This window comes from Paenibacillus sp. FSL M7-1414, assembly GCF_038003195.1.
Lineage (GTDB): Bacteria > Bacillota > Bacilli > Paenibacillales > Paenibacillaceae > Paenibacillus > Paenibacillus amylolyticus.
The window spans coordinates 115344-346029 of sequence record NZ_JBBOOS010000001.1; the positions used below are offsets into that span (position 1 = coordinate 115344).

General features: G+C 47.1%; 183 protein-coding genes, 28 tRNA genes, 6 rRNA genes, 2 other RNA genes, 1 pseudogene and 1 riboswitch (2 of these 221 only partly in view). Of the genes and pseudogenes, 182 read left to right on the top strand and 38 right to left on the bottom strand.

Going from position 1 to position 230686, the window contains the following annotated elements; all coding sequences use genetic code 11:
• A protein-coding gene (locus MHH92_RS00550; protein WP_340901559.1) for a transglycosylase domain-containing protein crosses the window boundary here: on the bottom strand, positions 1-780 show its 5' portion. 1299 nt of this gene lie to the left of the window's left edge; only the first 780 of its 2079 coding nucleotides appear in the window; it begins with the start codon at positions 778-780; its stop codon lies off the left edge, out of view.
• Between the two features lie 413 nt (positions 781-1193).
• Between MHH92_RS00550 and speE the strand changes: the two genes are divergently transcribed.
• Entirely contained in the window at positions 1194-2021 is an 828-nt protein-coding gene (speE, locus tag MHH92_RS00555; RefSeq protein WP_340901560.1) for a polyamine aminopropyltransferase, read from the top strand.
• A 15-nt stretch (positions 2022-2036) separates the two neighbouring features.
• Complete coding sequence (gene speB, locus MHH92_RS00560; protein WP_036607280.1) at positions 2037-2906, top strand: agmatinase; 870 nt, start codon at positions 2037-2039, stop codon at positions 2904-2906.
• Between the two features lie 308 nt (positions 2907-3214).
• Here speB and MHH92_RS00565 read toward each other — a convergent pair whose 3' ends face one another.
• Positions 3215-3346: a hypothetical protein gene (locus MHH92_RS00565; protein ID WP_340901561.1), complete on the bottom strand. Its 132-nt coding sequence runs from the start codon at positions 3344-3346 to the stop codon at positions 3215-3217.
• A 396-nt stretch (positions 3347-3742) separates the two neighbouring features.
• On the opposite strand from MHH92_RS00565, the gene MHH92_RS00570 reads away from it, so the two are divergent.
• From MHH92_RS00570 to argS, 5 genes are all read left to right on the top strand, one after another.
• A complete protein-coding gene (locus MHH92_RS00570) occupies positions 3743-4930 on the top strand; it encodes a WD40/YVTN/BNR-like repeat-containing protein (RefSeq protein ID WP_340901562.1) in 1188 nt (395 codons plus the stop codon).
• Between the two features lie 218 nt (positions 4931-5148).
• The gene (locus MHH92_RS00575; RefSeq protein WP_340901563.1) at positions 5149-6630 is read left to right on the top strand and encodes an alpha-N-arabinofuranosidase; all 1482 of its coding nucleotides are present in this window, start codon (positions 5149-5151) and stop codon (positions 6628-6630) included.
• Positions 6630-6899: a DUF6171 family protein gene (locus MHH92_RS00580; protein WP_340901564.1), complete on the top strand. Its 270-nt coding sequence runs from the start codon at positions 6630-6632 to the stop codon at positions 6897-6899. The genes MHH92_RS00575 and MHH92_RS00580 overlap by 1 nt, the downstream gene beginning before the upstream one ends.
• A 265-nt stretch (positions 6900-7164) precedes the next feature.
• A complete protein-coding gene (locus MHH92_RS00585; protein WP_340901565.1) occupies positions 7165-7590 on the top strand; it encodes a DUF1934 domain-containing protein in 426 nt (141 codons plus the stop codon).
• The gene (gene argS / locus MHH92_RS00590; protein ID WP_340901566.1) at positions 7587-9266 is read left to right on the top strand and encodes an arginine--tRNA ligase; all 1680 of its coding nucleotides are present in this window, start codon (positions 7587-7589) and stop codon (positions 9264-9266) included. Before MHH92_RS00585 ends, argS begins: the two co-directional genes overlap by 4 nt.
• Before the next feature lie 293 nt (positions 9267-9559).
• Here the strand turns inward: argS and MHH92_RS00595 are convergent, their stop codons facing one another.
• Positions 9560-10714, bottom strand: a complete 1155-nt coding sequence (locus MHH92_RS00595; protein ID WP_036607270.1) for a S8 family peptidase — start codon at positions 10712-10714, stop codon at positions 9560-9562.
• A gap of 462 nt (positions 10715-11176) precedes the next feature.
• Here MHH92_RS00595 and rpoE point away from each other — a divergent pair, with 462 nt between their 5' ends.
• From rpoE to MHH92_RS00840, 49 genes are all read left to right on the top strand, one after another.
• Positions 11177-11746, top strand: coding sequence for a DNA-directed RNA polymerase subunit delta (rpoE, locus tag MHH92_RS00600; protein ID WP_047841137.1), 570 nt, complete (start codon positions 11177-11179; stop codon positions 11744-11746).
• A gap of 452 nt (positions 11747-12198) precedes the next feature.
• Complete coding sequence (locus tag MHH92_RS00605; RefSeq protein ID WP_036607266.1) at positions 12199-13803, top strand: CTP synthase; 1605 nt, start codon at positions 12199-12201, stop codon at positions 13801-13803.
• 227 nt (positions 13804-14030) lie between these two features.
• Complete coding sequence (locus MHH92_RS00610) at positions 14031-14417, top strand: response regulator (protein WP_017691292.1); 387 nt, start codon at positions 14031-14033, stop codon at positions 14415-14417.
• A gap of 260 nt (positions 14418-14677) precedes the next feature.
• The gene (fba, locus tag MHH92_RS00615) at positions 14678-15532 is read left to right on the top strand and encodes a class II fructose-1,6-bisphosphate aldolase (RefSeq protein WP_036607263.1); all 855 of its coding nucleotides are present in this window, start codon (positions 14678-14680) and stop codon (positions 15530-15532) included.
• A 147-nt stretch (positions 15533-15679) separates the two neighbouring features.
• Positions 15680-16933, top strand: a complete 1254-nt coding sequence (locus MHH92_RS00620; RefSeq protein WP_036607261.1) for a UDP-N-acetylglucosamine 1-carboxyvinyltransferase — start codon at positions 15680-15682, stop codon at positions 16931-16933.
• A gap of 466 nt (positions 16934-17399) precedes the next feature.
• Positions 17400-18725, top strand: a complete 1326-nt coding sequence (gene rho, locus MHH92_RS00625) for a transcription termination factor Rho (protein ID WP_036607258.1) — start codon at positions 17400-17402, stop codon at positions 18723-18725.
• A gap of 96 nt (positions 18726-18821) precedes the next feature.
• Positions 18822-20096, top strand: a complete 1275-nt coding sequence (locus tag MHH92_RS00630) for a radical SAM protein (RefSeq protein ID WP_036607256.1) — start codon at positions 18822-18824, stop codon at positions 20094-20096.
• Positions 20097-20198: 102 nt separating this feature from the next.
• Positions 20199-20396, top strand: coding sequence for a 50S ribosomal protein L31 (rpmE, locus tag MHH92_RS00635; RefSeq protein WP_036607255.1), 198 nt, complete (start codon positions 20199-20201; stop codon positions 20394-20396).
• Positions 20397-20543: 147 nt separating this feature from the next.
• An RNA gene (gene ffs / locus MHH92_RS00640) (signal recognition particle sRNA large type) lies at positions 20544-20811 on the top strand.
• A 174-nt stretch (positions 20812-20985) separates the two neighbouring features.
• Positions 20986-22731 carry a DNA polymerase III subunit gamma/tau gene (dnaX, locus tag MHH92_RS00645; RefSeq protein ID WP_340901567.1) on the top strand — a complete coding sequence of 582 codons (1746 nt, stop codon included), beginning with the start codon at positions 20986-20988 and terminating at the stop codon, positions 22729-22731.
• Between the two features lie 41 nt (positions 22732-22772).
• Positions 22773-23084: a YbaB/EbfC family nucleoid-associated protein gene (locus MHH92_RS00650; protein ID WP_036607248.1), complete on the top strand. Its 312-nt coding sequence runs from the start codon at positions 22773-22775 to the stop codon at positions 23082-23084.
• 36 nt (positions 23085-23120) lie between these two features.
• Positions 23121-23720, top strand: a complete 600-nt coding sequence (gene recR, locus MHH92_RS00655; RefSeq protein ID WP_036607246.1) for a recombination mediator RecR — start codon at positions 23121-23123, stop codon at positions 23718-23720.
• A gap of 232 nt (positions 23721-23952) precedes the next feature.
• The gene (locus tag MHH92_RS00660; protein WP_051447031.1) at positions 23953-24180 is read left to right on the top strand and encodes a DUF2508 family protein; all 228 of its coding nucleotides are present in this window, start codon (positions 23953-23955) and stop codon (positions 24178-24180) included.
• A 34-nt stretch (positions 24181-24214) separates the two neighbouring features.
• The gene (locus tag MHH92_RS00665; protein WP_036607241.1) at positions 24215-24484 is read left to right on the top strand and encodes a pro-sigmaK processing inhibitor BofA family protein; all 270 of its coding nucleotides are present in this window, start codon (positions 24215-24217) and stop codon (positions 24482-24484) included.
• Between the two features lie 348 nt (positions 24485-24832).
• Positions 24833-26385, top strand: a 16S ribosomal RNA gene (locus tag MHH92_RS00670).
• A 106-nt stretch (positions 26386-26491) separates the two neighbouring features.
• Positions 26492-26608 (top strand): 5S ribosomal RNA (gene rrf / locus MHH92_RS00675).
• A gap of 36 nt (positions 26609-26644) precedes the next feature.
• Positions 26645-26721 (top strand) — tRNA-Ile (locus MHH92_RS00680).
• 22 nt (positions 26722-26743) lie between these two features.
• A tRNA-Ala gene (locus MHH92_RS00685) sits at positions 26744-26819 on the top strand.
• 206 nt (positions 26820-27025) lie between these two features.
• Positions 27026-29953, top strand: a 23S ribosomal RNA gene (locus MHH92_RS00690).
• Together the 16S, 23S and 5S rRNA genes with 10 tRNA genes alongside form the textbook arrangement of a ribosomal RNA operon.
• An 81-nt stretch (positions 29954-30034) precedes the next feature.
• Positions 30035-30126, top strand: a tRNA-Ser gene (locus MHH92_RS00695).
• Positions 30127-30169: 43 nt separating this feature from the next.
• A tRNA-Met gene (locus MHH92_RS00700) sits at positions 30170-30246 on the top strand.
• A 9-nt stretch (positions 30247-30255) separates the two neighbouring features.
• Positions 30256-30331: transfer RNA gene (locus MHH92_RS00705), tRNA-Val, on the top strand.
• Positions 30332-30336: 5 nt separating this feature from the next.
• Positions 30337-30412: transfer RNA gene (locus MHH92_RS00710), tRNA-Thr, on the top strand.
• Between the two features lie 9 nt (positions 30413-30421).
• A tRNA-Asp gene (locus tag MHH92_RS00715) sits at positions 30422-30499 on the top strand.
• Between the two features lie 21 nt (positions 30500-30520).
• Positions 30521-30593, top strand: a tRNA-Phe gene (locus MHH92_RS00720).
• A gap of 12 nt (positions 30594-30605) precedes the next feature.
• Positions 30606-30691: transfer RNA gene (locus tag MHH92_RS00725), tRNA-Tyr, on the top strand.
• 7 nt (positions 30692-30698) lie between these two features.
• Positions 30699-30771 (top strand) — tRNA-Lys (locus MHH92_RS00730).
• 144 nt (positions 30772-30915) lie between these two features.
• The gene (locus MHH92_RS00735) at positions 30916-32109 is read left to right on the top strand and encodes a PucR family transcriptional regulator (protein WP_340901568.1); all 1194 of its coding nucleotides are present in this window, start codon (positions 30916-30918) and stop codon (positions 32107-32109) included.
• Positions 32110-32212: 103 nt separating this feature from the next.
• Positions 32213-33340 carry an ABC transporter ATP-binding protein gene (locus MHH92_RS00740; RefSeq protein ID WP_017691279.1) on the top strand — a complete coding sequence of 376 codons (1128 nt, stop codon included), beginning with the start codon at positions 32213-32215 and terminating at the stop codon, positions 33338-33340.
• A 418-nt stretch (positions 33341-33758) separates the two neighbouring features.
• Complete coding sequence (hprK, locus tag MHH92_RS00745) at positions 33759-34697, top strand: HPr(Ser) kinase/phosphatase (RefSeq protein ID WP_017691278.1); 939 nt, start codon at positions 33759-33761, stop codon at positions 34695-34697.
• A gap of 121 nt (positions 34698-34818) precedes the next feature.
• Positions 34819-35844, top strand: coding sequence for a prolipoprotein diacylglyceryl transferase (gene lgt / locus MHH92_RS00750; protein WP_036616160.1), 1026 nt, complete (start codon positions 34819-34821; stop codon positions 35842-35844).
• Between the two features lie 6 nt (positions 35845-35850).
• Positions 35851-36507, top strand: coding sequence for a pyrophosphatase PpaX (ppaX, locus tag MHH92_RS00755; RefSeq protein WP_340901569.1), 657 nt, complete (start codon positions 35851-35853; stop codon positions 36505-36507).
• A complete protein-coding gene (locus tag MHH92_RS00760) occupies positions 36504-37046 on the top strand; it encodes an acyltransferase (protein ID WP_340901570.1) in 543 nt (180 codons plus the stop codon). The genes ppaX and MHH92_RS00760 overlap by 4 nt, the downstream gene beginning before the upstream one ends.
• Positions 37047-37449: 403 nt before the next feature.
• A complete protein-coding gene (locus tag MHH92_RS00765; protein ID WP_340901571.1) occupies positions 37450-38649 on the top strand; it encodes an ATP phosphoribosyltransferase regulatory subunit in 1200 nt (399 codons plus the stop codon).
• Position 38650: 1 nt separating this feature from the next.
• Entirely contained in the window at positions 38651-39310 is a 660-nt protein-coding gene (gene hisG, locus MHH92_RS00770; RefSeq protein WP_340901572.1) for an ATP phosphoribosyltransferase, read from the top strand.
• A 127-nt stretch (positions 39311-39437) separates the two neighbouring features.
• A complete protein-coding gene (gene hisD, locus MHH92_RS00775; RefSeq protein WP_074092955.1) occupies positions 39438-40742 on the top strand; it encodes a histidinol dehydrogenase in 1305 nt (434 codons plus the stop codon).
• Complete coding sequence (gene hisB / locus MHH92_RS00780) at positions 40735-41364, top strand: imidazoleglycerol-phosphate dehydratase HisB (protein WP_036674766.1); 630 nt, start codon at positions 40735-40737, stop codon at positions 41362-41364. Before hisD ends, hisB begins: the two co-directional genes overlap by 8 nt.
• Before the next feature lie 3 nt (positions 41365-41367).
• Positions 41368-41994 (top strand): imidazole glycerol phosphate synthase subunit HisH, encoded by a 627-nt coding sequence (hisH, locus tag MHH92_RS00785; RefSeq protein ID WP_340901573.1) that lies wholly within the window; start codon positions 41368-41370, stop codon positions 41992-41994.
• A 62-nt stretch (positions 41995-42056) separates the two neighbouring features.
• Positions 42057-42791, top strand: a complete 735-nt coding sequence (gene hisA / locus MHH92_RS00790) for a 1-(5-phosphoribosyl)-5-[(5-phosphoribosylamino)methylideneamino]imidazole-4-carboxamide isomerase (protein WP_047841450.1) — start codon at positions 42057-42059, stop codon at positions 42789-42791.
• A 30-nt stretch (positions 42792-42821) separates the two neighbouring features.
• The gene (gene hisF, locus MHH92_RS00795) at positions 42822-43583 is read left to right on the top strand and encodes an imidazole glycerol phosphate synthase subunit HisF (protein WP_017691268.1); all 762 of its coding nucleotides are present in this window, start codon (positions 42822-42824) and stop codon (positions 43581-43583) included.
• Complete coding sequence (hisIE, locus tag MHH92_RS00800; RefSeq protein WP_282319737.1) at positions 43576-44310, top strand: bifunctional phosphoribosyl-AMP cyclohydrolase/phosphoribosyl-ATP diphosphatase HisIE; 735 nt, start codon at positions 43576-43578, stop codon at positions 44308-44310. Before hisF ends, hisIE begins: the two co-directional genes overlap by 8 nt.
• A 12-nt stretch (positions 44311-44322) precedes the next feature.
• Entirely contained in the window at positions 44323-45147 is an 825-nt protein-coding gene (gene hisJ / locus MHH92_RS00805) for a histidinol-phosphatase HisJ (RefSeq protein WP_047841451.1), read from the top strand.
• 264 nt (positions 45148-45411) lie between these two features.
• A complete protein-coding gene (locus MHH92_RS00810) occupies positions 45412-46359 on the top strand; it encodes a ribose-phosphate diphosphokinase (RefSeq protein WP_036616184.1) in 948 nt (315 codons plus the stop codon).
• 254 nt (positions 46360-46613) lie between these two features.
• Positions 46614-48875 (top strand): helix-turn-helix domain-containing protein, encoded by a 2262-nt coding sequence (locus MHH92_RS00815; RefSeq protein WP_340901574.1) that lies wholly within the window; start codon positions 46614-46616, stop codon positions 48873-48875.
• Between the two features lie 447 nt (positions 48876-49322).
• Positions 49323-50924: an extracellular solute-binding protein gene (locus MHH92_RS00820; protein WP_036674794.1), complete on the top strand. Its 1602-nt coding sequence runs from the start codon at positions 49323-49325 to the stop codon at positions 50922-50924.
• Positions 50925-51040: 116 nt separating this feature from the next.
• The gene (locus tag MHH92_RS00825; protein ID WP_036616191.1) at positions 51041-51940 is read left to right on the top strand and encodes an ABC transporter permease; all 900 of its coding nucleotides are present in this window, start codon (positions 51041-51043) and stop codon (positions 51938-51940) included.
• A 70-nt stretch (positions 51941-52010) separates the two neighbouring features.
• Positions 52011-52883: a carbohydrate ABC transporter permease gene (locus MHH92_RS00830; protein WP_036616194.1), complete on the top strand. Its 873-nt coding sequence runs from the start codon at positions 52011-52013 to the stop codon at positions 52881-52883.
• A 49-nt stretch (positions 52884-52932) separates the two neighbouring features.
• A complete protein-coding gene (locus tag MHH92_RS00835) occupies positions 52933-53883 on the top strand; it encodes a sugar phosphate isomerase/epimerase family protein (protein WP_340901575.1) in 951 nt (316 codons plus the stop codon).
• A 255-nt stretch (positions 53884-54138) separates the two neighbouring features.
• Positions 54139-55890, top strand: a complete 1752-nt coding sequence (locus tag MHH92_RS00840; protein WP_340901576.1) for a hypothetical protein — start codon at positions 54139-54141, stop codon at positions 55888-55890.
• 147 nt (positions 55891-56037) lie between these two features.
• Here MHH92_RS00840 and MHH92_RS00845 read toward each other — a convergent pair whose 3' ends face one another.
• Positions 56038-56490, bottom strand: a complete 453-nt coding sequence (locus MHH92_RS00845; protein ID WP_340901577.1) for a hypothetical protein — start codon at positions 56488-56490, stop codon at positions 56038-56040.
• Between the two features lie 434 nt (positions 56491-56924).
• Here MHH92_RS00845 and MHH92_RS00850 point away from each other — a divergent pair, with 434 nt between their 5' ends.
• From MHH92_RS00850 to MHH92_RS00895, 10 genes are all read left to right on the top strand, one after another.
• A complete protein-coding gene (locus MHH92_RS00850) occupies positions 56925-58658 on the top strand; it encodes a tetratricopeptide repeat protein (RefSeq protein ID WP_340901578.1) in 1734 nt (577 codons plus the stop codon).
• Positions 58659-58829: 171 nt separating this feature from the next.
• Positions 58830-59789, top strand: a complete 960-nt coding sequence (gene trxB / locus MHH92_RS00855) for a thioredoxin-disulfide reductase (protein ID WP_036674745.1) — start codon at positions 58830-58832, stop codon at positions 59787-59789.
• 162 nt (positions 59790-59951) lie between these two features.
• Positions 59952-60983, top strand: a complete 1032-nt coding sequence (locus MHH92_RS00860; protein ID WP_036616412.1) for an AI-2E family transporter — start codon at positions 59952-59954, stop codon at positions 60981-60983.
• A gap of 447 nt (positions 60984-61430) precedes the next feature.
• Positions 61431-62381: an ROK family glucokinase gene (locus MHH92_RS00865; protein ID WP_017691252.1), complete on the top strand. Its 951-nt coding sequence runs from the start codon at positions 61431-61433 to the stop codon at positions 62379-62381.
• 51 nt (positions 62382-62432) lie between these two features.
• Positions 62433-63332: an RNase adapter RapZ gene (gene rapZ, locus MHH92_RS00870; RefSeq protein WP_047841457.1), complete on the top strand. Its 900-nt coding sequence runs from the start codon at positions 62433-62435 to the stop codon at positions 63330-63332.
• 13 nt (positions 63333-63345) lie between these two features.
• On the top strand, positions 63346-64332 hold the full coding sequence (locus tag MHH92_RS00875) for a gluconeogenesis factor YvcK family protein (protein WP_017691250.1): 987 nt from the start codon (positions 63346-63348) through the stop codon (positions 64330-64332).
• 6 nt (positions 64333-64338) lie between these two features.
• Positions 64339-65277 (top strand): DNA-binding protein WhiA, encoded by a 939-nt coding sequence (whiA, locus tag MHH92_RS00880; protein ID WP_091038642.1) that lies wholly within the window; start codon positions 64339-64341, stop codon positions 65275-65277.
• A gap of 254 nt (positions 65278-65531) precedes the next feature.
• The gene (locus MHH92_RS00885) at positions 65532-65801 is read left to right on the top strand and encodes an HPr family phosphocarrier protein (RefSeq protein ID WP_017691248.1); all 270 of its coding nucleotides are present in this window, start codon (positions 65532-65534) and stop codon (positions 65799-65801) included.
• A 156-nt stretch (positions 65802-65957) separates the two neighbouring features.
• On the top strand, positions 65958-66710 hold the full coding sequence (locus tag MHH92_RS00890; protein ID WP_047841458.1) for an SIMPL domain-containing protein: 753 nt from the start codon (positions 65958-65960) through the stop codon (positions 66708-66710).
• Positions 66711-67099: 389 nt separating this feature from the next.
• On the top strand, positions 67100-68197 hold the full coding sequence (locus MHH92_RS00895) for a stalk domain-containing protein (RefSeq protein ID WP_100526436.1): 1098 nt from the start codon (positions 67100-67102) through the stop codon (positions 68195-68197).
• 167 nt (positions 68198-68364) lie between these two features.
• On the opposite strand, the gene clpP is transcribed toward MHH92_RS00895, so the two are convergent.
• Positions 68365-68961, bottom strand: coding sequence for an ATP-dependent Clp endopeptidase proteolytic subunit ClpP (gene clpP, locus MHH92_RS00900; protein ID WP_017691245.1), 597 nt, complete (start codon positions 68959-68961; stop codon positions 68365-68367).
• Positions 68962-69137: 176 nt separating this feature from the next.
• Positions 69138-69212 (bottom strand) — tRNA-Arg (locus MHH92_RS00905).
• 426 nt (positions 69213-69638) lie between these two features.
• Between MHH92_RS00905 and MHH92_RS00910 the strand changes: the two genes are divergently transcribed.
• From MHH92_RS00910 to MHH92_RS01030, 25 genes are all read left to right on the top strand, one after another.
• Positions 69639-70664: a sugar-binding transcriptional regulator gene (locus MHH92_RS00910; RefSeq protein WP_100526437.1), complete on the top strand. Its 1026-nt coding sequence runs from the start codon at positions 69639-69641 to the stop codon at positions 70662-70664.
• Between the two features lie 106 nt (positions 70665-70770).
• Positions 70771-71778 (top strand): type I glyceraldehyde-3-phosphate dehydrogenase, encoded by a 1008-nt coding sequence (gene gap, locus MHH92_RS00915; protein WP_017691243.1) that lies wholly within the window; start codon positions 70771-70773, stop codon positions 71776-71778.
• A 151-nt stretch (positions 71779-71929) separates the two neighbouring features.
• Positions 71930-73111, top strand: coding sequence for a phosphoglycerate kinase (locus tag MHH92_RS00920; RefSeq protein ID WP_047841460.1), 1182 nt, complete (start codon positions 71930-71932; stop codon positions 73109-73111).
• A 36-nt stretch (positions 73112-73147) separates the two neighbouring features.
• Positions 73148-73900 carry a triose-phosphate isomerase gene (tpiA, locus tag MHH92_RS00925; protein ID WP_036616221.1) on the top strand — a complete coding sequence of 251 codons (753 nt, stop codon included), beginning with the start codon at positions 73148-73150 and terminating at the stop codon, positions 73898-73900.
• A 1-nt stretch (position 73901) separates the two neighbouring features.
• Positions 73902-75446 (top strand): 2,3-bisphosphoglycerate-independent phosphoglycerate mutase, encoded by a 1545-nt coding sequence (gene gpmI / locus MHH92_RS00930; RefSeq protein WP_036616224.1) that lies wholly within the window; start codon positions 73902-73904, stop codon positions 75444-75446.
• Between the two features lie 239 nt (positions 75447-75685).
• Positions 75686-76972, top strand: coding sequence for a phosphopyruvate hydratase (gene eno, locus MHH92_RS00935; RefSeq protein WP_062837741.1), 1287 nt, complete (start codon positions 75686-75688; stop codon positions 76970-76972).
• 211 nt (positions 76973-77183) lie between these two features.
• Positions 77184-77417, top strand: a complete 234-nt coding sequence (secG, locus tag MHH92_RS00940; protein WP_036616231.1) for a preprotein translocase subunit SecG — start codon at positions 77184-77186, stop codon at positions 77415-77417.
• Between the two features lie 560 nt (positions 77418-77977).
• Positions 77978-80773 (top strand): ribonuclease R, encoded by a 2796-nt coding sequence (rnr, locus tag MHH92_RS00945; protein ID WP_340901579.1) that lies wholly within the window; start codon positions 77978-77980, stop codon positions 80771-80773.
• A gap of 260 nt (positions 80774-81033) precedes the next feature.
• Positions 81034-81516 carry an SsrA-binding protein SmpB gene (smpB, locus tag MHH92_RS00950; RefSeq protein ID WP_036674736.1) on the top strand — a complete coding sequence of 161 codons (483 nt, stop codon included), beginning with the start codon at positions 81034-81036 and terminating at the stop codon, positions 81514-81516.
• 594 nt (positions 81517-82110) lie between these two features.
• Positions 82111-82475, top strand: a transfer-messenger RNA (tmRNA) gene (gene ssrA / locus MHH92_RS00955).
• A gap of 87 nt (positions 82476-82562) precedes the next feature.
• Positions 82563-82760, top strand: a complete 198-nt coding sequence (locus MHH92_RS00960) for a hypothetical protein (RefSeq protein ID WP_340901580.1) — start codon at positions 82563-82565, stop codon at positions 82758-82760.
• Entirely contained in the window at positions 82753-83325 is a 573-nt protein-coding gene (locus MHH92_RS00965) for a zeta toxin family protein (RefSeq protein ID WP_340901581.1), read from the top strand. Before MHH92_RS00960 ends, MHH92_RS00965 begins: the two co-directional genes overlap by 8 nt.
• A gap of 543 nt (positions 83326-83868) precedes the next feature.
• The gene (locus tag MHH92_RS00970; RefSeq protein ID WP_340901582.1) at positions 83869-84795 is read left to right on the top strand and encodes a metal-dependent hydrolase; all 927 of its coding nucleotides are present in this window, start codon (positions 83869-83871) and stop codon (positions 84793-84795) included.
• 130 nt (positions 84796-84925) lie between these two features.
• Complete coding sequence (locus MHH92_RS00975; RefSeq protein WP_340901583.1) at positions 84926-85168, top strand: hypothetical protein; 243 nt, start codon at positions 84926-84928, stop codon at positions 85166-85168.
• 47 nt (positions 85169-85215) lie between these two features.
• Entirely contained in the window at positions 85216-85632 is a 417-nt protein-coding gene (locus MHH92_RS00980; protein WP_340901584.1) for a uracil-DNA glycosylase, read from the top strand.
• 107 nt (positions 85633-85739) lie between these two features.
• Entirely contained in the window at positions 85740-86102 is a 363-nt protein-coding gene (locus MHH92_RS00985) for a hypothetical protein (RefSeq protein WP_340901585.1), read from the top strand.
• A 615-nt stretch (positions 86103-86717) separates the two neighbouring features.
• A complete protein-coding gene (locus tag MHH92_RS00990) occupies positions 86718-88763 on the top strand; it encodes a cache domain-containing sensor histidine kinase (protein ID WP_340901586.1) in 2046 nt (681 codons plus the stop codon).
• Positions 88739-90505, top strand: a complete 1767-nt coding sequence (locus MHH92_RS00995; protein ID WP_340901587.1) for a response regulator — start codon at positions 88739-88741, stop codon at positions 90503-90505. Before MHH92_RS00990 ends, MHH92_RS00995 begins: the two co-directional genes overlap by 25 nt.
• Positions 90506-90657: 152 nt before the next feature.
• The gene (locus tag MHH92_RS01000; RefSeq protein WP_340901588.1) at positions 90658-91971 is read left to right on the top strand and encodes an extracellular solute-binding protein; all 1314 of its coding nucleotides are present in this window, start codon (positions 90658-90660) and stop codon (positions 91969-91971) included.
• Between the two features lie 218 nt (positions 91972-92189).
• Positions 92190-93059, top strand: coding sequence for a carbohydrate ABC transporter permease (locus MHH92_RS01005; protein ID WP_340901589.1), 870 nt, complete (start codon positions 92190-92192; stop codon positions 93057-93059).
• A gap of 15 nt (positions 93060-93074) precedes the next feature.
• Entirely contained in the window at positions 93075-93950 is an 876-nt protein-coding gene (locus tag MHH92_RS01010) for a carbohydrate ABC transporter permease (protein ID WP_017691224.1), read from the top strand.
• A gap of 187 nt (positions 93951-94137) precedes the next feature.
• The gene (locus tag MHH92_RS01015; protein WP_340901590.1) at positions 94138-94779 is read left to right on the top strand and encodes a polysaccharide deacetylase family protein; all 642 of its coding nucleotides are present in this window, start codon (positions 94138-94140) and stop codon (positions 94777-94779) included.
• A 148-nt stretch (positions 94780-94927) separates the two neighbouring features.
• Positions 94928-96181 carry a mechanosensitive ion channel family protein gene (locus tag MHH92_RS01020; protein WP_340901592.1) on the top strand — a complete coding sequence of 418 codons (1254 nt, stop codon included), beginning with the start codon at positions 94928-94930 and terminating at the stop codon, positions 96179-96181.
• Positions 96182-96372: 191 nt separating this feature from the next.
• Positions 96373-97617 (top strand): macrolide family glycosyltransferase, encoded by a 1245-nt coding sequence (locus tag MHH92_RS01025; protein WP_340901593.1) that lies wholly within the window; start codon positions 96373-96375, stop codon positions 97615-97617.
• A 164-nt stretch (positions 97618-97781) separates the two neighbouring features.
• The gene (locus tag MHH92_RS01030) at positions 97782-98636 is read left to right on the top strand and encodes an aldo/keto reductase (RefSeq protein ID WP_340018886.1); all 855 of its coding nucleotides are present in this window, start codon (positions 97782-97784) and stop codon (positions 98634-98636) included.
• Between the two features lie 117 nt (positions 98637-98753).
• Here the strand turns inward: MHH92_RS01030 and MHH92_RS01035 are convergent, their stop codons facing one another.
• Complete coding sequence (locus MHH92_RS01035; protein WP_340901595.1) at positions 98754-101927, bottom strand: alpha-mannosidase; 3174 nt, start codon at positions 101925-101927, stop codon at positions 98754-98756.
• Positions 101928-102126: 199 nt separating this feature from the next.
• Here MHH92_RS01035 and MHH92_RS01040 point away from each other — a divergent pair, with 199 nt between their 5' ends.
• Positions 102127-103068 (top strand): AraC family transcriptional regulator, encoded by a 942-nt coding sequence (locus tag MHH92_RS01040; protein WP_076320061.1) that lies wholly within the window; start codon positions 102127-102129, stop codon positions 103066-103068.
• 123 nt (positions 103069-103191) lie between these two features.
• On the opposite strand, the gene MHH92_RS01045 is transcribed toward MHH92_RS01040, so the two are convergent.
• From MHH92_RS01045 to MHH92_RS01075, 7 genes are all read right to left on the bottom strand, one after another.
• Positions 103192-103875, bottom strand: coding sequence for an ABC transporter ATP-binding protein (locus MHH92_RS01045; protein WP_340901597.1), 684 nt, complete (start codon positions 103873-103875; stop codon positions 103192-103194).
• Complete coding sequence (locus MHH92_RS01050) at positions 103875-104996, bottom strand: ABC transporter permease (RefSeq protein ID WP_340901598.1); 1122 nt, start codon at positions 104994-104996, stop codon at positions 103875-103877. The genes MHH92_RS01045 and MHH92_RS01050 overlap by 1 nt, the downstream gene beginning before the upstream one ends.
• Before the next feature lie 123 nt (positions 104997-105119).
• Entirely contained in the window at positions 105120-105686 is a 567-nt protein-coding gene (locus MHH92_RS01055) for a TetR/AcrR family transcriptional regulator (RefSeq protein ID WP_100526455.1), read from the bottom strand.
• A 306-nt stretch (positions 105687-105992) separates the two neighbouring features.
• Positions 105993-106994, bottom strand: coding sequence for a 4-hydroxythreonine-4-phosphate dehydrogenase PdxA (gene pdxA / locus MHH92_RS01060; RefSeq protein WP_017691213.1), 1002 nt, complete (start codon positions 106992-106994; stop codon positions 105993-105995).
• Positions 106991-108286 (bottom strand): four-carbon acid sugar kinase family protein, encoded by a 1296-nt coding sequence (locus MHH92_RS01065; protein ID WP_076329623.1) that lies wholly within the window; start codon positions 108284-108286, stop codon positions 106991-106993. The genes pdxA and MHH92_RS01065 overlap by 4 nt, the downstream gene beginning before the upstream one ends.
• A gap of 95 nt (positions 108287-108381) precedes the next feature.
• Positions 108382-109368: a 2-keto-3-deoxygluconate permease gene (locus MHH92_RS01070; RefSeq protein WP_340901601.1), complete on the bottom strand. Its 987-nt coding sequence runs from the start codon at positions 109366-109368 to the stop codon at positions 108382-108384.
• Positions 109369-109534: 166 nt separating this feature from the next.
• Positions 109535-111217, bottom strand: a complete 1683-nt coding sequence (locus tag MHH92_RS01075; protein WP_340901602.1) for a PrpR N-terminal domain-containing protein — start codon at positions 111215-111217, stop codon at positions 109535-109537.
• A gap of 228 nt (positions 111218-111445) precedes the next feature.
• On the opposite strand from MHH92_RS01075, the gene MHH92_RS01080 reads away from it, so the two are divergent.
• The 24 genes from MHH92_RS01080 to MHH92_RS01195 all read left to right on the top strand — a co-directional run bounded on the left by MHH92_RS01080 (position 111446) and on the right by MHH92_RS01195 (position 144698).
• Entirely contained in the window at positions 111446-111664 is a 219-nt protein-coding gene (locus MHH92_RS01080) for a hypothetical protein (protein ID WP_076329625.1), read from the top strand.
• A 227-nt stretch (positions 111665-111891) separates the two neighbouring features.
• Entirely contained in the window at positions 111892-112596 is a 705-nt protein-coding gene (locus tag MHH92_RS01085; protein ID WP_340901604.1) for a PspA/IM30 family protein, read from the top strand.
• 36 nt (positions 112597-112632) lie between these two features.
• Positions 112633-113664, top strand: a complete 1032-nt coding sequence (locus MHH92_RS01090) for a hypothetical protein (protein WP_036616300.1) — start codon at positions 112633-112635, stop codon at positions 113662-113664.
• Complete coding sequence (locus tag MHH92_RS01095; protein ID WP_340901605.1) at positions 113661-114461, top strand: TPM domain-containing protein; 801 nt, start codon at positions 113661-113663, stop codon at positions 114459-114461. The genes MHH92_RS01090 and MHH92_RS01095 overlap by 4 nt, the downstream gene beginning before the upstream one ends.
• A 46-nt stretch (positions 114462-114507) precedes the next feature.
• Complete coding sequence (locus tag MHH92_RS01100) at positions 114508-115551, top strand: SPFH domain-containing protein (protein ID WP_340027901.1); 1044 nt, start codon at positions 114508-114510, stop codon at positions 115549-115551.
• Positions 115552-115797: 246 nt separating this feature from the next.
• A complete protein-coding gene (locus MHH92_RS01105) occupies positions 115798-116028 on the top strand; it encodes a DUF896 domain-containing protein (protein WP_164783174.1) in 231 nt (76 codons plus the stop codon).
• An 86-nt stretch (positions 116029-116114) separates the two neighbouring features.
• Positions 116115-117068, top strand: coding sequence for a ring-cleaving dioxygenase (locus MHH92_RS01110; RefSeq protein WP_340901606.1), 954 nt, complete (start codon positions 116115-116117; stop codon positions 117066-117068).
• A gap of 117 nt (positions 117069-117185) precedes the next feature.
• Positions 117186-118274 (top strand): low temperature requirement protein A, encoded by a 1089-nt coding sequence (locus MHH92_RS01115; RefSeq protein WP_340901607.1) that lies wholly within the window; start codon positions 117186-117188, stop codon positions 118272-118274.
• A 267-nt stretch (positions 118275-118541) separates the two neighbouring features.
• The gene (locus MHH92_RS01120; RefSeq protein ID WP_340901608.1) at positions 118542-121325 is read left to right on the top strand and encodes a glycoside hydrolase family 3 C-terminal domain-containing protein; all 2784 of its coding nucleotides are present in this window, start codon (positions 118542-118544) and stop codon (positions 121323-121325) included.
• 189 nt (positions 121326-121514) lie between these two features.
• A complete protein-coding gene (locus tag MHH92_RS01125; RefSeq protein ID WP_340388359.1) occupies positions 121515-121706 on the top strand; it encodes a hypothetical protein in 192 nt (63 codons plus the stop codon).
• Positions 121707-122237: 531 nt separating this feature from the next.
• Complete coding sequence (locus MHH92_RS01130; protein WP_340901609.1) at positions 122238-122960, top strand: copper homeostasis protein CutC; 723 nt, start codon at positions 122238-122240, stop codon at positions 122958-122960.
• Between the two features lie 73 nt (positions 122961-123033).
• Positions 123034-124494: an alpha-L-fucosidase gene (locus tag MHH92_RS01135; RefSeq protein ID WP_340901610.1), complete on the top strand. Its 1461-nt coding sequence runs from the start codon at positions 123034-123036 to the stop codon at positions 124492-124494.
• Position 124495: 1 nt separating this feature from the next.
• Positions 124496-126277: a glycoside hydrolase family 35 protein gene (locus MHH92_RS01140; RefSeq protein ID WP_340901611.1), complete on the top strand. Its 1782-nt coding sequence runs from the start codon at positions 124496-124498 to the stop codon at positions 126275-126277.
• A 267-nt stretch (positions 126278-126544) separates the two neighbouring features.
• Positions 126545-127411 carry a sugar phosphate isomerase/epimerase family protein gene (locus MHH92_RS01145; RefSeq protein WP_340901612.1) on the top strand — a complete coding sequence of 289 codons (867 nt, stop codon included), beginning with the start codon at positions 126545-126547 and terminating at the stop codon, positions 127409-127411.
• Between the two features lie 292 nt (positions 127412-127703).
• On the top strand, positions 127704-128762 hold the full coding sequence (locus MHH92_RS01150; RefSeq protein ID WP_340901613.1) for a Gfo/Idh/MocA family protein: 1059 nt from the start codon (positions 127704-127706) through the stop codon (positions 128760-128762).
• An 845-nt stretch (positions 128763-129607) separates the two neighbouring features.
• The gene (locus tag MHH92_RS01155; RefSeq protein ID WP_340901614.1) at positions 129608-131020 is read left to right on the top strand and encodes an alpha-L-fucosidase; all 1413 of its coding nucleotides are present in this window, start codon (positions 129608-129610) and stop codon (positions 131018-131020) included.
• A 314-nt stretch (positions 131021-131334) separates the two neighbouring features.
• Complete coding sequence (locus tag MHH92_RS01160) at positions 131335-132312, top strand: ABC transporter permease (protein WP_074093076.1); 978 nt, start codon at positions 131335-131337, stop codon at positions 132310-132312.
• A gap of 15 nt (positions 132313-132327) precedes the next feature.
• Positions 132328-133236, top strand: coding sequence for a carbohydrate ABC transporter permease (locus MHH92_RS01165; protein ID WP_082763028.1), 909 nt, complete (start codon positions 132328-132330; stop codon positions 133234-133236).
• 129 nt (positions 133237-133365) lie between these two features.
• Positions 133366-135003 carry an ABC transporter substrate-binding protein gene (locus tag MHH92_RS01170; RefSeq protein WP_051447422.1) on the top strand — a complete coding sequence of 546 codons (1638 nt, stop codon included), beginning with the start codon at positions 133366-133368 and terminating at the stop codon, positions 135001-135003.
• A gap of 175 nt (positions 135004-135178) precedes the next feature.
• Positions 135179-137398 (top strand): helix-turn-helix domain-containing protein, encoded by a 2220-nt coding sequence (locus MHH92_RS01175; RefSeq protein ID WP_340901615.1) that lies wholly within the window; start codon positions 135179-135181, stop codon positions 137396-137398.
• Positions 137399-137443: 45 nt separating this feature from the next.
• Positions 137444-139756, top strand: a complete 2313-nt coding sequence (locus tag MHH92_RS01180; RefSeq protein ID WP_340901616.1) for a glycoside hydrolase family 3 N-terminal domain-containing protein — start codon at positions 137444-137446, stop codon at positions 139754-139756.
• Positions 139753-142899: an alpha-mannosidase gene (locus tag MHH92_RS01185; RefSeq protein WP_340901617.1), complete on the top strand. Its 3147-nt coding sequence runs from the start codon at positions 139753-139755 to the stop codon at positions 142897-142899. The genes MHH92_RS01180 and MHH92_RS01185 overlap by 4 nt, the downstream gene beginning before the upstream one ends.
• Before the next feature lie 38 nt (positions 142900-142937).
• On the top strand, positions 142938-143813 hold the full coding sequence (locus tag MHH92_RS01190) for a sugar phosphate isomerase/epimerase family protein (protein WP_253504917.1): 876 nt from the start codon (positions 142938-142940) through the stop codon (positions 143811-143813).
• A gap of 12 nt (positions 143814-143825) precedes the next feature.
• Positions 143826-144698, top strand: coding sequence for a sugar phosphate isomerase/epimerase family protein (locus MHH92_RS01195; protein WP_253504919.1), 873 nt, complete (start codon positions 143826-143828; stop codon positions 144696-144698).
• A gap of 58 nt (positions 144699-144756) precedes the next feature.
• On the opposite strand, the gene MHH92_RS01200 is transcribed toward MHH92_RS01195, so the two are convergent.
• Positions 144757-145518, bottom strand: coding sequence for a MerR family transcriptional regulator (locus MHH92_RS01200; protein ID WP_253504922.1), 762 nt, complete (start codon positions 145516-145518; stop codon positions 144757-144759).
• A gap of 15 nt (positions 145519-145533) precedes the next feature.
• A complete protein-coding gene (locus MHH92_RS01205) occupies positions 145534-146409 on the bottom strand; it encodes a CPBP family glutamic-type intramembrane protease (RefSeq protein WP_253504925.1) in 876 nt (291 codons plus the stop codon).
• A 177-nt stretch (positions 146410-146586) separates the two neighbouring features.
• Between MHH92_RS01205 and MHH92_RS01210 the strand changes: the two genes are divergently transcribed.
• From MHH92_RS01210 to MHH92_RS01220, 3 genes are all read left to right on the top strand, one after another.
• Positions 146587-146814, top strand: coding sequence for a hypothetical protein (locus MHH92_RS01210; protein ID WP_017691180.1), 228 nt, complete (start codon positions 146587-146589; stop codon positions 146812-146814).
• A 79-nt stretch (positions 146815-146893) separates the two neighbouring features.
• Positions 146894-147454 (top strand): hypothetical protein, encoded by a 561-nt coding sequence (locus MHH92_RS01215; RefSeq protein WP_253504928.1) that lies wholly within the window; start codon positions 146894-146896, stop codon positions 147452-147454.
• Between the two features lie 166 nt (positions 147455-147620).
• Positions 147621-148049, top strand: coding sequence for a VOC family protein (locus tag MHH92_RS01220; protein WP_036616351.1), 429 nt, complete (start codon positions 147621-147623; stop codon positions 148047-148049).
• Between the two features lie 102 nt (positions 148050-148151).
• On the opposite strand, the gene MHH92_RS01225 is transcribed toward MHH92_RS01220, so the two are convergent.
• Positions 148152-149009, bottom strand: a complete 858-nt coding sequence (locus MHH92_RS01225; protein WP_340901618.1) for a hypothetical protein — start codon at positions 149007-149009, stop codon at positions 148152-148154.
• Positions 149010-149229: 220 nt separating this feature from the next.
• On the opposite strand from MHH92_RS01225, the gene ytxJ reads away from it, so the two are divergent.
• The 8 genes from ytxJ (at position 149230) to MHH92_RS01260 (ending at position 159432) form a co-directional block, all read left to right on the top strand.
• A complete protein-coding gene (gene ytxJ, locus MHH92_RS01230; protein ID WP_340027882.1) occupies positions 149230-149769 on the top strand; it encodes a bacillithiol system redox-active protein YtxJ in 540 nt (179 codons plus the stop codon).
• A gap of 297 nt (positions 149770-150066) precedes the next feature.
• Entirely contained in the window at positions 150067-150129 is a 63-nt protein-coding gene (locus tag MHH92_RS30550; RefSeq protein WP_353884092.1) for a potassium-transporting ATPase subunit F, read from the top strand.
• A 59-nt stretch (positions 150130-150188) separates the two neighbouring features.
• A complete protein-coding gene (gene kdpA, locus MHH92_RS01235) occupies positions 150189-151868 on the top strand; it encodes a potassium-transporting ATPase subunit KdpA (protein ID WP_445744658.1) in 1680 nt (559 codons plus the stop codon).
• Between the two features lie 208 nt (positions 151869-152076).
• Positions 152077-154077 (top strand): potassium-transporting ATPase subunit KdpB, encoded by a 2001-nt coding sequence (gene kdpB / locus MHH92_RS01240; protein WP_340907607.1) that lies wholly within the window; start codon positions 152077-152079, stop codon positions 154075-154077.
• A gap of 61 nt (positions 154078-154138) precedes the next feature.
• Positions 154139-154699 (top strand): potassium-transporting ATPase subunit KdpC, encoded by a 561-nt coding sequence (gene kdpC / locus MHH92_RS01245; RefSeq protein ID WP_340901619.1) that lies wholly within the window; start codon positions 154139-154141, stop codon positions 154697-154699.
• A 90-nt stretch (positions 154700-154789) separates the two neighbouring features.
• On the top strand, positions 154790-157129 hold the full coding sequence (locus MHH92_RS01250) for a histidine kinase (protein WP_340901620.1): 2340 nt from the start codon (positions 154790-154792) through the stop codon (positions 157127-157129).
• A gap of 7 nt (positions 157130-157136) precedes the next feature.
• Positions 157137-158729 carry an ATP-binding protein gene (locus tag MHH92_RS01255; RefSeq protein WP_253504947.1) on the top strand — a complete coding sequence of 531 codons (1593 nt, stop codon included), beginning with the start codon at positions 157137-157139 and terminating at the stop codon, positions 158727-158729.
• 1 nt (position 158730) lies between these two features.
• Positions 158731-159432 (top strand): response regulator, encoded by a 702-nt coding sequence (locus tag MHH92_RS01260; protein ID WP_340901621.1) that lies wholly within the window; start codon positions 158731-158733, stop codon positions 159430-159432.
• A 117-nt stretch (positions 159433-159549) separates the two neighbouring features.
• On the opposite strand, the gene MHH92_RS01265 is transcribed toward MHH92_RS01260, so the two are convergent.
• Entirely contained in the window at positions 159550-160851 is a 1302-nt protein-coding gene (locus tag MHH92_RS01265) for an alpha-glucosidase/alpha-galactosidase (RefSeq protein WP_340018922.1), read from the bottom strand.
• A gap of 201 nt (positions 160852-161052) precedes the next feature.
• Between MHH92_RS01265 and MHH92_RS01270 the strand changes: the two genes are divergently transcribed.
• Positions 161053-161880, top strand: a complete 828-nt coding sequence (locus MHH92_RS01270) for an AraC family transcriptional regulator (RefSeq protein ID WP_340027877.1) — start codon at positions 161053-161055, stop codon at positions 161878-161880.
• Between the two features lie 77 nt (positions 161881-161957).
• Positions 161958-162150, top strand: a riboswitch (cobalamin riboswitch).
• 710 nt (positions 162151-162860) lie between these two features.
• Here MHH92_RS01270 and MHH92_RS01275 read toward each other — a convergent pair.
• The 7 genes from MHH92_RS01275 to MHH92_RS01305 form a co-directional block, all read right to left on the bottom strand.
• Positions 162861-165764, bottom strand: a complete 2904-nt coding sequence (locus MHH92_RS01275; protein WP_340901622.1) for a DUF5704 domain-containing protein — start codon at positions 165762-165764, stop codon at positions 162861-162863.
• Between the two features lie 482 nt (positions 165765-166246).
• Entirely contained in the window at positions 166247-167518 is a 1272-nt protein-coding gene (locus tag MHH92_RS01280) for an S-layer homology domain-containing protein (protein ID WP_340901623.1), read from the bottom strand.
• Positions 167519-167863: 345 nt separating this feature from the next.
• A complete protein-coding gene (gene csaA, locus MHH92_RS01285) occupies positions 167864-168193 on the bottom strand; it encodes a chaperone CsaA (protein WP_076320076.1) in 330 nt (109 codons plus the stop codon).
• Between the two features lie 112 nt (positions 168194-168305).
• Positions 168306-168938 (bottom strand): uridine kinase, encoded by a 633-nt coding sequence (gene udk, locus MHH92_RS01290; RefSeq protein WP_036616377.1) that lies wholly within the window; start codon positions 168936-168938, stop codon positions 168306-168308.
• A 206-nt stretch (positions 168939-169144) separates the two neighbouring features.
• Positions 169145-169720, bottom strand: coding sequence for a VanZ family protein (locus MHH92_RS01295; RefSeq protein ID WP_253504966.1), 576 nt, complete (start codon positions 169718-169720; stop codon positions 169145-169147).
• Between the two features lie 33 nt (positions 169721-169753).
• Entirely contained in the window at positions 169754-170878 is a 1125-nt protein-coding gene (locus tag MHH92_RS01300; protein WP_253504969.1) for a DUF4179 domain-containing protein, read from the bottom strand.
• Positions 170862-171398: a sigma-70 family RNA polymerase sigma factor gene (locus MHH92_RS01305; RefSeq protein WP_124118256.1), complete on the bottom strand. Its 537-nt coding sequence runs from the start codon at positions 171396-171398 to the stop codon at positions 170862-170864. Before MHH92_RS01305 ends, MHH92_RS01300 begins: the two co-directional genes overlap by 17 nt.
• Before the next feature lie 329 nt (positions 171399-171727).
• Here MHH92_RS01305 and MHH92_RS01310 point away from each other — a divergent pair, with 329 nt between their 5' ends.
• The 4 genes from MHH92_RS01310 (at position 171728) to MHH92_RS01325 (ending at position 177148) form a co-directional block, all read left to right on the top strand.
• A complete protein-coding gene (locus MHH92_RS01310) occupies positions 171728-172573 on the top strand; it encodes a PRD domain-containing protein (protein WP_253504972.1) in 846 nt (281 codons plus the stop codon).
• A 139-nt stretch (positions 172574-172712) separates the two neighbouring features.
• Positions 172713-174641: a beta-glucoside-specific PTS transporter subunit IIABC gene (locus MHH92_RS01315; protein ID WP_340901624.1), complete on the top strand. Its 1929-nt coding sequence runs from the start codon at positions 172713-172715 to the stop codon at positions 174639-174641.
• An 83-nt stretch (positions 174642-174724) separates the two neighbouring features.
• On the top strand, positions 174725-176182 hold the full coding sequence (locus tag MHH92_RS01320; RefSeq protein WP_076320079.1) for a glycoside hydrolase family 1 protein: 1458 nt from the start codon (positions 174725-174727) through the stop codon (positions 176180-176182).
• Positions 176183-176188: 6 nt separating this feature from the next.
• Entirely contained in the window at positions 176189-177148 is a 960-nt protein-coding gene (locus MHH92_RS01325) for a 2-keto-3-deoxygluconate permease (RefSeq protein ID WP_340901625.1), read from the top strand.
• A 103-nt stretch (positions 177149-177251) separates the two neighbouring features.
• On the opposite strand, the gene MHH92_RS01330 is transcribed toward MHH92_RS01325, so the two are convergent.
• A complete protein-coding gene (locus tag MHH92_RS01330; protein WP_340901626.1) occupies positions 177252-177935 on the bottom strand; it encodes a type 1 glutamine amidotransferase domain-containing protein in 684 nt (227 codons plus the stop codon).
• A gap of 383 nt (positions 177936-178318) precedes the next feature.
• On the opposite strand from MHH92_RS01330, the gene MHH92_RS01335 reads away from it, so the two are divergent.
• Positions 178319-178783, top strand: coding sequence for a hypothetical protein (locus MHH92_RS01335; RefSeq protein WP_340901627.1), 465 nt, complete (start codon positions 178319-178321; stop codon positions 178781-178783).
• 114 nt (positions 178784-178897) lie between these two features.
• On the opposite strand, the gene MHH92_RS01340 is transcribed toward MHH92_RS01335, so the two are convergent.
• Both MHH92_RS01340 and MHH92_RS01345 read right to left on the bottom strand, forming a co-directional pair.
• Positions 178898-181918: a DEAD/DEAH box helicase gene (locus tag MHH92_RS01340; RefSeq protein WP_340907608.1), complete on the bottom strand. Its 3021-nt coding sequence runs from the start codon at positions 181916-181918 to the stop codon at positions 178898-178900.
• A gap of 5 nt (positions 181919-181923) precedes the next feature.
• A complete protein-coding gene (locus MHH92_RS01345) occupies positions 181924-183702 on the bottom strand; it encodes an SWIM zinc finger family protein (RefSeq protein WP_289390877.1) in 1779 nt (592 codons plus the stop codon).
• 280 nt (positions 183703-183982) lie between these two features.
• Here MHH92_RS01345 and MHH92_RS01350 point away from each other — a divergent pair, with 280 nt between their 5' ends.
• A complete protein-coding gene (locus MHH92_RS01350; RefSeq protein ID WP_133387229.1) occupies positions 183983-184801 on the top strand; it encodes an endonuclease/exonuclease/phosphatase family protein in 819 nt (272 codons plus the stop codon).
• Between the two features lie 162 nt (positions 184802-184963).
• Here MHH92_RS01350 and MHH92_RS01355 read toward each other — a convergent pair whose 3' ends face one another.
• Positions 184964-185791: a methyl-accepting chemotaxis protein gene (locus MHH92_RS01355; RefSeq protein ID WP_133387228.1), complete on the bottom strand. Its 828-nt coding sequence runs from the start codon at positions 185789-185791 to the stop codon at positions 184964-184966.
• A gap of 563 nt (positions 185792-186354) precedes the next feature.
• On the opposite strand from MHH92_RS01355, the gene MHH92_RS01360 reads away from it, so the two are divergent.
• The 36 genes and pseudogenes from MHH92_RS01360 (at position 186355) to MHH92_RS01535 (ending at position 213805) form a co-directional block, all read left to right on the top strand.
• Entirely contained in the window at positions 186355-188598 is a 2244-nt protein-coding gene (locus MHH92_RS01360; RefSeq protein ID WP_253504987.1) for a glycoside hydrolase family 88/105 protein, read from the top strand.
• A 262-nt stretch (positions 188599-188860) separates the two neighbouring features.
• A complete protein-coding gene (locus tag MHH92_RS01365; RefSeq protein ID WP_253504991.1) occupies positions 188861-190201 on the top strand; it encodes an ABC transporter substrate-binding protein in 1341 nt (446 codons plus the stop codon).
• Positions 190202-190248: 47 nt separating this feature from the next.
• The gene (locus tag MHH92_RS01370) at positions 190249-191199 is read left to right on the top strand and encodes a carbohydrate ABC transporter permease (protein WP_036616398.1); all 951 of its coding nucleotides are present in this window, start codon (positions 190249-190251) and stop codon (positions 191197-191199) included.
• Positions 191196-192044 (top strand): carbohydrate ABC transporter permease, encoded by an 849-nt coding sequence (locus MHH92_RS01375; RefSeq protein WP_036616400.1) that lies wholly within the window; start codon positions 191196-191198, stop codon positions 192042-192044. The genes MHH92_RS01370 and MHH92_RS01375 overlap by 4 nt, the downstream gene beginning before the upstream one ends.
• Positions 192045-192072: 28 nt before the next feature.
• Positions 192073-193941, top strand: coding sequence for a cache domain-containing sensor histidine kinase (locus MHH92_RS01380; protein ID WP_253504994.1), 1869 nt, complete (start codon positions 192073-192075; stop codon positions 193939-193941).
• A complete protein-coding gene (locus MHH92_RS01385; RefSeq protein WP_253504997.1) occupies positions 193938-195557 on the top strand; it encodes a response regulator in 1620 nt (539 codons plus the stop codon). Before MHH92_RS01380 ends, MHH92_RS01385 begins: the two co-directional genes overlap by 4 nt.
• Positions 195558-195592: 35 nt before the next feature.
• Positions 195593-196139: pseudogene (locus tag MHH92_RS01390) on the top strand (GNAT family N-acetyltransferase).
• Positions 196140-196768: 629 nt separating this feature from the next.
• Positions 196769-198321, top strand: a 16S ribosomal RNA gene (locus tag MHH92_RS01395).
• A 306-nt stretch (positions 198322-198627) separates the two neighbouring features.
• Positions 198628-201553, top strand: a 23S ribosomal RNA gene (locus tag MHH92_RS01400).
• 78 nt (positions 201554-201631) lie between these two features.
• Positions 201632-201748 (top strand): 5S ribosomal RNA (gene rrf / locus MHH92_RS01405).
• A 38-nt stretch (positions 201749-201786) separates the two neighbouring features.
• Positions 201787-201860 (top strand) — tRNA-Ile (locus MHH92_RS01410).
• 34 nt (positions 201861-201894) lie between these two features.
• Positions 201895-201970, top strand: a tRNA-Ala gene (locus MHH92_RS01415).
• 1 nt (position 201971) lies between these two features.
• Positions 201972-202047 (top strand) — tRNA-Asn (locus MHH92_RS01420).
• Positions 202048-202051: 4 nt separating this feature from the next.
• A tRNA-Glu gene (locus tag MHH92_RS01425) sits at positions 202052-202123 on the top strand.
• A gap of 6 nt (positions 202124-202129) precedes the next feature.
• A tRNA-Val gene (locus MHH92_RS01430) sits at positions 202130-202205 on the top strand.
• A 16-nt stretch (positions 202206-202221) separates the two neighbouring features.
• Positions 202222-202295: transfer RNA gene (locus tag MHH92_RS01435), tRNA-Met, on the top strand.
• 26 nt (positions 202296-202321) lie between these two features.
• A tRNA-Asp gene (locus tag MHH92_RS01440) sits at positions 202322-202399 on the top strand.
• A gap of 17 nt (positions 202400-202416) precedes the next feature.
• Positions 202417-202492, top strand: a tRNA-Phe gene (locus tag MHH92_RS01445).
• Between the two features lie 20 nt (positions 202493-202512).
• A tRNA-Thr gene (locus tag MHH92_RS01450) sits at positions 202513-202588 on the top strand.
• Positions 202589-202597: 9 nt separating this feature from the next.
• Positions 202598-202683, top strand: a tRNA-Tyr gene (locus MHH92_RS01455).
• Between the two features lie 10 nt (positions 202684-202693).
• A tRNA-Lys gene (locus MHH92_RS01460) sits at positions 202694-202769 on the top strand.
• A gap of 6 nt (positions 202770-202775) precedes the next feature.
• Positions 202776-202856 (top strand) — tRNA-Leu (locus tag MHH92_RS01465).
• Positions 202857-202866: 10 nt separating this feature from the next.
• Positions 202867-202941, top strand: a tRNA-Gly gene (locus tag MHH92_RS01470).
• A 7-nt stretch (positions 202942-202948) separates the two neighbouring features.
• Positions 202949-203025, top strand: a tRNA-Arg gene (locus tag MHH92_RS01475).
• Positions 203026-203042: 17 nt separating this feature from the next.
• Positions 203043-203121 (top strand) — tRNA-Leu (locus MHH92_RS01480).
• Positions 203122-203128: 7 nt separating this feature from the next.
• A tRNA-Pro gene (locus MHH92_RS01485) sits at positions 203129-203202 on the top strand.
• A gap of 10 nt (positions 203203-203212) precedes the next feature.
• Positions 203213-203283, top strand: a tRNA-Gly gene (locus MHH92_RS01490).
• 376 nt (positions 203284-203659) lie between these two features.
• Positions 203660-205525: a 3D-(3,5/4)-trihydroxycyclohexane-1,2-dione acylhydrolase (decyclizing) gene (gene iolD, locus MHH92_RS01495; protein ID WP_253505003.1), complete on the top strand. Its 1866-nt coding sequence runs from the start codon at positions 203660-203662 to the stop codon at positions 205523-205525.
• A gap of 53 nt (positions 205526-205578) precedes the next feature.
• On the top strand, positions 205579-206481 hold the full coding sequence (iolE, locus tag MHH92_RS01500) for a myo-inosose-2 dehydratase (RefSeq protein ID WP_340901629.1): 903 nt from the start codon (positions 205579-205581) through the stop codon (positions 206479-206481).
• A 198-nt stretch (positions 206482-206679) separates the two neighbouring features.
• The gene (gene iolC, locus MHH92_RS01505) at positions 206680-207690 is read left to right on the top strand and encodes a 5-dehydro-2-deoxygluconokinase (protein ID WP_340901630.1); all 1011 of its coding nucleotides are present in this window, start codon (positions 206680-206682) and stop codon (positions 207688-207690) included.
• A gap of 99 nt (positions 207691-207789) precedes the next feature.
• Positions 207790-209265 carry a CoA-acylating methylmalonate-semialdehyde dehydrogenase gene (locus MHH92_RS01510; protein ID WP_340901631.1) on the top strand — a complete coding sequence of 492 codons (1476 nt, stop codon included), beginning with the start codon at positions 207790-207792 and terminating at the stop codon, positions 209263-209265.
• A 69-nt stretch (positions 209266-209334) separates the two neighbouring features.
• A complete protein-coding gene (gene iolG, locus MHH92_RS01515) occupies positions 209335-210387 on the top strand; it encodes an inositol 2-dehydrogenase (RefSeq protein ID WP_340018940.1) in 1053 nt (350 codons plus the stop codon).
• A gap of 108 nt (positions 210388-210495) precedes the next feature.
• Positions 210496-211302, top strand: coding sequence for a 5-deoxy-glucuronate isomerase (gene iolB / locus MHH92_RS01520; protein WP_340901632.1), 807 nt, complete (start codon positions 210496-210498; stop codon positions 211300-211302).
• A gap of 131 nt (positions 211303-211433) precedes the next feature.
• On the top strand, positions 211434-212441 hold the full coding sequence (locus tag MHH92_RS01525; protein ID WP_036607987.1) for a LacI family DNA-binding transcriptional regulator: 1008 nt from the start codon (positions 211434-211436) through the stop codon (positions 212439-212441).
• 330 nt (positions 212442-212771) lie between these two features.
• A complete protein-coding gene (locus MHH92_RS01530; protein ID WP_340901633.1) occupies positions 212772-213299 on the top strand; it encodes a hypothetical protein in 528 nt (175 codons plus the stop codon).
• Positions 213296-213805 carry a GNAT family N-acetyltransferase gene (locus MHH92_RS01535; RefSeq protein WP_340901634.1) on the top strand — a complete coding sequence of 170 codons (510 nt, stop codon included), beginning with the start codon at positions 213296-213298 and terminating at the stop codon, positions 213803-213805. Before MHH92_RS01530 ends, MHH92_RS01535 begins: the two co-directional genes overlap by 4 nt.
• 148 nt (positions 213806-213953) lie before the next feature.
• Here the strand turns inward: MHH92_RS01535 and MHH92_RS01540 are convergent, their stop codons facing one another.
• From MHH92_RS01540 to MHH92_RS01550, 3 genes are all read right to left on the bottom strand, one after another.
• Entirely contained in the window at positions 213954-214313 is a 360-nt protein-coding gene (locus tag MHH92_RS01540; RefSeq protein WP_036607981.1) for a hypothetical protein, read from the bottom strand.
• 261 nt (positions 214314-214574) lie between these two features.
• The gene (locus MHH92_RS01545) at positions 214575-215414 is read right to left on the bottom strand and encodes a DUF4261 domain-containing protein (protein WP_253505024.1); all 840 of its coding nucleotides are present in this window, start codon (positions 215412-215414) and stop codon (positions 214575-214577) included.
• Positions 215415-215490: 76 nt separating this feature from the next.
• Positions 215491-215847, bottom strand: a complete 357-nt coding sequence (locus MHH92_RS01550; protein WP_036608019.1) for a DUF1304 domain-containing protein — start codon at positions 215845-215847, stop codon at positions 215491-215493.
• A gap of 266 nt (positions 215848-216113) precedes the next feature.
• Between MHH92_RS01550 and MHH92_RS01555 the strand changes: the two genes are divergently transcribed.
• On the top strand, positions 216114-216647 hold the full coding sequence (locus MHH92_RS01555) for an MOSC domain-containing protein (protein ID WP_253505025.1): 534 nt from the start codon (positions 216114-216116) through the stop codon (positions 216645-216647).
• A 16-nt stretch (positions 216648-216663) separates the two neighbouring features.
• On the opposite strand, the gene MHH92_RS01560 is transcribed toward MHH92_RS01555, so the two are convergent.
• Positions 216664-217503, bottom strand: coding sequence for a helix-turn-helix transcriptional regulator (locus MHH92_RS01560; protein WP_253505028.1), 840 nt, complete (start codon positions 217501-217503; stop codon positions 216664-216666).
• A gap of 28 nt (positions 217504-217531) precedes the next feature.
• A complete protein-coding gene (locus tag MHH92_RS01565) occupies positions 217532-218269 on the bottom strand; it encodes a WecB/TagA/CpsF family glycosyltransferase (RefSeq protein WP_253505032.1) in 738 nt (245 codons plus the stop codon).
• A gap of 258 nt (positions 218270-218527) precedes the next feature.
• Between MHH92_RS01565 and MHH92_RS01570 the strand changes: the two genes are divergently transcribed.
• Both MHH92_RS01570 and MHH92_RS01575 read left to right on the top strand, forming a co-directional pair.
• On the top strand, positions 218528-218977 hold the full coding sequence (locus tag MHH92_RS01570) for an SRPBCC family protein (protein WP_017691129.1): 450 nt from the start codon (positions 218528-218530) through the stop codon (positions 218975-218977).
• A gap of 177 nt (positions 218978-219154) precedes the next feature.
• Positions 219155-220684, top strand: a complete 1530-nt coding sequence (locus tag MHH92_RS01575) for a methyl-accepting chemotaxis protein (RefSeq protein WP_253505036.1) — start codon at positions 219155-219157, stop codon at positions 220682-220684.
• Between the two features lie 140 nt (positions 220685-220824).
• On the opposite strand, the gene pyk is transcribed toward MHH92_RS01575, so the two are convergent.
• Positions 220825-222240, bottom strand: coding sequence for a pyruvate kinase (pyk, locus tag MHH92_RS01580; protein WP_036607968.1), 1416 nt, complete (start codon positions 222238-222240; stop codon positions 220825-220827).
• Between the two features lie 112 nt (positions 222241-222352).
• Between pyk and MHH92_RS01585 the strand changes: the two genes are divergently transcribed.
• Positions 222353-223132: a helix-turn-helix transcriptional regulator gene (locus tag MHH92_RS01585; protein ID WP_036607966.1), complete on the top strand. Its 780-nt coding sequence runs from the start codon at positions 222353-222355 to the stop codon at positions 223130-223132.
• 134 nt (positions 223133-223266) lie between these two features.
• On the opposite strand, the gene MHH92_RS01590 is transcribed toward MHH92_RS01585, so the two are convergent.
• Positions 223267-223938 (bottom strand): phosphatase PAP2 family protein, encoded by a 672-nt coding sequence (locus tag MHH92_RS01590; RefSeq protein ID WP_340901636.1) that lies wholly within the window; start codon positions 223936-223938, stop codon positions 223267-223269.
• A gap of 304 nt (positions 223939-224242) precedes the next feature.
• Between MHH92_RS01590 and MHH92_RS01595 the strand changes: the two genes are divergently transcribed.
• The 4 genes from MHH92_RS01595 to MHH92_RS01610 all read left to right on the top strand — a co-directional run bounded on the left by MHH92_RS01595 (position 224243) and on the right by MHH92_RS01610 (position 226430).
• Positions 224243-225031, top strand: coding sequence for a CPBP family intramembrane glutamic endopeptidase (locus MHH92_RS01595; protein ID WP_340901637.1), 789 nt, complete (start codon positions 224243-224245; stop codon positions 225029-225031).
• A gap of 150 nt (positions 225032-225181) precedes the next feature.
• Positions 225182-225418 carry a DUF6953 family protein gene (locus MHH92_RS01600; RefSeq protein ID WP_036607962.1) on the top strand — a complete coding sequence of 79 codons (237 nt, stop codon included), beginning with the start codon at positions 225182-225184 and terminating at the stop codon, positions 225416-225418.
• Positions 225419-225813: 395 nt separating this feature from the next.
• Positions 225814-226014 carry a cold-shock protein gene (locus tag MHH92_RS01605; protein ID WP_024633772.1) on the top strand — a complete coding sequence of 67 codons (201 nt, stop codon included), beginning with the start codon at positions 225814-225816 and terminating at the stop codon, positions 226012-226014.
• A 188-nt stretch (positions 226015-226202) separates the two neighbouring features.
• Positions 226203-226430, top strand: coding sequence for a cold-shock protein (locus MHH92_RS01610; RefSeq protein ID WP_017691121.1), 228 nt, complete (start codon positions 226203-226205; stop codon positions 226428-226430).
• Positions 226431-226675: 245 nt separating this feature from the next.
• Here the strand turns inward: MHH92_RS01610 and MHH92_RS01615 are convergent, their stop codons facing one another.
• A complete protein-coding gene (locus MHH92_RS01615; protein WP_253505045.1) occupies positions 226676-227023 on the bottom strand; it encodes a hypothetical protein in 348 nt (115 codons plus the stop codon).
• A 164-nt stretch (positions 227024-227187) separates the two neighbouring features.
• On the opposite strand from MHH92_RS01615, the gene MHH92_RS01620 reads away from it, so the two are divergent.
• Positions 227188-227922 (top strand): class I SAM-dependent methyltransferase, encoded by a 735-nt coding sequence (locus MHH92_RS01620; RefSeq protein WP_340901638.1) that lies wholly within the window; start codon positions 227188-227190, stop codon positions 227920-227922.
• Positions 227923-227980: 58 nt separating this feature from the next.
• Here the strand turns inward: MHH92_RS01620 and MHH92_RS01625 are convergent, their stop codons facing one another.
• The gene (locus MHH92_RS01625) at positions 227981-228625 is read right to left on the bottom strand and encodes a GntR family transcriptional regulator (RefSeq protein ID WP_036671927.1); all 645 of its coding nucleotides are present in this window, start codon (positions 228623-228625) and stop codon (positions 227981-227983) included.
• Positions 228626-228947: 322 nt separating this feature from the next.
• On the opposite strand from MHH92_RS01625, the gene MHH92_RS01630 reads away from it, so the two are divergent.
• The 3 genes from MHH92_RS01630 to MHH92_RS01640 form a co-directional block, all read left to right on the top strand.
• Positions 228948-229769 (top strand): transporter substrate-binding domain-containing protein, encoded by an 822-nt coding sequence (locus MHH92_RS01630; protein ID WP_340901639.1) that lies wholly within the window; start codon positions 228948-228950, stop codon positions 229767-229769.
• 23 nt (positions 229770-229792) lie between these two features.
• Positions 229793-230449, top strand: coding sequence for an amino acid ABC transporter permease (locus MHH92_RS01635; RefSeq protein ID WP_253505054.1), 657 nt, complete (start codon positions 229793-229795; stop codon positions 230447-230449).
• 141 nt (positions 230450-230590) lie between these two features.
• On the top strand, positions 230591-230686 hold the 5' portion of the coding sequence (locus tag MHH92_RS01640) for an ornithine--oxo-acid transaminase (protein ID WP_253505057.1). The gene runs 1125 nt beyond the window's last position; 96 of the gene's 1221 nt are visible here — the first part of the coding sequence; it begins with the start codon at positions 230591-230593; its stop codon lies off the right edge, out of view.

Here is a 230686-nt window from a genome sequence, read left to right on the forward strand (position 1 = left end):
CGGTTTGAACGAAAGCATTTTCTCATAGGCCTTATCCGCTTCGGCCTGGGTGATCTTGCCGATATCGGCCATGGCATTCAGCACAATCTTCTGTCGGTCTTTGGCATTCTTCATATGGTTATAGGGTGAATAGTAGGTAGGTCCTTTCGGAATTCCTGCCAGCATGGCACTCTCTGCAAGATCCAGCTGTTTGGCTGACTTGCCAAAATACATTCGTGAAGCCGCTTCGATTCCGTACGCACCATGCCCATAATAGATTTCGTTCAGATACATCTGCAAAATTTCATCCTTGCTGTATTTCATCTCCAATTGCGCCGTGTACATGGCTTCCTTGGCTTTGCGAGTCCATGTTTTCTCATGAGATAGATACAGGTTACGCGCCAGCTGTTGAGTCAATGTACTCGCACCTTGCGACATCTGCATATGTTCGAGGTTAACGAGCACAGCCCGTCCCATCCCTTGCACGTCGAACCCGTAGTGATTATAGAATTTGCGGTCCTCTACAGCCAGAGTGGCATGGACCAAATCTGGAGCGATATCCTCCAGTTGAACGGGTACAGAGTCTTTGCCACCTGCGGAGAAGGTAGCGATGACTTCACCCTGACTGTCCAGTAATCTGGAATTCCGATCAGAGTCTGCTAGGGGAAGGCTGGTTGCGTATAGATAGACTAATCCTGCAGCGGTAGCAAGTATGGCGAGCACGGCGAGCAGAGACAGGTTTTTAAACAATTTACGTACACGGAACCCGCGTTTGCGGGTCTTTTGATTTGGCTTGGTCATGGAACGGGCTCCTCTCTTTTCTTCCAGTATGGGACTTGATTGGCAGGGATATTCAATCGGGTGCATAAGCGAACAAAATGTAGCATTTTCGCCGGAAAAACCGTTTTGCAGTATAAACGTCAATCGCGTATAATGCAAAAGGGTAATGAAAAGGTAAGATTCGGCACAAGATACTAAAGCGCGTAAGGACGAACAGACGAATGGTCATTGATTCATTGATTAGTCAGACGCTCTGCATGCTCTGGTCAAATTTAATCTATATAATGAAGTGAACCGCGGACCTTTCCCGCAGGCCAGCAATGATAACGCGATATGGCGCCGAACGCTGGACGTGCTTGGGCGAACCGATTATAGTGCACAGCGCTTGGTCGGGTATGGCTGATCATTAACTTTACGGAAAGAAGGTAGAGATTATGGAATTGTGGTTTACGGAGAAACAGACCCCGGTATTCGGGATCACCGCGAAGATTAAGCAGACCTATGTTACAGAGAAAACGGATTTTCAAGATTTGGCCATGGTAGAGACCGAGGAATTCGGTAACATGTTGCTTCTTGATGGCATGGTGATGACTACCGTAAAAGACGAATTCGTATATCACGAAATGGCGGCACATCCTGCGCTGAACACACACCCAAATCCGAAAAAAGTTCTGGTTGTCGGTGGCGGCGATGGCGGAGTCATTCGTGAAGTCATCAAGCATGCTGCTGTAGAAAAAGCTGTTCTCGTCGAAATCGACGGTAAAGTCATTGAATACTCTAAAAAATATTTGCCTGAAATTGCCGGCAAGTTGGACGAGCCTAATGTTGAAGTGCTTGTAAACGACGGCTACATGCATATTATTGAACATAAAAATGAATACGATGTGATTATCGTAGACTCCACGGAGCCTGTAGGCCCGGCTGCTCCATTGTTTGAGCGTGGTTTCTACCAAGGCATCTACGAAGCACTCAAAGAAGACGGAATCTTCGTTGCCCAAACGGACAACCCTTGGTTCAAGGCGGATCTGATCCAGAAGGTGAACAAAGACGTCAAAGAAATCTTCCCGATCGTACATGTGTACGGCTGTAATATTCCAACCTATCCAAGTGGTTTGTGGACATTCACCATGGGTAGCAAGAAACATGACCCGCTCGAAGTGGATGAGACTCAAATCTCGGAGATGGATACCAAGTATTACTCTCCGCGTCTGCACAAAGCAGCATTTGTACTTCCTAAATTCGTGGAAGATTTAACGAAATAAAAGGGGAAATCATTAATGAAACTGGATCAAGCTTATTCAGGAAACGTATTTATTTGCAGCTCTGAGGATTATGAGAACTCCAAAGCGGTTATCTATGGCATGCCGATGGATTACACCGTCAGCTTCCGCCCGGGTTCCCGTTTCGGCCCATCTCATATCCGTCAGGCATCGGTTGGACTTGAAGAGTACAGCCCATATCTCGACAAAAGCATTGTAGACATGACATACTTTGACGCTGGAGACCTGCTCTTGCCTTTTGGTAACGCGGGACGCAGCCTTGAGGTAATTCATGAATACATCGGCAGTCTGCTCGCTGACGACAAATTCCCAGTTGGTCTCGGTGGCGAGCATCTGGTTACTTGGCCAGTCATCCAACAGATGTACAAGAAATACCCGGATCTTATTCTGATTCATATTGATGCACACGCAGACCTTCGTGAAAACTATGAAGGCGAGCCATTGTCCCACTCCACGCCAGTACGTAAAGCAGCTGAGTTGATGGGTGGCAAAAACATCTATCAGTTCGGTATCCGTTCCGGTTCCCGTGAGGAGTTCCAGTACGGTCGCGAGAACATCAACTTCTATCCATTTGAAGTGGCAGCTCCGATGAAGGAAGCTCTTCCGAAGATGGGCAACCGTCCGGTGTATGTGACCATCGACATCGATGTGCTTGATCCGTCAGCAGCGCCAGGAACAGGTACAGCAGAAGCGGGCGGCATTACGTCCAAGGAACTGCTGGAAGCCATTCATATGATCGCAGGATCTGATGTAAATGTAGTTGGTTGTGACTTGGTTGAAGTTGCACCAATCTATGATCCAACACAACAGACACAGATTGTAGCTGCGAAGCTGATCCGTGAAATGCTTCTTGGATTCGTGAAATAATCACAGAATAATCGATAAGTATAACGCTCTCTGTCTGCGCGGGTTCAACTTTGCGCAGGGGAGGGCGTTTTGTATTGTTAACTTTTGTACAGAGCTGTGCTATACTGACTACATAAGTATTCAGTAGTATATTAATTGATATATTACATTCGTGAAGTATATGGTGATCGGGTTCGGTCATATACTAAAAAGAGCCTTTACCGCTGCCAACGGTAAAGACTCTTAGGACCCGAAAGGCTGTGGATTGCCACGGCGCGCATGAACTAAATAATGCTATTCAAGCAAAACCCACCGTCAGGCTTCCGACCTTATGAGGTGGGTTTTCGATTGCTACGAAACTTTTTGCGCAACCAACGGTGAAGCTTTCGCCCACTCAGTACAATACTGAGGATCGCAGCAATCCATCGGATTACATCAAGCAACGCCACAAGTTTGACCAACGACGTCACCCCCTTTCGGGAAGCTGCGCCGTGGTCTGGAAAACATCCACCGATATTCAAAAGTCCATAACATTAATTATAGCACGTATGTTCCCTTGCCTCTACCATTTATTTCATGTGTTAGTATGGACTCTCCTCTTACGCAGATATCGTGCCTTGGTATGACTCCATCTTAATTTTTATGCCTTTTATTAAGTATCAGTTTTGTTATCCTTGGTATCAGGACATTCCCATTTAACTTAGAGTACACAACGTTTAGTAATCAACCACCCTTGCCTGCATGATACCAATCATGGGTAAAGGTGGTTTTTTTCTTGCGAAATTGTCATCAGGGTTAATCAGATTGTTACGTTAGAACCATCATATTTGGGTAAAACCATAGAAGGAGGTGTTACGATGACAACCAAGAGTACAATGACATGGAAACGGATTAGTGCACTCGCATTATCGTTAACGCTGGCTTGGGGGATGGGTCCGGTACATACGTTATCAGGTGCTAACGCTGCATCCTCACAGGCATGTGGAAAGGGAGATCATGGACTATCTGCTACATTAAAAAAGGGCAGCGGTGTGGAAGAGCAACACCTGCAATTTACTGACATTGATTTTCTTAATGATACGACTGGACGAGCTGGGGGTGAAGGCTTCCTGATCGGTACCTCGAATGCAGGATGTACGTGGCAGTCCATATATACCGGGCAGTGGCAATTCACTCAGCTTGATTTTCCGAATAATGTGAACGGATATGCGCTGGCGCGAGTGAAGGATTCACCTGCAACCTATCTGATCCGTACCCATGATGGGGGATCGCACTGGACGCGGCTCGATACGCCGGGCATTCAATTCAAACGAATTGATTTTCGCAATAAAGATGTAGGTTATGGTTACACCTATAATGGTGCATATCAGACGAAGGATGGCGGGGTAACCTGGAGTAAAATGAATACACCTGCCAACACGCGTGCAGCTGCCTTTGCAACAGAGAAACAAGGGTATGCTGTCGTGGTTGTACCTGGATCGGGATATCATCTGAAGCAAACGAGTGATGGCGGCAAGAACTGGACAACCTCTCTTCGAGTTGTCTCAGACACATGGAGCGGAGCGGATCTGTATGCACATGGCCAGCAAGTATGGGCCCTTCTGTATGGTGATGCAGGCATGTCCCAACAATCGTACTCCCTCTATGCGAGCGGTAATCAAGGCAAGAACTGGACCCAAGTATTTGCGCAATCCACAGCAGGGGGAGGTCCTGCACCGGCTACAAACAGTACGGGCAAAGGAAACGGACCAGCCAACCCGGGTGGTCATCCCGGCAACATGGCGTTGATTGGTAATCAGACGGCGTATCTGTCTGCAGGTTCACCCGCAGCTGGCAAAGTGGGTATTGGACGTTCTTATGATACAGGTTCCACGTGGAAAAATATTGACCTGAAAGATCCGGGATACAGTTCCCGTATCTCGTTCCCATCGGCCAAGACGGGTTGGCTCGTAGTCACAAGTGATAACTCTCCTGCGATCTATCAGACTACAGATGGTGGAACGACGTGGACACAAAAAATGTTGTTGCCTTCAGAGCAGGATTAAGTAGTCTCTTATTCTGAAATAATAAACGGGCAAATCCAAATTAGAAATGTATAAAAATCAATTTGGTAAGTCTCTGTATGAATTTCTATAACAAACAAGCCTCTTCCTAATCAATTACACAGGAAGAGGCTTGTTTGTGTAGAAATAAAAACGGTTGAAACCTACTCTAAAACGAGTTATTGTAAGCGATAACAATACATTATATGGAGGTTGAAATTATGGTTGATGTTATTTTAAAGGCGGATTCTGATAAAGGATTAATAAATCGCAATATATATGGTCACTTTTCCGAACACTTGGGACGTTGTATTTATGAGGGGCTGTGGGTAGGAGAAGATTCACCTATTCCGAATACGGATGGGATTCGAAATGATGTATTGACGGCCTTGCAGAAGCTTAATATTCCAGTACTTCGCTGGCCAGGCGGTTGTTTTGCCGATGAATATCACTGGAAAGATGGTGTAGGTCCGAAGAGTGAGCGTGCTCGTATGATCAATACACACTGGGGCGGTGTGGAAGAGAACAATCACTTTGGTACACATGAATTCTTGAGATTATGTGAGTTGCTCGGCACGGAGCCATATATTAGTGGCAATCTGGGTAGCGGTACAGTGCAGGAGATGCAGGAATGGGTGGAGTACATCACATTTGACGGCGAATCCCCGATGGCGAACTGGCGTAAGAGTAATGGTAGGGAAGAACCGTGGAAAATGAAGTATTTTGGCGTGGGAAATGAGAACTGGGGATGCGGCGGCAATATGCGCCCTGAATATTATGCGGATGAATATCGCCGGTATGCTACATATGTACGTAACTATTCCGGGAACGAGATTTATAAAATCGCTTGTGGACCGAACGAAGGTAACTATGAATGGATGGAAGTCCTGATGCGGGAAGCTGCTCGCTTTATGGATGGAATCAGTCTTCATTATTACACCATCCCTACAGGAGAGTGGAACGATAAAGGCGCAGCTACAGGATTTGGTGAGGCTGAATGGTTCACCACCTTGAAAAAGACGCTCCATATGGATGAATTACTGGTGAAGCACTCCGAGATTATGGACAAATATGATCCAGAGGGCAGAGTCGGCATTATTGTGGATGAATGGGGTACGTGGTATAACGTTGAGCCGGGAACCAATCCAGGGTTCCTGTATCAACAGAATACGATGCGGGACGCTGTGCTTGCAGGTGTTAACCTGAATATTTTCAACCAACATAATAAACGGGTACACATGGCAAATCTTGCGCAGATCGTCAATGTGCTTCAATCGCTTGTGCTCACGGAAGGGGACAAAATGCTCCTGACCCCTACGTACCATGTATTTGATATGTATCAGGTTCATATGGATGCACAGCGATTGGACTTGAATTATGAAAGCCCAGGATACACATTCGGGGAAGAGACCATTCCACAGCTCAGTTTATCAGCATCCCGCAACAAGGATGGGGTCATTCATGTGACAGCTTGTAATCTGAGTCACACGGATGAGTTGGAAGTTGTGTGTCAGCTGGACGCAGCTCAAGCGGCTAAAGTAAACGGGCAGATTCTGCACCATACTGATTTTGGTGCATTTAATACCTTTGAACAGCCGAATCATGTTCAGCCTGTGGCGTGGGAAGGACTCACACTGGAGAATAACACCTTACGTTTTGTTCTTCCTCCAGCATCGGTTGGGGTCATCGCTGTTGAGGGTTAATGATGAAAAGGCAGGAACCTTGCAAGGGCTGTAATGATCAGTACGATGTGAAGATTAGCGATGCCAAAATGGCCAGACTTGTGGAGATTGCCTCGCGTTCGCGTCCGACGGTACAGGATGAGGAATATGAACGTCGGCTCTCCATCTGCTCTGCTTGTCCGGGATTGCAATATGGCACAACTTGTCGGCATTGTGGTTGTCTCATACAGGTGCGAGCGAAGCTGAGTGAGTCAACATGTCCTTTTCCTTATGAATCGCAATGGGCCTGATCGGATGAACGAATCTTATTATAATGAAGCAAAAGGGAGTTGCACTTTACAGGTGCGGCTCTTCTTTTTTGGCTTGATGAGGAAAAAACTCTGAATTTGGATTTGAATTGAGCGAGGGAACTGGATATAGTTATACAGTAGAGTGTAGGATAGCGAGCTATCCGGGAATATGAGCGCGTATAGCGACACAACAATACGGGAAGGGCTGTTCTCACCAGCCGTGCCTGATTTTGCGTCGCCTCGAATATAATGGAGGTTAACATTCATGTCGAACATGCGACCGGTACACATCCGGCTGCACAGCCGTTATGAAGGTGAAGATGTGCTGCAGGAAATGCAGGGTGAAGCCGTGTTAAAAGGGTCTGTTCTTTATGTTCGTTATGAAGAACCGCAGGTTGGACCTGAGGGAGGTACAACCCGTACAACATTGAAGCTGGGCGGACAATCCATCAAGATTATACGTCATGGTGAGGTAGAATCGGAGCAGACTTTTGAGTTGAATCGGAAGCTTCCTGGTTTCTACCGATCACCATACATGTCGTTTGCCCTGTCCACGCATACACAGAAGCTGGAACTTTCCATTCAGGGATTGAGCGCACGCGCAACGTGGAGCTACGACTTTTACCGCTTTGATGAAGAATCTGGACATTTCGCGATTAGTTTGCATATACAGGAGGAACCAATTTCATGACACGTAATCCACTAGATACGATTAACGAACGGGTAAGTACGGCCATCGGCAACGCCATTGTGACGGCCGGAATTGTTACGCAGGACGAATTGCCAGCCATCACATTGGAAGTGCCGCGTGAGAAGACACACGGGGACTTGGCGACCAATGCTGCCATGCAGCTGACCAAGATTGCCAAGCGCAATCCGCGTCAGATTGCTGAAGAGATCATTGCCAATCTGAATCTGGCTGAAGCCGGAATCGAGAAGGCTGAGATTGCGGGCCCAGGATTCATTAACTTCAAATTGGACAAGAGTTACCTTTATCCAGTACTTGCGCTTGTGCAGGAGCAGGATAAAGATTACGGAAGAATTAACATCGGAGAAGGACGCAAAGTCGAGATGGAGTTTGTCAGTGCCAACCCGACAGGCAGCCTGCATCTGGGTCATGCCCGTGGAGCAGCTGTAGGTGATGCACTATGTAACATCCTTGACTACGCAGGATATGATGTAACCCGTGAATACTACATTAATGATGCAGGTAATCAGGTGTTTAATCTGGCTCGTTCCATTGAAGCTCGTTATCTGCAAGAGCTGGGTCAGGATGCTGAGATGCCTGAAGACGGTTATCACGGTGAAGATATTAAAGGATTCGCCAAGCAGCTTGTTGCTGAAAAGGGTGACGAATTGCTATCCATGCATCCGGGTGACCGTGCGGCTTATTTCCGTGACTTTGGTCTGGAGAAGGAACTGGACAAGATCAAACGTGACTTGAATCGCTTCCGTGTTAACTTTGACATCTGGTTCAGCGAAACTTCCCTGTACGACAACGGAGAAGTGCTGCGAGTGCTTGATGAATTGCGTGACCGCAATGAGATCTATGAGCAAGATGGAGCAACTTGGTTAAAAACGATGCAGTACGGTGACGACAAAGAACGTGTATTGATTAAGAACGATGGCACGTATACTTACCTGACGCCAGATATTGCTTATCACCGCGACAAATATGCTCGTGGATACGACACGATGATCAACATCTGGGGTGCCGATCACCATGGATATATTCCACGGATGAAAGCCGCGATGCAAGCACTGGGTAATGACCCTGAGAAACTGGTGGTCTTGATTGCACAGATGGTGAGCTTGTTCCAGAACGGTGAAAAAGTGAAGATGTCCAAGCGTACAGGTAAAGCTGTAACGATGGAAGACCTGATGGATGAAGTCGGCATTGATGCGATCCGTTACTTCTTCACAATGCGCAGCATGGACTCCCATCTGGACTTTGACATGGACCTTGCGATTTCGACATCCAATGAGAATCCGGTATTCTACGTACAATACGCGCATGCACGTGTATGCAGCGTATACCGTCAGGCTGAAGAACAAGGTATTGAACTGCTGCCACTGGCACAGATTGACCTGTCCAAGCTGACAACAGAGCACGAGTATGACCTTCTCCGCAAAATGGGAGAGTTGCCTGAGGAAATCTCGGCAGCAGCAACAGGATATGCGCCTCATCGTATCATCCGTTATGTATACGAGCTGGCATCCCTGTTCCACAGCTACTACCGTGCAGAACGTGTCATTACGGAAGACGCGCAGCAAACTCAAGCACGTCTGGCACTGATCGGTGCTGTACGTACCGTTATCGCAACAGCGCTTCGTCTGGTAGGCGTAACCGCTCCTGACAAAATGTAAATTCCAGGCTCGCGGCCTATCCGCCGCTCTGCCTAAGGCAAAAAGTCTCCATGTCCATGTTGAGTGCCTTCAACGTGGTACATGGAGACTTTTTTTGTTCTGTGCCCTAGCTGAAGAAACGAAATGCCTGGTCCATCCAAGGCACACTAGCCTGCTCTGACATCACAGTGGGCGTAACCTAGAGTTTCAGCCGCTACGTACGTAATACTCCTTCGTGCGTACTGCCTGGGCCGGGCTACTGCGTTTCGCCACGAAGCCTCAATCAAGTTCTGCTGACGCCTGACAGAGCTGGCTCACTCCCCGCCCTCTTGCATTAGCTTCAGGGCATCAATCTCACCACCGCGCACCTTGCTTTTTGCGGTGGTGGTCTTGCGGGCGCGCAACGGGATCGTAGCACGTTTGACGAGTGTCTTGATTTCACTAGGGGATAACCCCGGATGTTTGGAGAGCAGCAAGGCGATAGCGCCACTCACATGGGACGTCGCCATGGATGTGCCGCTCATCTCGTGATGTTTGCCTTGTACCCAAGAGGAGACGATTTTATCACCGGGTGCATAGACATCCACATATGCGCCACGATTGCTGAAGGACGCAATACGTCTGTTTTTGTCGGTTGCCCCAACAGAGATGGTCTGGGGATACCGTGCAGGGTAATCAATACTGCGGCGTTTGCCGTCATTTCCTGACGAAGCAACAATAACGATTCCGGCATGGTACGCACGGTTGACAACGTCAAGAAGCGCCTTGCTACGTGTTTTCATGCCAAAGCTCATATTGATGATATCGACCTTGTTGCGTACACACCAGTCGATGCCAAGTACAATGTCGGATACATAAGCCGATCCGTTGTGGTCAAATGCTTTCACCGGATAGATCAGGGAGCGTGGAGCTACACCAATCATGCCTGCGGTACTGTTGGCTGCGGCGATGGTCCCTGCAATGTGGGTGCCATGTCCGTTATCATCATGAGGAAGCAGGCTGCGGTTTAACAGATTGATTCCACGTGCCAGTGAATAACGAAGATCAGGATGATGATAATCAGCACCTGTATCAATCACACCGATTTTAATCCGGTGTCCGGTAGACACAGACCATACTTTGGGCGCCCGAATCTGCTTCACTCCCCAGGGTATGCCTTGAGCATTGCTTGGTTTGCTGTGGAGTGCAGTGGCATGAAGGGAGATGGGAACGTCTTCTTCAATCGTAATTTCATCCCCATAGCGGTATAGGTCCTCCGGGCGTTGGACTGGAGCGATAATGGAACGAGCCAGTCGCGAGGAACGGACAGCCCCAAGGTCGGTGAATTCATTCCGCATTCGGGACAATTCCACAAGACAGGCCTCGTACTGCTGCGGTTTGGCAAATCGGATCAAATATCGCCCACCCTGTTCTGGTTCAGGGCGTCGCATTCCGTCAATCAATTGATGCAATAAACCAGTATAGTCCATAATGGGCAGCCCCCCTTCGGGATGAACATGCTGAGGTATTCTATGAATGCGCTCATCCCGCCGCATGGGGAACTTGCCCTTTTTTTACAAAAACACATTCTCTTCGTGTCAAAACGGGCGCAGGGACATATGATGGATGGAGAGCTAGAGGGCTCTTGCGGGGAACCTGGTGAGGAGTAATCCTCCAAGGGTATACAGTCAGAAGGCGGAGGGGACTCCGTCTTTTTTATTATGGAGTTGTCTCTTTGGCAAAGAGGATATTCCTGTGGGTTTGATGTCACTTCACGTTTAATATGTGGACATATTGTTGCTGCTCTCCGCATTTGCGTCACATCCGTACATAAAAACTTGCTTTTTAACGCTAAATAGGTTTTACTTAGGTTTGTTAATGGATATGTTATACGTAACAGTCCAGTTCGTAGGGGTTAAAAAGTGAATTTTGTGTGAGAGGAAGTGTCTGCAGTGAGTACCTCGCTCAATTTGAAAATTGATAAAGAAAAGGTAAAAGAGATCCCTTTGGTGGACCTTGCCTTTATGGTGCTGAAAGCGGCTAATACGCCGTATTACTATCGTGACTTAATGAATGAGGTAGCGAAGCAGCGCGGAATGACTGATGAAGAAATCAACGAGTTTATCGCCCAGCTATATACCGAGATTAATATCGATGGCCGTTTTGCTTGCGTCGGTACAAGTCTGTGGGGCTTAAAGCGCTGGTATCCGGTAGCTGGAACAGAAGATTCCATGACGGGTGCGAAGCGTCCGCGTATCATCAACGATGAAGACGATGATCTGGAAGATGAAGACTTCGGTGAAGAAGAAGACAGCTATAGCAGCGATGAAGGCTTCGACAGCACGGATAAAGACGAAGAAGAAGACGAAGAAGAGGAAGAAGAAGACGACATCTTTGACGAAGAAGACAGCGAAGAAGAAGTGCTGGTTGAAGATGACGATCTGGAAGATGAAGACCTCGAAGAAGACGAAGAAGAGTCCGAAAACGAGGATGAATTTGACGACGATTCTGATAATCGGTAGTCATTTTTGACGTCTATAATTTACCCGTTTCCCCGGAATAGTCAGCCTTGACAGCAGACGGGGTAACGGGTAAACTATTGCATGGGCTTATGAATGAGCGACAATATATTTATGTTTTTTATAGAAGGTGCCCCGTCCTGCGGGAGTACTTTTTTTTGTATTTTTAGAGGCATAATTTTGCAAAATGATTTTTTTCCGTATGCTCCCGGCCAACATTTCGTGGCCCGTTTTTGTATATCAAAAACACCAAATGGAATGAAGGCCATCGGAATATTTGCACCATTTTTTGCTGTAGAACAACGTGTATTTAAACCGTCTTCGCAGAAAGAGCAGTTCGCAGATGCAGGGAATTTCTGCCATTGCTCTTTTTAACGATGATTACCTGGGAAACAGGTTACGATAACACCATATATCGCCTGAATTTCTGTACTTATATTAGGAGGGTAATAACAGTGACAAAGTATATTTTCGTGACGGGCGGAGTTGTGTCCTCCCTGGGCAAAGGGATTACGGCTGCTTCTCTGGGCAGATTGCTGAAAAACAGAGGGCTTAAGGTAACGATCCAGAAATTTGATCCATATATTAACATCGACCCGGGAACAATGAGTCCTTATCAGCACGGCGAGGTTTTTGTAACGGATGATGGCGCGGAAACAGATCTGGACCTTGGCCACTATGAACGTTTTATTGATATTAATCTCTCCAAAAACAGCAACGTCACGACTGGTAAAGTATACTCTTCCGTCATCAGCAAAGAGCGGCGCGGGGAATATCTGGGCGGAACGGTACAAGTTATTCCACACATTACGAACGAGATCAAAGAGCGTGTATTCCGCGCTGGACGTGAAGCGGGTTCGGATGTGGTTATTACGGAAATTGGTGGAACAGTGGGCGACATTGAGAGTCTGCCATTCCTGGAAGCTATCCGTCAGATCAAGAGTGATGTAGGTCGCGACAATGTGATGTACATCCACGTAACACTTATTCCTTATATCAAAGCAGCTGGTGAAGTGAAAACAAAACCAACGCAACATAGTGTTAAGGAATTACGCAGCATCGGTATTCAACCGAATGTGATTGTATGCCGTACGGAGTATGAATTGTCTAAAGACATGAAAGCCAAGATCGCTCTCTTCTGCGACATTGATGAGAATGCCGTGGTTGAATGTCGTGATGCAGACACGTTGTATCAAGTACCTTTGAACCTGCGTGAAGAAGGCTTGGATGAGATCGTGGTAAATCACCTGAAACTAACTACTCCTGCACCGGATATGAGCGAGTGGGAAGGGCTGGTTGACCGGATCAACAAGTTGGAGCATACAGTTGAGATCGCTATTGTTGGTAAATATGTAGCGTTGCATGATGCATACCTGAGTGTTGTTGAGTCGTTGTCTCATGCAGGATTTGCATCCAATGCTGATGTGAAAATTCGCTGGGTTCCTTCTGAAGATATTACGGATGAGAATGTAGGCGACCTGTTACATGGTATTGGCGGTATCCTTGTTCCTGGTGGATTCGGAGATCGTGGTATTGAAGGTAAAGTATCGGCAATTCGTTATGCTCGTGAGAAACAAATTCCGTTCTTCGGTATTTGCCTGGGTATGCAGGTTTCCGTTATTGAGTATGCACGTTCCATCGTTGGCTTGAATGGTGCGAACAGTTCCGAAATTAATCCGGCTACGGAATTCCCTGTGATCGATCTGTTGCCTGAGCAAAAAGATATCGAGAATCTGGGTGGCACGATGCGTCTGGGTCTGTATCCTTGTAAGCTTCAGGAAGGTTCTTTGGCGATGGCTTGTTATGATGACGAGCTGGTGTATGAGAGACACCGTCACCGGTATGAGTTCAACAATGAATACCGTGAAACGATCGAAAAAGCAGGACTGGTTATCTCGGGTACATCCCCGGATGGACGTCTGGTTGAGATCGTGGAACTTCCAGGACACCCATGGTTCCTGGCGGTACAATTCCATCCGGAATTCACTTCCCGTCCGAACCGTCCGCAACCATTGTTCCGTGATTTTGTAAAAGCTTCTCTGGTGAATGCGCAGAAGTAATAAATTTTTTTGTGTTAACGTAATAGATATTGGGGATGTTCCTGGCAACCATAGCGGATGCCGGAACATCCTTTTTTTTGCGTAGAAAGCAGGTGGAAATGCTTTTTGTCATTTTGTGAAGGTAGCAGGATTTTAATGGAAGAGGTAGAATACTTATCATGACGACTATGGGATAGTTATCCAGATTCGAAGATGTGCATGCTTTCCTAATTCTAGGAGGTTACAGAGTGGAAGATAAAAAAGTTTTGATTGTTGATGACCAGAATGGTATTCGAATCCTGTTAATGGAAGTGTTCAGCAGTGAGGGGTATAACACGTTTCAAGCACCCAACGGCAAGGTTGCTCTGGAGATTGTGAATAATGATAAGCCTGACCTGGTATTGCTCGATATGAAGATTCCTGGGATGGACGGTCTGGAAATCCTGAAGCATATTAAAGAAATTGATCCGGGTATCAAGGTGATCATGATGACCGCTTATGGTGAACTGGACATGATTAAGGAAGCCACGGATCTCGGAGCGCTCATGCACTTTACGAAACCGTTTGATATCGACGAGATGCGAGTGGCTGTGAATATGCAACTTCGCAACGGTACCGCCAATAAATGCAGCTGAATCCTGTTGATACAGGATTTTTTTGCGTGTGGAGAACATAGAAGGTACGTGGTGGGAAAATGAGGTATTTCACTCCTTCATCCGGGGAATATTGGAAATGGGGAAGTTATAAAGCGGTGTCTATGAAAACTGTGCTGCAAAGCACAGCATTTTTGCAAATGCTTGTTTAGTATTTGACATGGGATGTGGTATAATAAGCCCGTATGTGATTTCGGCTAAAAACCATAGACACAACCCAAACCCCTAGGAGGATTGAAACCATGCCATTAGTATCTATGACAGACATGTTGAACAAAGCACTTGAAGGAAAATATGCAGTTGGTCAATACAACATCAATAACCTTGAGTGGACTCAAGCGATTCTTGGTGCTGCTGAAGAAGAGAAATCCCCAGTAATCTTGGGTGTATCCGAAGGCGCAGCACGTCACATTGGTGGCTTCTACACTGTAGTTAAAATGGTAGAAGGACTCATTCACGACATGAAAATCACTGTTCCAGTTGCAATTCACCTGGACCACGGTTCAAGCTTCGACAAGTGTAAAGAAGCGATCGACGCTGGATTCACATCCGTAATGATCGACGGTTCCCACCACTCTATCGATGAGAACATCGAAATGACTAAAAAAGTTGTTGAATATGCACACGCTAAAGGCGTTTCTGTGGAAGCTGAAGTAGGTACTGTAGGCGGACAAGAAGACGACGTTATTGGCGGTATCATGTACGCTGACCTGAACGAGTGTATCCGTATCGTTAAAGAAACAGGTATTGATACATTGGCACCAGCTCTTGGTTCCGTACACGGTCCTTACCATGGCGAGCCTAACCTGGGCTTCAAAGAAATGGAAGAAGTTCGTGACGCGGTACAAGTTCCACTCGTATTGCACGGTGGTACAGGTATTCCTAAACACGACATCGACAAAGCCATTTCCCTGGGTACGTCCAAAATCAACGTAAACACAGAGAACCAAATTGCTTTTGCAAGAGTGGTTCGTGAAGTGCTTGCAGCTAAACCAGACGCTTACGATCCACGTACATTCATCGTACCAGGCCGTGAAGCAATTAAAGAAACCGTTAAAGGTAAAATCCGCGAGTTTGGTTCTAACAACAAAGCGTAATTTATCTTTACCAGTTCCATACTGTGAAATGGAAAAACACCGCCTAGCCGGTGTCTTTCCATTTTCACACCTTATTTCTACATCGGAAGCCAACAGCACGTATTGCCGTTCATCGGCTGCAAAACACGTAGGGGGACATTAAGCTTTATGGAAAAATTGATGATTAGTGGCGGACGTCCGTTACAGGGAACTGTAACTATAAGCGGCGCCAAGAACAGCGCCATTGCGCTTATTCCTGCAGCATTGCTTGCCGAGTCAGAAGTCGTGTTGGACAACCTGCCGCTTTTGAGTGACGTGGCGGTTTATGCAGAAATTTTGGAGGAACTCGGAGCACATGTGACTTGGGAAGGCAGTCAGATGAAGATTGACCCTTCTGACATCAAATCCATTCCTATGCCGAATGGTCCCGTGAAGAAGCTTCGTGCTTCGTATTATATGATGGGTGCATTGCTAGGGCGTTTCAAAGAAGCGACCATAGGTTTACCAGGGGGCTGTAATTTTGAGCCTCGTCCAATTGATCAACATATCAAAGGGTTTGAAGCGCTTGGCGCAACCGTAACAAACGAACATGGCTCCATTCATTTGCATGCCAAAGAGCTGCGGGGAGCAAAAATCTATCTTGATGTAAGCAGTGTCGGCGCAACCATTAATATCATGCTGGCGGCTACTCGTGCCAAAGGCTCTACAATTATCGAAAACGCGGCTAAAGAGCCTGAGATTATAGATGTAGCAACACTTCTGAATTCCATGGGTGCCAGCATCAAGGGTGCAGGTACCGAAACGATCCGTATTGAAGGGGTCTCGGAGCTTAAAGGCTGCCGTCATTCCATCATTCCGGACCGTATCCAAGCAGGTACGTATATGATCGCTGCAGCGGCAACGCGCGGAGATGTTCTGATTGACAATGTGATTCCCAAACATCTGGAAGCTTTAACGGCAAAGCTGCTAGAAATGGGTGTTGGCATTGAGGAATTGGATGAAAGTATACGTGTCATTGGTAAACCAAGCTATAACCATGTGGACGTGAAGGCACTTGTATATCCTGGTTTCCCAACGGATCTACAGTCACCCATGACCAGTGTTTTGACACAGGCAACCGGTGTGAGCGTCCTGAGCGACTTTGTATACAGTAATCGATTCAAGCATGTGCCTGAGTTGGTGCGGATGGGCGCAAAGATTCGAGTAGAAGGACGGTCAGCAATTATTGAAGGCAGTGCATTAAACGCGGCCAAAGTAAAAGCATCCGATCTTCGCGCTGGAGCAGCGCTGGTGATTGCAGGTCTCACCGTCAGTGAAGGTGTGACTGAAGTAACGGGGGTCGAATATATCGACCGCGGTTATGATCATCTGGTGACTAATCTGCGCTTGCTCGGTGCAGATGTATGGCGGGAAACTGATTAACTAGGAAGCATTATGCATGATTCAGTCCTACACATGTTTATTTTAACTGAACTGCATATCTTTTTGATGATTAGGTAAACCTGTTTTAATAGAGTTCTCAGTCTCTCCGGCATAAGACGAAATGTTTCTGTTTCCTTTACCGGAGGGTCTTTTTTTGAAATAAACTTCATATGGCTGTAAGAACATCATTTCTCATCCCCAACCCCCGGTTTTGTTTGAACTGCGCTCCATAGCCGGTCTATCCGGATTGATCGCCTCAATGCATCGTTCACTCAATAGCGGATATTGCCGAATGTTGGCCATCCCACCCGGAAACTTACACTCAAAGACAAGTATTTGCATTATAACGGTTACATTCCGTACAATGGACAGAAGGGATTGTGGCAGACGCCGCTCTCTATAGCCGGAACATCTAGCGAAACTATCCATTTCACACGGACTTATTAATTGAATAGGTGGTTATTATATGGATCTACAAATTTCCGATTTGGAAGAAATGAAACTAACGGACCTCTACAAACTGGCCAAAAAATATCAGATACCGTACTATGGTACGTTAAAAAAGAAAGAATTAATCTTTGCTATACTGCGTGCACAAGCTGAACAGAGTGGCCTGATGTTCATGCAAGGCGTACTCGAGATTTTACCTGAAGGTTACGGTTTCTTAAGACCTATCAACTACTTGCCAAGTACGGAAGACATCTACATCTCAGCTTCTCAGATTCGCAAGTTTGACCTAAGAACAGGTGACCTCGTATCAGGTAAGTGTAGAACGCCTAAGGAAAACGAGAGATACTTCGGTTTGTTGCAAGTCAACGCTGTAAATGGTGAGAATCCATCGGCGGCTGCAGAGCGACTTCACTTCCCGGCACTAACCCCACTGTATCCGCAGAAAAAACTGGTTCTCGAAACATCCCCCAACCATTTGTCCACACGAATTATGGATGTGCTCGCCCCGGTAGGATTGGGACAGCGCGGATTGATCGTAGCACCTCCCAAAGCGGGTAAAACGCTTCTCCTCAAAGAAATTGCCAACAGCATCTCAACTAACAATCCTGAAATTGAACTGTTTGTCCTGTTGATTGATGAACGTCCAGAGGAAGTAACGGATATGTCGCGTTCGGTAAAAGGGGAAGTTGTGGCTTCGACATTTGATGAACTGCCTGAGAATCATATTAAGGTGGCGGAATTGGTGCTTGAACGTGCGCTTCGTCTGGTTGAGGCCAAAAAAGATGTTGTTATCCTGCTGGATAGCATTACACGTCTTGCCCGTGCATATAACCTGGTTATTCCACCATCCGGTCGTACACTTAGTGGTGGTATTGATCCAGCTGCGTTCCATCGTCCGAAACGTTTCTTCGGTTCTGCCCGGAATGTGGAAGAAGGCGGAAGCTTGACGATCTTGGCAACGGCATTAATTGATACTGGATCACGTATGGATGACGTCATTTATGAAGAGTTTAAGGGTACAGGTAACATGGAGCTCCATCTGGACCGTCGTCTGGCAGAGCGCCGCATATTCCCGGCGATTGACATTCGTCGTTCGGGTACACGTCGTGAAGAAGTGTTGCTCAGCAAGGAAGAGTTGGATACAATCTGGGCAATTCGTAAAAACATGAATGATTCCCATGACTTTGTTGAAGGATTCCTGAAAAAACTTCGTAACAGCAAGACAAATGCAGAGTTTTTGGCGGCATTTGATTCGGCTGGTAATAGCCCGACAAGCAATTCGGGTACAACAACAACCCGTCGCTCACCTAGACAGACAGCAACGTCAGGTACATCGACTTAAGTGTCGTTCGACCAATAACATACTTTTACAGCGTTGCTGTGAATTTTACAATACACTCGTCGTTAGGTTTAACCCATTAGATGTGAGGAGAACATCATGTATTTAGTATACGCAGATGAAAAAGGTAATGTATTTGATCATCCTTCCCTGTACGGGCTTGCCCGCAGTGGAGATATGATCGTTGAGATTATGGAGGATGAGTTGATTCCTCTGCCAGAAGGTGCAACGTTGGTTGGACTCCCGAGTACTCGGCCCATTGGTATGGACCCGGACACCGGTGAGATGCTGCCAATGCCATCAGACACACAGGCTGTAGGTGCATTGCTTCCACAGGGATTCACTCGTTTGTGTCTCCCTGGTTATGTGAAGACGGATAAAGAGTATAAATTGCCGTTATTCGGCTATTCCGCAGTAGTTTGGAAAGATGGCGGTTTCTATGTCACCGCTTCGAAGTCGGATAGTCCTGAAAAATGGAATCCACTCAACTGTGATCGTGACGATGTGCGTTCCGGGGTTAAACGATTGACGGAGCAATACCCCGAGAACCGTCTTTACACCCATCTATCCAACTGTGCGCTTGGATATGAATGTCTAACTTCATCAAACACGTTCCTGAATCGTTGGGAAGGTGGAGTGCCGGTATCCTATTCTTGCAATGCGGGCTGTTTCGGGTGTATCTCCGAGCAACCGGATGATAGCGGCTTTGTTTCCCCGCAGACACGTATGAACTTCCGACCACGTGTGGATGAGATTGTGGAGGTTATGCTGGAACACCTGAAGACGCCGGAGTCCATCATTAGTTTTGGACAAGGTTGTGAAGGGGAGCCTTCCACGCAGGCCAAGCTGATTATTGAAGCGATTCGCGAAGTGCGTTCCGTAACGGACATGGGGTATATCAACATTAATACCAATGCCGGTCTGAACGATCACATTAGAGGTATTGTAGATGCTGGATTGGATCTGATGCGCGTAAGTACAATTAGTGCACTGGATGACCACTATAACGCCTACTATAAACCGCGTGGTTATACCTTAGCCAATGTTGAGAAATCGATGAAATACGCAGCGCAGCAGGGTGTATACACGTCCATTAACTATCTGATCTTCCCGGGTGTAACAGATCGTGAAGAAGAGATTGAGGCGATGATTGAGTTTGCAAGAAGAACCGATCTACGCTTGATTCAGATGCGTAATCTCAATATTGATCCAGAGAGCTATCTGGAATTAATTCCTCCTGCTCAAGGTGATATCTTGGGCATGAAGCAGATGATTGAGATTTTTGAAGACGAGTTGCCCGGTGTTGTGATCGGATCGTATACCCATGTTCCGCCAGCTGGAATGGCACGTCCAAAACGGTTGATTACCTCTTAACAATAATGGATTGCAACAGGCGCAAGGTCGTGTTATAATCTCAGGGTTGTGCCATTTACTCTGGGTCCGCTTGAGGCTCAGGGCGGAAAGAGGTGAAAGGTAATGAAAGAAGCAATTCATCCTAATTACACGATTGGTCAAGTATCTTGCGCTTGCGGGAATACTTTTGAGACAGGTTCGGTTAAAGACGGACTTCGTGTAGAGATTTGCTCCGCGTGCCACCCGTTCTTCACAGGTAAACAGAAGTTTATCGATGCTGGCGGCCGTGTTGATCGTTTCAAAAAGAAATACGGAATCTAATTGGACAATTCTTGGAGTTGTCTGCTAATTGCATCCAACACACCCCTGCTGATCTGGCAGGGGTTTTTATATGTTATATGTTAAGCATAATCGCATTCACGTTCCTCTGGTTGCAATTTGGATAACCTTACGTTATACTATTTCTTACCGTGCTAGATGGGGAGGTAGCGGTGCCCTGTAACTCGCAATCCGCTATAGCGAGGTTGAATTCCTGCTAGAGGTTTTGCCGATGTGAGGTTTGGTCCCTAAACGTGGTGTTGACGGTTGGGTCCTCCGCAATGAGTACTCATGAACCTGGTCAGGTCCGGAAGGAAGCAGCCATAAGTGAGATCACTCTTGTGCCGGAGGGTTGCCTAGCCCGAGCTATTGTTCAGGGGTGCCACTTGGATCGCAAATATCGATAGCAGGTGCACGGCTTACCTTTTAAATGTAGAGACCTTTGCAGTTGTATGTATGCAGAGGTCTTTTTGATATGTCTTAATAAACCACGCATGAATGAGTCAGATAAAGTTTGGATTCACCCTAGAATATAGTATAATAGGGGAACGACAAAGGACTCGAATGCGAAGTGGAAGGAAGGTAACGCATCATGGAGCATATCGCGTTATACCGGGCTTGGCGTCCCCAGTCGTTTCAAGATATGGTGGGGCAACAGCATATTATTCAGACCTTGCAGAACGCGATTCGTGAACAGCGGACTTCCCATGCCTACTTATTTAGCGGGCCCAGAGGAACGGGAAAGACAAGTGCCGCCAAGATTTTGGCCAAAGCTGTGAACTGCGAACGTGGGCCTGCGCCTGAACCTTGTAACGAGTGTGAAGCTTGCCGCAGAATTACGACTGGCGCTGTGATGGATGTGCAGGAGATTGACGCTGCATCCAATCGGGGCGTTGAAGAAATCCGTGATCTTCGGGAAAAGGTTAAATATGCGCCAACCGAGGTCCGGCAGAAAGTCTATATTATTGATGAAGTGCACATGCTGACAACGGAGGCATTCAATGCTTTGCTCAAAACATTGGAAGAGCCACCACCACATGTGATGTTTATTTTGGCAACAACGGAACCGCATCGCCTTCCGGCTACCATTATATCGCGCTGTCAGCGATTTGATTTTCGCCGGGTATCCCTGGAAGAGCAGACAGCAAGACTTACACTGATCTGTGAACAGGAAGGCATGGAAGCTGACCATGATGCGCTCCAATACATTGCCCGTTTATCGGACGGTGGAATGAGGGATGCACTTAGTGTGCTGGATCAGATCTCTTCATTTACGGATGGACGAGTAACGTACCAGCAGGTCATGGACATGACGGGTGGAATTGCTTCAGAGCAATTTGCCAAATTGGCTGCTTCGCTGCTCAAGGGTGATGTTGGTCATATTTTGCAGATGATTGAAGGTTTCATGCATGAAGGAAAGAGTGCAGACAAGTGCATGGAGAATTTACTGTATTATTTCCGTGATTTGCTTATGATTAAGATGGTACCTGATGCAGATAAACTGACGGACCGGGTACTTAATCCGGAGTCTTTCCGTGATATGGCGGAGTCATTCACCAGGGAACAACTATTCCACATGATTGACACCCTTAATCGGTACCAGAGTGAAATGAAATATGCAGTACAACCACAGACATTATTTGAAGTTGCATTGCTTAAACTGTGTAGTATTCCAGCTCAAGGTGAGGCTTCTGTTCAGGTGGGAGCTTCAGCTCATGCAGCACCTGCTGATGGGGGAGAGATCAACCGCTTGAAGCAGCAGCTTGCTGAGTTGGAGAAGAAGTTGGATCGTGCATTGAAAAGTGGTTTGTCTGGTGGAGAAGGTGCATCGAGTGCTCCATCTCGTCCGGCAACAAGAGCGCCTGTATCGAGAGGCAATTCGCCTGTGAAGCTTCCTGCACAGTTGGATCAGTATGTTGCACGCAAGGGAGCTCCTGAGTTCGCAGATATCAGCAAAAAATGGAGTCAGATCCTGCAACGAGTGAAGGAAGAGAGGGTTACCGTTCATGCCTGGTTTGTGGATGGTGAGCCAGTATCATTGCTTGAAGACAATGTGTTGGTTGCTTTTAAAAACAACATTCACCGTGAAACAACGGAGAAGCAGGCTAACCGTGAAGTCATTGAGCGGGTGTTGTCCGAACAACTTGGGCGTCCTGCACGATTGGTGACGATGATGCTCAAAGATTGGACCGGAGCAATGGAGGGAGCTTCTGAAGCGCCAAAGGAGGACTTTAAGCTTGAACCTGAGCATGAAGACGGCGGTTCAGGCAACAAACAGCCTTGGATTGATGAAGCCATCCAGCTCTTTGGTGAGGATCTTGTAGTGATCAAAGAATAATGCGCATAGCGCGATAACCATAACAAAGGAGATGAACAATTATGAACAACATGAACCAAATGATGAAACAAGTGAAGAAAATGCAGGAGCAAATGCTGAAAGCACAAGAGGAACTGGCGGACAAAACAGTCCAAGGTACTTCTGGTGGCGGTGTAGTGACGGCTGAAGTTAACGGACACAAGAAATTGCTTGCTATCACGATCAAACCTGAAGCGGTAGATCCGGAAGATGTTGAAATGTTGCAGGATCTCGTTATGACAGCTGTTAATGATGCTATGGCCAAAGCCGATGAGATTGCCAACAAGGATATGGGCAAGTTCACAGGCGGCATGAATATTCCGGGATTATTTTAATTAAAAAATTGATCCTGTCAAAGGAGACACAATCGATTGTATTATCCCGAACCAATAGCCAAGCTGATTGATGCCTTCACCCGGTTGCCGGGTGTGGGTCCCAAGACGGCAGCGCGTTTAGCTTTTCATGTGCTTAACATGAAGGAAGATGACGTTATCGATTTTGCCAAAGCGCTCGTTAGTGTGAAGCGTAATCTTCATTACTGTTCTGTATGTTGTAATATCACTGATACGGACCCATGTCGCATCTGTCAGGATAAGTCCAGGGATGTATCTGTAATCTGTGTAGTTCAGGATTCGAAAGATCTGGTGGCCATGGAGCGCACCAAGGAATTCGATGGGTACTATCATGTGTTACAGGGCGCGATTTCACCTATGGAGGGAATTGGCCCAGACGATATTCGTTTGAAGGAACTCCTGGTTCGATTAAGTGATGAACGTATAAAAGAGATCATCTTGGCAACGAACCCCAACATTGAGGGTGAGGCTACAGCGATGTATATCTCCCGGTTGGTGCGTCCGTTTGAGATCAGTGTGACTCGTATTGCGCATGGATTGCCTGTAGGTGGCGATCTTGAGTATGCGGATGAAGTGACCCTTTCCAAAGCGTTGGAAGGGCGCAGGGAGATGCGTTAGTGTGATCAATTTGTATTACGCAGCGGACTTCCTTGGAAACTTCGGATGCTAAATAAGTTTCGATGTGCAAAGAGAGCCTTAGGGCTCTCTTTTTTTGTAAAGAAAATGAATGCCCGAGTTCTAAGTTTGTCCTTTCCCTGATAAGTATGAGAATATGCTGTGCTGATCAGGAGGGGGAGAGTTTATGTTTTTGTGGCGAAATACACGGAACTCGGTAGAGAAACACAACAGAATGTTGAAGGAACTTGAGGCGGATCAGATCTATGCAGATATTCAGATGGCTAAGCAGGAGTGGGAACGGGCTATGAGACAGTTTGAAGATGCACAGGGGCAGGATGAGATTGATTATGCTATTTATGTATTGGAGGCAGCTGAGCGGAAGTACCAGATCCACTTGAGAAGAGCAAAGCGAGCCAGAGCTAATGATGATGTTACATCACAGCGAGGGGTTAGTATGTAGAGTCACGTTTACATTAAATACGGAGGTGTAACATATGAAGAGTATCATACTGGGAAGTGTATTGGTTATATCATTACTGGGGCTTATCGTTATTTTATTCAGAAAGCGGATAGGGTTATCGTTTTTCACGTCATTTGGAATTCATCTGGTGCTGGCTGCAGTAGGGATATATATCGTGAATTATTCCGGCTGGATTACAGGAACCTACATCCCGCTGAACCCTGCAACGATAGGGACTGTAACTGTTTTGGGATTGCCAGGTGTGGGGCTATTATTAGGGTTGAAAATTTCTTTGTTCGGATAGTTGACTCGCAGGATATTTATATGGTACATTATATCTCGTTGCTTTGCTTGCTTGGTTAGATGCTTTAGATGAAATGAAGGAGTTCATTGCGAACTTCGAAAAATAATTTCAAAAAAACACTTGACCAAAACAAACGAAGTATGATATATTATAAAAGTCGCCGCTGAGAGAAAATGGTGACGAAAAAACGAGTTTGATCTTTGAAAACTGAACAACGAGTGAGTAAACATTCTGCTTGCAGAATGAACGCGAAAGTTTGAGACAAGCCTTGGCTTGAATCGACTGGAGCACAATTGAGATTTTTAATCTCGTCAGATTCAAAATGAGCTTATCGCTCTTTTCAATACTTTATTGGAGAGTTTGATCCTGGCTCAGGACGAACGCTGGCGGCATGCCTAATACATGCAAGTCGAGCGGACTTGAAGAGAAGCTTGCTTCTCTGATGGTTAGCGGCGGACGGGTGAGTAACACGTAGGCAACCTGCCCTCAAGTTTGGGACAACTACCGGAAACGGTAGCTAATACCGAATAATTGTTTTCTTCGCCTGAAGGAAACTGGAAAGACGGAGCAATCTGTCACTTGGGGATGGGCCTGCGGCGCATTAGCTAGTTGGTGAGGTAACGGCTCACCAAGGCGACGATGCGTAGCCGACCTGAGAGGGTGATCGGCCACACTGGGACTGAGACACGGCCCAGACTCCTACGGGAGGCAGCAGTAGGGAATCTTCCGCAATGGGCGAAAGCCTGACGGAGCAATGCCGCGTGAGTGATGAAGGTTTTCGGATCGTAAAGCTCTGTTGCCAGGGAAGAACGCTTGGGAGAGTAACTGCTCTCAAGGTGACGGTACCTGAGAAGAAAGCCCCGGCTAACTACGTGCCAGCAGCCGCGGTAATACGTAGGGGGCAAGCGTTGTCCGGAATTATTGGGCGTAAAGCGCGCGCAGGCGGTCATTTAAGTCTGGTGTTTAATCCCGGGGCTCAACCCCGGATCGCACTGGAAACTGGGTGACTTGAGTGCAGAAGAGGAGAGTGGAATTCCACGTGTAGCGGTGAAATGCGTAGATATGTGGAGGAACACCAGTGGCGAAGGCGACTCTCTGGGCTGTAACTGACGCTGAGGCGCGAAAGCGTGGGGAGCAAACAGGATTAGATACCCTGGTAGTCCACGCCGTAAACGATGAGTGCTAGGTGTTAGGGGTTTCGATACCCTTGGTGCCGAAGTTAACACATTAAGCACTCCGCCTGGGGAGTACGGTCGCAAGACTGAAACTCAAAGGAATTGACGGGGACCCGCACAAGCAGTGGAGTATGTGGTTTAATTCGAAGCAACGCGAAGAACCTTACCAGGTCTTGACATCCCTCTGATCGATGCAGAGATGTATCTTTCCTTCGGGACAGAGGAGACAGGTGGTGCATGGTTGTCGTCAGCTCGTGTCGTGAGATGTTGGGTTAAGTCCCGCAACGAGCGCAACCCTTATATTTAGTTGCCAGCACTTCGGGTGGGCACTCTAGATAGACTGCCGGTGACAAACCGGAGGAAGGTGGGGATGACGTCAAATCATCATGCCCCTTATGACCTGGGCTACACACGTACTACAATGGCCGGTACAACGGGCTGCGAAATCGCGAGATGGAGCCAATCCCAACAAAGCCGGTCTCAGTTCGGATTGCAGGCTGCAACTCGCCTGCATGAAGTCGGAATTGCTAGTAATCGCGGATCAGCATGCCGCGGTGAATACGTTCCCGGGTCTTGTACACACCGCCCGTCACACCACGAGAGTTTATAACACCCGAAGTCGGTGGGGTAACCGCAAGGAGCCAGCCGCCGAAGGTGGGATAGATGATTGGGGTGAAGTCGTAACAAGGTAGCCGTATCGGAAGGTGCGGCTGGATCACCTCCTTTCTATGGAGAATCGTTTCCTGCAACGGAAACATTCAAATACAAAATCTAGCCAGGTCGGCTAGTTACTCACTCGTTGCTCAGTTTTGAGAGTTTAAACTCTCAAACGTTTGGTGGCGATAGCGAAGGGGTTCCACACGTTCCCATCCCGAACACGACCGTTAAGCCCTTCAGCGTCGATGGTACTTGGACCGCAGGGTCCTGGGAGAGTAGAACGCCGCCAAGCGTAACCCATTTTGGGTTCAAATAGTATATGTAATGTGGGCCCTTAGCTCAGTTGGTTAGAGCGCACCTCTGATAAGGGTGAGGCCGGTGGTTCGAGTCCACCAGGGCCCACCATCTATACCTTTAAACTTTATATGGGGCCATAGCTCAGCTGGGAGAGCGCCTGCCTTGCAAGCAGGAGGTCAGCGGTTCGATCCCGCTTGGCTCCACCAAAAATGTTTTACAAGTTTGTTCTTTGAAAACTAGATATCGAAACGAAACAAACGCGAATTAGAACATTCCTTTAAGCTGAACTTGTGCAAACAAGTCAAGTGTATAAAGGTAGTTAAATTGCTTTTGTGATGGTATCGGGTGAGAGCGACTTTTGGCTTTGCGCAAGCAAAACAAGGGAAGCGAGCGACCGAAACCGGAACAAAATGGTTAAGCTACTAAGAGCACACGGAGGATGCCTAGGCGCTAGGAGCCGATGAAGGACGTGGCGAACAACGAAACTGCCTCGGGGAGCTGTAAGCAAGCTTTGATCCGGGGGTGTCCGAATGGGGAAACCCAGCTGGGGTAATTTCCAGTTACTCATAACTGAATACATAGGTTGTGTAGAGGCATACCAGGGGAACTGAAACATCTAAGTACCCTGAGGAAGAGAAAACAATAGTGATTCCGTCAGTAGCGGCGAGCGAACGCGGAGAAGCCCAAACCAAAGAGCTTGCTCTTTGGGGTTGTGGGACGTCTCACATGGAGTTACAAAGGAACCGGTTAAGCGAAGAGGTCTGGAAAGGCCCGCCAAAGAAGGTAAAAGCCCTGTAGTTGAAAGTCTGTTCCCTCCGAGACGGATCCCGAGTAGTGCGGGGCACGTGAAACCCCGTATGAATCCGGCAGGACCATCTGCCAAGGCTAAATACTTCCTAGCGACCGATAGTGAAGCAGTACCGTGAGGGAAAGGTGAAAAGCACCCCGGAAGGGGAGTGAAATAGAACCTGAAACCGTGTGCTTACAAAAAGTCAGAGCCCGTTTTAGGGGTGATGGCGTGCCTTTTGTAGAATGAACCGGCGAGTTACGTTCCCGTGCAAGGTTAAGGTGAAGAGCCGGAGCCGCAGCGAAAGCGAGTCTGAATAGGGCGACTTAGTACGTGGACGTAGACCCGAAACCGGGTGATCTACCCCTGTCCAGGGTGAAGGTGCGGTAACACGCACTGGAGGCCCGAACCCACGCATGTTGAAAAATGCGGGGATGAGGTGGGGGTAGCGGAGAAATTCCAATCGAACTCGGAGATAGCTGGTTCTCCCCGAAATAGCTTTAGGGCTAGCCTCGGAAACTAGAGTCGTGGAGGTAGAGCACTGATTGGGTGCGGGGCCCGCAAGGGTTACCAAGCTCAGTCAAACTCCGAATGCCATAGACTTACTTCCGGGAGTCAGACAGTGAGTGCTAAGATCCATTGTCAAAAGGGAAACAGCCCAGACCATCAGCTAAGGTCCCCAAGTGTGTGTTAAGTGGGAAAGGATGTGGAGTTGCACAGACAACCAGGATGTTGGCTTAGAAGCAGCCATCATTGAAAGAGTGCGTAATAGCTCACTGGTCGAGTGACTCTGCGCCGAAAATGTAACGGGGCTAAACACACCACCGAAGCTATGGCTTGATGCTTTGCATCAGGGGTAGGGGAGCGTTGTATAAGGGTTGAAGGTGTACCGTAAGGAGCGCTGGACATTATACAAGTGAGAATGCCGGTATGAGTAACGAAAAGATCAGTGAGAATCTGATCCGCCGAAAGCCTAAGGGTTCCTGAGGAAGGCTCGTCCGCTCAGGGTAAGTCGGGACCTAAGGCGAGGCCGAAAGGCGTAGTCGAAGGACAACAGGTCGAAATTCCTGTACCACCGTAAGCCGTTATGAGCAATGGGGGGACGCAGTAGGGTAGTGACGCGGACTGATGGATGTCCGTCTAAGCAGTAAGGCTGATGTGTAGGCAAATCCGCACATTGTAAGGCTGAGCTGTGATGGGGAGCGAAAATTATAGTAGCGAAGGTCATGATCTCACACTGCCAAGAAAAGCCTCTAGCCAGGTGAAGGTGCCCGTACCGCAAACCGACACAGGTAGGCGAGAAGAGTATTCTAAGGCGCGCGGAAGAACTCTCGTTAAGGAACTCGGCAAAATGACCCCGTAACTTCGGGAGAAGGGGTGCCCCGGTAGTGTGAATAGCACGAGGGGGCCGCAGTGAAAAGGCCCAAGCGACTGTTTAGCAAAAACACAGGTCTGTGCGAAGCCGTAAGGCGAAGTATACGGGCTGACGCCTGCCCGGTGCTGGAAGGTTAAGGGGAGTGGTTAGGGAGCAATCCCGAAGCTGTGAACCGAAGCCCCAGTAAACGGCGGCCGTAACTATAACGGTCCTAAGGTAGCGAAATTCCTTGTCAGGTAAATTCTGACCCGCACGAATGGCGTAACGACTTGGGCGCTGTCTCAACGAGAGATCCGGTGAAATTTTAATACCTGTGAAGATGCAGGTTACCCGCGACAAGACGGAAAGACCCCATGGAGCTTTACTGCAGCTTGATATTGAATTTGGGTACGATCTGTACAGGATAGGTGGGAGCCTTTGAAGTGTGAGCGCCAGCTTGCATGGAGGCAACGTTGGGATACCACCCTGATCGTATCTAGGTTCTAACCTGGTACCGTAATCCGGTGCGGGGACAGTGTCAGGTGGGCAGTTTGACTGGGGCGGTCGCCTCCTAAAGAGTAACGGAGGCGCCCAAAGGTTCCCTCAGAATGGTTGGAAATCATTCGAAGAGTGCAAAGGCATAAGGGAGCTTGACTGCGAGACCTACAAGTCGAGCAGGGACGAAAGTCGGGCTTAGTGATCCGGTGGTACCGCATGGAAGGGCCATCGCTCAACGGATAAAAGCTACCCTGGGGATAACAGGCTTATCTCCCCCAAGAGTCCACATCGACGGGGAGGTTTGGCACCTCGATGTCGGCTCATCGCATCCTGGGGCTGAAGTAGGTCCCAAGGGTTGGGCTGTTCGCCCATTAAAGCGGTACGCGAGCTGGGTTCAGAACGTCGTGAGACAGTTCGGTCCCTATCTGTCGTGGGCGTAGGAAATTTGAGAGGAGCTGTCCTTAGTACGAGAGGACCGGGATGGACGTACCGCTGGTGTACCAGTTGTTCCGCCAGGAGCACCGCTGGGTAGCTATGTACGGACGGGATAAACGCTGAAAGCATCTAAGCGTGAAGCCCCCCTCAAGATGAGATTTCCCAGTATGTAAGACCCCTTGAAGACGACGAGGTAGATAGGCTGGGGGTGGAAGTGCAGCAATGCATGGAGCTGACCAGTACTAATCGGTCGAGGGCTTATCCAATAGCAAGTTCTAAATCGCATGTTTCGTTTCGAATCTAGTTTTCAGGGAGCAATCCTTGAATGATGTTGATGATTGTTATTTGGAGAGATACCCAAGTGGCTATAAGGGGACCCTCTGCTAAGGGGTTAGACTGCGTAAGCGGTGCGAGGGTTCGAATCCCTCTCTCTCCGCCATCTTTACCTAAAGATGGACAAGCAATCAAGACACAATTAATATGGCGGTGTAGCTCAGCTGGCTAGAGCGTACGGTTCATACCCGTAAGGTCGGGGGTTCGATCCCCTCCGCCGCTACCATATTACCCAGGAGGCTTAGCTCAGCTGGGAGAGCATCTGCCTTACAAGCAGAGGGTCGGGGGTTCGATCCCCTCAGCCTCCACCATATACGCCGGTGTAGCTCAACTGGTAGAGCAACTGACTTGTAATCAGTAGGTTGGGGGTTCAAGTCCTCTCGCCGGCACCATTAATGCCTGGAACCGTGGTGTAGTTGGCCTAACATGCCTGCCTGTCACGCAGGAGATCGCGGGTTCGAATCCCGTCGGTTCCGCCATTAATCCTAAAAATTAAATATGGCTCGGTAGCTCAGTCGGTAGAGCAGAGGACTGAAAATCCTCGTGTCGGCGGTTCGATTCCGTCCCGAGCCACCTTTAATCCCTGGAGGATTAGCGAAGTGGCCAAACGCATCAGACTGTAAATCTGCTCCCGTACGGGTTCGGTGGTTCGAATCCATCATCCTCCACCAGTTTTATGAGTCATTAGCTCAGTTGGTAGAGCACCTGACTTTTAATCAGGGTGTCGAAGGTTCGAGCCCTTCATGACTCATCTTTAAGAAAAGAGTGATTAATCATTAATTTGATTAGTTGCTCTTTTTTTGTTGTGTAATTTTAGCTCAATATGGATATTTATTAATGCTGGGCAAGATATGATAAACTAATAGAAAACATGCAGAGTGGTGACGTTCATTATATGAAGCTCATACCTGATTTAAAACAGCAAATTGAAGTCATTATAGGCACAAATTTGGACGAATATGAAATTACAATAGAAGAATGGATGCAATCTGTTGCCAATCTAGTTGGTAATCATGAAAATTCAGAGACCCTTGGTGATGAAGGTGAGCGTCAGGAGTTATCTGATCAATCTGCATCTCCAATTTCATCCGATGTGATCAGTTTAAATACGGGAAAGCGTATTTTTTTTAAGGTTCGGATGAATGAGCAAGAAGAGACCGTCGTGTGTTGGGGATGCCCTGCAAAATCAATTACCATGGAAACACGACAATTGATTGAGCTTTTGATCCGTACTAACACGGCTCTACCCGATGAGGTACAACCTGTTGTATATGAGAATGATAGGGAGCAGTATTTGACTGAATTGGGTCTCTGGCTTAAAGAGCAGATCGAAGAACCAACCAAGCAGGAATCTGAAGCGGTTCCTGATCGCTTTGTGGTGCCCGCAGGATTAAATGCTGAGAAAATTCTCTTCTTGCTGCAAGGGGATACACCGGATGCACATCGTTTACGATCCAAGGAACTCAACAAGTTGCTTGAGAGTTACTTTGGCGAGGAAATTGTCTTGATTCCTTTGGGGGAGCAAGAGTGGATTTTTATGGGTGATAAAGAAATTGTTACAGAAGAAGCCGAGGAAGATACAACGGAGGCCAAAAAGGATTCACTGAACGCTTTTTGTCTGGGGTTGCATGAATTGGTTGCCAGTGAGTGGGCTGGGGTGTTCCATCTGTCTGCATCTCTGCCATGCATTCCTGCGCAACAACTTGTATCGGTCACAACTCTTCTTAGAGAAAGTGTACACTTAGGGAGAGCATTCCATGTTACGCAGCATATTCATCTCCCATGGGACCTTCACCTGGAGCGGTTGGTTGCGAGCATTCCAGATGACCAACGTACACGTTTTATAAAGGAAACAGGCAAAGATACGGTAATCTTCAATGACAGTGAGACACTTGCTACGCTGGAGACCTTTTTTAGCCTGGACTGTAATGTCAGCGAGACAGCGAAACGACTTTTCATTCATCGTAATACGTTGGTTTATCGTCTAGACAAGATAAAACAGGAGATTGGTTACGATGTGAGGCACTTCGAAAGTGCTGTTCTAGTGCAGTTTTTACTACTAATGTACAAAGTGACGAAAAAGCATTGATATTTTTGTGCAGTTTGCGAATAGTCAAACCTCACGTTGATAGGGTATTATAAAAATACAAATTGTATTCGATTACAAAATGATCTCTGAGGAGGCAACAATCATGGCTGGAGTACGTTTAGAGCATATTTTCAAAAAATACCCGGGTTCTGATAAAGCAACTGTAGTTGACATTAACCTGGACATTAAAGATAAAGAATTTCTGGTACTGGTAGGTCCGTCCGGTTGTGGTAAATCAACAACACTTCGTATGATCGCAGGCCTTGAGGAAATTTCTGAAGGTAAACTCTATATCGGTGACCGTGTCGTTAATGATGTTGCACCTAAAGACCGCGATATCGCGATGGTATTCCAATCCTATGCCTTGTATCCGCATATGAGCGTATATCAAAACATGGCGTTTGGTTTGAAATTGCGTAAGGTTAAAAAAGATGAGATCGACAAACGTGTACGTGAAGCAGCTAAAATCCTGGATATCGAACATTTGCTTGAGCGTAAACCTAAGGCATTGTCCGGTGGTCAACGTCAACGTGTCGCTTTGGGACGTGCGATTGTCCGTGATCCACAAGTGTTCTTGATGGATGAGCCTCTCTCCAACTTGGATGCCAAACTGCGTGGTCAAATGCGTGCTGAGATCACTAAACTTGCGAAACGTTTGGAAACAACTGTTATCTACGTAACGCATGACCAGATCGAAGCTATGACGATGGGTGATCGGATCGTTGTTATGAAGGATGGTATCATCCAACAAGCAGCTTCTCCGGAAGAGTTGTACAACCTGCCGGCTAACCTGTTCGTAGCTGGTTTCATCGGTTCCCCGACAATGAACTTTATCTCGGGTAAACTCGCTGAGCAAGGTACTAGCATGCATTTCATAGCTCCTGGTGTGGATGTTGAAATCCCGCAAGGTAAAGCACAAGTGTTGAAATCTAGAGGATACATTGGTAAAGAAGTGATTCTGGGTGTTCGTCCAGAAGACATTCACGAAGAGCCAGTATTCCTGGAAGCATCCCCGAACTCTGTATTCTCTACACACGTAGATGTTACAGAGAACCTGGGTCACGAAATGCTCCTCTACTTGAGCGGTGTTGGTAATGATACAACGATCGCACGTGTAGACGGACGTTCTAACACTCGTGATGGTTCCACAGTTAAAATGGCCATCGACATGAACAAAGTTCATATCTTTGACAAAGAGACTGAAGTGAACGTACTTCTTCAAGACAAATAATACTGGGATTCCTCGGTGACGATGGAACCTGACAGTTAACGCAATTATACATTGTAATGAGAGCCCCTTCCGTTATTGCTGGAAGGGGCTTTTTTAAGATTATTGGAATTATAAGTTTCCGCAGAGTTGAAGGATTAATAATCGTAAGAAAAAGACCCCTTAAACTACGAATGTAGTATCCTAGAAGGTGCTTCGATCAGAAGACTTTTCTTACTAATGGTTGTCGGAGGCTGCGATTGCATTCATCCCGGAATTCATTTAAGATTATTTGAAGGTCTGTCTTCATTTATTTGAGAGAATCGACTGTTGGAAGGGTATGCATTCTGTACCCCATGTTGTGAATGCGCTAATAATGGAAATAACTGATACACGATCTGATGTACATAGAGGGACAGCTAATGCTGAAAGGAAGAGACAAATGGCGAAAAAAGTGAAAGTATCTGAACTGGTGCAGCAATTTCAGTTGGAGGTTGTTTCTGGATCTCACGGATTGAAAAGAGTCATTACGGTAGATGACCTGAACCGTCCTGGTCTGGAAATGGCCGGTTATTTTGAATACCATCCACAAGAACGGGTACAGCTACTTGGAAGAACGGAGTTAGCTTTCTTTGCAATGTTACCTGAGCAAGAGCGGCGCGATCGTATGCAACGTCTTTGTACGGAAGAGACGCCTTGTATCGTTGTCACGCGTGGACTGGAAGTCCCGCAAGAGCTGATTGATATTAGTGAAGAGCAGAATCTGGCTGTACTTCGCAGCAATATGGCTACTACGATTCTATCCAGCCGGATCACGGGATTCCTAGAAAAGAAATTGGCACCAACAGCAACCATTCACGGTGTACTTTGTGATGTATATGGCGTAGGTATGCTGATCACAGGTAGCAGCGGTATTGGTAAGAGTGAAACAGCACTTGAACTGGTGAAACGTGGACACCGACTGATTGCCGATGATGCGGTAGAGATCCGCCAAACGTCAGATTTTCAGCTGCACGGTACTGCACCTGAATTGATCCGCCACTTGCTCGAAATTCGAGGTGTCGGTATTATCAACGTCATGACATTGTTCGGAGCTGGTGCGGTTCGGAATAACAAACGGATTACTTTGGTTGTACGTCTGGAAGCATGGCAGCAGGATAAACAATATGATCGTCTGGGTCTGGATGAAGAGACTACACGTATCATTGATACGGATGTACCTCTCGTTACGATTCCTGTTCGTCCGGGACGGAACTTGGCGGTTATTATTGAAGTGGCAGGTATGAACTATCGCCTGAAACAGATGGGTCTGAATGCTGCGCTGCAATTCACGAACAAGCTGACAGCAACCATCTCGGAAGATATGGAAGACATGGATTAAGAAACATTTTATACAAGGAAATGAACACAAATGGTTGACATGTACTGCTTCTCTTAAGGCGCAGGTCATGCCAACCATTCGTCATGCGTGCGATTGATTGAATAAATAGGAGTGTGAATGAATGGATACATTATTACTGTTGAACCCGATTGCGTTCTCTATTGGAGCGTTAAAGGTTCACTGGTACGGGCTTATTCTTGGTGCTGCGGCACTTATAGGACTCCTGCTCGTGATCCGGGAGGGCAAACGCTACAATATTCCACAGGAAGTGTTCATGGACATGGTCTTGCTGGGCGTGCCTTCTGCCATCATTGGTGCCCGCATCTACTACGTCGCATTTAAATGGGAAGATTATAAGGATAATTTCTGGGACGTCTTTAAAATATGGAATGGCGGTATCGCCATCTATGGTGCCCTTATTGGTGCAATCATCTGTGCAGTTATTTTCTTCCGTCGTAAAGGGTATAACTTCTGGCGTATGGCCGATATCTGTGCGCCTGGACTGCTCGTTGGACAGTTGATCGGACGCTGGGGGAACTTTGTGAATCAGGAAGCCTACGGCGGTCCTGTGGAAGAATCATTTTTGAGAGACAAGCTTCATCTGCCGGACTTTATTGTGAATCAAATGAACGTAGAAGGCGTATTCCACCATCCTGCGTTTTTGTATGAATCGATGTGGAGTCTCGTTGGTCTGGTCTTGCTGTTGGTTCTGCGTCGTCAGAAGTTTCTGCGTTCAGGTGAACTGTTCATGTCTTATTTCATCTGGTACTCAATCGGTCGTTTCTTCATTGAAGCTTTACGTACAGACAGTCTTGGCTTCCAGGCTCCGCAATGGGTTGCTTCATTAGTGAACGGACTGTGGTCTCCAATGACTGCAATGGGCTTTGAACAAGGATATCTTGATCCTGCTTATGGTAATGTAAGAATCTCGCAACTGCTCGCGATTGGCATCATTATTGTTGCTGTTGTATTCATTGTGGTGAGAAGAGTGACAGGTAAAGCAGATGTTCGTTATAGTGATCCGATTGTATCGTCCAAAGTTACCTCAGATGATATGGAGCATACGGGAACAGTTGCTGGCAAAGAGAATAAGTTAACACCTCCAGCCAAAGATGAATCCAAGCAAGTTGATGATAAAAAGGAGTAATGCAACATGATTGACACGGTATTGTTTGATCTGGACGGAACGATTATTGACACCAATGAGTTGATTATCAGCTCATTCCAGCATGTCATGGGGGGATGGAAGCATTCAGCTCCATGGACTCGGGAACAGATCATTCCACATATGGGTGGCACACTGGAGCAGCAAATGCGTACCTTCTCTGGCCAGGAGGAAGTCTCCGAGTACGTGAAAGGTTACCGTGCTTATAATGATATCCATCATGAAGCGATGGTTAGACCATTTCCACATGTTATTGAGGTAGTAGAGGCGCTGCATCAGGCTGGCATTGTTATGGGTGTGGTCACAACCAAGATTCGTCCATCTACATTAAAGGTGCTAGAACGTTTTGACCTACTGAAATATATGAAGACAATTGTAACAGTGACCGATGTGGCGAATCCGAAGCCGCACGCTGAACCTGTATTGAAAGCGATGACGGAACTGGGTGCAGATCCTGCCAAAACGTTAATGGTGGGTGACAGTCCAGTGGATATCCAATCGGCACAGAATGCGGGCGCACTCTCGGCGGGGGTTGCATGGTCTCTTAAAGGAGAAACAATCCTGAACGGATATGGACCCGACTATATGTTGCATGACATGAGAGACTTGTTGAAACTCATCCGTATTGAAACGGGACGTTCATGAGAAAAGTAACCCGCTATCCGGTAGAGGACCAGAATGCACTTTGGCATATCTACAAGACAGTGAGTCCGTGGAAGGGCGTTCGTAATTTTATCTGGATCCAGTTGTCACGTTATTGTCCAATCCTATCGGTGAAGAATTGGATTTACCGCCGAATGCTCGGTATGAAGGTGGGAAAACACACAGCCTTTGGCCTGATGGTAATGGTGGATGTGTTTTTTCCGGAGAAAATAACGGTCGGCGAAAACTCGGTCATCGGTTACAACACAACGATTCTCGCTCATGAGTATCTCATTAAGGAGTACAGGCTCGGTGAGGTGATTATCGGGGAAAATGTACTGATTGGTGCTAACACAACGATTCTTCCCGGGGTAACCATAGGAGATGGAGCCGTTGTGGCTGCTGGAGCAGTCGTACATAAGGATGTTGCACCAGGAGCTTTTGTTGGAGGGAATCCACTGCGTGATTTATCCCGCGCGGCAGCTTCCACGGAAGAAACTGTCTTTAACACGGATGAATCTTCTCAGGGTAGTGTGCATTGAGCCAATAAAGTAATGAATGAAGATGAATCAATGAAGATGATTCGAAGTAAAAAGCTGCTTATGGCAGCTTTTTTCGTATATAAATACCGATTGGCGAGCGTAACGGTGTGTATATAAAACGATATGTCGATCTAAGGGCAATCAAGCTTTGGTATTGTTGACGGTAGTGCGGATTTCATGTTATCATATCCCATATCCTTTAGTTTGTTAGCACTTTACCATGTGAAAGTATTCTTGGAGAAATGAAGCATGATAAGGATTGGAATAAACCAATAGTTGAAGGCTTATGCGATAATACTGTGATTCAGGTTTATAAGATAGAATGGGGATTTACACTACATAAATCCTGTTGAAATAGAACGAGTGCAACTCTTAAATTACTGACTCGGGGTGAATATTACCAATGTCCAAACCAAAAGGTTTTGAAAAACCGACCGGATTCCGCGACTATACACCACATGTAGTATCCAAGCTGCGGACGATTGAACGCAATGTACTGGAATGTATGGAACGCTGGGGTTACCGTCAGATTATCACACCAACGATTGAATATTACGATACGGTAGGTGTGGCAAGCTCTACATCAGATCGTAAATTATTTAAATTGCTAAACAGCAGGGGAACCACACTGGTACTTAGATCGGATCTAACGGCTCCAATTGCACGCGTAGTTTCATCCATGCTCAAAGATGAGCAGTTGCCACTGCGTTTATCCTATCATGCGAACGTATTCCGTTCTATTGAAGAGGAAGCTGGACGTGAAGCTGAATTTTTCCAGACGGGCGTGGAGCTGGTTGGAGACGACTCACCTGAAGCGGATGCAGAAGTTGTTGCGCTTGCGATTGCCTCTTTGCAGGCAGCGGGTGTGTCTTCTTTTAAAATTGCGATGGGCCATATGGGATTCCTGAACGGATTACTGGAGGAAGTGATTCCAGGCCAGACCGCTGAGCAGGAGCAATTGAAGGAAGGGCTGCTCGGACGTGATTATGTCGGCTATCGCCAGTCGATTGAAGCATTGAATCTGGAGCCTAAGTTGAAAGAACAGCTTGAAGCGATCCTTCGTCTGCGTGGTGGCAAGGAAGTATGCACACATGCGGTAGAGCTAAGTTCAAGTGCTGAAGCAGCACAGTCGATTGCACATCTGTGTGCTGTATTCGAAGTGTTGGAAGCGTACGGTGTATCCGAGCATGTGCTGATTGATCTGACGATGATCGGTGATTTCTCCTATTATACGGGCATGACCTTTGAAGGGTATGCAGCCGAACTGGGATCTCCGGTATGTAGCGGCGGACGGTATGATAATCTGTTACAACAGTTTGGTCGTTCATTGCCAGCTACAGGATTTGCACTGAAAACGAACCGTATTATTGATGGTGTTCATGGCATTGCGATTGAAGAGAAAAAACCGGTACTTATCCAATATACCCCGAAACGTCGGGCCGAGGCACTAACAGAAGCGGCAAGATTACGCAGTATGGGACAAAATGTAGTGACACTCCTTCTTCCTGAAGATGGGGCTGGGGCAAGTGCCGTATCGGTTGAAGCAAGAACCGCTCAGGCTGAGCAGGTTATTACTTACGGATCTGAAGAAGGAGGACGCTGAGATGTCGGATATTCTGAAGGTGGCCATGCCGAAGGGCCGAATCTATAAAAAAGCCTCCAAATTGTTCCGTGAAGCGGGGCTGGATATTCCAGAAGACGTGGACGATACACGCAGATTGGTCATCGAAGTACCGGAAGCGGGAATGGAATTCATTATGGCGAAGCCAGTAGATGTTCCAACGTACGTGGAGTACGGTGTTGCCGATATCGGAATTGTTGGTAAAGACGTGCTGCTGGAGGAAGATCGGGATGTGTACGAACTGTTGAATCTGGGAATCGCTCAGTGCCGTATGTCTGTGATCGGACTTCCAGACTGGAAGCCAGGCATCCAGCAACGTGTTGCAACGAAGTATCCAAGGATTGCTTCACAGTATTTTCGGGAGCAGGGGCAGCAGGTCGAGGTGATCAAGCTGAATGGTTCCATTGAGCTGGCACCCCTGATTGGTCTGGCAGATCGGATCGTCGATCTGGTGGAGACAGGTCAGACGCTGCGAGAGAACGGACTTGTGGAGATGACGGGCATTCTGGATATCACGAGCCGTCTTATCGCGAATCGGGTAAGTTATCGGATGAAAAATGCACGAATCCAGGCTATATGTGATGCACTTCAGCAGGTCATACCGGCATCGAATGAGATATCGGCGGGAAGCTTTCGGGGATAAACTACTGCGTCAGAAATATAGATGAGAAACATGTAAAGCAGAAGCAAAAGCAAGAGTAAGAGACACAAAAAGGAAACGAATCGGCCACAAAAAGGCAGGCATTACAGAGGATGAGGAGGTTGTACGTATGAAAATTGTACCTGCACGGGAGTTTGATCTGAAGCGGGAAGTGGAGTATGGCACGCCGGAGCAAAATGAAACGGTACGGCGCATTGTCAGCGACATTCGCCGTGAGGGTGATGCGGCACTGCTGCGTTACACAGAGCAGCTGGACCGCACAAAGCTGACGGCCGCGGAATTGCGCGTGCCGCAGGAAGAGCTGCAGGCGGCTTATGCAGCCGTGGAGCCATCCTTTGTGACGGCGATTCGGCAAGCCGCCGCCAACATTCGTGCGTTTCACGAGAAACAGAAACGCAACTCGTGGATGGATTGGCAGCCGGACGGCAGCCTGCTGGGCCAGGTCATCCGACCGCTGAAGCGCGTCGGCGTCTATGTACCTGGCGGCAAAGCAGCGTATCCATCGTCTGTGCTGATGAATGTGATTCCGGCACAGGTGGCAGGCGTGCCGGAGATTGTTCTCGTGACGCCGCCGTCTACGAATGGTGGCGAAGGTATTAACCCGTACATCCTCGTTGCTGCTGCGGAAGCAGGCGTGAGCGAGATGTACCGGGTTGGCGGCGCTCAAGCTATCGCCGCCCTGGCTTACGGCACGGAGAGTATTGCCCCGGTCGATAAAATCTGTGGACCGGGCAATATTTACGTGGCGCTCGCGAAGCGCGAGGTGTACGGTGCGGTCGATATCGATAGTATCGCCGGGCCGAGTGAGATTGTGGTGCTCGCCGATGATACGGCGAATCCAGTGTACGTCGCCGCCGACCTGTTGTCGCAGGCGGAACATGACGAGATGGCATCGGCCATTCTCGTCACGAATTCGGCCACGCTGGCGGAAGCCGTGCAGGGCGAAGTGCAGCGGCAGCTTGAAGTGCTGCCGCGGCGGGATATCGCTGCTGCTTCCGTGGAGCAGTATGGCGCTATTATTGTAGTCGATTCCATCGATGAGGGAATTGACGTGGTGAACCGGCTCGCACCGGAGCATCTGGAGATCATGGTGCAGGAGCCGATGGCTTACGCTGGCCGGATCGAAAATGCCGGTGCGATCTTCCTCGGCCCATACAGCTCGGAGCCGGTAGGGGATTACTTTGCCGGACCGAATCATATTATTCCAACCAATGGAACCGCGCGATTCAGTTCACCGGTGGATGTGGATGATTTTATCAAGAAATCGAGTCTGATCTATTATAGTAAAGAAGCGCTGCTGCAGAACGGAGCGGCTATTATAGAGTTGGCCCGCCATGAGGGTCTTGAAGGGCATGCCCGTGCAATTGCTGTACGGTTAGAACAGGAAGGAAAGGCGGAATCGGACAATGGATAAGCAAAATAATGGTGTGGAACTTGAAAACAAAGGTGCAGTGCGCCAAGCAGAGGTTGACCGCAAAACAAACGAGACCAATATCCAATTGGCCTTTAATGTAGATGGAACAGGACAATCCACGATTGAAACGGATGTCCCCTTCCTGAACCATATGCTGGATCTGTTCACCAAGCACGGACAATTCGACCTGAACGTGCAGGCTCGCGGAGATATTGATATCGACGATCATCACACGGTTGAAGACATCGGAATCTGTCTGGGACAGACGTTGCGAGAAGCGTTGGGTGACAAACGCGGTATTAAGCGATACGCCAGTGTTTTTGTACCAATGGACGAGGCACTCGCTCAGGTCATTATTGATGTGAGCAACCGACCTCACTTTGAATACCGTGCAGAATACCCTTCCCAACAGGTAGGCAGTTTCTCCACGGAGCTGGTACATGAATTCCTGTGGAAATTGGCGCTGGAAGCTCGAATTACGTTACATGTCATTGTGCACTATGGTCAGAACACCCACCACATGATTGAAGCGATCTTTAAGGCGCTGGGACGTGCACTGGATGAAGCAACGATGATTGATCCACGTGTAACGGGTGTGCCTTCCACGAAGGGAGTGCTGTAGACGATGGCGATTGCAATTGTCGATTACGGTATGGGTAACCTGCACAGCGTCGGCAAAGCGGTCGAACGTCTTGGCTACGAAGCGCTGGTCACGGGTGACCGGGAAGAGATTCTTGGCGCAGATGGTGTCATTCTGCCAGGCGTAGGTGCTTTTGGTGATGCGATGGTTCATCTGCGGGAGAGTGGACTGGATACGGTGGTGAAGGAAGCCGCTGCCGGGTCCAAGCCACTGCTAGGTATCTGTCTGGGCATGCAATTATTGTTCAGCTCAAGTGAAGAGCATGGCGAGCATGAGGGACTGGATATTTTGCCAGGTAAAGTGGTGCGATTCGCACCAGGAAAGCTGAAAGTTCCTCATATGGGATGGAACCGTTTGGAATTCCTGCACGCGGAAAACCCGCTATTTGTGAGGCTTGAGGCAGGTCACGTCTATTTTGTCCATTCCTATCATGCGCTTACTGAAAACAGGGACGATCTGCTGGCGGTAACGGATTACGGGCATCCGGTGACAGCCATTGTAGGCAGAGGATCCAACTTCGGCATGCAATTCCACCCGGAGAAAAGTGGAGAGCTTGGTATAAAGCTCCTCGGTAACTTTTTGGCTCTGACAGGAGCACCTGTACAAAGGTAAAACATCATCTCTTCTTAACTATAGAAAGCGTACAAATCTAATTCATATTCAGGAGGCCTTGTATGTCATCTTTTATCCTATATCCGGCGATTGATATCCGGGACGGCAAATGTGTAAGACTGGTGCAGGGAGATTATAATCAGGAGACCGTGTATAACGATGACCCGGTTCAAGTGGCTCTATCCTGGGAGAAGCAAGGCGGTACATACGTTCATCTGGTGGATCTGGATGGTGCGAAAGCAGGGCACCCTGTTAACGATGAGCTGATCGGGCGGATTGCCTCGGCTGTGAACGTACCTGTTCAGGTGGGCGGCGGACTTCGTACGGTAGCGGATGTAGAACGTTTGCTGGGTCTGGGTGTTAGCCGGCTGATCATTGGAACAGCAGCGATTGAGGATCGTGCTTTTACAGAGGAAGTACTGGGACGTTATGGCGACAAAGTGGCAATTGGCATCGACGCTCGTAATGGTTACGTGGCAACCCGCGGATGGCTTGAAACATCGGAAGTACAGGCAGAGGTACTCGCGAAGGAACTGGCGGCATATGGCGCAGAAACGTTTATCTTTACGGATATTTCCCGTGATGGCATGATGCAGGGTCCTAATGTGGAAGCGATTGTGTCTCTAGCTAAGGCAAGCGGACGGACGGTTATTGCTTCAGGCGGTGTGAGTGTAATGGATGATCTGCTTCGTCTGAGTCGCCACGCGGATGATGGTGTTGGTGGAGCAATTGTGGGTAAAGCACTGTATACGGGAAGCATCGATCTGTCTGAAGCAGTACGTGCGGTCAATAAGTAAGGGATATTCGGATAGAGAGGAAGAGGTAGCATGCTGGCAAAAAGAATCATCCCCTGTCTGGACGTGAAGGACGGCCGGGTCGTCAAAGGCGTCAACTTCGTTAATCTCCGCGATGCGGGTGATCCGGTAGAGCTGGCGGCACTATATGACCGCGAGGGCGCGGACGAATTGGTGTTTCTCGATATCTCCGCTTCGGTAGAAGGTCGCGAAACGATGGAAGAAGTCGTGCGGCAGACGGCGGGCGAGATCGCTATTCCCTTTACGGTAGGTGGTGGCATCTCCAAGGTAGAGGACATGAAGCGGATTCTCCGTGCAGGAGCGGATAAAATTGCAGTGAATACAGCCGCGGTACTTAATCCGCAGTTGATTGCAGATGGTGCACGTCGCTTTGGCTCGCAGTGTATCGTGGTAGCGATCGATGCCAAGTATAACGAAGCTTGGGGCGAGTGGGAAGTCTATACCCATGGTGGACGGAAACCCTCCGGGATCAAGGCGCTGGAATGGGTTAAACAGGCTGAGAGCTTGGGCGCGGGGGAGATTCTGCTCACAAGTATGGACGCGGACGGAACAAAAGACGGCTTTGATCTGAAGCTGACGGCAGCGGTATCCGAATCTGTGCGTATTCCAGTCATCGCATCGGGCGGTGCGGGCAAGGAATCTCATTTCTATGATGTATTTACCACAGGCAAAGCGGACGCAGGGCTGGCCGCAACGATTTTCCATTACAAAGAAATCGCCGTACCGGCGTTAAAACAACATTTGAGAGAACAAGGGGTGGAGATCCGTGACTAAAGTGAGCGATGAAATCAAGGAACAGTTATCCTTGGAACAGGTTGTGGAACACATTCGTTGGAGTGAAGGTTTGGTTCCTGCCATTGTGCAGGATGTAGATACCCGTGAAGTTTTAATGATGGCTTATATGAATCGCGAATCCCTGAAGTTGTCGCTGGAATCCGGTGAGACCTGGTTCTGGTCACGCTCGCGTCAGGAGTTGTGGCATAAAGGAGCAACATCTGGCAACGTGCAGACGATTACTTCCCTAAAATATGATTGTGACGGCGATACCTTGTTGGTTGAGGTGAAACCGAACGGTCCGGCTTGCCATACAGGGGCGGTAACTTGTTTCCATAATGAAATCATTGGTTTGCCAGAGAAATCGGCAGACAAGGCTTCGGATGAAGCGAGTGCGGCATCTGCTTCTACAAATTCCGGTTCCGAAAGTCGCTTTGAGGTATTGGCTGAACTGGAATCCGTTATTGCAGAGCGTGAACGTGAGCGTCCTGAGGGTGCATATACAACGTATCTGTTTGATAAAGGTGTAGACAAAATACTGAAAAAAATCGGTGAAGAAGCATCCGAGACGATCATCGCCGCCAAAAATAAAGATAATGACGAGCTTCGTCTGGAAGTCAGTGACCTGATGTATCACCTGCTCGTCCTGTTACAAGAACGCAAGCTGCCGCTGGACGACATTATGTCAGAGCTGAGCCGCCGTCATGAACGGCCTCGCCGCGATTAGGAGGCGAGTTTCGTGCGTATAGACTATCATACACACCATGAGCGGTGTGGACATGCCGTGGGCAAACTGGAAGAGTACGTGCAGCGTGGTGTGGAGATCGGACTATCCCAAATTGGATTGTCCGATCACATGCCATTGTTGCATGTCGATCCGGCTCAATATTATCCGGAAATGGCGATGCCTATGGATGAACTGCCGCGTTATGTAGAGGAGTGTTTCTCCCTGAAAGAACGTTACCGTGGTCAGATTGACGTACGTGTTGGTCTGGAAGGTGACTATATTGAAGGCTGGGAAACAGAGATTCGTGCAATCATTGAGCGTTATCCATGGGATTATGTGATTGGCTCTGTGCATTTTCTTGGGGAATGGGACATTACGGATTTCCGCCAGACCCATCACTGGGAGGGCAAAGACATCCTTGAAGTATATCGTCAGTACTACGATGCCGTAAGCAAGGCAGCCGCCACGGGCATGTACGATATTATGGGCCATACGGATGTCATTAAACGGTTTGGCTATGTTCCTTCAACGGAGCAGACAGAAGAACGTATCTCACTGGAGAACGCAGCGCTGCAGGCTATTGCCAAAAGTGGTTGCGCCATGGAGCTGAATGCTTCCGGGATATCGAAGCCTTGTGCCGAGATGTTCCCTAGTCGCAGAATGCTGACAGAAGCCATTCGCTTGGGTATTCCATTAACCATGGGCTCTGATGCACATGACCCACTGAAGCTGGGCGATTATTTGCCTGAAGCTGAAGCACTTTTACATGAGTTGGGCTGTACGGAAGTCGCTGTTTTTGAAGGCCGTCATCGCTCGTTCATTCCTTTAAATGTATAAGCCATTGGAGTATAATGAGGGTAGGAAATAACCTTTTAGAGGTAGTTCAAAAATTCCGCCTTTGATTACGAAGGATGCCTAATGGCATCTTCAGCATCGAAGCTGGAATTCAGCCGAAATGTCCGTTGCTCACGTAGTTTTGCCTACGCTCCGCTACTCCATTTCTAGCTTTATCCCATCTTCTCGGTACTGAAAACCGGTCTTTTTGAACACTCGCTTTTAGATAAGGGATTATATAGGGACTTCAACCCTCGGGAGGGCATTATGCAGCATTCGTTACGTATTTTTTCCGGTTCATCGAACCCTAAGCTGGCAGAACAGGTATGTGACAAGCTGGGTGTACAACTGGGCAAGATCAAGCTGTCCAGGTTCAAGAGCGGAGAAATATACGTTCATTATGAAGAAACGATCCGTAATTGTGATGTGTTTCTGGTACAGTCGTTGTCTCATCCGATCAATGAGCTGTTTGTCGAGTTGCTTGTGATGATTGATGCCGCAAAGAGGGCTTCAGCGCGCACTGTGAACATCATTGTTCCGTATTACGGCTATGCTCGTCAAGAGCGCAAATCCGCACCACGGGAACCGATCTCGGCCAAGATGGTAGCAGATGTATTAACTACGGCTGGCGCCAATCGAGTGGTAACGATCGACCTGCACGCAGCGGCCATTCAGGGATTCTTCAACATTCCGGTTGACCATATGACATCACTGGATCTGATTAGTGATTATCTGTTAAGCAAAGGAATCGAGAATCCTGTTGTCGTCTCCCCGGATGCGGGACGAGCATCGATGGCAGAGAAGCTGGCGAACCGTCTGGATTCTCCATTTGCCATTATGATCAAGAAACGTCCAAGCCATAATGAATCGGTGATTACCCATGTCATTGGTGATGTAGAAGGACGGACACCTATTATTATTGAGGATCTGATCGACACTGGAACAACCATTCTGAATGTCGTGGAAGGGTTGAAGGAACGTGGCTCCAAAAATGTATATGTATGTGCAACACACGGATTGTTCTCGGATGGTGCAGTAAGTAAATTGAATCACCCGTCAATTGAAGAGGTGGTCGTTACGGACTCGATCGCACTGCCAGATGACCACCCTGAATGCTTCAAAGTGTTACCTGTTGCGCCAATGCTGGCCCGCGCCGTACGCATTATTGTGGATGGTGGCTCCATGGCCACATTGTTTAAGGATTCTGGTATTTAGAGCATCGAAGATATAACGGTGTGCTGCCAGATGAACTGTTCCGTGTCTGAGTTGTTGTCTGCTCAGCACGGTTTTTTTGTTTTGGCTCTTTGAATTCAATTCTTGCTTTGCTGCTCAGAGGCTTGTGCTATAATAACATAAAATCAGTTATGATAGCGTTATCATATAGTATTCAGCCCCTAAGGTGAGATGGATGCTGAACAGTAGAACCACGGCTGAGAACATTGGCATCGTGGAGTGAGGAGTGGGGTCTATTGTCTCGTAATTGGTACTACCGGTTATTGTTCTCGTACTTCCCAATTTTTTTTCTTACGGTGACCATACTCATTTTTATCGCGTTTGTTTTCATCAATGACATCTCTAAAGAGGAAACAAAAAAAGCAGACCGGATTTCCTCCAGTTATATGATAGACACGGTGGATCGCACAATCAGGGATATTGAACTATCCATCCTGGAAACGGTACAGAGTCAGCAGGCATACAAACTCTATTTTAATAACACAAACCTGACCAGCTCGGACACGGTGTATGAAATTGCGCAGAATTTACGTGAGCTATCCAATTCGTCCTCATGGATTCAGTCCATCTATCTATATGACAAGCGTAATAAACATGTTCTGACCGTAAGTGGTTCCAGAGAAGTGGAAGGTTTCTCGGATAAGGCATGGATTGATCAGATGGGTAACGGGTCTATCGGTTCAGGCTGGCAGCCGGTCCGGGAATTCGATGCGGACTCTGTTCAACGTACCCCTATTCGCGTATTAACCGTGAACAAGGACATGCCTTTGCCTTTTGGCTCTCAGGGCACATTGGTCATTAATATCAAGATGAGCAGCATTGAACAGAGTGTAGATAGTATGGTTAATGGTCAGCTCTCATTCCTGACGATTACGGATCGGGACGGTAAGGTTGTGTATAATGCACATTCGGACCAAGAGGGCTCGATAGATGGTCAGGAACTGAATAGGCTAGCGCTAGAAAGACTAGGCTGGACAATATCCAGTGGAATTAAGGCCGGCAACTTATTTGGCTGGGTATCGGTCATATCTTATGTATGGGTAATCATTGCTATTGTGACAGTCATCTGTGCGATTGTATATATCGTGTACATTACTCGCCGTAACTATAAACCCATTCAGATCATCATGAACCGGATTGAGTCTCATCAGATTCGGGCGTTCGAACACTCAGGTGCTCGCACGGATGAGATGAAGATGATTGACGGTGTGCTTGAGAATCTGATTAATCATATGATGGATTATGACAAGAAAAGCAGGGAAAATGTACTTATGCAGCGCAGCAAGTTGTTCAATGCCCTGTTGCATGGTGAACACATGGAAAATGCAGCAGAGCAATTAAAAGAGCTTTCTCCATTGAATGACGTGCATGACTCGTCGCGTTTTGTCGTTGTTGTTGGAGAGATTAACCGTTATGAGAAGGGATTTCAGGAGAGGTACACGAGAGGTGAACAAAATACGCTGAAATTTGCCTTGATGAACGTTTTGCAAGAGCTGTCACGTAATACGGGAGTCCAATGCTGGACGGAATGGATTAGTGTGGATCGAATTGCAATCCTTTTTGTGTTCAAAGAACAGAATGATATCAACATGGATATGTCTGGGCAGATTCGTGTTGTAGCTGAGGAATGCAAATCTTGGGTAGAACAAAATCTACGCATTTCCTTAAGCTTTGGCATTGGACCTATCGCTCAGGGAATCGGTACAATACGAGATTCCTATGCGGCCGCAGAAGCGGTAATGCAACGTAAACTGTTGATGAATGGAGATGTCGGCCAAGCCGACTGCGGTGAAACACAGCATCCTTTGCTGGATACCTATACCTATCTGCAGATGATTGCGGACTTTGTTAAGCGGTTCCGGATGTCGAGTGGGCAGTGGCGGGAACAGTTGGAGGAGATCTTTACAGCGTTTGAACAGAACAAACTGCCGGATGATGAGATTCGTTCTCTGATTCAGGCCATGTTACAGATGCTCAGCCGAGAGGTGGCCATGATGTCGGAAGGACTCCAGGAAGAGCTGTCCGAAGAAAACATCAACAGATGGTTGAGTGCTGTAGAAGAGGCAGAGACGCTTGCGGATGTGGAAAGTCTTTTGTTTGATGGTCTGACGGACTTGTTCAGAACGTATGTAGCGGTAACGGAAACCAAGAGCTACAAAGCCATGGTTAACGAAATGAAAAATTATATCGAAGAACAGTTTGCGAATCCTGATCTTTCATTGAAACATCTGAGCGATCGATTCCAGATTACGGGCAAACATGCGAGTTATTTGTTCAAGACAGAATTCAACATGAAGTTTGTTGATTTTGTTACAGAGCTTCGCATGAAGGAGACGGAGCAGCTTCTGCTCAATACCGATTACTCTTTGCAGGATATTGCTCTAAAGGTTGGGTATGCAAATGGAATTACGTTGGGACGTGTATTTAAGCGGGTAACGGGCATTACACCAGGAGATTATCGTCGTTTGAAACGTGAACATCGAGAACCCGAAGAGTAATGCAAAAGTGATCCTATTCTGAGATCTGTACATCAGGATAACACAGGGTGAATTTCATGCAGTCACTTTCCACTTAGGAGAGAGGCTTGCAGAGGTTCGCCCTGTTTTCGTTGTACAATACTCTGCTGCCCGAGATCGATGTAACTGTTTTCGCAGGATAACAAGCTAATATTCCTGTTTTTTTTCCGTTTACGAATATAGGCAGTGTGTGAAAATGGTTTATCCGACTTGGGACAGGCAGTTCTGATCCTTGAGGCGAAGAGTGCCGTCAAAGCCTAGAGCAGCGCAGCTTTGGGAAAAGAATCAGTCTGCGAAAATAGGCTTAACATATAAACCATAATCCGTTTGTAAGCGCTTCCGAAAGAGGTTTATTGCAGGATGACGGAAAAATGTGAAATACTCTGGGCAAGCTTTAAACATTCACGCAAAGCCAAAGGGGATGACAAAATGAGAAGCAAAGCAACCAAAGGGAGTCTAAAGAAATGGATGGGTTTGGCGCTTACGATGGTAATGGGCGTTTCTTTACTTGCGGGATGCTCATCAGCATCAGAAGAATCAGCTGAAGGCGGAACATCAGGCAATGGCGAGCGCGTTACCTTAAAGGTGGAGATTTTTGACCGTGGTAACAGTCCTTCACCGTACACAATTACGAACAACTATCTATCTAAAATGATTCAGGAGAAGTTCGGTGATCCCAACAATATTGATGTACAGTTTGTACCCGTTCAGCGTTCTGAGGAAGTTACCAAGCTGAACGTCCTGATGGCTAGCAATACGGATGTCCCTGATATTGTCTTTGTTTATGACTCAAGCGTGTTTTATCGGTATGCCCAGCAGGGTGGTTTGACTGATGTTGGAGAGTTGATTGATCAGCACGGTCCGAACCTGAAGAAGTTCCTGGGTGAAGATACTTTGAAGTTTGGGCAAGTGGAAGGACAACAGTTTGCTGTTCCGGGTAAACGTGCTATCACAGGCCGATACAGTTCTTACATTCGTCAGGATTGGCTCGATAAGCTGGGATTGCCAGCGCCGAAGACCACGGATGAATTATATACAACTTTGAAAGCGTTCAAGGATAAAGATCCTGGTGGACTCGGAAGCAAAAACATCCCAATGGGTATGGCTCTTGCACCAGCTCAATTCGAAACGCTCATCTACTCATTCATCAAGCCAGTTAGTGGCGATCTGACTTATGGTCAAAGGTATGAATTGCCGCTGCATGAAGGATTCAAAGAATCGATGCAGTTCCTGAACAAACTGTACAACGAAGGTCTGATCAGCAAAGACTTCAGTTTGGATGAAGACAAAACGCAATTAGGGAAAGACATTCAAAACGGTAACGTAGGTTACTGGTCTGAAGATGTGGATGCCATGTTCTACGGAGATGGCACACTGGATAACTTGCATAAAAATGTGAGTGGCAGTGAAGTGTTGCCGGTTGATGTATACACCAATCCAAATGCAGACAACAAACACATCAAGTCACGCTACGGAACAAATGGTATGTACATTATGATTCCGAAGAGCAGCAAACGTTCTGTCGAAGCGATCAAATATCTCGACTGGATGGCATCTGACAACAATCTGATTGATATCTACAGTGGTGTGGAAGGCGAGAACTATGATTTGGTAGACGGCATTCCAGTAGTGAAAGAGGATGCATCCCAGGAAGCGCAGGATCGTCTGTTTAACGCAGGGGATACAGCCATTATCTCGAACGGTAAAAACATTGGTGATCAAGCGACGAATGAAAAGGCATGGATTATGGGCTTCCCGCAAAATAATCAGGAGATGCTGAAACAATCCATTGATATTGCTAACACCGATACGGTAGGACCAATCATTTTCGACAAACCGATTGAAGCAGAGATGAAGTACAGCACAGCTCTCAAAGACAAATTAAATGTCATTATCGTAAAAACAGCGATGGCTAAGCCAGCAGAATTCGATGCGGTATATGAAAAAGAAATGGCTGATTTCATGTCTCTGGGTGGTACTGAACTGAAAAAAGAACTTGAAGAAGCAGTTCAGGCACTTCCTGCAAATTAAGTAGCTCCACATTTCAATCTCCAAGACAGATACCCATACTACGGCTTAACTAGAAAGGAACGTGTGCCGCCGGACTGGCGGCACAGCCGTTTCCTTGTTGATAGGAGGAAACCGACTTGACCACCACATACTTGAAGAGGTATTGGCAATTATACGCTCTGATTTCACTGCCCATTATCTACTTTTTAATCTTTCGTTATGGACCGATGTACGGTGTACAGATCGCCTTTAAGGACTTTAACCTGTTTCAGGGAATCAGCGGCAGTGAGTGGATCGGTTTTGATGCTTTTCGCGAAGTATTTGGAATGCGGGACTTCTACACGACATTGCGCAACACCTTTATGCTGAATTTTCTTGATCTGGTCGTTTCATTTCCAGCTCCTATTATTCTGGCGATCATGCTTTATGAAGTTCGATTCAAATGGTTCAAAAAAATCTCACAAACGATATTGTACATTCCTCACTTTATCTCATGGGTAATCATCGGGGGAATTGTGTACCAATTGTTCGGTAATCAATCCGGTATGGTTAACGGTGTACTGGAGAGCATGGGCTTAAATTCGATACCATTTTTGACAGAAAAAAATCCATGGCTTGTGACGTATCTCTTCACAGGTGTCTGGCAAAGTGCAGGATGGGGAACCATTCTATATCTGGCCGCATTAACCGGCGTCAACAAGGAATTGTTTGAAGCAGCTGAGATCGATGGAGCATCGCGGCTGAAGAGAATCTGGCATATTACATTGCCAAGTATTAAACCAACCATCGTGACCTTGCTTATTCTCAATCTTGGACATATGGTCAGCATCGGTTTTGATCGGCCTTATATCATTGGTAATACGGCCGTGCGTGAATATTCCGATGTACTCAGTACCTTTGTATACAGAGTTGGTCTTGAATCAGGACAATACACGCTGGCAACTGTCGTTGGACTGTTCCAGGCAGTGGTGGGACTCATATTCGTGCTAGGATCTAACTATATTTCGAAGAAAGCAACCGGTGAAGGTATTTTGTAGGTTGTGGATGAACGGAAGAGACGCCAATCGGCTTGTTTGTATAGACCATCAGTAAAGGAGCTGTGCGCATATGAGTGAACGCACCTCAAACCGGATTTTTGATATCGTTAATATCTCCTTTATCACCTTGTTTGTTATATTCTGCCTGGCTCCATTTCTGCACACGATCGCGATCTCATTCAGTTCTAACCGTGCGATTACGTCAGGAGAAGTGACCATATTCCCGAAAGAATTCAATTGGGATGCGTATATTCAGGTGTTCTCTGATCAGTCGATGATCTATTCACTGGGTTACACGACAGTTCTGACCATTGCTACTACTGTGCTGTGCATGGTGTTCACACTGGCAGCGGCTTACCCGTTAACCAAGAAAAAATTAAAAGGGCGCAAGCTCTTCATGTATGTCATCATCATTACGATGTTCTTCAGTGGCGGGATCATTCCTGAGTACTTGCTCATTCGTGACTTGAACTTGCTTAATTCCGTGTGGGCACTGATTCTGCCGGGACTGGTCAGTCCGTTTAACCTGATTATCCTGATTTCTTTCTTCAGAGGTATTCCTGAAAGTCTGGAAGAATCCGCTGAGATTGACGGCAGTTCCCATGTACACACGCTATTCAAAATTATATTGCCACTATCCATGCCTGTACTGGCTACATTAGCTCTTTTCTATGCGGTTGGACGCTGGAATGGGTTCCAGGATTCCCTGATGTATATTAATGATCCGAAGCTGTACCCGCTTCAATTGAAGTTATTCCAAATGGTACAGAACAATATGGTCAGCGAGCTTACCCAAATGGAGGGTGCTAACCGTACGCCATTGACTCCCGAGAGTCTCAAGGCCGCAACCGTTATTTTTGCAACCGTTCCGATTCTACTCGTCTATCCGTGGCTGCAAAAGTATTTTGTCAGTGGTGCGATGCTTGGCGCGGTAAAAGGTTGAGTTAAGGCTGATGTAAAAAGATTAGCCAGAGGGAGGAGAAGGAAAACAGATGCAGCACATATACAAGGGCGAATACTCATTCTCGACATGTTGGAACATCAGGAAACATCCCATAGGGGAAGATATGATTCGGGAGATTGCGGATCTCGGCTTTCGTCGGGTGGAGCTCAATTATAATGTGACGAAGGAGATGCTCACGACGATTGAGCCGATGATTGAGCGTGGAGAAATCGGAATTTCTAGTGTCCACAACACCTTTCCACATGACCCTGATCCAGACTACGGTACGGATTCCATCTTGCTCGGCTTCGAAGATGAAGTGAAACGTAAACGGGCGATCGAATTGCTGGTAGAGTCGGCTGAATATGCCCAACGTTATGGTGGAGAAGCAGTTGTTGTACACCCGGGAGAGGTACCTTTTCCTGAGGATATCAGCAAAGACCTTGGAAAGATCTATAACGAGGAAGGTCTGGACTCACCGAAGTATCGCAGTAAATGGGCTGAATTGATGGAGCGGCGGGAAGCCCTCAGTTCAGGGTATGTGGAGAAAATTATCGCCAGTCTGGATGAGGTATGCAATCGGGCGGCAGCTAAAGGTCTGGATGTTCGTTTTGGCATCGAGACAAGATCGCGACCACAACAGATTCCTACCCTTGCCGAAGCCAAGACTATCATCACAGCTCTCAAAGGGGCTCCGGTTGGTATCTGGTACGATACAGGTCATGCCATCATGATGGACCGAATGGGCCTTTATGACAGTGTGGGAGAAATGCAAGGCCTGATGGATGATATCGTAGGGGTCCATATCCATGAGACACTTGGTCTCTCGGATCACTGGTGCCCGTATGTACACAGTAAGGATATGAACTTCTATGATGCCTATCTGCCGATGATTCGTCGCGCACAGGTGAAGGTGTATGAGTTGAAGTCTGCCTGTAAGGCAGAAGAGATTCATGAGAGTCATGACTTGCTAATGAAGAAGCTTGGAGTGACAGAGTAGGCGCGGTGAAGTGGGGAACAGTTTGCATGTTCACAGCCTGTGTTCAACGACTGTTTCCTCAGTGACGGAGACACATGAGTATTTAGTAAAACAAGCACAGATTTTCTGGCGACTTTTGTAGAAATATGATATATACTGACGAGAAAAATGAACTCACCTACGGGCGGTATGAGTAGGCTTCCGGTCTGAATTGAAGGCACTGAAGCAACATACTCCGCACATCGGGAGAATGCATTGGTATGGAGGGGACTGCACATGTACAAACAACTGGTGGACAGTAATGACAGAGCGGTAGAAAGAGGCATATCCCGGCAGATGCTTGACCCGGAAAGCCGTTACTATGGAGGGACAATTGATCCCTTCACAGGTGTTGCCTGGGTCAACCATACGACTGGAACGCCCACGGATATGTGTTACTGGGGAGCTGCGCTCTCCAATCCGGACTCTATCTATTACCGGGATGAATCGTTGTTAAATCGACTGCTGTTAGCTACGGAATTTGTACTCCGTTTCCAGCATGAAGACGGTTCAATATCGCCTGGCTGGACCAATTACCATTCCCCTCCGGATACTGCATTTGTCGTTGTAGGGTATTCACAGTTGTATCAGCTTCTTCAGCAGCAAGAATGGGAGCCGCTTCAACCTGTATTGAACAATATGAGGCTGTTTCTGGAACGTACAATCCCAACCATGCTTACAGGAGGTTGTCATACGCCCAATCATCGCTGGGTGCTATGCGCGGCGCTTGGTTTCCTGCATGAAATATTTGATCTGGAGGAAGCTGTGCAGCGCGCAGAGCAGTGGATGGATGAAGGCATGGATATTACACCCGATGGGGAGTGGACAGAACGGAGCAATGGGATATACAGCGCAGTTAGCGACATCATGTTAATTCATGCTGCGCGCCTGCTCAATCGTCCTGAATTGCTGGAACCAGTGAGGCTCAATCTCCGCATGATGGTGTATCTGGTCCATCCTACGGGTGAAATTGTTACGGATTATTCAGGGCGACAGGATCTGGGCAGTGTTCATGATCTGTCACCTTATTATCTGCCTTATGCCATTTTGGCCCGGCTCGACGGTGATCCACTTTTTGCCGGTATGGCAGCGTGGGCGGGAGATACATTAACAGATCCGGGAGTATGTTCGGTGAATACGCTCATTCGATTAATGCTTGAGCCGGAGCTTCAACAGACCAATGACACACGTGATGCATTACCGGAACAGTATGAGGTCATGCTGAATGAACATTTTGTACGGGGCGAATATTTGGAGCAGATGGACGCAGTAGGGCATCACGGACGGATCTCGCACAGTCGGATGCATATGGATTTTGGTGCTCCAGTAGCCCGAATTCGGGATGGCGCTACAAGTGTGACTGTGATGACAGAAGTTCCTTCTTTCTTCGCTCTTCGTCATGGCAAGGTGCGCCTGCTGGCTGTGCAACTGGCCTCGTACTTTAATCCAGGGTATGTACCTATGCAGCAAATGACGAGACTGTCCGAAGGGTATCGACTAACTGGTGAGCAGAAAAAAGGTTACTACGGCCCAATCCCTGCGAACCTGCTGCCAGAATCGGCTAAATCAGCCATCAGTCCATGGTACTTGTTACCTCATCAGAGTCGTCAGCTTACTCATGAGCAGACCTTCCGTGTAGGAGCAGAATTACAGCCAACGGAAAACGGATGGAACATGCATCTATCTGGACAGGAACCGGAAGACATTATGATGCAGTTGTCCTTTGTATTCGGAAGCGAAGGTGAACTGACCTGTGAGGACGCAATTGAAACGAGTGAGGGTCATTATTTGTGGAAAGGCGGTACATTACGCTATACCTGCGGAGAAGACTGGCTGGAGATCACCGGAGGCGAGCTGGGGCATCTGGCGGCAACGGTACGTGAGGCAAAACTGCCGGACAAGTGTAAGGTTGTGCTGGTCAATTTCATGACGCCGTTTGATAAAACCATTCATATTTCACTTTCACCATCGATGGCGTCGAAGATCTAGATTTATTAGATATTTAAGCCATAACAGTTAGAAGACCGAGCCCAAATGCTTGGTCTTCTTTTTTTACGAATGACGAATGACTGCAATTAACGTTCTAAAATGATATTTCCCACTGTCGAGCTCAGTCCAGTAATATATGAACTAGTATCATTTCAGTTGCTCTAACGCAGTTTCGATTGGTTTAGTGAACAGAGGATTATCTTTGGTTTTGCTCCAGTAAACGATAAGAACATTTCCTTTCTCATATAGAATTGGGAATGTTGTAAATTGGGCGCCTTCCATGTGTTTATTGAATTCTTTTGTCCCGTTGATGCGATCCTTTTCAGAATTGAAAATATAAAAATGTATAAATTCAGGGTTATATGGTTCTTCTTCCACGGGCACTTCAACGGAGTACACCTCAGGTACAACATCATCTAATTTCAAAGGATACCCGGTTATACCAAAGGACACTAAATCCAGTTCTTGAGACTCGAGCGCTCTCAGTACATTCTCTAATGTGAACTTATTTTCTATGTTGTCTATATCTTTTGAACATCCATTCAAAGCAAACAAGCAGATTAAGATGAATATAAGTGGTTTTATCTTTGAGATCCTCAATATAACATCCCCTTAAAATATTTATTTTTTATTACATACGCGAAAAAGAGGCTGACCGTCAGAGCTAATATACGTTGTTTGATTTTTAATGGAGATAAACCACTAAAAAGGACAATAAGGATAATAATACCATATACTACACTCGTATTATTATAACCGGACCGAATCCAGTTAGATGCCGCGTAACCGACAAGAATAGACTAATGCAATACTGCAAAGAGAGCCTATGGTAAGTGAGTGTAGGAGTCTCTAGGTAAACATGGTTTTCCTTTGAATAAACAACGCTCCAAGGTGATAGGTTTCCGCAAAATGGAATACCATCTTCTTTTGCATTTTTTTCATAAACGACATGAAACTACATATTGAGAAGTGGGCCTTAAGATGTGGTATACTGAAGAGTATGAATGAAATGCAAAGAGGAGGTGCCTTGGAAGATGAAGGGCAAGCTAGTGCGGGCTGAGGGACACCTTGCCAATATTATACCGATTCACTTGGATGCTTCTTTCTTCTTTGAAAGAGCTGTCCGCTCGCTGGACCGTAATCATGTCGACAAGGCATTAAAATATTTTCGCAAAGCTGTTGAATACGAACCGGAAAATCCGGTAAATCATTGTAATATGGCGGGTATATTATCGGAGAAGGGGGATTACGAAGCCTCCAATGCCATTCTGGCTAACGTGCTGGAAGTGGTAGATCCGTCGATGACGGAATGTTATTTTTATATGGCGAACAATTATGCAAATATGGATCGGTTTGAGGAAGCCGAGCAAGCACTTGTTACCTATCTGGAGGAGGACACTCAAGGTCAGTTCATGACGGAAGCCGAAGAGATGATGGAGCTTCTGTATTATGAGCTGGATCGTCCGACTAAACTGAATCGAATCAAATCACGCAAAGGTGTAGTGGAGCACGATCAGGCACGGGAACTGCTGGAAGAAGGAAAATTTGCACAGGCTGCTGAATTGCTTGAAGGCATGTCTTCTGATTATCCTGATTACTTGGCTGCCCGTAACAATCTGGCACTCGCCTACTATTATATGGGTCTGTTTCCCAAAGCAAAAGAGACCATTGCCGAAGTGCTTGAACAGGAACCAGGTAATCTGCATGCACTCTGTAATTTGGCCATTTTCCATCAAAATGAGAACCGGGCTGATCAAGTGCTGCTTCTGATCAAAAAATTGCGGGTCATCGTGCCCTTCCAGCACGAACAAGTCTACAAACTGGCGACAACGATGGGAATTCTGGGCCAACACGATACGGCTTATGTTCACTTCCGGCGTTTGCTCAAGGACGAAGAGACAGCTGCTGATCCGGCACTTGCTCACTATGCAGCCGTGGCGGCTTATAATACAGAACGTTATGATGCTGCTGAGCGTTTATGGCATCATGTGTCCAAGCTTGATCCGGGTTCCGAAGTATCCCGGTACTATCTGTCAGGTCTTGAGGCTGTTAAACAAGGCGAGCAAGAGCCAGAGAAGCTGAGTTATCACTATCATCTGCCATTTGACGAGCAGTTCAGACAGTGGGAGAACTATGGTAGTGGCATACCTGAAGAAATGAAGAATGATCCACTGATTCGCTCATCTTTCTTCTGGGCATTGCGTCATGGTGATCGGGCAACCAAGCTACAGGTTATTCATGCGCTTGGGATGATCGGTGACTATGAGGTGCAGCAGGCTCTGCAATCCTTTATTGAAGAGACTGGAGAAGAAAAGGATCTGCTTGAGGCAGCACAAACTGTACTGAACGGATTGAAATCGGCTGAACATGAGGATCGGAATTCTCAGGTGGTTCGACCCTTTTCTCCTGTAGCCTTGAAGTCCATTGGGAAGGTTCCATCCACATCAGAGCAATCGGACACTGGATCAACTTCCCATTGGCAGGCTGTTGTTGATCGTGCGTTACAGATGTCTGAAGCAAAGGCTGAGTTGCAGCACGAGATGGAACGGCTCTGGACGGATTATGTATCCCGGGTACATCCGGAAGTTCCGGGTACGAAGCAGATTGAGGGTTGGGCTGCAGGACTTGAATATTTGGCAGCGAAGAATCACAGTCGGCCCGTTACCTATCAAAGCATTGCTGAGCGGTATGGGATATCGGCATCAACGGTTAGCAAGTATGCTAAACAGATTCATTCGGTTTGTAACAGCAAGCCACCACTAGTATAGAAAGTTCGCTTTAACTCGTTTTCAGAAAGACATCATCAGGTGAAGGATACAACAACCGGGAAAACGGGTAAACTTAACGAATGGGCTTCGTAAACGCCTGAAGGATATCATCTTGGCAAGTTCATCGCTAGTACAACACATTCTCACCTTAATTAAGGAGGCTGTATCTATATGTCTAAATACAGAACGATTGTGATCGGAACGGGACCTGCGGGTCTGACAGCAGCGATATATCTGGCTCGTGCTAATCTGAAACCACTGGTTATCGAAGGTCTTCAGCCGGGTGGTCAATTGACGACGACAACGGAAGTTGAGAATTTCCCCGGTTTCCCGCAAGGTATCATGGGTCCGGAACTGATGGACAACATGCGTAAGCAAGCTGAACGTTTTGGAGCGGAATTCAAAAACGGTTGGGTGGAAGAGGTTGATTTCAGCAAACCGCCCTTCAAGGTCAAAGTTGGAGGAATCGGTGAACTGGAAGCTGAATCGATCATTATCTCCACAGGTGCTTCCGCTCGTTATCTCGGTATTCCGGGTGAGCAGGAAAATGTGGGACGTGGTGTAAGTACATGCGCGACATGTGACGGTTTCTTCTTCCGTGGCAAAAAAATCGTGGTTGTGGGCGGTGGAGACTCCGCGATGGAGGAAGCGAGTTTCCTGACTCGTTTTGCAACAGACGTGACATTGGTTCACCGCCGGGATGAATTGCGTGCATCCAAGATTATGCAGGATCGGGCTCGCAGCAATGAAAAGGTGAAGTGGGCGCTGAACCGTACTCCACTCGAAGTCGTACCAGAAGCTTTGGGTGTCAAAGGGCTGAAAGTGCGCAACAACGAGACGGGGCAGGAAGAGTTGCTTGAAGCAGATGGCGTATTCGTTGCCATTGGTCACACACCGAATACCGGATTCCTGGGTAATGCGATCGCACTGGACGAACATGGCTATGTTGTCGTTAAACCGGGAACAACGGAGACCAATATTCCAGGTGTATTTGCCTGTGGTGATGTTCAGGATACGAAATATCGTCAAGCTATTACGGCTGCAGGATCAGGATGTATGGCCGCGATGGATTGTGAGAAGTTCCTTGAAGGAAGCATTGTCCATGATTGGAGCGAAACGTTGGATAAATAAGCATTACATGCGTGAGGTTAGGCATATGCTGGGAATAAGAGACAACGGGAAGTCTCATGAAATGAGAGAAGCCGGAAGGCTTCTCTTTTTTTGAAACTACAGTGGGCATGAGATCGTATACATATAGGGCATATTAGCTGTGAGGTGAAGATTTTGGGGGAAATGATAAAAGATTGGTTACAGAATGCGACAGTGAGACGATTTTTGATCCTGCTCTTGTTCTGTTTAATTTTGTTCAGTATGGGGAGTATGCTGCACATGATTCTGCTGTTGTTCCTGGTGACGTATGTCATGAACAGGTTACAGCATTTCATTACAGGTGGTTTGAATCGGTTGTTTCCAATCAATTATAAAGTTGTGGTCATCCTACTCTATATGATTGTGATCGCAGTCATTGTGCTTGGCATTTCCAGATATTCACCACGGATCGTGGATCAGGTTGTTCAGTTGACAAACGAGATTATGAAATTTCTGGATAGTGCAGACGGTGATAATTTTGCATCCAAAATTGCGGGTTATCTTCAATCATTCGATATTAAAAATTACACCAATGATGCATTGAAATATATTTTCGCTTTGAGCAAATGGCTGGAGTTTATTCTGCTCGTTATCATTCTGAGTCTGTTCTTCTTGTTGCAAAAGCAGGAGATATCCAAGTTCACGTCCAAGTTTAAAACAAGTAAAATCGGATGGTTCTACAATGAAGTTGCTTATCTGGGAGACAAATTCGTATCTTCTTTTGGTAAAGTCATTGAGGCGCAGCTTCTTATTGCGGTGTTTAATACAGTACTGACGATACTGGGCTTATGGATTCTGGGTTTCCCGTATCTGTTCGCTCTGACCATTCTGGTGTTCATGCTCAGTCTGGTTCCCGTTGCGGGGGTTATCATCTCACTTGTACCGCTCTGTCTGATTGGGTATCAGATGGGTGGACTGAAATTAAGCATTATTGTGATCATCATGATTATTGTTATTCATGCTTTGGAGACGTACTTCCTGAATCCAAAACTGATGGCACACAAGACCAAATTGCCAATGTTCTACACCTTTATCGTACTAATTCTGTCGCAACACTTCCTGGGGATCTGGGGACTGATCATTGGTATTCCGATTTTTGTCTTCCTGCTTGATATTCTGGATGTGAACAAGATGGAGAAGACAGAAGAGCCGGTACGTGTGGAAACGAAGTTATAACGTAGAAAAATCAACTGAGTCAGCCCAATTTCTACAATTTCAGATTTTCATAAAAGTAAGGGAGTCTTCCTGTGGATGGAAGGCTCTTTTTTTGTTGGCAATACCGTCATTAGATAGCTTTCTGCGTAAGAATGACAGGTGGCGGGGTGCATAAGACGAGTCACCACTCTGAGGGGGCGAAGATCATCTTTTATGAATGGAACGAGTGAAGATGCAATATCATGAGTTGAGGCTTCCTCTGTTATGGGGAGGAAGGAATAAAGCGTGCGTTTATAAATGAAGGTAATGAGGATGTATACGTATTCAAAAACGGTGCGTGATGTGGTTCACAACCCCGGCGGAGCAGGAGGTACTAGAGGTCTTCTCGTCTTGACCCAGGCGTATCCTTCAATTATAGTTGGTACGTAGGACTTAAACTATTTTAGATAGATAAAGGTGGCTTGCAGCATGTCTGAGAAAATCTACGTTGGGGTCGATCTCGGCGGAACAGCAATCAAGGTCGGTATATGCGATGAACAAGGTCAGCTAATGCATACGTATGAAGGACCGACTGAAGTGGATAAGGGCGTAGACACGGTCATCGCCAACATCGAGAAGTATGTCCGACATATCGTAGCCGAATCACCGTACAGTTGGGAACAGCTTGAGGGTGTAGGTGCTGGAGTGGCCGGTTTCACGAATGTACGCGAGGGAATTATCGTTCATGCCCCTAACATCGGATTTCGGAATGTGGCCATTCGTTCGATTCTGGAAGAACGTCTGGGCAAGCCAATCAAAATAGATAACGATGCAAACGTGGCTGCACTGGGTGAAGTCTGGGCAGGTGCCGGCAAAGGCGTAGACAACTGCGTATGTTATACACTCGGTACGGGTGTTGGCGGAGGTTTGATCCTGAATGGTAACATTTATCAGGGTTTCTCCGGTATGGCGGGAGAACTGGGTCATATCAGTGTTGTACCTGATCTGGAAGCCATCAAATGCGGTTGTGGTAAAATGGGATGTGTAGAAACAGTATCGTCTGCAACGGGTATTATCCGTATGGCAAAGGATGCCGTAGAGCGCGGGGATCATACGTCACTGGCACTCGTCGACAAGATTGCAGCCAAAGAAGTATTTGATGCTGCCAAGGCAGGCGATGAAGTGGCACAGCGCATTGTGAATCGTGCGGCCTTTTACCTGGGCAAGTCCATGGCTACTGTAGCAGCTGTCATTAACCCGGAGATGTTCATCATCGGTGGCGGCGTATCCAAAGCGGGCAATTTCTTGTTTGATGAAATCCGTACTGTGTTTGCTAAGCTGACGCCAGAACCGTTGCAAGATGGGGTTCAGATTCTGGAAGCTACACTTGGTAATAATGCAGGTATTGTGGGTGCAGCAGGTCTTCTCTTGCGTTCCTAGTATCCTCGTAACAATATATGAAGACAGCAATATGATAAGGAGGGGACATTTATGCTTGAAGGTGAAGGATCACCAGGCACAGGCGCCACGCTCATTATCATTACGGGCATGTCCGGAGCAGGTAAAACCATTGCAGTACAAAGCCTGGAGGATCTGGGTTTCTTCTGTGTGGATAATCTGCCGCCGGTATTGATTCCGAAATTTGCGGAACTAATTGAACAGTCAAACGGCAAGATTGGTAAGGTTGCATTGGTTATCGATCTGCGCGGGCGTGAATTCTTTACGGCTCTGTCCGAGTCTTTGAACTATATTAAAGATCATTTTACCATTCATTGCGAAATTTTATTCCTGGATGCTACAGATTCTGTACTTGTTCAGCGTTACAAAGAAAGCAGGCGCAGACATCCTTTGGCTCCTGAGGGCATGCCGCTGGACGGCATCCGACTGGAACGCAAGATGTTGGAGGAACTCAAAAACTCTGCGACTCAGGTACTGAATACAAGTACAATGAAGCCTGCTCAACTGAAAGAACGCATCATATCCCGTTTTTCTCATCTGGAAAGCCAAATGCTGTCGGTGAATATTACGTCGTTTGGATTCAAATATGGCATTCCGATTGATGCTGATCTGGTGTTTGATGTACGTTTTTTACCGAATCCGCATTATATTGAGCATCTGCGACCGAATACGGGACAGAATAGTGATGTGTACGAATATGTTATGAAATGGCCGGAGACACAGGCGTTTCTGACCAAGCTGCTGGATATGCTGCATTTCCTGATTCCGCAATACCGGAAGGAAGGCAAAAGCCAGGTTATTATTGGAATCGGCTGTACCGGAGGCAAGCATCGTTCGGTAGCAATATCGGAATATTTGGGCAAGATGTTGGGAAGCAGCGAGACAGAAGCTGTTACCGTGAGCCATCGCGACGCTGACCGGGACCGTCATTGAAGAGGGTGAAGGGATGAAAGAGGCCGGACCACGAAGAGAACGTCCGAGAATAGTTGTAATGGGCGGCGGAACCGGATTATCCGTGATGTTGCGCGGTTTGAAAGAGAAGCCGCTGGATATCACGGCCATCGTCACAGTTGCAGATGACGGTGGAAGTTCAGGCATCCTGCGCAATGAGCTACAGATGCCGCCTCCGGGCGACATTCGCAACGTGCTTACGGCACTGGCTGATGTAGAACCATTGCTTTCAGATATGTTGAAGTACCGTTTCAATACAGGCGCGGGGCTTGCAGGCCACAGCTTGGGAAATTTGATTTTGGCTGCAATGACGGATATTTCGGGCGACTTTGTGACCGCAGTGCGGGAGCTTAGCCGCGTGTTTGCCGTTCGAGGTGAGGTATTGCCAGCCGCAGGCCAGGCCGTTGTGTTGCATGCCGAGATGGAAGATGGGACAATTATTACAGGTGAGTCCAAAATCCCTGAGGCGGGTGGACGCATCAAACGTGTTTTCCTTGAACCGGATCACGTGGAGCCGTTGCCAGAGGCAGTAGAGGCCATTCGTCAAGCTGATGCTATTCTGATCGGGCCAGGCAGCCTCTATACAAGCATCCTTCCCAATTTACTCGTACCTAAGCTTGCAGAAGCTGTGGTAGAGGCTGATGCGGTGAAGATGTTTATCTGTAATGTGATGACACAGCCGGGAGAAACAGATAACTATACGGTAAGTGACCACCTTAAGGCGGTACACGAGCATATAGGTCATCAGCTCTTCGACTATGTTATCGTAAATAATGGTGATATTCCGCTGCAAGTGCAAAATAAGTATGCGGAAAAAGGAGCAAAACCGGTTGTACTGGATATGAATGTACTCGAAAGTGCCGGCTATCAGGTGGTTGCAGATACCCTTGTTCTGTTCAAAACCTATCTGCGTCATGATGCCGACAAGTTAAGTCATCACATCTACCAACTGGTACAAAATTGGATGTTACGGAAGAGGTGAAGTCCCATGTCGTTTGCAGCACAGACCAAAAAAGAGTTAACCATGATCGAGAGCGAACCGTGCTGCGAAAAGGCGGAACTTTCAGCCCTCATCCGTATGCTTGGTGCAGTGCAGTTATCGAATAAAAAAGTGATCTTGGATATTTCGACGGAGAATGCCGCCATTGCAAGACGGGCATACTCTCTGCTTAAAAAGCATTTTCAAGTGCATACGGAACTACTGGTCCGCAAAAAAATGCGGCTGAAAAAGAACAATGTATATATTGTTCGAATTCCAACCATGGTACAAGAGATTCTCAACAGTCTTCATATTGTATCGGAAGGTTTTCTGTTTACGCCAGGAATTAATACGGAGTTATTTCAGCAGAACTGTTGTAAACGTGCCTATCTTCGCGGTGCATTTCTGGCCGGTGGATCGGTTAATAATCCGGAAGGTTCCTCGTACCATCTGGAGATTGCGTCCATGTATGAAGAGCACTGTCAGGCACTGGTTGACCTGGCCAATGAATTTCATCTGAATGCCCGGTGCATAGAACGGAAAAAAGGATTCATCCTATACATTAAGGAAGGCGAGAAAATCATTGAGCTGCTCAGCATCATTGGTGCTCATCAGGCCTTGTTCAAGTTTGAAGATGTACGAATTATGCGTGATATGCGTAACTCCGTTAACCGGATTGTCAATTGTGAGACCGCCAACCTGAATAAAACGATTGGAGCGGCGGTAAGACAAATCGATAATATTCGGTTGTTGCAAAAGGAAGTTGGTCTGGAATCGCTGCCTGAGAAACTTCGCGAGGTGGCGGAGGTTCGACTCGCTCATCCAGATATCAATCTGAAGGAAGTGGGCGAACTCCTTAAAGGTACAGTTAGCAAGTCGGGAGTGAACCATCGGCTTCGTAAAATTGATGAGCTGGCTGAAAAAGTGCGCACAGAACGTTATGGTTAAGACGGCGTAGGGTAAAGTAACAAGGTCGGCTGTTTCTGCTGACAGAAACGGTCGGGAAAGTATGCCGTTAAGGATCTAGGAGACTCACTCAGGTCATTGGATGCGCTCTGCAAAAGATGAAATAGGGCAAGATAATGCCCGTCAAAGCACCCTGAGTTTTTTCTTCTAGTGTCCTGCACGGGTTAATGGTATAATGTTGTTTAAATATAATTGTGTATTTAATGTCCAGATTTCATAATAGGGGGTAAGTTTCCATGACAAAGCACCCGGTAGTTGTCCGTTTGAAAACGGGTCTCCATGCCAGACCTGCGGCACTGTTCGTTCAAGAAGCGAATAAGTACTCGTCTGAAGTGTTCGTCGAGAAGGACGACAAAAAAGTTAATGCAAAAAGTATCATGGGGATCATGAGCCTTGCAATTAGCACAGGTACGGAAATCCAGATTAGTGCAGAAGGTGCGGATGCCGAACAGGCTGTAAACGCTTTAGTTAGTCTGGTAAGCAAGGAAGAGCTCGAAAACCAATAAGATATGATCAATCCAATGAAGAAGTCCCGAAAGGGGCTTTTTTGCGTTTTTCACGTTTATGCTATCGTCAAGTGCAACATTATGGAATTTGTCCCGTCTGTTAAGGTATCAAATCGTTTAAAGTTTGAGATGTTAACACATAAGGAGGCTATCGTGATGGGTAAACAATGGATGAAACCGTTTGGTGCGGTGCTGGTGGCAAGTACGTTGCTTGTTGGAGGAACAGCATGGGTTGCACCAGGTAACTATGCTTACGCTGCAGAGGTTCAGGGAGTACAACAGAATGTGATTAATGTTGTGGGTAAAGGTGAGATTCAGGTGAAGCCTGATATCGCGTATCTGTCCATTGGTGTGAACAGTACTGCAGAGACAGCTGCATCTGCTCAAAAAGCGAATGCTGCCAAAGTTCAAAAAGTATCCAATTTGCTGAAGAACACGTGGAAGATCAGTGCAGACGACATTCAAACGAGTCAGTTCTCTGTACAACCCAACTATACGTATAGTGAAAAAGATGGACAACAAATTAAAGGATATACAGCGCATCATACGCTGACAGTCACATATCGTCAGATGGACAAGATTGGCGAGTTGCTCGATGCTGCTTCGGGTGCGGGTGCCAACAATATTGAAAACGTACGCTTTACTGTAGAAAATCCGGAAAGTTATGAATCCCAAGTGATTGAAAAAGCTGTTGCCAATGCAGATGTGAAAGCTGGCGCCATTGCAAAAGCAGTTAAACGTCAACTGGGTGCTGTTCTTTCCGTAAGCCAAGGTGATGCCAATGTGCCTGTATTCTATGCAAGCGAGGCGTTGATGTCCAAAGCACAAGATACAGCAGGTGGTACTGAGATTGAAACAGGCCAGGTTAAAGTAAGTACAATCCTGAATATCACGTATGAAATGAAATAAACAAGAGTGAACTAAGGATTGTAAGCTCAAGTAACCTTTATAAGTGTCATTTGAAGGGTAAAATGAAATAATGACAAAGACTTTGTCCTGTGGACAGAGTCTTTTTTTGTTGGAAAAGCAAACTTTGATGAAGTTAGATAGGAGGGAACTTTATTCGAAGCAACATGAAATGTTGTATATTGGTATCTTTTTTGTATAGTTGTTCGTGACAAAAAGGTCATATCCCCATATATTTTCCTACTGATATTCATCAACATTGTAACTCGAGCTGTAAACCTTTCCGAATTCGGGTTAATTATAATAGAGAGGTGAGCGTATGAGATATGCGATCAGGTCAGGATTACATACGCAATGATCCCTAATTGTGAATTCAGAGAGGAGTTTTATATATGACATCATGGAAAAAATGGACAAGTGCATTGCTCGCAGCAGGAATTATTGTAGGTAGCGGTTCGGTGTGGCAGGACAGTTCGGTTCAGGCGGCATCGGTATCCTCGAAAGTGACAACCACAGCTGAGGTGACCCTGAAGTCGGGTGGAAAAACACTGACTCAAAAAGGACTTCTTCAAGGTGGCTCAACTTGGGTATCTCTTACGGCGGTTAAAGATGTGGCAGGTGGGACTCTGAAATATGATGCGAAAACCAAAGAGTACGCTTTGACAGCAGCCAATAACACGATGACGATCAGCCTATTGGATGGCGAGCCGAGTGTTCGAATTAACAACTATTATCCTCAAGTGGACGCAAAGCTGATCAACGGCAGATTATATATCCCATTCTCGGCAATGAGAGATTATCTGGGTGTACAGGGGAATTGGGATGCCAAAACCAAAACGTTGTCACTCAGCAAGGTGAAACAAAATAACGTTAAAATTAAAGTAGCAACAGTTAATGTCACTGTAAAAAATGCTGAAGTAGATGTTCAATATCCGCAGGTGAGTGGACTTGCCAGCAAAGAAGCTGAAGCGGCGATCAACAAAGTGCTGAAAGACGAAGTGGATGCTTATGTAGCTGACTTCAAGAAACAGACATCTGAATTCGGCGGTGCAACAGCCAACCGTCCATATGCATTTGAGAGCTCCTATGTAGTGACGTACAACGAAAAAGGCGTGCTGGGACTCATTACACAACGATACGAAGATTATGCTGGCGCTCATGGTATGACATACCGTACGGGCCACACCTTTGCACTGGACACAGGTAAGGAGCTTACGTTAGATGATGTGCTGCAAAATAACAAAACCATGCGCGAGACGTTGAGTAAAAAAGTGGGTGAACAACTGAAAGCCCGCGGTGGATACCTCGACGGTTATAAAGGGTTGAATAAAGATCAAGATTTCTATGTGACACCAACGGGTGTAGTTGTGTTCTTCCAGTTGTATGAGTATACGGCGTACGCAGAGGGATTCCCTGAAATGCCATTTACGTATAAAGAGCTTCTCCCTAAAGGCACGGAACCTTTCAGTAATGAAAATGGAACCAAATAAAGAATCATTATTATGCACTCTTAAGTTTTCTTCCTTATAAAATGAAAAAAGAAGCCCCCATCATAATTATGATGAGGGCTTCTTCTCGTATAGACAACACAATTATATGTTGCTGATTACGTTAGGTGTTGATTATGTTAACGCATAGACCGTGGTCTACGTCACACTTAGATGCCTTGTGATCCTACGTTTTCGATGACTTTATCAATGATACCGTAATCGGCGGCTTCAGCAGCACTCATGAAGTAGTCACGATCTGTATCTTTCTCAATCCGCTCCAGCGGTTGACCTGAACGCTCAGAGATGATGCGGTTCAAGGTATCACGCATTTTCAGGATGCGGCGAGCACGAATTTCGATGTCAGAAGCCTGACCTTGTGCACCACCAAGTGGTTGGTGAATCATAATCTCACTGTTAGGCAATGCAAAACGTTTACCTTTTGCACCGGCATTCAGCAAGAATGCACCCATGGAAGCCGCCATACCTACACAGATGGTAGATACATCCGGTTTGATGAATTGCATTGTATCGTAAATCGCCATACCGGCTGTAATCGATCCGCCTGGGCTGTTGATGTATAAGTGAATGTCTTTCTCCGGATCTTCCGCAGCCAGGAACAACATCTGTGCCATAATGGCATTAGCCACTACGTCATTAACATCGCTACCAAGGAAAATAATACGATCCTTCAGCAATCTGGAGTAGATGTCGTAGGCGCGCTCACCCCGGTTGCTCTGTTCAACGACCATTGGAATAAAACTCACGTGAAAAACCTCCTTGGAATGTAAATGTTATTGGTGTTTATACTTAAACTGTTACCGTATTACCCACATAATAAACAATTCCAAACAAAAAGTCAAAGAAAGTCAAACTAACTTGCAAAAAAAAGAAACCTTTCCGGTTTCATTGGTTAAATGGGTTATGAGCTGTTAAATAAAAATGGCGCGCCCGCCAAGAATCGAACTTGGATCTCAGGCTTCGGAGGCCTACGTCATATCCATTGGACCACGGGCGCACATTATGTGACAGCAATAATGATTATAGCTCATGAAATATTTAATTGCAAGCAGTTCGTTGTGGTATTGGTTTGGATTAACCCAAAAATGATCATGATGAAGAAGAGTGGATAAAGAGTGCATTTAAGTAAATGCTATTAGAGGTTTTGGACATGCCGTATGAAATGTGATTCTGAGCGATATGTAGATTGAATTCATTTGTTTCTTCTATATATGGTATGCGTGAGCTAGTCCTAGATCATGGAAGTCTAAGATTGTGAAAATAGGCGCGTACAAACGCTGAATGCGTGTCGAAATAACACGTTGAAACACTTGCATGTCACGTCAGTTTTAGGTAGAATAGACGTGGGACTTAAAAAGTTAACCCGGGACGTTTTAGGGCCACGAAAGAGAGCTTAGAACGAGAACTTGCGGGAGTGGAAAGCATGCGAACGATTTTAGAAGTACAAAAGCAGCTTCTGCCTGATCTCATGGATATCTTGAAAAAGAGGTATACGATTCTGCAACAGATCATGTTATCGGATGTGATCGGACGGAGAACGTTAGCTAATTCCATGCAGATGACCGAGCGGGTTCTGAGGGCTGAGACCGATCTGTTAAAGGCTCAGGGACTTATTGAAATTGACAGTGCAGGAATGAAGATCAGCGAGGCAGGGTATGATTTGCTGCAGCAGTTAGAGCCCGTAGCCAAAGAGCTGTTCGGATTATCCGAGCTGGAAGAGCGCATCAAGCAAGCCTACGGTCTGCAAAAGGTATTTGTGGTTCCTGGCGATTCGGACGTTTCTCCATTTGCCAAAAGGGAACTGGGCAGAGCCGGAGCGAAGGCTCTCGGCAATATCATGAGTGACAACGATGTTGTCGCCGTTACTGGCGGTTCAACAACGGCCGAAGTCGCAGAACAACTAAATCCGCCAACATCGCTCAAAGGTGTCTGGTTCGTACCGGCACGCGGTGGACTTGGAGAAAGCCTTGAAATTCAGGCTAATACGATCGCATCCACAATGGCAAAACGGGTAGGGGCGCAATACAAACTCCTGCATGTACCGGATTTGCTCAGTGATCATGCCTATGAATCATTAATCCAGGACCCTAGTGTTCAGGAGATTCTGCAGCTGATCAGGCAATCACGGATTGTTATTCATGGAATTGGTGATGCCGTAGAGATGGCCAAAAGACGCAAACTTGCGACGGAGATTATAGATGAACTTCAGGAGCAAGGGGCCGTATCTGAATCTTTCGGTTATTACTTTAATGATCAGGGTAAGGTGGTACATACCATGCTTACACTGGGTATGCGACTTCAGGATATTGAACGAACCGATGTTGTGATTGGAATTGCAGGTGGCAAAAGCAAAGCTGCTGCTATACATTCCGTGTTACGATTTGGTCAGGAAGATATTCTGATTATTGATGAGGCTGCTGCCGAAGTCATCGTTGCTGAAATGGAATAAGGTTTTACTTTGCATCACAACTATTGTTGTCTTGACGGACTTCACCGTCTGTCTTGAATATATAAGTTTCATAAAAAATTAATCAAAACTTGGGAGGAACTTACTCATGATTAAAGTAGGTATTAACGGTTTTGGACGTATTGGACGCTTGGCATTCCGCCGTATTCAAAATGTAGCAGGCATCGAGGTAGTAGCAATCAACGACTTGACTGACGCTAAAATGCTCGCTCATTTGCTCAAATATGATACAACTCAAGGTCGCTTCGATGGCGATGTTGAAGTACACGATGGCTTCTTTAAAGTGAACGGCAAAGAAGTTAAAGTATTGGCTAACCGTAACCCGGAAGAACTTCCTTGGGGCGACCTGGGCGTAGATATCGTTCTGGAATGTACTGGTTTCTTCACAACTAAAGAAGCAGCTGAGAAACACTTGAAAGGTGGAGCTAAGAAAGTTGTTATCTCCGCACCAGCTACTGGCGACATGAAAACCATCGTTTACAACGTAAACCATGAAATCCTCGACGGTACTGAAACTGTAATCTCCGGCGCATCTTGCACAACAAACTGCCTGGCACCTATGGCAAAAACACTGCAAGACAAATTCGGAATCGTTCAAGGTTTGATGACTACAATTCACGCTTACACTGGCGACCAAAACACGTTGGATGCTCCACACCCTAAAGGTGACTTCCGTCGTGCTCGCGCAGCAGCTGAAAACATCATCCCTAACACAACTGGTGCTGCTAAAGCAATCGGTCTGGTAATCCCAGAACTGCAAGGCATCCTTGATGGTGCAGCTCAACGTGTACCAGTAGCTACTGGTTCCCTGACTGAGCTCGTAACTGTTCTGAACAAAAAAGTAACGGCTGAAGAAGTTAACGCAGCTATGCAAGAAGCTTCCGATCCAGAAACTTTCGGATACACAGAAGACGAAATCGTATCTTCCGATATCCAAGGAATCACTTTCGGTTCCCTGTTTGATGCAACTCAAACTAAAGTTCTGACTGTTGGCGACCAACAATTGGTTAAAACTGTAGCTTGGTATGACAATGAAATGTCCTACACTGCACAATTGGTTCGCACTTTGGAGCACTTTGCAAAAATGATTAAGTAATATCTGCAATAACATAGAGCGGAAACAGATGCTATATTGTTTCCGCTCTTTATATATCTACATTTTGCAAATTTCTCAAAAACACCAGGATTGACGAGGGATTTTAGCTCTTGATTGGTCCACCAAATACATGGGTGCGGAGGAAATACAGATGAACAAAAAAAGTGTACGCGATATCGAATTGACAGGAAAACGGGCTTTTGTCCGTGTAGATTTCAATGTGCCGCTCGAAGATGGTAAAATTACAGATGACAAACGTATTCGTGCAACGCTTCCTACAATCAACTTCTTGATTGAAAAAGGCGCTAAAGTCATTTTGGCAAGCCACATGGGTCGTCCTAACGGCGAAGTGGTTGAATCCTTGCGTTTGACTCCAGCAGCTGAGCGTTTGTCTGAATTGCTTGGTAAAACAGTAGTTAAAGCTGACGATTCCGTTGGTGACGCTGTTAAAGCTCAAATCGCTGAACTGAACAATGGCGACGTATTGTTGCTTGAAAACGTTCGTTTCCACGCAGGCGAAGAGAAAAACGATCCGGAACTGGCAAAACAATTTGCTGAACTGGCTGACGTTTTCGTTAACGATGCGTTTGGCGCGGCTCACAGAGCACATGCTTCGACTGAAGGAATCGCTCACTTGCTTCCAGCAGTGTCCGGTTTGTTGATGGAGAAAGAACTTGAAGTGTTGGGTAAAGCAATCTCCAACCCTGAGCGTCCTTTCACAGCTATCATTGGTGGATCCAAAGTTAAGGACAAAATCGATGTAATCGACAACCTGCTGAACATTGCAGACAACGTGATCATCGGTGGCGGTCTGACTTACACGTTCTTGAAAGCACAAGGACATGAAATTGGACAATCCTTGTTGGATGATTCCAAACTTGATGTTGCTCTCGGTTTCATCGAAAAAGCGAAAAAACTGGGCAAAAACTTCTACCTGCCGGTAGATATCGTAGTGTCTGACGATTTCAGTGCAAAAGCAAACACACAAATCGTTGACATCGACGGCATCCCAGCAGATTGGGAAGGCATCGACATCGGTCCTAAAACACGTGAGATCTATGCTGATGTAATCAAAAACTCCAAATTGGTTGTGTGGAACGGACCAATGGGCGTATTTGAAATCGAGCCATTCTCCCACGGTACTCGTGCAGTAGCGGAAGCTTGCGCTGAGACAGAAGCTTACACTGTAATTGGTGGCGGTGACTCCGCAGCAGCAGCTGAGAAGTTCAAATTGGCTGACAAGATGAACCACATCTCTACAGGTGGCGGTGCATCGCTCGAGTTCATGGAAGGTAAAGTTCTTCCAGGCGTAGTGGCATTGAACGACAAGTAAGTTTTAGTAGCCTATAGCATGAAGGAGTTGAAACCCATGAGAACACCGATTATCGCAGGTAACTGGAAAATGTTCAAAACGGTTTCCGAATCCAATGACTTCATTCAGGAAGTTAAAGGAAAAGCGGAAGTTGAAGGCGTGGAAACTGTAATCTGCGCACCGTTTACAAATCTGCCATCCCTGGTAGAAGCTGTTAAAGGCACAAACATCAAAATTGGTGCACAAAATCTTCATTTTGAAGATAACGGTGCATTCACAGGTGAAATCAGCGGCGTGATGCTGAAAGACCTGGGTGTGGATTATGTCATTATTGGTCACTCGGAGCGCCGTCAATATTTTGCGGAAACCGATGAGACTGTCAATAAAAAGTTGCATGCAGCATTCCGTCACGGATTGACTCCAATCTTCTGCCTTGGTGAGACGCTTGAAGAGCGTGAAGCGAACCAAACAAAAGACGTATGCAAAGTGCAAACAGTAGCTGCTTTTGCAGGTCTGTCTGCAGAGCAAGCGGCACAAGTTGTTATCGCTTATGAGCCAATCTGGGCGATTGGTACAGGCAAATCCTCCACTTCCCAAGATGCGAATGAAGTTATTGCTTACATCCGTACGCTGGTGAAGGATCTGTACAACGAGACGGTTGCGAATGCAGTTCGTATTCAATACGGCGGCAGTGTTAAACCGGAGAACGTAACAGAATACCTCGGACAAAGCGACATCGACGGCGCACTTGTTGGCGGTGCCAGCTTGCAGCCGGCTTCGTTCATCGCGCTTGTTGAGGGGGCGAAGTAAGATGACAGCTCCAAAACCTGTAGCACTGATCATCATGGATGGCTTTGGTCTGCGTAACACGGTGGAAGGCAATGCGGTAGCGCAAGCCAAAAAACCGAACTACGACCGTTTCATGAGCCAATTCCCACATACAACACTCACTGCTTGCGGTGAAGCTGTAGGTTTGCCAGAAGGGCAAATGGGAAATTCCGAGGTAGGTCACCTGAACATTGGTGCCGGCCGGATCGTATACCAGGATTTGACCCGTATCTCCAAATCCATTCGTGACGGCGAGTTCTACGACAATGAAACACTTGTCAAAGCTGTTCGCGAAGCGAAACAAAGCGGCAAAAAACTTCATCTCTACGGTTTGTTGTCCGATGGCGGCGTACATAGTCACATCGACCACCTGTTTGCTATGCTGGATCTGGCCAAAAAAGAAGGAATGAATGATGTATATATTCATGCTTTCATGGATGGCCGTGATGTTATGCCAGACAGTGGTAAAGACTTCATGCAGAAGCTGATCGCCAAGATTGAAGAAGTTGGTGTAGGTAAAATCGCAACGGTTCAAGGTCGCTATTACGCGATGGACCGTGACAAACGTTGGGAACGGGTTGAGAAATCATACCGTGCCATCGTTTATGGAGATGGACCAAAATACACTGACCCACTCAAAGCGGTTGAAGAATCGTATGAGAAGTCCGTATTTGATGAATTCGTTGAACCAACGGTTATCGTCAAAGCGGATGGTGAGCCGGTAGGTTTGGTTGAGAGCGGCGATTCCGTTATCTTCCTCAACTTCCGTCCTGACCGTGCGATCCAGTTGTCGCAAGTATTCACGAACCAGGATTTCCGCGGTTTTGATCGTGGTCCGAAGTTCCCTGTGGGCTTGCACTTTGTATGTTTGACTTTGTTCAGCGAGACGGTTGAAGGTTATGTGGCTTATTCGCCGAAGAACCTCGACAACACCCTGGGTGAAGTCCTGGTACAGAACAATAAAAAACAACTGCGTATTGCAGAAACTGAGAAATACCCGCACGTTACCTTCTTCTTCAGCGGTGGTCGTGATGTGGAGCTTCCGGGCGAAACTCGCGTACTGATCAACTCACCAAAAGTTGCAACGTATGACCTGCAACCAGAGATGAGTGCGTATGAAGTAGCTGATGCATGTGTTCGCGAGATCGAAGCAGACAAACATGACGCCATCATTCTGAACTTTGCTAACCCTGATATGGTTGGACACTCCGGCATGCTGGAGCCTACCATCAAAGCGGTTGAAGTAACAGATGAGTGCATGGGCCGTGTTGTGGATGCAGTACTTGCCAAAGGCGGCGTTGTACTGATCACGGCGGATCATGGTAACGCGGATATGGTGTTCGATGAGAAAGGACGTCCGTTCACAGCTCATACAACGAACCCGGTTCCATTCATCGTTACGGATGCCAATGTAACCTTGCGTGAAGGCGGAATCCTGGCGGATATCGCGCCAACGATCCTTGACCTGATGCAATTGCCTAAACCGGCTGAAATGACAGGTACATCTGTCATCGCTACCCGCAAATAAGTTACGCAACAACATATATAATTGGGCGGTTTGGCGTTTGCACATTGAACGAAGGCAGCAGAAATAGTCTGAAGAAGCGAAGCGTTCGCCTTTATCACATGATTTCAACTTATGAAAATAAGTTCAAAGAAATCAGGGGATAACAGCGATTGGAAGACGATTCTGCTGATGTAGTAAAATAAGGGCAAACACAAGTTGGTCCAAAAATTAAATCCCAACTATAAAGGAGATTATCACAAATGACTATTATTTCTGACGTGTACGCTCGCGAAGTCCTCGACTCCCGCGGTAACCCTACAGTAGAAGTTGAAGTATACCTGGAGTCCGGCGCAATCGGACGCGCAATCGTTCCATCTGGTGCATCCACTGGTGCCCACGAAGCAGTTGAGCTTCGCGATGGTGACAAATCCCGTTACCTCGGTAAAGGCGTTCTGCAAGCTGTTAAAAACGTAAACGAAACAATCGCTCCAGAAGTTATCGGTATGGATGCATTGGATCAACTGGGTATCGACAAATTGATGATCACTTTGGATGGTACGCCAAACAAAGGTAAACTGGGCGCTAACGCAATCCTGGCTGTATCCATGGCAGTAGCTCGCGCAGCTGCTGACGCTCTGGACCTGCCATTGTATGTTTACCTGGGCGGATTCAACGCTAAAGCATTGCCAGTACCAATGATGAACATCATCAACGGTGGTGAGCATGCTGACAACAACATCGACGTTCAAGAGTTCATGGTTCTTCCAGTTGGAGCACCAAGCTTCAAAGAAGCTCTTCGCGTAGGTGCAGAGATCTTCCACAACTTGAAATCCGTATTGAGCTCCAAAGGCTTGAACACAGCTGTAGGTGACGAAGGTGGTTTCGCACCAAACCTTGGTTCTAATGAAGAAGCAATCACTACAATCATCGAAGCAATTGAAAAAGCTGGTTACAAACCAGGCGTTGACGTATTCTTGGGTATGGACGTTGCTTCCACTGAGTTCTACAAAGATGGTAAGTACACACTTGCTGGCGAAGGTAAATCTTACACTTCCGCTGAGTATGTTGACCTTCTGGCTTCATGGGTTGAGAAATACCCAATCATCACAATCGAAGACGGTATGTCCGAAGATGACTGGGATGGTTGGAAATTGCTCACTGAGAAATTGGGAGACAAAGTACAACTCGTTGGTGATGACCTGTTCGTAACAAACACTGAGCGTCTGGGCAGAGGTATCGACGAAGGTATCGGTAACTCCATCCTGATCAAAGTTAACCAAATCGGTACATTGACTGAAACATTTGATGCAATCGAAATGGCTAAACGCGCAGGATACACAGCTGTAATCTCCCACCGTTCCGGTGAGTCCGAAGACAGCACAATCGCTGATATCGCTGTTGCAACTAACGCTGGTCAAATCAAAACGGGTGCTCCTTCCCGTACAGACCGTATCGCGAAGTACAACCAATTGCTCCGCATTGAGGATCAACTGGGTGAACTGGCTCAATACAATGGTCTTAAAGGATTCTACAACCTTAAAAAATAAGCTGGATATCCAGCTTTTACAGGCAAGCCGGGTAACCGGCTTGTCTTTTTTATTGCAACGAAGTAATGGTATAACGTAAGGATCACGCAGATGGTGAAATTTAGGGCATTGTATAAACTGTACTACTTGTAGTACAACCATAGCTATGTTACAATTAAAGTAACTGTTTTTATGGTGAGATGTATGCCCACATGGGTAGGAGGTGGAAAGAATGGATATTGCTTTGAAATTGCTGCTCGTTGTTTTCTCGATCGGTCTAATCACTGTAGTATTGCTGCAGCACGGGAAAAGCGCTGGTTTGGCGGGTGCCATCTCCGGTGGTGCGGAACATCTTTTCGGTAAAACGAAAGCGCGCGGATTGGATCTCTTCCTGCAACGTGCAACGGTGGTACTGGGTGCAGGATTTATGATTTTGTCTATTGTTGTTACGGTGGTTTCCAAGTAAGATTCGGAACTGCTGTTCAATGAATAGCTTAAGCTAATGGCTTAATTGATGAACCTTCGTTTCGTGAAGAAACGGGGGTTTTTTAATAAATTCTTACGCGTCCAAACTTTTCCAACAATTTAATCTATAGACTCCATGATTTTCGGTCTTCTTCTCACTTCTGTTTGGTTTTCCTTCCTTAACATGCAACACACCCCTATCATGTATGGTATGTCCCTCGCTTATTCGTTACGCGAACTCACTCCCTATAATGAATGTCATGTGTACAGAAAATTTTCGGATGTAGTCCTTTTCCAGATGCGCACAGCACGTGTATCGCATAAAATGCTGTAGAGATACGTGAAAGCGTGATTTTAGAGGAGCGCCCGGCAACTGTGGTTTTTTTGCGAGGTACGGATGGGCCGGATTGAATTCGTGTATACTAGGGTATGAGATAGTATGGTTGTACTACTACACTCTTCACAGCAATGATATTGTATTGCATGAAAAAGGTAAGAATTCCGATACATAAAGAGATGAGACTTGCTTACACTTTTATGTTTCCCGAGGTGAATATATTAATGATAACAGAACAACAATTGCTCGACTTCATGCGGGAAACCGCTTATAAACCTATGACTTATCAGGAGTTGGAACAGCACTTCGCTATTGAAGATGCAGCTGATTTCAAAGCCTTTTTGATTATGCTTAATACGCTGGAGGAATCCGGTAAAGTTTTGCTGACCCGTAACAATCGCTATGGCATGCCAGAGCGTATGGATTTGGTACGTGGACGTTTACAGGCTCACGCCAAAGGTTTCGCTTTCCTTATCCCTGAGGATCGGGAGCACCCGGATGTCTACATTCACGCCAATGATATGAAAAGTGCGATGAATGGTGACACGGTATTGGTTAAAGTCACATCTCAAGGACCTTCAGGTGGTCGCCTGGAGGGTGAGATCGTCCGTATTGTTACTCGTGCTGTGACACAAGTGGTTGGTGTATTCCAAAGCCATGAGGTGTACGGATTTGTCATTCCGGATGACAAACGGATTAATCGCGATATTTTCATCCCACGTACCAATTTTGCTGGGGCGGTTGATGGACAAAAGGTTGTAGCAAAGATCGTCAGCTACCCGGAGGGTCGTGCGGCGGCTGAGGGTGAAGTGATCGAGATTCTCGGTCATAAGGATGAGCCGGGTATTGATATTTTGTCCGTCATTCGCAAGCATCAGTTGCCTGAAGCTTTCCCCGATGAAGTGGTAGAAGAGGCGGAAAAAGCACCAGACTCCATCACGGATGAAGAGATTGTACAACAGGGTCGCCGTGATCTGCGCGGACTTAACATTGTCACGATTGATGGCGAAGATGCCAAGGATCTCGATGATGCTGTTAACGTAGAGAAGCTGCCTAACGGTAACTATCGTCTGGGTGTTCATATTGCCGACGTTGGCTATTATGTGCAGGAGAATTCCAAGCTTGATCAGGAAGCCTACAACCGTGGATGCAGTGTGTATCTGGTGGACCGGGTTATTCCGATGCTGCCACAGCGTCTGTCCAACGGGATCTGTAGTTTGAACCCGCAGGTAGACCGCTTGACACTGTCTTGTGAGATGGAGTTTAACGACCAGATGAAGGTTGTTAAACATGACATTTTCACAAGTGTAATCAAAACCAAAGAGCGGATGACGTATTCCAACGTCCGTAAAATCCTTGAAGGTGAAGAGCCGGAATTGCTCGAGCGTTATAAGGATCTGGTAGATGATTTCCATCTGATGAAAGAGATCGCTTTGAAGCTGCGTGCCATGCGTATGCGCCGTGGTGCGGTTGACTTTGATTTTGAAGAATCCAAAATCATTGTGGACGCAGAATGCAAACCGGTAGATATCGTGAAACGGGAGCGTTCGATCGCAGAGCAAATCATTGAGGAATTCATGTTGGCAGCGAACGAAACAGTGGCAGAGCATTTCCACTGGTTGAAGGTTCCTTTCATTTATCGTGTGCACGAAGACCCGGATCAGGAAAAACTGCAAAATTTCCTCGCCTTTGCGGCGAATTTTGGACACCAGGTCAAAGGACGTGGCAATGCGATTCATCCACGGGCGCTTCAATCGTTGCTTGAGGATATCAAAGAAACGAAAGAACAAACCGTGATTAGTACGATGATGCTCCGTTCCATGAAACAGGCGAAGTATGATTCTGAAATGTCAGGTCACTTTGGCCTCGCGGCAGAATTCTATAGTCACTTTACGTCTCCAATTCGTCGTTATCCCGATCTTGTCATTCACCGTGTGATTCGCGAAGTCATTGAAAATAATGGTGCTTTGCCGGAGAATCGTCAGGAGTATTTGGCAGCACGTATGGCCGATATTGCGCAGCAGTCTTCGGAACGTGAACGTGTGGCGGTAGAAGCTGAGCGGGATACGGAGAAAATGAAAAAAGCCGAGTACATGCTCGACAAAGTAGGCGAAGAGTTCGAAGGCATGATCAGCAGTGTGACCAGCTTTGGTATGTTCATTGAGTTGGAAAACACGGTTGAAGGCTTGATTCGCCTGAGCGCACTCACGGACGACTATTACCATTTTGACGATCAGCATATGGCTCTGATTGGTGAACGTACCTCGAAAGTCTTCCGCATCGGTGATGAAGTGAAGATCCGTGTGGCACGTGTAAGCATGGAAGAGTATACGATTGATTTTGAAATGGTCGATATGAAACCTCGCGGTGAACGTCCTGGCGGCTTCGGTGGCGGACGTGGCGGTAAAGGTGGACGTCCAGCAAGTGGTGGCGGTCGCGGCGGTGCCAAGGGTGGAGCAGGTGGATTCAGCGGTTCACGTGGCGGCAAAGGCGGCTCATCCGCTGCTGGAGCCAACCGTGGTGGCAGATCAACGGAAGAAAGCAGCAAAGGTGGACGTGGCGGTCGCAGTGGAGCAGCGAGTGCAGGCGCGGGCGCAGGCTCATCTGGTGGCTACGCAGGTAAAGGCGGCGGCAAACCAAAAGGTGAGCGTCGTGCGGGTGATGCTGGTGGATCAACTGGCCGGGGCAAAGGTGCGGTGAGCTTTGGTTTTGGCTCAGGTAAAGGCGGATATAGCTCTACATCGGGTGGATCGGATAGTAGTTCAACCGATGGACAAGGAAGTGGCCTGAACAGCGGCAGCGGTCGCGGTGAAGGAAGCTTTAAGTCCGGCAAGGGCGGCAATAAAGGTGGCAAAGGCGGAAGTGGACGCAAAAACACTTCGCCAAGCGGCGTATTTATTGGAGAGAATGCAACTCCTGGTGGCGCTCAGGAAGGCGGAGCACCACGACGCAAGCGGAAGAAGAGCAAAGGTGCAGCTGGTAACGGCACGGCAGCTTTTGTACGGAAAAAGAAAAAATAAAGCTAACGTAACTTGGAGAGATGGATTACAATTCGTTCCTCCAGATTAAGCGTTGGAGAAAATAGTCACTTCAGCTGGTGTATTGTTTCGCACAGTCTGAAAGTGGTGTAATGAGGAGGGGCGGCAGAGGTCGCCTCTTTCTTGATTTTAACAGCCGTACTTGCTACAATTAAGGTCTGGCACGTGGTACCTTGGTGCAACATTGGGTGCGCTGCTATAGAGCATGGTACCGGCTTATTTTACGGAGAAGGAGTGAGGACATGGGCAAGAATGATGGACAGAGTAAAGTGCTCGCACAGAATAAAAAGGCTTCCCATGACTACTTCATTGAAGATACGTATGAAGCGGGCATGGTGCTTACCGGAACGGAGATCAAATCTCTTCGTAACGGCCGTGCGAATATTGGTGATGCATTTGCCACGATTCGAAACGGTGAGATTCATATTCACAATATGCATATTAGTCCTTTTGAACAAGGGAACCGAAATAATCCGCTCGATCCGACACGTACGCGCAAGTTGTTGATGCATAAAGTGCAGATTCACAAGCTGCTCGGGCTGTCGAAACAGGATGGGTACAGCATTGTTCCGCTGAAAATCTATATCCGCAATGGTTATGCAAAGCTTTTGCTTGGACTGGGTAAAGGTAAGAAGCAATACGACAAACGTGAAACTGCCGCGAAGCGCGATGCTCAACGTGATATCCAACGGGTACTGCGCGAGAAGCAGAAGGTTGCGCGTTAAGTGGAGCGCTGGGCGTAAAGACTTTACTTTAAGTGTATAAGTTAGTTTTTGTGATGAAGTTAGGAAAATTGATGTATGAGTTAAGGAGTCTCAAGGTTTGTCCTGCAATGGGCAAGCTTGGGGCTTTTTTTATTTTTATTTGGGGAAGGTGATTTGGTGTGAGTTGCTGTGAAGTGTATTGTGTGGTGATTTCCTTTGATATGTGTTGAAGGGATGTCGGTAGGAGCATGGAGCTTGGCGCGTTGATGAATCTAAATTTTTAGCTTTTGCGTAGTTTGCCTGAAACGTGGGTAAGATACTTAGGTGCCGTTGTTCGTGAGCCGATCTGGGTAAACTTTACTTCCGATTGGCGACGCGGTATAATATGTAGACGATTGAGCCTGTTGTATTGGATAACCTTGTACACATGCTCAGCCTGCTGGAATGTCTTCCAGCAATCTGCACTATTTCGGTGATGTGTCCTGTGTTATGATTACTCATGTAGCAGACAGGAATGCCGAGTTTGAAAGAAGCATCTTTTTACCTTGGAGGAAAAAGATGTGTAGCACCTTTGCTCCGTATTCACGGATTAATCCTGGAGCCCTTCTTCATTGAGGGGGCGTTTATGGATTCGACGGGGATAGTTCGAGCATGGGTAGCGGGTAGTGGGGACGCGTCCGCTTTATCAACGCTAAAGCCTATTAAACGGCAAACAACAAACAAACTACGCTTTCGCAGCCTAAGAAACTGTGTGCGTGCTTCTACCCTGCATCGCCCATGTGACAGGGATAGGGGCTAACTAGTAGTGGGATACGCTGTCACATCTCCGCCTGGGGTGTGCTGAAGAAGACAATCAGGCTGACCCAACGTATAGCCGGTTACGGGGCGATACTCGGGTGACATCAAAACTGTGACTACACCCGTAGAAGCTTATGTGCCGTTATCTTCGGACAGGGGTTCGACTCCCCTCGCCTCCATTAGAGTCAAAAAACCATCAACCAGTGTTCTGGTTGGTGGTTTTTTAGTTTATGATATAATAAACAGAAATTTAGATTGGGGGACTCAAGATGTTTGAAAATCGAGAAAAGCTCCAAGAAATTTTGAAAAAAGCAAATCAATATGCACGGAAACAAGCTAAAGATTCAGGTGCCTCTATTTATTATATAAAGAACAACAAACGCGTTCGTGAGGATGCTGAAGGAAATAAATTTGAAATTATATTTGATGCTACTGGAAAACGCCAGGAGTTTGAGTATCATGAGTGAAATCAGACCAGTTATGACTGTGTTTGCTGGAACCAATGGAGCAGGGAAAAGTACACTCAGTATGCAAATGAGAGAGTGGCTTGGTGAACTGGTTGATCCGGATCAAATTGCAAGAGAGTTGAAGCCAGAGAATCCGCGCAGTGCTGATCTGTCTGCTGGCAGGGAAGCTGTGAAAAGAATCCGATCTCTCATTAAAAGTGGTATAAACTTCGCTATTGAAACGACATTGTCCGGATCATTTGTTTTAAAACATATGGAAATTGCAAAACAAAACAGATACGAAATTGTCGTATACTATATCGGTCTTGAGGATGTTCAAATGCATATAGATCGTGTAGCCTCTCGTGTTGAACAAGGTGGACATTGGATTGCAGAAGAAGACATTCGTTATCGATATGGTGAGTCATTGAAGAACCTTAAACCGGCTCTAGCCATCGCAGATCGGGTTATCATCATTGATAATACATACGAGCCTTTAATTGTTGCGGAAATCATACAGAGTAATTTGATCTATTGTGTTGAGTCCATACCTACTTGGGCTAATCCTGTTCTTGTGGGTTACTGATACTCGGGTGAAATTGAAACTGTGACTATACCCGTAGAAGCTTATGTGCCGTTATCTTCGGGTCAAAGGTTCGATACCCCCTCACCTCCATTAAAGTAAGCAAAATCCACCAACCATTGTTCTGGTTGGTGGATTTTTATTTTATGATATAATAACCTAAATTATATAAATGGAGGAAATAGAGGTATATATAGGTCGAAAGCAGCTTCCAGAAAGTATATCAGGTACATTTAGGTTCTGAAACGTATATAGGTATCTATAGCCTGCTTTAGCTAGACCAGATTATGATAATAGAAAATACATACGGACCATCCATTGTTATGAGGATTTTTAATAGCTTGTTGATTCTATTTTGTGGAGCCTACGTTGATTTGTGCTCGAATTTAATATTAAGAAATTAGATTAGGTAACATCCATACAGAGACTACTCCCCGCAGACCTTTGGAAGAGGTTCGACTCTCAGGTCTTTTATATGAAAAAATAATATATAATGTTTAACATTAAATACAATATTTATAATAATAGAGTAAAGGAGTAGTTATTTTGGATCCGTATTTATATTTGTTTTTTCATGTTCTATCACATGCTCTTCTTGGGGCGGTAATTGCATACTGCTTTTATCCAAGGGATACATGGAAAAATCTTATGATATGTCTATGTTCGGGTGCTCTGTGTGGAATAATTCCTGATATTTTTGGGGATAGAAGTGTAGCTCCGTGGTCCCATTCTATATTGTTTACACCCCTTTTAGCTTTAGGAATAGCATATTTGACAAAACTGTTCTATAAAAAGACAAGTTTCAAATTAATCTGGGGATCTTCTATTTTGTCTGTCTTGTTTGGACACTTATTTTTAGACTATATGGGACATGATTTACCAGCATTCTATCCCTTTAGCGATAAATCATATATTATGGGAGCCATTACATTGGGAGATCCATGGATATGGTTTCCGTTAATTATTGGTCTTGGATTGAGTGTTTTTTTGAGGAACAAGCCTAAATTACCCGTAATTACTTCGATACTATTTATAGTGGTATATTTAGTTTTTCGAGTAATATCCAAAGAAATAATCGAGCACAAAGTTCAAGTTCAACACCCGGTTCCTGAAAAGTCATATATTATAGTGGAGCCCAATAGTCATTACGAATTTCCTTTAGATCCCAGAAAGTGGTTGGAGTTCAGGTTTCGAGTCATCAGTCCTCATTTCTTTAAAGCTGGTGATGCGGGTATACTGGGAGAGAAATCAGACAAACTATTCTGGTACGATTTTTATCCAGTAGCCTTTGAGATTAATTTATCAAGAGGGAAATACGTTTTAATAAATTCACAGAATTCTAAAGTTGTCCTATCTGTTACTAAGGAATGGAAAGAAGCGGGTTCTAACTTTATTCAGGGAAAGTATGATGGAAACATTTTTACCTACAAAGAAACCACCAATGGTCAGTGGGAAGAAGTTATACCGCAATAGTTTTCTACAGTTTCTATCCACCATCAACCAGCGTTCTGGTTGGTGGTTTTTCTGTTTATGCTATAATCTTTGTAAAATAAGCTGATGCAAGCCCAATATACTCTGTAATCTCCCAAAGGAGGCAAAAAGCATGAGCGAAACGCAGCAGCAGATCCGCGAGTTTGTTGCAGGGGTACAAGCATATGTCTCGCCAGTAAATGTGATTAATCCTTGGAGAGATTATGTGACGGGTTATGATATCGGCCCCGAAGCGGTGGAGATTCGTTCTGAACATTTGGTCAGGTATTTGGAACCAAGAATATCCAAGGCTCGGACATTTTTATTGCTGAAGCCGTGGGCTATCAAGGGGCGAGGTTCTCCGGCGTACCTTTGACGTCCGAGCGAATGGTTACCGGGAATCACTCGCTGGTGAATCACCAGATGATTTTTTCCGGTGAGCCGGGTGTTCGAACAAGCCTGCCCAATATCGCCAAACCTAACCGAAGTCAGGCACTGTATGGTTTCGCAGAACCGACAGCATCCATTATATGGGGTGAAGTGTTATCCAGTTCAAGGTGGAAACCAACGGACTTTATATTTTGGAACATTTATCCCTTTCATCCTTATCAATCTGCTGAAAACCGGATGACGAATCGAACGCCGACTTTGGCAGAGTTGGAGGATGGTGTGTTATTCGCCAGACAGCTGATGCAACTGAATCCTGATGCTCGGATCGTGGCTATTGGCAGAAAGTCAGCTGACACGTTAAGCTCCCATCTCATTGAACATCATCATGTTCCCCATCCTGCAAATGGAAGGGCAGTACAATTCCAAAAAGCAGTAAGATCGATAATCTAGCCCATTTGGAACTGGAGAAATGTAAGGCTGACATATGCATTTCATATCATTTAAGTGCACGCACATAACGTAATACCTATTCTATAAAGATTGGTTGGTGAAGCTAAATGAGTGAAAAATACTGGCTTGTGGTGCAATATCCGCTGAAGAGCGCGCAGGGTAGCAAACGAGATCATTGGTTGAAGGAAAAGGTGATGGAATATCTGGAAACCGTTCTGACCCAGGCGGATTTGGGAGAGGTGGATGGATGTGATCTAGGTAGCCGCGTGGGTGATCCGAAGGAATATGTAATGAACATTTTCTGTGTGGTAACGGACGAGGATCGAAGCATAGCGCTAATCAAAAAAGTGCTGAGAGAAAGTCGGCTGGATTACACCCGCATCCAAATCGCTACGATGCCATATGGCACAGAAGGAAGCTACACGCTGAAATACGCCTCCAAAAAAGGCGTTACCGAATTCTCGCTTTGATCACGATTCGCTGTTTCTCACCATAACGAACTCTGTACTTGTCCTGCCCATGGGCAGTCTACTCCCGACATTCCCCCACTTAAATTCATCATGCGAGAAAACGATAATTGGATTTTCCCAACCTTAACCACTCGATCAACACTCTGTAAGTAGTAAGATTATGCCCGTAGATATCGTAAACTTGCTCAAAAGTATGCCATATCAAGGTAGACGTTTATCATCGCCTTTTGTGTATTCAGATCCTCCGCCCTTCCCCCGCTTTCTCTCCATCCGACTCAAACCACAACTTATTATCTGTACCTCCAACATTTTATAAAGCAGTACTCCTTGCGGCTCCAATTACGGGGGCCCCTACCCACAGCATTCACAGCAATCGTCTTCCCAAATCCTCATTCTACTTCACTCAGTCAAGCCATCCGTAAGCGATAAAAAGAATTGAGCCTGCTCCATACACCGTCCTATAATATACAATTGTATAAAATCCGAGAGAGTGGTGGATATCACAACCGATAAACCCATCACACATCGGAACCAAAGGAGGGGCACAGTGAAACACAGAGCAAAAGATGCAAAAACAGATGCAGGAGCAACAACAGAAGGAGATGAAAAACAAAAGTGAAAGCAACAACTCAATTAGATGTTGAGGCCGATGCAGAAGTAAACGTAAATACAAAAGCGAACACGAACGGAATGAAGAAGAATTGGACTCACCGTTTCAAAGAGTTCATTCAACGTAAGCCCAAGACGCTGGCTTTTAAAATCCCGTTTGCCTACTTTGTCATTATTCTGCTAACGGTGGCGTTCAGTGCGTTGGTGCTGAATCGAATCTCGGAAAATGATGCGCAGCGAAAGATCAATGAAGCATCATTGCAGACGATAACATCCATTGAGACCAACGTTAATCTGATGATCGAGAACGTGAACAATTATTCGAAAATGATTTTCTCTGATCCCAACTTGCAGAACCTGCTGCGGCAGGGCAACGTGTATTCCAATTTACAAACACAGTCCAAGGTCAGCGCTTATTTGACCAATCTTATGCAAGCGATTCCAATTATCGATTCAGTATATATTTACGATAATTCGGGGCACCGATTCTCGGTTGGTACACAGGAATGGCCCACGTTTATGGAAGCGAATGTGAAGGAAGCGCCTTGGTACGAACAGGCACTGAAGCATAACGGAAGATATCTGCTCAGGCTGAATGGTGGCAACAACGACAGCGGAGTCTCGGCAACGGGGGAGAATGATGGGCAAGAGGTGGTGTCGTTTATTCGCCTCATTCGAGATTTGGATGATACGTCTCCGCTTGGATTTTTGGTCATGAACATCAAGGGGGCATCCATCGCTCAAGCTTATGCTAACCTGTCTGCAACGGATTCATTTCAGGTGGCCATTCTGGATGAGCATCAGCAGGTGATCGCAACCAACGCAACCGATGGAAAGAAGGGCGTGCCTGCTGTATCCGACGCATCCATGTCTGCCGCTTCTGGACAGGAAGGGATGTACGAGATGTTAGAGGCCAATCAGGCCAAGTTAAAACAAACATTTCAAGAGCAATCCTCCGGCTTCATCACCTTGCAATCGGGTGGTCAGGAATATGCGGTGACCTATCGTTCAGCTGGTGATGATCAGTGGAAATTTATCAGTATGAGCCCATACCGGGCTACAGATACCCGTAATAAATCCATGGTGTTGCTTGCGCTGATCTTACTGGCGGTGAACGGGACTGTCTTTTTCGTCAGTTCGTTTATCATCTCCCGCAGCGTCATTAAGCCGATTCACAAGCTACTTCGTTCCATGCAAAAAGCGCCAAGCGGCAACTTCCGCAAAGTGACGGTTGAGCTGAACAGTTACGAGTTCGCACAGCTATATGGAGGGTACAACCAGATGATTGAGCAGATTGAGCAGATGTTGAAACGCATCATTCAGGAGCAGCAGACGATTCGCCGAGCAGAGCTGAATACACTTCAGGCGCAGATCAAGCCGCATTTTCTATATAACACACTTGATTCTATTACCTCCCTGGCGATGTCGGGCATGAACGATAAGGTATGTGAGCTGTTAGAAGCGCTTGGAAGTTACTATCGACTGAGTGTCAGCAAAGGTCGTGAACTGATTACGCTGCACGAGGAGGTTGAGATTGTACGCAATTATCTGACGATCCAGCAGGTGCGATACCCCGGTGTATTTGAGGTGCAGTACGATATTGCTCCAGATTGTGAGCGAGTGATGATTCCCAAGCTTGTGATCCAGCCGTTGGTGGAAAATTCGCTGTATCACGGTATTCGTCCCAAAGGCAGCCCGGGCACGATACGCATCCAAGCTCGTCGATCCAAGGAGGGAGTACTTCTAACGATCACTGACGACGGAGTCGGCATGTCCGAGGAAGAAGTGAAGCAGATTCAACGAACAGAAATGAACAGGTCTAATCGCTCGAACTCATCTAACGCATCTAACGCATCTAATACTTCTAATCCTAACTATAACGCTAAACAAAATCCAAGCTTTGGCTTGTGGGGGACGATGGAACGGCTTCGCATTTTCTATGACAGAGAAGATGGACTCAAGCTGCAGAGCGAGGTTGGAAAAGGAACCACCATTATCATAACGATCCCGAAGGGAGCCGATGAATCATGGAATTCACTGTGGAACCATTAAAGGTATTGATTGTGGATGACGAGTACCTCATCCGAAATCTGCTGCGCATGCGTATCGATTGGGAACAGCAAGGCATGACCATCATTGGCGAGGCCTCCGATGCTGCAGAGGCTTTGGAACAGGTTGAGCTGTTACGTCCGGACATCGTGTTCACGGACATATACATGCCAAAGATGGACGGCATTGAACTGAGCGGCATCCTCATGGAGCGTTACCCAAACATAAAAATCGTGGTAGTGACGGGACATGATGAATTCGAATATGCTCGTCAGAGTGTGAAGCTGGGCATATCCGATTTTATTTTGAAACCTATTCGTGCTTCTGAATTATTACAGGTTACGACGAAGCTGCGAGTGGCAATCGAGCAGGAGATAGGGCGTCAGTACGAGCTGATGAACCTGCTGGAGGAGATGAAGCAGAGCTTGCCTTATCTCAGGGAGAGATTTGTAAATAAATGGTTAAGTGATGTGATATCTGAGGATGAACTACAAGAGAAGGCGCGTTTCTTCGGCATTCCTATCTCGTCTGGTGAACCTGGATCACGCATCGCAGTAATGGAGGTGGAGGTTGCTGTACCGCAAGCTAAGATAGCTGCACCAGAGGTATATCCACATCTGTCCGAACCATATCACCAAACACGCCAAACACACCAAACACATGAAGCACATCGAGGACCCCAACAACAACATGGTCAGCCCCAATTAAGCCAGCATCAAACAGAAGCCCATCGACAACCCGCTGAGGAAATACATATTTTGCTGCGAATGGTAGGCATGAAGCAGGTGCAGGCATTTTATCCGCAGGATTCGCAAACCATTATCGTCATGGACCCACATAACCGGATAGTTTTGCTCTCGCTTGGTGCGGATACCGAATTTGCCAATCAGGTACAGCAGCTTCAGGAAGAACTTCAACATACACTTAAGCTCGAAGGGTGTGAAGTTGATGTGACCGTAGGGATTGGGCAATGGCAATCAGGATGGGGAAGGGCCTGTGTGGGATACCGGGAAGCTTGTCGTGCACTCGATTATCAGGCGTTTGTGGGGAAAAATCAGGTTATTTGCTTCGAGGATCTGGTCATCGAAGGCGGTAAGAGGCCCTACCACTCGGATGCTCAGTTGCTCCAACAACTGCAATTTTACGTCAGTGTTGGTGCGGGGGAAGAAGCCGTATTGTTGCTGGAGCGTATGCTGTCTGTGCCGTTCTCGGACGTTTCACAGTTTCGGATGGCAGCCATGGATGTGGTTACGGAGTGCCAGCGTGCCGCCATAGAGCAACAGCTTGAGGGAGAATACGCATTGAACAAAGAGGCCGTTGCGGCCATTTTTACAGCAGGTCATCTGCCTGAACTAAAAAGCATGCTGGAGCAGCATGTCCGCACGGTATCGGATGTCATACAAGCCAAACGACAGGCCAAGGAAGGTAATCTGATCGACCGGGTGATGGCTTATCTTGAAGAGAACATGGGCAATGCGGAAGTGGGACTATCCAGCACCGCGGCTGCTTTTTACGTAAGTTCGGGCCATCTGGGGCGGCTGATGAAAAAAGAAACCGGGCAGACATTTGTGGAATATATGACGCAGCTTCGTATGAGAAAGGCCGAAACGTTGCTGAAGCAGACCGATTTAAAGGGGTATGAGATCGGGCAGCAGGTAGGCATCCCGGACCCGCATTATTTCAGCGTCTTGTTCAAAAAACATATCGGTCGGTCCATGAACGAATATCGGAATGTAAAAACCTGAAAAACGAGAATGTCCCCCCCACACTACCAGTTCCAATTCCACATATGTTCGAATATTACAAATCGATGCCTGTTTTCTAAATGGAGAACAACGAACAGTTCGCCTAAAATATGGGCTAGAACGAACTAAAACACATAGGGAGGTCCATAGAGATGAAAGCGCTATTAAAAAAATCAGCAAGTCTAATTCTGACTCTGGGAATTGTAAGCAGTCTGGCGGCATGTTCATCCGGTTCGTCCGGTGGTACACAGGGGGAAAGTAATGGCAAGATCAAGCTGACGCTATGGGATCAATCGGTTGGCAATACCGATCCTTCGGCCAAGCTGCTGCCCGAGATTGTTGAGAAATGGAACAGCGAGCATCCGGACATCCAGGTTGAACGTACGGGCACGACAGGAGAACAGTACAAAACCAAAGTCAAAACATCGATTGCGGCTGGTGAGGCGCCAGACCTGTTCTATGGCATGGGCGGTGGTAGCTTCATGCAGCCGTACATCAAATCCGGCAATGTGCTGGAAATCTCAAGTTACCTGACGGACGATATCAAAGAACGAATGGGCCCGGGAATGGCTGAGGCCATTAATATGGACGGCAAAATCTACACATTGCCCGTGTACACACATATCGCCAACCTTTACGTGAATACAGAACTGTTCGAGCAAGCGGGTGCCAAGATTCCGACCACCTATAACGAACTGCTGGATGCAGTCACCAAGCTGAAAGCGGCGGGGATCACCCCGGCTGTGATTGGAGAGAAGGATCGCTGGCCGGGCATGTACTGGTACGACATTATTGCGATGCGTCAGGCAGGCAATGCAGCGGTGATGGAAGCCTTTAAAGATCCGTCGAAGTGGGATTCACCGGACTTTGTTGCCGCCGCGACTAAAATGCAGCAGCTTGCACAAGCAGGAGCGTTCAACAGCAGCATGTTCAGCATGAGCTATGACGAGATGCTGGGGGCATTTAATGCAGGCAACGGGGCGATGATGTTCCAGGCCAACTGGGTGAATGCAGGCATTGAGGACCCGTCCTCCGCAGTTAAAGGCAAAGTGAAAGTGATTCCGTTCCCGGTGTTTGAGGATGGTAAAGGTACAAATACCGAAATCTTTGGCGGAGCCGTCGATGGTTTCTACATCAACCAGAATACCAAACATCCGAAGGAAGCCGTGGAATTCCTCATGTATCTGAGTGAGCAGCTTGGTACGCAAGGTTTCCTGGCTGGAGCGGGTCTGCCAAGCTGGAAAACCGATGCACTCGACACATCCAGCCTGTCCTCCCTTGATCTGTCTGCGGCGGATATTATGAAAACGGCGACCTCATTCATTGCGTGGTGGGATAACATTCTGCCTGCGGAGTCTGCCGAAGCGCACAAAAACCTGATTGCCCAGCTGCTTGCCGGCGATGTAACACCTGAAGAGTTCTGCAAACAGATGGCACAGCTCAAACCAACAGAGCTAAGTCTATAGGAAACAGGTAGGCAGGTATGAGTACGTGCAAGCATACAAGCTTAAATGCTTACAAGTCCTAGAGGGTCCTTACACGACATGTCTTTGCCAATTCCCCGTGAATACCTTACGCATAGACCTTGTGGGCTTGCCCGTCTGAAGCATGCTAACAATGAAGATGAACCCAAACAAGGCGTGGTCCGGTATATCCCGGTCACGCCTTTGAGAGGAGAACAATAATGAACTCTGTATTTTCCAATAAAGGCACGATCGCCGTCTTTGTACTGCCCACACTGATTCTCTTCTGCGGAATTGTGCTTATTCCCATCTTTGTCTCCAGTTATTACAGTCTGCTGGACTGGAACGGCGTAGGCAGGGGTACATTTATCGGCCTGGACAACTATGTAGAGATGTTTAAGGATACCCGTGTGCTGAATTCGATCAAAAACTCCCTGTTATTCGCGGGTGCTTCGGTGTTCATTCAACTGCCGATCTCGTTGGTGCTCGCACTGATTCTTGCGTCCAACATCAAGGGAGAAGGTTTCTACCGGACCGTGTATTTCATCCCGGTGTTGATCTCAACGGTGGTTATTGCCCAGTTGTGGTCAAAAATCTACAATGCCGATTATGGTCTGCTGAACGTGCTGCTACAAAGTATCGGCTTATCCAGCCTGGCACAAGATTGGCTGGGACAGAAGGACACCGCGCTGGCGGCATCGTTTATTCCGACCTTGTGGCAGTACGTGGGGTATCACATGTTGCTGATGTATGCAGGTGCGAAGTCCGTGTCTCAGGATGTGCTCGAAGCTGCTCGAATGGATGGTGCTTCCCGTATTCGGACGGCGTGGTCCATTATGATCCCGCTGATGAAGCCAATTCTGAAGGTAAGCCTTGTTTTTTCGGTCATCGGTGCATTCAAGGTGTTTGACCTGATCTATGTGCTGACAGGTGGCGGGCCATTTTACACCACTGAAGTGCCAAGCACGCTGATGTACGCTACCATTTTTGATACGTTCCGGTACGGATATGGCAGTGCGATCTCGGTCTTTATCATTGTGGAGTGTTTGGTGTGTACGATCCTCATTAATTCATTGTTCAAAACGGAGTAGAGGGAGGCAAAAGGCATGAGTACCGTAGAAGTCATGTTGCAAAAAAAGCCCAAGCCGAGGTCCATCTCCGGACCGATCGGGAAAGTGTTCCTGCAAGCGTTTCTGATCCTCGTTGCGATTGTGCAGATCTACCCGCTCATCTGGCTGGCGCTGTTTTCCCTGAAGGATAACAGTGAGATTTTCAGCGGTGATGTAGCCGGGTTGCCCAAAGCGTTCCTATGGAGCAACTACACCAAAGCAATGTCCGACGGCCATGTGCTGACCTATTTTATGAATAGTGTGCTGGTTACTGCGGCCTCCATTGTCTTGGTACTGATCCTGTCCTCCATGACGGGTTACGCAATCACGAGAATGAACTGGAAGCTTAGCGGGTTGACGATGACGATTATTTTGCTGGGCATGATGGTGCCGATTCATGCGGCGCTGCTGCCATTGTTTATTATTTTGAAGAATCTGAGCCTGCTCAACAGTTACTGGTCTCTGATCATTCCCTATGTGGCATTTGGCATTCCGATGGCGGTATTCATTCTGGGCAGTTTTTTCAAAGGTATCCCAAGAGAAATGGAGGAGTCGGCGGTTATCGACGGCTGCGGCATATACCGGACGTTTTTCTCCATTATCCTGCCTCTGGTAACCCCGGCTATATCAACGGTAGCCATCTTCACATTTCTGTCCTGCTGGAATGAGCTGATGTTTGCAGTTACGTTTATCAATAACACGGCTTACCAGACGTTGACGGTGGGTATGATGTCGATGGTGGGAACGTACATTACGCAATGGGGTATCATTGGTGCGGGACTGATGATTACAACGGTGCCAACCGTGGTCATCTATCTGCTGCTGAACAAACAGGTGCAGAAGAGTATGATCGCAGGTGCGATCAAAGGTTAGCTGGAGGCTGCACTGGAGGACGTGGCGGTAGAAGGCTCGATGCTCGCTCGCTTGTACTCTCTTTCTGGTAGATATCGATTTGATTCGGGATTTCGCAAGGTGTGATCTCTGGACTGGACCGCGGCGTATAGACATGGAATAATAAGGGATATGTAGCCAGTCAGTTTCAGAGAGGGGTCATTATAATATGGTCAATATCGTGATGGTAGAGCAGGAGTCTGTTCGGGAAAAGGTTGTGGCGTTCACGTTTGATGATGGGCCGCATCCGGTCTATACACCTCAAGTGCTTGAGATATTCCGGCGTGCCGGTGGGCGGGCGACGTTTTTCATGATTGGCCAAGAGATGGAGACTCACCCGGAGATTACGGCGGAGGTGCACCGTGAAGGGCATGAGATCGCCAACCATACGTACACGCATCCGGATCTGACCAAGTTGACGCTGGAGGAAGCTGGGGAGGAGCTGCAACGCGCAGAAAATCTTGTTCAAGAAGTTACGGGGCAACCTGCCCGCTGCTTCCGCCCGCCGTATTTTGGCGTAAACGATGATATACTGTCTCTGGCGGCGGAGCGTGGATATCGGACGATTGGTGCGGTGAACGGTGATGCGAGGGATTGGGACAATCCCGGTGTTGAGCACATTCTGGAGCATACCCGGTCTGCGGTGAAACCTGGCAGCGTGCTCATATTCCATGACGGGTACGGGGATCGTTTCCAGACGGTGGAGGCGGTTCGTGTGCTGGTGGAGGAACTGGTCGCGGAAGGGTACCGTTTGGTGACGGTGAGTGAGTTGCTGGACATTTCTCGTGAGCATGATGCAAAGACGACATAATCAAGAGGACCCATCATTCTTTGAATGACAGGGTCTTTTTTTAATATATATAATACATAGGAAGAATGAAGCGGGAGCACAAACTTTGCTTGCCCTCTCAAACTACTTTATAATAATAGGCTAAACTAGATTATGTCAGGAGGAAACAATGGACTTTATCAGAAATCAACTAGAAGAACTCGGCATGAGTGGACCCTCCATTGGTTATCTTTCAAACATCATTATGATTATTTTTATAGCAGTGATCTCGATATTGGCGAATGTGATTGCCAAGCGAGTGGTACTGAAGACGGTCCATCGTATCGTAAGTAACAACCGTTTCAAGTGGGGCCATATTGTGGTTCAGAAAAATTTATTTCAGAAGCTGTCGCATCTTGTGCCAGCCATTATAATCTATTATTCTGCTTATATTTTCTCGCCCTATCAGGCCATAATTGAAAAATCAGCAATGACCTATATGATTGTTATTATGATTACGGTTCTGAATGCTCTGCTGAATGTCTTCGATGATATCTATCGTACCTATGAGGTGTCGAAGATACGCCCAATCAAGAGTTACATTCAGGTAGCCAAGATTGTCCTGTTCATTATCGGGGGCATTATCGTTATTTCCAGCCTGATCGGACAGAACCCACTCATTATCCTTAGTGGACTTGGGGCGTTATCGGCGGTATTAATGCTCGTATTCAAAGACTCAATCCTGGGCCTCGTGGCCGGTGTACAGCTATCGTCAAACGATATGGTGCGCGTTGGTGATTGGATCGAGATGCCAAAGTATAATGCGGACGGTGACGTCATCGACATTACATTGAACACGGTAAAGGTTATGAATTTTGATAAAACGATTACGATGATTCCAAGCTACGCCCTCATTTCGGATTCGTTCCGTAACTGGAGAGGCATGCAGGTGTCCGGCGGCAGAAGGATTAAGCGGAGTATCTATATTGATATCAGCAGTATCCGTTTTTGTACGGAAGAGATGGTAGCTGAATTTGAGAAAATCCACTACCTGACTGATTATGTCACGGCAAAATTGAAGGAAATTCAAGCATACAACATGGAGCACGAGGTGAATACCGAAAGCAACGTGAACGGCAGACAACTGACAAACGTCGGTGTATTCCGGGAATATATCCATCAATATTTGAGGAATCATCCAAAAATCAATAAAGATATGACGATGATTGTGCGACAATTAGCACCGGAAGATCGCGGGCTGCCTCTGGAAATCTATGCATTCAGCAATGATATCAACTGGGGTGTATATGAGAACGTTCAGGCGGATATCTTTGACCATATCTTCGCGGTGGCGTCAACATTTGGACTACGGGCCTTCCAGAATCCAACCGGACATGATATCGTGCAACTTAAAGAAAACAAACAATATTCGAGCGGATATTGAGATCCGAAGCACCGTAAAGGTGCTTTTTTTTATTCAAAAAGTGACATATTTACTATTTACAAAAATGGAAATAATTAATAGTATGTTTATATGGGTTTAATTTCCATATTCTATTTTTCTTTATCTTCTCAATCATATGGATATACAATGTACCGCTTTGATTGTTGGAAAATTTAATGGAGGTGAGTGCCGTGGCACGTGTATTAGTTGTGATGATCCCTGCAGAAGGCCATATCAATCCGTCGCTTGGATTAATCAAGGAACTGGTAGAGAACGGTGATGAAGTGGTCTACTGTTGTACCGAAAAATACCGGACGAAGATTGAAGCGATAGGCGCACAATTTAAAGCCTACTCCTTCAACGAGGCAACCCTGCTCAACAACCCTGGTATGAAGCCATTTGAACTCAAGCATCCTTACCAATTTTTATATATGATATTGGAAAAAGTTATTCAACGGTTTATTCCAGATGTTCTGAATCTGATCGAACATGAAACCTATGACTATATCATTTTTGACTCCATAATAGGCTGGGGAGGACAAATTCTAGGTGAGAAGTTAGGTATACCAACGGTATGCTCAACCAGCACCTTTGTTTTTGTGGAGCCTCTTGGATCAGACAATCAACTGAATGATGATACGGAGGAGGTCAAGGAGCTATATAACAGCATCGTGGAAGTGTCCCAGCAAATAGCTTCCCAGTTCGATGTGGCTGTACCTTCCCTGGCGGAACTTTTAGGGCATTCAGGACAACTGAAGATTGTCTATACAAGTCGTTATTTTCAACCCATGGGGGACAAGCTGGACGACAGCTTTGTGTTCACTGGCCCATCTATTATCCCCCGCAAGGATGCGCCAGGCTTTGCAAAGGAGTCACTGTATGCTCTTTACAAACAGGCAGTTTATATTTCGATGGGCACCATTTTAAATAAGGATCTTGATTTTTATAAGCTTTGCTTCACGGCCTTTCGTGATTTGCCTGTGCAGTTTATATTATCTTCTGGGAAGGATACCGATATAGAGCCCATTGCTGATCTCATTCCTGACAATTTCATCATAAGACCCTATGTCCCTCAACTGGAAGTGTTGCAGTGTGTAGATGCTTTTCTGACACATGCAGGCATGAACAGTACCAGCGAAGCTTTGTATTACAATGTACCATTAATCATGCTTCCGTTAACATCGGATCAGCCGCGTGTAGCAGGCCGGGTACAGGAGTTGGGAGCAGGGGTCATCGTGGACAAAAATAACCTTACACCCGATGTGCTTAGAAACGCAGTATTAGAAGTGCTCGGTAATGCCTCCTACAAGGAGCATGCTGAGGTTATTGGGAAAACGTTACGCGATGCTGGCGGGTATAAGCAGGCTGCTATGGCTATTAAGAACTTTATAGGCAATCAACGGTTATCGGCCACGCCCATCTCTTTGTTTGAATGAAAAGGAGACCGTTCTTCATGAGAGCTAGAAGAGGAAGCCGTCATCGACTAAAACGGAGTGGTGACTTCCAATTGATTCAAGCACGTATGGAGGGGTAGATAAACGGAGTGGGGCATTATTTTTACCATATTGTTCGTATACCTTTTGCAAAGGAGAGTCTTCAGATGAATCATCAAATTCCGGAATATACATTGAACGATGGCTTGAAAGTGCCTGCAATTGGATTTGGTACCTATAGTTTAAAAGGTGAAGAAGGCGTTAAATCGATCGCGTCCGCAATGGATGCGGGTTATCGATTAATTGATACGGCGTATAACTATGAGAATGAGGCAACGGTGGGCAGAGCAATCAAACAAAGCTCCATCGCCAGAGAAGAACTACTCATTTCCTCGAAGCTGCCGGGGCGTTATCACGCTCATGATAAAGCACTTGTGGCGATCCAGGAATCCCTGTACAGAGCGGATCTGGATTATTACGACCTGTATCTGATTCACTGGCCCAATCCGAAAAAGGACATGTATGTCGAGGCATGGCAAGCACTGATCGAAGCCAAAAAACGTGGATATATCCGATCCATTGGAGTCAGCAACTTCCTGCCTGAGCACAATGATCGGCTGATTAAGGAAACGGGGATAGCGCCGAGTCTGAATCAGATTGAGCTGCATCCGTTCTTTGACCAAGCCGATCAGCGGGAACAGGATACAAAGCATGGCATCGTGAACGAATCCTGGAGTCCGATTGGACGTGGCAATGATGCCGTACAGGATATTCTGAAGGATGAGAACATTCTTCGGATTGCGGAAACGCATGGCAAAACGCCAACCCAGATCATTCTGCGCTGGCATGTTCAGCTGGGTTCCATTCCCATTCCGAAAGCCGGCTCCTTGCAGCATCAACAGGAAAATATCGATATATTCGATTTTGAGTTGAGCACAGAAGAGATGCAGGTCATCTCTGCATTTAATCGTCCAGATGGACGTTTGTGGGATCAGGACCCAAGCGAGTACGAAGAATTTTAAAGAACGACAAATGAAGGGCTGCTCTCATGTCAGATATGACAGGGGGCAGCCCTTTATTGCTTTATTGTTGAAGCATATTAAGCAATGTTGCAGTTTTTCATGTTGCGTAATTTCTGTTTACTGTTCAGCAGGGATACGGAAGGTCAGAATCTCATACGGTTTGATATCAAAAGAAATTCGACCATTTTCCACGGCGCATTCCGCTTCGTTATTCTCGAGCAAATCACACGCGTACGCCGTAGCACCTGCTTCCTCAGGCAATTGCAGGGAAGCACGGCTGCGGCGGCCATGTGCTTCGTAGACTCGGATGATCATATCATCGTTGTTCTCGGCTTTTTTGATAACCTCCAGCACGACATTATCCTGATCAATCGAAGCAAGTGACCATGTTCCCGGCAACGTACCGGTTTGCGGACTTACTTCACGGGCAACCAGCGGACGGTTGAGATCATAAGCAGCTTGGATGACACGTCCCTCACGGAAGTCGCCCTGATGCGGATAGAGCGCGTAGGTGAATACGTGCTGCTCTTTGTCGGCATTTTCATTCGGGTACGTTGCGCTCTTGATCAGCGACAGTCGCATCACCGAGTTATGAATATCATATCCGTATTTGCAGTCGTTCAGCAGAGCAGCACCGTACCCGTTCTCCGCCAGATCGGCCCACTTCTGCCCGCATACTTCAAACCGGGCCTGATCCCAGCTCGTATTACGGTGGGTAGCACGCTCAACGTTGCCGTACTGGATTTCGTAGACGGCCTTTTCACTCCAGATATCCAGCGGGAAAGCGGCTTTCAGCAGCAAATGCTCTTGCTTCCAATCCACAAACGTACGGAAATCAATCCGGCGCGTGTGCGAATAGAAGATGATCGTCTGCTCAATGACCGAGTCCAGGAACTGTCGCTTCACTTGAAGCACGGAACGTACCGGCCCACTTTCAACCCACTCCAGCGACTGCAGGTCATTAATCTCCCACATATGCTGTTCATAATAATCGTCAATGTTCCATGCCTCGTATTCCGCAGGTCGATCCTCGAACACTTGCAGCACGTTACCACGCTTGCCAGACTGGAGCAGCTCACGGCCCTCCAGCTTGTCCCATACGGATGTGAACTCGGCACTTTCATTCAGGTGAATATCGTACCAAGGTGTGTGGATATGGCGCCGATCTGCTTCCCACTGTGCAACCGAAACTCCCGCGACAAGCTCGTCTGTTAGATCCGGTGTGATTCGGAAAGATTTATACCCGGATGCAGGCACGTTCTCTGCAAGGAACACGAGGCCTCCATCGGGAGTCCGCTGGCTTGGTACAGGGCGATCTCCATCATAGACGGTTACTTTTCTCGCAAAAGCAGGCAGTTCAACCACATCCGTCCGTATAAATCCGGTGGTGTTGAATACTACAATGGCTTCGCCATCAGATGTAATTTGGCTTGCAATGCCGTTCAGCGCACTGTCTTTCAGCTCATCCGTGACACGCAGAACTTCTTCATATTGCTCCTTGGAATCCACATATACCTGCTCAATGGAGCTGCCCGGGAGAATATCATGGAACTGGTTCAGCATCGTCAGCTTCCATGCATGCTCCAGTGCATCGGTTGGATAGGCCGCCTGTGCATTCGCCTGACGATGAATCATGGCATACAGCTCGGCATCAGCCAGCGCAAATTCGCTATGACGGTTGTACCGTTTGTTACGCGCCATAGAAGTATAGGTACCCCGGTGATACTCCAGATACAGCTCACCCGACCAGCGAGGAACGGAAGGAACATCCGCCAGATTTTGCTCCAGCTTCTCGAAAAACTCGCGTACAAAGGTACGTTTCACCGCAGGTACACCCGGCAATCCAACATCAAGACGTCTGCCATGCTCCAGCATCTCTTCGGTTGGTCCACCGCCGCCATCTCCGAATCCGAAACATTGCAGGACATCTGCATTGATGTTTTTGTTCTGGTATCGCTGCCACGTACCTTTTACTTGCGAAGCATTAAACCGACCATTATAGGTCGTTTCGAAGCGACGCTGCCTGAAATCAGGGTGTTTGTCATAGTCTGTGGCTGTGATGAAATGGGTCAGGACTTCTGATCCGTCGATTCCTCGCCAGTACATCGTGTCGTTTGGAATCTGGTTGGTATCATTCCAGGCGATTTTGGTTGTCATAAAATAATCAATGCCGCTCTTGCGCATAATCTGCGGCATCGCTGCACTATAACCAAATACATCCGGCAACCAGAGCACACGGTTCTCAACGCCGAATTCTTCCTTGAAGAAATGTTTGCCGTAGATAATCTGACGGATCATGGATTCACCCGAGATCAAGTTACAATCAGCCTCCAGCCACATTGAACCTTCCGCTTCCCAGCGGCCTTCGGCCACCTTTTCTTTGATTTTTTCATATAGGGACGGGTAGTCTGCTTTCAGGTATGCATACAGCTGGGGCTGAGAGGACATGAAGGTATACTCCGGGAACTTGTCCATCAGATACAATACACTCGCGAAGCTACGAATGACCTTCTCCCGAGTCTGATCCAGCGTCCACAGCCATGCCACATCAATATGCGTGTGTCCGATACAGTGCACGGTAGGGATGTGATCACCGGCAGGGCGGATATCACCATAGACATGATCTTGCAGATATTGGCGCGCTTCCAGTACCGACGCATGGAATTCTGCGCTGTTTTCCTGGCGCAAATCCAGCAAATTCACGGCTTTATTCAGATGTTCGACCAACTTCAGGCGCTCCAGATCATCCTCACGCAGCAGATCCGCAGCATCCAGCGCAGCCTTGAGATCATAATACAAATCGGAGACTTGCTGATGATGCTCGGCGATATATACATTTAGAAAAACATCCGCGGCAGACGTACTGCAATATGCATATAATGCCAACTCAAACTCTTCGCCCTTCACCGCGGATGGAGTCAAGTCAATCTCCGTATGGTTAACATCCAGACCGCAGATTAATTCCCTATTGAGGAATGCCAGAAACTGCGGATTATCGTAATTCCAGATATCGTCAGCACCGGTGACGATGGCACAAACGACCTTTTTCCCTTCCATTTGATCCGGGATTTGAATGCGGGTTTTGAAGCAACTGTGTACGTCTTTGCCACCCCAGCCATCACCCTTACGGAATACGTTCCAGGAGGAAGGGTCCTCATGCACCAGTTCCCAGGAGTGGTAACCACTTTCTTTATGATAAAGCTCAGGGATATATGTCTTTGAGGTAAGTCGAGCACGTTCCAAGTGTTTAACAATGGTATGGATTCGAGTATATAAGGAATTCATTTTCATGTTGGTTTCCCACCTTGGTTTGTAGTAAGTACAGGCTGTAGTCGTTGTTGGAGTGATAATACTGCAAACGCTAACATATCAACTCTATCATAACAAAAGAGAAATGGGCGAAACTACGTAATGTATGCTGAAAATAACGTCTTTTTATTGCATTTCATGCTAAAATAAAATCATTAGAATCAGGATAGGGGGCATGTCCATGACACCATCGGTTTTGGCATACGAGCAAGGATATGCGATCCATGTGAACCAGCCTGGAGATTCGCTTTTTTATCATCTGGATTATGACGAACGCTCCCATGAACTGAATATGGAATTTCAGCATTTCCATGATTTCTATGAAATCTGTATTCTTCTGGATCGAACAGCTGCGCACATCATTGAAGGCAGTTTATATGAGATCCAGCCTCTGGATATCGTTCTGTTGAGGCCTTCATTGCTGCATAAAACGCAATATCCGAAGGGTGCTCCGCCGAAACGATTGATGATCACCTTTGCCATGCCACGTAATACACCTGGTCTTGAGAGCGGTTACACAGAGCTGTTTTCGATTTTTAATAAACCGGTCCCGATATTCCGATTTACAGAAGAAAGACGCAAGGAAGTCCTCGCGCCGATCAATGATATTTTTGCTATATCGCAGCAGTCTTCTGTCCTTCAATCGGTTATGATTCATAGCAAGTTCGTGGAGTTTCTCTGTGCTCTTCATCGTTACTCACCAGAGAACGGGTATGTGCGTGAAGAGACTGGATCAACGATGTCCAGGCGCATGTATGCCATTGCCTCTTATATTCACAGCCATTATCAGCAGGATTTATCTTTGGACGAGGTATCCAAGCGTTTTTATGTAAGTGCCCATCACTTGTCTCGCCAATTCAATAAGGTTACCGGCTTCACCTTCACGGAGTATGTGCAGATGACCCGTATTCGGAATGCCCAGCAAATGCTGCTGAATTCGAGTGAGAAAATCACAGATATTGCTGCACAGTGTGGGTTCACAAGCTTTTCCCAGTTCAATCGCATCTTCAACAAACAGAACGGAATGTCACCAAGTGCATATCGCCGAAGCAGACATTCGCAGAGCGAGCGTGAAGTTATGCTTGTGGGTGAGAGACCCGAACCACTTGGGAGCCTAGAGTGAGAGGGACGAGGAGAGTGATGGACAGACCTATAATCTACTTAACATGTTACTCTTTTCTGAATAGAAGCTTTTTATAAAAGAAGGAATAGAGAAGAGAAATGGTATATTGTTTGGTCCATATATTTACGATTCAGCTAGGGACAGACCGCCATCATACATCCGATAGACCTTGTCACAATATTCAAGCATACGCTCATCATGGGTAACCATAATGGCCGCTTTTTGGCGTGATTTCACTTCTTGCGCGATTAGACTAACCACTTCATGGGCTCGTTTCGTGTCCAAACTGGCGGTTGGTTCATCGGCCAAGATGATGTTGGGATTATTCATTAACGAACGCGCAATGGCTGTACGTTGTTTCTCACCACCGGATAACTCTTCGGGAAAACGTTTTAACTTCAAACCCAGCCCCAGTTCTTCCAGCAGTTTGGTGGCAAATGCCTTATCCTCTTTTTTGACCGTTCCTGCCATCCTTTTTACAACTAGCAGTTGATCCAGAACATTTAGATAGGGAACTAGATTTGAAGATTGCATAATAAATCCAACTTCTTGCAGCCTTATATTAGATAACTCTTTCTCCGTAAGCTTCGAAATATGATTTCCGTTTAGTTGAATATCTCCTTCGGAGGCTTTCAGCATGGCCCCAGCAATAGACAAGAATGTACTTTTACCAGAACCAGAAGGTCCAACTACAGCAACAAACTCCCCCGGTTCCACGGATATGGATACATGATCAAGCGCGGTGATCCGATTGTTTCCTTCGGCATAATACATAGTCACTTCCCGCATGTGCAGTCCCTTACTCATTATTCAACCCTCCCGAGCGCCTTAAGCGGATCAATCTTAGTGATTTTGCGAACAGATACCAGCGAACTTAACATAGCAATAACCAGCAAGATAACAGAATAATTGAAGACAAGACTGGTTTCCAGCTTAAATGGCATTCCTTTTGGCATAATTGCTGCTGTCCCATAAGTCAGCAAGATTCCAACAACAATACTAGTCAGCGAAAGTACAAACACTTGCGAGATAATGGCTTTTCCCAAGAAACGGTTACTAGCGCCTATCGCTTTCATAATGCCAAACTGGTTGGTTTTTTGCATCGTAATGACATAGAAGAATACCCCGAGTACAAATGCAGAGATCGCTAGTAGAAATGCAAGCATCATCAGAATAGTTCCGTTCTCCTCTTTGTACCCTGGCATGCCTTGCACAGCTTCCGACCGGGTAACTGTATCCGTGCTGGATAACTCTTTATTTATAGCTTCTGGATCAATATTCTCGCCTTGTAACATGATCGCATTAACCGGTCCGGCAATTCCTTTATCTGAACCTGGAGCCGCGAAGGCAATCTTCCGCCATTCAGCCATTGGGGTAAATACGGATGCAACGTGGTTATACGTCTGATTCTCCACATATCCGATAATTGTCAAGGATTCCGTCGTTCCATCCAGTTGAAACGTGTCCCCAAGTTGATAGCCCTCATCTTTCATGGTTGAATTCACCACGACACCCGTAGGGTTCTCGGAAGACAGGCTTTTACCTTCTACAATAGCTGGTTCCAAAAAGCTTCCTGGGTCAATTCCTATAATCGCTATATCTACCTTATCTTCATTCTTGGTGCTATTCTCTTTCAGTGCCGTTGCCATCGTACTTCCCATGGGTGATGCAGCATCCACATTAGGAAGTTGTTCCGCCTTCGCCACCAGTTGATCTGACAGCAGTGACTTGCTCATGGAAGACTGAGCTCCTTCTTCAAAGATGACATAATCAGCCTTCATGGTCTTGAATGTTGATGCGGCTAGCGTAGATAATCCGTTTCCCAGACCGGATAAAATAAATACCAACCAAGCCATTAGTACGAAGATAATGATAATCATCAAAAACTTCATTTTATTATGCATTAACTCCTTCATCGCTAAAAACATGATCTGTTCAACTCCTTCTTTCATTTTTATTGACACATGTGTCAAATTAGAGGTACAGCCACGTGGTTTATATAATTAAACGATATAAATGACACTTGTGTCAAATTAAAGCCAAGAATAAAGTTAGCTCTTGGCTCCTCCGATCCACATTTGGAACAGCAACTTTCCCCAATCAGGCGTAGGGATATTTAGCATATTAGGCGTATTAATTAAGTTAAAAAAAACACCAATAAGTACAGGTAGAGGAATATCTTGTCGCAGGGCTTGATCCTGCTGAGCGCGTTCAAACAAGCGTGATAATTGAATTTTTAGGGTCCTATGTGCTTCCTCAATAAATTCAAGATCTCTCGCTGCCGCAGCAGAATTAGTTGTATTAATTTTACTGGCATCTCCCAGAAGTTGATGGAGCGTAGATTCTTCTGCGTAGATCAGAAGCAGTTGCTCAAGAGCATCCATTGGATCAGTCTCATCAATGGCTAATGAATTCTCTAATACGGTTGCAATTGATCGCTTCATACAAGCAGCGACGATCTCTTCTTTATTCGCGTAATATTGATATATCGTGCTCCGGGCTCCGGACAGATGCTGTGAGAGCAGCTTGAGATGAAAACCGTCATAGCCATGCTCAAGTACTAATTTTTTAGTTGTGTCCAGTAGCTCTGTTTCAGTAAAAGATTGTTTTCGTCCCATTAAATCTCTTCCTTTTTATCATTTAAAGTCGGTGTGAATTTCACGTAATCGATGTGTACTGCAGGTCTGTAGAAGTTCTTCACTTTACTTGCTTATTATGATCAGTTTAGCATATGTTTGATGGCCATAATACCAACCAAGACTATTGTTCTGGATAAATGGGCGGACGATATACAAAAAGGCAAACCCTTGAACTTACAGAGGGTTTGCCTTTTTCCTTCTATTTATTGAATACCGAATATATACCGATACGAATACAATTGATCTTACGATCAGACTCACGCATGTACCGAATGAATCTTGATGTTATCCCTGATCCTTCGGCGCCAGCTCAATAGCAGAGCGGATGGCAGCCAACATGCTTTTATCATCGGCGATATTTTTGCCAGCGATATCAAAGGCCGTACCGTGGTCAACAGACGTACGGATGATACCGCCTTTCAGACCAACGGTGATGTTCACGCCTTCCTCAATGCCCATTACTTTGATCGGCGCATGGCCTTGGTCGTGGTAGCAAGCTACGACGATATCGAAGTCGCCGCGACCAGCGCGGAAGAAGAGTGTGTCCGCCGGGAGTGGACCAACGACGTTAATGCCTTCCTGCTGTGCACGCTCAATGCCGGGCTGCAGTTTCTCTTCTTCTTCTCCATTACCGAACAAGCCGTTCTCTCCAGCATGAGGATTGATTCCGCATACGGCAACGCGCGGATTCTCAAAGCCTGCTTTTTTCAACGTATCATGAGCAAGCTTCACGACGGTGTAGGTTCTTTCCGGGTTAATACTTGCAATGGCATCGATCAGACCCATGTGTGTTGTCAGGTGAATAACGCGCAGATTAGGCGTGGTCAGCATCATCGAGAAGTCCTGCGTATCCGTCAGGTCAGCCAGAATCTCGGTGTGCCCCGGATACAGGTGCCCCCCTTGATGGAGAGCTTCTTTATTCAAAGGTGCGGTGCAGATGGAGTGAATCTGCTGTTTTTTGGCAAGATCAATGGCTTTGGCGAGAAACTGGAATGCTGCATCTCCAGCCACGGCAGATACTTTACCGTATTCCAGATCCGCAGGAACGAGGTTCAGATCAATCACATCCACAGTACCGAATTCATACTTGGCTTCAGAAGGCTCTTGAATCGCGTTAACGTTCAGACTTGAACCGATGACAGGCAACACACGCTCCAGAATCTTCGCATCACCGATAACGAGTGGATTGCACTGATCGTACATTTCTTGATGACCCAGTGCTTTCATAATAATCTCCGGTCCAATACCTGCTGCGTCGCCCATCGTAATTCCAATTGTAGGTTTCATACGAGAATACCCCCTTTTAATTTTTGAATCGCATGGATAAAGACATCCGGTTTACCGAATCCGCCTGCTTTGGTAATCACATGCAGATCATCAATCCCTATAAACTTGGAGATCGGCACGCCGATTTCAAGCTCATCCAGCAACTCGAAGCCGCTAATATTCCATTTCAGACAGATTTGTTTTGCTGTATCGCCACCGGTCATGGATACCCCTTTGAACAATCCCTCTTCCAGCAGTCTGGCACAGATCTCACCCATCGCAAGTACAATCTCGTTGCTGACTTCCGTGTGATTGAGACCACGAATTTCGCCCGTTGCTCGTGCCAGTTCGATATCCACCTGTTCAGCGGTGGAGTAGAGGACAACATCTTGTCCTTCCAGCGCTTTGTCTCGAACCTCGTTATAGACACGTTCCATCTCTTCCGCGCGGTCTGCGGTTGCGGATACCGCTTTGAAAGAATGGAAGGAGACTGAAGCTACGCGGGACTTGCGCATCAAGCGATGCAGCTGCTCTCGGGAGTTTTTGTTCACACTGCCAACCACCGTTAGGATTGGACCGGGATTCTCCGGGATATCAAGTGACGCAGCCCTGGATTCCAACTCGTAATGTGCGGGGAGGTAATTGGCAATGCCCGCCGAACCTGCCCAAGTAAAGGTATACTCCAACTCGCGAGTCATCTGCAGAATCAGTTCCAGATGTCTTTCTTCGGTGGAGTCCACCATTACATACGGGATATTCTTTGTTTTCAACTGCTCTAGCTTGGTGCGAATATGATTCTGCCCGGCTTCCAGATCGGCGACGGTGATCTCGCCAACTTCGTACTTGGTCTGTTGTTTTAACAAGTCCGGAAGGTAGGAAATCGTTACAGGTGTCTTCGGATCATGGGCAATTTCAGTATCTGCCAGCGGAACGCCGTTCAGGTAATGGATTCCTTCCAATATCGTCCGGTTATTTTTTGGATAACCCGGGGCAATCATCATAAAGTCCGGCTTTACGACATCATATACAGCATCAATCTCGATGCCGATATTACCACGCATGGTGGAGTCCATTTTTTTGAAAATCGTCTCAAATCCGTTGTTCGTCAGCAATTCAGCAGCCCGATATACACGGTCATACGCTTCCTGCGAGGATATGGAACGACTATCTGTATCAAAGACGACGGCATCGTAACGTGTAAGAGGGCCTTCATCTATATTAAAAAGAACACTGGTCTTTAAGCCGTGACGGGCAAGCTGCACCCCGCTGTCATTGGCACCGGTCAAATCATCTGCAATAATGGCTAATTTCATGCAGTCATCCCTCCTTGTAAGCACAATTTAATATAAAGTCCGTTCAGATCATCCATTAAGCACAGATTAAGCAAATTAAATCAGGTGATACCCATTTATGTGGTTGGTCGTTGATTGTATTTCTCGATTCCACCTGATTTCTCTAATCGTTTGGAGAGGAACCCGATGAAGATCGGCAACAGGATGGCTGTTGTTACAACGCTCGCTGCAATTTGCACCGTAGCAATCTCGGCAATTGGGCCAAATGAAGCATTAGCAGCCACGATGGCAGCAGGTGTACCTACGGCATTCCCGGCTGTTGAACCTTCGGAAGCACCCACGATGGGGTTCCAGCCGATGGCTTTAAAGAGCAGGAAACCGATTCCGCCCGTTAATAACACGGTTAACACACCCAGTAAAATTCCGCTAAGACCACCTTGAATGATGGAGGAGAAGCTAATGTTCATACCCAGAGCAAATGCAAAGAACGGAACAAGTTTGTCACTGCCTTTATGCAGCCATTCCCCCAGATTGCGGTCCAGATTACCAATAATGACACCAACGATGAGTGGAAGCAATACTGCGACAAAGGCCATAGGGGAAAACATACCGTTTGCAAAACCCATCGCACCAAAGATGGAGAGCGCTACCATGGTCAGGAAAGGACCATCACTGAGAGCGAGGAAAGGGTAGGCTGCTTTGTCATCTTCTTTCCCGTATTGGCCGGCGAGAGCAATGTACAAACCGCCATTAGAGTTAGTCATCGCAGCAATAATGGCAAGCGGGGCCAGACCGAGAAATAACCCGTTTGAATCCGCGAACAAAATAGCGATAAAACCAAGGGCTGCACCAATCACCCATTTGAACGTAAGCAAGGTCAAACCTTTGCCGACAGAGGAACCTGCTGTTTTAAACGTAATCTGTGTACCCGCAATGAACAGGAACAGGGCAATCAACGTACTGGCACTGTTAACAAAAAGTGCTTCCGTGAATCCGCCAATGCGCAGGGCATTCGGGAAGAATGTATTAATGGTTGCACCAAGTAACAGGGGAACGACCATCATACCGCCAGGGATGCGATCTAAAGTTGCTTTAATGTTCATAGTAGTAGCTCCTTATGAAGTAATCGTTTTTATGAAGCGCTTGCAGGGATTATATTATCCCATATCGTTTAATATAGCAACAATAAATTATTGTAAATTTTAAATACGCAGTTAACTGTTTAAAAATGCAACACATAGAAGCGATAAAAAAGACGCAAACTTAAAGTTAATCTTTAAGTTTACGCCATAATGTGGCCCGGTTAATCCCCAGACGCTCTGCGGCCTTTGATTGATTGTTATTTTCCTCCTGAAGCACGAACTGAATAACTTCTTTCTCAATCTCCTTCAGCGTACCGTTCAACTTCATTGGGCTTGAAGAAGGTTGCTGATCCAGCAAGCGGGACAAGGTAGCCGTGGTGATTACATAATCTTGTTCGTTGAGTGCAGCCTGCTTGATCAGATGTTTCAGCTGGTTGACATTCATATGTGTGATCTGATCTTGGATCAGCTGTAGAGCATCTTCTTTGATTCTCACCGCAGTAGTTCCGTATTTGTGGTAGTAATCCGTTAGGAAATGTTGCATCAGTGGAGCCAGATCCTCTGGTCTATCCGCAAGATTTGGCATCATGATTGTATTAAGCTCCAGATCAAGTGACCACTGCGGGTTCATTATCTGTTCCCCGAGTATAAACACCCCAATCTGATTTTGAAGGCAGCTCTGGATAAAGGCGAGCAACTCCGGATCTTCCATACGTGTTTCCATGTGGTTAATCTCTACATTTCTAACCTTGGCGAGTGGTATCTTGTGCAAATGACCGGGCGGAACTTGCGAGAGATCCATCTGTAATAAGAGTCCGCCAACTGAGTACATCTGATGAATATGTTTGACCAGAAAAGATTTACCGGAATCTACTTCACCCCGCAGATAGATCGGTTCATGATTCTCGTAGAGTGCCCGAATGTTCTGTAATACCGCCTGCATGGCAGGGGATTCGGCAACGATAGGCTCCATCGATGCGTCCGTAAACGTTGTTATGCCGAATTGTGCAAAGGCATAGGGTTGTCCTTTTTCCAGCATATATACCTTGTAGCTCTTGTTGTCCAGGGTCGTTTCATAGGCGTTAACCGTGAGCTGGTAATCGTCCACCATGAACACATTTTGGATCTGGGATTGATGGAATTCCAGACTGGTATTGGTCAGATATATGTGATTATCGGTCAGCGGATTTTTCCCAAAATCGGTCAGGTTCTCGAATACAACTTCATTCCGTTCATTTAAAATAAGCAAATTCGGATGTTCCCGTGTAACCAGGTCATTCAGTATGATCGATATCGCATGATTTTTGCTCAAATAACGGTAGACCAGCTGTGCATCCTCCATCGCTCTAAGGATGGATTCCTGGCCAGATTGGATTAACAATCCCTCCAGACCGTAGGTCTTCGCGGTGTTGACGGTGATCACATCTCCGACAATCTGTCGGTACCCGGAAGCTTTCAACTCCAAGAGTAATCGGGCGACATCTTCCGAGCTATGTATGGTATAGACCTTGAGGGGCAGATCCATCAGATCAATAATCGATTGTGCACCAGAGGTGATGTTGGAGAAGCCAACAATGGCTGTTTGGCCGTTAAACTGGCTTGCCAATGTAAGTGAACGAATCATATCATAGCCCGATAACTGCACATCAATGACGGGAATGGTCACTGCTTTTTTAATGAGTTGGGCGGTTCCGCCGCGGCTGATGATAATCTCTGCACCATTTTTCTCAGCTTGAGTTGCTAATTCCACACCGTTTGCCAAGTCGCCCACGTCCGTCTGAATGGTTAACTGGGGAAAACGAGGAATGCACTCTTGTATAATAGGAATCATCGATTCGTAGGGAGCAATAAAGTGAACTCGTGTACGCATAATTTTCCTGCCTTTATAGAAAACTTTGATCCCCTTATTATAGCCAACTTGCGAAGGAATGGCACCTATGGGGGAACCAACACTGTCACATCTGAAATATGCCTGTGTGATATGCCTTCATAACTCTCCGAGTGGAATGTGATGAAGTACACTGAATCGAAACGTTATGTATTTCAAAATTAATGCATAATTGCACACGATAAGTATAGAGAAATGAGGAGATTTCACATGGGAGACATTCATAAAGTAGCTGAGCCGGATCACATCATTAAGGATGTTGTTGGGAAGTTCCCGTGCAGGGTGCTGTGGAGTGAAGGCCGCCCATGTCTAGAGTATCAGAGGGAAGAGGATGTGGCGTTAATAACCGAATACGTCCATAAAACGTATAACGTTGAATTATTGGATGTGTTTTTCACAGCGGTGGAGAGTCTTCCGGTTGAGCCCTAGTTAGGTAGGGATTTGTGGATTGCGAGAAAGGATTAGTAATTGAGTTATTGTGTGTTTATACAAGGTCATAAGGCGACACTATAGGTGTTCGTCTTTTCTTTTATTACTCCATCATTACCCGACTTTGGAAAGGAGAGACTCCATTTGCCATCGTGAAATGTGAAACGTATGTGGGCGTATTCATGTATTATAGTATACATATGAACTTTTCGGAGGAGGAACAAGTAATGGGAATCTTATCGAGGTTTAGAGACGTGATGAAGGCCAATGTGAACCACATGTTGTCTCGGGCGGAAGACCCGGAGAAAAGTGTGAATGAATATATGCGAAGCCTGAGCAGTGATCTGGGTCAGGTAAAAGCGGAGACGGCAGCGGTGCTGTCAGATGAGAGCCGGGCGAAGCGAGCATTGGATGAGTGCAGCGCCGAGGTCAACAAGTTACAGCGGTATGCGGAAAAATCGGCGGAGTCGGGAGACGAAGACAAGGCACGTGGTTTTCTGGAGAAGAAAGTGAAGTTGGCTGACAAATTGAACGAATTACAGGCTGCCTATGAACGTGCTTCAGCCAAAGCCAAGATGATGAAACATATGAATGATAAACTCGTTGCAGATCTGGGGAAATTGGAGGCGCGGCATGCAGAACTGAAAGGTCGCATGGCAGATGCAAAGGCGCAGCAACAGGTCAACGAACGGAATGCATCTGCGGGCAGAGCTGATGCTACATTGAAGGCCATGGAAGACAAGGCGAACCAGGCGCTGAACGAAGCAGAGGCTTTGGCAGAACTTCGTGCTGGGGCACAGGAAGATGATTTGGACGAATTAATTGCCCAGTTGGAGAGGGACATGAACGCAGATGCGGGTAATAATGAGAATGCGTCGCCAAGTACGGAGGAAGAACTCGCAGCGATTCAGGAAAAGCTGAATAATAAGTAATACGTTACACCATTTCGTTAACATTGAGGTGAGCAGATGCCGGTTATTGAATATAAATGTCCAAACTGCGGCAGTGGCATGATCTTTGACAGTGTGTCAGGTGCATTATCCTGTCCCAGCTGCGGCCGCCAGGACAACATAGAGCAGATCCCCGATCCTTTGAAAAGACAAGTATTCACCGAAAACGAGGTCAAGGAATACCACTGTAACAGCTGCGGAGCTGACATTGTGACAGAACCGGAGACCAGTGCGACGACATGTAGTTTCTGCGGTGCAGCGGTTGTACTCAGTGATCGGCTGACGGGCAATCTGGCCCCTGCGATGGTGATTCCCTTTTCGATCAACAAGGATCAAGCCAAGCAGGCTTTCAAAAAGTGGTGCAAAAACGGCCTTTTAACGCCAAGTGGCTTCATGTCCGCCGATCGGATTCAGAGTATTACTGGCATGTACGTGCCGTTCTGGTTGTACGAGTTACATAACAAAATCGAAGTGCATGGTCGTGGCACCAAGGTCAGATCCTACACCCAGGGCGACTACCATTACACGGAAACACAGCATTTTGATATATACCGCCGGATTCGGCTGAATTACGTGAATCTGCCCATCGATGCATCGGAGAAAATGAAAGATGAACTGATGGATAAGCTTGAGCCTTTTCCATATAATCAGCTGAAATTGTTCAAGACCCCGTATCTGGCGGGGTACATTGCGGAAAAATACAGTTATACGGACGAGGAACTTTTCCCACGGGCCAAGGATAAAACGAGATCGTACATTGATTCTTATATTGCCTCAACTGTATCCGGATATACCAGCGTGAGCTACACGGACAAACAGATTGATACTACGCTCAAAAATGCGGACTATGTGCTGCTCCCAGTGTGGATGGTCAACTATGACTACAATCGGGCACAGTATACCTTTGCCATGAATGGTCAGACAGGGAAAGTGGTCGGCAAACCACCGATCAGCAAAGCCAAAGTGGCTGGATGGTTCGCAGGGGTATCTGCGGTCTCGTTGTTGTCACTGAAGCTGGTTTCCTGGATGATGGGAGGTGGATTCTTATGAGAAAAAGAACCCCTCTGGCCGTGATGGCTACGCTCATTTTACTTATGATAACCCTTGTCGCTCCGTTGATTCCCATGTCATCGGCATCCGCAGCGGAGAGCAAAAATCTCATCTACGACGAGGCCGACCTGCTGAGTGAGCAGGAGATAAGTGAACTGAATCTACTTGCGAATCAGTATGGCGCGGAACGGCAGACAGACTTTGTTATTTTGACAACAAATAATGTTGAGAATCAGGATGTTATACTCTTAACTGAAGATTTTTATGATGAGCAGAGGCTAGGATACGATAAAGAACATGGTAATGCTGTCATATTGACGATGGATATGAATAATCGTGAAGTGTATCTGGCTGGATTTTATAAGGCAAAAGAATATCTGAGCGATCAGCGGCTTGATGCTATCCGTACCCGAATTACCTCTGAATTGTCCAGTGGGGATTATAAACTCGCATTTGAGAAATATATTGAGCTCTCTTACAAATATATGGGGTATGAACCTGGTGTGAATCCAAACAATATTTTGTTCAACGGTTGGTTTCAGTTGGGAGTATCTGTAGTTCTTGGCGGTATTGTTGTTGGTATTATGACCTATCGATCCGGGGGACGTGTCACGGTCAATCGTGCGACTTATGAGGATTCAAGCAATTCCAGTGTAATTGATCGTCAGGATCGTTATATCCGTACAACCGTAACCAAGCGCAAAATCGAGAAGAACAACAACAACGGTGGCGGAGGAGGAGGCGGGGGTACCTCCCGAGGCGGTCATTCACACAGTGGAAGTAGAGGTTCGTTTTAGTAACTGAGTAATCGGATTACGTTAAATAGAAGGGATGGGAATTAGTATGGGATTTTTCAGAAATCAATTTTCGAATGTGGTGGAATGGGAAGAGTTCAGAGATGACATGATATTTTGGAAGTGGAGCAACCGAGAGATCAAGAAGGGGAGTAAACTGATCATCCGTTCCGGTCAGGACGCCATTTTCCTGAATAACGGTAAGGTGGAAGGCATTTTCGAGGACGAAGGATCATTTAATATCGATTCCGAGATCATTCCATTCCTTTCTACATTAAAAGGGTTCAAATTCGGATTTAACAGCGGCATGCGGGTCGAAGTCTTGTTTGTAAATACAAAAGAGTTCACCGTGCGGTGGGGCACACAAAGTCCGGTGTTGATTCCAACACCACAACTCCCGGGCGGTATGCCAATTCGGGCCAACGGAACATTTAATTTCAAAGTAAGTGACTATGTCACCCTGATTGATAAGATTGCAGGCATTAAGCAGAGTTATCTGGTCGAGGATGTCAAAATCCGAATCACTTCTGTGCTGGATCAGCTTCTAATGAAGTGGATTAGCCGCGAAGGGAAGGATATGTTCAACCTGCAGGCCAACGCATCGGATATTGCCAAAGGGATTCAGGAAGATCTGGATATGCAGATGATGGACATCGGAATTGGGATTACCGGTTTCCAGGTGATGAGCTTCAACTATCCAAAAGAGATTCAGGATATGATTACAAAGACCGCTTCGCATGAGATGATTGGTAATCTGCAAAAGTATCAACAGGTGAGTATGACAGACGGCATCTCATCCGGTAAAGTACAGGGCGGCGGCGCAGCTTCGGATATGGCGGGCATGATGATGGGTATGAACATGGCCAATGAAATGATGAAAAACATGAACCAGAACCAAGGCCAGAATCAGAACAACAATGCCAACTCGTCTCAGAATCAAAATAACGACCAGAAACCAGCGGGAAATAACAACGGTGATTCAGGTAACTCTTCATCTACAGAAGGCAACAAGAAGCCAAACTTCTGCCCGAACTGTGGAGCCAAAAATGATGGAGCCAACTTCTGTCCGAATTGTGGTCAAAAGCTGGGCTAATCAAATAAATACATGTAGGACTAGGTTCGTAGTAAGTGAAATTACTGCGGAGCTAGCCCTTTTTTGTTTGGATTCATACTTAAAGCAACATGGCGTAGAGCAGAGGAACGGGTGCAGTATTTTAATTTTTATAAAAGAGTTGACAACCGATCACAAATCATTTATCTTTAACTTAAGATATTTAATTTAAATATAAATAACAACCCAAACAAATATCTTAAATCCATTACACAAGGAGAGATCAAGATGATTATCCCAACATTGACCAGAATAAATGAACTTTCAAGAAAAGCCAAAGAGGGCGGATTGACGGAGATGGAGAAAGAGGAACAGGTTCGTCTTCGCCAGGAATATCTGCAAACTTTTCGCGGTTCGGTCAACGACATTCTGCTGAATGCAACCATCTATGATCCAAACGGCGATGACGTGACTCCTGATAAATTGAAACAAGAACAGGCCAATCAAAATAACAACTAGAATACAATTCGCTAGATCATATATCTTAATTTAAAGATAATACAAACTTACTATAAATCACTTACTAAACCAAGGAGGAATTAATCATGACTATTCAAACAGCAGGTATTCACCATATTACAGCTTTCGCAGGAGATCCACAGGCTAACGTAGATTTTTATGCCGGAGTTCTGGGACTTCGTCTGGTGAAAAAAACAATCAACTTCGATGCACCTGATGTATATCATCTGTATTTTGGCGATGAGCACGGAAGCCCAGGTACCATCATTACTTTCTTCCCATCGGCTGGATCACCACGGGGGAAAATTGGTGGAGGTCAGGTCGGCATCACTTCCTATGTCATTCCTCCTGGGTCGATTGGCTTCTGGCAGAATCGGCTGGAACAGTATAACATTGAGGTAACCAAAACAAGTCGCTTCAATGAAGACCTGCTTCAATTCGAAGATGGCGAAGGCCTGCGGCTTGAGCTTGTTGAACGGGAAGAGGGAGCAACCAGCACTTGGGCGCACGAAGGAATTCCAACAGATAAAGCAATCAAAGGCTTCGGCGGTGCTGTCCTGTTCAGTGTTAACCCGCAAAGAACGATGGATGCTCTTGAGAAAATTTTGGGATTTGTCAGAGTGAGTGAAAATGAAGAGTATGCTCGTTTCCGGTCCAGCGGGGATATCGGTAATGTCGTAGATGTTCCAGTGACCCGTATGGCTCTGGGTAAGGGTGGCGCAGGAACCGTGCACCATATTGCATGGCGCGCCAAAGACGATGAGGAGCATGCACAGTGGAGCGAAGCTGTACGTGATTACGGGTATCAACCGACTCCAGTGCGGGATCGTCAGTACTTTAACGCAATCTACTTCAGAGAAGCTGGCGGCATTCTGTTTGAAATTGCTACAGATCCTCCGGGTTTTGCCAAAGATGAACCTGCTGATTCGCTTGGACAAAAATTGATGCTGCCTGAATGGTTTGAGAAATACCGCCCTCAAATTGAGGACAATCTGCAACCGATTGTGGTAAGAACGCTCGTACCTGCTACAGTACAATGAAGTAAGGTAGATGGCGCTCAGAGTTTTTCCTCTGGGCGCGTCACCAGGTCAGCGGGAAGGTAACTGAGTTAGCAACAGGCGTTGTATTATGAGAAAAACCTAAAGGAGCAACGAAGGATGATGGAGAAAAAGGTTACCTGGCTGGAGCTGTTTTACGATCTGCTATTTGTAGCAGCGGTCGCCAAAGCGGGTCATGTCTTGTTACATGCCGAACATGGAGTAATTACGTTTGAATATTTAATGAAGTTTGTGCTTATTTTTATCCCTGTTTGGTGGGCATGGGTCGGTCAGACCTTGTTTATTAACCGTTATGGTCAAGACATCCTGATCCATCGAATATTCCTCATCCTTCAGCTTCTGTCCGTTATGGTCATGACGGCGAGCCTCTCTACCCATTTTGACCAATACTATCTGTCCTTCTTCATTGGATATATCGGCTCACGGGCATTTACGGCGATTCAGTATCTGACGGCTCACAAGTCAAAAGGCGAGCATCAGCAGCAAGCGGCTCGTTACCTGGGTATCTGTTTCCTTATTGGCATATTGATCTCATCAGGTTCATTGTTCTTCGATTCCTGGTTACGCTACGTGATTTTGTATGCGGGGATTGCTGTGGACATCATACTTCCGTTGATCGGACGCAAAAATCTGGTAAAGGTACCGGTTCAGACCCATCACTTGTTGGAACGTTTCGCGCTCTTTACACTTATCCTGCTGGGTGAATCGGTGGTAAGCATTATCGCGGTGCTGCAAGCCGATCATTGGGATATGAAATCCATCTTGTTTGCCGCCTTTACGTCCATCTTTGTCATTGCGATATGGTGGCAATACTTCGACAACGTGGAGAAAAAGGTCAGCAAAGAGATTCAGACTGCCGGGCAAGCGATCATATACGGCCATCTGTTCATCTACATCTCCATGAGCATGATCGCTGCTTCAATTCAGCTGTTATATCAGAATCAGTTAAACTATGTGTTCATGCTAGGGTTTGTGTTTGGATCAACGTTACTGTATTTCTTGTCGACATCACTTGTGTTCCACCGTTACAGACACGCACATCTACGACTCCGGCCACGTCATCTGGCAGTCATGGTGGGCTTACTGGTGGCATTTGTCCTTGTTGATCTGGTCTACCGGGTTCCTGCTTATGTGATCATGGGCGAAGACATGTTATTCTTCCTGGTTTATGCGAAACTTACGACTTGATATAAGTAAAATAAAATGAAGAAAAGTCACGGACAATAGGTGTCCGTGGCTTTTTATTATGCCGCTAATTCTGGACATTTTTTAATAATATAAATAAAGCACAAATCTAATTTAATTTCTTCTATAGAATCTGTTAATATGAGACTATGAACAAGTGAATCTACCAGATCATAGAATATCTTTTATATCAAATGAGCGCACGTTTTGTTAGTTCATTTTGTATATAGCGATTCGTAGATATGGGGATGACAATCAGGAGGGAAATCATTGAGCACACATCAAATCGGAGTTCCATTGGAAGGGTTTGCAGAGTTTAGTCGTACGGTTGCCGCTGAAGGAGCCGTTTTACTCAGAAATGAAGGCCAAGTGCTTCCACTTCGTGAAAACGAAAACGTTTCAGTTTTTGGACGGATTCAAGTCAATTATTATCGGAGCGGCACGGGTTCAGGCGGTAGTGTTCATGTGGCCTACACAACGAATCTATTGGATGGTCTGCGCAGCAAGAAGAATATAACGGTCAATGAAGAGCTAGCAGCTGTCTATGAGAAGTGGATTGAGGAAAATCCATTTGATGATGGCGGAAAAGTATGGGCGGCCGAGCCATGGAATCAGAAAGAAATGCCTTTGACGGATGAACTGGTTGCACAGGCTAGAAGCAAATCCAGCAAAGCCATTATTGTGATTGGACGTACAGCAGGAGAAGACCAGGATAATGCGGATGCGCCAGGAAGTTACCAACTGACAGAAGATGAGAAAGCGATGTTAAAGCAAGTTACTTCGCAATTTGAACACACAATCGTTGTGTTGAATGTCTCAAATATCATCGACATGAGCTGGTTAAACGAAACGTATCTACATCCGATCCAAGGCGTAATTTACTCCTGGCATGGCGGTATGGAGGGTGGTAATGCGATTGCCGATGTGCTGGCGGGGGACGTTACACCAAGCGGTAAACTGACAGATACGATTGCTTATTCCATTGAAGATTACCCTTCGACAAGCAATTACGGCAATGAGTTCAAGAACCTGTATCAGGAAGATATCTATGTAGGTTATCGTTATTTCGAAACGTTTCGACCTGAGCGCGTTCAGTTTGAATTCGGTTACGGCCTGTCTTATACGACGTTTTTGGCCCAGCACGAAGAAGCGAAATCAGTGTCCAAAGACGGTAAAACCTACATTGAAGTTCGTGTAAATGTGACCAACTCAGGCACAACATATGCGGGCAAAGAGGTTGTGCAGGTCTACTATGAAGCACCACAAGGCAAACTGGGACAACCGGTGAAGGCTTTGGTGGCTTTTGGCAAAACAGGATTGTTGCAGCCGGGCGAGTCAGAACTTCTGACGATCAGCTTCCCGATCCATGCCATGGCATCTTACGATGATGCAGGCGTTACAGGTCTTGCTTCCGCGTACGTATTGGAAGAAGGCACATACCGACTGCATGTAGGAACCAGTGTGAAACAAGTGCAGCATATCAGCATTGATGGCCAGGATGGCTATAGTATTGAATCTCTTCAATTGGTGGAGCAACTGCAAGAAGCGATGGCCCCAACTGAAGATTTTACACGGATGAAACCAGGTTCACGCAAGGAAGATGGATCTTATGAACTGACTTATGCAGAAGTACCGAAACGTAAGATATCCATGGCAAACCGGATTGAGCAGAATCTCCCGCAAACGCTGGAGCAGACAGGTAACCAGGGCCACAAGCTGAGTGACGTTAAGGCTGGCAAAGTGAGTCTGGAAACCTTCATCGCTCAACTGAGTGATCAGGATCTGGCGGCGATTGTCCGTGGTGAAGGCATGAGCAGTCCACTCGTTACTTCGGGGACGGCATCTGCATTTGGTGGTGTCAGCGACAGCCTGTTTAACTACGGTATTCCGGTAGCATGTACGGCAGATGGCCCGTCCGGTATTCGTATGGATAGTGGCGAGAAGGCAACACAGGTATCCATTGGTACGTTGCTTGCGGCCACATGGAACAAGGATCTTGTTGAAGAGTTGTATGTGATGGAAGGACAGGAATTGCTGAGAAATCAGGTGGATACCCTGCTCGGACCTGGACTCAATATCCGCCGGAGCCCGCTCAATGGCCGGAACTTTGAGTACTTCTCCGAAGATCCACTGATCTCGGGTGTATTTGCCGCAGCATGTACAAAAGGTATCATGAAGGGTGGTTCCAATGCCACACTGAAACACTTTGCCTGCAACAACCAGGAGAAACACCGCAGTAAAGTAGATGCTGTTGTCTCTGAGCGTGCACTGCGTGAAATTTACCTGAAAGGGTTCGAAATCGCTGTAAAAGAAGGCGGAGCCAACTCCATCATGACTTCTTACAACCCGGTTAACGGACACTGGGCGGCATCCAACTACGACCTGAACACCACGATTTTGCGTGGCGAATGGAATTTCGAGGGAATCGTAATGACCGACTGGTGGGCGATTATGAACGATGTGACCGAAGGTGGAGAAGCTGATCGCAAATACACCAACTGGATGATTCGTGCGCAGAATGATCTCTACATGGTTGTACCGAACTACGGCGCAGAGATTAATGGCTGGGACGATAATACAATTGAATCCTTGGAAAATGGAACATTGACTCTCGGAGAGCTGCAACGTTCCGCGATTAACATCTGCAAGTTCATCATGAATGCACCGGTGTCCGGTAGAAAACATGAGATCGTGGAGAACGTTGCTTCGTTCCAAGCGAATGCATCCCTATCTGCTGCAAAAGCTCAGGCGCTGGTTGAAAACGCACAGGTGAAACCTGCGGTAGCTGAACCTGTCTACATGAAAGTGGATGAGGCAGGCCATTATCGGATTATCGTACAGATCATGTCCCCTGAGCCGGAACTTGCTCAAAGTGCATGTAACCTGCTCCTGAATGACCAGTTGGTAACCACCATTCAAACAAATGGTACGGAAGGCAAATGGATCAGACAGAAACTTGTCAAAGTAGATCTTGAAGCAGGACTGTATGAATTGAAACTGGACTTCACCAAACCAGGTCTCCAGATTGACTGGATCGAATTCAAACAGGTGTAGAAGATAATCGGAAATATCAGGTGATAAGAGCAATCGAAAGGTTGTTCTGTCATCCAAAACAGAATACGTTGGTATATGACAAAGGACACTGTACGCGGGTGTCCTTTGTTGTAACACAGAATAGCTACTGTTATGATAGTGTTATGAGATTCGTAGTTCTGAACAATGGGGTCAGGGGTGTTGCGAAGAATGAGAAATTATAATTTTTTAAGTCCAATCCTGCTGGTTGTGGTGGCGCTGATTGTAAGAGGCCTGGTGACTAACCTGGGAATTCTTTTCGGATTATCACAAGAAGTGGCGAGTAATATTGCCATGATAGCCATGATTATTGCTGCACTGATTATGTTTAATCGAATGACGAAGGCTCGGCGTAGAAAATAGAAAAAGATCGGATAACCAGAAGGTTATCCAAGACATGAAGACACCCTCCGGGTGTCTTTTTTTGTATTGACGTTCTGATCCTAACGTTTTAGACTATTGCTAATAAATGATAACATTATAAATAACAAAAATAACAAAATCATTAAACAAAGTATATGATGTCCATTGCACTCTCTATTTGCTAGCCCATTCCGGTCCCCAAAGGAGAATCCAATCATGAAGATCATTGCCGACAAACCATATATCGTTCAGGACGGCCAGCCTTTGCAGATTGCAATCTGGAAGCTGACCGTCGTCAAATAATGATGAAGAAGGACCGCAGGAGCGCTGATGAAGCGTTCAGTCGGTCCTTTATGTCATGGATTAGGCCGTGTGCAGTTCGAGAGATGTGTATCGATAGGGGTTAACGGTCGAGAGTCGGGTGAGAACACGGCATTACAATCTCGGCAGTAGCTACTTCGACATAATGTCCTGCTGATGATCACCTTAATACGTTAGAATATTCAACGATGAAGTGAAGGGAGCGACCTTATGAAGAGACAGCCTGTATTGGAAGTCATTGCTGTGGATGTGGAAGATGCCAAGGCAGCTGAGGAGGGAGGGGCTGATCGGATTGAGCTGGTGTCTGCGATGTCTGAAGGAGGACTTACCCCCAGTTATGGCGTCATGGAGCATGTGGTATCCCAGGTATCCATTCCGGTGTATGTCATGATCCGTCCCCATAGCCGCTCGTTCCGCTATAGCGCAGATGACATCCACGCCATGACCCGGGATGTACGCGTGGCGAGGGAACTTGGAGCCGCTGGCATCGTAATCGGTGCCCTCACCGGAGATGGTGAAGTGGACCTTTTACCCATGCAATTATGTATGGCCGAAGCTCAGGGTTTGGGCGTTACGTTTCATCGTGCAATTGATGTGAGCACAAGCTTGACTGAGGCGCTCAAGGCTATTAACACATTGGGCAACGTGGAGCGTGTTCTTACATCGGGAGGGAAACAGACAGCGCCTGAAGCCATACTGGAACTGAAACAACTTCAGCAATTGGGGCAAACCTTGAACATCGCTGTCATGGCAGGGTCGGGGGTCACCATAGAGGGAATTCAAACGCTAGTGAGTCAGACGGGTATCACGGAAATCCATATGGGATCAGGCGTGAGGTACGAAGGCAGCTTTAATTATCCCATGGACCCACATTTGGTTGAAGAAGCCAAGCAGCAGTTATTGCTTGCATCACAGCCATTTCATGGACAGTAGTGCACTGAGTAGCGATCCAAGCGATGGAGATCTAGTGACATAGGAATGTACGAAATAAAAGGAGTGATACGCCATGAATCAAGAACTGCAACCAGCCGAATGGATTAAGTCCGCAGCACAGGTCAGCCCATCCGAACGCCAGCTGAGGTGGCAGGAGATGGAGTTCTACGCGTTTATTCATTTTACGGTAAATACATTTACGGATCAGGAATGGGGCACTGGGGAGGAAGACCCGGCGATTTTCAATCCTTCTGAACTGAACGCAACGCAATGGGTGCAGGCGTGCAAGGCTGCGGGGATGAAGGGGCTGATTCTGACATGTAAGCATCATGATGGATTTTGTTTGTGGCCCAGTCAGTTTACAGCGCATACGGTCGCGGCTAGTCCGTGGAGGAACGGTACGGGGGATTTGGTTCGGGAAGTCGCCGATGCCTGCCGTGAGGGTGGATTGAAGTTTGGCGTGTACCTGTCTCCTTGGGATCGGCATGAAGCCACTTATGGAGATTCCGAGAGGTATAACGAGTTTTTCCTCCAACAGTTGCGCGAGCTGCTTACGAATTATGGCGACATCTTCTGTGTATGGTTCGATGGTGCATGTGGTGAGGGTCCGAATGGCAAAAGGCAGGTCTATGACTGGGACGCCTATTATGCGCTTATTCGTGAACTTCAGCCTGAGGCTGTCATATCGGTATGTGGCCCGGATGTTCGCTGGTGCGGCAATGAAGCGGGGCATACGCGGGAATCGGAATGGAGCGTTGTGCCAGCGCATATGCAGGATAATGAGAAGATTCAGGAGCAATCGCAACAGGTGGATGATGGTGAGTTTGCCACAAGGATCAATACGCAGGACAGTGATTTGGGAAGCCGAGAGGTCATTCGTTCCCAAGGTGAGCAACTGATTTGGTACCCTGCCGAGGTGAATACCTCGATTCGCCCAGGATGGTTCTATCATGCCAGTGAAGATGATCAGGTCAAAACACTGGAAGAACTGCTCGCCGTCTACTACGGTTCAGTGGGGGGTAACGCCACCTTTTTGCTGAATCTGCCACCGGATAGGCGTGGTCTCATTCACGAAACGGATGTGCAGCGACTACAGGAATTGGGAGATTCGCTGCGTACCATTTTTCAGGAAAATTTCGCCTTGCAGGCGCTGGTAAAAGCATCGGAGACGATGGATGAACAACATGCCGTATCGGAAGTGCTGACGGAACGCCGGGATACGTATTGGTGTCCTCACGAAGGAACAGAGCGGGCTTGGATTGAGCTGGATTTGCAGGAAGAAAGATCATTTGACCGGGTGGTGCTGATGGAACATATCCAGACAGGTCAACGGATTGAGCGTTTTACACTGGAGTTACAGACGGCAGATGGTGGTTGGGAAACGTTCTACACGGGGACGGTGGTGGGGTATAAGCGAATTTGCTGTTTCCCACAGGTCACATCGAGAAAGATGCGTTTAAGCATTCATGAATCCAGATGGTATCCTACGTTGTCCGGGTTAGGCATATATCTGAGCGAGCGGGGAGGGTTGTAAAATGGCGGTGCTGACGTATAAAGGTTCACAATTTATGTATGATGGCGAGCCCATTCGGATTTTGTCGGGTGCCATCCATTATTTCAGAGTGGTCCCCGACTATTGGGAGGATCGGTTACTCAAGCTGAAAGCCTGCGGTTTCAATACGGTGGAGACGTATGTGCCATGGAATATTCATGAGCCGCAGCCGGGGCAGTATTGTTTTGAAGGCATGGCTGATCTGGAACGTTTTATTCGCATTGCGGGAGATGTGGGTCTGCATGTGATTGTTCGCCCAAGTCCTTATATATGTGCCGAGTGGGAGTTTGGCGGATTACCTGCCTGGCTGCTTGCTGATGATGATATCCGTCTTCGGTGTAATGATGCAAAATTTCTGGCGAATGTGGATCGTTATTATGATGTGCTTTTGCCCAAATTAAAACCCCTTCTTAGCACCCATGGCGGACCGATCATTGCAATGCAAATTGAAAATGAGTACGGCAGCTTCGGGAACGACGCGGGTTACCTGCAATATTTACGTGATGGCATGGTAGAACGCGGTATGGATGTGTTGTTACTTACCTCGGACGGCCCGACAGACCACATGCTACAAGCGGGATCAGTGCCGGGGCATGTGGCTACGGTCAATTTTGGATCAGGTACGGAGGGAGCGTTCGCCAAGCTGCGTGAATATCAGGCGGACGAACCTTTAATGTGCATGGAGTATTGGAACGGCTGGTTTGATCACTGGGGTGAGTCGCATCATACCCGGGAAGCCGCAGATGTGGCTGGTGTGTTTGAAGAGATGCTTCGAGCAGGAGCCTCAGTCAACTTTTATATGTTCCACGGTGGAACGAATTTTTCATTTTACAACGGGGCGAACTGTCAGCAGAAGGATCAATACGAACCGACGATTACAAGTTACGACTACGATTCACTGCTCAGTGAATCCGGGGAGCCGACAGCAAAGTTCCATGCGGTGAGGGACCTTATTGCTCAATATAGCGGCGAAGATCTGGGTGAGCTTGTGCTACCAAAATCGAAGGGGACCATCGCTTATGGGCGGGTGGAGTTGACCCAACAGGCGTCATTACTGGCGCAGATGGACCGGATATCAGTCCCGGTACAACGCACGAATCCAGAACCGATGGAGAAGCTGGGTCAGGATTATGGCTTTATTTGTTATCAAACCCGAATATCCGGGCCCAGGGAGCGACAGGAACTGGTGGTTCAGGAGGTGCATGACCGTGCGCTTGTGTTTGTTGATGGGCAATTTCAGGGCGTGCTGGAACGGGGGAATACGGCATTATCGGTTTCCTTTGCAGTACCGCCAGAGGGCGTAGATCTATTGATCCTTGTTGAAAATATGGGGAGAATCAACTATGGGCCTTACCTGAGAGATCCGAAGGGGATTACGGAGGGGGTGCGACATGGCTTTCAATTTTTATATGATTGGACGATTCATTGTCTGCCATTAACCGATCTGTCGGGTTTGCAATTTAGTGATGTGATTAGCGAAGCAATTAACGAAACAATTAATGAAGTACAGGGACCAGCATTTTATCGAGGAGAGTTTAATATCACGGATGTAAGAGATACTTTTCTGCGACTGGATAGCTGGACCAAAGGGGTTGTATTTGTAAACGGATTCAATCTGGGGCGCTACTGGAATAAAGGGCCGCAAAAAACGTTATATGTACCAGCCCCGCTCCTTCGTGAAGGTGAGAATGAAATCATCGTATTCGAGCTTCATCAGACGTCTGAACTGGCCGTAACGTTTGTAGATACACCGGATTTGGACTAGAAAAAGGAAAATAGGTGAGCCAAACGATTAATGAGAATTGTCGTGTCCGCCGGAAAAAGGTATACGTTGGGTATGGACATTGACTAGGGCGTGTCTGAAAACTCCGAAGGACGCAGATTTTGCCGAATTTTCGTTCCAAGCAAGGAAATTTTCCGCAGGCGTGCCGGGGCACGTCAAGGGAAAGTGACGCAGCAGGGGGCGAAAAGGTGGTAAAAGATGCACTTCAGTGAGTTTTGAGACACGTCCTAAAGGAGAGGATGAGGAAAAATGAAAGTTGGACTCAGCACCTACAGTCTGCAACAAGCATTAGATCGCAAAGAATTGACCGTACCGGATGCCATTCGTTGGATCGCCGATCAGGGCGGGGAACATGTGGAGATTGTGCCGATGGGATTCAGTCTGATCGATAACCCGGAGTTGATTGATGAGATTAAAGCTGTGGCAAAAGAGGTAGGCATCGACATTTCCAATTATGCCATCGGCGCTGACTTTGCTTTGCAGGAAGACGCTGAAGCGTTGGAGCAAGAGATCCAGAATGTGATGCGACATGTGGATGTGGCTGCTGCGTTGGGAGTAAAGCTGATGCGTCATGACGTGGCTTTTCGCCCTGCACCAGAGGGAACCGTAGCACAGTTCGAGATCGACCTAACGGTACTGGTGAAAGCCTGTCAGCGGATAGCCGATTATGCAGCGGATTTTGGAATCACAACAAGCGTTGAGAACCATGGGTACTATGTGCAGTCGAGTGAGCGAATTCAGCGTTTGTTACACGAAACGGCGCGGAGTAACTTTAAGACCACGCTGGATGTCGGCAATTTCCTCTGTGTGGACGAAGACCCGGTGAGTGCCGTGAAAAATAACATTCCGTACGCGTCGATCGTGCACGCCAAAGACTTCTACTGGAGACCTTCCTACCGGAACCCCGGTGAAGGCTGGTTCCAAACCTCGCATGGCAATTACCTGCGCGGTGCCATTGTGGGCCATGGCGATATCGACATGCCTGAGGTATTCCGTGTATTGAAAAAATCAGGGTATGACGGATATATCTCGGTTGAATTTGAAGGCATGGAAGATTGCAAAACGGCCTCACGCATTGCCATGGATAATGTCCGCCGCCTATGGGAAGAGGCATAGGGCGGAGTACTTGTTTTAAATGAAATATGGCTTGTTACGTATGGCTCAAACAGAAAGTTAATTCAGTCAGGAAAAGTAGTGGAGGGGGCGAGATCGATTCTGAAGAAACGAAGTTAAAAGCTTTCTGTAAGAAAGCTACTTCGTAAGCATTAACTTGCCTTTATCACCGGATTTCCTCTTTGCAATAAGGGGATTAAAGAAATCTGGGGATAAGAGCGATCGGAAGAATGATTCGCAACCGGACGTCTACCCGCTGGACGTCAATTATTTTATTTATGGAGGAATCAGCACTATGTCCAAATTGAAAGTCGCCGTTATCGGTGCCGGATCCATATCCGATTGCCATTTGCAAGCCTACGCCAGTAACCCGGACGTTGAAATATACGCTATCTGTGACCTGAATGCAGAACGTGCCGCAGAAGTTGCGAAGCAATATGATGCTCCTCATGTGTTTACCGATTATAAGGAACTGCTCGCACTGCCCGAGATCCATTCCGTCAGCATCTGTACATGGAACGGCTCCCATGCAGAGATTAGCATTGCTGCTCTGGACGCAGGCAAAAATGTGTTATGTGAAAAACCACTCTGCCAAACGGTGGAGGATGCCCTCGAAGTAGAGAAGGCGGTTCATCGCAGTGGAAAGCTGCTGCAAGTCGGTTTTGTTCGCCGATATAGCGACAATGCACAAATTCTGAAGAAGTTTATCGACGAGGGTGAGCTGGGCGAGATCTATTATGCCAAAGCCTCCAGTCTTCGTCGTCTGGGCAATCCGGGTGGCTGGTTCTCGGATATCAACCGTTCCGGTGGTGGTCCGCTGATCGATATCGGGGTGCATGTAATCGACATTTGCTGGTATCTCATGGGCAGACCAAAGGTGAAATCCGTCTCCGCCAACGTGTCCAATCGATTGGGAAACCGCTCGAATATTAACAATCTGTCGTTCTACAAGGCAGCGGACTATGACGCGGGGCAGAACACCGTTGAGGACATGGCGAATGCACTGATTCGTTTCGAGAACGGTGCGAGCCTACTCGTGGATGTCAGCTTCACGCTCCATGCTAAAGCGGATGAGACTTCGGTAAAGCTATATGGCGATAAAGGCGGTGCCGAGCTGGAGCCAGAAATTTCGATCATAGGCGAGAAATTCAACACCATTTTGAACATGACTCCACAGGTGGATTTCAAATCATTCGACTTTATGGGATCGTTCCGCAATGAAATCAACCATTTTATCGATAGCACACAGGGCCGCAAAGAAACACTTAGCCCCGTTGAAGACGGCGTCGAAGTGATGAAAATGCTCTGTGCCATCTACGAATCAGCCCGTCAAGGCCGCGAAATCACGCTGTAAAAGGAGCATTGCATAGCGTTGTTACGCTACGTAGATACTTTACTACTCCCGTGGCATTAAAAGTTATGAGTACTTCGTTCCCTTTCAATGAAAAGCTCCGTTCCGGGCGGGCGTGGATTCGTCCTTTCCGCTCGCCGTTGGAGCAGAGTAGAGAGCGAGTGCTAACGAATCTGAGGCATCTTATTTAAGGATCTGAAGCACCAGTAGAAATCTAAGAAACCTGAGACACGTTATATGAGAATAAACAGCAGTTTACAGCGTTTTTATCAGCTAATTTTGGGAAATAAGGTGTCTCATGTTCCTTACAATTTAAAAAGAGGACCAAAAGGCTAAATAAGATGCCCTGTGTTCCTTAGAAAATTCTCTACCCATTCGCTAGGATCAGCCAGTCTGGAATTCAAGACGTTATGAACGCGCGGACATGCATCATCGTATATCTTCCTAAACTGAAGTTGAAGAGACGTCCTATAATACTTACCGTTTACACCAAAATGGTGAGTGCAGAACTAATCCAAAACAACGAAGCGCTCGCTCTCTGCCCTTGGATTTCCCTATAGAAACGAGGGAAATAAGGGATTCATATTAATTGAAGATGGCACCGCACTCAAAATACAAAGTTACTACGCCCCTTAACAGTTAAACGAACCGTTTACGCCAAAACGGAGAGGGCTGAACCAATCTACAGAAGCGAAGCGTTCGCCTTTATCACCGGATTTCCAACAATTATAAAGTGAAATCAAAGAAATCCGGGGATAACAGCGATCGAAAGATGGTACTGCACTCGGAGTGACCAGGCGTAACATGCAAGGTTTATCTTTTATCTAATCCAAAGGAGATGAAACAGGATGAGCGAAGCCAAAGAAACCGTACTGGAGCAGGAAGAGCAGTTTGTCGAAGCCGGCGTGCACAATTTTAGCAAAGAGGACGAGTGGATCAAACCGGAGGACCCGCTACTGAATGAGCGGTTGGAGTGGTTCAAGGATCAGAAGCTGGGGTTGATGATGCACTGGGGGCCGTATTCCCAGCTTGGCCTCGTGGAATCCTGGGCGCTGAGCGATGAGGACGGCGATTGGTCGCGCGATGACATCGACTGGATGGATGACATGGAAGACTTCAAGCGGGAATATTTTGATCTGAACAAAACCTTCAATCCGATTCGCTTCCAGCCTGAGGAATGGGCACAAATGGCGGCAGATAACGGGTTCAAATATTTCCTGTTCACCACCAAGCACCATGACGGTTTCTGTATGTGGGATACCAAGACGACGGATTACCGGATTACGGGCAAGGACACGCCTTTTCATACCCATAAGTATGCGGACATCTGTCGAGCATTATTTGATGCATTTCGGGCCAAAGGACTGGGCATCTCAGCGTATTTCTCCAAAGCGGACTGGCATACCCCGTATTACTGGGCACCGGGCATGGAGCGTGGACGTCATATGTGGCGCGGGCCCTCGTATGATCCCCATAAGTATCCGTGGCTGTGGGAGAAATTCGTGGAGTTCACACATGAGCAGATCATGGAGCTACTGACGAATTACGGGCGAATCGAATGTCTGTGGCTGGATGCTGGATGGGTGCGCGAAGGTCGCCATGGTCAGGATATCAGGCTTGGAGAAGTCGTGGAACGGGCGCGTAAGACCACACAACCTTGGCTCCTGTCCGCAGATCGCACCGTGGGTGGGCCGTATGAGAATATCGTTACCCCCGAGCAGACCATACCGGAACATCCGATGAACATTCCGTGGGAGAGCTGTATTACCGTGGGGAACTCCTTTGCTTTCGGATTCGATGATCAGTATAAAACAGGAAGACAGCTGGCACATATTCTACTCGAAGTTGTGTCCAAGGGCGGTAACCTGGCGCTGAATGTAGGTCCACAACCCGATGGGCGTCTGCCAAAAGGGGCAATTCGAGGCATCAAGGGCCTCGGTGAATGGCTGAGTACTCATGGAGAAGGCGTCTATGGAACCCGAATCTGCGGGCCTTATTTTACGAAAGATTGGGCTTTCACTCAGAAAGAAGAGATCAACACCGTATATGCCTTCCGGTTATACCGAAACGAGAATGAGACCGTACAACCACAGTTAATCATTCCTTATCTGGAAAAGGTAGAGCGGATCGAACTCGTGGGCACGAATGACGTACTTTCGTATCAGCAGACAGAAGACGGACTTCTTGTGGATCTGCCCCAATCCGCTACAACCAATGAAGCTCCCATCACACATACGTTCAGGCTGGTCACAAGCGCATAGAATGCCATGTCAATTCCGGGGGAGATATAACCACCTCCGGGATTTTTTTATTCATACATAAGGGACACGATTCCCAATAGAAACGGCTCGCAATCGCTTGTCACACAAGGGTTTGTGGAATAAAGAGAAGTCGGAGAAAATTGCAAATTGATAAAAGTTTACCGTGCGATGTACTATCAAATTAAGAAAGCGCTACCTGGTATGAATGTTTACATCATTTATGTTTAGTAAGGAAGCGAGAACAGAAAAAAGGATGTATAAGGGATGTAAATGTAATGTATTATTACACTTGAGGTGTAGAAGGAGTGACGCAAATGAGTCGAGCTACGGAAAGCATACCCGCCAAGATGGAACTCCAGCAGAGGAAACATGTGGAGCCCAAGCGGCAGCATCCATTCATCAAAAGCCTCAAGAAACACTGGGAGCTCTACCTGCTCGTGCTGCCCCCGGTGTTGTATCTGTTGATCTTCAAGTACATCCCTATGGTGGGTGTCCAGATCGCCTTCAAGGACTTCAGTGTGGTCAAAGGAATCTGGGGAAGCCCGTGGGTCGGATTCAAACACTTTGAGGCCTTCTTCCAATCTCCAAACTTCTGGCTGTTAATCAAAAACACGATAGGCATCAGCTTTTATTCCTTAATTGCCGGTTTCCCCATTCCCATCTTGCTGGCGCTGGCGCTGAATGAGATTCGAACCGGTTACTTCAAGAAGACCGTGCAGATGGTCACTTACGCTCCGCATTTTATCTCCACCGTTGTCATGGTATCCATTATCATTCTGATGCTCTCCCCACATGTGGGCGTGGTAGACAAGCTGTTCACACTGCTCGGCTTCCCGATGACCAATTTCATGGGCATCCCGGAATACTTCAAATCGATCTATGTCTGGTCAGGTGTGTGGCAGGGCATGGGATATTCATCAATTATATATATCGCAGCTCTTGCTGGTGTTGATCCATCTCTCTATGAAGCAGCGAAGATGGACGGCGCATCAAGGCTTCGGAAAATATGGCACATCGACCTGCCATCGCTCGTTCCAGTCACCGTTATCATGCTGATTCTGAGTCTGGGCAGCATTATGGGCGTGGGCTTCGAGAAAATATACCTGATGCAGAATCCACTCAACACAAGCGCTTCGGAGGTCATCTCCACGTATGTGTACAAGGTGGGTCTGATCGGAGCGAATTTCAGCTTCTCCTCGGCAGTAGGGTTCTTCAACTCCATTATCAACCTGATCCTGCTGGTTATCGTCAACGGCATATCGCGCAAAGTATCCCAGAACAGCTTGTGGTAAAGGAGGAGTTTATCCATGTTCAACCTGATTAATCGTAACCGGATCAAGGACCCGCTCGGTGACCGCATTTTCATGACACTTAACTACATCTTTCTGTTTGCCATACTGCTAACGGTGTTTTACCCGCTCTTGTATATCATCAGTTCTTCGTTCAGCTCTTCACGAGCCGTGACATCCGGCCAGGTGTGGCTGTTCCCGGTAGACTTTAACATTAAGGCGTACATCTCCATTTTCAAAAGCCAACAGCTTATGCTCGGTTTTTATAACACGATCATCTACACCGTGGTGGGTACGTTCATTAACGTGGTGCTGACCGTCATGCTGGCGTATCCTTTGTCACGAAAATCGTTTTATGGACGAGGGGCCATCATTATTTTCATGATGATCACGATGTTCTTTGATGGTGGTCTGATTCCCACCTACCTCCTGATGAAGGACTTACACCTGCTGGATACACGTTGGGCGATGTGGTTGCCCGGGGCGCTCGCAGTATTCCAGGTCATCGTGGCGAGAACGTTCTTCCAGTCTTCCATCCCGGAAGAGCTTGGAGAGGCCGCAGAAATGGATGGTTGCCGGGATATCCGGTATCTGATCAGCGTAGTTCTTCCCTTATCCAAGCCCATTCTGGCGGTCATGACACTCATGTATGCCGTAGGTCACTGGAATGCGTACTTTGATGCACTGATCTACCTGCGTTCCGAGAAGTTGTTCCCTCTGCAATACGTGCTTCGCAATCTACTCATCCTGAACGCGGCTGATCCGGCGATGCTTGCCAATACCAGCCAACAGATGCGGGACCAAGGGTTCGAGCAGGTGTTGAAATATGCACTGATCGTTGTCGCGAGCATTCCAATTCTGATCATGTATCCATTTGTACAGAAGCATTTTGTTAAAGGGGTCATGGTGGGTTCCCTCAAAGGTTAATCCTTGTGAGTTAAGCCTGGTTGCCTTTTGAAAGGAGGTGGAAGGAACACGCCGGCTTCCGGGGTCGATTTTATAAACGTGCAGTACAAGCCAATAATTTGCCGTTATGAACAAAAAGGAGGAGTCAGATTGAGAAAATCTTGGATTTCGATGTTGTTTCTGGTCTTTGCTTCGATGGCTTTGTTGTCCGCATGCAGTTCATCTGAGGAGTCGGGTGGAAGTAGCGATGGTAGCGGGGAGAGCGGCGGTCCTGTAACCATGACCCTCTTTGCTCCGCAAGGCAAAGCGTCCATGGAAGAGAATGAATTCACCCAATTTATCGAAGACAAGTTCGACGTTACCCTAAAATGGGATCTGGCCCCAACGGACGCCTTGCAGGATCGCAGACAATTGCTGCTGGCTAGTGGTGATTATCCTGAAGTATTTCTTCACGGCAAGTTCACCACCTCAGACCTTCAAACCTATGGAAAACAGGGCGTGTTCCTTCCGCTACAAGATCTGATTCAGAAGTATGGTCCGAATCTGACCAAGATTATGGAAGAGAAACCATACTTCAAAGAAGCCATTACGGCACCGGACGGTAACATCTATGCGCTGCCTATCTTCAATGAATGTTACCACTGTACGTATGCACAGAAATACTGGATCAACACGGAATGGCTCGATAATCTGGCTCTGAAAATGCCAACCACAACTGATGAACTGTATACCGTTCTGAAGGCGTTTAAGACACAAGATCCAAACGGTAACGGGAAAGCGGACGAGATTCCACTTACAGGCGCACCGAACAAGTATGTATGGAATGGCAACATTGATGCCTACCTGATGAATAGCTTTATATACAATGACAACGACAAATATCTGATTGTGAACGATGGCAAGGTGAGTTTTGCCGCCAATCAGGAAGGCTGGAAGAAAGGGCTGGAGTACATGAACAAGCTCTATGCAGATGGCTTGATTGATCCGGCTTCCTTTACACAGAATGATCAGGCGATTGGACAGCTGGGGAACAAGGAAGGCGATGAAGTGGTCGGCTCCATTACAACGGCGCTGGTCAGTTATCTCGTGAATACTTATGACAAAGATATCACCCGTCACCAGCACTGGGAGATCGTTCCTCCATTGAAAGGACCAGATGGAGTGCAGACGACAGGCGCCACGCAGAGCGTAGGTGAGTTTGAGTTTGCCATCACGAACAAAGCGACAGAAGCACAGCAGATTGCCGCCATCAAGATCGTAGACTACATGTTCAGTGAAGAAGGTGCGCTGTACGCGGAGTATGGACCAACTGAAGGCAAGGGCTGGAAGAAGGCAGATGCCGATGAGAAAAACATCAATGGCGAGCCGGCCAAATACAGCTACTACAACCTGCCTGAGCGTGATCCAAACGTTGTTGTGAACGAGAGTTGGTCACAGATCGGAGCACATGACTTGTCCAACACGTTCCGTAATCTGTTTGCGGAAGGACAGAATCCTTTAGAAGCAGAGGGTTATGGTACACGTCTGGCTCAAGCTACCAATGTGTATGAACCTTATGCACCCAAAGAAGTATACCCTGCGAACGTATTTATTCGTCCAGAGGATACGGAATCAGCCGCACAACTGACTACGGCCATCAAGGATTATGTACAGACGAATATGGCACAGTTCATTATTGGCAGCAAGAGCATTGATAAGGAATGGGATTCGTATGTCAAAGGCTTTGATGGTCTCGGACTGAGTAATTACCTTGAGATCTACCAGCGTGCCATTGAGAAGAATCAATAATTGAAGGATTCAATATAGAGGCTGTCCCGTCTGTCACCCGTGACCGGGACGGTCTTCTCCTATGACAACCCCACGTCATCCGATATAATGTACTGAATATTTATGGAAAATTAGCGATCAGCACAGATGTTTGTCGTCATTCAGCATGAACAGTAATGGTGGGGGGATCTCGGAGATGAACAACAATTGGTTTAGACGTTTGCTGTTATCGTATCTGCCTGTTTTCTTTATTGTGACGACCATTCTATTCTTTATTTTCTTTCAAGTATTCAATGAACAGAACCGTAGAGAAGCGCTTAAGGCCAATGAATTTCTGGCCTCTCAGGTTACGCAATATCTGGACAACTCCCTGCGTTCCATCGACTTCAAGGTACTGCGTGAGATTTTGACCAACCCTAACTTGAAGAATTATTTCTCGGTATCTGGCAGCGATGATGTGTATGCCGGCATTCAGGCGGTCCAGGTGGTTGATGAATTGAAAATAGAGTATCCGCTGATTGATTCGATTTATCTCGTTCGATACGGGGATGGCACGGTCTTCAGTAACGGGAAGGCTGTTCCGATTGAAGAGTTCCCGGATGCAGACTTTATTGCAGATAGCCGGTCAAGGGATGAACAGAAGTGGGCAGGGGCACGAGCGTTCCGGGCTTTTCCATCGCAAGCGACTGAGCAAGTGATTACGATTGTGCGCAGTGTAGGAAACGGCAAAGGACTTGTGGTCACAAACGTGGACCTGAGTACCCTGAGAAAATCCATTATGCAGATGTATGATCCGGAATTTACGTTTGTGAACATCTTCAACCGTTCGGGCGGCAATCTGTGGGATAGCAGCATGCCAGGAGGGGTTGCAGCTTCTACTAAAACCACGTCGGGAGAAGTCTTCTCCGAATTTACGTCGAGTTATAGCGGTTGGAAGGTGCAGTCAGGTCTCAACAATGGAAAAATCGTCAAGTGGACGCTGCAATTTTATAATATCTGGTTTGCCTTTGCTGTAGTGGTTGTGTTGATTGGTGTGGTGTGGGTGATCTATGTTACCCGCAGAAACTACAAGCCGATTCAGCAGATTGTCACGTTAATTCAGACCGTCTCTTCGCAGAAGCAATCGGGGCTCAACTATGGCAAAGAGAATGAATTCCGATTCATCCATACAACGTTGGAACGCATGATTGATCAGACGAGACAATATCAGGAGGAGCATGAAGAGAATCTGATTTTGCAGAAAAAAATGTTCTTTCAGGAGTTGCTGGAGGGCACACGAGACTTTACGAGCACGGAGCTGACAGCGGAAATGAAGAAGTTCAAACTGCCTGAGCTGGAGCACCGTTGGGCCGTCATGGTAGTTGAAATGGATCGGTATGATGCATTTGTGACGGAGTATCATGATCAGGACCAATCCCTCCTGAAATTTGTGTTATCCAGTATCCTGCAGGAGAGTGCGCGTCATGAAGGAACGGAAGTATGGGCTGAATGGATCTCCGATCAGCGTCTGTACGCCATCCTCTGGATTCCGGCAATGGAACAGGCTGAGGAGACCGAGCATCGATTGCTTGCTGGTTATCTGGAAAGAATCGATCAGTATCTGAACTTCACCGTGACCATTGGTGTTGGTCGGGTTGCTGTCGATATTCGGGGGCTGAGAGCTTCGTTGAAAGAAGCTGTGCACGCGCTGGAGTACAAGGCTGTACTGGGGATAAACCGTATCATTCCGTGTAGCGATGTGCCGAATTCGACCAATGATGTGTATGAGTTTCTGAAAACCATCTCGCTGCTGGTACAGGCGATGCGCTTGTCGGACGATGTCTGGGAAAAGCATTTTGAGAGACTGTTTGAACAAATCAGTGAGTCCGTTCTGTCCCGTCAGGAGATTATGAATACGATCCAATTGTTATTTCAACATTACAATCGGGAATTCGCCGAACTTCCACGAGAGTATCAGGAGTCATGGGCCGCTATATTCACCCCACTTCTTCCAAGGCTGGAGGGCTGGGAGACGTTAGACGATCTGCGTGAGCTGTGCTGGGAAGGGTTCAGAGAACTGGCGTTGCAGATGCAGACGCTGCATTGTTCCCGAAAACACAGATCACATATTCTGGAGATTCGCAAATACATCGAAGAGCATTACAACAATCCTGATCTGTCACTGAACTACCTTAGTGATCTATTCGATATTAATCCGAAGTATCTGAGTAAGCTTTTCAAGGATGAGATTGGGGAGAAGTTTGTGGATCTGCTCATTAGTCATCGCATCGAAAAAGCCAAGCTGCTCATGCAGGAGACCGATAAGGCTATTCAGGAGATCAGTGAGGAAGTGGGATACACGAACTATAATTCCTTCAACCGGGCTTTCAAAAACGTGGTGGGTGTGGCACCAAGTGACTACCGCAAAGCCATGTGAGTGCATGCGCCTAACTAATTCCGAACGCATAAGGAGAATGTGCATATGGACTATAAAGATGCTTCGCTTCCCATTCAGGAACGGGTTCAGGATCTGATCGGACGGATGACAACGGCAGAGAAGATTGGACAACTCATTCAGCCGATGGGGTGGAAGACGTATGATAAAGCACCTGATGGTACAGTACAGGTGACGGAAGAGTTCAAAGCGTACATGGAACAGGGGGGTGTCGGTTCTCTGTACGGTGTGCTTCGGGCCGATCCATGGACCGAAGTGACACTGGAAACGGGGCTTACTCCACGGCAGGGAGCCGTTGCCACAAATGTCATTCAGCAGTATGCCATGGAGCATTCCCGGCTGGGCATACCCATTTTGTTTGGGGAAGAGTGTTCCCACGGGCATATGGCGATCGGGGCAACAGTTTTTCCGGTACCGTTAATGGTGGGAAGTACGTGGAATATGGAGTTATACCGCAAGATGTGTGAAGCCATCGCTGTGGAGACCCGGAGTCAGGGGGGAGCGGCAACGTATTCCCCGGTGCTTGATGTCGTACGTGACCCGAGATGGGGACGGACGGAGGAATGTTTTGCCGAAGATCCCTACTTAATCGGTGAATTTGCAGTAGAAGCGATGAAGGGACTGCAGGGTGACCGCCTTGATTCCAACCAGACGATTGTCGCTACACTTAAGCATTTTGCGGCTTATGGCAGCTCGGAGGGTGGGCGCAATGCTGCTCCAGTTCATATGGGCTTACGTGAATTACATGAAATAGATCTGTTGCCGTTCAAAAAGGCAGTGGAAGCCGGGGCTTGCTCCGTGATGACCGCATATAACGAGATTGATGGCGTACCCTGCACGTCCAGCACGTATCTGCTGAATGATCTTCTGCGGGAGCAGTGGGGTTTTGATGGATTTGTCATTACTGATTTTGGTGCTATTCAGATGCTGGTCCATGGACATAACACCGCCGAGAACGGGGAGCAGGCGGTGGCACAGTCCCTTCAAGCAGGAGTGGATATGGAGATGTCCGGGTACATGTACCGCAAACATCTCGGTCAGGCGTTGGAGCAGGGAATGATCGAAGAGAAGGATCTGGACTTGGCTGTGTGGCGAGTGCTGGAGATGAAATTCAGACTTGGTCTGTTTGAACAACCTTTCGTAGATCCTGACTTTGCAGAACAGGTCATCGGATGTGAAGACCATACACAGCTGGCGAGGGAAGTTGCACAAGAGGGGATTGTTTTACTGAAAAATGAGGGAAATACTCTTCCGCTTGCCAAAACAGGTCCAAAGCTAGCTGTCATTGGTCCGAACGCGAACCATATCTATAACCAGCTTGGAGACTATACCTCGCCACAGCCGAGAGAGCAGATCGTCACCGTACTGGATGGCATTATACGCAAGCTTGGTGCGGATTCGGGTCAGGTGCTGTACGCACCCGGCTGCCGGATTAAAGGCGATTCCAGAGAGGGCTTTGCACAAGCACTCGCCTGTGCGGAACAGGCCGATGTCATCGTGATGGTGATGGGTGGTTCCAGCGCCCGCGATTTTGGTGAAGGTACGATCGACTTGCGGACAGGTGCGTCTGTGGTAACCGATGATCCATGGAACGATATGGAGTGCGGTGAGGGCATTGACCGGGCATCTTTGAATCTCATGGGTGTTCAATTGGAGCTGGTGCAGGAGGTACATAAGCTGGGGAAACCCGTTATCGTGGTGTATATTAACGGCCGCCCCATTGCTGAACCTTGGATTGATGAGCATGTCCATGCCATTGTGGAAGCGTGGTACCCCGGACAGGAAGGTGGTAACGCGATTGCGGATATTCTGTTTGGCGACGTGAATCCATCTGGTCGTCTTACGGTTTCCATTCCCAAGCATGTTGGGCAACTTCCGGTCTACTATCATGCCAAACGCACTCGTGGCAAGCGGTATCTGGAGATGGATCTGGCGCCGCAGTATCCGTTTGGATATGGACTGAGCTACACCGAATTCAAATACGAGAATGTAAGAGTAATGCCAGAAGTCATCGGCCCGGATGATGAAGCACAGGTGATGGTTGAAGTCACCAATACTGGAGCGGTATCGGGAAGCGAGGTTGTGCAGTTGTATATCACAGATGTATCAGCTTCGGTCACGCGGGCTGAAATGTCACTGAAAGGTTTTCGTAAGATCCATCTGGAGCCAGGACAGACCCAGACCGTTACATTCCCTGTGCAAAAAGAACATCTCGCACTGATCGACTCTCGTCTCCAGTCTGTCGTAGAACCGGGTGAATTCAGGCTCATGGTTGGCCGCAATTCGGCTGATTGGACTACTTGCAGTCTGCAGATCCAGAAGGTGGGGGTGGAGGTATGATTCGAATTCAGCGATTCATCGAAGATCTGAAGCAGCGGCAATGGCTGGATACGATAGAGCTTCCGGCGTGGGAGATGCAGAGGGCCAGATACATTCGGCCAGGGGAATACGAGTACGAACAGGCAGAAGTAAATGAAGATGAGCAGTCCCACAAGGCAGTGCAAAACTTGAATCCGCTGAACAGCGTACATGGAACGACGTATTTTCTGAGCAAACGTGTGGAGATTCCGGCGGAATGGCAGGATCAGGCTGTTGGGCTGATCTTCGAGGCTGGAGGAGAAGGGCTGCTGAAGGTGAAAGGCATGCCGTATCACGGACTGGACCGAAATCATGGGTTCGTCCCCCTTCCGAGAAGTCGGGTAGGAAATACGCCACAGTTGGAGATTGAACTCTATGATCCGATTCCAGAGCCGCATGACCCACTCAACCGACAAGCTGTTATTCAGCCGCCTATTCAGGGCATTCGGGCAGCATTGGTTCATGTTAATCAGCCACTGCAGAGCCTGATGTACAGCGTTACGGTACTCGCCGAGTCGCTCCGGGCATATAACGAGAAGGAGCCCAAGCGGATGGCACTTGTTCAGGCTATTTATCAGGTGATGGATAACATGTACAATGACCCGGAACGCTGGAGTGATGCAGCCTGGATACAGAACTTCGAATATGCATTAGCACAGTCGGTACAGCAGGAAGACCCCGAAGAATATCGAAGTGGCTTCATGCATCTGGTTGGACAATCCCACATTGATATAGCCTGGCTGTGGCCTGTACGTGAGACAGTTCGCAAGTCCAGTCGCACATTTTCGACCATGTGTACGTTGATGGACACGTACCCGGATTTTGTGTATTCCCAGAGCCAGCCGCAATTGTATGCCTTCGTGAAGGATCATTACCCGGAGCTGTACGAGCGAGTTAAAGCGCGCATTGCCGAAGGACGCTGGGAATTGGTTGGAGGCATGTGGGTGGAGCCGGATCTGAATATTCCGAGTGGAGAATCGTTGGTTCGGCAGATTCTGTATGGACAGAACTTCTACCAGGCGGAGTTTGGCAAGCGCTCCAACATTGAGTGGCTACCGGATACCTTTGGCTACTGTGCTTCTTTGCCGCAGATGCTGAAGCTCGCGAATATCCCTTATTTTATGACCACCAAGCTGAATTGGAATGATACCAATGCGTTTCCTTATGACCTCTTCGACTGGGTAGGCATTGATGGCACTTCCGTGCTTGCGTATCTGAATCATGGCGTGAATGAGCATACGCGTCCCAAAGATGTGGATGAACATTGGCAATCATTTAAACAAAAGGATGTGCACCCTGAGCAAATGTTGCTTTACGGACATGGCGATGGTGGCGGCGGGGTGACGAATGAAATGGTGGAGTTTGCGGAGCGATCCCATTTGATGGTTGGACAGCCGATCAGCAAATTCAGCACGGCTGGTGCTTTTTTTGAAGACATATCGTTGAATCATCCGACGTTGCCAAAGTGGCACGGGGACTTGTATCTGGAACTGCATCGCGGAACGTATACAACTCATGCGAGGAACAAACGTAGCAACCGTAAGGCAGAGGTATTATATCGGGAAGCGGAAATCTGGGGGCAATTTGCCGGGGCTTACAGCGCGCACACGAAGAATGATCTGGATGAAGGCTGGAAGTTGATTATGCTCAACCAATTCCATGACATTATTCCGGGAACGTCGATTCCTGAAGTATACGTAACGTCCACCGAGGAGTACACGAAGGTATTTGCACTGGGTACATCCGCACTACGGGAAACGCTGGATACCCTTGCGGAGAACATTGCAACAGATGAAGTTGATGGTCTCCCCTACATTATATTCAACAGCCTCTGCTGGGAACGTGGAGAAAATATCACTATTACAGGGGATGCTTACCTCACCAAGGTGGCTGCATTCGATCGTCAAGGTAACCGTTTGACCTATGATCTCGAACAAAAGGAAGACAAGTATACGCTACTCGTGCATGTTCCATCGATTCCTGCTTTTGGGTATACAACCATATGGCTGCGCGAAGCATCGGATGTTATCCTTCCAGTAAGGGAAGAAAAATCCTTCCCTTCCACGTGGGAAACTGAATTTTACACGCTTGAGTTTAATGACTTGGGAGAGATCACTCGATGGTATGACAAAACGGTAGGACGTGACTGGCTGAAGCCTGGTGATCGGGCGAATGAGTGGCAGTTTTTCCACGACAAACCGACGTACTGGGATGCATGGGATATCGATCCACGATTTGAATCCCAGCGAGCAGGTGCGGTGCAGTTGATCTCCAGAGAGGTTGTACAGCGCGGGGCTACGCGAGATGTACTGCGTTTTGTATGGAAGCTGAATCAGTCGGAGATCAGCCAGGATATCATTTTGCATCGCCACCAGCGGCGTGTTGATTTCCATACGAAAGTGAACTGGAATGAGAGCCATAAGCTGCTCAAGGTGGCCTTTCCAGTGGATCTGGTGGCAGCCAAAGCAGCCTATGAAATCCCGTTTGGAGCGTTGGAGCGTCCAACCCATAACAACACCAGTTGGGAGCAGGCGCAGTTCGAGGTCTGCGGGCATCGCTGGGCGGATATCTCGGAGGGCAACAGCGGTGTGAGTTTGCTGAATGATTGCAAGTACGGGTATGACATCAAGGATCGGACGATCCGCCTGTCTCTGCTTCGTGCTCCGAAATGGCCGGATGAACATGCCGATCAGGGCGAGCATGAATTCACGTATTCGATCCTGCCCCACCAGGGCGATTGGCGACAAGCTGCCGTCGTTCGCCGGGCGATGGAGCTGAATCATCCGGTGGAAGTTGTGGCAGCGAGTCAGTCTTCCGGTCACTTGCCAGCTAAACATGCTTGGGTTCAGTTCCACAGTGAGCATGTCATTCTGGATGCCATTAAGGCTGCGGAAGACGGCTCGGGAACGGTGCTGCGTTTCTACGAATCATCAGGAGGTCGGGAAACGGTGCAGGTTCAGTGGGCTGAAAAGGAAATCAAGGCATCCATCATTAATTTGTTAGAGGATGAGATCCATCCGTTGGCTTGTTCAAACGGCACAATCGAACTGACATTCAAACCGTATGAGATCAAGTCGGTGAAACTTGTTGATATCAGTAATGAGTCGAACCTTACATTTACATGAGAACGTAGAGTTACTCACTCAATCACAGGAGGTATGACATGAAATTAACGAATAAGATCGGTGTCATCGTGGATAGCTTTGGCGTAGGTGTACGGGAAGGGTTGAACAAAGCCAAAGACGTAGGTGCAGAAGGTGTGCAGATCTATGCCGTCAAGGGAGAGATGGACCCCGAAAATTTGTCGCCTGCGGCGCGCAAAGAGTTAAAGAGTTACATCGATTCTCTGGGTCTTGAAATTTCAGCATTGGTCGGTGACCTGGGCGGACATGGGTTTCAGGTCAAGGAAGATAATCCGTGGAAAGTAGAGAAGTCGAAGCGGATCGTGGATCTGGCCCTCGATCTAGGCACCAACATTGTCACTACACATATCGGAATTGTTCCACATGACCCTTCATCGGAAGTTTATGCCACGCTGCATGCTGCTTGTGAGGAACTGGGTCAATACGCCAAAAGTGTTGGTGCATACTTTGCCATTGAGACAGGACCGGAAACGGCTGCTGACTTGAAAGGATTCCTGGATACGCTGTCGACCAACGGAGTATCAGTGAATTTTGACCCGGCGAATATGGTGATGGTGACTGGAGATGATCCGGCGCAGGGTGTTCGTCTGCTCAAGGATTACATCGTACATACCCATGTGAAGGATGGTGTGCGGCTGAAGGAAGTTGACCCACGAGACGTATACGGAGCGGTCGGTTATGCCCCTATGGATCACGATAAAATTGCCGAGATGGTCTCTTCCGGGACTTTCTTCCGTGAGGTGCCGCTGGGCGAGGGTGGCGTTGATTTTGATGGATACTTTGCAGCGCTTCAGGAGATTGGTTACACCGGTTATCTGACCATTGAACGTGAAGTAGGCCATCAACCGGAGCAGGACATTCGCAAAGCGGTTCAATTTATCCAACAATATCGATAGGGAGCTGAGCAGATGAAAGTGGGCCTGAGCACGTATAGTTTGTTGAACGATTTGAATTCGGGTGAGATGACGGTGCTGGATGTGATCGACTGGATTGCGGCGAACGGCGGCGAGCATATGGAGATGGTGCCTTACGGTTATACCGTGGAGGATAATCACGATCTGGCGGATGCGATTCGGGAACGGGCAGCGTCTGCGGGTATTGAACTGTCCAACTACTCGCTGCCAGCGAACTTCGTGCAGGAGACGGAAGAGGCGTTTGCAGAAGAGATGGCTCGGGTCAAAAGACATGTGGATGTCGTACACCGGATGGGTGTAAAACATATGCGGCATGACGTCACGGCGTTTACCCTGCCAAAGGAGAAGATGACCATCGCCTGGTTCGAGGAACATCTGCCGCTGATGGTACGAGGAAGCCAGATCATTGCGGACTATGCCGCGCAGTTTGGCATCACGACAACTATTGAGAATCACGGCTTCAGCGTGCAGGCCAGTGACCGGGTGCAGCGTGTGCTGCATGCTGTCGATCGTCCGAACTTCAAAACAACACTCGATATTGGCAACTTCATGTGTGTGGATGAGAACCCGATCATCGGCGTCATGAAAAATCTGCCGTACGCTTCTCTGGTCCACTTCAAAGATTTCTACTTCCGTCCTTATGATGAGCATCCGGGTGAGGGTGAATGGTTCACCACAGCCTACGGTAACTTCCTAAGAGGTGCCATCGTTGGACATGGGGACATTCCAATTCGTAAAATTGTAAAGCTGATCAAAGACTCCGGTTATGATGGCAACATTACGGTGGAGTTCGAAGGCATGGAGGAATGCAAATCCGCATCCAAAATCGCCATGGACAACTTGCGCCGCTTCTGGGAAGAGGCGTAACGAAGCATGATGAAACATAATAAGGGAATGGATCAAGGGCCACTTTTCGAAGTGGCTCTTATTGTTGATCATTAGGATTCTGGACTGTCCATCGGTCCAGGATCATTTCGATGTAACGCATGGTTTCCGTTGTCATACCATATACACGAGCTGACCGATCATCCCCTGGGGTGATATAATCCCAATATTTTTCTGCCAATTCTGCATTCCCTTGAAAAGCCCTTTCAGCATAATCAGAGATTCGGATGGCCAGTAACCGTGAGGCTTCGGAATCCGGAGGTTCCATTTTGCATGTATGAACATCTTTAAGAATATCAGCCCATTCCATGGATATTGAATTGTTCTGATTATTCAGAGGTAACGATTCCATTTCTTCAGGTGTAAAAACATCTTGACGGAACTTGCCCGGAGGTTGATCCAGTTCACGGATGAAACCCAACATCTCATCCAGACTGATTGTACCGGAGGCTCTGATGGCATATATGGTTGAAAAAAGAAGATGCTCGACCTTGCCTAATCTCTCCTGCTGTTCCTTAACGACGGCCAATTGTTGTTCCAACGTATTATTCCATAAAGTAAGGGTACTCTCTGGTTCAGAGCGAGCAGCATCCTGATCGAGGAATTCTCCAATCTCATTCAATTTAAAATGCATTTTCTTCAGAATGGTAATCTGCTGAAGCCGTAAAATATCCTTTTCACCATATAAGCGATACTGATTGTTCTCATTACGGGCCGGTCGCAGTAAACCCAGCTTTTCATAATAATGAAGTGTTCGGATGGATACTCCGGTATGTTTGGATAGTTGTCCAACGGTATACAACAGCAGATCCCTCCCTCATGATTTATGTATTCTCCACCAGCGCCATGCATTGAGCACCGCCAGAATGATCCCACCGACGAAGATTATCATCATATACAAAATAAATATTTCGGCCAACCCATTATCTTGCGCGGTATAGCTTAACAATGCCGGTCTATCACCTGGCATAACAACGAATCGGGCTACTTCCAGGTAAGCGACATGAAATCCGATGGAGGCCCATAGAGAACCGGTCAAACTGCGCAGAAGCTGTAACGTAATTCCATAGGTCAAGAGTAGGATCATATAATCCAAGGTTATCCGGTTTCCGGCATCCATACCGACGAGCTCTTGCAATAGGCTGACACTCATCGGAACCAGCAGAAAGAGTATGATTTGAGTTACATAAGCGAAAAACACAGGAAGTCGCAGTCTGAGGCGTAATCCATCATAGACCATGCCTCGCATGGATAGTTCCTCTGGCAAAGCTTCGTACAAGAAAGCAATACAACTATTAAGTGCAACAGCAAGCAAGAACTCGGCTGAGAAGTGCCACTCCGTAATCGTAATCCAGTTGTTCATACTGGCTATCGCTAACCCGATGAAGGCCAGAGAAGTGGCAAATAATGCGCCAAAGAGCAAGTGAATTATGCTTTTTCCTGTCAGAGGAAGAAGAACGGACTTCATATGGAAGTGTCTTCGAATGACGAATAGTACGGGCAAGACGATACTAATAATGACAACAGCTTGGGTGAGATGAACCATCCATTCAGCAGCACCAATAGTGCTGACAAACTCCCCTGCGAGTGTAGCAAAAAACAGACCCAATGTCATCGTCAACCAACTCATCCCAATAATGGCTATTCCACTGCTGCGTTGTTTCTTGGTTACATGTTCAGTTGACATACTCATGCTAATCCCCTCCTGAAGCCAGTATAAACCCTCGAGTTAACGTCAGGGTCAAGCAGGAAATATGCCTATCAGAATATGGTTCTGCGCAAGGATTAAGTTACGAGCAGCACAAGTGTGGTATACTGGATATATTCAGCCTGATAATAACTGGCTATGGATAGGAGATGTCACTGATCTATGCAGGTATTCGAGGACTGGAATCAGAAAGTAAAGAGGACGTTTAATGCTACGAACCCAGAGGTAGTATTGACGGTATCGGAAGCTGGAAGTTTGCTTGGTTTGACCAAAGACCAGATGAAACTGTACGTGGACAAGAACAAACTAACGAAGGTCCCGATCATGAGAAGTGTTCACCGATACCTCTTATTGAAAAGTGAAATAGATAACATCGTTCAAGCTCGATAACTTCATAGGATTGAACACAACCATTTTACCGATAGGATTCGGGAGAGTGGTCTTTTTTTTATCTGAAAGGGGACAGAACGTGCTGAATAAAGTGTCAGGTTGGTTCTATCAGCGGGTGAATTGGAAATGGGTTGCAGCTGCGATTGTTGTTTTTGCCTGTTTTATTGCATTCATTCTGCCCTGGCAGGCGGCAAAGTCGGAGGAGGCCACAGGTGGTGGACAGTCCCCGGATTCCTCTTTTCTGTACACTGCGGATGATCTTTATCAGATGGCTGAGCAGTATGGTGAAGCAGGGCGGAGCGCCTATATTCAAGCACGATTCACATTTGACCTCATATGGCCCTTGGCCTATCTGTCCCTCTTAGTTGTTCTGTTATCGATACTCTATCGTGTGCTTCCGGTAAAGAGTCGCTGGCGCTGGGTGAATCTGGTTCCGGTCTTAGGTTGGGTTATGGACATGCTTGAAAATATAGGTGCGTCCCTGATCATGTATCGTTATCCTGAACGTACGCCTGTGCTTGCTGAACTCACTCCGATATGTACCCTGTTGAAATGGTGTCTGATCTATGCCAGTTTTGCAGCACTGGTTCCGGGTGTTCTGATCACTGCTCTCTATTATATACGCAGGCGCAAGAAGTAGTGGGAGAGGGATGGATTAAGAATATGTTGGTAACCCTAATCGTGTAAAGGTCCGCAGTGATGAGTGCAGAAATATACGCTTGTCAAAGGACAACCTGTTCATATATACTCATGTCGCAAGTGGCGTGAATCGTATAATTACAAGAGCCCAAGGAGATGAAGAACGCATGTCGATCAGCTTGAATGTGTATCTGGTTACAGACGGTAATGGACGTGAAGCGGTAGATTTTTATCAAAAGGCATTTGGAGCCGAAGTGCTCGCGCTTCAAACATTTGGCGACGGTCCATCTGACCCGAATCACCCCATCCCGCCAGAAGCGAAAGACCGTATTATGCATGCTTCTTTGCAGATTGGCAGCTCGGTATTAATGTTGTCTGATACGTTTCCAGGTATGCCGTACACTGTAGGTAATCATGTTACGGTTACTGTGAACACGGATACGACGGATGAAGCCAAAGCGATTTTCAACCAGTTGCAAGACGGTGGCGAAGTGAAAATGCCGATACAAGAAACGTTCTGGAGTCCAGCCTACGGTTCGGTTGTCGATAAGTTTGGCGTACAGTTTCAGATCAGTGCTACGCCGGGACAAGCTTAAGAGTGTACTCTTCACTAATATAAACTTCAAATGGCAAAAACCTCCGCGGTCTGCTTTGAGCAGTTGTGGAGGTTTTTTGCTTTTTTTTGTAATGACTCGTGATTAGTCTTCCTTCTGAATCTTGGAAGGATTGTTGATTTTATAGGGAACCGGGTTACGTGTCAGCTTCTTCTTGATAATTTTCGCTTCAAACGTGATAACGTCGCCCACTTCCAGTTCCTGTTTCTTAACGGTGGCACTGTGGCTAGACCAGGCTTCCCCAACATCAATGACGTCTGGCTCCGTAATGGTAACTGCTTCATAGATGATGACTTCGTCGTCATTGTCAGAGAAGTGATTCGGTACGGTGGTGAACTCTTTGACAACGGCACTCATCTTCACTTTACCTTCTGGCAGATCAATCTTGAGGCTCTTGGCTTTGCTCGCTGTTTTGGCTTTAGGTTTGGCATCACTGGCTGCCCCAGACTGAGGTCCAACATACTCTTCTACTAGCCCATCTGGATCACCCTTCAGCCCAGAGGAGAATTCATCTGTGTCCGTATCGTCTGAATCATCCAGATCCACCGGAATTTCATCCAGGTTAACCAAGGCATCTGGAGTTTGCGTAAGTTCAGCAGGGGTAACTGGTACGACTGTATCCGAAGTTGTCGGTTCTGTGCTTCGATCTGAACCGGCATTACTTATGCTTCTGGCACTGTAACTGGACGCTTGCATTTCCTTCAGATAAGACGGGTGAATACAATGCTTTTGTCCATTATCCAGTTGAATAACGGCTGCCATGTGATCGACAAATCCAATGATGGTGCACGGCATGTTTAATCCGTTTCCTTTATAATAGAACGTTTTGAGTTTGGTCGCTTTACCAGAAAGCAGGCCCCACTCCTGACATTTCTCAATCAGTTCATCTTCGTTATCCAGCGCAATAAAATCCTGCGGTTCAATCATAAATGCGTATGTCATATGGAATTTCCGCCCTTCCAATCCATTCTTCATGTTCATCGTTTCCAAATTACAACCAGTGTATCACAAATGAGCATTTTGCATAAATCGAAACGCTGAAATCTGTACTCGGAGATGAAGATTATCAACGCCTGCTAACAGAGGCCTATGCTATAATTTGATCAGAATGTAAGGTGGGTAGGTTGCCTTGATATACATATTTCAGGAAGGGAAGATCTACATGAAGAAAAAAGTAAATCATCAAGCTGTATGGCTTGCTATAGGTGTTGCCATGGGAGTCAGCATTGGTACGGCTACGAAGCAGCTTGGACTCGGGATTGCTTTTGGTTTGGCGCTTGGCATTGTGATTGGTTCGGTGGTTAGCAAACGTGCGGGGTCAGACTCGGAACATATGCTCAGCGAGCATGTCCGGGAATTGCACAAACCAGATGACTGGGAAGACGCGCTGCATTGCTCGCAGGATCATCCGGTGCTTATCCTGAAACACAGCACGACTTGTCCAACCAGTGCGAGAGCGTACAGAGAGTTTATGGCGTTTGTAGGCACCCATGCATCAGATCCCAAACAACCTATGGACTACCGCATCGTCAAAGTGATTGAAAATCGCTCGTTGTCCCGTCACATTGCGGAAGAGACAGAGGTTCACCATGAGTCACCACAGGTACTTCTGCTCGATCAGGGAAAAGTCGTCCATCATACCTCCCATGGCAAAATCACGAAGAAGAGATTATTGCAGTGGGCACAGAATCCATTTGGATGAATAACACACCTTCATAGACCCGTTCTTTTCAGCCCATTGCTGAGGAGATCGGGTCTTTTTTACGTTTTTTTTACACCTGTGGCGGCATTTCTTTACCCCTTTTTTACAGCGTTTCGTATTACGATTTTACACGTAGCAGGTGCAGAGAACGGTAGAGAGAGGGAGGAAGGGCACATGGTGAATGATGCCACGATGATTGGATTGGTTGTGCTGCTGTTTGCGGTGTTTTGGGGATTCGTGAAATTCTGCGAGAAGGCTTGAGGGTAGAGAGGGGGATGCCAAATGATCGTCATCGGTATGATTGTGCTCGCACTGGTGATTTATCTCGGTTATGTGCTGGTGAAGCCGGAGAAATTCTGATACTGACAATGTGCGTAATGCAGGAACAAGGGAACGTCGAATAGGGAGGAAATGTGGATATGGGTATCGGTGTAGTGCAAGTAGCGGTGACGCTGCTGATCATCCTGCTGCTGGTGAAACCGGTGGGAAAATATATAGTGAACGTGTTTGATGGACAGCGAACGGGGCTGAATCGGGTTTTTGGCGGGCCGGAGCGACTGCTCTATCGAGTGATGGGGGTACGGGAGAACGAGTCCATGGGGTGGAAACAGTACCTCACGGCCGTTCTCCTCTCCAACTTTGTAATGTTGGTATTGATGTTTCTGGTGCTGCGGCTGCAAAAATATTTACCGCTCAATCCGGATGGAATCGGCAATATGCCAGCGGCGCAGGCATTTAATACGGCCGTATCCTTCATGACCAACACGAACTGGCAGTCGTATACGGGCGAGAATGCCTTGTCGTATCTGTCACAGATGCTGGCCGTGACGTTTCCGATGTTTACGTCGGCAGCGACCGGATTCGCGGTGGCTATTGCGTTCATTCGCGGGCTGATAGGCCGCCGGGATGAACTGGGGAACTTTTACGTCGATCTTGTACGGTCGATTACGAGGATTTTTTTACCGCTGAGCTTCATCGTAGCCTTGTTCCTTGTATTCCAGGGGGTGCCTCAGACGCTTGCGGGAGCGGTTAACGCAACCACGCTAGAAGGTGGACAGCAGACGATCACACGTGGACTGGTCGCTTCACTGGAGTCGATCAAACACATTGGCACCAACGGTGGGGGCTGGTTTGGAACCAATGCTGCACATCCATTCGAGAATCCGACGGCCCTTAGCAATCTGGTGCATATCGTCTGTATGATGCTGTTACCCACTGCACTGGTATACGCCTTCGGCTTGATGGTCAATAACCGGAAGCAGGGTTGGGCCTTGTTCGCAGCGATGAGTTTTCTTTTCCTTGTGATGTTGACCACCATATTTGTCTCCGAATATCACGGTGTACATGCACTGGATGCAGTAGGTCTGCAGGGAAATATGGAGGGAAAAGAGGTCAGGTTCGGCATACCCGAATCGGCTTTATTCACGGCAGTCACGACAGCGGCTACAACAGGATCGGTCAATAATATGCACGAGTCGCTCACTCCACTTGGAGGCATGGTATCACTGGCTCAGATGATGCTCAATAACGTGTTTGGGGGCAAAGGAGTAGGGCTGATCAACGGACTGCTGTATGTGATTCTGGCTGTGTTTATCTGTGGATTAATGGTGGGACGAACACCTGAGTTTCTGGGCAAAAAAATCGAGGGCAAAGAGGTAAAGCTCGCATCCATCGCCTTGCTCATTCATCCTTTGATTATTCTGGGGCCAACGGCAATCGCGCTTATGCGGCCCGAAGCCATTGCGTCCATCTCGAACGGGGGCATGCATGGCCTGACCGAAGTTCTCTATGCTTTTGCCTCGGGTGCAGCCAATAATGGATCGGCCTTTGCCGGACTAAATGCCAATACAGACTTTTACAACATTGCAATTGGTATCGTTATGCTGCTGGGAAGGTACGTTTCGATGATCGCCATGCTGGCTATTGCGGGTTCACTCGCCACCAAACGGGTTGTGCCTGTAACTACGGGCACGTTGCGGACACACACACCTCTGTTTGCTGGCATTTTGGTCATGATGATCATTGTAGTCGGTGCGCTTACGTTCTTCCCGTCGCTTGCCCTTGGACCGATCGCAGAGCATCTGGCAATGATTCAATGAGAGATATGACAGGGGAGCAACAGAGGAATTGGTATAAGGACGTAACGTACGGAGGTGGCAGTGCACGATGAATGCAGTCGAACGAAAGAAGGAGCAGACGATGCAACACATGGATACAGAAATGTTTAGAACGAAGGGCAATGAGTCGGATATCAATCGCGGTAATATTCAACGTGATCCCGGATCGAAACGGTCGTTAAGCAAGGATATGATATTTCAGGCTTCACTGGATGCGTTCAAAAAGCTAAATCCGGTGGTCATGATCAAAAATCCGGTCATGTTTATTGTTGAGGTTGGTACATTCATTACGCTCTTATTGAGCATTAATCCCGATCTCTTCACCGCATCCGAGGCTGGGCGTGGATACAATATCGCCGTATTTTTCATTTTGTTGTTCACGCTGCTGTTTGCTAACTTCGCGGAGGCACTTGCAGAAGGAAGAGGTAAGGCGCAGGCGGATACGTTACGCAAGACGAAGTCAGACACCATGGCCAATCTGGTGCAGAAGGATGGAACGGTTAGACAAGTGGCTTCGACCCAGTTGAAAAAAGGCGATATGGTCCGTGTGGAAGTCGGTGAACTGATCCCGACGGACGGTGAGATTATGGAAGGCTTGGCCTCCATTGATGAATCGGCCATTACAGGAGAATCCGCCCCGGTCATCAAGGAAGCAGGGGGAGATTTCTCCTCCGTTACCGGAGGGACCCGCGTCGTGTCCGATTACATCGTCATGCGTGTTCAGACCGATCCTGGGGAGTCATTCCTTGACCGGATGATCTCTCTGGTTGAGGGTGCTCAGCGCCAGAAAACACCAAATGAAATTGCGCTGACAACCCTGCTCGCCGTATTAACTCTGATCTTTCTAATTGTCATTCTCACGATGGTTCCGATGGCAAATTACCTGGGTATTCGACTGGATCTGGCGACATTGATCGCACTGCTCGTCTGCTTGATCCCAACCACAATTGGTGGATTGTTATCGGCCATTGGTATTGCCGGGATGGACCGTGTTACACAGTTCAATGTGCTCGCTATGTCAGGTAAAGCGGTGGAAGCAGCTGGGGATATCGACACGCTGATTCTGGACAAAACAGGAACGATCACATACGGAAACCGCATGGCATCTGAGTTTATTCCCGTTCAGGGAATTACTTCGTCAGAGATGATGCAGGCTGCTTTACAGGCTTCTGTGCGAGATGAGACCCCGGAAGGACGTTCTGTTGTGGAACTGGCAGGCAAACAAGGCCAGAGCTGGGCTGAGACGGAGTATGCAAATGCGGAAAATGTGGAGTTCACGGCAGAGACCCGAATGTCCGGTCTGAATCTGAATAACGGAATGAAGATTCGTAAAGGTGCGGTGGATGCGATCAAAAGATATATAACTTCCGAAGGGGGTCGTATACCGGGTGATCTGGATGAGATCGCCAACCGTATTGCGAAGGCTGGGGGCACTCCGCTTGCTGTGGCCATCGATGAACGAATCTACGGTGTGATCTATCTGAAAGACACTGTGAAGCCAGGGCTGAAGGAGAAGTTCGCTGAGATGCGCGCTATGGGCATTAAGACCATCATGTGTACAGGCGACAATCCGCTGACCGCAGCGACCATAGCGCTGGAAGCGGGCGTGGATGATTTTATTGCCGAAGCGAAGCCCGAGGACAAGATTGCGGCGATCAAAAAAGAGCAGCAGGAGGGCAAACTCGTCGCCATGACGGGCGACGGTACCAACGATGCTCCTGCTCTTGCGCAGGCCGATGTGGGCCTGGCGCTGAATTCGGGCACCATGGCGGCCAAAGAAGCGGCCAACATGATTGATTTGGACTCCGACCCGACCAAATTATTGTCGGTAGTCTCCATTGGCAAGCAGCTGCTGATTACACGCGGCGCACTCACAACCTTTTCGATATCCAATGATATCGCGAAATATTTTGCCATCATTCCAGCCATGTTTATTCTCGCCATGCCACAACTTCAGGCACTGAACATTATGAATCTGGCTTCACCGCAGTCCGCGATCCTGTCGGCGCTGATCTTCAACGCCATTATTATTCCGCTGCTTATTCCCATCGCGATGAAAGGGGTTAAGTATCGGGCGATGTCAGCCGAAAGGTTGCTTGGCCGCAATGTGTTCATCTATGGCGTAGGTGGCGTGATTGTACCTTTTATCGGCATTAAGCTGATTGATATGGTTCTGTCGGGGATTCTTTAACGAGATAACAACGCTTATCAAAATTGTTCTTTTATCCTAATGAATTCAGGAAGTGATCTGTATGAACATGTTCTTGCCCGCCGTGCGGTTATCCGTTGTGCTTATGTTGATATGCGGCCTAATCTACCCGCTTGTAACGACTGATGTAGCCCAACTTCTCTTTCCTGCGCAGGCGAACGGCAGTCTGATTACGCAAAATGAGAAAATCATCGGCTCGTCACTGCTGGCGCAGGAAATCCAATCGCCGGGGCTGTTCCAGCCCCGGGCATCAAATGCCGATTATGATCCAACGGCTTCAGCCGGTTCGAATCGCGCCGTAGCCTCGGAGGAGTATATCGGCGAGATGAAAGAAAAGATTGCTCAGCTCCAGCAGGAAAACCCGGGATTGAAGCAAATCCCTGCTGATCTCGTGACGGGTTCAGGCTCTGGACTTGACCCGGATCTCTCTCCCGAAGCCGCTGAGGCACAGATCCCGCGCATTAGCGAAGCTACAGGGCTTAGTGAACAGCAGCTTGTGCAACTTGTAAATGAGCATACGCAAGGCCGGCAAATGGGTATATTCGGGGAACCACGTGTGAATGTAACGGCTCTGAATCTGGCGCTGACAGCAGAACTGAACTAACGAACGAACATATTAGCCTGCTCACGATTATCGGGAGGGGCTTTCTCCATTTTTTCTTCATATTTTTAAAGGAAAGGGGGAGTGGGACGGATGGAAGACAGCTTCAAGCGCAAGTCACCGGAAGAGATGTTGAAGATGATTACGAAGCTGCAACAGGGTACGCTCAAAATCTACATCGGCCCAGTCAGCGGATCGGGCAAAACGTATCACATGTTACGAGAAGGGAATGCGTTGCGTGAGCAGGGCATTGATGTGGTCATCTGCGCCGTCTCCACAATGCGCAGACCGGAAACGGTGGAACAGCTTGGCGCACTCGAACGGATTCCAAGCATTCACTGGTTACGCGAGAGTGATGATGTAGAGATGAAGGATTTGAACTTGGATGCACTATTGGCACGTAATCCGGAGGTTGTGCTGGTGGATGGTTTGGCACATCGCAACAGAGAAGGTGCTCGGTATGCTACCCGGCTGGAGGATATTCAGTTTTTGCTCCGAAACAACATCAGTGTCATGACAACGGTGAATGTGTATGAGCTGGAAGGCTATACAGAGCTGGCACGACAACTTACGGGGATCGCAGCAGAATATACGGTGCCTGCCGATACATTGGAGCTTGCGGATGAAGTGAAGCTGATAGACGTCACACCAGAAACCATACTGAGCCGTCTGGCAGAAGGTCATCTGAAGGGGCATGAGGGAGAAGCAGTTTTTCGTCAAGGCAATCTGGGTATTCTGCGCGAACTGGCCCTGAGATTGGTTGCAGAAGGGGTGAATGAATCCCTGCGTGAGCATCGGGAGGAGATGGGAATTACCGTCACAACAGGCATCATGGAACGGATTCTGGTGTCCACGCAATATCATTGGAATGGCTCCATCTATATCCGGCGTGGGCAACAGATTGCCAAACGGCTGAATGGTGATTTGTGCGCCGTTGTTTTCCGGAATATGAAGCAGCCATTAAGCAAGGAGGCAATCGTATTTCGGCGTAATATGATCAAGTTGGTAGAGAAGTTTGGCGGCCATATGGAGGAGCTGTCTATATTACACCGTCGCAACATCCCGTCTACGCTGGCGCGTTACGCAATGGAGCACCAGATTACCCGCATTGTGATGGGACACTCCCGGCGTACACGTTGGCAGGAACTGTGGCAAGGGTCCGTTGTTAACTCGCTGCTGCGCAGATTACGTGGTGTCGACCTGTTTCTGGTTTCTGATCGAGCGGCCCGGGAGGGTGAACGTGTGGTTCCGGCTAAACTTAACGATGTGGAGTCACTGACATACCGCAGACTAAGCGAGCAGGAAATGAAGGAACAGATTGGTCAGATTCAGCGCGGCACATTCAAAATATATATCGGAGCCGCACCAGGTGTAGGCAAAACCTACATGATGCTGCGGGAAGGCAATGACTTGCTCCGCAAGGGCATCGATGTGAAGATCGGTTTGCTGGAGACACATGGGCGGGCGGAAACTGTGGAGCAGATGGGCCACCTGTCTGTGATCCCTCGCGCGAACCGCGTTTATCAGGGAACTTGTCTGGAAGAGATGGACACGGAAGCCATTCTGCATCTTTGCCCAGAAGTGGTGCTTGTGGATGAACTGGCGCATACGAATGTACCCGGGAGTGTTCGGCAAAAGCGTTATGAGGATGTTCTGCTCCTGCTGAATGCAGGCATCTCGGTGATTACCACAATGAACGTACAGCACCTCGAAAGTCTGAATGATGCAGTTGAACATATTACCGGTGTTCGTGTCCGCGAGACCGTACCCGATCGGATCATTCAGATGGCGGATGAGGTACAGTTGATTGATGTGGCGCCCCAGGCCTTGCGGCAGCGCATGAGGGAGGGTAAAATCTATGCAACTGCCAAGGTCGAGCAAGCCCTTGCGAATTTCTTCAAAATCGGTAATCTGATTGCCTTGCGAGAACTTGCCCTGCGCGAACTGGCGGACGATGTCGATGAACGGCTTGAAACACAGCAGGCCAAAATTGCACTTCGAGGACCTTGGCGCAGACAGGAAGCGGTCTTTGTATGTGTAAGCAGTGATCGTCATGCCGAGCGGCTGATCCGGCGCGGGTTCCGTATGGCTTATCGTCTAAAAGCCATCTGGCATGTACATCATATCCACATCGGTGAGTCCATGAGTGACGAAGTGAAGTGCCATCTGGAAGCGTTGGAGCAGCTGACAATTCGGCTTGGTGGTCAATTTCATATTCATCACAGTCCAAGACTGCGCGATGTACCTGAGATTTTGGCAAGAAAGGCATCGGAGGCAAGAGCAACCCAGCTGGTGGTCGGGCAGGCAAGACGGGTGTGGTGGCTGAATGGCTACCGCGGCTCAGGGTCGGTGGTCAACCGACTTGTACGCTTGTCGCGGCATCTGGATGTATTAATCGTTGCAGATTATGATTATGAACTGAGCGGGATGTGAATGGATATTGTCTGAACAAATAAAAAAAGAAACGCAGGCAACCCACGGGAAACGGGTTCCGGCATATGTATGGGTGACCCTCGGGGTGAAGCTGCTAACTTTACTGCTTCATGCCATCGGCATGAGTGGTGATTTGGTTAATGTAGCGCTTATATATCTGTTTCCCGTCCTGGTGAGTGCCGTGTATTGGGGAATGGGGCCAGCTGTATATGCCGCGAGTTTTAGCGTCATTATGTTTGACTTCTTTTTTGTCCCGCCATATTTGAGCTTTACGGTTGAGGATTTGAGATATCTCATCTCCTTTGTTGTATATCTTGCGGTGGCGATCCTGACAGCCAGTCTTGCAGGTCGATTGCGACAACAGTTAGAGATGGTAAAAGCACGCGAGGCCACGACTAACTCCCTATACGCATTGAGTCGTCAGATGACAGCTATTACGGATCTGAATACATTACTGGTTAACATTGCAACCCAAGTATCGCTTACCCTGGGTAAGCCAGCAGCTGTGTATCTTCCGAATGGGCAGGGGGATCTGCTGGTTACAAGCTCTTCTGTACCCGCATCAGAAGGGGAGAAGGATGGCTGGGGAGATGGAGAGTCGGAGATTGCCATTGCCAAATGGGTATATCATCACGGACAGATCGCCGGTAAAGGATCATCTACTCTGCGCGAATCTCCCGGACTTTACGTGCCGTTACGCACAGAGGAGCAGATTCATGGCGTGCTCGCCGTAAGCATGGACGCTGGTGAGGTTCATGAGCAGCAAGAACAGCTTCGTTTGCTGGAAGCATGCGGAGGACTGGCCGCAGGTGCTATTGCCCGAGTGAAGCTGGCGGAAGAGGCCAGATTGGCGCAGATTACTGCTGAATCAGAGCGCATACGCACAGCGCTGCTGGACTCTGTCTCTCATGAGTTGCGTACGCCCCTAACCGCCATTATCGGCTCGGCTACGGGATTGTTGGAGAATGATACTCTTTTTACACCCGAGGATCGGAGAGAATTAACAGGCAACATTAGGGATGGAGCTTTGCGTATGAATCGTCTCGTCACGAATCTGCTGGGTATGGTTCGGCTGGAGAGCGGCATGTTGCAACTGAATCGGAAATGGTGTGACGTGGGGGACATGATCAGCGTTGTACTGACACAGGTTCGGGAATTCAGTCCGCATCGTAACATTCAAGTTGAACTGCCTGATGATCCGGCCTTCATTTACGGAGATGAAGTATTGCTGGAGCAGGTACTGGTCAATATCGTCAGTAACGCCATCAAATATTCGCCTGATGAGAGCCAGATTGTCATCACTGTGACGAGTGATAAGAGTCCAAGTCAATTGACGATCGTGGTAGCTGATCAAGGCATCGGTATACCGGAAGCGGAAAGAATACGTATATTTGATAAGTTCTATCGCTCGGAGTCGACTCAGCATGTCACAGGAACGGGGCTTGGTCTGGCGATCTGCAAAGGCATTGTGGAAGTCCACGGAGGTACTATTGTAGCAGAGCCGAATCCGGGCGGGGGAACGAGAATGCGCATAGATATTCCCATGGAGGCTCACGGATCACGGTTTCCCTATTCAGAACAAGGAGAGGTTGAAGAATAACATGAATGCACCACTAGGGGCTCGCATACTGGTGATCGATGATGAGCCGCAGATTCGCAAATTGCTCAAGGTCACCCTTCAGGCACACCAATTCGAACTCCACGAGTGTGGGGATGGCGAAGAGGGCGTTATTCAGGCCAGTATTGTACATCCGGATCTGATCATCCTTGATCTTGGTTTGCCAGGCATGTCTGGCATGGAGGTGCTTCGCCGGATTCGTGAATGGTCACAAGTGCCGATTATTGTGCTGACAGCGAAGGATCAGGAGGGAGACAAAATTGCCGCGTTGGATGGTGGTGCAGATGATTATGTGACCAAACCATTTGGAATGGGTGAGTTGGTCGCCCGTATTCGGGTGGCGCTGCGTCATGTAGCCAAAACGACGGATGAGCCGATACTACGCTTCGGATCACTCACGATTGATCTGGCCCAAAGGCAGGTGGAACTGGAGGGTACTTTGGTCAAATTAACCCCAACGGAATATGAGATGCTGAAGGTGCTCGCCTCGAATGCGGGGAAGATCATCACCCAGCGTCAGCTTTTGCAGCAAGTATGGGGAGGGCATCATCATGAGTCTGACAGCCACTATCTTCGGGTATATGTGGGACATCTGCGTAAAAAATTAAATGAAGATCCGACGAATCCGCGATATATTCAAACGGAGCCTGGCATTGGTTATCGCTTTTTGCTCCCCACCGAGTAAGGTTTAAGGGGGCGAGACATTTCTGATAAATGATGTGATGCACCATTATGCAGATGAGTGCTATGGAACGAACAAAACACCGTCCCCTTTAACAGCAAAGGAAACGGTGCTTTTATATTATGACGTGTATTTTGGCAACCAGTCGCCGTGAGCCTCAATCAACTCATCACACATCGCTACGATGTCATCGATAGACAGTTCCGCAGCCGTGTGTGGATCAAGCATGGCGGCGTGATAGATATGTTCTTTTTTGCCAGTGATTGCCGCTTCAATTGTTAGCAGTTGCGTGTTGATGTTTGTCCGGTTCAGTGCTGCGAGTTGTGGAGGCAGATCCCCAATGTACGTAGGGCTGATTCCTGATCCATCCACCAGACAAGGTACCTCGACACATGCCTCGCGCGGCAGGTTCGTAATCAATCCGTTGTTCATGACGTTGCCGCCAATCTTGTATGGGTTATTCGTCTCCATCGCTTCGATAATATGCGATGCGTATTCACGGCTGCGGGTATGTTCAATATTTTCGCTGGCAAACAGCTTGGTACGCATTTCTTTCCAGCCTTCAATCTGGTTCACACAGCGGCGGGGATATTCATCCAGTGGAATATTGAAGCGTTCAATCAGCTCCGGATAATTCCGCTTGATGAAGTAAGGGTGGTACTCGGCATTATGCTCAGAGGATTCCGTTACATAATAGCCAAAACGCTCCATCAGCTCAAAACGAACCATGTCGTCATGCTGTTCCTTCTGTTTTTCCTTCGCCCGACGTTTAATCTCGGGGTATAGATCCTGCCCGTCTTTTGTAACTTCGAGCAGCCACGCCATGTGGTTGATCCCTGCAATCTTAGCCACAACACCTGTCTGATCGATCCCCAGTGCATCAAACAGATGTGGTACACATACCTGCACACTATGACACAATCCTACGGTTTTGATCCCGCCATGCACATTCATGACGTTGGTAAGCACGGCCATCGGGTTGGTGTAGTTCAGGAACCATGCATCCGGACATACTTCCTGCATATCTCGGGCAAAATCCAGCATGACTGGAATCGTCCGCAAGTTACGGAAAATTCCGCCGATACCGAGTGTATCTGCAATCGTTTGACGCAGTCCGTATTTCTTCGGAATCTCGAAGTCTGTAATGGTACAAGGATCATATCCACCGACCTGGATGGCGTTGATGACATATTTGGCTCCGCGCAGCGCTTCTTTGCGGTCATGATATACGTTCACAACGCAACGACTTCCGAGTGAACGGGCCAGACTGGTCAGCAAACGCTCTGAATCGCTCAAACGTTCAGCATCGATATCAAACAATGCTAATTCAAAATCCTGCAGTGCTTCGGTCATCATGACATCACCCAATACGTTTTTAACAAAGACGGTGCTTCCCGCACCGAGAAACGTAATTTTATTCATTTAAGTTTAGCCTCCCTGAAAAATGTTGTACCCCAACTATAGGCCGATTCGGCACATATAACTATGGCTCAAACCCTTTCAAACATGGCATAATCCCATTTTTGTTCCCGCTTTCAACTAATATGGAAGCACTTTAGCTGTTATAATATAAAATATTAAATAAAGAGGTAAGCGGAACGAAGTCAGGATGGAGGGCGAAAAATGAGTCGCATTGAGATGAATGTGGTTCCCGCAGGCTGGACACAGATGGAGCTGATGTTGTTGTTTTTCGGGTGGGAGGCCTGTGATCCTGCGCATTATTGGGGACCCGGTGTACGTGATTCTTACATTGTTCATTACATCCATGAAGGACGGGGCACCGTGTACATGGGAGATCAGGAATACAAGCTTAGCGAGGGACAGGGTTTTGTCATTCTCCCGGACACACTTATTCATTATGAGGCGGATCCGAAGGAGCCCTGGACGTATTCGTGGTTTGGTTTTAAAGGCATACAAGCCAAAGCATTCATGCAACGTGCCCAATTGAGCCCGGAGCACCCGATATATAATGCCCATGATACAAATACGATGGAAAAGTTGTATACGGAGATGGTCCAGGCTTCCACGCGTCCGGGAGGCGATGTGATGAATCAGAGTCTCTTGTACCGCTTGATGGCAGAATTAATCTCTTCTTCTCCTGTAGAGGAAGAAATAGGGCAGCTCCTTTCGAACAAAGAGACGTATATCCGGCAGGCGGTGCAGTTTATGGAGAACAGGTACAGCCAGCGAACCTCCATTCTGGATATTGCCCAAGCTGTAGGACTGGATCGCACGTATCTGTCGGGATTGTTTAAAGAGCGATATAGCATGTCGCTACAGTCCTTTTTTCTGGAGTACCGTATGAATCGGGCTGCCGAACTTCTTCAGAATCCAGGGCTGTCGGTCAGCGAAGTGGCCCATTCTGTCGGCTATACAGACCCATTACTGTTTTCCAAGATGTTTAAGCGTGTGAAGGGTGTGTCTCCAAAGGGTTCGAGAAATCGAGATTAGACGCACCTAGTGCTTCAAATTTAAAAGAAAAGTTTTGATCATTAAATGTTGTCCCGCGTTACTGATACAGAAGTTTAATTGAATATGTGGAACTTGGTGCTTTGCCCGTCAGGGTGGAAGCTTAATAGGGAAGTCCGGTGTGATACCGGCGCGGTCCCGCCACTGTAACAGAGGAGTCAAGTAGCGATAATCCACTGGTTTAAGCCGGGAAGGAGTTGCAAGTGACGATGATTCCGGAGCCAGAAGACCTGCCAGGTTTAGGAAACACAGTAGTACCCTACGGGAAATAGGAAGGTGTTTAGAGAGCATGATTTTTTCTGAAAATCTGTTTATTTAAGGCGTCCTCATCCAGTAACACGGAGATGGACGCTTTTTTTGATAGAATTTATAAGTTTTCAGCGGAGCTGTGGATGAAGAACATCATGGCACATACATAAAGTTGTGGGGAAGGACGTTAGAGCACTTGAGCAGATATATCGTTAAACGATTATTACAACTCGTAGTCGTATTGTTCGGCATCACGTTCCTGCTAACCTACCTGTCTCCTGGAGAAAGTCTGTTAGGATAATACTAATGTGCGGGTTATCTTTATAGTCTAAGTAAGGTTATGAAAAAAGAATGATGCAAGAAGGGTTACCCCAGAAGTCCATAGATGACTTTCAGGATAACCCTTTTGTTGTATAACAGGCATGTTGTGTGTAGTTGGGATGTGACACTGGAATCACTTGTGAATGCTTTATCGTATGTGGTTCAGTACACCTATGTCATTAAGCACACCATAGTTTTGCGCAGGCTGTATAGTACTCAGTCTGGCACTTCATGGCTATTTCATCATATATTTATTGATTGCTTCATTGGGTGATTATCGGTATACAGATATTCAGTCTTATTTTGGAGAGGTACTCCGCATACAGACTCTTCTGTCCATATGTAGTTGGATACATATGCTTAGCCAGTCGTGCTGACATGAGAGATTCAAACTAGTGCGGTACTTGGGATTGGAAGTCATTCCGGCTGGACTGATCAGCATGGTAAAAGACAATATCGCCATCCTTCAGAGGCCAGGTTCTGCCTCGAGTGTCTGTTGGTTTTTTGTTGAAACCTTCCATCTGCCATTGATTCATCAGTGGTGCATGAATGTATTGCAGATGGGGCGCCTCTGTATTTCCATTCCGCAGGCTCTCCATGTTGAAGTTGACTACGATATAACCATTCTTTAGAAAAATCTTCGATTTCTCATCCAGCTGATTTTGTCGGGCGAGGGGTTCGAGATCCGTCCCTTTTGGTACAGCATATACATCGGCCGGCAAGCTGTACTCCCCGTACCAACGCTGGATTGCTGCATTGGCCCGGTCCACGTTGACCCCGGAAGGAATCTCCGATTTGGGCCCGATGAGTGTCCGAATAGGAGCGGACAGGATCATCCAGTCATAACGACCTACCCATGTTTTTTGATGAGATGTCTGATCGACTAGGCGAACCATATATTCTGCCAACGTACGCTGATTACGTTCTTCAGCTGACAGTTCATAAGTATACTGGTAACGCGCTGTATCGCCTAACTCTGTGCCGGGTACATTTCGAAGACGTGAGTTCAGGACAACAAAGCGTTTCTCCAGATCCTGCACCGATCCGATACGGATCAGGCGTTCCTGACCGCGATGGTAGTACAGATCCACTTCTTGTCGGGAGGACCCGTCTTTACTTACAAAAGCAAAAGTGGGTGTAATTCGAATACCATCCTGTTTGCCAAACATATTGCCCTTGGTCTTCAGATCGAACTTGAAATGGTATCCTGTCTTCACAGTTGCGTTAGCGAATCCCTGCACCGGATGGCTTCCTGGTCGAATAGGCAATACAAATGGAGCCAGGTTACCTCGCGGATCACCATCAATGCTATTTATCCCGGTCCAGTAGCTATAGCCCGTTGGTTCGGGACTACCCAACCGCTTGCGAAATACATTTTCCCAGTTGTAATCGGAGATATCAGTGACGTGAAAATCATATAATCTTCCGATGACATCTACCGGTACGGTATCTGCTGCAACATGATGTGCCAGATTGGTATTGGCATCCTGTTGCTCGGTAAAGTTTGCAGGTGCATTCTCTGCAATATTGCGGAATACAATATGGTATTTGCCTTCGTCTACCCATACAGGGAGATAGAATGTGGTGTCCAGTTGATTGACCGGAATATCCACCCATGTCTTAGCAGGGATAAACTGGCTCCGATCTGCGTTATAGACATCAAACGGGAATTGCACCTGTTTGATTCGAAAATATTTGGCATAGTCCCGATTCCCATAACCGGGATAACTCACTGCGTCCAAGTGCTGTCCTGATGTGGGAATTCGCACAATGAACGGACGTTCCAGAATGAGTGCAGCGCTGGTTGGGTCCGGTACGGTTTTCTGATTATGCGGTTGATCATCCGATACCCAGGCGTAGTTGACGACAGGGGTGTGTACCGTGACCGTGTTGATGCCGTTAATCGGTAATATTTTATTGGCACCCCCATTCACGTTACCCGGTAGCAAATCATAATAGATTTCACCAGAGCTTGTGGTGTTTGCTTTATTAAGCAGGGAATTGCTGATCATGTTACCCGGTTTGTACAGCACATCACGCCCAATCATCGTTGGATTAGGAATATTGGATGGCGTTGGGCCATCTTTGGTTGCTTCCACATCATTCATAATGGTTGTGTTGTTGAATTTCACTAGATCATTATTCACTTTACTTTGAGGTGTGTTAGACTCAGCCATCCCTTTTAACAGTGATGTATCATCTGGCACACTGGGAGGTTGGTTCAAACCACCTGTTAATTTGGGTGGAGTATATGAGATTGAAGTGGTTTGCCCTGGTCGTACATGGCTTTCTACGGATTCATCATTTTTAGACTCTAGTGTTGGTGGTGTGTATCCTGTTGGATTCATCGTAACGGTCTCACCGGGCAAAGCGTAATTATTCATGGTTGCTTTAGCGATCTTGTATACTTCCAGATTGTTAATTTTCCAGTAGGAGTAGTCTCTTGTGATCTGGAAGTTGTATGGCTTGGGTACCGTGTCGTTCGCGGGTACAGGTGGCCCTGGTGTACAACCATCATCATCACATTCATCTGGTCCAGGTACTGTCCACTCTCTGTCGTACGAGATTGTGACATTACAGTTGTATGTAACTTTACCGCTCATTTTCGCCCAGGCTTGTTTAAACAGATAATTGTCAGCAAAGGCATTTGTGTAGAGTGATTCGGAAGTAGGTATTCCTTTTAACACATTGAATGTCTCATTATCTCTGTTATCTGACTTAATAACACCGTTGGCATTTGGATCGAGATCATTCATGCTCATGATGGTTCCAGCAGAAGGTGGTCCAATCGTTGGTGTGCAACCTCCACCACCGCCTCCGTTACCGTCGTTCCCACCCGTACCTGGGTTCTCTTCAACACCAATGTTTGTAGTGGTAGTTAACTCAAATCCATCTTTCTTCCACAGTACGTTGATAGTTGTAGTTCCCCTACTGACAGCTTGGACTAATCCGGAATTACTAACGGTAGCAACACTAGGATTGGATGATTCCCATGTAGTTGTACCACCGCTACCGGTGTTTACATTGGTTTCTGCACCAAAGTTTCCATCTCCATTTTTGGTTTTGACCGTTGCATTCAATTGTTTGGACTGGTTCAAGCTAAGTTGTCCACCAGCGGTGAGGTTGATTTCTTTGGTTATTTCGGCAACGGCCCGCCAATATATATCCGTATTGAATATGTAGTCGGCAGAAAATTTAGGTGGATTATAGGGTCTGTGGGCTGTTGGTTCAATAGCACCTCCGATTTGCATCGTAAATTTCACTACATCACCTGTGAAACTATCTACGCTGACCAAAATAGGTTCACCCGAAGTATAGTAATCTTTATTGTCCATATACATTGGTTTTAGTGAAGCAGAATTGAATTCAGAGCTATGATGTGGTTCACCAAGCTTATCTGTATATACAGTTGGCTTGTAGACTGGTTTGTCTAAAGGAAGATTGATACACACCAAGGATGAATTGGGTTTATTTGTCGTAGAATTATTTGATAATTCTTGTCCATTACATTCTCCGTCTACTTGCCACTTCATATTATCTAGTTGATATATGTAAATGCCGATATTACTTGTACCTTTACCTTCGACAGGACTAACTTTCTTTTGAGATTTTGCTGGGGTGGAAGGCTCCCAACGTGGAGCCTCCAAAGGGGGTTTTACCCCCGGGCCACCTCCAGCAAGAATAGAAGGAATAGGTGATAATATACTTATTATGAGTAAAGAAATGAATGATTTTTTAAGTACGGAATCGAAACGCAATGCGAATCACCCTTTTGAAATTAATTTGATGTGACATTGAAGTCGGTTCCCTCTTTGGTAATAAGTTTCACTTGAGTGGTTAATTCTTTATCAAAGTGTAACAATCCCATCGACCAGTAAGTAGGATTCTTAACCTGAAATAACCCTTTACTACCAAGGAAATCATTAATATGTGGTACTGAGTATTTAGAGAAAGATTCAGAATTTGGTGATTTTAAAGCATTGATACTTGGAGATTGTAAAAGGCTACCAGCCTGAAGTTGAGTCATGGAATTTTTAATATTTAAATCAAATTCAGCAAAAGAATAATACGATCCACGCAGTAAGGTGTCTTTCTCCTCAACAAAAACTGGATAATAGATACTACGTTTTAATCCTGTAACATACGGATTTATGATAATCCAATTTTTTAATTTAACATCTGCATAACTAGTAACTGTAACTAATTCTTTATTTCTGACTTGAGAGAATTGATCAGTGACTTTACTGTAATCATACGAATCAAAGAATTTATTTTTTGGAGTCTTTTGATACTTAGGCGCAATAATATTCAAATTCGTCCCCGTCAAACCCACCGCCCGCAGCTCATTTAAACCCTGAAAATCGGCAGGTTTTGTCTTGGCAACGGCTGCATAACGGGCGATCAATACAGCTACTTCAGCTCGTGTTGTAGTACGATCAACGCCAAATGTTTTATCGTTTGCAACACTCATCAGTCCTGTTCCCAGGGCAACGGCTACAGCATTTTTTTGAGCGCTTGCGAGTTTACCTGTGAAATATTCCTTTGCAGGCACAACGGTGTTCGTCACATCAGAGAGTGCTTGTTTGTACTCAGGATCAACCACGGTTAGCCCTTGCGTTAGCCAAGTAGCCATTTCGCCTCGTTGAAGAGCGCCTTGTGCATCCAATTTTCCCTTGTAATTAGAAGGGTTGATAAAACCTTTTGCTATAGCAGTAGAGACACCACTTTTTGCCCACTCGGGGATGTCCGTGAAATTGTTTTGTTCTTGTGTCGTTGCATTAGGCTGGTCGGATAGACGTCCCAGGATACTTGCCATTTCAGCTTTGGTGACCGGCGAGCTTGGTTTAAATGTCCCGTCGGCATATCCCTTGAAATAACCTTGTTCCACGGCCGAATTAATCGCTGTGGATGCCCAGTGTGTAGCTGGAACGTCCTTGAATGTAGTTGTAGCTTGTGTGGCTTCTACAGAACTCCCAACACCTCCAAAACCTACGATACCCCCTGTTAATAAAGCTAATGCCGTTACGCCAGAAATTATCATTTTTCTCATGAATTTTACTCCTCTCAATTGTGAATTTTTCTCCTTGATATGTACTTTTCAGGCTACTAGATACTAAATTTGTAATAATAATCAATATTCTACCATGTAAAACTAGGCTGTTGGTATGATTTATCAATATATTTCCTCCTCTGCATAGAACTCTTACTACTTCTCCAGACCTATATTTCCTCCAAAAAACACAAAAAAAGGCCACGAATCCGCAGATTCACAGCCTTATGCTTTAAGGTCTCCAACATATGTAGTTGCATCAATAGTCAATTCAATAATCAATAAATCAAGAATACTCGATTTCCAAACATTTGAAAAGCCCTATTCTTCTTACTCAAAATAAAGTCAGGCTATCGGTGTTCCATTAGGTAATGGACTATCCGGTGTGAGCAAGACAACATCGCCTTCACCAGGCACGCCGCCTAGCACAAGTACTTCAGAGACAAAACCGGCAATACGCCGGGGTGGGAAATTAACTACAGCAATGACCTGTTTGCCGATCATCATGTCAGGCGTGTAGCGCTGGGTAATCTGAGCACTGGAGCGCTTAAGACCAAGTGGTCCGAAGTCGATCGTCATTTTAATAGCGGGTATGCGAGCCTTGGGAAAGGGTTCGGCTTCCACCACGGTACCAACACGGATGTCATGTTGCATGAACTCTTCAAAAGTAGCCATAGGGGTAGATCTCCTTTCAACTATTGGGGACTATTATAAATGAAAAATCAACAAAAAATCCAGATTACGCTGTATCGTAACCTAGATTTCTGTTGTGTTGCTTTGAAACAAATTAAGCGCCGTTCCAATTCTCTCCGGTGAGGTATTTCTCGGTGAGGATGGATAACATCTGAATACCTACTTCATTATGTCCGCCTTCTGGAATAATGATATCAGCATACTTTTTGGATGGCTCGATAAAAGCATCGTGCATTGGTTTTACCGTTTCGAGATATTGTTTGTACACGGATTGGATCGTGCGTCCGCGTTCTTCAATGTCCCGCAGTACTCTCCGCAAAATTCGCACATCGGAATCGGTATCAACGAATACTTTGATGTCCATCAGACTGCGAAGATGTTCATCAATCAGCACATGCAGTCCTTCTACAATGACAATATGGTTCGGTGCCAGTTCAACCGTCTCATTGGCAGCACGGTTATCTATGGTGAAGTCATATACGGGGGCATACGCCGCTTGGCCTTTTTTCAACAGGGTGAGATGCTCAATCAACAGATCATTATCGAATGCAAACGGGTGATCGTAATTGGTGAGTCGGCGTTGCTCAGGTGTGAGCTGCGACTGGTCTTTGTAATAATTGTCTTGGGAGATAAACGTAACTTTAGCTGATCCCAGACGGTCTATGACGGAGCGAGCTACCGTCGTTTTACCGGAGCCGGTTCCTCCGGCGATACCAATAATGAGCATGGTTGTTCCATAAGCCTCCCTAAAATGGCAGCATGATGAATGGATAAAAGCGCATCAGAAATCCTTCGTTCATGGCCTTTATCCACATGTCTGTCTCTGAATACACAATTCTTTCATTGTACCATAGCATACGACTTTTTTCATCTTGGTGTATGGACCATGTTTTGCCTTCAAGGGGCGTTATGCATGCTCATATTCATTTTACTTCATATTTTGGATGATACTCCCTGTGGTGACTCCCATAGTGCCATTAGTCGCTGGCCGATGGAACTTTTGGTGAACAGATTCAGGATGATAAAACCAAGTACACTTCCTGTTGTATTGGCTATTATATCGTTCAGATCGGTGCTGCGACCGTTGCCCAAGGTTATTCGGAGCAGGAGCTGTGTAATTTCAATGAGGAAACTTAGGGCTAATCCTGCTAATGTTGCTGTACGCATCGAATGAATCCAAGGCTTTATGAAAGGAAGCATGAACCCCAGTGGCATAAACAGTACAATGTTTAGGAGAAAGCTTGGTGCATCCGCGGTCAGGAGCGGAATCCATTGAATGCTTTGATACCATGGCGTTTGATTGGCATAGATTCCAATGTTCACGTCGATAGGGAAAAATACAAAATGCATAACACCCAACATATATATGGCAAATGCGAGCATCGACACATACTGTCTGATCATGTACCTGGTTTTACTCACCCTGGCGTGGAGCATCAGGGCGAGCAGGACCAGAACGAATAATGGGCCAAGTACGATGGGAGATGAGATTGAATATTGGATGGACATGGAATGGCTCCTTCATAAGGAAATGAGATCAGGCTATTGAAGCTGAATCTTCATTTCCATTCCCTTGATGAATTGTGTGTCTTTAACCTCTTCAGCGAAGTCATCCTTGATCTCAAAAGGTTTCACAATAAGGTATTTCACATCTTTGGAAGTCGTAGCATACATGCGCTCGGATGTTATTTGGTTTCCCTCATAGATGCCCTCGCCGCTAAGTGAGGTCAGTTGCCGCCCTTGATCATCATAGACGGCAAATCCGATGTGACTCAGCTGTACCTGCTCTTTTGCCGTAAGAGTATTCTTATCATTCAAACTGATAACAGTAGTTAGGCGAGTGGTGACAGGGGTAACCTCAGCTTCCGTAACAGCGGCCGTATACAGATCGTTGGTCATGGCTGTATTAGGCAGAACCCGATGAATGTTATCTGTTGATTTGGTAAATGGAACCGTCAGCTCGAACTCATGATCAATACCCTGCAATGTCAATTGAACTTTGGCGTCAAACTGATCCGGCCAATGTGCTGTTCCCTGATCGGAGGAAATGACCTGCTCAAAGAGCAGTGTATCTGGCTGCGTTTCTCCTACCGAACTATAGAACAGTCCGCTATTCGGACGGGTCCCGTCGACTTTGAAAAAGACATTCTCAATTCCGCTGCTCAGTTTCACGATGTCCTTGCCATTGTCATATTCGCCATGATTCAGATTAGGCGCAGTGAAATGAACCAGAAACGCAGCACGTGTACCATCATATACCGCTTCAAGCACTTCGAGCTTCACATCCTGGTAAGCGACCTTGCTGTTAACAGGGGTAGTCAAGCCTTCGTTGCCCGCCGTTCGCAGACCCATATCAGCTTCTATCGAGCTGAAGAGGCTGCCCACGAGTGGAATATTGCGCAAGGAGGCAGCCATGGCCGGTGATACAAAGCCGGATGCAAATACGGTCACGCCCAACACTCCGGCTGCGATCGTCGCAGCTGCAGCCTTGTGCCATCGCTTGTTCCGGCGACTGGAGCGCAAAGTCTGTTCCGTTTTCAATGTGTCTGGCGACACCGGCAGAGATTCCAGTGTGGCATCAATCCGGTTACGAACGAGTTCAGACATCAGGGGACGCTCCTTCGCTTGGTTCTTTAATTCCTGATCGATATTAAACGGGTTTGACATGTAAGTTTACCTCCCGAAAATTTTTGAATTTCTGATATAACTCCTGCCTTGCCCGAGTAAGTCTCATTTTCACTGCACTTTCGGAAATATTGAGAGCATCGGCGACTTGACGCAGGGACAGGTCCTCAAAATAATGCAAAACGACAACAATTCGTTTCGATTCCTCTAGACGGTCTACCGCTTCTCGCATATCGACCTCATCGTAGGGACTGGAATGCTCCCGCTTTTCTGAAGGTACTTCCGCATAAGCGGTGGAGAGAGAGCGGCGGGACAGCATCGTGTTACATTCATTGATGAGGATGCGAAACAGCCAGGTTTTGAAATACCGGGGTTCCCGGAGTGTATGCACCGATTTGTATGCGTTCAGGATTGTCTCCTGAATGGCATCGGCCACGTCCTCCTCTTTTCGCAGCATGGATTTTGCCGTATTGTACAAAGAGTTTTCAATGTCTCGAATAAGCCGGATAAAGGCTTCACGATCTCCTTGGATGGCCTGGTTAACGAGATCGGTTGAACCCATGGATAACAGCTCCTTTCGTATTGGAGGGATGAAGCCAGCACTTGGCTGGTTTTTATATGAATTAGACTGGCGAGTAGGGCATATGGTCACATTTTCTTTTTATAGTTTTAAAAAAGGACGTTGTTATATATGACGTATCGGGTCTCTACGTTCCCTTCAATGATAAGAGTGGCTGATTTTTCCCTAAGATTGGATGATTGACTTTTTCGAAAACAGCACTATAATAAACTTATATTCATAACACGGACTGTTACTGGGGAAACCAGGCATGACCGAATTCGATTGCTTTACTGTAATCGCTTTCGGTCTTTTTTTATTTTTGTTGGGGGGTGAGAACATTGAAGGTTATCAAGAAAGTAAACAATAACGTAGCCATCGCTATTAATGAACATAACGAAGAGGTTTTTGTCGTAGGTAAAGGGGTCGGATTTCTGAAAACGCCCTATGAGCTGACGGAGACGGACTTGGTGGAAAAAATATTTGTAGCACCAAAGAACATCCGTATGTATGACCTGCTGAACAGTATTCCGATTGAGGATATTTATCTCGCGGAGGAAGTCATCAAGCTGGGTAGTCAGATCCTGAATAAAACATTTAACCCGAATCTGCTTCTCACCCTGTCCGACCATATCAGTTTTGCATTAACCCGAACGAGAGAAGGCATCCGTATCAAAAATCCGCTGGAATGGGAAGTGCGGACACTCTATCCGGACGAGACCCGGGTGGGGGAGGCTGCGCTGAAGCTGATTCAGGAAAAAACGGATATCGCTCTGCCAGCAGCCGAAACAACACTGATTGCTCTGCATTTTGTTAATGCACAGGTGGGCTCTGGAGAGATGACGGATACCACCAAGGTAACTACAGTTACGGGCGAGATCCTGTCCGTGATCAAATATGCGCTCAAAATTGACTTTCAGGAGGATTCCATCCATTTCATGCGCTTTGCCACACATATCCGGTATTTCATTCTGAGGCAGATGAGCGGTAAATCGCTCAAAGACGAGAATGAATCTCTGTTCCTGATGGTGAAGGAGAAGTTTCCGAAAGAACTGGCTTGTGTGGAGAAGATTGCTGACTTCCTGAAAAATAATTATGGCTGGACCTGTTCCGATGATGAAAAATTATACTTGATCTTGCATATTCAACGATTGATTTCGAATGAACCAACAGAATGAACCTAATGAAGGAACTAACCGAATAATCCATATTGGACTGTTACTGATTCGATCAGGCATGACCAAGCGTAGGGAATGACGATTCCCCGGCTTGGTCATTTTTTATATATCCAATTTATTCATGTAGAGGAGAAGGGTCATGAACAATAAAGACTTGGCTAAAAACGTACTTGATCTCGTTGGCGGCGAGCAAAATATATCCGGGCTAACACACTGTGCAACCCGTTTGAGATTCGTATTAAAGGATGATAACAAAGCAGACCTCAAGGCACTGGATCAGCTCGAAGGCGTGCTCAAGGCACAAAATTCCGGTGGACAGGTTCAAGTTGTTATCGGTGCTAAAGTAGACGCGGTATACAGTGAAGTGAAGAATTTAACTTCTGACCATATTGGCGAGCTTACGGAGTCTACAGACAGTGGACCGAAAAAGAGACGTAACCCCGTCAACGTAGTGCTTGAAACCATCGCAGGTATATTCACGCCTGTTCTGCCAGCACTCGTTGGTTGCGGGATGATCAAATGTTTGGCTACCGTTATAACTGCCATGGGTTACCTGGAAGGCTCCGGTTTCCTGACGATCATTAACATGATCGGGGACTGCATTTTCTACTTCATGCCGTTCTTCCTGGCTGTCAGTGCAGCAAACCGTTTCAAAACTAATCCCTATTTGGCGGTAGCTCTTGCTGCGGGACTAATGCATCCAACCATTTTGAACGCTGCGGCTCAGATTGCTGAGACGGGTGTAAATAGTATTGATTTTCTCGGCATGCCGATTCTGTTGATGAAATATTCCTCTTCCGTCATTCCTATCATTCTAGCGGTATGGATCATGAGTTATGTGTATCCAATCGTCAATCGAGTGATTCCCAAGTTTCTACAGGTCCTGCTTACCCCAATGATTGTTTTGTTCATTATGATTCCAGTGGAATTAATCGTGCTTGGCCCAGTAGGTTCATATATCGGTGACTGGTTGACGAATGGCATTAACTCATTGTTCTCCACTGCAGGTGTTCTTGCTGGTGCGATTCTTGGATTTTTCAAACCGATCATGGTTATGTTCGGTATGCACTATGCCATCATGCCTATTCAGGTTCAACAAGTGGCTACACTGGGCGCAACCGTGTTGTTACCAACGGCACTAGCGGCGAATTTGGCTCAGGCTGGAGCAGCCTTTGGTGTGTTTGTCCTAACGAAGAGTAAAACGATGAAATCAGCGGCTGCTTCGAGTGGATTCACCGCTTTATTCGGGATTACCGAGCCGGCGATCTATGGTGTAACGCTGAAATACAAACGTCCGTTTTTCGCAGGTTGTCTGGCAGGAGGATTAGTTGGTGGATTCTACAGCTTGGTGCATACAACAGCGAATGCAATTTCACTTCCAGGTGTATTGGCAATTGGCACGTATTCATCGGATCGTTACATGTATGTCGTTATTGGTTGTGTTGCCGCAGTTGTACTCGGGTTTGTGTTCACGCTGTTGGCGGGCATCAAGGAAGATACAGATGGAAATAAATCGAAGCAACAAGCTACGAATAAAGTAAATAGCAATCAGACAGCCGTTGCCACAGAGTCAACTACAGCGTCCGTATCATCACTGACATCCACGTCTTCTGACATGCTTATCGTTAGTCCAATGACAGGGGAGATCAAACCGATCTCTGAAGTGGAGGATCAAGCGTTTGCCCAAGAATTGATGGGTAAAGGCATTGCAATCGTTCCGACAGATGGCAAGGTATATGCTCCATTTGACGGGGTAGTCGAAGCGCTTTATCGCACCAAACATGCTATCGGATTGAAAGCTGCGAATGGTGTCGAGATCCTGATTCATATCGGAGTGGATACCGTCAGTCTGAAAGGGAAATATTTTAACGCCCATATCGAACAGGGACAGACAATCAAGGCAGGGGATTTATTGGTTGATTTTGATCCGAAGGGCATTACGTCAGCAGGTTATAACACCATTACATCGATTGTGGTAACCAACATGCAACAGTACGGAGATGTGCTGACTACAGCGACCAGCGGCCCGATCCGGGAGAGTGAACCTTTGATCAAGCTGATTCCGTAAGAACTGTTCATCTTTTCATTGGTCCAGCTACGAGTTACAAGCTAGATGGTCTTAATAATACGTAATAACAGGAGGAAACTAAAATGACGAATTCCAATTTTCCAAAAGATTTTTTATGGGGCGGTGCACTGTCTGCCTGTCAGGCAGAGGGAGCTTATAATGTAGATGGTAAGAGTCTGACCATTCCAGAAGTGATGAAATTTAACGAGAAGAACGACCGTAAAGTGACCAAGCAGATCAGGGTTAATTGGGAGATGATTGAAGAGGCCAGGAATGACCCGGATACCGTGAAATATCCGAAGCGCCGGGGAATCGATTTTTATCATAACTTCCGTGAGGATATCGCCTTGTTTGCTGAAATGGGCTTCAAAGTATTCCGTTATTCCATTTCATGGGCCAGAGTATTCCCGGGTGGCGACGATGCTACTCCGAATGAAAAGGCATTAGAGTTCTATGATCAGGTTATTGATGAATGTCTTAAACACGGTATGGAGCCCCTGATCACTATCAGTCACTTTGATACACCAATTGTACTGATGGACAAGTTCGGAGGATGGTATAACCGCAAGCTGATCGATCTGTATGTGAACTATTGTGATGTGTTGTTTAATCGCTACAAGGGCAAAGTGAAATATTGGGTGACATTCAACGAGATCAACATGAGCGTGAAAGCATCGGCCAAAACGCTGGGAATCATTGATTATGATGCTCCAAATTATGAAGAAATGCTGTTCCAGGGGCTGCATCATCAATTTGTAGCTGCGTCCAGAGCAACCAAGATGGCACATGAGATTGATCCGAATAACCAGATCGGAAGTATGGTGGCTTATTTTACAACGTATCCTTACACTTGCAAGCCGGAGGACGCACTCCAGATGCAACAGGATGATCAGATGAAAAATCAGTTCTATCTCGATGTGCTCAATAAAGGCGAGTACCCTTACTATAGTAAAACGTATTTCAAAAACAAGGAGATCCAGCTGAATATCGAGGACGGCGATCTGGATAGCATTAGTGCACACACGGCTGATTTCGTGGGGATGTCGTATTACAACTCGATGATTTCCAGCAGTGATACGGAGCAGCTCGAACTAACGGCAGGTAATGTACACAGCGTATATAAAAACCCGCATCTGCCCGCTAACGAGTGGGGGTGGCAGATTGATCCGATTGGCCTGCGGTATACGCTTAATCTCGTCTATGATCGGTATCAAAAACCTGTCTTCATTCTGGAGAATAGCTCAGGTTTCTACGATAAACTGAATGAAGACGGAACGATCAACGATCCTTACCGGATTGATTTCCTAAGCAAACATATCGAACAGATGGGACTCGCCATTGCTGATGGGGTCGAGGTGTTGGGATACACGATGTGGGGACCAATCGACATGATCAGTTCAGGGACCTCCGAGATGAGCAAACGGTACGGATTTATCTACGTCGATCAGGACGACTACGGCAATGGTACGCTGAAAAGATATCGTAAGGATTCCTTCTTCTGGTATCAGAATGTGATCCGTACCAACGGAGCAGAACTGTAACGCACCATGAACATTTTGGGTCGTATCAAAAAAATACCCGGCGGCTTGCTGATTGTTCCTATGCTGGCCGCCGCGGTGATCAACACGGTGTTTCCATCGTTTTTTCAGATCGGAGATCCAACAACAGCGCTGTTCACATCGAAAGGTACCATGGTGCTGATCGGTATGATTTTACTGATATCAGGAACACAGCTTAACTTGTCACAGCTTCTGGTGACCTTAAAGAGAGCAGGGATGCTCTGTATTTCACGTATCCTCATCAGCTGTCTGTTCGGCTGGGCGTTTGTGCACTTTTTTGGCATAAGTGGGGTCGGGGGAGTTTCTGCGGTAGCCTTCATTGCCGTTCTGACCAGTTGTAATCCAGGATTATATCTGGCCTTGATGAACACATATGGAGATGATGTGGATCGGGCTGCGTTTGGCATTTTGAATCTGATCGCCGTACCGGTTATTCCGGTCATGATATTGAATTCGGCAAGCGGTGTCGGTATCGATTATCTCAGTGTACTTGCTACACTAGTACCTTTTTTGATCGGGATACTGCTTGGTAACCTGGATAGCAACATACAGAAGATGTTCGCTCCGGGAACACTGATTCTACTACCTTTTCTAGGTACCAGCTTTGGGTCCAATATTGATCTGCGTATTGCATTTCAGTCCAGTCTGTCCGGTTTGTTGGTCACCGTGTTATTTTTGCTGATCTGCATGTTGCCGCTCATTGGAATCGATCGCACGATATTAAGACGGCCCGGTTACGCAGCGGCTGCGACATGTTCGGTTGCTGGATTGTCCATGGTGGTGCCTTCGATGGCTGCCGGGTTCAATCCGGCGTATGCGCCATATGTGGACACAGCTATCGCTCAGATTGCGTTTGCCGTGATCCTGACGTCGGTGACCGTGCCTTATATCGTGAAGCGTTTGGCTGGAGGAACAGCAATGGAAGCTTCTGCTTCGACAAATCACTAGAAAAAACAGCATGTGTTCTGTCAGGTCATGACGGATCACGTGCTGTTTTGCTTTGTACATCTATATGATCTCCTGGGGGAGGAGAGGGATCGATCGGTTTATTTTACAGACCCAGCAGTTGTTTAACACTTTCAGCTACAGCTTTGCTAGATTGCGGATTCTGTCCTGTGACCACGCGGCCATCTGTTGTGATATAGGAACTGAAGGCAGCAGCTTTATCATATTGTGCAGCGCGTTCTCTCAAAGCATCTTCCAGCAGGAAAGGAACATACTCGGTTTGTTGAGCCAATGTTTCTTCTTCATTCGTGAAGCCGGAAACGGTTTTGTCGTTGATCAAAAGCAGGCCGTTGGACAGCTTCACATTCAACAGGGCTGTAACCCCGTGGCACACGCCGGATACAACGCCACCTTTTTCATAGATATCACGAGAAAGCTCTTGAAGTTCGGCATTGTCCGGGAAATCCCACATTGTACCGTGACCTCCTGTGAAGTAGATTGCATCGTAGTCACTCGCGTTTACTTCGCTAGGTTTCAACGTATTTTTCAATTGGTTCATGAACATTTCGTTCTCGAAATAGGCTTTGGTGATCTCATCCAGAGAGTCGCCCAGACTTTTCGGATCAAGAGGTACGTTCCCGCCTTTAGGGCTAACCAGATCGATCTGAACATTGTCATTATGGTCAAAATCTTCAATAAAATGAGTTGCTTCGCTCAGCCACAAGCCAGTAGGCTCGTCCTTTGTTGCGTACTTATCTACATTTGTTAGAACAACCAGTATCTTTTTCATATTAAAACCTCCCGTAAAATATATAACATAAATTTATAATAAATATCACAAAATTAAATTGTGTAAAATATATTATAAAATATAACATAACCATTTTCTAAAGTAAAATCATTAGCGTATCGTCGATCTCCAATGTGACTTTCAAGCGTAGGAGTAAAGAACAATCTAGTCGTAGTAAATATGCCTGTAAGAATGCACTTTTACTTATTATGCCCTGCTTAATTTACTCAAATTGTAAGCGGAGGTAGACGTGTGTAAGGGGAAACGAAATTAATTCAAATTTGAAGTTAATTTGATTGTACAACTAGTTCTTTTGATTTAGAATGGCGGAAGATGCCAACAAAAAACTGGTACAAATTACATATATACTTGGAGGAACATTCATGAAACGTTCAGGCAAATTTTTCGCTTCAACAGTGGTTGCTGCTGTTGCTGCAGTATCCATCGTCTCTTCAGCTTCAGCGAGCACAGTTTCAGTCTCCAACATCTCTGGCGTAACACCTATCAACATTAGCAGTATGGATATCGAAACGGCTTTGATGATGGTTCAGAGCGAACGCGCCAAATTGCTGGATGCGCAATTGCAAACACAAATCCAGGAAGTACAGAACCGTAATCAACAGATCGCGGATTTGAACTCTCAATTGCAGATAGCCCAGCAAAACGGGGATGAAGCAGCTGTTCAAAAGCTGAAAGGCCAAATTGATGCAGCGGGCAATTCCCAACAGATGGACATGCTTCGTCTGCAGTCCATGTCCAACAAGCGCAATGAAGCGTTTGATGTCATGACAAACTTTGTCAAAAAAATGCAGGATTCAAGATCATCCATCATCGGTAACATGCGTTAAGAACGGATGATTAACTGCTACAACAATACAAAAAGAGCGAAGTCGGAATTCAAATTCCGAAACTTCGCTCTTTTTGTGTTTCTCTTTTTTATGATATATATCATCTAATCCCAGTTAGCCCGACCAGTCACGACGCCGAGTGAACAGATCCTGCAACTCGTCCGTCGACAATTCGGTAATCCAGTTCTCAGAGCTTGTGATGATGTTATCACTGAGCTGCTGTTTGCTCTCCAACATCTCGTCGATCCGCTCCTCTAATGTGCCAAGAGAGATGAACTTATGCACCTGAACATCTTTGGTCTGACCCATCCGATAAGCTCTGTCGGTGGCTTGATTCTCAACAGCAGGGTTCCACCAGCGGTCAAAATGAAAGACATGATTGGCAGCCGTCAGATTCAATCCCACGCCGCCTGCCTTGATGGACAGAATGAAGACGGACGGTTGCTTATCCTCAGGCAATGTACGGGATTGGAATTCCTCAATCATACGATCCCTTGCCGTTTTGGAGGTACCCCCGTGCAGATACAGCACAGGCTCCTGCAACTCCTGACGCAGTACCTGTTGCAGCATCTGTCCCATACCGATGTATTGGGTGAAAATAAGGCATCGCTCGCCTTCGTCCCGCAATTCCCGGACAAGTTCCATCAGTCGTTCCAGTTTTGCGGAGCGACTAATCAGCATCGCCATATCTTGCGGACTGTACAAGTCATAAGCAGATGTTAATGCGCCGTCTTCAGGCAGTTCCTCAGGCAAAGCCTCTTTGGTCAACAGCAGAGGGTGGTCACACAGTTGCTTGAGCTGGGTTAACGCCGATAGAATGGCACCTTTGCGCTTGATGCCTTCCAGCTCTTTCATTTTATCCATCAGGGCCTGTACGGACTGGTCATACAATGCACTTTGTTCGCCCGTAAGGTGAATATAGGTTTTCATCTCGTTTTTGTCCGGCAGATCAAGCTGGATATTGGGATCTTTTTTCTTACGGCGTAGCATGAATGGTTTCACCAATTGCTGTAGATCCTGCATGCGCTGCTCATCTTTATCTTTTTCAATGGCACTGATGAAGCGAGTCTGGAATGCCCGGGCGTTGCCCAGATATCCTGGATTGATAAAGTCATAGATCGACCACAGCTCGGACAACCTATTCTCGATCGGCGTACCTGTCATGGCAATGCGGTGTTTCGCAGGGAAGCTGCGGACAGCCAGCGACTGTTTGGTCTGAGCATTCTTGATATTCTGTGCTTCATCGAGACAGATGCATGACCACGTATAGGTTTGTAACATCTCCTGATCCAGTGTAGCCGTAGCAAAGGACGTGATAATAATATCCACCTGCTCGGTCTGATCCCGGAATTCTTCTCCACTTAATCGGCGTGCGCCATAATGCAGACTGACATTAATGGAGGGTGCGAAGCGGCTAATTTCCTTTTGCCAGTTGCCCAGTACGGAGGTTGGGCAGATCAGAAGAACCGGGGCTTGTCCCGGCTTACGTGGTTCATGATCCTTGATGTGTAACAGATACGTGATGAACTGAATGGTTTTCCCGAGACCCATATCATCGGCAAGACATGCCCCAAGTCCGAATCTGCGCAGGAAACCAAGCCATGCAAAACCTTCCTTCTGATACGATCGCAGCTCGGCATGAAGCCCTGTCGGAATGGGCAGGGAAGGTGCGCCGCCTTGTCCGCCCCCGAGTTGTGCAATAACCCGGTTCAGGTGCTCATTCAGTTCTACTTCCAGCCGAATGTTCTGATCATCCTGTGGTTGCTGCTCTTCCTCGGTTTGTTGTCCTTCCTTCCATTTCTGGTTGCGATATTCCCGTTGCTCATTGTGTAGCAGATGCAGGTGCAGAATATCCTGGAATGAGAGTCCCTGTTCCCGATCTACACCGCCCATGGCACGACGTATCTGTTCCAGCAGATCGGGGTCGAGAGGAACCCATTCTCCACGGAAGCGAACCAGTCGTTCATTACGGGCAACAAGGTCGGCGAACTCATCTTCGCTGAGATCGGTGTCACCAATCGCAATTCGCCAGTCAAAATGAATAATCGAGTCCAGTCCAAAGAATGACTGTCCCCGTTCACTGCCTTCCTCCGGCTGCACCTTAGCACGCAGCTTTGGTTTCTTCTTACGGGCTGCTTCCCACCAACCAGGCAGCAGAACTTGCCAGCCCGCTGCGAGTAACCGCCCGCTATCCTGCGTCAGGAACTGCCAGGCTTCCTGATCTCCCAAAGGATCACTCAGCACATCCCGCCTGCCGCTAATGGAGCTTCCAAGACGCGGCAGATGTGCACGCAACTGATCCAGCCATCCGGCGGAGCGATCCAGAATGAACGGTGTCCATACCTCTGGCCATTCGCCTTCAAGTCTGCCCCGTGAATCCAGCATGACGGGCACCAATACAGCGGCATCCAGCTTGTTCTGCAACACCAATCGCAGCCGCCAAGATGGCTCATCCTCGTCCGGCTCCTGCAATTGCAGCATGGGTCTGAATGGTGCGGCATCTGCTTTCCAGCCAATGGATACGAGCCAGGACTGAGCATCCATCCCGGCTGTCTTGGGTAGAGTGCCGCGCTCTGGGAACAACTGCGGGAATTCACGCCGCAGATCCGTTGCAGCTTCTTCCGAACTGTACCAGCGCTGGAATACAAAGGCGGAATAGGCCGCCCCAAGTCCTTCGGCATAACTCTCGTCCGTTTGCTGAACCGCTTTGGTAAGCGATGCCCGATCCTGCTTTTTCAAGCTATCCGGGTCCCAGGTCCACTGAAGCTGTCCTGCACGGTATGCCTCGAAGCTAGGTACGTATTTTCGTTTCTCTATGGAGGATGCCAGTGCTGGAGCTAGTCGAATCAGATGTTCCGCTTGTTCGTCCCACTTCCATTCAATATGAAGCAGTGTATGCATCTCGGCAAAAAAGGGAATCACTTCTTCCGCAGGCAGAACAACCAGCTCAATCTCCTCAATCTGCCGAACTTCCAGTTCGGTCCCGTAGAAGGAAGGCGCATGCCAAGCGAACAATCGCTGCTTAAGCGACTGTCCCGGTACAAAGTGGTGTGTGTTGAGTGCTCCGTAAAACAATGCATCGCCATATCCGGTTAAAGCGACGTGAACCTCAATCGTTTCAGTGTAAGGATGAATTAAGCTCATGAGATCAGTTTACCTTTCCGAAGCTCTTCCTGCAGGGCGCGCAGCCGACTGTTACGAACGGCGAGTGTAGTGATGAATTGCTCCCAGTGCGCTTCTTGCTTCAACTTTTTATAGATTTTGGACAGACGTTTCAGCAGTTTCACCGCTGCTTTGTATCCGTCCCTGTTTTTGTGTCCGATATAACGCTCCACTGCCTGATGATAGAAGGGAAGCAGCAGCTCAGGTGCATCTTTTTCGATCGGTTGCAGCATCGCTACGCGGAATTCGAGAGGTTCTGTTCCCGTACTCAGCTGAAAATCAATCCATCTGCGCCACTGTCCACGCGAATGCATGGCATCCTCGTAGGCGGGACGGGAGTGGGGAAGCATACTGACAAGCGTGTCCCACATGCGGTTCTCTGCATCGGGCAGATGTTGAATGGCCGTATCCCACAGATGCATGTAATCATTCAGAGGTGTATTACGCCGATTCGCCAGAAGGGGGCCAAGTTGTACCAACCAATCCCCAAGCCTTTTCCATTCAGCCGAATCTGCGAGTACATGGAGAAAATGCAACAGTTGTTCTGGCGGGAAACCGTAGGCCGAACTTCCATGGATGAGTCGCTGCCATGCCTGATCATCCTGCCCCAGATGGAAGTGCATCCAGCTCTGCGCGAGTACGAGTGGTAAAGGCAGTGTCACTGCTTTGCTTGATCTTTCACTACTACTTCCATTACTCTGAGCAATACTCAAGACACTTCCACCTGACTGGGAAGGTGGCGAAGATAGGGTTATATTGTGCTCTATATCATTTAAGATAACCTGTTCCGACGCTAACATGTCCCGCGACCCCTGAAGTTCAGGCACAATCCAGTTCAACCACAGTTGTCGATAGATCGGAGTGAAGAACATCATGCTGGCTGTCTCAGGCATCATCTGTTTGCGTAAATAAGCCGAGGTTTCAGACAGTCTGTTCCAAAGTTGTTCAAGCTTGTTTCCCTTTAGACCCGACAGGTCTAGTGGATGGTTAAAGATCCGTTCAATGTCTTTCTGAAGTGCATCCACCGCGAGCTGGGCAGGGTAGCTCAAGTACACGGGGGTATGCGTGATGGAGTTACGGGCCGGAGGCACGCAGAATCGGATGAGGTGCAGCTGCACATGTAGTTCAAAAAGCTGGTCCATCGCAGCGTTCAGCCTTGGCTTAATGGCATACAGCTCGTCCGTTGCTTCCTGTACGTAGGATGTGCTTGCTGTGCCGGTACCCAGCCGTCTCAGACAGGAGTGGAATAACTCATGCCATTCCGAGATTTCGAGATCGGCAAGCTCTGTTGCACGCTCCTTGATCTGGCTGTATTGGTTGTCGGGAAAGTCCATATCCTGTTGTTCATCGGCATCTGTATAGCTGGATAGTCCTGCGGACATGGCCCCGACAGGTTTGGTCGTTTGTTTGAGCGCAGTACTGGAGTGCGCATTCACAATCGCATGCACAGGTCGCTCCAGTTGCTCGGCATAACTCATCAAGACAGCCGTCATATGTTTGCATACGGAACTCACCGGGCAGGTACAATGACTTGTAGTAAGGGATTGCATGCTCAATGTTACTTCGTACTCTTCCGATCCTTGTACAACGGCCGAAATCCCTTGTTGTTCTGAATAGGTTAATGGTCCGACACGTTTTTGTTTATAATATTGGAATCCGCGCATGATCGTCAGGTTGTTAAAATGCTCTGCAACTTCCCGAATTAATTGTTGCCACTGCGCATCATCCATCCTCATGTTATTGGGTATGTTCATCATTCCATCTCCTGGGGTAAACATAGGTTCAGTAATCACCACGTCTATGACGTGATGTTGTAAATTTGTTGTATCCATCATATCAGTTATGAGCCAATCCGTGCATGGGTTATGAAGAATTTGAAGTTATTTTAGACCAACTGGAATCAGGATGAACACGTCGGTTCTGCTGGAGGCCGACATGCAAGAATGCACCATATTGTGTATGCTTATGGTATGTATTCCTATCAGGAACGATGCAGGCCGGGGAAACGGCCATATTACACACAACAGGAGAGAGCATATGAAAATACTTACGTTAAACACACACGCTTGGGCGGAAGAGGATCAACTGAACAAGATCAGTCAACTGGCTGATTTTATTAATACACATCAATTTGATGTGATCTCCATGCAGGAGGTCAACCAATCCATGCAGGAAGCGGCGCTTTCTGAAGAAGAACTGAAGATGTATTATGCTACTGAATCCGATGCTGTGATTAAAAAAGACAACTATGCCTACGTTCTGCTTCAGCAGCTGACAGAGCAATATCACTGGACGTGGATTCCCGCGCATGTCGGGTTCCAAAAATACGATGAAGGACTGGCGATCCTTAGCCGGACGCCGATTACACAGGCTTTTGGGGAATACGTGTCCCACATGCGGGATTATAACAATTACCGTACACGCAAGATTGTGGGAATCCAGACGGTCGTCCAAGGTGAAGCAACCTGGTTTGTGAACGGACATTATAACTGGTGGGATGATGCGCAGGAACCTTTCAAGGGACAGTGGGAGTTGACGGAGAGCAAGCTTGCCCCCTACATGGATCAGCCGTTATATATAATGGGTGATTTTAATAATGTCGCGGAAGTGCGTGATGAAGGTTACGATTATATGATGAGCAAAGGATGGAATGACCTGTACACCACAGCATTGCAAAAGGATGAAGGAGCAACCGTGGTGAAGGCCATTGCCGGCTGGGCAGATAACAAACGCGATCTGCGGATCGACTATATTTTCTCCAATCGTCCGATTCAGGCTAAATCTTCTACCGTGGTCTTGAACGGTAAAAACGGACCGGTCGTGTCTGACCATTTTGGCGTAGCTGTAGAGATATAACAGCCATTTGACCATAAACCATAAAGGTGATATCACCGCAAATACGAAACAAAGCCTCCGCTGACTTCCTGCAAAGGGAAGTCAGCGGAGGCTTTTCACATTCTAAATCATTTTCTATGTACATTTCATATCGTTTGTTCTTTCTGTTGTGGAACTGTATTATTATTCGAGCGCCAGCATCTGATGTACAAACTTTTTCAGATTCGCGCTTGTCTCACTAAGCTGTTCGATACTTTCCATGAACTCGGTAACAAGTTTGGCCTGATCCACTGTTGCAGTTGTAATCTGACCGATCTCCTGCTCCATATGTTTCATGGAATCTTGTACACTACCGAGGGATGTTTCGATATCAGCTGCTGCTTGTTTCGTATGATCCGACAGCTTGCGTACTTCACTGGCAACTACACCGAAGCCGGCTCCCTGATCGCCCACACGAGCTGCCTCTATCATGGCGTTGAGTCCAAGCAGATTGGTTTGTTCCGATACTTCACGAATGACGTTTGTTACTTTAGACACACTGACGGAGTTCTCTGAAGCTTTTTTGGAGTTGCGTAGAATCTCTTCCGATGTCGCGGAGAGTTCTTCGGAATGTGCCGCAATCTGCTGAATGCCGCCGACGAGCGCATTAATGGTCGTTTCATTTTCACGGATCAGCGTTTCCAGTGTCATGTGACTGTCCAGTGCGTAGTTCACACCCAATATACCCACGACCTGATCGTTTTCCTTAATGGGAATAAGGATGGAGTCGAAGGGTCTGCCTTGCAGATCACCAGGCATACGTGCCACGGTACGCGTATCCTTGTTGGTGAGCATTTTGAAATTTTTATAATCGTCATGCAGCTCATCTCCAACCTTCACGCCAATCTCCAGACTTTTTGCTTCGGAAAAATACAATACTTTCTCATGATCATTAATGGATATGGATATGTCGTCACGGAACATTTGGCTAACAAAAGGCATAGCATTTACCAGAGATTCAAGAGTATTCAATGTGCATCTTTCCTTCCCGATACAAAAAGTGGAATTTTTCAATCTATATAAGTTGAACTAAAGATATATTCACACGTACACTCCGATGACAGAATAACCTTCCAATCGCTGTTATCCCCAGATTTTTTTGATTCCCTTTTCTCAAGGGAAAAATCCGGTGATAAAGGCGAACGCTTCGCTTTTTCAGTTTTTTTCTGTCCTCTACGTTTCTGTGTAAATGGTTAGTTCAACATATATAGTTTCTATATCGGTAACATTTTCCGTTTTTTTGAATTAATGTCCCAATGAAGGTGTAATTGGCGAAGGAAAAACCAAATCTTCTGATTTTTTGTAAGCGTAATCAAAAATCTGTAGCCACCACTGAACATGTCAGTTATACTGGGATTATTATTCGGCTATTCAGAAGATAACCAAGGGACATACCTATTTCCCGGTAAGGGGATTACCCATCTAGGTTAAGCGCTATACTTTATTACTGCATATTAGTTTAGTGCTCTAGTGTGGACGGTATGAATGCTATGATATAAGACTTTATTTCAACAGAAGAAGGATGTGTGCCATCGATGACGACCTATTTCAGTGAACCGCAGAGCATGTATTACCGATTTGGAGAAGATCAGGATCAGGTGTTGAAGGTACTGGCCGAGAGGTATATTGGAGCCAATGCGCAGGCTGATTTTGTATATCGGGTATTCCAGAAGTCTGGTATTTTGCAAAATGAAAAAGGGCTTTATGATCTGAATTTAGGTAAACGCTTTCCTGATGCACCTAAAGACCATATATCCTACGCAGCTGCATTGGTTTGGGGGGACGAGGACCGGAATCTGGACGTGTTGGTCCGCTGTTATGGGCCTGTTCGTTTCTATTTCAATGAGCAGTTGGTCTATCGCTCTACCGTAATGGATGAGATTAGTCCAGACGCAACGGTGAAGCTCAGCATCGATATCAAGCCTGGTTGGAACACCATTTGGCTGGAGATGAAAAACACCCCTGCCGGATTTGGCTGCCAATTTGGGTCAGATGAAGGAAAAGTGCGCATTTTGAATGTATATGCTCCATTTCAGAAGAGACAGGGGCAAGCGGGGTGGGTGTTCTCCCAACCGAACCCAGCCACGAGTAAACAACCGGACCTGCTTGGAAAAGAATCAGACGTCAGCTTGAACTGGCTACCTGAGACAGGCTGGTCTGATGAAGATAAAACCAAGCCAGCTTTCGAGCGAATATTCGGAAATCTTGCTGGTAAGCATGCTTATGCTTGGACCCATCTGAACAATAACGATTCAACCGGGAATGCAGTGCGATTGTCAGGTCAATCTTCCGGTTCTCTAAGTATATGGATTAGCGGCAAGCCTGTGGCGCAAGTGAAGGAAGCGGGCCCGTTCGAGGTGGATGTACCAGCTTCTTTTGGGCGGAGTAACCTGCTTGTCCGAAGTGAATATGACGATACGGCTGGACCTTGGCATTTTAATTTGAACGCAACCGTGTCGGGTAAGCCGCTCTCACTGGAACTTCCTCAGCGTGTGCACGGAGCTAATGGAGAGTCTTGGTTATATGTTGGACCTTTTGAGTCGGAGGTTGAACCGGACTTGGCGGATCTGACTCGAACGGACCGAGTGTATCAAACGGGTCTAGAACAGACGTATTGGCGCTTAGATCGACCGGATGCTTGGATCAGACCTTATTATGAGAACGCGATGTTAAGCAACAAATGGACAGTGGGCAGTGTGACCAATTATGGTCGCTGGGATTATCCATTGGGTGTCACTGTATATGGTCTATTACGGACGGGGCGTTATTTGCAAAGACCGGACATTACACGTTATGCGGCTGAGCATGTGCAGGCATGTACCCAGATGTATGAATACTCCTTATGGGATCGGGAGCAGTATGGTTTCCCGGCAGTCAATCAACAATTGGTCATGCTGAAAATGCTGGATAACTGTGGTTCTTTTGGTTCGGCCATGCTAGAAGCGTATTCAGAGTGTCATGAACCAACGTTTCTTCCGATTGCTGAACGGATTGCAGATTTCATGCTTTCCCGCCTGGAACGGCAGGAGGATGGTGCATTTTATCGCACATGTGTAGGGGAGTATGCCGAGAATACCATGTGGGCAGATGACCTCTATATGAGCACGCCGTTTCTCGTTCGTTATGCACGGGTGACAGGCAACTCAGCCGCATTGGATGAAGCCGCCAGACAATTTTCACTGTATCGGAAGTATCTGTTTATGCCTGAGTTCAAGATCATGTCACATGTGTATGATTTCAAATACGGACAGGCAACGCAGATTCCATGGGGACGGGGAAATGGCTGGACACTGTTTTCCTTGACAGAGGTATTGGAAGCTTTGCCAACAGAGCATCCCGAGCGCCCAGCCTTAATAGATTTCTTCAATGAGCTGTGTGAGGGGTACGCAGCGCTTCAAGGGGAAAGCGGGTTGTGGCATCAGGTGTTGAATGTTCCGCAGACGTATGAAGAAGCCTCCTGCACGGCGATGTTTGCCTATGGTTTTGCGAGAGGTGTACGCTTTGGCTGGTTCAAAGACCCGGAAGTTTACGTCACAGCTGCCGAGCGGGCTTGGAAGGGACTTATCTGCAAAGCGATTGATCGTCAAGGGAATGTCCATGGCGTGTGCAGCGGTTCGAGATATGCGTTTACGGCAGAGTATTATGATCAGGACTTGCGTACCGTTACCAATGACAATCACGGAATAGGCATTATGATGCTGGCAGGAACTGAAGTAGCAAAAATGAAGAAACATCTGGCTGAACACAGGGTGTCTTCACCTGCCGTCTCACATTCCTGACAGACCGCCGAGGTCTGATTTTCATACTATCGTTTCTATACAACAGTCTTCTGCTCCACGTAATACGGTTGTATATCCGTAATCATATTTGAGACGGGATCATCACCGCCGGGAATATCATTCCTGGTGGTTTTTGATTCCTGTAACTCCTTACTTTTTTGACAGGAAAGCTTACTTTTGTTTATGTCATGTACAGTAATAGACCGATACAATAGGTTTTGTAAGCGATTCCATAAATGCAAAAAGGGGAGGAAATTCATTTATGATGATTACAAAAAAGTGGGTAACCCTGTTCTGTCTGTCCCTGTTATTGTTCGCTACAGCCTGTTCTGGAGGGGCCACCGATACATCTTCTTCTTCTGGGGAAGCAAGTGGAAGTGAAGGAGATTCATCAGGCAAGATTGAACTGCGCATGACCTGGTGGGGATCACAGACCAGACATGATCTGACGACCAAAGTGATCCGATTGTTTGAAGAGAAACATCCGGGAATCACCATTAAACCTGAATATTCCGGTTGGGACGGTTACTTTGACAAGTTGACTACACAGGTAGCCGGTTCAAATGCACCAGATATCATCCAGATGGATTACGCCTTTTTGACTGACTTTGCCCGGCGTGGGGCCTTGCTTGACCTGACTCCGTTTGCAGAGAGCAAAGAGCTGCGGACAGAGGAGCATGATCAGAGCATGATTACAGCCGGTTCGATTGACGATAAATTATATGCGATTACCCTCGGAGTTAACGCACCAGGTGTCATCTATGACGCCACCGTATTTCAGGAATTAGGTATAGAAGAACCACAAGAGAGCTGGACATGGAAGGATTTTGGGGATATTGCAACCAAGATCGCCACAGCCAAAGGTGAGGGGTTCTATGGATCGGCAGACATTTCCGGTACAACGAACATGTTTGAAGTGTTTATTCGGCAATCCGGGAAAGGATTGTTTGATGGTGGCACAATGACAGCTACCAGCGAGGAGCTTCAACAATGGTTCGATATGTGGAGCGCACTACGCGAGAATGGTGGAGTTACTACAGCGGAGATAACGGCATCCACAACCAATGCGCTGGAGACACGACCGATCTCACTGGGCACAGCCGCCATGGACTTTGCATGGTCCAATCAATTGCTGACATTCCAGCAGGTGAACAAAAACCAGGATCATAAGCTTGGCATACAAGTGCTTCCGCATGGTGTAGGTGAAAAGCAAATCGGTGAATATCTGAAACCAGGCCAGTTCCTCTCCGGTTATGGTAAAACCAAACATCCAAAGGAAGTTGCCATGTTTATTGATTTCATGGTCAATGATCCAGAAGCAACCGCTATTCTTGGTTCTGAACGTGGGGTGCCGGTCAATTCCAGCATTCGTGAACAGATGCAGCCTACGCTGCCGGAAGCGGAGCAAACCATTTTCCAATTTATCGATACTGTATCGAAGAACTCCAGCGAGATTGACCCGCCATACCCGCAAGGATTTGCTGAAGTGGACACAAGTTTCAAGAGCGCAAGCGAGCAGATCGCCTTCGGTCAAGGCGATACTCCAGATGTCATTGCCCAGTTTATTGAAGGAGCCAAGGCTACGCTTGGATCGAGTCAATAATGATTGAAACTGTCTCACACTTCTAATTCTGCGGGGAGGTTGCGAAGATGACGACATCACAGGTCAGTCAAGCCCGAATCGAGCGTGTAACTACACGGCGGGTAAAACGGAGATATGCGCATAATGGAGCCGCGCTTCTATTTCTCGCCCCATGGCTTGTCGGATTGTTATTCCTTACCCTAGGTCCAATGTTGGTATCGTTATACATCTCGTTCACCGATTACAGTATCTTGGCCGCCCCTTCCTGGGTCGGTCTGGATAACTACACCACGATGTTTACATCGGATAAACTGTTCACCCAGTCGCTCAAAGTCACCTTCACGTATGTCGCTGTATCCGTACCGGTCAAATTGATTTTCGCGCTGCTTGTAGCGATGTTGCTGAACAAAGGGATTCGAGGACTCGGTATTTACCGTACGGTGTATTACATCCCGACATTGCTTGGAGGTAGCGTGGCGATTGCAATGTTGTGGCGTAAAATGCTGGGTGGGGACGGGCTACTCAATAGTGTGCTTGCCATGGTGGGCATTAAGGCGCCCGATTGGGTAGCGAATCCGAAATATGCTCTGTACTCCATCGTGCTGTTATCCGTGTGGCAGTTCGGATCGTCGATGATTATTTTCCTGGCAGGCCTGAAGCAGATTCCACCCGAGTATGATGAAGCCTCAGCGGTAGATGGTGCAGGTCCTCTGCGGAGATTCTTCTATATAACGTTGCCGATTCTGTCACCCGTTATCTTCTTCAATCTTGTCATGCAGCTGATTACGTCCTTTCAATCGTTCACGCAGGCTTTTGTTATCAGTAATGGTAGCGGAGGGCCAGTGAACTCAACCCTAATGTATTCTCTGTATCTGTACAAAAAAGGATTTTCATTCTTTCAGATGGGCTATGCTTCTGCGATGGCCTGGGTGCTGGTCATCCTGATTGGCGTATTTACATTGCTCGTATTCCGCAGTAGCAAGCTGTGGGTGCACTATGAGGATGGTGGGAAATCATGATTGGACAACGGAACTCTACAGCATGGGTCGTCAGCAAACATGTGTTGATCTCAGGCATCGCCTTTGTCATGCTCTACCCGATCCTCTGGATGCTGGGCAGCTCATTCAAACCAGGACATATGATCTTTACAGAGACCTGGTTCTGGCCACAGGAATGGAATTGGCAAAATTACATGAATGGCTGGTCCGGTATTCAGGGCAATCCGTTCTCCCGCTTTCTGACCAACTCTGTCATCCTGTCGCTTGGCGCCGTACTGGGCAATGTCATCTCCTGCTCTATGGCGGCATATGCCTTCGCCCGACTAAATTTTCGTTTCAAAGCCATCTGCTTCGGACTGATGCTTATGACGATCATGCTGCCCCATCATGTGACGCTGATCCCGCAGTATATTCTCTTCAACCACCTGGAGTGGGTGAATACGTATCTGCCGCTTGTGGTGCCAAAATGGCTGGCGACCGACGCCTTCTTCATTTTTCTCATGGTACAGTTCTTCCGGGGACTGCCCAAAGAGCTGGATGAGGCGGCTACCATTGATGGATGCGGTCCTGTGAAAATATACACCAAAATCATCATCCCACTTGCTTTTCCGGCACTGGTCACTACGATGATCTTTACGTTTTTGTGGACATGGGACGACTTCTTCAGTCAGTTGATCTACCTGAGTGACGTGAGCAAATATACCGTGCCGCTGGGTCTACGCCTGTTCCTTGATTCCAGCTCTCAATCCGATTGGGGTCCGATGTTTGCGATGTCGGTATTGTCGCTGGTGCCATGTTTTATCGTATTTATCGTGTGTCAAAAGTACTTCGTGGAAGGAATCGCGACCTCTGGGCTCAAAGGGTAATTCCAAGACGAAACGAGTTGATTTTTCCATGAGGAAAGGAAGATGGTCTTTATTCATTAATCAAAAGCTGCAACAAAGCAAGCTCTCCACGTTGATGGTGACTTGCTTTATTGCGTTTAACCTCCTGCTCGTCTCAGTTGTGGTGTGGCTGGCATATCAGTCTTTCTCAGCAGTCACCTTTGCCGAGATTAGCAAAGCACGCCTGGCTCTTCTGAACGAAAGCACACGTCGGGGATTTGATTTTATCACAGGGGTAACTGGAACCGCTTATGCCTTGGCAAGCAATCGGGAACTGTCCAGTCTGCTCGAAACGGCTGATACGGGCAGGCTTGCACAGATTCACCAGCGGAGAGAGGTCTCTCGAATTCTGGATCATACCATGGTCGTGAGTGAAGGCATCACTTCCATCGAACTGTATACGGATGCCTTTAATGAAGTGACAGTGACTATGGCTGATCGCATATTTCCGGTGGACACCATCGAACACGACTCTTGGTTTGCTACGCTGGAAAAGGCTGATGCGGCTTGGGTTCCGCTGCGTGAGAACGAATCAGGCCAATCCCTGGTCGGATACGCCCAACGGATTTTCGACAGTCGTGGCGGGACGGTTGCCTATGTACTCATTCGACTGAGTAGAGCCGACATCGTACGCAGGTTTGCCGATGTACCCATGGTGCTTGATGGAAAAGTTCTGTTGGTGGATACGGCTGGTAATGTCGTAATGCAGATGGGGAGAGTTGATCCAACAGGGGAGAAGGAACGAGCGGATCGAAGAAATGAAGCGAGTAAAGTACAGGAAACGGGTGAAGCTGTAAATTCATCTTCTTCTATTATAGATAGTGCATGGATTCAGGAACATGTCCAGCATGGTGCAGACGGGTACGAAGTAGTTTCCGGCCAACCCGGAGGTGCTCAATTGGTGCTGTACTCCAGGCCAGCGATGCTTCAGTGGCGCCTCGTACAGACTATTCCGGTATATACACTGTTATCTCCGCTCAGACAAGCAGGCTGGCAGATCCTCGGCATCGCCGTGCTGGGACTATTATGCTCGGCTGTGCTGGCGTACCTGTTTGTAAGGCAGATCATCCGACCTTTGCGACAATTAATCAAGAGAATGAGACAACTGGAGAAAGGGGACTTCGATACCCGGGTCCAACTTTCGTTTACGGAGGAATATGCCCACTTGGCTTATGGCTTTAATCACATGGCTTCACAGCTCACAACGCTGATGGAACAGGTGAAGGATGAGAGCCGGGCCAAGCGTGAAGCCCAGACGGGATTGCTTGAGGCCCAGATCAAACCCCATTTTTTATACAATACCCTCGACATGATCCACTGGCGCGCACTTGATTACGAAGCCAAGGATATCAGTCGCATGATTGTACAGCTCAGTAAGCTGTTACGGATCGGACTGAGTGGAGGGAGACTGTTTATACGGGTTCGTGATGAGTTGGAACATGCCCGTTGCTACGTTAACATCCAGTCAGAGCGGCTACCGTTCTCCATTCAATATCAGGAGCGGATCGATCCGCATATTCGCGGTTGTTACATTCCCAAGATCATTTTGCAGCCCTTTATCGAAAATGCCGTTATGCACGGGCACCCTGAAGAAGGCACACTTCGAATTCAGGTGCATATGCACGAAGTGGAAGCCCCGCATCAGGATATCGTCATTCGTATCACGGATAATGGGCGGGGTTTGCCGGAGGGGTGGAAACTCGAAGAGACGTGTGGCATCGGTGTGCGGAATGTACATCAGCGCATTCAGCTTTATTGCGGGAAGAGGTATGGCGTTCAACTGAGCGATAGAGAGTCAGGTGGCGTGGAAGTGACCATTACGCTGCCGCGTATTGAGACCGACGAGCAATTAAATCTATGGCTGGACGGTGAAAAATGATGAAGACCATTATGCTTGTTGATGACGATCCTCATATTGTAAAGGCATTAACGGATCATATCGATTGGCCTTCTCTGGGCCTCAGCATTGCAGGCACTGCTTCCAATGGCTTGGATGCGCTGGAGCTGTTTCGCCGCATGCATCCAGATGTCGTTATGACTGACGTCTACCTGCCGGGGATGACCGGGCTTGAGATCACACAGACGTTGCGACGTGATCATCCCCACTTGCCGATCATCATTCTTAGTGGATATGACGAATTCGAGAACGCCCGGGCAGCCATGCGCTGGGGGGTGAATCACTTTTTGCTGAAGCCGGCAGAGGTTGAGGAGATTGAGTCTGTGCTGCGGGAGGTGTTACTGGAACAAGATGTGCGAGAGCGGCATGAGCGGCTGGAGCGGACATACAAGCAGGAGGTCGGACGGGTACTTCCGTATTTGCGCAAACAATTTCTTCACGAACTGCTGACTACGCGATATCGGGCAGACGAGCTGCCCAAAGAACGCATGGACTATATAGGCATTCACATGTCCTCCCAGACACGCGCCATTAGTCTGCAACTGAATCGCCCCGTATTTTTGACACGGATGAAAGAACGGGATTGGCAGCTTCTCCGTTATGGTGCAGCCGATATTATTCAGGAGACGGTGAAGGAGCAAGCGGCGCGCATGAATGGTCAGTTAGAGATTGTTGATTATTCGGATCAGGTATTTGTGTTGCTTCTATTAGGAGATAAAGATCATCTGGAGGAATGCCTGCCACTCGTGGAGAGGATGATCGATCAGATCTTTACGTATCTGAAAATTGAAGTGAGTGCTGGAATCGGAAGATCCAAAAGTCACCCATGTGAGGTGATAGATTCCTATCTCGAGAGCAGGGAAGCGGTGGAAACAGCAGAGTTCCAAGGTGGAAGTCGTATCTACCACTATGAAACATCAGAGGAAACAGAACCAAGTGTGACCGATTATTCATTATTGCTTCGTCAATGGAATGAGGCTTGGGCGGATATTCGACCTGACCTGGCCGAAGAGGTATGGCATCATATTTGCCTTTTGCTGAAAGAGGGGAAATGTGTTGGGATACAGGATGTACAGGTTGTGGCCGTTAGTCTGTTTGACACGTTGATGCATAGCTGGAACCGACTTCATCCTATGTTAGCGCCGCCGCTGGCGATGAGTGATTTTTTGCGTGAAATTCAATCGAAATATGCTTTGCATGATCTGGTAAACTGGATGGATCGTATTATCTGCGACTGGCTGGAACAGATACGTAAGGAGATGGGCGAGAAGAAAAGCAATAAACTTATCGAGCAGGTGAAACAGTATGTAGAGCTTCATTACGCCGAAGAGATTAGTTTTGAAGCGATCGCCAAGGGGCTGTTCGTACATCCGAAGTATCTGAGTCAACTGTTCAAAAGGGTGACCGGTGAGAATTTCGTGAGTTATTTGAACGGGTACCGGATTCAGAGGGCGTTGGAACTGTTGCAGTCGGGACATTACATGGTATATGAGGTGAGCGAGATGACGGGGTTCCGTAATGCAACGTATTTTAGCCAGGTGTTCAAAATGCTTACGGGCAAGAGTCCGTCTGAGGTGGGTAGAGCGATACAGGTATAGTAATTAAATAAAGTGGAAGAGGAGGTATGGTTCTTATGATGATCGATCAGCAGGAATATTACATTAAAGGCTTATCTTACTCCATTAGATCGGCAGAGGAAAAGGATGCTGAGGCCTTGTCTTCACTACGTGTACAAATCGATGGGGAAACCGAGAACATGGATCGTGAAGAGGGCGAGGCGTATATCGACGCAGCCGGGTTTAGGCGGATCATCCATTTGGACACTGAGAAGTCACGGAATCTGTTCTTTGTTGCTGTAGTAGCGGGTGAGATTGTGGGATACTCCCGATGTGAAGGTACAGAGCTGAAGCGCTTTTGCCATAAAGTTGAGTTCGGCGTGTGTGTAGCCCGAGAGTTCTGGGGGCATGGGATTGGCAAGAACTTGTTGGAGAAGTCGATAGAATGGGCAGACCAGACCTGGTGTAGAGAAGATGACGTTGAACGTGCTGGCATCCAATGAAAAGGCAATCGAGTTATACCAAAAGAGTGGCTTCGAGATTGAAGGTATTTTGAAAAAGGATCGGCGACACACGGATGGACAGTATCACGACACGATAGTGATGGGCAGGTTCAGAGACTAATAGTATAAAAAGTGAAAAACACAAACTATATAAGCCCACAGCTTATGGAGTTTAATTATTAGATTTGATACCGACATAACAGATAGCAGCGTTATTGAGTAGAGGCATTATGTTTCTTAATTTATAGAACGATTGTAATGATGTTGAATGAGTCTGTTCACAACCTATATTGAGATAGATTAGACCGTTGAGTGTATATAGGGTATAGTAAGAGGATATTGCCATTGGAAAAAAAGATTATGAAGAGACTGAATCGATTATATAATCAGTTTCAGATGGGATATTTTACAAGTAGTAATTGTATTGTGTATATGATATATTCTATTTCCGGCCAAAAAAACACGAGAAACAAAGTGTTGCAGGCAAAACAAATAAGCTTCGAAAGAAACTTAAAAAAAGAGCTTGCTAAGTTGGTTCGGAAGTGTTATGATATAAAAGTTGCTGAGGAGAAAAACGCTCGGTAACGAAACAAGTTTGATCTTTGAAAACTGAACAACGAGTGAGTAAACATTCTGCTTGCAGAATGAACGCGAAAGTTTGAGACAAGCCTTGGCTTGGATCGACTGGAGCACAAATGAGATTTTTAATCTCGTCAGATTCAAAATGAGCTTATCGCTCTTTTCAATACTTTATTGGAGAGTTTGATCCTGGCTCAGGACGAACGCTGGCGGCATGCCTAATACATGCAAGTCGAGCGGACTTGAAGAGAAGCTTGCTTCTCGGATGGTTAGCGGCGGACGGGTGAGTAACACGTAGGCAACCTGCCCTCAAGTTTGGGACAACTACCGGAAACGGTAGCTAATACCGAATAATTGTTTTCTTCGCCTGAAGGAAACTGGAAAGACGGAGCAATCTGTCACTTGGGGATGGGCCTGCGGCGCATTAGCTAGTTGGTGAGGTAACGGCTCACCAAGGCGACGATGCGTAGCCGACCTGAGAGGGTGATCGGCCACACTGGGACTGAGACACGGCCCAGACTCCTACGGGAGGCAGCAGTAGGGAATCTTCCGCAATGGGCGAAAGCCTGACGGAGCAATGCCGCGTGAGTGATGAAGGTTTTCGGATCGTAAAGCTCTGTTGCCAGGGAAGAACGCTTGGGAGAGTAACTGCTCTCAAGGTGACGGTACCTGAGAAGAAAGCCCCGGCTAACTACGTGCCAGCAGCCGCGGTAATACGTAGGGGGCAAGCGTTGTCCGGAATTATTGGGCGTAAAGCGCGCGCAGGCGGTCATTTAAGTCTGGTGTTTAATCCCGGGGCTCAACCCCGGATCGCACTGGAAACTGGGTGACTTGAGTGCAGAAGAGGAGAGTGGAATTCCACGTGTAGCGGTGAAATGCGTAGATATGTGGAGGAACACCAGTGGCGAAGGCGACTCTCTGGGCTGTAACTGACGCTGAGGCGCGAAAGCGTGGGGAGCAAACAGGATTAGATACCCTGGTAGTCCACGCCGTAAACGATGAGTGCTAGGTGTTAGGGGTTTCGATACCCTTGGTGCCGAAGTTAACACATTAAGCACTCCGCCTGGGGAGTACGGTCGCAAGACTGAAACTCAAAGGAATTGACGGGGACCCGCACAAGCAGTGGAGTATGTGGTTTAATTCGAAGCAACGCGAAGAACCTTACCAGGTCTTGACATCCCTCTGATCGATGCAGAGATGTATCTTTCCTTCGGGACAGAGGAGACAGGTGGTGCATGGTTGTCGTCAGCTCGTGTCGTGAGATGTTGGGTTAAGTCCCGCAACGAGCGCAACCCTTATATTTAGTTGCCAGCACTTCGGGTGGGCACTCTAGATAGACTGCCGGTGACAAACCGGAGGAAGGTGGGGATGACGTCAAATCATCATGCCCCTTATGACCTGGGCTACACACGTACTACAATGGCCGGTACAACGGGCTGCGAAATCGCGAGATGGAGCCAATCCCAACAAAGCCGGTCTCAGTTCGGATTGCAGGCTGCAACTCGCCTGCATGAAGTCGGAATTGCTAGTAATCGCGGATCAGCATGCCGCGGTGAATACGTTCCCGGGTCTTGTACACACCGCCCGTCACACCACGAGAGTTTATAACACCCGAAGTCGGTGGGGTAACCGCAAGGAGCCAGCCGCCGAAGGTGGGATAGATGATTGGGGTGAAGTCGTAACAAGGTAGCCGTATCGGAAGGTGCGGCTGGATCACCTCCTTTCTATGGAGAATCGTTTCCTGCAACGGAAACATTCAAATATGCAGCTTAGCTGCAAAACACTCACTCGTTGTTCGGTTTTGAGAGCTCAAACTCTCAAACAGCTTGCTTTTGCATGGAGCTTGTTCTTTGAAAACTAGATATCGAAACGAAACAAACGCGAATTAGAACATTCCTTTAAGCTGATCTTGTGTAAACAAGTGAAGTGTTTTTATAAGGTAGATTGCATGAGCGAGTGATCGAAATGGAACGACTTTTGGATTTGCGCAAGCAAACCAAGCGGAGTGACAGCTCGAACACGAGCGATATGGTTAAGCTACTAAGAGCACACGGAGGATGCCTAGGCGCTAGGAGCCGATGAAGGACGTGGCGAACAACGAAACTGCCTCGGGGAGCTGTAAGCAAGCTTTGATCCGGGGGTGTCCGAATGGGGAAACCCAGCTGGGGTAATTTCCAGTTACTCATAACTGAATACATAGGTTATGCAGAGGCATACCAGGGGAACTGAAACATCTAAGTACCCTGAGGAAGAGAAAACAATAGTGATTCCGTCAGTAGCGGCGAGCGAACGCGGAGAAGCCCAAACCAGAGAGCTTGCTCTTTGGGGTTGTGGGACGTCTCACATGGAGTTACAAAGGAACCGGTTAAGCGAAGAGGTCTGGAAAGGCCCGCCAAAGAAGGTAAAAGCCCTGTAGTTGAAAGTCTGTTCCCTCCGAGACGGATCCCGAGTAGTGCGGGGCACGTGAAACCCCGTATGAATCCGGCAGGACCATCTGCCAAGGCTAAATACTTCCTAGCGACCGATAGTGAAGCAGTACCGTGAGGGAAAGGTGAAAAGCACCCCGGAAGGGGAGTGAAATAGAACCTGAAACCGTGTGCTTACAAAAAGTCAGAGCCCGTTTTAGGGGTGATGGCGTGCCTTTTGTAGAATGAACCGGCGAGTTACGTTCCCGTGCAAGGTTAAGGTGAAGAGCCGGAGCCGCAGCGAAAGCGAGTCTGAATAGGGCGACTTAGTACGTGGACGTAGACCCGAAACCGGGTGATCTACCCCTGTCCAGGGTGAAGGTGCGGTAACACGCACTGGAGGCCCGAACCCACGCATGTTGAAAAATGCGGGGATGAGGTGGGGGTAGCGGAGAAATTCCAATCGAACTCGGAGATAGCTGGTTCTCCCCGAAATAGCTTTAGGGCTAGCCTCGGAAAACAGAGTCGTGGAGGTAGAGCACTGATTGGGTGCGGGGCCCGCAAGGGTTACCAAGCTCAGTCAAACTCCGAATGCCATAGACTTACTTCCGGGAGTCAGACAGTGAGTGCTAAGATCCATTGTCAAAAGGGAAACAGCCCAGACCATCAGCTAAGGTCCCCAAGTGTGTGTTAAGTGGGAAAGGATGTGGAGTTGCACAGACAACCAGGATGTTGGCTTAGAAGCAGCCATCATTTAAAGAGTGCGTAATAGCTCACTGGTCGAGTGACTCTGCGCCGAAAATGTAACGGGGCTAAACACACCACCGAAGCTATGGCTTGATGCTTTGCATCAGGGGTAGGGGAGCGTTGTATAAGGGTTGAAGGTGTACCGTAAGGAGCGCTGGACATTATACAAGTGAGAATGCCGGTATGAGTAACGAAAAGATCAGTGAGAATCTGATCCGCCGAAAGCCTAAGGGTTCCTGAGGAAGGCTCGTCCGCTCAGGGTAAGTCGGGACCTAAGGCGAGGCCGAAAGGCGTAGTCGAAGGACAACAGGTCGAAATTCCTGTACCACCGTAAGCCGTTATGAGCAATGGGGGGACGCAGTAGGGTAGTGACGCGGACTGATGGATGTCCGTCTAAGCAGTAAGGCTGATGTGTAGGCAAATCCGCACATTGTAAGGCTGAGCTGTGATGGGGAGCGAAAATTATAGTAGCGAAGGTCATGATCTCACACTGCCAAGAAAAGCCTCTAGCCAGGTGATGGTGCCCGTACCGCAAACCGACACAGGTAGGCGAGAAGAGTATTCTAAGGCGCGCGGAAGAACTCTCGTTAAGGAACTCGGCAAAATGACCCCGTAACTTCGGGAGAAGGGGTGCCCCGGTAGTGTGAATAGCACGAGGGGGCCGCAGTGAAAAGGCCCAAGCGACTGTTTAGCAAAAACACAGGTCTGTGCGAAGCCGTAAGGCGAAGTATACGGGCTGACGCCTGCCCGGTGCTGGAAGGTTAAGGGGAGTGGTTAGGAGCAATCCGAAGCTGTGAACCGAAGCCCCAGTAAACGGCGGCCGTAACTATAACGGTCCTAAGGTAGCGAAATTCCTTGTCAGGTAAATTCTGACCCGCACGAATGGCGTAACGACTTGGGCGCTGTCTCAACGAGAGATCCGGTGAAATTTTAATACCTGTGAAGATGCAGGTTACCCGCGACAAGACGGAAAGACCCCATGGAGCTTTACTGCAGCTTGATATTGAATTTGGGTACGATCTGTACAGGATAGGTGGGAGCCTTTGAAGCATGAGCGCCAGCTTGTGTGGAGGCAACGTTGGGATACCACCCTGATCGTATCTAGGTTCTAACCTGGTACCGTAATCCGGTGCGGGGACAGTGTCAGGTGGGCAGTTTGACTGGGGCGGTCGCCTCCTAAAGAGTAACGGAGGCGCCCAAAGGTTCCCTCAGAATGGTTGGAAATCATTCGAAGAGTGCAAAGGCATAAGGGAGCTTGACTGCGAGACCTACAAGTCGAGCAGGGACGAAAGTCGGGCTTAGTGATCCGGTGGTACCGCATGGAAGGGCCATCGCTCAACGGATAAAAGCTACCCTGGGGATAACAGGCTTATCTCCCCCAAGAGTCCACATCGACGGGGAGGTTTGGCACCTCGATGTCGGCTCATCGCATCCTGGGGCTGAAGTAGGTCCCAAGGGTTGGGCTGTTCGCCCATTAAAGCGGTACGCGAGCTGGGTTCAGAACGTCGTGAGACAGTTCGGTCCCTATCTGTCGTGGGCGTAGGAAATTTGAGAGGAGCTGTCCTTAGTACGAGAGGACCGGGATGGACGTACCGCTGGTGTACCAGTTGTTCCGCCAGGAGCACCGCTGGGTAGCTATGTACGGACGGGATAAACGCTGAAAGCATCTAAGCGTGAAGCCCCCCTCAAGATGAGATTTCCCAGTATGTAAGACCCCTTGAAGACGACGAGGTAGATAGGCTGGGGGTGGAAGTGCAGCAATGCATGGAGCTGACCAGTACTAATCGGTCGAGGGCTTATCCAATAGCAAGTGATAATTCGCATGTTTCGTTTCGAATCTAGTTTTCAGAGAACGATCTCTGAATGTAAGCTATGCTATGCGTTTGGTGGCGATGGCGGAGGGGTTCCACACGTACCCATCCCGAACACGACCGTTAAGCCCTCTAGCGCCGATGGTACTTGGACCGCAGGGTCCTGGGAGAGTAGGACGCCGCCAAGCGAAACCCCATTGGGGTATTTTTTTTCGAAAATTGATAAGGGCCCTTAGCTCAGTTGGTTAGAGCGCACCTCTGATAAGGGTGAGGCCGGTGGTTCGAGTCCACCAGGGCCCATAGCAAGACCACAACAAGAAATACACCAGAGTATGGGGCCATAGCTCAGCTGGGAGAGCGCCTGCCTTGCAAGCAGGAGGTCAGCGGTTCGATCCCGCTTGGCTCCACCATTCCCTGATAGCTCAGTTGGTAGAGCACTCGACTGTTAATCGAGTTGTCACAGGTTCGAGCCCTGTTCGGGGAGCCAGTAAGGCCCGTTGGTCAAGGGGTTAAGACACCTCCCTTTCACGGAGGTAACAGGGGTTCGAATCCCCTACGGGTCATAATATGGAGGCTTAGCTCAGCTGGGAGAGCATCTGCCTTACAAGCAGAGGGTCGGGGGTTCGATCCCCTCAGCCTCCACCATATAACTTTATAACGACGCGGGGTGGAGCAGCCCGGTAGCTCGTCGGGCTCATAACCCGAAGGCCGCAGGTTCAAATCCTGCCCCCGCAATTATACTTTCCTTGAGAAAGTGATCTGGAACCGTGGTGTAGTTGGCCTAACATGCCTGCCTGTCACGCAGGAGATCGCGGGTTCGAATCCCGTCGGTTCCGCCATTTTTTTAATGTAGTAAGGCTCGGTAGCTCAGTCGGTAGAGCAGAGGACTGAAAATCCTCGTGTCGGCGGTTCGATTCCGTCCCGAGCCACCATTTATAACACCATGTAATACGCCGGTGTAGCTCAACTGGTAGAGCAACTGACTTGTAATCAGTAGGTTGGGGGTTCAAGTCCTCTCGCCGGCACCATGTAATCCTGGAGGATTAGCGAAGCGGCCAAACGCATCAGACTGTAAATCTGCTCCCGTACGGGTTCGGTGGTTCGAATCCATCATCCTCCACCAGTTTTTCTATGAGTCATTAGCTCAGTTGGTAGAGCACCTGACTTTTAATCAGGGTGTCGAAGGTTCGAGCCCTTCATGACTCACCATTATATGCGCGTGTGGCGGAATTGGCAGACGCACTAGACTTAGGATCTAGCGTCTTTGACGTGGGGGTTCAAGTCCCTCCACGCGCATCCCTTATTTGCGGAAGTGGCTCAGCGGTAGAGCATCGCCTTGCCAAGGCGAGGGTCGCGGGTTCGATTCCCGTCTTCCGCTCCAATATTTTGCGCCCTTAGCTCAGCTGGATAGAGCGTTTGACTACGAATCAAAAGGCCGGGAGTTCGAATCTCTCAGGGCGCGCCATTATAACTTCATATTTTGCCGGCGTGGCGGAATGGCAGACGCGCTCGACTCAAAATCGAGTGGGAAACCGTGGAGGTTCGAGTCCTCTCGCCGGTATAGATAACGGGATGTAGCTCAGCTTGGTAGAGCACCTGGTTTGGGACCAGGGGGTCGCATGTTCAAATCGTGTCATCCCGATTGTTGTTATGCGGGTGTAGTTCAATGGTAGAACTTTAGCCTTCCAAGCTAATAGCGTGGGTTCGATTCCCATCACCCGCTTATATATTGCAAAAGAAAGAGACGGTACTCACCGTCTCTTTCTTTTTTTGCTTTCATAGGTATATGGGCGATTGTAGTATACGAAGGTCACGGATTATTTGGCTTTAGCATGTATCCCATCCTCACGATATTTTCCCCCTTTTTTAAGTCTGTTCTTAGTCATTGTGGAAGTGTTCAAATAGAGAAGGTCTAACACATGTTCGAACACAAGAATATTTTTTTTACCACATTTCATAAAAACGCTTACAAAAATAGCTTGCGTAAATCATTAACCTGTAATACCATATCAATTAAGCGCTTAACCTTCAGGGTAAGGCGCTTAAACTTAACGTAGATTAAGCGCTTAACCCGTAAAGGAAAGGACGGCGATCAATTCATGAAAACAATTCGACTAACGATGGCTCAGGCACTGCTTCGATACCTGGATCAGCAATATATCTCGGTTGACGGGGTGGAAACCAAGTTTGTGAAGGGAATCATCGGTATTTTTGGACATGGCAATGTAACAGGCATTGGAGAAGCGCTGGAGCGCAGTCCGGGAAGCCTGACGTATATGCAAGGCAAGAACGAACAAGGCATGGTGCATACGGCAGCGGCTTATGCCAAGCAGAAGAACCGTAGACAGATCTATGCATGTACAACATCCATTGGACCTGGTGCTTTGAATATGATTACAGCCGCAGCTACTGCAACGGTGAACCGGATTCCGGTTTTATTGCTTCCAGGAGATAACTTTGCTACACGGGAACCGGACCCAGTGCTTCAGCAGTTGGAAGTAAGCAGTGATTATACAATCTCAGCCACTGATCCATTCAAAGCCGTCAGCAAGTACTGGGATCGCATTGTTCGTCCCGAACAGCTGATGGTTGCTGTTACACAGGCGATGCGTGTGCTAACCGATCCAGCAGAGACGGGAGCAGTAACGCTCGCATTGCCGCAGGATGTGCAGGCAGAAGCGTACGATTACCCGGAATCTTTCTTTGCCCGCAAAGTACATTATCTGGATCGTCGCCCCCCGGTACAGGCAGCCATTGAACGGGCAATGGAACAGATTGCCCGTGGCAGAAAGCCGCTGCTCGTTGCAGGCGGCGGTGTGTTGTACTCTGAGGCGTCCGCCCAGCTAGTGGAATTCGCCGAGGCATTTGGTATTCCGATCGCCGAGACGCAGGCGGGCAAGAGCGCAGTCTCTTGGGACCACCCACTGAATGTGGGGGCCATCGGGGTTACCGGTTCTCTGGCAGCCAATAGGCTGGCGAGAGAAGCGGACGTTGTGATCGGCGTCGGTACACGGTTCTCGGATTTTACGACGGCATCCCGCTCTGCTTTTCAGCATCCGGAAGTGTCATTCATTAACATCAACCTGAACGGCATGGATGCCGCCAAGTTAGGCGGAGAAGCCATTCTGGCAGATGCACGCGAAGGATTGCAGGCTTTGCAGAAGGAATTGCAGCAAAGACGATATCGCAGTGCATATGGTGCATCTGAAATCGCTGATCTCCGCGCTGAGTGGAATGCAGAAGTGGATCGGCTGTATGCAGCTCAACATGAAGCAGGGCTGGCACAGACTACGGCAGTCGGCATCGTTAACCGGACCATTGATCCATCTTCCGTCATAGTGTGTGCGGCAGGCAGTCTGCCGGGTGATCTACATCGTCTGTGGCGTGCGTCTGAACCAAAGACATACCACATGGAGTATGGATTCTCCTGTATGGGGTACGAGGTAAGTGGAGCGTTCGGAGCAGCACTTGCCGAGCCGGATCGTGAAGTGTACGCGATGGTCGGTGATGGCAGTTATTTGATGCTGCATTCGGAGTTTGTGACTAGTTTGCAGGAACAGAAGAAGATGACCGTTCTATTATTCAACAACAATGGATTCCAATGTATTCATAATTTGCAGCGGGAACATGGTAGTGACGGGTTCGGCAATGAGTTCCGTTATCGGGAATCCGAGAGTGGACGACTGACCGGGGATTACATGCCAATGGACTTTGCAGCTCACGCCCGAAGCATGGGAGCCAAATCCTATAGAGCGGAAACGGCAGAACAGCTGGAACAAGCACTCCGAGATGCGAAGAACGAAACAGTAAGTACGTTGATTGAGATTCCGGTCGTGCCTGGAACCAACGCAGGTGGATACGAGTCATGGTGGAATGTGGGTGTACCTGAGGTATCTGCCGAAGAAAAGGTAGTTCATGCTCATCACACCATGAAAGCCAACCGTGCCAAAGCAAGACCGATTTAATCCGGTTTAATATAGTGAATCACAATGTTGAACGACAAAGGAGACGTGGGGCAATGAGCAAGCTGCCATTCCAGCTTGGGATTCATCCGATCAATTGGGTCGGTGAAGATGTGAAGGAGCATGGTGATGCGACAACGTGTGCACAGATTCTGGATGACATTCAGCGTCTTGGGCTGACAGGCACAGAGATGGGACGTAAGTATCCAACCGATCCCGCTATATTGCGTGAGGAATTGAGTAAAAGGAATATCAATCTGGTCTCCCAGTGGAAATCGGTACTGTTCTCCGATCCGGCGTATCGTCAGTCGGAGTTGGACGGTTATCGCAGACATGCGGAATTCCTGCAATCCATGGGCAGTAAGGTGATCAGTACGGCGGAGGTAGGCGGGTCACTTCATTTTGATCCAAGACGGACACCGAATGAAAAAGAAGTGCTTAGACTCAGCGAATCTGAATGGCATATCCTCGCTGAAGGATTGAATGAAGCAGGAGCCATTGCCCGTGAGCATGGGTTGAAGCTTACGTACCATCATCATGGAGGCACAGTGGTAGAACAACCAGATGAGATTGATCGACTGATGGAGTTGACCGATCCTTCTCTCGTGTATCTGCTCTATGACACAGGTCATGCCTACTATGGCGGAGCCGATCCACTTAAGCTGCTGCGTAAACATTATGATCGAATCGCCTATATCCATCTGAAAGATATCCGCCCGCATGTGCTGGATGAAGCACGCGCGGAGCAGTCTGACTTTGTCGGCTGTATTCGTAGAGGGGTGTTCACCGTACCAGGGGATGGATGCATTGATTTTGCACCAATTCTGCAAGAACTGATCACACGAGGGTACGATGGCTGGGCGATGCTTGAAGGAGAGCAGGACCCTGCGATTCATAACCCGTATGAGTATGCCAAACGCTCCTTGAACTATATGGAGTCGTTATACCAACACAGCTGATTCGTTTAGCATTGCAGCGGTCAGAGGCCAAACCCATGAAGTGAAAAGGAAGAAGGCCAGCAAGAGTATAACGTTACGATTGGAAAATAAAAATGACTTACTCTAGCCGTTTACGAGTTCTTACGATGGAATGAGTAACTAGTCTAGATATCCATATACAACATGGAAAATCCCACTACAGAAAGGGGCTCACATGCAATGACTTACGTATCCTTTCCGGTATCCAGGAAGAAGGATTTCATCGCCATTGGTCGCTTGTGCATCGACTTGAACGCCAATGAGATCAATCGCCCGATGGAAGAGACGATGACGTTCACGAAGTATGTTGGCGGCTCTCCGGCCAATATTACGATTGGCATGTCCAGACTGGGTATGGAGACGGCTTTTATCGGTAAGATCGCGGGTGACCAGATGGGCAGATTCATCCAGAGTTATTTGGAGAAGAACGGCATCGACACATCAAATGTAGTTACAGATGACACCGGAGCAGTGACAGGGCTTGCTTTTACCGAAATCAAAAGCCCAACGGATTGCAGTATCCTGATGTACCGGGACAATGTAGCTGATCTGTTATTACAGGCGCAAGAGGTGCAAGAGCAGTTGATTGCTGACTCCAAAGTGCTGCTAATCTCAGGCACAGCCCTCGCGCAGAGCCCATCCCGTGAAGCCGTATTACAGGCACTAACGTATGCGAAAAAACATGGCACAGTTATTGTGTTTGATCTGGACTATCGCCCATACACTTGGACATCAGATGAAGAGACAGCGGTCTATTACAACCTCGCAGCCGAGAAATGCGATATCATCCTCGGTACACGTGAAGAGTTCGACATGATGGAGGCATTCGACCACAATCCGGATCATAGCGACCAGGTAACTGCACAGAAATGGTTTGATTTCTCAGCCAACATCGTTGTAATCAAACACGGCAAGGAAGGGTCCATTGCTTATACACGTGAAGGGCTTTCTCACCGTGCTGACAGCTATCCGGCAAAAGTGGTCAAAACGTTTGGTGCAGGCGACTCCTATGCGGCCGGGTTCCTGTATGGATTGATGCAGGGCTGGACGATTGAGCGCAGTATGGCCTATGGCAGTGGCGCAGCAAGTATCGTCATTTCAAGCCACAGCTGTTCGGATGCGATGCCAACAGTAGAACAGGTGAATGATTACATCGAACGTTGCAATCGGGGCGAGATCACCGTGTCCTGAAGCACGTTGCAATACTTTGAACAACGTACTCATACAGATCAACATCAATCATATAAGTTCAACATAAGGGATCACACATAAGCGAAGGGAGACAGGGCTATGGGAAAAGGAATTTCTGAAGCGTCTGCAACAGCGACAATGGTACAAAACTGGATCGGAGGTGCCTGGGTAACCCCAGCGTCAACTCGCACGGAGCCAGTGGTGAATCCGGCCACGGAAGAAGTTATTGCACATGTGCCACTGTCCGAACAAGCGGACGTGGATCTGGCGGTTCAGACAGCACGAGAAGCGTTCAAATCCTGGAGCAGCACACCGGTTCCACGCCGTGCACGTATTCTGTTCCGCTACCAGCAGTTGCTGGTTGAACATTGGGAGGAGCTCGCCCGCCTGGTAACGCTGGAGAACGGTAAAAGTTATGCCGAAGCGTATGGCGAGGTATTGCGTGGCATTGAATGCGTCGAGTTCGCGGCAGGTGCCCCGAATCTGATGATGGGCAAACAACTGCCTGACATCGCTACAGGACTGGAGTCGGGCATGTACCGCTACCCGATCGGTGTTGTTGGGGGAATTACCCCATTCAATTTCCCGATGATGGTGCCTTGCTGGATGTTCCCGCTGGCTATTGCGTGTGGTAACACCTTTGTCCTGAAGCCGTCCGAGCGCACACCGCTACTGGCAGGCCGCTTGGCAGAGCTGTTTAAGGAAGCAGGGCTTCCGGACGGTGTGCTCAACATCGTTCACGGCGCGCATGATGTCGTGAACGGGTTGCTGGAACATAAGGATGTTCAAGCGATCTCCTTTGTCGGATCACAACCTGTAGCTGAATACGTCTACACCACTGCATCCAAGCATGGCAAACGGGTACAGGCACTGGCTGGTGCCAAAAACCACTCCATCGTTATGCCGGACGCCGATCTGGATCTAACCGTGAAAGAGATTACCAGTGCAGCCTTTGGTTCAGCAGGGGAGCGTTGCATGGCATGTGCGGTTGTTGTGGCTGTGGGTGATGTGGCTGACGAACTGGTACAAAAGCTGGTGGAAGCGGCAGACCGCATTACCATTGGTAACGGCATGGATGAGGGCGTGTTCCTCGGTCCTGTCATCCGTGGACCACATAAAGAGCGTACACTCAGTTACATTGAAGCCGGAGAGCAGGAAGGCGCGGCATTGATTCGGGATGGACGTAAGGATCAGGCGACAGGTGAATCCGGTTATTTTGTAGGGCCAACGGTATTTGACCAAGTTGATAGCAATATGAAAATTTGGCAGGATGAGATCTTTGCTCCAGTACTCTCGGTAGCAAGAGTGTCTACGCTGGAGGAAGCCGTTGAGCTGGCGAACCGTTCTGATTTTGCCAACGGGGCGTGTCTGTTCACCCGCAGCGGAGCGAGTATGCGTCAATTCCGTGAAACGATTGATGCGGGCATGTTGGGTATTAACCTGGGCGTACCTGCGCCAATGGCATTCTTCCCGTTTTCCGGTTGGAAAAAGTCCTTCTATGGTGATCTACATGCCAATGGTACGGATGGTGTTGAATTCTACACTCGCAAGAAGATGGTAACGGCGCGCTGGTAACAACCAGAGCATCACTCGGGCTAAGGGGAACGCCCAGCCCATATGGACGCACATAGGGAGGATAACGGAATGGGCAAGGACAAAGTGAGAATTGGCATCATCGGTGCTGGACGGATCGGCAAAATTCATGCAGACAATCTCCTGCGTAACCCGCATGCCGAGATTGTGGGAATCAGTGACTTATTTGCAGGTCCTGAATTGGAGGCTTGGGCCTCCAGTCGTGGCATCCCTGTTGTAACAACGAACAGCAGCGAGTTGATCTCGATGCCTAATGTAGACGCGGTGCTGATCTGTTCTTCAACCGATACACATGTGCCGCTGATCGAACAGGCCGCCCAGGCGGGCAAACATATCTTCTGCGAGAAGCCGGTCAGCATGGATCTGGCACAGACCCAAGCGGCTGTAGCGGCAGTTCAGAAGGCTGGCGTGAAGTTACAAATTGGATTTAACCGCCGCTTCGATCACAACTTCAGACGGATACGTGCGCATGTGCAGGATGGTACGATTGGTGATCCACATATTATCAAAATTACGTCTCGCGACCCGAGTCCGCCTCCTGCGGAGTATATCCGGGTGTCTGGCGGGATTTTCATGGACATGATGATCCACGATTTTGACATGGCTCGGTATCTGTCCGGGAGTGAAGTGGAAGAAGTATACGCTCAGGGTAACGTGCTGATCAATCCGGTTTTTGCGGAACATGGGGACGTGGATACAGCGATTGTAACGATGACGTTTGCCAATGGAGCGATTGGTGTCATTGATAACAGTCGTCAGGCTGTATACGGGTATGACCAGCGTGTTGAAGTATTTGGCTCGATGGGCAGCGCCGCAGCGGCGAATGATCATCCAAATACGGCTGAAATCAGTACAGCGGCCGGGCTCATGCGCGACAAACCGTTACACTTTTTCCTGGAACGCTACAATGAAGCGTATGTGCAGGAGACAGCCCTCTTTATCGATGCAATCCTCCATGATACACCGGTTATCGTAGATGGCCACGATGCAGTACAGGCAGAACGAATTGCGCTGGCAGCAAAACTGTCCATGGAGCGGGGAAGACCTGTGAAGCTGAGTGAAGTTCCTGGGATGTCACTGGAATCGCAAACAGCAACGCCATAGTAGAAGATTAAAGTCACTTTTTCTAATAGAGGGCATGAATAGTCCAGGTTTTTGTTTTTATAAGTATCAGGTTGTTGTGGATGATTACAGAAAGGAGTGGATGACAAGATGTCAGAACGTATTGTGAAACCCGTGGTCAACCCGGAGGGAGACGGTACACTTATAAACGTAACACCGGAGTCGGCGGGGTGGGAATATGTTGGTTTTCAGGTAGCGAAGCTGGCGGAGGGGGAGACGCTAACCCGTGAGAGCGGTGATCAGGAACTCTGTGTGGTGCTTCTCAGTGGTTTCGCCAATGTAAGTACCCGGGAGCACACATGGGATAATATCGGAAAAAGAATGAGTGTTTTCGAGAAAATTCCGCCGTATTCGGTCTACGTCTCAACTTCCGATCAAGTGCAGATCACAGCACGTACCGAACTGGAAATCGCTATATGTGTTGCACCCGGTAAAGGCACGTACCCGGCTCGTCTCATTGCACCCCAAGATGTAGGGGTAGAGGCACGAGGATATGGCAATCTGGAACGCCAGATTCACAACATTTTGCCGGAACAAAAGGAAGCGGACAGTCTGCTCGTTGTTGAGGTATTCACGCCAGATGGGCATTGGTCCAGTTACCCGCCACATAAGCATGATCGGGACGCACTCCCGGATGAATCTTTGCTGGAAGAAACGTATTATTTCCGTGTACAGCCTGAGCAGGGGTTTGCCATTCAGCGTATATACACGGATGATCGTTCTGTGGACGAGACGCTAGCAGTGAAAAACGGAGAAGTGGTGCTTGTTCCGGACGGATATCATCCGGTAGGCGCTCCTCCGGGGTATGAGGTCTACTATCTGAACGTGATGGCTGGACCAACCCGGACCTGGAAATTCCATAACGATCCTGACCATGAGTGGTTGATGAAAAAGTAAAACAGTTCATGCTACGCACATTGTGCTGGCTTCAAGTTGCGTATGCAGACTTCCCCCTGCATAATGAGAAGAAGAGAACAATTATCTATGTATAAGGAAATTTATATATAGCACAAATGGGGAAAAAAACAATGAAAGCAACCATATACGATATAGCACGCGAGGCGGGTGTATCCATTGCAACCGTCTCGCAGGTCATTAATGGCAAAGGCAAGATCAGTGAGAAGCGGCGCGCCGAGATTATGGAGATCATGGAGCGCCTTCACTATCAACCCAGCGCGATCGCAGCTGCACTTACAGGGAAGCAGACGTATACATTGGGGCTGCTCGTGCCGGACATCTCAAACCCGTATTTCGCAGAACTCGCAAGAGCCGTGGAGGATCGTAGCCGTCAATTGGGTTACAGCGTGGTCATCTGCAGTACGGATAATAAGGACGAGCGGGTAGAGCGTTATCTGAATCTGCTTCAGCAAAAAAGGGTCGATGGCATGATGATCGGAACCGGGATCGATAATGCCGAAATTTTGTCACCACTTTTGCAGCAGTCCATCCCTGTCGCTTTGATTGCACGTCATATGCCATCCCTGTCGGTTCATACAGTCACCATTGATGACATTCTCGGTGGAGCACTCGCAGCGGAGCATCTGCTTGAACTTGGGCACACCCGTGTAGCGGTTCTGTCGGAACCGTCCAAAGTCAGCAGCAGTCAGGAACGTGTACGTGGATTCCGTGAAACCCTGATTAAGGCAGGTCATACGCTGGAACCGAATCAGATCCGAGAATCGGCAGCTGATCTGAGCTCGGCCAAAAAAGAGGCGTTACTGCTGCTCGGTGAGAAGGATCACCCGACAGGTTTGTTCTGTTGTAATGACATTCAGGCCATCGGTGCTCTTCAGGCAGCCAAAGAGCTGGGGCTACGCGTGCCAGAGGATGTGTCGATTATCGGGTTTGATAATACCATTCTGGCTTCGGTAACCAGTCCACCGCTTACGACCGTTGCCCAGCCAATTGAAGAACTGGGACATCGCGCTGTAGATCTGTTGATTGAAGAGTTAAAGGATGAACAAAAAGAACCACAGAAGATTGTGCTGAAGCCTGAGCTGGTTATCCGAGAATCAGCAGGTCGTGTATTGAGCTGAAAACAAATAGTTTTCGGCGTACGCTGAACAGACGTGAGGCCAAGTCTGCGTATGTCATATTCATGCTCGGGATAAGTGTTATCGTCTTACCTCGATCTGAATAGCTAATAAAACAATATAACAAAGTAACAAACAAGCCGCGTTCACCCTATGGGAGAACGCGGCTTGTTTGTTTAAATCTTTAATTTTTAGTGTAGCCCAAAACGTCATCGTAATTGAGGAACCAGAGATAAGAAATGACATTGGAACAGAAGGAGTGAGATGTTATACTGGAATATATCAATAATTACCAATTTATATGTTTTATGTAGATCTAGAGAGGGGATTGGGATGATTAAACGAATCAAGATGATTATGGGTATCGCCATGATTATTGTTTTTTTAGCTATTGCAGTGCGTATGTATACCTCTGGTCAATATACTATGTATATCCCCAGCAAACATACGACGTTTCGAGCAGAGGTTACCGATCATATGACGATGCTGGATACATTGGATCGACTGACGATTAGGAAAATTTCCGACAATGAACCGTATAATGAAGATGATGAAATAACGATTACAGATCCCAAAGAGATTAGAGACATGCTGAAGTTATTAAAGGATGTTGATCTCAAAAGAGTACGGGAATTCGACGTTTCTGAAAGGAATCCGCATTACTATGAGTGGCGACTTACTATTAATAAAGAAGGTCGCTTTACTAAAGATTTCGGAATCACGTTTTATAATGAACAATCTATCTCCATCTATAGCGGCGCGAAAACAAGAGACAAATTTCAGGACTACGAGATTACCAATGAGTTTAATCTGAATGAGATGGACCGCCTTTTTGAAAAGCTGAAGGAGGAGCAAACATGACCATCATAACCAACTATTATGTACGCCCTATTGAAGAACAGGATATCCCCTTTCTGTGGGAGATGTTATACGCATCCCTGCATAGAAGAGAAGGTGATGAACCTTTTCCAATCGAAAGTATTCATACTCCCGGACTGTCCAAATACGTTGAAGACTGGGGAAGAGAAGGGGATTTCGGGTATGTTGCAGTTGACCAGCAGGGCAAGAGACTAGGTTCAATAACATTAAGATTCTATACGGATCAGAATGCGGGATACGGTTATGTGAATGCAGCTACGCCAGAGATGGGGATGGCTGTAACGGAAGATGCACGTGGAAAAGGAGTAGGTACCTTACTGCTTCAGACCGCATTAGATGAGGTTGAACGGCGGGGAATTGCAGCAGTCTCGCTCAGTGTTGACCCGGATAACCAAGCGATTCGCTTATATAAGCGGTTAGGATTTGTGGAGGATTCCCTAAATGGTACATCAGTAACGATGGTGCGTGTAAGTAAACTTGAATCTTAAATGATGAGCGTTCGGATCACTGGCAAAACTGAGTAAACCAAGTGGAACTGCAAAAGAAGAGGCGTTTCCTCATGGGAACGCCTCTTTCTGTGTGCCATGTACAGCATCGGTACCTCTCTTATTATACTTAGTCCGTATCACTTCAATATTATTTCAACAAAAATGCCAAAGCCTCGTCATACGTTTCCCATTGGAATTCAGTCTGGTGCGCGGACTCTTTGGAGATCCGATTCAATTGCATTTTGGCGATCGCACCACCTACGGCTACACTAGCTCGCTTCATCCCCCACTGTGTCAGTAGTTTCTGGTGTTCCACAATTTTTTCTTTGGTATCCTGAGGGAAAGCCTTCATGTTCCGCATATCTACTAGCACATCAAACGAATTTCCCAATTGTTCCGCTATTCTCTGGATTTCTGTATTCGTTTGTTCGACATGTTCAGGAGAAACAATACCTTCCCAGATAATTTCAATAATAGGTTTAGTTGAATCCAAACGTCTAACAGACATGTAGGCAACTCCTCGATAATAAAATAATATGTAATATATGAGACTATAAGCCTATTAATTATACCTTTTTATAACGAGAATGAAAACTAAATTCATAATTAAGTGGTTCTTATGGACTACTTATTCCTAGGGAAGTTAAATTCAGGGATTGTTATCATATCTTCATTGGAAGGGAAGGTTAAATAGCTAAAAGCCGCCCAGAGAATGAACTCCAGACGGCCTCTATAACTGTAACATGATAAATTGAAAATCCTACGTAAATTAGAAGCCAATCTTCAAACTGTTACCTTCAGTTGCTACACCTTTGGAAAGGGAAATGCTCAGCTTTTGTTCTGCCGAGAAACCAAGTGTTTCCCCATCATGCAGTGTGACGTCGTTTTCAATCACATACGTTGTGGTCATGAACATCATCTCAAATACATCGCTTAAGGATTCAGACGATTGCATAATCTCCATCTCTTCTTTACCAAAGTTACGTAGTCCGTAAGTGTAAGCTGAAGCGCCTTCGGCATTTTGGAATAATCCGATGAAAATCCAGAGCGAGACTGGCAGCTCATCATGTTTGATCCCACGGCTGGTTTCAACATATTGACTGGCTTCAACAACAAGTGGGGCCATGTATATGGCCAGTGCGTGATCCAACTGTAATAAGGCACTCGCTGTTTGAGTGAACAGAACATGTCCATCAATAGCATTTGTTGCGTTCAGAACAGAGACAATAATCTGAGACTGGTGCCGTGAGGTAACTTGCTCCGCTTCTCGCCAAAGGATGTTGAGTTTGGCATTTTCCTCAACTTCACGGTCAGGCACAGGCGCAGGAATGTGGGCACACACCACTTGCATTCCATTCACTTCGAAAAAGAGATTGCCCTCCTCCGGGCGTTCTTCAATCTCGATATCCCATTCGTTCTTCATGTTCCTGATGAAGAGGCCAAAATCACAATCGTCACGCTCCAGCAGGACAAAACCCACGATGGTTTCACTGTAATTCGTTGATTCGACAGCACCACCTGCAGGTACTTTCTCCTTTTTGCGCCGCCGAAGCTTGTCAAACAATCCCATGACATGTTCTCCTTCCAATTCCAGAACGATTCTGGTCATTGTACACTGCTATCTATTCACTACCTTACCATAAAGGAGTTAACATGAATCGAAGCAATGCACCATTCGACAGAAATTACAGGAACAGAACTAGCAACAACGCAATGATCGCAGGCAAACCTTGTTTGATAATGATCGACCGTGAAGAAGTTGCTCCTCCATAAAGAGCCGCAATAATCACACACGCTAGGAAGAAAATCTGAATATGCTGTCCAACGGCTGCATCCGGATATACGAGTCCCCAGATCAGACCTGCCGCAAGAAATCCATTGTAAAGACCTTGATTGGCCGCGAGAGATTTGGTGGATTTGGCGAATTCCGGCGTGAGATTAAAGGTTTTCATTGTGCGTGGACGAGTCCACATAAACATCTCCATCACCATGATATAGAAGTGTTCGACAGCTACAAGAGCTACAAAAATGATACTAATCAATGGAAACACCTTGCTTTCTGATATGTAATTTATTTACTTGTCCATCCTAGTATAAATGTTTGTAATAAGAACGGAAAGAGTAAATTTAATTTGTAACAATTTAATTGCGTATTATTAAAATTATTTATCGTTTTCCAGTTGAGTTTTGATGTTGAAATTAAAAAATGGTTACAAAGCTAAGCATACGCCGATTGTCGACAATCCATTCATTGGGTAATAATGAACAATAAAGAAGTAATATTGCTCAGGAAAGGGAGGAGATTACTATGGGAACAGTTCAATTCGTCATGTTGGCTGATGATCCATCCACATTTGTGACCCGAGTTGTACCTTTTATCGATATTGAGCTTGCAGGAATTCCGGGTGACCGTCATTATGGTCTGCTTCGTCCGGCGGACTCACGTCAGAAAATCTACAAGCGTGGTACACCGATTGCGAATCGCCGCCAGATCAGTATTGTGTCTGAGGAAGAATGTGCTCTTATTGCTGAGAAAATGAACATTCCTGAAGTGCGTCCAGAGTGGCTTGGTGCCAATATACTGGTCCGTGGCATTGATCGATTGACGGAACTGCCTGCTGGAACGCGGCTCCTATTTCCAAACGGGACAGGGTTAATATGCGAAGGAGAGAACCTTCCCTGTGTACATCCGGGAAAAATGATTGAACAATTCTACGAACAGGACGGTTTGCGCAAAAAATTCGTGCCTGCGGCGCGCAAAAAACGTGGAATCGTGTGCTCAGTTGAACGGGAGGGTGTAATTCATGCGGGGGATACCATAGAAGTCATTCACCTGTCCTGATTTTCAGGACAGGTTTCTAATTGATCAGCCCTCGGCGCTCACCATGGGGATGTCTAGAGTGTAAGTACTCCTCTGGTGTACTGCCAATAATGGACTTGAAATCTCGGATGAAATGGGATTGATCATGATATCCAAGATCCTGAGATAGCTTAATCAGGTCACAGTGAAGACCGCGGTCCATCCATTCTGCAGCATTTTGCAGACGATACAACTTGATTACCGTTTTGGGTCCGATGCCCACATACTGATTGAACAGCCGTTGAAGCTTTCGGGTATGCATATTCCAATAAGAAGACAGATCATCCACTCTCAGCATCTCTCGGTTCTGTTCAATCTGTTGCACAATATCATTAACCATTCTCGCTTGAGCATCTTCAGCAGGAAGGTGTGCACACAATAGCTGGTCGATGTAACTGGTTTTATCCGCATCATCCCCCGCCCCAAGAAGCCGGTCTTCCAAGGAATCCGCTGTGACGTCAAGAATATTGGATACATTCATCGGTTGTCCGTACAATGAAGAAACAGGAACCCGAAGGAAGGGATAAAATCCTCCTGGGTTGAACTTCACGCCAAATACACGACCTTTCCCGCTCACATGATAGGAGAATTTACGTCCCGATGGTCCGAAGAAAAACGTATTGTTCCGTTCCACAATCAGATTGACACAAGGGTTAGGCACGACATGTTGGGGATACGGTTCAAGTCCAGTCAGATCCCACGATACGATCCAGTAATGTTTAACAAAAGGTCGAAGTGCTTCGGAAGGAGCATGGCGTGTCAGTTGATATTTATGGTCACCTTCATTCAGATTCAACAGGCCCATACTTGGTCTGTCTCCTTGTTCTACCTGTTTCATCCGAATCATCCCTCCTGCTCATCTCACATTATTTAGGTTCTCTGAACAACAATGCCCGCACAGCAAAACGGGGTAAAATGAGTTGCCTGCGCCATCTCGATGGTTGACTGAGGAGGCGATAGAGCCATTCCAGGTTAAACTTCTGCCATATCGCAGGGGCACGCTTGGTTTTGCCAGCCACGATATCGAGACTGCCTCCAACACCTATGGCTACACGAGCGTTCAACTGGTGGCGATACTTGTTAATCCAGTGTTCCGCATGGGGGGCGCCAAGAGCCACGATAAGAAAGTCTGGTTGAGCAGTACAAATCTCTTCCACAATCTGTTGTTCCTCATCTGCCTGGAAGTAACCATGATGTCTACCTTTTACAACAACTCCCGGATAACGTTGCGCAATAACTTTCACGGCCTCTTCACTGACACTTTCTTCTGCTCCCAGCATGTAGAATGACCAGTGTTTTTGATTGCCTTCCTCTAATAAACGAAACAGCAGATCACAACCGGTTACCCGTTCAGTCAATTGACCGCCGCGGAAACGGGATACCATCACAATGCCAGCACCGTCAGCCGTGACCAACCCGGCTTGATCGACAACCTTGCGAAGAGAGGCATTCTTTTGACAGGACATAACAATCTCGGGATTGCCTGTGATGACATGGAACAGTTCATTGCTTCCCTGATCTACAACTTCACCAAGGATTGCAACCGTTTGATTCATCGTTACATTGGGGAAAGGGATGCCCATAATATTGGTTGATTGGCTCATATCTCATTTCCTTTCTAAATTAGTCGCATTACCTTGAACAGACCTGTTATTTAATTCCAGTTTAGTATATCTGATCTTCTGGGAAAGCACTATATGGGCGCAATCCATTTGGATTATGGTATTACACATTCCCGAAAAATAAAGAGCTTATATTTTACCTGTTGTCGCGTTTTTACTATACGGCCTTTGGGGTATAACGATAGGATAGGAGTGCGAGGGTGGCAGATCGCTTATCCAATACATAAAGGGAGTGAGTCCATGGAACTGAAATATGAATTCTATATCAATGCAGGACTGGAAGAGGTGTGGAATGCTCTAATATCACCAGACGGCACTCGGAACAGCTTTTTCGGCAGCGAACTTCGCACCAATTTCCAACCAGGCCAGCCGTTTGCTTATGTAGGGCCGGGCAATGATGGTGCGGAGACCGTCCATGTGTATGGCGATATATTGGAATTTGAACCGCTGTCCAGACTTAGCTATCAGGAGCATCCCGGACCGTCGTACCATGCGAATCATGCCGAGCTTCAATCCAGAGTGGTCTTCCAGTTGGAAACGGTAGGTGAGTGTACGAAGCTGACGCTAATCAATGATCAATTTACAGATAACCATCCTTCCATTGCGAATGCACAGAGCAGCTGGTGGATGATTCTAAGCAGCATCAAAACTTGGGTGGAGACGGGGAAAACACTGAATTTTGGGTGGTAGCTGGTAAGAGGCAGTCATTTAAGATTTATTTTCATAAAAAATAAAGGCAATTAATATAAGAACCAGTGCTGTTTCAGCGCTGGTTCTTGTTTTTATACAAAATTAAGACCATTGCTCTACACTTAATGTCTGATAATGTCGAAATATATATCATATGAGCTAAGAGGAGAAATGAGCATGTTTCGTAAACGTACTGAATCGACCAAACACCTTCGTATAGATGCGCATCAGAATTTATTGGAGTATAGTCGTAAACTGGTAGCAAACGCAGAAAGGGGCAACTATGACGCATGGATCGAAGATGGTATTGAGTTTCAGGATACTGATGAAATAGCTAGTAATATCAAAAAAGCAGTACATATGATGAAAGCACAAAACGAAGCCGTGGAAATGCGCCTTAGAATGCTGAATCAGGCGATGAATGTGGGATTATGGGAATCTGAAATTGTTGCCGGTGATCCACTGGATAACAATAATATCGTCGCATTTTCGAATGAATTCCGCCAAATGTTAGGCTTCCATAATGCCAAGGATTATCCCGATTCATTTGCAAGCTGGGCCAAATCGATCTATCCGGATGACAGACCTCAACTGGTGCAGGAGATTATGAAACATGTGAATGACACAAAAGCAACAACTGCCTATAACGTCATCAGCCGTATGATTACAAAAAGTGGAGAGACTCGCTGGTTCCGATGCCTTGGACAAGTCATCCGAAATCAGGCTGGAGTTCCGGTCAAACTTCTGGGCATCATGTTTGATATTCATGAGGAGAAGAGCAAGTCTGATGAGCTGGAAGCACTCGTCACCCGATATGATCTGGTTAACCGCGCCTTGGTGGAGGCACCGTGGGATATGACCGTTGTGGCTGGAGATGTAGTTAATCCGAACAATGAATTTTGGTGGTCACCCCAGTTCCGTAAAGAGTTAGGGTTTAAAGACGAGCAGGATTTCCCGAATGTGTTCAGCAGCTGGAGTAGCCGACTTCATCCGGAAGACCATGATCGGACGATCAACGAATTTGCCAGACACATGAACGATTACAGTGGTCGTACGCCGTATGATCTGGATTATCGTCTGCAGCGCAAAGACGGGGAGTATCGGTGGTATCACGCGGGTGGGGAGACCATTCGAGATCAGGATGGAGTACCGCTCCGTGTAGCTGGAACCATTCGAGATGTTACCCATGAGAAGAATAAGGAACAGATCGTGGAAGCCATGAATCTGAAAACAAAACAATTGTCGGAGTCCATTGGCGAGATGGTACGTGGAATCAACTCGATTACCGATCAGGCACAGGATCTGGTGACTGCACAGGAATTATCTGCCGATGCAGCCATTCAAGTGAAAAGCAGTGCAGATGATACGAAGAATATCACCGTGTTTATTCGAGAGATTGCCAGTCAGACCAATCTGCTGGGGTTGAATGCAGCAATTGAAGCTGCACGAGCGGGAGAGCTGGGACTGGGATTTGGCGTCGTTGCAGGTGAAGTGCGGAAACTGGCTGATCACAGTTCGGAGGCCACAGTAAATATCGAAGATAGCATGCAGAAGATGAAAACACTGATTGATCAGATTCTTGAACATATCGGTAATATGTCCACGTTAACGCAAAATCAGGCTGCCCTGACACAGCAGGTAAATGCTTCAATGGATGAGATCAACACCATGTCACAGGATCTGGTTAATTACTCGAGGAATCTATAATCTCGAAGCCGTTTGTTATAACATCACGATCATTGGCAACAACATCAACAAAAAACCACCGGGAAGCATTTCTGCTCCCAGTGGTTTTTTGTATTTCTATTTTATAGCTAATATATATAGCTTCAGTTTCAGCTATTGAATTAAACTTGTTGAACTTTGATCAGGTTTGTATTACCGGATTGACCGATTGGAACACCAGCGGACAATACAATGATGTCACCTTTTTCAATGTAACCTGTTTTAATTGCGTTACGCGTAGCCGATTCGAACATTTCATCCGTTGTTGTTACTTTGTCGCCCATAACCGGAATGACACCTGAGAGCAGGCAGATTTTCGCCAATACTTCTTCATGTTGTGTAACTGCGATGATTGGCGCTTTTGGACGATATTTGGAGATCATGCGTGCTGTGAATCCACTCTCAGTCGAAGTGATGATTGCTTTTGCATTCAGTACGAGGGAAGAACTTACAGCGCCCTGACTGATAACTTCAGTAATATCAGCGATCTGTTGAGCCGATTTTTGTGCGAATTGCTCTTTGTAATCGATCATTGTTTCGGCACGGCGAGCAACAGCAGCCATCGTGCGCACGGATTGTACCGGATATTTACCAGCAGCTGATTCACCGGACAACATCACAACGTCAGCACCTTGAAGTACAGCATTGGCCACGTCACTAACTTCGGAACGAGTAGGGCGTGGGTTCACTTGCATGGACTCCAGCATGTGTGTAGCTACGATAACCGGTTTACCAGCGCGGTTACATTTATCGATCATTTCTTTTTGCATCATTGGTACGTCTTCGATTGGCACCTCAACACCGAGATCTCCACGAGCTACCATGATGCCGTCAGATGCTTCAATAATATCGTCCAGGTTCGTCATACCTTCCTGGTTTTCAATTTTGGAGATGATCTGTACGTGGTCTACACCGCGTTCTTTCAAAATGCTGCGGATTTCACGGATGTCATCACCTTTACGAACAAAGGATGCTGCGATAATTTCGATATCGTTTTCGATCCCAAATCCGATGTGCATAACGTCACGCTCGGTTACACCTGGCAATGTCGTTTTGATTCCTGGCAAGTTAACCCCTTTGCGTGGTTTCAGAATGCCGCCACTGATGATTTTACAATGGATATCGGATCCTTCCACAGACAGTACAGTCAGATCCACAAGGCCATCATCGATGAGGATACGATCGCCAGGTTTCACAACGAGGTTCAGTTCTGGATAGTTTACCGAGATACGCTCAGCGTCACCGAGAATTTCTTCAGTAGTCAGGATCAGCTCTTTACCAGCTTGCAGATGGCATGATGCTTCTTTCAGTTTACCGATACGTACTTCCGGCCCTTTGATGTCCATCATGATCGGTATATAGGTGTTCAGTTCGGAAGCTGCTTTGCGGATATTGTTAATCCGTGTAACGTGATCTTCCAGTTCGCCATGAGCCATGTTCAGACGGGCAACGGTCATACCTTCCTGAATCATTACTTTTAACAATTCGATTGAGTCACAAGCAGGTCCCATGGTACAAATAATTTTTGTTTTTAACATGCTAATTTCCTCCTCATATTTAAGCTTATATGTGTATTGTAGCGTTTTCTGTCGAATCAGGGTATGAACTATAGTACAATGATTAGAGTATAGTCCGATAATGAGGTGTGTTATGGTCACTCCACTTGAAGTACGACATATTAATGGTGTCGGTTGGTACGAAGAAGCTGTGCAATCTCAAGAAACTTGGCGGCTTAGCTTGGTTACTTATGGAAAATGTGTATATTGGGTGAACGGTGATAAACAGATCATGGAAAAGGGGGAATTGCTCCTCATTCCAGGTGGTACCCCATATTACGGCAAGAGTATTCCTACAGTAACGCACACACAGATTGTAATTCAATTGCAACGCGACCATACCGAAACTCTGCCTGCACTGGAACGGTATGAGGCTTTGCGGCATAAACCTGGATGTTACGAACTGATCCATCAACGCATGAGCGCTATTTATCAACAATGGCAGGAGCGTCCGTCTTATTATGTCATGATGAGCCAAGCCTTATTGATGGAAGTGTTGATTTATATGAACAGGGAGCTTGATCGTGGAGTTATCCCGCCGGAGAGGCATAATCATGTTGAACGGATGAAGCGATATATTGAGCGGCATTATCGGGAGAAAGTGACGAAGGAAGAACTCGGGGACGAGATCAATAAAACTCCCAATTATGCTGCAGCATTATTCAAAAGCATGACAAATCAGACCATCAGTCAATATGTCCATGATCAACGGATGAAACGAGCCATATATCTGCTCACTGAGTCACAACTCTCCATCCAGGAAATTGCCGAATTTCTCGGCTACCGGGACCTGTCTTATTTTTACCGCATATTCAAACGTATAACCGGAAGTCCACCGTCTGACCTTCTTCATGAACGACCACCTATAGCGTGAAACGCGTAGTCCAATCCAAATAAAGTTCTTCTATATAAGTAGGTTTAATTAAATGAGTACAAAAAAAGAGGGCCTATGCCCTCTTTTGCTGTATAGCAGGATCATCATCCCACCTGTTACATATATATATGTCGTTATACATGACTGCTTGGGTTAGAGGCTGTGAGTGGCTGCTTGCCTTTTTTTCGTGCCTGCCCAAGACGAAGAGCAAAGACATGTACAGTCCAATACGCGGCCTCAGCAAACAAAATACCTCCAGCGATGTCCAGCAAGGAATGCTGTTTTACAAACACCGTTGAAGCAATAATCAACCACAGCCATACCGACCAAGAAATCCGTGCCAAAGGCTTAAAGTTCAAGTGTCTGTTGATCACAATAAACAGCAAGTAGCTGGTCAGAACGTGAACACTTGGGAAACAGTTGAAGGGCGCATCATTGGTATAGATAAACTGCACTAACACGCTGCTCAGATCAGTTCCGCCGAGCTCCGGGCGCGGGACATGGGTAGGGAACACCGCAAAACAGACATTGGCAGCCATGACACCAACATTATAGGTAATCAACGTACGCCAGAATAGCGACTTGTTCGTCAGACCCAAATAGAGAAATCCAAGATACAGAATGGGCATCCAGCTAATGTACGGATAAATAAATTCTTTGAGAAAAGGAATCTGTGTGTCAATCCAAGCATAATTGTAGAAGACATCACTTCCGGTGTTGCTGCCTAGAAATACGTAAATGGAGCCTTGGAGCGGTATGCACAGAATAGCCAGTAAATGCCCCCAGCGCTGAAAGAATGCTTTCATAGTATCCCCCTGATTTCATTATGCATTGTGAAACTATCGTTATGTGTACTTCATAGATATATGACGCTGAAGAGTCGCGACACCCCTGCAGCTTTGAACTCTTGTAATACTATAATGGACAGATAAAGGTATAAGCCATACCTGATTTTAGGGGAAAAGAAGTCAGGATAAGTCTCTTTTTTGTTACTTTTATAGTTTTATCCATAATAGGAATATTCAATAGACGGATGATGTGATACAACTATATTGGTATATAAGTTCTTATGACAACGGAAAACATAAATGAAACGAGGTAGGCAAATGTATGATTAATCCGCAATCCAAGCCAAAACATTCCTTTTCCGAGCGCAAACCTGTGCTCACCGTTGTGATTATTGAGCTGCTTCTCCTGTTAGCCGTATTTGCTGCGGGGGCCATTGCAACGATAAAGCAACTTGACTACACTTCCCCTGTACTCATTTCCTTTACACCCATCGCCATTGTTCTGATGATCTATCTGACGTTAAGGCGCAAGTGGGGAGAGACTGGATTCCGATCTTTGCGAAGTATCCCAGCTGGCCACGCAAAGTATTATATTCCACTACTCCTTGTACTGGGTACAATTGCCCTGAAAGGATTTGGGGAGCTGAGCTTGTCACGGGTAGCCTTTTTCATCTTTTTTACCTTGCTCGTAGCTTTTGTTGAGGAAACGATCTATCGTGGGCTTATTTTCAAGACCTTGCTTCAAAAAAGTGCAGGGGCCGCAGTTGTGACCTCCAGCATATTGTTTTCGATTACACATCTGTTGAACGCATTGTCTGGTCAGGATATGACGGATACGATCATGCAATTGATCTATGCGCTGCTCTTGGGAGTTGTAATGGCGTTATTGATGCTGAAGAAAGGAAATATCGTACCGCTTATATTGTTTCATTTCATACATAATCTGATTCAATTTCTAGGGAATGATCTGGAGGACACAGGTACACTTCCTTACGATCTGTTTATACTGGCAATACTGATTGCTTACTGTGCATGGTTAGTGTGGAGCATTCGAACAAATTCGTCCATTCCATCCAAAGGGAGTGAGCAAGCCAATACGGTTGTCCATTAAGGTTCTTTCCGGTATTGCTTGAAAGTAGTTATCATACAGTTTCCCGTCAGCAGTTGGATCATGGTATACTTCAGTCTGGCGGGAAGACAGATATGTTCATGATACGAGGTCTGCCTATCCGTACATTAGGTTTAGACAGTAGGTGATATAGTGGAGAAGACAGCACAAGGTGTAGCGGAATGGATGGTACAGGAGATTAAATTCACAGGAACACTTCATCAGGAAGCTGCCATAGAATATGTTAAGACCCATTTTGGTGAAGAGTTTGTTTTTGTGAACGAGAACGGCAATACATCATTGTCCAAGGAAGTGAAGAAGGCTTTCCGAAAGCTTCATCGTGGGCAGATCGCCTGGGATCGGGATGCATTTATGTGGGCATGGACATAGTGTGTTATACTGGAGTAAGATGATTCATTGGTTGTGTTGGATATGCATGTCAGAATATTATATAAAAAATGTATAAGATGGATTAGATCTGCATATCCTTTCATAAGACCGTACACAAGTGATCAGTCACATAAGCGTGATAAACCCTGGCCCCACGTGTGTTAATAACATGTATTTCCAAAGCTGTTTGAAAAGAAAATACAAAGATTTGCTTTTTGGCTGAAATGGAGTTATAATAAAAACAAGTTGTAGAGAGTGGAAAACCTAATTCATATATTGTAAAGGGCGATCACTTATAGGTTTATGACTGGTACCTTTTTCAATGTGTGAATTTTTATTTGCTTGCTGCAAAGAACAAAGGAACATGTTAATCTTTATTTGGAGGTGTAATTCACATGCAAAACGGAACAGTAAAATGGTTCAACGCTGATAAAGGCTTCGGTTTCATCGAAGTTGAAGGCGGAGAAGATGTATTCGTACACTTCAGCGCTATTACAGGCGAAGGCTTCAAAACGCTGGACGAAGGTCAACGCGTGCAATTTAAAATTGTACAAGGAAACCGTGGTCCTCAAGCAGAAGAAGTTGTAAAACTGTAATTAAAGCATAGCTGCCTTTAACATGTTATAATGGTAAAGGCAGCTTCTTTTTTTTGATCAGTTATATAAAAGTCGGCCCATTAGTTGTCGAGGCAGGAGTCCGGTGGGACGTGAAACTTCCGCTAAGTGTAGGCTTCTGTGAAATAACGTCGGTTAGATGTTTTTCCATAACAAAGGGGGTAGAAGTCATGTATAATCGCAAAAAACCGTTGGAAGAGATTCCACAAGCTGATGCGGCAATCTGGGAATGTACGAGTGATACGTGCAAAGGATGGATGCGGGACAATTTTGCGTTTGATAACGTACCTACTTGTCCGATATGTGCTTCTGAGATGGTCAGCACGACTAGGATGCTACCATTGCTTGAGAATTCGAATAGTAATCTGAAAACGATGCCTAAAGGAAATCGGATTTAACATAGCTTACCCGCCTCTAACGAGGTGTTTTTTTTTAAGATCAAATAGACACCCTGTGCGAAGGTAAGGGTATTAAATATGAAGTTCCCGGCATTCGTTTTGGCGAATGCCTTTTTTTGTATCATTTTTCAACAGAAAATATAGTGTAATTGATGTGAATCGTATGAAAAAGACAAAGACCCTTTTCGCTATAAGCAAAAAGGGTCTTTGTTATGACTACAATTTTACCACGATCAGATTGGAATTTAGATGAACAGGAATGGCAGCAGAAACAATGTTGCTACCAGAGCCAGATCGATCCCTGCTCCATAGCCGTAACCCCCACCGTATCCTCCGTAACCATATGGACCATAGGCCGAAGATTTAACTTTCTTTGTTGCAACAGCGTTTTTCTTGCTGCTTTTTACCAGCTGCTGTTTGGATTTGACTGAACACAGCCGTGGTCCCTCGAAGCACCCGTTCAAATAAATTTTGCCATCACGACATTGACTAAGCGTACCATACATATGCTTACCGTCGTTCATAACGAGACAAACGGAACGTCCAACGTGCGGAGAAACCGTTTCTTCACATACCCGATTAATTCTGTACATGCAAATCCTCCTCATTAGATGCGGTTGCCGCTTGAATTCAACGGTTTGTATATCATAGTAAAAAGAAGAGCAATTGGTATGGACGAGTACCCGGAAAATCGAATAGGGAGGAGCCGTTTTTGAATCTGCTCCATACACTGGGAGAAGTGAGGAGGGGATGTCGCGTGGATTATCATGACATGTTGGCTCGGTTAGGGGAGGGAAGTGCCCATCCTGGAGGATTTTTGGCAACACTGAAGTTGCTGGATGGCTTATCTCTGCCTGTGAGTAATCATATTCTTGAGATAGGGTGTGGCACTGGGAGGACTGCGTGTTACTTGGCTAAAAGTGGATATCGGGTAACGGCGATTGATCTTCATCGCAATATGCTGGATAAGGCAGTTCGGCGAGCGAGACGAGAACGGGTGGATGTTCGATTTGTTCAGGCTGATGTAACATCGTTACCTTTTCCGGAAAATCATTTTGATGTGGTATTTGTAGAGTCGGTCACGATCTTCACCCCATGGCGGAGTGCACTTGCTGAGTATAGAAGAGTGTTGAAACCTGGTGGACTTTTAGTGGATCGGGAGATGGTTCTATCAGGCCAGAAGACCGAATTGATGTGTCGCAGATTAAAGCAATTTTACGGTATACGAACCCTGGTAACGGCCACAGCATGGAGAAAACGCCTCAAGCAGTGTGGTTTCACCAAGGTAGAGGTCAAAGAACATTCGCGATCCATGGGAAAATGGAGCGTTGATCATGATCCACATCGCGAGATCGATATGAATTGGTTTGAGGATGTACGTATGCAGCGAATGAGTCAAACCAATGATCGTTTGCTCGCGAAATACGGAAAAAAGTTGGGATATGCTGTTTTTGCGGCTAGGGCACCGTTGGAGGTCAAAAAGGAAAAATAGGAAAAAGACAACTCACACAATCGTGTGGGTTGCCTTTAGTTTGTTTTGACAGAACGTACTACAACATATCGTTGTCGATAATCCGCCAGTGGTGTTTGAGCAGGGCTTCCAGTTGGTTCTTATCTTTGGCTCGAAAAGCACTTAAAATTTGCCGGTGCTCTTCATTAACTTCGAGCAGTACCTCAGATAGCTTTGGTTTATTATCACTAACATAAGATTGCCGGATGAAACTGTTCTTCAATGTGTTTAACATCTCAATGACTGTTGCATTACCACATCGCTGGATGTACAGATTATGGAACTGATATTGGTTTTTGTTGTAGGCAGCAAGATCAAGCTGGCTGATATCTTCGTCCATTCGAACAACCAGGGTTTCCATCTCCAAAAGTTCAGATGGTCTGAGATGGTCTGCTGCAAGTGTGGCAGCAAGCGCCTCCAGCACACCGATCGCTTGGGAGAACTCCAGTTTTTTGCCTGCATCAAAAGGAGTGACAATAAATCCCCTGCGTGGGATGTATTGCAGCAGATTGTCTGAAGCCAGCTGGAAAAGCGCCTCCCGAGTAGGCGTGCGACTGATGTCCAGCTTTTTGCATATTTCTGCCTCGTTGATCTTCTGGTTGGGAAGTAACGTCCCGTCTTGAATCTTCTGGGCAATGTAATCGTATACGTGATCTTTCAAGGACCGGTATTTGGGTACCTCCATACCGAATCCTCCTTTCTATGTATAGTGAATAAATAGATGGGTGTGGGGCCGTACTGTACGCGCCGTTCAGGAGTTTCAAGTTTTTATCATCTTAACACCGAGGGGGAAGTTGGGCAAGCAAACTTCATGTTTCAGCCGATGTAAATGCCATGTTATATATAGCACATTTTATGGAATTAAAGCGTATAAATGTTTAAATAATGATTGTGATAAACCAGAATGTTTGTTAGTATTACTTACATATAAGTCCATATATTGTCTTATGTATATTGTATACAAACCATTATGTTACTCATTCAAAAAAAGAATAGGGGTATGATGTGTGAAAAAAGTGCTTTTGCCAATGATGCTGTTGTTAGTGGTTGTATTCATGTCCGCATGTGGGCAGGAAAAAACGACAGAGACCGGATCAGACGCTACTTCGTCTTCGGGCAGTAGCTCTGCGGAAAAGGAAGTCATTGTACTTGGAACCAGTGCGGACTATGCACCCTATGAATTTCATAAGAAAATCGATGGTAAAGATACCATTGTAGGTTTTGACATCGAGATTGCCAAAGCAATTGCGGCTGATCTGGGAGCCGAGCTGAAGATTGAGGACATGGACTTTGATGGCCTTCTTATGGCCCTTGGTACAGATAAGGTTGATTTTGTGATATCAGGCTTAACCCCTACCGAAGAACGAAAGAAGAATGTTGATTTTACGGATATCTACTATTATGCAGAGCAGGCTGTACTTGTTAGAGATGGGGAAGGTGCGGCATTAAAGTCCATGGATGATCTATCAGGTAAACAGGTTGGTGTACAAAAGAGTTCCATTCAGGAAGGGATTGCTCGGGAAATAGAGGGAGCAAAGCTCACTTCTCTGGCCAAAATACCTGAACTGATTCTGGAGTTGCAGACGGGGCGTGTAGACGCACTCATCCTGGAGAAGCCGGTGGCTGAACAGTATGTGAAGAACCAAGAGGGGCTTGTTGTTGCAGGTGTGAAGATTGAACAGGCTGAAGACGAGGGTGGTTCGGCCATCGCGGTGAAGAAAGGTAATCAGAAGCTGCTGGATCAGATCAACACTACATTGGAAAAGCTCAAAACGAACGGAGATATTGAACGGTTCGTCGTTGAAGCAAATGAGATGCTCGGCGAATAAACCGGACGAGTGAGGGATATGCCGTGAATTTAGATTTTTCCTTTCTATTAGAACATTGGCAGGATTATGCACGAAGTGCGTGGGTCACGCTTGAACTTTCCTTCTTCGGTGTATTGTTTGGTACGTTGCTGGGTGTAATCATGGCGCTAATGCGAATATCCCGAATATGGCCAATTAAATTTGTGGCATCGGCGTATATTGAACTCATTCGAGGAACACCGATGCTGGTACAGATTCTTATTATTCATTATGGTCTGACGGTTGTAGGTGTGAACTTGCCGGCATTTATGTCGGGGGTGGTAGCTCTGACGATGAATAGCTCGGCTTATATGGCGGAGGTGTTCAGGGCCGGGATTCAAGCAATTGATAAAGGACAGACCGAAGCTTCGCGCTCCCTTGGTATGACAAAAGGTATGACACTTCGTTATATTATACTGCCGCAGGCTTTTCGTAACATGCTTCCAGCTATCGGCAATGAATTCATTATTATTATTAAAGATTCTTCGCTTGTCTCCATGATCGGCATAGCCGAGATTATATACACGGCCAGAACGATTCAGGGTGTTACGTTCCAGCCGCTTGCTCCGCTGCTTGTTGCCGCCGGCCTCTATTTTATAATCACATTTACACTGGCTAATTTACTCTCTTGGTTGGAACGTAGACTGTCTACTTCTCGCTAACTATTGATATAGGATTGGATTCGAGAAAGGCTTGGATTAGGCTGGAGTGGAAAAAGAGAGATGTAGTCGTAAATGGCGATGGCATCGCATACATTGTTATTGTATTTTGTATACAATATTTTGGAAAGGTGTTGGGTGTGTATGTCAGATTCCAAAATGTTAATTGATTGGTCGGAGCGTTATGCTGCACCTAATTATCATCCGCTCCCTATTGTTATTGAACAGGCGGAAGGGGTA

Coding starts and splice junctions, on each gene's coding strand:
- speE (WP_340901560.1), top strand. CDS start 1,194: ATGGAATTGTGGTTTACGGAGAAACAGACCCCGGTATTCGGGATCACC.
- speB (WP_036607280.1), top strand. CDS start 2,037: ATGAAACTGGATCAAGCTTATTCAGGAAACGTATTTATTTGCAGCTCT.
- MHH92_RS00570 (WP_340901562.1), top strand. CDS start 3,743: ATGACAACCAAGAGTACAATGACATGGAAACGGATTAGTGCACTCGCA.
- MHH92_RS00575 (WP_340901563.1), top strand. CDS start 5,149: ATGGTTGATGTTATTTTAAAGGCGGATTCTGATAAAGGATTAATAAAT.
- MHH92_RS00580 (WP_340901564.1), top strand. CDS start 6,630: ATGATGAAAAGGCAGGAACCTTGCAAGGGCTGTAATGATCAGTACGAT.
- MHH92_RS00585 (WP_340901565.1), top strand. CDS start 7,165: ATGTCGAACATGCGACCGGTACACATCCGGCTGCACAGCCGTTATGAA.
- argS (WP_340901566.1), top strand. CDS start 7,587: ATGACACGTAATCCACTAGATACGATTAACGAACGGGTAAGTACGGCC.
- MHH92_RS00595 (WP_036607270.1), bottom strand. CDS start 10,714: ATGGACTATACTGGTTTATTGCATCAATTGATTGACGGAATGCGACGC.
- fba (WP_036607263.1), top strand. CDS start 14,678: ATGCCATTAGTATCTATGACAGACATGTTGAACAAAGCACTTGAAGGA.
- MHH92_RS00620 (WP_036607261.1), top strand. CDS start 15,680: ATGGAAAAATTGATGATTAGTGGCGGACGTCCGTTACAGGGAACTGTA.
- rho (WP_036607258.1), top strand. CDS start 17,400: ATGGATCTACAAATTTCCGATTTGGAAGAAATGAAACTAACGGACCTC.
- MHH92_RS00630 (WP_036607256.1), top strand. CDS start 18,822: ATGTATTTAGTATACGCAGATGAAAAAGGTAATGTATTTGATCATCCT.
- rpmE (WP_036607255.1), top strand. CDS start 20,199: ATGAAAGAAGCAATTCATCCTAATTACACGATTGGTCAAGTATCTTGC.
- dnaX (WP_340901567.1), top strand. CDS start 20,986: ATGGAGCATATCGCGTTATACCGGGCTTGGCGTCCCCAGTCGTTTCAA.
- MHH92_RS00650 (WP_036607248.1), top strand. CDS start 22,773: ATGAACAACATGAACCAAATGATGAAACAAGTGAAGAAAATGCAGGAG.
- MHH92_RS00660 (WP_051447031.1), top strand. CDS start 23,953: ATGTTGAAGGAACTTGAGGCGGATCAGATCTATGCAGATATTCAGATG.
- MHH92_RS00665 (WP_036607241.1), top strand. CDS start 24,215: ATGAAGAGTATCATACTGGGAAGTGTATTGGTTATATCATTACTGGGG.
- MHH92_RS00735 (WP_340901568.1), top strand. CDS start 30,916: ATGAAGCTCATACCTGATTTAAAACAGCAAATTGAAGTCATTATAGGC.
- MHH92_RS00740 (WP_017691279.1), top strand. CDS start 32,213: ATGGCTGGAGTACGTTTAGAGCATATTTTCAAAAAATACCCGGGTTCT.
- hprK (WP_017691278.1), top strand. CDS start 33,759: ATGGCGAAAAAAGTGAAAGTATCTGAACTGGTGCAGCAATTTCAGTTG.
- lgt (WP_036616160.1), top strand. CDS start 34,819: ATGGATACATTATTACTGTTGAACCCGATTGCGTTCTCTATTGGAGCG.
- ppaX (WP_340901569.1), top strand. CDS start 35,851: ATGATTGACACGGTATTGTTTGATCTGGACGGAACGATTATTGACACC.
- MHH92_RS00760 (WP_340901570.1), top strand. CDS start 36,504: ATGAGAAAAGTAACCCGCTATCCGGTAGAGGACCAGAATGCACTTTGG.
- MHH92_RS00765 (WP_340901571.1), top strand. CDS start 37,450: ATGTCCAAACCAAAAGGTTTTGAAAAACCGACCGGATTCCGCGACTAT.
- hisG (WP_340901572.1), top strand. CDS start 38,651: ATGTCGGATATTCTGAAGGTGGCCATGCCGAAGGGCCGAATCTATAAA.
- hisD (WP_074092955.1), top strand. CDS start 39,438: ATGAAAATTGTACCTGCACGGGAGTTTGATCTGAAGCGGGAAGTGGAG.
- hisB (WP_036674766.1), top strand. CDS start 40,735: ATGGATAAGCAAAATAATGGTGTGGAACTTGAAAACAAAGGTGCAGTG.
- hisH (WP_340901573.1), top strand. CDS start 41,368: ATGGCGATTGCAATTGTCGATTACGGTATGGGTAACCTGCACAGCGTC.
- hisA (WP_047841450.1), top strand. CDS start 42,057: ATGTCATCTTTTATCCTATATCCGGCGATTGATATCCGGGACGGCAAA.
- hisF (WP_017691268.1), top strand. CDS start 42,822: ATGCTGGCAAAAAGAATCATCCCCTGTCTGGACGTGAAGGACGGCCGG.
- MHH92_RS00810 (WP_036616184.1), top strand. CDS start 45,412: ATGCAGCATTCGTTACGTATTTTTTCCGGTTCATCGAACCCTAAGCTG.
- MHH92_RS00820 (WP_036674794.1), top strand. CDS start 49,323: ATGAGAAGCAAAGCAACCAAAGGGAGTCTAAAGAAATGGATGGGTTTG.
- MHH92_RS00830 (WP_036616194.1), top strand. CDS start 52,011: ATGAGTGAACGCACCTCAAACCGGATTTTTGATATCGTTAATATCTCC.
- MHH92_RS00835 (WP_340901575.1), top strand. CDS start 52,933: ATGCAGCACATATACAAGGGCGAATACTCATTCTCGACATGTTGGAAC.
- MHH92_RS00840 (WP_340901576.1), top strand. CDS start 54,139: ATGTACAAACAACTGGTGGACAGTAATGACAGAGCGGTAGAAAGAGGC.
- MHH92_RS00850 (WP_340901578.1), top strand. CDS start 56,925: ATGAAGGGCAAGCTAGTGCGGGCTGAGGGACACCTTGCCAATATTATA.
- trxB (WP_036674745.1), top strand. CDS start 58,830: ATGTCTAAATACAGAACGATTGTGATCGGAACGGGACCTGCGGGTCTG.
- MHH92_RS00860 (WP_036616412.1), top strand. CDS start 59,952: ATGATAAAAGATTGGTTACAGAATGCGACAGTGAGACGATTTTTGATC.
- MHH92_RS00865 (WP_017691252.1), top strand. CDS start 61,431: ATGTCTGAGAAAATCTACGTTGGGGTCGATCTCGGCGGAACAGCAATC.
- rapZ (WP_047841457.1), top strand. CDS start 62,433: ATGCTTGAAGGTGAAGGATCACCAGGCACAGGCGCCACGCTCATTATC.
- MHH92_RS00875 (WP_017691250.1), top strand. CDS start 63,346: ATGAAAGAGGCCGGACCACGAAGAGAACGTCCGAGAATAGTTGTAATG.
- whiA (WP_091038642.1), top strand. CDS start 64,339: ATGTCGTTTGCAGCACAGACCAAAAAAGAGTTAACCATGATCGAGAGC.
- MHH92_RS00885 (WP_017691248.1), top strand. CDS start 65,532: ATGACAAAGCACCCGGTAGTTGTCCGTTTGAAAACGGGTCTCCATGCC.
- MHH92_RS00890 (WP_047841458.1), top strand. CDS start 65,958: ATGGGTAAACAATGGATGAAACCGTTTGGTGCGGTGCTGGTGGCAAGT.
- MHH92_RS00895 (WP_100526436.1), top strand. CDS start 67,100: ATGACATCATGGAAAAAATGGACAAGTGCATTGCTCGCAGCAGGAATT.
- MHH92_RS00910 (WP_100526437.1), top strand. CDS start 69,639: ATGCGAACGATTTTAGAAGTACAAAAGCAGCTTCTGCCTGATCTCATG.
- gap (WP_017691243.1), top strand. CDS start 70,771: ATGATTAAAGTAGGTATTAACGGTTTTGGACGTATTGGACGCTTGGCA.
- MHH92_RS00920 (WP_047841460.1), top strand. CDS start 71,930: ATGAACAAAAAAAGTGTACGCGATATCGAATTGACAGGAAAACGGGCT.
- tpiA (WP_036616221.1), top strand. CDS start 73,148: ATGAGAACACCGATTATCGCAGGTAACTGGAAAATGTTCAAAACGGTT.
- gpmI (WP_036616224.1), top strand. CDS start 73,902: ATGACAGCTCCAAAACCTGTAGCACTGATCATCATGGATGGCTTTGGT.
- eno (WP_062837741.1), top strand. CDS start 75,686: ATGACTATTATTTCTGACGTGTACGCTCGCGAAGTCCTCGACTCCCGC.
- secG (WP_036616231.1), top strand. CDS start 77,184: ATGGATATTGCTTTGAAATTGCTGCTCGTTGTTTTCTCGATCGGTCTA.
- rnr (WP_340901579.1), top strand. CDS start 77,978: ATGATAACAGAACAACAATTGCTCGACTTCATGCGGGAAACCGCTTAT.
- smpB (WP_036674736.1), top strand. CDS start 81,034: ATGGGCAAGAATGATGGACAGAGTAAAGTGCTCGCACAGAATAAAAAG.
- MHH92_RS00960 (WP_340901580.1), top strand. CDS start 82,563: ATGTTTGAAAATCGAGAAAAGCTCCAAGAAATTTTGAAAAAAGCAAAT.
- MHH92_RS00965 (WP_340901581.1), top strand. CDS start 82,753: ATGAGTGAAATCAGACCAGTTATGACTGTGTTTGCTGGAACCAATGGA.
- MHH92_RS00975 (WP_340901583.1), top strand. CDS start 84,926: ATGAGCGAAACGCAGCAGCAGATCCGCGAGTTTGTTGCAGGGGTACAA.
- MHH92_RS00980 (WP_340901584.1), top strand. CDS start 85,216: ATGATTTTTTCCGGTGAGCCGGGTGTTCGAACAAGCCTGCCCAATATC.
- MHH92_RS00985 (WP_340901585.1), top strand. CDS start 85,740: ATGAGTGAAAAATACTGGCTTGTGGTGCAATATCCGCTGAAGAGCGCG.
- MHH92_RS00995 (WP_340901587.1), top strand. CDS start 88,739: ATGGAATTCACTGTGGAACCATTAAAGGTATTGATTGTGGATGACGAG.
- MHH92_RS01000 (WP_340901588.1), top strand. CDS start 90,658: ATGAAAGCGCTATTAAAAAAATCAGCAAGTCTAATTCTGACTCTGGGA.
- MHH92_RS01005 (WP_340901589.1), top strand. CDS start 92,190: ATGAACTCTGTATTTTCCAATAAAGGCACGATCGCCGTCTTTGTACTG.
- MHH92_RS01010 (WP_017691224.1), top strand. CDS start 93,075: ATGAGTACCGTAGAAGTCATGTTGCAAAAAAAGCCCAAGCCGAGGTCC.
- MHH92_RS01015 (WP_340901590.1), top strand. CDS start 94,138: ATGGTCAATATCGTGATGGTAGAGCAGGAGTCTGTTCGGGAAAAGGTT.
- MHH92_RS01020 (WP_340901592.1), top strand. CDS start 94,928: ATGGACTTTATCAGAAATCAACTAGAAGAACTCGGCATGAGTGGACCC.
- MHH92_RS01030 (WP_340018886.1), top strand. CDS start 97,782: ATGAATCATCAAATTCCGGAATATACATTGAACGATGGCTTGAAAGTG.
- MHH92_RS01035 (WP_340901595.1), bottom strand. CDS start 101,927: ATGAAAATGAATTCCTTATATACTCGAATCCATACCATTGTTAAACAC.
- MHH92_RS01040 (WP_076320061.1), top strand. CDS start 102,127: ATGACACCATCGGTTTTGGCATACGAGCAAGGATATGCGATCCATGTG.
- MHH92_RS01045 (WP_340901597.1), bottom strand. CDS start 103,875: ATGAGTAAGGGACTGCACATGCGGGAAGTGACTATGTATTATGCCGAA.
- MHH92_RS01050 (WP_340901598.1), bottom strand. CDS start 104,996: ATGTTTTTAGCGATGAAGGAGTTAATGCATAATAAAATGAAGTTTTTG.
- MHH92_RS01055 (WP_100526455.1), bottom strand. CDS start 105,686: ATGGGACGAAAACAATCTTTTACTGAAACAGAGCTACTGGACACAACT.
- pdxA (WP_017691213.1), bottom strand. CDS start 106,994: ATGAAACCTACAATTGGAATTACGATGGGCGACGCAGCAGGTATTGGA.
- MHH92_RS01065 (WP_076329623.1), bottom strand. CDS start 108,286: ATGAAATTAGCCATTATTGCAGATGATTTGACCGGTGCCAATGACAGC.
- MHH92_RS01070 (WP_340901601.1), bottom strand. CDS start 109,368: ATGAACATTAAAGCAACTTTAGATCGCATCCCTGGCGGTATGATGGTC.
- MHH92_RS01075 (WP_340901602.1), bottom strand. CDS start 111,217: ATGCGTACACGAGTTCACTTTATTGCTCCCTACGAATCGATGATTCCT.
- MHH92_RS01080 (WP_076329625.1), top strand. CDS start 111,446: ATGGGAGACATTCATAAAGTAGCTGAGCCGGATCACATCATTAAGGAT.
- MHH92_RS01085 (WP_340901604.1), top strand. CDS start 111,892: ATGGGAATCTTATCGAGGTTTAGAGACGTGATGAAGGCCAATGTGAAC.
- MHH92_RS01090 (WP_036616300.1), top strand. CDS start 112,633: ATGCCGGTTATTGAATATAAATGTCCAAACTGCGGCAGTGGCATGATC.
- MHH92_RS01095 (WP_340901605.1), top strand. CDS start 113,661: ATGAGAAAAAGAACCCCTCTGGCCGTGATGGCTACGCTCATTTTACTT.
- MHH92_RS01100 (WP_340027901.1), top strand. CDS start 114,508: ATGGGATTTTTCAGAAATCAATTTTCGAATGTGGTGGAATGGGAAGAG.
- MHH92_RS01105 (WP_164783174.1), top strand. CDS start 115,798: ATGATTATCCCAACATTGACCAGAATAAATGAACTTTCAAGAAAAGCC.
- MHH92_RS01110 (WP_340901606.1), top strand. CDS start 116,115: ATGACTATTCAAACAGCAGGTATTCACCATATTACAGCTTTCGCAGGA.
- MHH92_RS01115 (WP_340901607.1), top strand. CDS start 117,186: ATGATGGAGAAAAAGGTTACCTGGCTGGAGCTGTTTTACGATCTGCTA.
- MHH92_RS01125 (WP_340388359.1), top strand. CDS start 121,515: ATGAGAAATTATAATTTTTTAAGTCCAATCCTGCTGGTTGTGGTGGCG.
- MHH92_RS01130 (WP_340901609.1), top strand. CDS start 122,238: ATGAAGAGACAGCCTGTATTGGAAGTCATTGCTGTGGATGTGGAAGAT.
- MHH92_RS01135 (WP_340901610.1), top strand. CDS start 123,034: ATGAATCAAGAACTGCAACCAGCCGAATGGATTAAGTCCGCAGCACAG.
- MHH92_RS01140 (WP_340901611.1), top strand. CDS start 124,496: ATGGCGGTGCTGACGTATAAAGGTTCACAATTTATGTATGATGGCGAG.
- MHH92_RS01145 (WP_340901612.1), top strand. CDS start 126,545: ATGAAAGTTGGACTCAGCACCTACAGTCTGCAACAAGCATTAGATCGC.
- MHH92_RS01150 (WP_340901613.1), top strand. CDS start 127,704: ATGTCCAAATTGAAAGTCGCCGTTATCGGTGCCGGATCCATATCCGAT.
- MHH92_RS01155 (WP_340901614.1), top strand. CDS start 129,608: ATGAGCGAAGCCAAAGAAACCGTACTGGAGCAGGAAGAGCAGTTTGTC.
- MHH92_RS01160 (WP_074093076.1), top strand. CDS start 131,335: ATGAGTCGAGCTACGGAAAGCATACCCGCCAAGATGGAACTCCAGCAG.
- MHH92_RS01165 (WP_082763028.1), top strand. CDS start 132,328: ATGTTCAACCTGATTAATCGTAACCGGATCAAGGACCCGCTCGGTGAC.
- MHH92_RS01175 (WP_340901615.1), top strand. CDS start 135,179: ATGAACAACAATTGGTTTAGACGTTTGCTGTTATCGTATCTGCCTGTT.
- MHH92_RS01180 (WP_340901616.1), top strand. CDS start 137,444: ATGGACTATAAAGATGCTTCGCTTCCCATTCAGGAACGGGTTCAGGAT.
- MHH92_RS01185 (WP_340901617.1), top strand. CDS start 139,753: ATGATTCGAATTCAGCGATTCATCGAAGATCTGAAGCAGCGGCAATGG.
- MHH92_RS01190 (WP_253504917.1), top strand. CDS start 142,938: ATGAAATTAACGAATAAGATCGGTGTCATCGTGGATAGCTTTGGCGTA.
- MHH92_RS01195 (WP_253504919.1), top strand. CDS start 143,826: ATGAAAGTGGGCCTGAGCACGTATAGTTTGTTGAACGATTTGAATTCG.
- MHH92_RS01205 (WP_253504925.1), bottom strand. CDS start 146,409: ATGAGTATGTCAACTGAACATGTAACCAAGAAACAACGCAGCAGTGGA.
- MHH92_RS01210 (WP_017691180.1), top strand. CDS start 146,587: ATGCAGGTATTCGAGGACTGGAATCAGAAAGTAAAGAGGACGTTTAAT.
- MHH92_RS01220 (WP_036616351.1), top strand. CDS start 147,621: ATGTCGATCAGCTTGAATGTGTATCTGGTTACAGACGGTAATGGACGT.
- MHH92_RS01225 (WP_340901618.1), bottom strand. CDS start 149,009: ATGACATACGCATTTATGATTGAACCGCAGGATTTTATTGCGCTGGAT.
- ytxJ (WP_340027882.1), top strand. CDS start 149,230: ATGAAGAAAAAAGTAAATCATCAAGCTGTATGGCTTGCTATAGGTGTT.
- kdpA (WP_445744658.1), top strand. CDS start 150,189: ATGGGTATCGGTGTAGTGCAAGTAGCGGTGACGCTGCTGATCATCCTG.
- kdpB (WP_340907607.1), top strand. CDS start 152,077: ATGATATTTCAGGCTTCACTGGATGCGTTCAAAAAGCTAAATCCGGTG.
- kdpC (WP_340901619.1), top strand. CDS start 154,139: ATGAACATGTTCTTGCCCGCCGTGCGGTTATCCGTTGTGCTTATGTTG.
- MHH92_RS01250 (WP_340901620.1), top strand. CDS start 154,790: ATGGAAGACAGCTTCAAGCGCAAGTCACCGGAAGAGATGTTGAAGATG.
- MHH92_RS01260 (WP_340901621.1), top strand. CDS start 158,731: ATGAATGCACCACTAGGGGCTCGCATACTGGTGATCGATGATGAGCCG.
- MHH92_RS01265 (WP_340018922.1), bottom strand. CDS start 160,851: ATGAATAAAATTACGTTTCTCGGTGCGGGAAGCACCGTCTTTGTTAAA.
- MHH92_RS01270 (WP_340027877.1), top strand. CDS start 161,053: ATGAGTCGCATTGAGATGAATGTGGTTCCCGCAGGCTGGACACAGATG.
- MHH92_RS01280 (WP_340901623.1), bottom strand. CDS start 167,518: ATGAGAAAAATGATAATTTCTGGCGTAACGGCATTAGCTTTATTAACA.
- csaA (WP_076320076.1), bottom strand. CDS start 168,193: ATGGCTACTTTTGAAGAGTTCATGCAACATGACATCCGTGTTGGTACC.
- udk (WP_036616377.1), bottom strand. CDS start 168,938: ATGCTCATTATTGGTATCGCCGGAGGAACCGGCTCCGGTAAAACGACG.
- MHH92_RS01295 (WP_253504966.1), bottom strand. CDS start 169,720: ATGTCCATCCAATATTCAATCTCATCTCCCATCGTACTTGGCCCATTA.
- MHH92_RS01300 (WP_253504969.1), bottom strand. CDS start 170,878: ATGTCAAACCCGTTTAATATCGATCAGGAATTAAAGAACCAAGCGAAG.
- MHH92_RS01305 (WP_124118256.1), bottom strand. CDS start 171,398: ATGGGTTCAACCGATCTCGTTAACCAGGCCATCCAAGGAGATCGTGAA.
- MHH92_RS01315 (WP_340901624.1), top strand. CDS start 172,713: ATGAACAATAAAGACTTGGCTAAAAACGTACTTGATCTCGTTGGCGGC.
- MHH92_RS01320 (WP_076320079.1), top strand. CDS start 174,725: ATGACGAATTCCAATTTTCCAAAAGATTTTTTATGGGGCGGTGCACTG.
- MHH92_RS01325 (WP_340901625.1), top strand. CDS start 176,189: ATGAACATTTTGGGTCGTATCAAAAAAATACCCGGCGGCTTGCTGATT.
- MHH92_RS01330 (WP_340901626.1), bottom strand. CDS start 177,935: ATGAAAAAGATACTGGTTGTTCTAACAAATGTAGATAAGTACGCAACA.
- MHH92_RS01335 (WP_340901627.1), top strand. CDS start 178,319: ATGAAACGTTCAGGCAAATTTTTCGCTTCAACAGTGGTTGCTGCTGTT.
- MHH92_RS01345 (WP_289390877.1), bottom strand. CDS start 183,702: ATGATGAACATACCCAATAACATGAGGATGGATGATGCGCAGTGGCAA.
- MHH92_RS01350 (WP_133387229.1), top strand. CDS start 183,983: ATGAAAATACTTACGTTAAACACACACGCTTGGGCGGAAGAGGATCAA.
- MHH92_RS01360 (WP_253504987.1), top strand. CDS start 186,355: ATGACGACCTATTTCAGTGAACCGCAGAGCATGTATTACCGATTTGGA.
- MHH92_RS01365 (WP_253504991.1), top strand. CDS start 188,861: ATGATGATTACAAAAAAGTGGGTAACCCTGTTCTGTCTGTCCCTGTTA.
- MHH92_RS01370 (WP_036616398.1), top strand. CDS start 190,249: ATGACGACATCACAGGTCAGTCAAGCCCGAATCGAGCGTGTAACTACA.
- MHH92_RS01375 (WP_036616400.1), top strand. CDS start 191,196: ATGATTGGACAACGGAACTCTACAGCATGGGTCGTCAGCAAACATGTG.
- MHH92_RS01380 (WP_253504994.1), top strand. CDS start 192,073: ATGAGGAAAGGAAGATGGTCTTTATTCATTAATCAAAAGCTGCAACAA.
- MHH92_RS01385 (WP_253504997.1), top strand. CDS start 193,938: ATGATGAAGACCATTATGCTTGTTGATGACGATCCTCATATTGTAAAG.
- iolD (WP_253505003.1), top strand. CDS start 203,660: ATGAAAACAATTCGACTAACGATGGCTCAGGCACTGCTTCGATACCTG.
- iolE (WP_340901629.1), top strand. CDS start 205,579: ATGAGCAAGCTGCCATTCCAGCTTGGGATTCATCCGATCAATTGGGTC.
- iolC (WP_340901630.1), top strand. CDS start 206,680: ATGACTTACGTATCCTTTCCGGTATCCAGGAAGAAGGATTTCATCGCC.
- MHH92_RS01510 (WP_340901631.1), top strand. CDS start 207,790: ATGGGAAAAGGAATTTCTGAAGCGTCTGCAACAGCGACAATGGTACAA.
- iolG (WP_340018940.1), top strand. CDS start 209,335: ATGGGCAAGGACAAAGTGAGAATTGGCATCATCGGTGCTGGACGGATC.
- iolB (WP_340901632.1), top strand. CDS start 210,496: ATGTCAGAACGTATTGTGAAACCCGTGGTCAACCCGGAGGGAGACGGT.
- MHH92_RS01525 (WP_036607987.1), top strand. CDS start 211,434: ATGAAAGCAACCATATACGATATAGCACGCGAGGCGGGTGTATCCATT.
- MHH92_RS01530 (WP_340901633.1), top strand. CDS start 212,772: ATGATTAAACGAATCAAGATGATTATGGGTATCGCCATGATTATTGTT.
- MHH92_RS01535 (WP_340901634.1), top strand. CDS start 213,296: ATGACCATCATAACCAACTATTATGTACGCCCTATTGAAGAACAGGAT.
- MHH92_RS01540 (WP_036607981.1), bottom strand. CDS start 214,313: ATGTCTGTTAGACGTTTGGATTCAACTAAACCTATTATTGAAATTATC.
- MHH92_RS01545 (WP_253505024.1), bottom strand. CDS start 215,414: ATGACCAGAATCGTTCTGGAATTGGAAGGAGAACATGTCATGGGATTG.
- MHH92_RS01555 (WP_253505025.1), top strand. CDS start 216,114: ATGGGAACAGTTCAATTCGTCATGTTGGCTGATGATCCATCCACATTT.
- MHH92_RS01560 (WP_253505028.1), bottom strand. CDS start 217,503: ATGAAACAGGTAGAACAAGGAGACAGACCAAGTATGGGCCTGTTGAAT.
- MHH92_RS01565 (WP_253505032.1), bottom strand. CDS start 218,269: ATGAGCCAATCAACCAATATTATGGGCATCCCTTTCCCCAATGTAACG.
- MHH92_RS01570 (WP_017691129.1), top strand. CDS start 218,528: ATGGAACTGAAATATGAATTCTATATCAATGCAGGACTGGAAGAGGTG.
- MHH92_RS01575 (WP_253505036.1), top strand. CDS start 219,155: ATGTTTCGTAAACGTACTGAATCGACCAAACACCTTCGTATAGATGCG.
- pyk (WP_036607968.1), bottom strand. CDS start 222,240: ATGTTAAAAACAAAAATTATTTGTACCATGGGACCTGCTTGTGACTCA.
- MHH92_RS01585 (WP_036607966.1), top strand. CDS start 222,353: ATGGTCACTCCACTTGAAGTACGACATATTAATGGTGTCGGTTGGTAC.
- MHH92_RS01590 (WP_340901636.1), bottom strand. CDS start 223,938: ATGAAAGCATTCTTTCAGCGCTGGGGGCATTTACTGGCTATTCTGTGC.
- MHH92_RS01595 (WP_340901637.1), top strand. CDS start 224,243: ATGATTAATCCGCAATCCAAGCCAAAACATTCCTTTTCCGAGCGCAAA.
- MHH92_RS01605 (WP_024633772.1), top strand. CDS start 225,814: ATGCAAAACGGAACAGTAAAATGGTTCAACGCTGATAAAGGCTTCGGT.
- MHH92_RS01610 (WP_017691121.1), top strand. CDS start 226,203: ATGTATAATCGCAAAAAACCGTTGGAAGAGATTCCACAAGCTGATGCG.
- MHH92_RS01615 (WP_253505045.1), bottom strand. CDS start 227,023: ATGTACAGAATTAATCGGGTATGTGAAGAAACGGTTTCTCCGCACGTT.
- MHH92_RS01625 (WP_036671927.1), bottom strand. CDS start 228,625: ATGGAGGTACCCAAATACCGGTCCTTGAAAGATCACGTATACGATTAC.